Source organism: Geodermatophilus sp. SMS 5-13, from assembly GCF_059428245.1.
In genome coordinates this window covers 1,977,405-2,201,315 of sequence record NZ_CP165729.1, presented here as the reverse complement: position 1 = coordinate 2,201,315, position 223,911 = coordinate 1,977,405, and the positions used below count along the sequence as shown (strand labels likewise).

Here is a 223,911-nt window from a genome sequence, read left to right as displayed (position 1 = left end):
CGGGGTCCGCTCGCCGGTCCCGCCGAGCGCCCCGACCAGCGACCCCGCCGCGGTGCCGGGCAGGTGGTCGGTGACGACGGCGATCGCGTCGAGCACACCGCTGACCCCCCGCAGCAGCGTCTCCACGACCAGCGCCCAGAGCAGCCCGAGGCCGACACCCAGCGCCGGGCTGCGGGTGAGGACGCCGACCAGCACGCCGGCCGCCGTCCACATGCCGAGCACCAGCAGCCCGGTGCCGAGGGCCTGCATCCAGTTCCCGGCCGAGGGCAGGTCGATCGGCTGCCCCTCGATCGCCGCGATCCCGCTGGAGACGCCGAGGTCCACCACGGCGGAGACCAGCACCAGGCCGACGACGAAGACGGCGAGCGCGACGAGCGTGCCCCCGAACGCCGCCGCGCGAGAAGGTCCCTGCGTGAGGACCGTCTTCCAGGTCCCCCAGCCGTAGCCGCTGCCCACGGCGAGGGCGCCCATGATCATCACCAGCGCACCGCCGAACATCGGCATGCCCTGGGTGAGCGTCACCGGCGCGGCCGCGGGCAGCAGGCCGGCCAGCAGCGTCCCGGCCGGGGCGCCGGCGGCGGGACCGACCGTCGAGGGGTCCCCCGTGCGGTAGGCGATGTAGTCGAACACGTACCCGAAGCTCACGTTGAGGGTTATCCAGACGCCGAGCAGGACCCACAGCGCCGGCCAGCGGCGCAGCCGCAGGATCGAGCCCTGCCCCGACGTCCCGGCGGAGATCGCTTCGGTGGCTTACCGGATCGTGCAGGAGTCGCTGACCAACGTGCTGCGGCACGCGGGCGGCGCCCCGGCGGAAGCGCGCCTCACCTGCGGCGACGGCGGGCTGACCGTCGAGGTGCGCGACCGCGGCGCCGTCCGTCCCGGGACGGCGGCGCCGCCGGGGTCGGGCCTCGCCGGGATGCGCCGGCGCGCGGAGGCGGTCGGCGGCGGGTTCAGTGCCGGTCCGGCGCCGGCGGGCGGGTTCGAGGTCCGGGCCGAGCCCGCTCGCGGTTTCGTCACGGGTGGAATCGCCGTGATCCGGGTGGCGGTCGTCGACGACCAGGCGCTGGTCCGCATGGGCCTGCGGGTGCTGCTCGAGTCCGAGCCGGACGCCGAGCTGGTCGGTGAGGCCGCCGACGGCGCGGCCGGCCTGGACCTGGTCCGCGCGGCCCGGCCGGACGTCGTCCTCATGGACATCCGGATGCCGGGCACCGACGAGCTGACCGCGCTGCGCCGGATCAGCGAGGACCCGGCGCTCGCCGGCGTCCGGGTCGTCGTCCTCACGACGTTCGAGCTCGACGAGTACGTCTTCGAAGCGCTGGCGGCGGGCGCCAGCGGCTTCGTGCTCAAGGACGGCGACCCCGCGGAACTGCTGCGGGCGATCCGGGTGGTCGCCGACGGCGGGTCGCTGCTCTCCCCCACCGTCCCCGGCGGGTGATCGAGCAGTTCGCCGCTGCGCCGGCCCGCCGCTCGGCCCCGCGTCCCGGCATCGGCGAGGTCACCGAGCGCGAGCGGGAGATCGTGGCGTGGGTGGCGACCGGCCGCTCCAACGACGAGATCGCCGCCGAGCTCGTGGTCAGCCCGGCGACGGTGCGCACGCACGTCAGCCGGGCGATGCTCAAGCTGCGGGCGCGCGACCGGGCCCAGCTCGTCGTGTTCGCGATGGAGTCGCGTCTGCAGGTCGAGCGGTAGCTACCGCTCCCGGACGACGGCGGTCTGGGTGAGCCGGTCGTGCAACCCCCGGCCGTCGGCGTCGACCAGCAGGGCCGGCAGCAGCAGGATCAGCAGCGCCGTCCGGACGACGGCCCGCCAGGGGGCGAGCCGCGAGCCCTCCTGCGGGTGGGCCAGCCGCAGGCCGCACACCCGCATGCCCGGCGTCTGGCCGAAGACGACCAGCGTGCCGACGGTGATCGCCGCGAAGCTGACCAGGCTCCAGTTGCCGGGCAGCCGCGGGGCGGTGAACAGGCCGGCGATGAACGCCGAGGCGATCGCGTCGACGAGGAAGGCGACGACGCGGGTGCCGAAGCTCGCCAGGGAGCCGGGGCCCTCGGCGGGCAACCCCAGGGAGGCGCCGCGCCGGCGCTCCTGAGAGGGTTGAGCTGCGTCCCTGACCATGACCGCCAGCGTAGTTAAAGGACCCCCTGCCCCCACCACTCGCAAGCTCGCGGTGGGACCCTGCAGGGGGCCACGGCGACACGCCGGGAACCCTTGTTACCGGCCTGAAACAACCGAGACACCGGAGGGCAACTCCGCGCTCGTAGCGTCGCCGTCGGCTGTCCGCCCACTCCCGGAGGATCGATGTTCACCAGTCCCGACGAGGTCGCCGCTTACATCCGCGACAACGACGTCGAGTTCGTCGACGTGCGTTTCTGCGACCTGCCCGGCGTCATGCAGCACTTCACCATCCCGGCATCGACGTTCGGCGAGGACGTGTTCAACGACGGCCTCGGCTTCGACGGCTCGTCGATCCGCGGGTTCCAGGCCATCAACGAGTCGGACATGCTGCTGCTGCCCGACGCGAACAGCGCCTACCTCGACCCGTTCCGCCAGCACAAGACGCTGAACGTCAACTTCTTCATCCACGACCCGATCACGCGGGAGGCCTACAGCCGCGACCCGCGCAACGTGGCGAAGAAGGCCGAGGCGTACCTCGCGGCGTCCGGCATCGCCGACACCGCGTACTTCGGCCCGGAGGCCGAGTTCTACATCTTCGACTCGATCCGGCACTCGACCGGGATCAACGAGGGCTACTACCACATCGACTCGGTCGAGGGTTCGTGGAACTCCGGCGCCGCGTCCGGCGCGGACGGCGGCCCGAACCTGGGCTACAAGACCCGGCCCAAGGGCGGCTACTTCCCGGTCGAGCCGTTCGACCACTACAGCGACCTGCGCTCGACGATGATGGTCAACCTCACCAACGCCGGCCTCGAGCTCGAGCGCGGGCACCACGAGGTGGGCACCGGCGGCCAGGCGGAGATCAACTACAAGTTCGACACGCTGCTGCGCGCGGCCGACAGCCTGATGCTGTTCAAGTACATCATCAAGAACACCGCCTGGGCGCACGGCAAGACCGTCACCTTCATGCCCAAGCCGCTGTTCGGCGACAACGGCTCCGGCATGCACTGCCACCAGAGCCTCTGGAAGGACGGCGAGCCGCTCTTCCACGCCGAGACCGGCTACGCGGGCCTGTCCGACACCGCCCGCCACTACATCGGCGGCCTGCTGGCCCACGCCCCGTCGCTGCTGGCCTTCACCAACCCGACGGTGAACAGCTACCACCGCCTGGTGCCGGGCTACGAGGCGCCGATCAACCTGGTCTACTCGGCCCGCAACCGCTCGGCCTGCTGCCGCATCCCGATCTCGGGCGACAACCCCAAGGCCAAGCGCATCGAGTTCCGCGTGCCCGACCCGTCGGCCAACCCCTACCTCGCCTTCTCGGCGATGATGATGGCCGGCCTCGACGGCATCAAGAACAAGATCGAGCCGCCGGCGCCGGTCGACAAGGACCTCTACGAGCTGCCGCCCGAGGAGGCCCTGGGCATCGAGAAGGTCCCGGCCTCGCTCGACGCCGTCCTCGACAACCTCGAGACCGACCACGAGTACCTGGTGGACGGCGGGGTGTTCACGCCCGACCTGATCGAGACGTGGATCGAGTACAAGCGGGAGCACGAGATCGACCCGATCCGCCTGCGCCCGCACCCGCACGAGTTCGCGATGTACTACGACATCTGAGTTCCGCTAGCTGCTGGCCTGCGGTTCCCCCGCAGGTCGGCGGCCGCAGTCCCCGACGAGTCCGCACTGGCAGCCACGGCTGCTCGTGCGAACTCGTCGCTGTCCGGCCCCGGTTGCCCAGGGACTTGGCTTATCGGAAAACGATGTTATCGTTCATCGATAACATCGTTTGTCGATCGGTGGTGCACGATGCCGGCTACGTCGACTCCCCGAACCGCCGTCACCTTCGCCTACGGGCTCGCCACCGTCCTCCTGGTCGGCGCGGTGGCCTTCGGCGTGCTGGTTCTCGTCTCGATGGGGGTGGGCATCGCCCGCGGCGGCGACTCGCTCCTCTACGGCGACACGCTGCGGGTGCCGATGCAGATCTCCACCGAGGACCTGGGGCCGCTCCCGCCCGCGCTGGTCCTGGACAACTGGGCCGACGTCACCGTCGAGGTCAGGGACCCCACGGTCGGGCAGATGCTCCTGCAGTCGGCGCGGGACGTCGGCCCGGTCGCACTGGTCATCGGCGGGCTGTGGCTCGTGCGCGGACTGCTGCAGTCGGTGGTGCGCAACGACCCCTTCGGTCCGCGGAACGTCCGCCGGCTGCGCAGCCTCGGCACCCTGCTGGTCGCCGGCGGACTCGTCGTCGAGCTGATCGACTACTCGCTGCGGACGGCGCTGTTCGACGACCTGCCACCCCTGCCGTCGGTCGACCTCGGCGTCGCCGGCTTCACCCTGCCGGGCGGCCTGCTCCTCGGTGGCCTGCTGGCCTTCGTGCTCGCCGCGGTCTTCGCCCACGGCGCGGAACTGCGGGACGACGTCGCGGGAACGATCTGAATGGCCCCGGAGCAGACCGAGCACCAGATCAGCGTGCACCTCGACCGGTTGCTGACCGAACGGGGCATGACCCTCACCGAACTCGCCGCGCGCGCGAACATCACCATCGCGAACCTGTCGATCCTCAAGAACGACCGCGCCCGCGCGATCCGGTTCTCCACCCTCACCACGCTGTGCGAGATCCTCGGCTGCCAGCCCGGTGACCTGCTCAGCTACGACGGGCGATCCGCGGACTGACAGCCACCACGCGCGGAACCGGCAGGTCACGCCGGCACCTCGCGGACCACCTCCGCCGGGTCCTTGTCGTCGCGCAGGCCGAGGAACCGCGGCTGGCGGAGCTGGCCATCGTCGGTCCACTCGGCGAAGCCGATCTGGGCGACCAGGCGCGGTTCCACCCAGCGCACTCCGCGGGGAGCCGGCAACCGGCCCGCGGCGAAGGCCGGGGAGTGGCGCTCCGCCGGGGCCAGCCGGTTCCGCAGCTCTCTGAGCGTCTCGGTGTCGAACCCGGTGCCGACCTTCCCGGCGTAGACCAGCTCGCCGCCGGCGTAGTAGCCGAGCAGCAGCGCACCGAAGCCCACCCGCGAGCGCTGCGGGTCGGTCCAGCCGCCGATCACGAACTCCTGCTCGTTCAGGCACTTGAACTTCAGCCAGTCCCGGGTCCGCCCGCTCAGGTACGGGGAGTCGGCACGCTTGGCGATCAGCCCCTCCCAGCCGTCCCGGCAGGCCTGCGCGTAGAGGGCCTCGCCGTCCCGCGCGTGGTGCTCGGTGAACCGCAGCGGGTCGCCGAAGCCGAGGCCGCGGGCCAGGAGCTCCTTGCGCTCCAGCAGCGGCCGCGACCGGACGTCCCGGCCGTCGGCGTAGAGCACGTCGAAGACGCAGTAGACGACCGGCACCTCCCGGAGCAGCTCCTCCGACGGGCGGACGAAGCCGAGCCGGTGCTGCAGCCGCTCGAACCGGGTCTGCTCCCCGTCGAACGCGACGATCTCGCCGTCCACCAGCAGGTCCCCGCGCCGCCGGCCGGCCAGCGCGCCCGCGACCTCCGGGAACGCCGTCGTGACCTCCTTCTGGTTCCGGCTCATCAGCCGCACCCCGGACGAGTCGGCGAACGCGAGACACCGCTCGCCGTCGAGCTTCCGCTCGAAGATCCACGCCGCGTCGGAGAACCGGTCGTGGGTCAGCGTGGCCAGCTCTGGCTCGACCCACGGGGGCAGCATGTCCACAGCCATCGGTGCACCTTCCGGCGTGCTCGGCACTGCGCTCCCCCGCATTGAACGGGCCGGGGGGGGCGAGGGGAACCAGGTCGCCGGCTCGGGCCCGAAGACCCGGTGGCGGCGGGGACCTTTCGCCGTGGTCCGCGGCTCGGGCGGGCGCGACTCTCGTCGGCATGACAGCCACGTCCCGCCCTGAGACCCCCTCCCCCGACGGCGCGTCGCAGGCCGCCCAGCCGACGCCACCGGCCCCGGAGGCCGTCGTCCCGCCGCGTCCGCACCTGCGCCGGAGCACCACCAACAAGGTCCTGGGCGGCGTCTGCGGCGGCCTGGCCGAGTACAGCGGCGTCGAGGCCCTGATCTGGCGGATCGGCTTCATCGCGCTGGCCCTCATCGGCGCCGGGATCCTCGTCTACCCGCTGCTGTGGATCCTCGTGCCGGCCGGCCCCGACGCCGCCGCTCCCCCCGGCATCCGGGACACGCTGCAGAACGGACGCCCCTCCGCCCGCTGACCACGGAGTCCCCCGGTCACGCCTCGTCGAGATCGGCGGTCACGGCGTCGAGCAGCCGGCGGTGCGCCTCCGCCAGAGCCGACAGCCGGCGGCGCAACCGGCGCACCTCGGCCTCGAGCGCCTCGACCCGACCGGACGACACCGGAGCGACTGCACCACGCCCGATCGTCCGCGGGAACGGCTCCGGTTCCGACGCGGTCACCGGCGGTGCCGGGCGGACGTCCGCCGCCGGACCGGGTGGGGACGGCGCCGGCTGGGACGGCGACGGCTGGGACGGCGACGGCTCGGACGGCGACGGCTCGGACGGCGACGGCTCGGACGGCGACGGCTCGGACGGCGACGGCTCGGACGGCGCCGTGGGGACCGCACCGCCCGACCGCTCCAGGTACCCGCGGGCGACGCTCACCGGGATGCGCCAGACCGTCCGCTGGCCCTGGAGCACCTGCTCGCCGGCGAGGTTGCCGGCCCGCAGCTGCGCGCGGATCGCCGCCGGGGTGACCTGGCGCAGCTGGGCCAGCTGCTCGACCGTGAGGAAGTCACCCTCCAGGCCGTCAGCCGGCGAATCGGTCATTTTGCGCAACCTCGCGTCCGTTCTTGCGCAACGCCTCGTCGCGCCTGCGAATCCTGCGCAACGCTACCCGGAAGGTGCCGACGTCGACACCAAACGTGACGACAGGGTTCGAAGAAGTCATCCCTACCGAAGTTGCGCAACTCAGGACAACAGGAACCGAAGTAGTTGCGCAACTCCGCTCTTTCGCAACTAGGGAGCGCTACCCCCGGAGACTCCGTGCCGCACGTGTGTCACTCGGGGGGTGTGCCCCCTGATTGGGACTGGAGGGACGAGACCCCCGAACTCCCGGGACGCACCCCGCGAGTCGCGCCGGTGGACCCCCGCGGACCGTGTGAGGATTTCGCCGGTTAATCACTCGCGTGTAACTCGAGGAGGTCTGGTGGCGACGAGCACCACGGCGCCCACCCGAGCCCGCCGTACCTCTCGTGAGCCGGGGTTCTACACCCGGGCCCAGGTGGAGGACGAGCTCGGACTGACGGCGACGGAGCTGGACACCTTCGAGCGGGCCGGCGTGCTCGGTGCCGAGCAGCGACGCCGTCGCGGCGACACCCGCCCGGTCCTCTACTCGACCAGCGATCTGGCCGTCGGCCGCTTCGCGATGGCCGCGCACCGGCTCGGCGTCCGCGGTGAGCAGCTACGCCGGCTCAGCGATGCGCTGCGGCTCAAGCGCAAGCGGCTGCAGCCGGGCTGGAGCGGCCTGGTCGTCATCGACGGGGACGGCGACGTCGAGCTGCTGAACGACCCCAGCGGGCTGGCGGACTACCTGCGCAGCTATCCGCTGCCGGACGCGTCGCTGCTCGTGATCACCCTGTCGGTGCCCGCCGTGGCCGCCGACGCCGCCGCGTGATCGTCCCGGTGTCGGGGAAAAGCGCAGTGACGATGCGTCCGCACACCGCTGGCGCGCCCTGCCGGAGCGGCGTCGTGAGCTGACCGCCCCCAGAAACGCAACGTGGCACCAGCCTGCCAGCTGATGCCACGCACACGCCCGACGACCTGCTAGAGCCTCCGGAGTAGACGCCACAAAGGCTAGCAAGGGTCCGCCGGGTCGACATGTTGTCTTGTTGCCTTCGGGACGCGTGGGTCCGCTGTTGCGGTGCCGCGCGCCCTGCGCTCGGAAAGCCGCCACACGATGACCCTTTCAACTCCCCCGCCACCGGGGGCCAGTGCGACGACCGCTGCCCGGCCGTCGCTCGTCTTCGAGGTCACCAAGACCATCGCCGCCTACACCACCGACGGGATCGCCCCCGGCGGTGGCCTGAAGGTGACCGTGATGCCCGAGGCCGCCCTGCAGCTGCAGAAGGCCCTCGGCGTCAAGCTGTTCTCGGCGCTGTTCACGCTGATCTGCATGGCCGGCGACGACGGCTATCGCCTCGTCGTCGACACCAACGCCTCGAAGCTCGCCGAGCAGCTCGGCTGCAGCCGGCAGAAGGCCGGCGAGATGGTCACCCAGCTGGAGCAGGCCGGTTTCCTCGACCGCCATCAGGCCCGCGGCGTCGGCGGCCGTGCCGACCGGTTCGGCCGCGGCCGGTACGTGCTCTGCCCGGAGCTCTACCGCGCGGTCGAACGCCGGCAGACCCTCACGCACAGTGACCGGCCGTTGGGTGATGCGCCCACCGTTGTCACGGAATCTGACACCGGTTCCCGGGCAGCCGATGTCACCGAAACCGACATCACGTCGACCGGTGTCAGCGGACCTGACATCAGGACCGGATCCGCAGGTCATACCGGTGGCAGCTTCTCCGACACCGGTGCGCGCAGTCACCGTCATGAGGATGAGATGAATGAAGATCATTCATCTCTCTCGACGCCCGACGCGCGGCTGACGCCGCCGCCGGTCGGGTCCCGGGGCGACGAGTCGGGTCCGGCCGCGGTCTCGGTGCCGGTCGTCGTCGCCGGCCTTCCGGCCTCCGACGTCATCGCGATGCTCGAGCAGTGGGGCGTGTTCGACGCCGAGTCCGTCGTCCGGACCGCCGACCCGGAGGTGCTCGAGGCCGCGCTGCGGGAGATCTCCACGCGGTTCGCCGAGATCAAGAGCCCCGGTGCCTACCTGCGCCGGCTGCTTGCCGCCGGCGGCCCGGCCGCACCGCGGAGCCGGCCGGTCGTCCCCGCCTCCCCGCCGCCGGCCCCGGTCGCTGCGGTGCCTGCCGCGCCTGCCGCCCCGTCCGTACCGGCAGCGCCTGCTGCGCCCGCCGTCCCGGCCGCGGACGTGCCGGTGTCGACCGGGCCGAGCCTGCCGGAGCTGACCGGCGAGCAGTTGGTCGCGGTGTACGCGCAGCTACCGGAGGAGGCGCGCGCCGAGGTCGACCGCACCCTCGGCCGGATGGCCCAGGTTGCCGGCCACGGGTGGTGCAACGTCCCGGGGCTGATCCGGCCGCGCCGGCTGTACCTGGTCGGCGTCCTCGAACGCCTCGGTCTGCTGGACGGTGTGCGCTGACCGGCTCCGACCGGGCCGGTCAGCTCTCGCGGACGAACATGGAGCTCAGCCCGATCAGCTCCAGGGTCTGGTCGAACCGGGCGGTGCCGCCCCGGATCAACGCGGGCCGGCCTTCCTCCGCGCAGTTCTTGGCCCACTGCACGAGGAAGGCCAGTCCGGTCGAGTCGATGTAGGTCATCGCGCCGACGTCGACCGCGATGATCGCCGACCGGTCGTCGTCGGACGAGTTCCGCCACCGGTCCATCGCCAGCGCATCGATCTCCCCCTGCATGTGCAGGACGACGCCGTCCTGCTCTGCCTTCACCTCGATGCTGCCGGCCGACAGGTCCGGCCCACCCCATGGCCAGGAATCCACGGCAACCACAGTGCAGCCCGCAGCGCCCGGCGACAAGTGCTTGCGCGGTCGGCGAGGGGGTGACGCGTCGCTCAGGCGGTGTCGACCTGGTCCGCCGGCGGGGCGCTGATGCTGACCGGCTCGTTGAAGTCACCCAGAGTCACCATCGTGGCGACGTCCTGGCCCTGGACGGTCAGCTCCTGACCGGCCTGCACCGGCCGGCCCTCGACGTCGACCCACAGCTGCACCGGGAGCCGCACCACGCCGGCGCTGAGCAGGTCCCGCCGGCCGGGGATGTCGTTCGGCAGCTGGAGGACGTCGACCGTCAGCCCGTAGTGGGTCGCCACCACGCCGGCCACCCGCTCCTCCCCCATCACCTCGACCGTCGCCGCCTCGGCGAACGCGGCGTACCGGTCCAGGTTGCTGGACTGGGTGAGCGACTCCAGCGACGCGGCGAGCCGCCGCACCGCCGGATTGCTGCTGGTCGAGGAGATGAGCAGCCACGGCTTGTCGGAGGGGTTGACCGCCTGCGGCAGCTGCACGTAGGTCTTCCCGTCGACCAGCACCACCCGGATGTCCCCGGCCCCGGGGATCGTCTGCGTGAGGTCCAGGGTCTCGGTGCGCCCGCTGTCGAGCGTCTCGTCGCCGCTGCCGGTGATCGTGGCGCCGGCGGCCGTGGCCTCCTGCTCGACGTGGGCGCTGCGCAGGTCCGCCGTGCCCTCCCGGAGGAACGCGGCCAGGGCGGGGCCGTCGGTCGGCATCGCCGCCCGGGCGACCTCGTCGAGCCACGCCGTCTGGTCGCACCCGACGAGGAGGGCCGCGGCCACGGCGAGCGCCGGGACGACGACCCGCGTCCTGGTCACCCGCGTGACCGTAACCGCAGGGCGGCCCGCCGCACTACCGGCACAGGCGCGGCACGGTCCTCAGGGTGTGGTGGTCCCGCTCTCCTGGCCGGTGCCGTCGCTCCCGTCCTCCGTGCCCCCGCCACCGGACTCGTCCTCGTCCGCGCGGCACACGATCGTGAGGTGGATGACGGTCCCGACGGCCACCGGGGTCCCCGGCGGTGGATCGAGCTTCTCCACCGCGCAGGTGTAGGTGCCCTCCCGGTCGTCGTACTCGTCGCCGGGGTTCGCGATCGGGGCGAGCACGCCGTCCTCGTCCGCGTACACGTCGTAGCTGAACGTCAGGCAGTCCCGGGCGAAACCGTTGTCGTCGCAGCCGTTGCGGAGCCGCTCCTCCCACTGCTGCTGCTGGTGCAGGTCGTCGCCCTGCCCGGGGAGGTCGTACGAGGTCGTCCCCGGCGGCGGATTCGGGTTGGACCGCGACCGGGAGGCCGAGGACGCCGAGGACGCCGAGGACGCCGAGGACGCCGTCGTCCGGGCCGCCGAGGAGCCGGACGAGGTCCGGGAGGAGGTGGATCCGGGCGAGGACCCGGACGACGAGGACCCGGACGAGGGCGACCCGGCCGATTCCGATGACGACGGCGAGGTCGCGGGCGACTGCCCGGTCGGCGACGCCGCCTCCGTCGAGGCAGCCTGCGTCGCGGTCTCCGACGCCGCCTCCGACGCCGCCTCCGTCGTTGCCGCCGATGTTGCCGCCGATGACGAGGTCGCCGCCTGCGACGCACAGCCGCACAGCGCCAGTCCGGACAGGAGGGCGACCGCCCGCCCGCCCGACCGCCGGCTCCGAACGTCCACGGTGCCCTCCTCCGACGGGTGTCGACAGCAGAAGAGGCGCGGGACCCGCCGACTGATACCGGGGGATGGTGCGCGGCCAGCGTAGAGGGAACGGGGTCGTTCCGGAGCCGACCGCGGCGGGACCAACGTCACCGGTGCCGATCGAGGTGATCGACCGCGGTCCGTCGGCCGCCTACGCTCTCCTTCCGAGCGCCGGCCCGCGCCCCGACGCCCGCACGACCCCGTGTTCCGACCCGCTCTCGGACCGCTGGTGGTGGGCAGATGACGACGCTGGACGAGGTCGAGGCGCCTGCGCCGGCGCCGGCCGGCACGCGGAAGCGGCCCGAGCGACGGTTGCAGCGGTGGCACTGGCGCTGGCGGTACACGCTGCCCGGCCTCTCCGGCGCGCTGGTGTTCGCCTGCCTGTCGCTGACGCCGTCCCTGCTGCCGCGCAGCGGGCTGGTGCAGGGCATCGTCTGCGGCATCACCGCGGCGATCGGCTACGGCGTCGGGGTGCTGGGCGCGTGGATCTGGCGGGCCTTCGCCGACCGGGAGGAGCATCCGCCCCGCCGCCGCACCTGGCAGGTGTTCGCCGTCGTCGCCCTCGTCGCGTTCGTCGTCGCCTCGGCGTTCGGGCGCTCCTGGCAGACGCGGATCCGGGATCTGATGGGGGTGCCGCCGGACGGGCTGAGCTCGCTGCTCGTCGTCCCCCTGGTGGCCGCGGTCGTGTTCGCGTTCCTGATCGCGGTGTCCCGGGCGCTGCGCTGGGTCTACCGGTGGCTGGCCAGCCGGCTCAACCGGTGGATAGGCGAGCGCGCGGCGCGGGCGGTCGGCTGGGCCGTCGTCGCCGTCACCGCGCTGCTGGTCGGCAACGGGGTCGTGCTCGACGGGCTGGTGTCGGCGGCGGACAGCACGTTCTCGCTGAGCAACGGGCGGACCGACCAGGAAGCCACCCGCCCCGAGGCGCCCGAGCGCTCCGGCAGTCCCACCTCGCTGATCTCCTGGACGTCGCTGGGCCGGGAGGGCCGCAACTTCACCGGCACCGGCCCGACCGCGGCCGAGATCGGCGAGTTCACCGGCGCCGCGGCGCAGGAGCCGATCCGGGCCTACGCCGGCCTGGACTCGGCCCCGACGTCCGAGCGGCGGGCCCGGCTCGCCGTCGACGACCTGCAGCGCGCGGGCGGGTTCGACCGCGCGACGCTGGTCGTGGTCACGAGCACCGGCTCCGGCTGGGTGGACCCCGGCGGGGTCGACTCGGTGGAGTACCTGACCGGCGGCGACGTCGCGACGGTCGCGATGCAGTACTCGTACCTGCCGTCGGTGCTGTCCTACCTGGTCGACCAGGACCGGGCGCGCGAGGCGGGCCGGGACCTCTTCGACGTCGTGTACGACCGCTGGTCGCGGCTGCCGCTCGCCGGCCGGCCGCGGCTGATCGTCGTCGGCGAGAGCCTGGGCTCCTTCGGCGCCGAGACCGCGTTCAGCGGCGAGTACGACCTGCGCAACCGGACCGGCGGCGCCATCTTCACCGGCCCGCCGAACTTCAACACCCTCTTCCGGGAGTTCGTCGACGGCCGCGACTCGGGCAGTCCCGAGGTGGCACCCGAGTACCGGGACGGGCGGACGGTCCGCTTCACCGACGACCCGGCCAGCGTCATCGGTCCGGTGGACTCGGCGTGGAGCGGGTCGCGGGTGCTCTACGTGATGCACTCCTCGGACCCCATCGTCTGGTGGAGCCCGCAACTGATCTACGCACGGCCGGACTGGCTGGAGCAGGACCCCGGTGACGACGTCCTCGGCGCGATGACGTGGATCCCGTTCGTGACCTTCTGGCAGGTCACCGCCGATCTGCCGTTCGCGTCGGGCGTGCCCTCCGGGCACGGGCACGTCTACACCCGCGACTACGTCGACGCCTGGGCGCAGGTGCTGCGGCCGGCCGGCTGGACCGAGGACGACGCCGCCCGGCTGCGGGACCTGATCGACCCCTGACCGGCGTCCTCACGACCCCGTCTCGAGCACCGCCACGGTGCCGTCGTGGAAGTTGGTCACGAGCGCGGTGCGGCCGTCCGGGGTCACCGCGACGCCGGTCGGGCTGGCACCGGAGGGCAGCCGGGCGGTGACCGCTGCGGCCGCCACGTCGACCACGGCGACGGTGCCGTCACCGCCGTTGGTGGCGTACAGGTGCCGGCCGTCCGGCGCGAAGGCGAGATCCTGGGGTCCGGCGCCGACGTCGGGCACGGTCGCGACGACGGCGGCGGTCGCCGGGTCGATCAGCGTGACGTCGTTGCTGAGGTAGTCGGCCACCGCCAGCCGCGTGCCGTCCGGTGACATCTCGACGCTGTGCGGGGCGTCGCCCACGGGGATGGCGGAGACGACCCGCCCCGCCGCCAGGTCGAGGACGCTCACCTCGTCGGAGAAGTGGTTGGCGACGTAGCCGGTGCGGCCGTCGCGGCTGAGCGTGATCCAGTGCGGGCTCGGGGGCGCCGGGATCCGGCCGACCAGCGTGCCCGCCGCCGGATCGAGGACCTCCACCGCGTCGCCGCCGTACAGCGCGACGTAGACCAGGCGGCCGTCCGGGCTGGGGGCGAGCGCGTACGGGCCGGGACCGGTAGGCACCCGGCCGACCACCGCGTCGGTGGCCGTGTCGACGACGGCCACGAGGTTGGTCGTGTAGTCGTCGGTGTAGACGCCGACGTAGGCCTGCCGGCCGTCTTGGGAGAACGCCAGCATCTGCGGCGGCCCCTCGGGGATCGGGATCTTGCCGGTGACGCGGCGGGTCCCGGTGTCCAGCCGGTACAGCGCGTCCTCCTCGGGGTCGACGACGTAGGCGAACCCGCCGTCGGGCGACACCGCGACCGCGTGCGGCGCCGTCCCCACGGCGATCGGCCGCCCCAGCGTCGGCGTGGCCGAGCTGGCCACCGGCGCCGTCGCCGCCGGGGACGCCGTCGCGGCCGGGGACGCCGTCGCGGCCGGGGACGCCGTCGCGTCGGGCGAGGGCTCCGCGCGCTGGGCGCCGGCGTCCGAGGTGCTCCCCCGGGCCTGCGGGGTGTCGTCGCCGTCCCACCAGAGCACGCCGGCGATGGTCGCGGCGGCGAGCACCGCGACGGCGATCAGCGCGAGGCGCAGCCGCCTCCGCCGGCGGCGGTGCTTTCCGTGGTGGGGGTGGAGGAGGTCCATCGACGCACCCGTTCACTGGGGGAAGCCGTGCCCCGCAGCGTCCTCCCCGCAGCGCCGTCGCGGAACACCGGTCGGAACGGTTTCGGTTCTCGGATTTCCGAGACCGGTCAGGCGCTCGCCGTCGCGGCGGGGTCCATCACCGTGAACGGGCCGTCAGCCCCAGACCTCCTCGGCGGTCTCGACGATGAGCGCCAGCTTGGCGATCTGCTCGTCGCGGGTCAGGTTGTTGCCCTCGACGGTCGAGGAGAAGCCGCACTGCGGGGACAGGCAGAGCTGCTCGAGTGGGACGACCTTCGCCGCCTCGTCGATGCGCCGCTTGAGCTCGTCCTTGCTCTCCAGCTGCGGTCGCTTCGTCGTCACCAGGCCCAGGACGACGCGCTTGCCCGGCGGCACGAACCGCAGCGGCTCGAACCCGCCGGAGCGGGCGTCGTCGTACTCGAGGAAGAAGCCGTCGACCTCCAGTCCGCCGAAGAGGGCCTCGGCGACGAAGTCGTAGCCGCCCTCGGCCACCCACGAGGAGCGGAAGTTGCCGCGGCACATGTGCGTGGTGACGGTCAGCCCCTCGGGCCGGCCGGCCAGCGCGGCGTTGATCTGCCGGATGTAGCGCTCGTGCTGGTGCTCGGCGTCGCGGCCCTGCTCGGCGAGCTCGGCCCGCTGCGCCGGGTCGTTGAGGTAGGCCAGGCTGGTGTCGTCGAGCTGCAGGTAGGTGCAGCCCTGCGCGGCGATGCCGCGCACCTGGGATGCGTAGGCGGCCGACAGCGCGTCCCAGAACTGGTCCTCGTCGGCGTACACGGCCGGATCGATCGCCGCGGGGCCGCCGCGGTAGTGCACCATCGACGGCGACGGGATCGTCAGCTTCGCCGTCTGCCCCTCGCCGACCTGGCGCTGCAGGTAGGCGAAGTGGTCGCCGAAGATCGGCTGGTCGATCGAGAGCGGGCCGTCGACGTGCAGCCCGGCCGGCGTCCAGTCGATCGTGCCGTCGGCGTTGCGGAAGTGCACCGGCCGGCCCTGGCCCTCGACCTTGGTGATCCCGGTGATCGAGTAGATGAAGTCCATGTGCCAGGTCGCGCGGCGGAACTCACCGTCGGTCGCCGTCCGCAGGCCGGCGTCGCGCTGCAGGCGGACGACGTCGGCGATCGCCTCGTCCTCGATGCCGCGCAGCTCGTCCTCGTCGATCTCGCCGGCCGCGTGCCGGGCACGGGCGTCGAGCAGCTTCTCGGGCCGGAGCAGGCTGCCGACGTGGTCGGCGCGGAACGGAGGACCGGAGGCGTCAGTCATGCCCCGCAGCATGGTCGAGTCCTCCGGCCCGCGCAGCCCCCTCGGCCGTCTCAGCCGTCGAGCGTCTCGGGGAGCGCCATGGCCTCGAACAGGGCGGGGCCGAAGGTGGTGATCTCGGCGATCGCGCCGTCCTCGATGCGCAGCACGTCGAGCTTGAAGGCGCGGAAGACCGTGTCGCCGGGCCGGCGCAGGTAGCTCGCCGCGGCCGGCATCCGGTTGGTGCTCGTGGGCAGCAGCCGCCAGTCGCCGTCCCGGTCGGGCCCGAAGGCGCGCTCCAGGAGCGGCACGAACCCGTCCCGCCCGTCGAAGCGCCACGGGTAGGGCGGCATGGTCACGCGGATGTCCTCGGCGGCGATCGCCAGCGCGGCGGCGGCGTCGTAGCGCTCGTGCGCGTCGATGAACCGGTCGAGCAGGTCCCGCTCGGCCGGGCTCGCTTCCCGCGCCGACCAGTCGGCGCGGTGTGAGGGAAGGTGCTCGGCCATGGTCGCCCGCGCCCGCTGCAGCGCGCTGTTCGCCGCGGCGACGCTGGTCTCGAGCAGCGCGGCCGTCTCCGCGGCCGGCATCCCGAGCACCTCCCGCGCGAGCAGCGCCGCCCGCTGCCGCGGCGGCAGCACCTGCAGCGCGGCGAGGAAGGCCAGCTCGATGGTCTCCCGGGCCACGGCGAGCTCGTCCGGCGAGGCGTCGTCCGCCGGGATCTCGTCGAGCAGCCGGTCGGGGTAGGGCGTCAGCCAGGCGACCTCGGTGGCCTGCTCCGGCGCGCGCCGCGCCCGGGCGCGGATCAGGTCGGTGCAGACGTTGGTCGCGATCCGGTAGAGCCACGCGCGCGGGTGCTGCCCGTCGAAGCGGTCCCACGCCCGCCAGGCGCGCAGGTAGGTCTCCTGGACGGCGTCCTCGGCGTCGTCGAAGGAGGCCAGCATCCGGTAGCAGTGCACGTGCAGCTCGCGCCGGTGCGGCGACGTCGCCCCGTCGAAGTCGCGCGCCGGCGCTGCGGTCACCGCTTCCCCTGCTGCACCGACCAGGTGTTGCCGTCCGGGTCGTCGAAGAAGAGGAACGTGCCGAAGTCCTGGTCCTGCGGGTCGATGCCCGGAGTCTGCACGCCGTCGACGAAGTGCACCGGTCCGCTGTGCTGCACCCCCCGTTCGGTCAGGTGGTCGACGGCCGCTCGGATGTCCGCGACGACGAACTGGCAGCCCTTGAGGGCGGCGCCGGTGGGCAGGCCCTTGCCGAAGACGATCGAGCACGCCGAGCCCGGCGGGGTCACCTGGACGACCCGGAAGTCGTCGTTCGGGGAGAAGTCGACGTCGACCGGGAACCCCAGCGTCTCGCCGTAGAACGCCTTGGCGCGGTCCACGTCGCTGACCGGGACGGCGACGACTTCGAGCTTCCAGTCCATGGTCTGCCTCTTCTCCGCAGGGGGTGTGCCTGCTCTGTCTACTGGAACGACGACGGCCACCGGAACTCATCGCTCGCCCGGGGAGTCGGGACGACCACCCCCCCGCCCCGCCGGCGCCCGGCTACGGGTCATTTCGGTGCACTTCTGTCCTAGGACCAAGGTCCAGTTCCCGTCCCGACCCGACTCTGTGGAGAGTGCTTGCTGCGGTACCCCGAGTCGCAGCCTTTGGCCGACCGGAGCAGTGACCGGACGCTCATGTTCTGCGCATTCTGGAAGGATGTTGCAACTGATGAGAATCATGCGTGCGGCGGCCGTGCCGGCAATCTTTCTCTCCCTCTGCGCGGGCCAGGTCGTCCTCGCCGGTGGTGCCTCCGCCGTCGCGGTCGCCAAGGCGGAACTGAAAAGCGGTCAGCTGAGAGTCGAAGGAACCTCGGCCCGGGGCATCTTCACCATGGCCAGTTCCACGACGAGTTCTGCCGGCGCCCGTTCCGGCGCCGACGGCAGATTCGTCATCCAGGCATCCGATTTCACCGCTCCTGACTGCAAGGTCACCATCTCTGACGGCGGACGGACGCCGACCGCGACCGTCACCCTGCCCGGCTGCACTCCCTCCATCACGCCGGTGACGGCACCGGCCGACCCCACCGGTACCTGCGTCATCTCCCCTGCTGCCCCCGCAACGCTGGCGCTGAACCGGTCCACGAGCTACTTCTTCACCACCTCGGACTGCAACACCACGTTCGACACGGGGGCCACGCCGACGCCGGTGCAGTGGAAAGTCGTGGCGGGAACCATCCCCACTGGAATGACCGGCCCCAATTCGCAGGGCACGGACGCCGGCAACATCATCGGCACCCCCACGGTGGCCGGTACGTACACGTTCACGCTGCAGGTGACCGACTCGGCCGGTCAGAGCGACCAAGAAAACGTCACCCTGACGGTGGCCTGATCCCTCACCGGGAACGGCGGAGGTTCCCGGTGATCGCCGGTGGCATTTTCTTCCACGGGGTGACTCGGCCGCCAGTGGCGGCCGGGTCACAATGCAGGTGCGAGTCGAACCCGTTCTGTGGCCTGGGACGCATATCGCACGCCGCGCGCGAGGCCTGAATCGCCAAAAAGCGGGAAAGTATTCCTCGAGTGTTCGATGGCATTGCGCTCAACGACCGGTGACCGAATAACGGGGCTGCCGGTCAGGCGTGCAGCGGAACGCCCGCCGGGAAGGTGGTGGTCGTGTCGCCGAGGAGGAGGGCGCGGTACGTGGCGACCGCCGCCTCCTCGAGGTTGAGCGCCCGCCGGAAGGCCATGCCGACATCGGGCCCGAGCGCCGAGCAGCCGTGGTGGGACAGCACGATGCAGTCGTGCTCGCGGGCCTGCTCGGCGGCGGCGTCGGCCAGCTCGTCGGAGCCGTTCGGGAAGTACGGCACCGTGCCGATCGAGCGCACGTAGGTGGCGTGGTCGAGCGTCATCAGCCGGATCGGGTGGCCCAGGGCGTCGACCAGGACGGCGTGCTGCGGATGCAGGTGCACGACCGCGTTGACGTCCGGCCGCGTCCGGTAGGTGCGCTGGTGCAGCTTCCACTCCGTGGACGGCCGGTCCGCGCCGCCGACCACGTCACCGTCCAGGGTCAGCGTGCTGAAGTCGGCGAGCGTGAGCCGGTCGAGCCAGGTGCCGGCGCCGGTCACGACGAACTCGGCGGCGCCGGGCAGCCGCGCCGACAGGTTGCCGCCGCTGGCCAGTACCAGGCCGCGCTCGACGGACAGTCGGCCGACCTCCATCAGCTGCTCGACCGCCTCGTCACGGCTGCCGGCCGGCGTCACGAGTAGTAGGACGCGACGTCGGCCGGCGCGAACCGGCCGCGGTCGGTCACGACGACGCTCACGAACCGCGGCGGGGTGACGTCGAAGGCCGGGTAGACGCCGGTGACCCGGGTCGACGCCGTCCGCCGGCCCAGGCAGTGCAGCACCTCGTCGCCGTCCCGGTCCTCGAGCTCGACGTCGGCGGCCGTCGCCGCGTGCCGGTCCGGGGCCTGCACGAGCGCGACGAACGGCACCCCGAAGGCCTGCGCCGACACCGCGATCTGCAGCGTGCCGATCTTGTTGACCACGGACCCGTCCATCGTCACCCGGTCCGCGCCGGTGACGAACGTGGTGATCTCGCCGCGGCTCATCAGGTGCGCGGCCATGCCGTCGGTGATCAGCCGGGTGGGCACGCCCATCTCGGCCAGGCTCTCCGCGGTCAGCCGGGCGCCCTGCAGGTAGGGGCGGGTCTCGGTGCAGACCGCGGAGATCCGCCTGCCCGCGCGCAGCACCGCGGCGACCGTCTCGGTCAGGTAGGCGTCGGCCCAGCAGTGGGTGAGCACGGTGGCGCCGTCCGGGATCAGCGGCGCGGCGTGCTCGCCCAGCGCCCGGTAGCCGGCGCGGTACCGCTGTGCCAGGTCCTCGGCGGCGCTTTCGACGTCCCCGCCCGCCTCCGCGACCGCGAGCAGCTCGGCGACGACGTCCCGGATGCCGTTGTTGGTCGGCCGGGTCGCGACCAGACGCTGTGCGGCCTGGCGCACGACGTCGAGCCCACCACTGCGCGCCGCCAGCACCATGCCGCCGGCGGCGGCGAAGGGCGGGCCGAGGCTCTGCGTGACCATGTCCTCGATCGCCTTGGCGACGTCCTCGTACGAGCGGCAGACCACCCAGCTGCGCTCGAACGGGAAGACCCGGCGGTCGAGGATCCGGACGGCGTCCGGCTCGACCACCACGACCTCCCCGACCAGCGTCGGCACGGGCGCTTCGACCTCGCTCACGGCGGCACCCTACGGCCGCTGTGCAGAACAGCGGACGGTGCCGAGCACGTCGCGCCGCGTCCCGGCACGCACCGTCTGCGCGGCCGTCGCGTTACCGGAACCGGATGCACCATCCGACCGCTGTTCCAATCGGCGACCCCAGCGACGCGCAACGAGGTGGTCGGAATGCCGAGGTTCGTCATCTTCTTCGCCTACACCCCCGAGACGTGGGGCCGCATGGTCGAGCAGCCCGGAGACCGCACCGCAGCCGTGCGCGCCTCGGCGGAGGCCGTCGGCGCCCGCCTGGAGGCCCTGTACTGGATGCTCGGCGAGGCGGACGGGATGGTGATCCTCGAGGCGCCGGACGCACAGACCGCCGCCGCGGTGACGCTCACCTCGGCGAGCACGGGCACCGTCCGCAGCCTGGGCACCCACCAGCTGTTCGACCAGGACGAGCTGCAGACCGTCCTGGGCAAGGTGAAGAGCGGCCGCGCCGTCTTCCGCGCTCCGGGCGCCTGACCGCCGTCGGTCACGTGCCGGTGATGTGCTCGGGGCGGATCGGCACCCGGCGCAGCTCGGCGCCCGTCGCCGCGCGCACGGCCGCCGCCACCGCCGGGCCGGAGGAGATCGTCGGCGGCTCCCCCACCCCGCGCACCCCGTAGGGCGCGTGCGGGTCGGGGTTCTCGAGCAGCTCGACCCGCATCGGCGGCATGTCGAGGATCGTCGGGATAAGGTAGTCGGTGAACGACGGGTTGCGCACGTGCCCGTCGGTGACGACGACCTCCTCCATCAGTGCCAGCCCCATGCCCTGCGCGCTGCCGCCCTGGATCTGCCCGATCACGGCGTCCGGGTTGATCGCCCTGCCGACGTCCTGCGCGGTGTCCAGCGCGACCACCTTGACCAGCCCGAGCTCGGTGTCGACGTCGACCACGGCGCGGTGCGCGGAGAACGCGAACTGCACGTGCGCGTCACCCTGGCCGGTCTCCGGGTCGACCGCGTGGGTCGGCCGGTGCCGCCACTCGACGGTCTCCTCGACCGCGTCGGTCCCGAGGACGTCGCCCAGGCTCGCCAGCACCTCGCCGGAGAGCCCGACGATCTTCTCGCCGTCCAGGGACAGCGAACCGACCGGCCGGTCCAGTGCGATCGCCGCCCGCTGCAGCACCTGCGTGCGCACCGCCTCGCAGGCGGCCTTCACCGCGCCGCCGGTGACGTAGGTCTGCCGGGACGCCGACGTCGACCCCGCGGACCCCACCTGCGTGTCCGCCGGGACGACGACCACCCGCTCCACGCCCAGCTCGGTGCGGGCGATCTGCTGCTGGACGGTGACCAGCCCCTGCCCCACCTCCGCCGCGGCGGTGTGCACCGTGGCGACCGGCTCGCCGCCGGTCAGCTCCAGCCGCACCCGCGCGGTCGAGTAGTCGTCGAACCCCTCGGAGAACCCGATGTTCTTGTAGGTCACCGCGTAGCCGATCCCGCGCCGCACGCCCTCGCCGTGCGTGGTGTTGCCGACGGCGCCGGGCAGGGTCAGCAGGTCCCGCTCGCCGTCCGGTTCAGGCGGCAGCGGCAGGTCGCGGACGCGACGCAGCAGCTCCGCGACCGGCGCGGCGGAGTCGACGACCTGACCGGTGATGTTGCGGTCGCCCTCCCGCATGCCGTTGCGCAGGCGGATCTCGACCGGGTCGAGGCCGAGCACGGACGCCAGCTCGTCCATCAGCGCCTCGTGCGCGAACGCCGCCTGCACGCAGCCGAACCCGCGCATCGCGCCGCACGGCGGGTTGTTCGTGTAGACCCCGCGGACGTCGACGGCCACGTTCGGGATCCGGTACGGCCCGAGCCCCAGCGTGCCGGCGTTGCCGACGACGGCGGTGGTCGACGACGCGTACGCCCCGCCGTCGAGCAGGGTGTCGGCCCGGGCGTAGACCAGCGTGCCGTCCCGGTCGGCGCCGAACTCGTAGTGCAGCCAGGCGGGGTGGCGGTGCACGTGGCCGTAGAAGGACTCCTCCCGGCCGTAGACCATCTTCACCGGCCGGCGCGTGTGCAGCGCCAGCAGGCAGGCGTGGATGTGCACCGACAGGTCCTCCCGCCCGCCGAACGCCCCGCCCACGCCGGCGAGGGTCAGCCGCACCTTCTCGGGCGGCATGCCCAGCGCCAGGCACATCTGCCGCTGGTCGACGTGCAGCCACTGGGTCGCCACGTACAGGTCGACGCCGCCGTCCTCGGCCGGCACCGCGAGCCCGGACTCCGGCCCGAGGAAGGCCTGGTCCTGCATGCCGACCTCGAAGTCGAGCGAGACGACCACCGGCGCGGTGGCGGCCGGGTCGCCGCGGCGCAGCGTCAGGTGCCGCACCAGGTTGCCGGCCGGGCTGACCAGCGGCGCGTCGTCGTCCAGGGCCCGGCGGGGGTCGGTGACCGCGGGCAGCGGCTCGTAGTCGACCCGGATCCGGCGGGCCGCCCGGCGCGCGGTCTCCGGGTGGTCGGCGGCGACCAGCGCCACCGGCTCGCCCTCGTAGCGCACCACGTCGGCGGCGAGCACCGGTGCGTCGGCGTGCTCCAGCCCGTAGGCGTTCTCCCCCGGGACGTCGTCCGCGGTGAGGACGGCGGACACCCCCGGCACCGCGAGCGCCCCGGCGAGGTCGATGCCGCGGATCCGCGCGTGCGGATGCGGGCTGCGCAGCGTGACGCCCCAGACCATGTCGTCGTGCCACAGGTCGCTGGCGTAGGCGAACTCGCCGGTGACCTTGAGCGTGCCGTCCGGCCGCAGCGGGCTGTCCCCGATCCGGCCGGTCGTCGTCCGGGTGGGAACGGTCTGCGTCATGTCCGCACCGCCGTCGCGGCCAGCCGCACCGCGTCGAGGATCTTCTCGTAGCCGGTGCAGCGGCAGAGGTTGCCGGCCAGGGCCTCGCGGATCTCCAGGTCCGACGGCTGCGGCACCCGGGCCAGCAGGTCGTGCGCGGCGACGACCAGCCCGGGCGTGCAGAACCCGCACTGGACGGCGCCGGCCTCGACGAACGCCGCCTGCACCGGGTGCAGGCGCTCGCCCGAGGCCAGCCCCTCGACGGTGACGACGTCCCGGCCGATCGCCTGGCCGGCGGCGACCAGGCACGAGCACACCGGCTCGCCGTCCAGGTAGACGGTGCACGAGCCGCACTCGCCCTGCTCGCAGGCGTTCTTCGACCCGGGCAGGCCGAGCCGCTCGCGCAGCAGGAACAGCAGGCTCTCGCCGGGCCAGACGTCGTCGACCGCCTGCTCGGTGCCGTTCACGGTGGTGGTGACGCGCATGCCGCTATGCCGCCTTCCGCAGGTCGTCCCAGGCCCAGGTGACCGCGCGCCGGGCCATCACCGACAGCGCGTGCCGCCGGTAGGCCGCGCTGCCGCGGACGTCGTCGACGGGGTCGGCCGCCGCCGCGACCCGCTCGCCGAAGGCGCCGGCCAGCGACTCGGGCAGGGCGGCGCGGGAGTCCCACAGGCCCGCGGCGTCGAGCTCGCCGGCGAGGAACTCCTCGGCCGGCACCGCCCGCCGCGGCGTGGGCGCGGCCGAGCCGATGCCGGTGCCCACCGCCCGCCGGTCGGGGTGCAGCGCGACGGCGAACGCGGTCACCGCGATGACCATCGCGTTGCGGGTGCCGATCTTGCAGAACTGCTGCGGGCCGGCCGCCGGCTGCACCAGCACCGCGGCGATCAGCTCGTCGGGCTCGAGGGCGTTGCGCTTCACGCCGGTGTAGAACTCGGCGGCCGGGACCAGGCGGCTCCCCCGCTCGGCCGAGGCCACCTCCACCACCGCGTCGGCGGCCAGCAGGGGCGGGTGCGCGTCGCCGGCCGGGGAGGCCGCGCCCAGATTGCCGCCGACCGTGCCGCGGATGCGGATCTGCGGCGAGCCGACCGTCCGCGCCGCCATCGCCAGCCCGGGCAGCTGCCCGCCGAGCTCCCCGATCACCCGCGCGTACGTGACCCCGGCGCCGAGCCGGATGACGCCGTCGTCGCGAGACCACTCCCGCAGCTCCGGCACCCGCCCGAGGTCGAGCAGGGCCCCCGGCCGGCGCCGGTCGAAGTTCAGCTCGACCATGACGTCGGTGCCACCGGCGATCGGCAGCGCGTCCGGCCGCTCGGCCCGCAGGGCCAGGGCCTGTTCCCACGACGTCGGTTGCAGGAAGTCCATCGCGCTCCTCGCCGTCCGAAACGGTTCCCGAAAGGGAACCCCTCCGTCGGGGAGCTGGCAAGGCACCTCCGCCCGCCGACCGCCGATCAGGCGACGGCACGGCTCAGGCGAGCAGCCGTCCGGCCCAGAGCACGAGCACGAGCACGATCAGCGCGAGCACCCACGCGGTGACGCGCTCGTCGCCCCACTTGTCCCTCATCGCCCACCAGCGTTGCGCGCGGCCGGCGCCGTCACCACCCCCGGACGCGCCGCGGCCCCCGGCGCCATCGACGCCGGGGGCCACGGGCAAGGTGGGTCAGGTCGTCAGCCGCGGCTGCGCAGCGCCTTCCGCGCGGGTGCTGCCCCGGCGGGCCGAGAGCGGCAGGGCGATGTCCTCCAGGGACTTCCCCTCCGCGTTGACGCCGAGGAATGCGGCGATGACACCGCCGAGGATCATCACCGCGGCCCCGAGCAGGTAGCCGAGGAACAGCGGCGTGGTGCGCGTGCCGTCGCCGATCAGCGCGCCGTAGACCAGCGGGCCGATGGCCCCGAAGATCTGCGCGATGGCGAAGAAGACGGCGATCGCCTTCGCCCGGACCTCGAGCGGGAATATCTCGCTCACGGTGAGGTAGGCCGAGCTCGCGCCGGCGGAGGCGAAGAAGAAGATCACCGTCCAGCACGCCGTCTGCGTGATGGCGTTCAGCATCCCGGCCTGGAACATCACCGCGGTGATGGCGAGCAGCACCCCGGAGAGGATGTAGGTACCGGCGATCATCTTCTTCCGGCCCCAGGTGTCGAACAGGTGGCCGATGGTGAGCGGTCCGATCAGGTTGCCGGCGGCGAAGGCGATGAAGAACAGCGGGATCACGTTGTCCGCGACCCCGAAGAAGTTCTTCAGCACGAGCGCGTAGGTGAAGAAGATCGCGTTGTACAGGAACGACTGCGTGATCATGAGCGTCGCGCCCAGGACCGACCGTCCGGGCAGCTCCTTGAACAGGACCCGCAGCAGCGCGAGGTAGCCGATCTGGTCGGTCGGCCGGATCTCGATGGCCTTGCTCTCGTCGACCTTCGGCAGGGTCTTGCCGGTCTGCTCGACCTCGTGCTCGATGTAGCTGATCGACTCCTCGGCCGCGTCGGCGTGCCCGTGCATGACCTGCCACCGGGGGCTCTCCGGCAGGTGCCGGCGGACGAAGATGATCACCAGGCCCAGCACCGGGCCGAGCAGGAAGGCGATCCGCCAGCCGGTGCTCGGGCTCATCACGTTCAGGAAGATGAACGTGCCCAGGGTGCCGAGGATGGCGCCGCCCCAGTAGGTGCCGTTGACGGCGATGTCGACCCGGCCGCGGTAACGGGCCGGGATCAGCTCGTCGATGGCGGAGTTGATGGCGGCGTACTCACCGCCGATGCCCATGCCGGCGATGAAGCGGGTGAGGTAGAGGAAGACGATCCAGCCGGCGGAGTGGCCGAGGGTGAACGCGGTGAGCCCGCTGCCGACCAGGTAGATGGCGAGCGTGAGCATGAACAGCTTGCGCCGACCGAGCCGGTCGGACATGTTGCCGAACAGCAGAGCGCCGAACACCTCGCCGGCCAGGTAGACGGTGGCGATCGCACCGGCGGCCGCGGACGACAGGTGCAGCGTGTCCTCTTGCGTGAGCACCGACGTCACCGAGCTGGCGACGGTGATCTCCAGGCCGTCGAGGATCCAGGCGACGCCGAGGGCGATCACCATGCGGGTGTGGAAGGGGGACCACGGCAACCGGTCGATCCGTGCAGGGATGAGACTGCGGATCACTCCGGGTGCCGACGCCTCACGGGTCGTCGCCATTGAACGCCTCCGGGCTGGGCTGGATGGTTGTGCACCGCGCCCTTCTTTCCCGTTCATGAAGTGGATCAATCGCGTTCACCCGCTCCGGCGTGACGCACGCCACGCGCGGCCAGCATCCGGTGCGTCGTGGCCCGGATCCGCTCGGTCTGCCGGGAGAGGACGGCGTCCAGCAGCCGGTTCACCGGCGGCACCTCGCCGAGGCGGGCCAGCCCGAACCACCGGGGGACGGCGACGGTGCGCGACCCGGGCGCGGTGAGGCAGCGCGCCACCGCCTCGGCCACCCGTGCGGGGTCGATCCCCGGCGCGAGCCGGCCGCGGGCGTCGCCGTCCGAGACCGGTGGGAAGCCGCGCCCGCGGACCAGCCACTCGGTGGCGACGAACCCGGGGTTGACCGTGTGCACCCGCACGCCGCGGCGGGTGACCTCGCGGCGCAGCCCCGTCACGAACCCCTGCACGCCGGCCTTGGTGGCCGAGTAGACGGTGAGCGGCGGGACCTGCGACCACGCGGCGGCCGAGCCGATCGTGAGGACGTCGCCCCGGCCCCGGTCCCGCGCCGCGGCGAACAGGTGCGGCAGCGCAAGCCGGGTCAGCTCGAGGACGCCGGTGAGGTTGAGCGTGACCGTGCCCTCGACCGCCTCGCCCGGCATGTCCTCGAACAGGCCGGCCCAGCCGAGACCGGCGTTGAGCACGACCGCGTCGAGCCGGCCGTGCTCGGCGAGCACCCGCTCGACCAGCATCACCCGGTCGGCAGCGGCGGCCGCGTCGGCCACCACGCCGGTCGCCCCGGGGACGCCGGCCAGCGCCTCGGCCAGCCGGTCTCCGTGCCGGGCGCAGGTGACGACGCGGCCACCGTCGGCGGCCAGCCGGTGGACGGTGGCGCGGCCGATGCCAGCGCTGCCGCCGGTGACCAGGACGACGCGGTCGCGCAGCGAGCTCATGCCGCGTGCCTACCCGGCGGCGCCGAAACCTGCGCTCCGGCACCGTCCCGGGGAGTCCTTCGGCCTCGTCGTCCGGACGGTGGCGCGAGCAGGCTCGGATCATGGAGCTGACGCCCGCCGCCGCGACCCCCCGGACCGGGGACCTCGTTCCCGCGGAGCACCCGCCGCTGCCGCTCCCCGCCGCCGTCCGCGCGCTGGCCCGCTGCGCGCTCGTCAGCACCCTGCTCATGGCGCGCCGGCGCATCCACCACCCCCGCGCCGCGGTGGGGACCCGGCTGCGCTTCCCCGGCGGCACGACGTCCTGGGTCTACCGGGAGACCGTGGTCGACCGGCCGCCCGCCGCCGACCCGTGCGTGCTGGTCGTGGAGTTCCGGCTGCGCGGCGTGCGCGGGCGGGCGCACGTGCTGTTCCGGGCGGAGAGCTGGCTCAACGGTCCGCTCTTCGCCGGCTTCCCCGGCCTGCTCACGAAGTGGTGGGTGGCGGCCGACGAGCGGGGCGTCTACCGCGGCGTGTACGAGTACGACGGACGGGAGCAGGCAGACGCCTACGCGCGGGCGCTGTGGTGGGTGCTCGCTCTGGTCAGCGTGCGCGGCTCGATCCGGTACGTCGTCGTCCCGGGCGTCCAGCGGGCCGAGGTGCTGGTCCCCTCGACGGACGGGGCGGTCGAGCTGCGGCTGGGGGTGCCCGCCGCGGCATGAGCGCCACACCCGCGCGGGCGACATCGCACACAGGGGCGCATCGAACCCGCTGGTCGTGGGCATGCTGGCGGCATGCAGCTCCCCGAACCCAGGGGCCCGTTGAGCCTCGCCGTCCGCGCCGACCTGGCCGGCGGCACCGCCCTGCCCGCGACCACCCTCGCCCTCGCCGAGCGCGCCGCGGCCACGTCGGCCGACCCGCTGCTCGACGAGGACCTGCAGCTCACCCTGGCCGTCTGCTACGAGCTGCACTACCGCGGGTTCGACGGCGTCGCCGAGGAGTGGGAGTGGGACCCGGAGCTGCTGCGGCTGCGCGCGCTGCTCGAGCGCCGGCACGCCGAGGCGCTGCGCGCGCTCGCCGGCCCGGTCGAGGCCACCGGCGACCCGATCGACCGGCAGCTGACCGCCCTGATCGCGGCCGACGACTCGCCGTCCCTGTCGTCCTACCTGGCGCGCACCGGCACCCTCGAGCAGTGGCGGGAGTACCTCACCGTCCGGTCGGTGTACCACCTCAAGGAGGGCGATCCGCACACCTTCGCCGTGCCGCGGCTCTCCGGCCGGGCCAAGGCCGCGATGGTGGAGATCCAGGCCGACGAGTACGGCGGCGGCGCGCCCGAGCGCATGCACAGCGAGCTGTTCGCGGGGCTGATGCGCGACCTCGACCTCGACGCGGCCTACGGCGCGCTGTGGGACGACGCCCCCGCGGTCGCCTTCGCCTCGGTGAACACGATGTCGCTGTTCGGGCTGCACCGGCGCTGGCGCGGCGCCGCGCTGGGCCACCTCACGGCGGTGGAGATGACGTCGTCCGAGCCGAGCCGCCGCTACTCCGCGGGGCTGCGGCGGCTGGGCTTCGACGAGCGGACGACGGTCTTCTACGACGAGCACGTGGAGGCCGACGCCGTCCACGAGCAGATCGCCGCGGTCGACATGTGCGGCTCGCTGGTCGCCGAGTTCCCCGACCTGGCCGGCGACGTGCTCCTCGGCGCGGCCTGCGCGCTCGCCGTCGACGGGCTGGCCGCCCGGGAACTGCTGGCCGCCTGGGAGTCCGGGCGCTCCGCGCTGCGGAACGCCCGCCTCCGGGCCGCCTGAGGCGTCACCCGGACTGGACAGTGTGCGCAGAGGCCGGGTTCCACCGCCTGGAACCCGGCCTCTGCGCACTTCGTGGACTGACCGCGGTCAGGGCCGCTCGTCCCGGGCCGCGCGCAGGATCTGCGCCGCCGGCCGCGGGCGGGACGGCGCGCTCGGCGCGGAGAAGCCCGCGCGCTTGTGGGTGCCGTCGCAGAACGGCTTGATGCCGGACTTGCCGCACCGGCACAGCGCGATCGTGTCGCGGCCCGGATCGATCTCGACGCCGTCCTGGTCGACCAGCCGGAAGTCGCCGCGCACGATCAGCGGGCCGTCCCGGTACGGCGTGATGGTGGCGCGGGGATCCTCGGGCTCGGGCACGCCCCTCCCCTGCCCCGCGGCGGCGGCCGGCACACCCGGGGTCACCCGGGCGGGGGCATCCGCCGGGTCTCGCCCGCCTCGATGTCGAAGACGACCTCGACCGCCGTCTCGTCGTCCGCCGGTCGCCGCGCGTCGGGGATGGCCTCGGAGGGCACCTGGGCGCCGGTCTGGTCGACGGCCCCGGCCTCCTCGCGGAGCGCCTCCTCCGTCACCACCGGTGGGGTGAGCAGGCGGACCAGCCCCACGGCGACGACGGCCCCGACCAGCGGGGCGACGATGAACAGCCACACGTGGGCCAGCGACTCGCCGCCGGCGAACAGCGCCGGGCCCAGCGAGCGGGCCGGGTTGACCGACGTGCCGTCGAGCGGGATGGCGAACAGGTGCACCACGGCGAGCGTGAAGCCGATCGCCAGCCCGGCGAACCCCGGCGTCGCGGCGCGGCCGGTGACCAGCAGCACGACGGTGACCAGCACCATCGTGATCAGCACCTCGAGCAGGAAGGCCCCGCCCATGCTGATGGTCGCGCCCCAGTTGTTCGAGCCCAGCGCGCCGGTCGTGTCGGTGACGCCGCCGAAGCCGCTGGTCATCAGCTTGAGCAGGGCGGCGCCGGCGATGCCGCCGGCGAACTGGGCCACCCAGTAGTAGCCGGCCTCGCTCGCGGTCATGCCCCGGGAGAGCAGCACCCCGAGGGTGACGGCCGGGTTGATGTGGCAGCCGGAGATCGGGCCGATCGCATAGGCCAGGGCGAGCAGCACCAGGCCGAACGCGAGCGCGACGCCGACGACACCGGAGACGAGGCCGCTTCCGGTCACCCCCGCGACGGCCGCCCCGACGGCGAGGAAGACGAGCAGCAGGGTGCCGACGAACTCGGCGATGAGCGAGCGGACGAGCGTGGGAGACACGACCAGACCTCCACGGCGCCGCAGCCGCTCCCCCGAGCCGCCCGTCCACGGCAACGATGCGGGTCGGGACACAGGTTGGCCCCCTCCGGCGCGACACGCCAGAGGCATCCGGTACCGCGTTGTTCAGCGATCCGCGGGCCGCGCCTCCGCGACGGCGCCGGCCACGTCGGGGCGGCCGCCGGCGGTCAGCCCGGCGACGACGCCGTCGATGTCGGCGCCCGGGCGGTTCTGGGACAGCTTCCACTTCGCCTCGACGCGGCGGATCCGGACCTCGATCCCGACGATCGCCCGCAGCTGCCCGGCCACGAACCGCTCCGGCGCGTCGGCCACCGCCCACGGGGTGCCGCGGTCCGCCTCGTGGGTGTCGGTGAGCCGGCGGACGTGCGCGTCGAGCCACTCCGGGTCGTCCTGCACGACCAGCTCTCCGTGGACGTGCGCGACCACGTAGTTCCAGGTGGGGACGACGCGGCCGTGCTCGGCCTTGCTGGCGTACCAGGCCGGCGAGACGTAGGCGTCCGGCCCGCGGACGATCACCAGGACGTCGCCGACGGTCTCCCGCCACTGCGGATTGCTCCGGGCCAGGTGGCCGACGAGCGAACCGGCGTCCGGGCCGGCGTCCGGGTCGTGCAGCATCGGCAGGGTCGTGGCGGTGAGCCCGTCGGCGGTGCTGCTCACCAGGTCGACCGCGCCCGGCGCGGCCAGCAGCCGGTCGAGCGCGTCGGCGGGCGCGGCGAAGTGGGCCGGCACGTACACGGCGCTCAGCCTGCCGTGCCGTAGAAGACCTCGTCCACGACCCCGCGGGCCCGCCGGGTGGTCCGGCGGTAGTCGTCGACGAACTGGCCGGGGTCCTGGTCCGGCCCGTAGCCGCAGGCCCGGGCCACGCCGGCCAGCTCCAGGCCGGCCCGCGGCAGCTGGTCGCTCGGCCGGCCGCGCACCAGGAAGATCGCGTTGCGCGCCCGGCTGGCCAGCTCCCAGGCGGCCCGCAGCGCACCGGCGCGGTCCCCCGTCAGCCGCACGTGCCGCTCGAGGGCCGCGAGCGCCTCGACCGTCGACGGCACCCGCAGGGCGTCGTCCTCGGCCGCGTGCTGCAGCTGCAGGAGCTGGACGGTCCACTCGACGTCGGCCAGCCCGCCGCGGCCGAGCTTGGTGTGCGTGGCGGGGTCGGCGCCGCGCGGCAGCCGCTCCCGCTCGACCCGGGCCTTGATCCGGCGGATCTCGGCGACCTGCTCGGCGGAGAGGCCGCCGTCCGGGTACCGGATCGGGTCGATCATCGCGACGAACGCCGCGCCGAGCTCCTCGTCGCCCGCGACGGGGGCGGCCCGCAGCAGCGCCTGCACCTCCCAGACGTCGACCCACCGCTCGTAGTACTCGCGGAAGGCGTGCAGGCTGCGGACCAGCGCGCCCTGGCGGCCCTCCGGGCGCAGGTCGGCGTCCACCTCGAACGCGGGATCGGGCGCGGGCTCGCCGAGCAGCCGGCGCAGCGTGTGGGCGACGGCGTTGGCGGCCGCGGCCGCCTTGCCGTCGTCCGCCCCCTCCCGGGCCCGGTGCACGAACAGCACGTCGGCGTCGGAGCCGTAGCCCATCTCGCCGCCGCCGAGCCGGCCCATGCCGATGACGGCGAGGTCCATCGGGACGTCGGCGACGTCGATGCCGGTCTCCTGCGCGTGCGCCCGGAGCGCGACGTCCAGCCCGGCCTGGAGCGTGGCGACGGCGATGTCGGTCAGCGCCTGCCCGACCCGGACGACGTCCAGCCGCCCCAGCAGGTCGGCGCAGGCGACCCGGAGCAGCTCCTGGCGGCGCAGCCCGCGCAGCACGCGGATGCCGGCCTGCGCGTCCGGCGCCCGCCCGGCCGCGGACCGCCACGCCCCCGCGAGGGCGGCCGCGCCGCGCGGCTCGAGCTCGGCGTCGTCGGCGAGCAGCTTGAGCGCCTCCGGCGTGCGGGTCAGCAGGCTGGCCACGTACTGGCTGGAGCCGAGCAGCATGGCCAGCCGCTCGGCCACCTGGCCCTCGTCGCGCAGCAGCCGCAGGAACCACTGGTTGCCGCCGAGCGCCTCGCTGACCTTGCGGTAGGCGAGCAGGCCGGCGTCGGGGTCGGCGGAGGAGGCGAAGGTCTGCAGCAGCACCGGCAGCAGGTACTTCTGCATCGACGCCGAGCGGGAGACGCCGCCGGTGAGCGCCGCCATGTGCCGCAGCGCCCCCTCGGGGTCGGCGAAGCCGAGCGCCCGCAGCCAATCCCCCGCGGCCTGGGACCCGAGCTGCAGCTGCTCGCCGGGCACGCGGGCGACCGCGGTGAGCAGCGGGCGGTAGAAGAGCTTCTCGTGCAGCCGGCGGACCTCGCGGTTGTGCAGCCCGAGCTCGGCCCGCAGCACGTCGACGGCGCCGCCGCGGTTGTCGGGCTTGTAACCCAGCGAGCGGGCCAGCCAGCGCAGCTGCTGCTCGTCGGTGGGCAGCAGGTGGGTGCGCCGCATCCGCAGCAGCTGCAGCCGGTGCTCGACGGTGCGCAGGAACCGGTAGGAGGCGATGAGGGTGTCGGCGTCGTCCCGGCCGACGTAGCCGCCGGCGCGCAGCGCCATCAGCGCGGGCAGGGTGCCGCCCACCCGCAGGCTCTGGTCGACGCGGCCGTGCACCAACTGCAGCAGCTGGACGGCGAACTCGACGTCGCGCAGCCCACCGCGGCCGAGCTTGAGCTCGCGCTCGGCGTGGGCCGGCGGGATGTTGTCCTCGACGCGGCGGCGCATGGCCTGCACCTCGCCGACGAAGCCGGGCCGGTCGCCGGCCTTCCACACCAGCGGCCACAGCGCCTCGACGTAGGCCCGGCCGAGGTCGGGGTCGCCGGCGACCGGCCGCATCTTCAGCAGCGCCTGGAACTCCCAGGTGCTGGCCCACTGCTCGTAGTAGCTCCGATGGCCGGTGACGGTGCGCACCAGCGCCCCGGCCTTGCCCTCGGGGCGCAGCGCGGCGTCGACCTCCCACGCGGCCTCGCGGCAGATCCGCATGAGCGCGGCGGCGACGCGGGTCGCGCTCTGCACCGCCGGCGCCTCGGGGTCGGTCGGGTCGACCGGCTCGGCCACGAAGACGACGTCGACGTCGCTGACGTAGTTCAGCTCGCGGCCGCCGCACTTGCCCAGGCCGATGACGGCCAGCCGGCAGGCGGCGGCGTCGGCCGGCTGCTCGGCCACCGCGATCGCCAGCGCGGCGTTGAGGACCGCGGCGGCGATGTCGGCCAGCTCGCCGGCGACGTCCTCGGCCGACAGGTTCTCGCCCAGGTCGCGGCCGGCGAGGGAGACCAGCGCCCGCCGGTAGGCCAGCCGCAGCCCGGTGACCCGGTCGGGGGCGGCGTCCGGCGCGGCCTTGCCGATGCGCACGCCCCACGGCGGGTCGTCGGGGTCGGCGCCGACAGCGACCAGCATCTGCCGCTCGAGGGCGTGCGCGGTCGGCCGGACGGCGCCGCGGTCGTCGGCGTCCAGGACGGTCCAGTCACCGGGGTTGGCCGCGAGGTGGTCGGCCAGGCCGGCGCTGGCGCCGAGCAGCGAGAGCAGCCGGCTGCGCAGCGGCGCCGAGCCGCGCAGGCGGGCGAGCAGCGCGGCGGCCGAGCCGCCGCCGGGGTCCTCGCGGTCGAGGGACTCCACCAGCCGGTGCAGCGAGCGGATCGCCAGGTCGGGGTCGCCGGCGCGGGCCAGCGCTGAGACGACCGGACCGGCCTCCGGGTCGGCCGGCTCGTTGCGCTCGAGGTCCCACAGGCCCAGCGAGGGGTCGGAGAGGTAGCGCGCGGCGCGCTCGCCGTCCTCGAAGCCGAACCGGACCAGCCGGACGACGGCCGGGCGCGGCACCTCGGCCGCGCCGGGGCCCGCCACCGTCAGGCGGCCTGTCGCGAGGCGGTGCGGACCAGCTCGGCGAACCGGCCCGCGAAGGGCGCCCAGACCTCCGCGATGTCGGGGTGCGCGGCGGCGGAGCGGGCGCAGATCGTCTCCCGGTCCCATGGGCTGGCGGCGACGCCGACGACGTCCCGCTCGGCCCACTCCTCGACGATCTCCGGCGTCGTCTCGATGTGGAACTGGATCCCGTAGACGTGCCGGCCCACGCGGAACGCCTGGTGGGCGTACATCGGGCTGCTGGCCAGCAGGGTGGCGCCGGGCGGCAGCTGCGAGATCTCGTCGTGGTGGAACTGGATCACGTCCGGGGTCATCGGCAGCGGCCGGCAGAGCGGGTCGGTGTCGGCGACGTCGCGCTTGGCCACCAGCAGCGCCCCGACCTCGGGCCCGTCGACGCCCCTGCGGACCCGTCCCTCGCCGACCTCGGCCAGCAGCTGCGCCCCGAGGCAGACCGCCAGCGTCGGGACGTCGTCCGCGATCGCCTGCCGCAGCAGCGCGCGGACGCCGACCAGCTCGGGGCTGACCTCCGCCGGGTCCAGCGCCGACTGCGGGCCGCCGAGCACCAGCAGGCCGTCGTAGCCGTCGAGGGTGGCCGGCAGCTCGTCGCCGCCGTCCTCGGCCTGCACGTACCGCTCGTCGAGCTCGAGACCCGCCGCGCGCAGCCACTCGCCGAGGCGGGCCGGCGGATCGGTGCGGCTGGGGACGACGACGAGCAGGCGGGCGGTGCTGGCTGACACGCCGTCGAGCGTAATGGCCGCCGCGCCGGCCCCCGTGGCCGCGCTTTATCGCGATGAAGCGCGCGTGCTCTGTCGCGATAAAGCGCGGCTACAGGCCGGGGAGGTAGCGCTGCAGCTCGAAGGGCGTGACGTTCTTCCGGTAGGAGGCGAACTCCTCCTTCTTGTTGCGCAGGAAGAAGTCGAAGACGTGCTCGCCCAGGGTCTCGGCGACCAGCTCGCTGCTCTCCATCGCGGTCAGCGCCTCGCCGAGGGAGACCGGCAGGTCCTCGTAGCCGGCGGCGCGGCGCTCGGTGTCGGTGAGCGACCAGACGTCGTCCTCGGCCTCCGGCGGCAGCTCGTAGCCCTTCTCGATCCCGCGCAGCCCGGCGGCCAGCAGGACGGCGAAGGTCAGGTACGGGTTGCACGCCGAGTCGGGCGAGCGCACCTCGACCCGCGCCGAGTTGGCCTTCGACGGCTTGTACGACGGCACCCGCACCATCGCCGAGCGGTTCGCCCGGCCCCAGGTCACCGCGGTCGGGGCCTCGGTGCCGGCGAGCAGCCGCCGGTAGGAGTTGACCGTCTGGTTGGTGATCGCGGTGAACTCGCGGGCGTGGGTGAGCAGGCCGGCGATGAACTGCTTGCCCGTCGTCGACAGCCGGATCGGGTCCGACGCGTCGTGGAAGGCGTTGCGGTCGCCCTCGAACAGCGACAGGTGGGTGTGCATCGCCGAGCCGGCCAGGTCGGTGAACGGCTTGGGCATGAACGTCGCGTGCACGCCCTGGGCCAGCGCCACCTCACGGACGACGTGCCGCAGCGTCATGATGTTGTCCGCCATCGACAGCGCGTCGGCGTAGCGCAGGTCGATCTCCTGCTGCCCCGGCGAGACCTCGTGGTGGCTGAACTCCACCGAGATGCCCATCGCCTCCAGCGCGAAGACCGCCTCGCGGCGGAAGTCGTGGGCGACGTTGTGCGTGGACAGGTCGAAGTAGCCGCCGGTGTCGGCCGGCTCGGGGCAGCTGCCGTCGGTGGGCAGGTCCCTGAGCAGGAAGAACTCGACCTCGGGGTGGGTGTAGAAGGTGAAGCCCATGTCGGCGGCCTTGGCCAGCGTCCGCCGCAGCACGTGCCGCGGGTCGGCCCAGGCCGGTGACCCGTCGGGCAGGGTGATGTCGCAGAACATCCGCGCGGTGTCGCTCGGCCGGCCCTCGCGCGCGGGCATCACCTGGAACGTGCCGGGGTCGGGCTTGGCGAGCATGTCGGACTCGTAGATCCGCGCGAAGCCCTCGATCGCCGACCCGTCGAAGCCGATGCCCTCGGCGAAGGCCGCCTCGATCTCGGCGGGCGCGACGGCCACCGCCTTCAGGTAACCGGAGACGTCGGTGAACCACAGCCGCACGAAGCGGATGTCGCGTTCCTCGAGGGTGCGCAGGACGAACTCCTGCTGTCGGTCCATGCTCGCCATGATCCAGTCCGCTCGTTTCCTCTTTGTGACGACGCCGTCTGCCGGCCCTCAGCCTGCCCTGCCGCCGTCCAGTCTCCCCAGCAGGTGCTCGCGCAGCACCACCGCGTTGTTGTGCTCGGCGTCGCGGGCCGCGTACAGCAGGACGACGTCGCCGGCCTCGGCCGCGTCCAGCAGGGGGCGGACGGCGCCCGGGGCGTCGGTGAGCTCGGCGAGGTACCGCTGTCGGAACTCCGGCCACCGCGCGACGTCGTGACCGAACCAGCGCCGCAGCCCGTCGCTGGGCGCCGCGTCGCGGAGCCAGCTGTCGAGCGGCACCTCGTCGCGGCGCAGCCCCCGGGGCCAGAGGCGGTCGACGAGGAACCGCCGTCCGGGCGGCAGGGCCTCCCGGTCGTAGATCCGGGCGAGGCGGATCCGGCTCACGCCGGGGAGTATGCGACGGCCCGGTCCCCGGCGGACAGCCGCTCGGCGAGCCAGGCGGCGTCCTCGCGGACGAAACCGAGCAGCGCCGAGCCGCGGGTCCACTGCCACGGCAGGCCGAGGAAGGCCAGCCCGGGCACCGGGCTGATCCCGCGCTCGTGCACCACCTGCCCGTCGGCCAGCGCCCCGGGGACGTCGAGCCACGAGTGGTCGGGCCGGTAGCCGGTCGCCCACACCACGGCGCCGACGTCGAGCGCGGAGCCGTCGGCGAACCGCACGGTCCGGCCGTCGGCCGCCACCGCCCGAGGCCGCAGCCCGATCCCGAGGGACCGCACCCGGCGCCACGTCGTCCCGACGACGAGCTCGCGCGCGCGGAACCGCCGCCCCAGGCGCGAGTCGGCGCGGACCCCGACGAGGCCGAGCGCGGTGAGCCACCAGAACAGGTCCCGGCCCAGCGGCCGCTGCGGCACCGTCTTCGGCCGGGTGCCGACGGCGACGGTGACCGCGCGACCCGCGCCGGCCAGCTCCTCGGCGATCTGCAGCCCCGAGTTGCCCGCGCCGACGACCAGCACCGACCCGGCGGGGACGTCGTCCGGACGCCGGTAGCCCGCGCTGTGCAGCTGCGGCACCTCCGCGCCGAGGCCGAGCGCCGGCACGTGCGGCGTCTGGAACGGCCCGGTGGCGACGACGACCTGCCGCGTGGCGATCGGCCCGGTCGTCGTCTCGGCGCGGAAGCCGCCGGCGGCCCGGGACAGCCGGGTGACCCGGGTGCCCAGGCGCACCGGCAGGTCGAACGCCTCGGCGTAGGCGGCGAGGTGGTCGGCGACCTCGTCCTTGGTCGGGTAGGTGCCGGCCGGTGCCGGGAAGGCCATGCCGGGCAGTCCGTCGTACTCGGCGGCGGTGAACAGCCGCAGGGAGTCCCAGCGGGAGCGCCACACGTGCCCGATCCGGTCGCCCGCGTCGACGACGAGGGACCGGGTGCCGGCGCGCTCCAGGTGCCAGGCGAGGGCGAGACCGGCCTGGCCGGCGCCGATCACGAGGACGTCGAGCGGCTGGTCGAGGTTCGAGGTCATGCCGGGACGCTAGGAACCGCGCCTGTTCCTCGGACCGGCGAAATCACCGGGCTTGGGGTGCCTGGGTCAGTCGAGGGGCAGCGCGGCGAGCTCGGTGCGGCTGCTCACCCCGAGCTTGCTGAACACGTTGCGCAGGTGGAAGTCGACCGTGCGGGGGCTGAGGAACAGCCGCGCGGCGATGTCGCGGTTGGTCAGGCCCTGGCGGACCAGCGCGGCGACCTGCTGCTCCTGCGCGGTGAGCGCGGGCAGGGCGGCGTCGTCCCGGCGGCGGGCGGTCTCACCCGAGGCGCGCAGCTCCTGCCGGGCGCGCTCGGCCCACGGCTCGGCCCCGAGGTCCTCGAAGGTCTCCAGCGCGGCGCGCAGGTGGCTGCGGGCGTCGACGCGGCGGCGGGAGCGGCGCAGGAACTCGCCGTACGCCAGCTGGGTGCGGGCCCGCGCCGGCACCCGCATCGACCGCGCGTGCGCCTCCAGCGCCCGTACGAAGTGCGCCTCGGCCGCCGCGCCGTCGGCGCGCACCGCGCGCCCGTGCTCGGCCAGCGCCGTCGCCCACGCCGAGCCGGTGGCCTCGGCGAACCCGGCGAGGTCGGCGAGCCACTCGTCGGCAAGGTCCGGCCGGCCGGCGTGGACGGCGGCCTCGATCCGGTCGAGGCCGGCCCAGCGCCGCACGATCGGGTGCTCCAGCTGCTGCAGGTACCGCAGCGAGGCCGCCGTCCCCGCGCCGGCGCGCACGGCCCGGGCCCAGCGCGCCAGGTCGGGGACCGTGCCGGCCAGGATCCCGAGCGGATGGCGCGCGATGACCTCGTCCAGGGCGGCCAGGTGCGCGTCGGCCGCCGCGGCGTCCCCCCGCCACGCCGCCACCAGCGCGAGCACGGCCAGCGGCAACCCGGTGAGCCCGCGCTGGCCGGTGCTCTCGGCCAGCGGCAGCGCCTCGGTCGCGCCGGACACCGCCGCGGTCCACCGGCCGGTCGCCAGCTGCGGGAGCGCCCGCCGGGTCAGCGCGTACAGCACCATCACCAGCGCGCCGGTCCCGCGGGCCCGCGCCAGCAGCCGGTCGTCGAAGCGGAACGCCGCGCCGTCGTCCCCGATGTGCACGGCGGCGATGCCGAGGTTGGGCAGCAGGTCCTGGTCGTCGTCGGCGAGCTGTTCGGCCAGCACCAGCGCTCGGTGCAGGTGCGCCGCGGCCGACGGCCAGTCGCCCGCGGCCACCGCGGCCAGGCCGCGCAGCAGGTCGTCGAAGCAGCGCTCCCGCATCGGCGCGTCCGGCGGCGGCACCGGCACGAGGGACGTCGGGTCGATCCCGGTGCCCGACCGCGCCCCGAACGCGGCCAGCGCCGAGGCGAACATGGCCATCTCCCGGGCGCGCTGCTCGTCGGCCGACGCGACCTCGGCCGCGGCCTCCAGCACCAGCCGGTGTCCCAGGTCCAGCGATCCGGTGTTCCACTCGATCCGCGCCCGCAGCCGCCGGACGTCGGCCAGCAGCTCCGGCTCCTCCGCCTGCGCGGCCGCGGCGTCGGCCAGTGCCCGCGCCCGGGCCGGCTGGGCGGCCAGCCAGGCGCAGCGCGCCGCCGTGTAGAACCGCTGCGCCCGGGCCTCCCGGCCCGCCGACAGCTCGGCGGCCCGCTCGGCCGCGGCCGACGCCGACTCGTGACCGCCCCGGTGGTGGGCCCGCTCGGCCGCGCGGTCGAGCTCCGCGACCACCGCCTCGTCGGGCTCCGCGACCGAGGCCGCCAGGTGCCAGGCCCGGCGGTCCGCGTCGTCGGCGGTGGTGGTCATCGCCGTGGCGAGGGCGCGGTGCACCCGTCGCCGCTGCGTGCCGGTCGCGGCGCCGTAGACGGCGGAGCGGACCAGCGGGTGCCAGAGCTCCGCCGTCCCGCCCCGGAAGCTGACCAGCCCGGAGCGCTCGGCCGCCTCCAGCCCGTCCTCCCCCACGCCCAGCTCGGCGACGGCGCCCCGGACGGTGGCCACCCGGCCCGAGTCGTCCGCCGCGGCGGCCAGCAGCACGGTCTGCGCGTCCTCGGGCAGGCGCCGGCAGCGGTCGAGGAACGCCCGCTCGACGCCCTCGGTCAGCGGCAGCCGCTCGGGCAGCGCCGCCGTCCCGGCCAGCTGGTCGGCGCCCAGCGCGCGGGTCAGCTCGACCAGCGCCAGCGGGTTGCCGCCGGTGCTGGCCAGCAGCGTCTCGCTGACCGCCGGCGGCACCGGCACACCGGCGCGGTCGCTGAGCAGCGCGCGGGCCGCGTCCGGGTCGATGCCCCCGACGTCGACCGCCGGGAGGTCCCCCGCGTCGAAGGTCCGGACGTCGCCGGTGCGGGCGGCGAACAGCACGCCGACGTGCTCCAGCTCCAGCCGGCGGGCCACGAACAGCAGCGCCCCGGCGGAGGCCTCGTCGAGCCAGTGCGCGTCGTCGACGACGGCGAGCACCGGCTGCCGCTCCCCCGCCTCCGCCAGCAGGCTCAGCACCGCGAGGTAGACGAGGAACCGGTCGTCGGCGCCGCCCTCGACCTCCCCGAAGACGGCGCGCAGCGCCCGGGTCTGCCGCGCCGGCAGCCGGTCGGCGCAGGACATGACCGGGCGCAGCAGCCGCTGCAGCGCGGCGAACGGGAGCGGGAACTCCGACTCGATCCCCTGGGTCCGGAGGACGGTGAGCCCGTCGGCGACGGCGTCGGCCAGCAGGGCGGACTTGCCCACGCCGGGCTGCCCGCGCAGCACCAGCGCGCCGCCGCGGCCGGCCCGCGTCCGCTCGATCAGGTCGGCGACCGCGGCCCGTTCGGTCTCGCGGCCCAGCAACACGGGTCCGAAGCGTAGTTGCGGCACGGGATCGGCCGGGACGGCGGCGACCTCCCGGCGCGGCGGCGGCCACCCCGGCCACATCCCGGTGATGAACCTGGCGATTTCCCCGGCGCCAGCAGGGTGCCGCGGGACCGAGTCTCGGTCCGTCCGATCACCCCGATCCAGGAGTTCCGATCCCGATGCTCACCAACACCCCCCGCGCCTTCGTCGGCACGACCACCTTCCAGGTCACCGGCATGACCTGCGACCACTGCCGGCGCGCGGTCACCGAGGAGATCGGCCGCGTCGACGGCGTCACCGGCGTGGTCGTGGACGTGCCCACCGGCACGGTCACCGTCTCCGCCGAGCGCCCGGTCGACCGCGCCGACATCGCCGCCGCCGTCGACGAGGCCGGCTACGTCCTCCTCCCCTGACCCGCCGCCACCCCTGGAGACCCCCGATGAGCACGCTGCACGCGCACCGCCTCAGCACGAAGAAGTTCGTCCTGCACTACCTCGAGATGGTCCTGGCGATGGCCGTCGGCATGGTGGCCCTGCACCCCGCCTGGTCGTTCCTGCTCGACGCCCTCGGCGCGTCGTGGCTGATGCACAACGACTACACCGGCGCGCTGATCATGGCGACCAACATGACGGTCGCGATGTCGGCCTGGATGTGGTTCCGCGGCCACGGCCCGCGGCCGATCGCCGAGATGGGCATCGCGATGTACCTGCCGTTCGTCGTCCTGTTCCTCCCCCTGGCGCTCGGCCTGATCACCTCGGGCGCGCTGCTGCTCTGGGGCCACGTCGGGATGCTGTTCGCGATGGCGCTGGCCATGGCGCTGCGCCCGGCCGAGTACGCGCACTGCTGAGGACGCCGGCCATGACCACCACCACCGCACCCACCGTGTGCGACACGTTCACCGTCGGCGGCATGACCTGCGCGTCCTGCGTCGGCCGGGTCGAGAAGGCGCTGCGCCGGGTCGACGGCGTCCGCGAGGCCGCGGTCAACCTGGCCACCGAGACGGCGACCGTGGAGTACGACGCCGGGCTGACCGGCCCCGCCGACCTGTCCGCGGCGGTCGCCAGGGCCGGCTACAGCGCGACGCTGCGCCGTCCCGACCCCGAGCCCGCCGCGCACGACACGGAGCCGGAGGACGACGGGCTGACCGCCCTGAAGCGCCGCTGGCAGGTCGCGCTGGCGACCGGCCTCGGGCTCATGGCGGTCATGTACGTCCCGCTCTACCTGGACACGATGGACTGGCTGATGCCGGCGATCCTCGTCGTCGCCACCGTCGTGCAGTTCTGGGCCGGCCGGGACGTCTACCGCGCCGCCTGGGCCGCCGCCCGGCACCGCAGCACGACCATGAACACCCTCGTCGCCCTCGGCACCGGCGTCGCCTACGGCTACAGCGCCTTCGTGACCCTCTGGCCGGGGCAGGCCGAGAGCTGGGGCCTGCCGCTGCACGTCTACTTCGAGACGTCGCTGATCGTCATCGCGCTGGTGCTCATGGGCCGCTGGCTGGAGGCGAAGGCGAAGAAGCGGACCGCCGCGGCGATCACCGCGCTGGTCGGCCTGGCCCCGAAGACCGCCCGCGTCCTGCGCGGCGACGTCGAGGTCGACGTGCCGGTCGAGCAGGTCGTCGCCGGTGACCTGGTGCGCGTCCGGCCGGGCGAGAAGGTGCCGGTGGACGGCGTGGTCACCGCCGGCCGCACCGCGGTCGACGAGAGCATGCTGACCGGCGAGAGCCTGCCGGTCGAGAAGAGCGTCGGCGATCCCGTCATCGGCGCGACGCTCAACCGCACCGGCTCGGTGGTGCTGCGCGCCACCGCCGTCGGCGCCGACACCGCGCTGGCCCAGATCGTCCGGCTGGTCGAGGACGCACAGGGCGCCAAGGCGCCGATGCAGCGGCTGGTCGACCGGGTCGCGGCGGTGTTCGTGCCGACGGTGCTGCTGCTGGCCGCCGCCACCTTCGCGGTGTGGGCGCTGTTCGGGCCCGAGCCCGGCCGGCTCACGATGGCGATCACCACGACGGTCGCCGTCCTGATCATCGCCTGCCCGTGCGCGCTGGGGCTGGCCACGCCGACGGCGGTCATGGTCGGCACCGGCCGCGCCGCGGAGCTCGGCGTCCTCATCGGCAACGGCGAGGCGCTCGAGCAGGCCCGGCGGCTGACCGCCGTCGTCCTCGACAAGACCGGCACGATCACCCGCGGCCGGCCCGCCGTCGTCGACGTCGCCGTCCGGCCCGGCTGGACCGAGGCCGAGGTGCTGACCCTGGCCGGCGCCGCCGAGACCGGCAGCGAGCACCCGCTGGGCGAGGCGATCGTCGCGGCGGTCCGCGAGCGCGGCCTGCCGCTGCCGGTCGCGGACTCCTTCGAGGCCGTGCCCGGCCGCGGCGTGGACGCCGTCGTCGCCGGCCGGCGGGTGCGCGTCGGCAACCGGGCCCTCCTGCGGGGGAGCGACCTGGGCGGGCTGGACGACGCCGCGCGGGCGGCCGCCGCGGCCGGGCGGACGCCGATGTTCGTCGCCGTCGACGGCGAGGCCGTCGCGGTGGTGACCGTGGCCGACCCCGTCCGGCCCGAGTCGGTGGACGCCGTCGCGCAGCTGCAGGCGCTCGGCCTCGAGGTCTGGATGCTCACCGGCGACAACGAGGCGACCGCCCGGTCGGTGGCCGCCCAGGTGGGCATCGCGAACGTGATCGCCGACGTGCTGCCCGCGCAGAAGGACGCCGCGGTCGCCCGGCTGCAGGCCGACGGCCACGTCGTCGCGATGGTCGGCGACGGCATCAACGACGCCCCGGCGCTCGCCCGGGCCGACCTCGGCATCGCCATCGGCACCGGCGCCGACGTGGCGATCGCGGCGTCCGACGTGACGCTGATCGGCGGCGACCTGCGCGGCATCGTGTCGGCGATCGCGCTGTCGCGGCGCACCGTCGCCACGATCCGGCAGGGCCTGGTGTGGGCCTTCGGGTACAACGTGCTGCTCATCCCGGTCGCGGCCGGCGCCCTGTACTGGTGGGACGGGCTGCTGCTCGACCCCGTGCTGGCCTCGGCCGCGATGGCGATGAGCTCGGTCAGCGTGGTCACCAACGCGCTGCGGCTGCGCCGGTTCCGCCGGCCGGCCTCCCCCGCGGAGATCGCGTCCCCGCCGCTGCGGACGCGGCTGTCCTCCGCGGCCTATCTCGCGACGGTCGCCGTCGTCGCGCTGGCCCTCGGCGCCGGGTTCACCTGGGCCTCGCGGACCGAGGCGGCCACCCGCGGCATGAACGGCCTGCTGGCCTGGACCGAGTCGACCGGCATGCCGATGCGGCCCGCGATGAGCGAGATGATGACTGCCGAGGTCGAGGCCGGCGAGGCGGCCGAGGCGGGGCTGTCCGTCCGGCTCGGCGTCCCGGCCGACGTGCGCCCCGGGCGGCCGGCGCGGATCACCGCGACCGTCGTCGACGAGGCCGGCCGGCCCGTCGAGGACCTCACCCGCAGCCACCAGGCCTGGATGCACCTCATCGCCACCCGCGCGGACCTGGCGACGTTCGCCCACGAGCACCCCCGGCCCACCGGGAACCCCGGCGAGCTGGCCGTCGACCTGGTCTTCCCGACCGCCGGCGAGTACGTGGTCAACACCGAGTTCCGGCTGCGGGGCGAGATGGCCGACCTGCACCAGCGGCAGGTGGTGACCGTGCGCGGCACGGCGCCGGCGGCCGAGGTCGCCTCCCCCGGCCCGCGCAGCGTCGTCGTGGACGGCGTCCGCGTGCAGCTGCGCGGGGACGCCGAGGTCGGCACGCCCAGCGACCTGGAGTTCGTGCTCACCGACGCGGCGACCGGCCGGCCGATCGACGACCTGCAGCCCTACCTGGCCGCGGCCGGGCACATCGTGGTCATGCGGGCGGACGGCGAGACCTTCGCCCACGAGCACGCCGAGGTCACCGACCCCGACGGCCGGCCGGTGTTCGCCGTCCCGGGCACCCGCTTCGGCCCCGAGCTCGACGTGCACGCCGATTTCGACACCCCCGGCGTGTACCGCCTGTGGGCGCAGTTCCGGCTGGCCGACGGCCGGGTCATCACCGCCCCGTTCACCGTGAGCGCGTCGTGACCGCCGACGTCCGCCGGCTCGGCGCGTCGCTGCGCACGAAGGTGATCGCCGCCTGGCAGCCGGACGCACCAGTTCCGGCTTAGCATGTGGGCGCCATCACGGGGCGCCGCGGCACGGGCGCGACCTGCGCGTCCGCCGCGGCGCCGGTGGCGGAGGGCGAGATGGACGCCGTTCTCGCAGTGCTCGTGGTCGTGCTCCTCGGCGTGGCGGTGCTGGCCGGGCTGAGCGTCCGCGTCGTCAACCAGTTCGAGCAGGGCGTGGTCCTGCGTTTCGGCCGCCTGCGCGGTGAGCCCCGCGGCCCCGGGCTGACCTTCATCGCCCCGGCCGCCGACCGCATGCACAAGGTGAACATGCAGGTGGTGACCATGCCGGTGCCCGCCCAGGAGGGCATCACCCGCGACAACGTCACCGTCAAGGTCGACGCGGTCGTCTACTACAAGGTCTACGACCCGGTGCGGGTGGTCGTGGGCGTGCAGAACTACCAGGCCGCGATCGCGCAGGTGGCGCAGGCGTCGCTGCGGTCGATCATCGGCAAGAGCGAGCTGGACGACCTGCTGTCCAACCGCGAGCGGCTCAACCAGGGCCTGGAGCTGATGCTCGACAACCCGGCCGTCGACTGGGGCATCCACATCGACCGCGTCGACATCAAGGACGTCGCCCTGCCCGAGTCGATGAAGCGGTCGATGTCGCGGCAGGCCGAGGCCGAGCGCGAGCGCCGGTCGCGGGTGATCACCGCCGAGGGCGAGCTGCAGGCCTCGGAGAAGCTGTCCCAGGCGGCCAGGGTCATGAGCGAGCAGCCCGCGGCGCTGCAGCTGCGGCTGCTGCAGACGATGGTCGAGGTCGCCGCGGAGAAGAACTCGACCGTCGTCCTGCCCTTCCCGGTGGAGCTGCTGCGCTTCCTGGAACGGGCGACACCTCCGGAGCCGTCATCGACCCCGGAGGTGCCCGCTGCCCGTCCGGCCCCCGAGCTCGCGCCGCCGTCGCCGAACGGCCACTGAGCCCGGTCCGGCGGTTCAGACCCCGGCGGTGTCCCGCTGCGGCTCGACCGCGGCGGAGGCGACCGGCGCGCTGCGCCGGCGGGCGCCGAGCGCCAGGGCCACACCGGCGATGCCGGCCAGCAGCCCGACGACGCCGAGGACCAGGGCGGTCACGGCCAGGCCGTTGCCGTCGTCCTCGGTGCCGGTCGCAGGCGTGGTGGCCGCGGGGGCGGCGTCGTCAGCGGCCGCGGCCAGCGACAGGGTCGGCGCGGGGTGCTCCGGCTCGGCCTGGCCTTCGACGCTCGGCTCGACCCAGGCGACCTCGGTGCCGTCGTCGTAGCCCTGGATGGCGGGGAGGGTGAGGCTCTCGGCGTCGGGCAGCGGGCCGGCGCTGATCGAGAAGGACTGGTACTCGCCCGGCTCGATGCCGGCCCCCGGGTCGGCGGTCCAGGTGACCTGGCTGACCGCCTCGGTGACCTGGTTGCCGTCGTCGTCGGTGACCGGCGGGTCGACCGGCGTCTTCTCGACGGCGGCGGTCCAGCCGGGCACCGGCTTGACGCTCACGAAGGCAAGCGGCGTGTCGGTGGGCAGCTGCACGCGCAGGGACGTCGTCGAGGCGGTGTCGCTCTCGGTCGGGACGCGGAAGGTCAGCTCGCCGAACCCGCCGGCGGCAGCGTCGTTCGAGCCGACGCTGACGTGCGCCGATGCCACCCCGACCCCGAGGACCAGGACGGCGACGATGGCTGCCAGAGCAGCCACGGCGGCACGGCGAAGACGAAAGAGCACAGCAACCCCCGGGGTGCAGCCGGTCCGGCCGGTGCCGGTCCGCTCGGGAACGATGATCGTGGCGGGGAGGCCCGGGGTTCCTCCCCCAGGCCGATGTCCCGCCGATCCCCAAAGTGGGTGGCCGTGGCCGACTCCGGTGCCAGACTCGGCCGGTGGAACCGCGCCGGCTGCTGCTGATCCGCCACGCCCAGGCCGCCCAGGGCGGCGCCGACGCGGAGCGGCCGCTGACGCGGCAGGGCGCGCAGAACGCCGCGGCGATCGGGGCCTGGCTGGCCGGCGCGCGGCTGACGCCCGACCGGGTGGTGGTGTCCCCCGCCCTCCGCGCGGCGCAGACCTGGGAGCGCGCGGGCGGCGAGCTGCCCTCGGCCCCCGAGCCGATCAGCGACGAGCGCATCTACGACAACACCGTCGACGCGCTGCTCGCCGTCCTCCGCGAGACCCCCGAGGACGTGCGGACCCTCGCCCTCGTCGGCCACAACCCGTCGATCGGCGAGCTCGCGGGCGTCCTCGACGACGGCCGCGGCGACCTCGGCGACGGCTTCCCGGCCGCCGCCCTCGCGGTGTTCGCCCTCACCACTGCGTTCGCGGCCATCGCGCCGGGCACGGCGACGCTGCACGACTTCGCGGTGCCGCGCGCCTGAAACCCGCGCAGCACGTGGCCCCGCCCAGGTCGAGACCCGCGTCGGTGATCTGTCGGGGCACAGCCGCCGACCCCCGTTCAGGACGCCGCCTCGTGTGCGCTCCTGCGGCACGCTGGTCAGCCGACGCTTCCGCTGAATTCGTTCACCCCTACTGGGAGCGCGACACGGCCAGGATTCGGACCCTTCACCGCCGTTCGAATGGAACGCAGGTGACGCCGACGTGACGGCACATTGACGGCGCGGTGTGACGATGATGCTTCACGTCCTGCCCTGCCGGCACGAGCAAGGAAGCGCCGAGCCCGACGCGTCCCCTCCAGAGGAGTGAAGGCGACATGTCCTGGGAAACCAATGGCAATCAGAACATCAATGGGAACAACAACTTCCTGGGCACGCGGAACAATGCGCCACTCGTCATCAGGACGAACACGGACAACACTCCCGGCAATCTCGAAGAAGTTCTGCGAATCACGGCTTCCTCCCCGGCGGCAAGGGGTCGGGTCGGCATTGCGACGACAAACCCCACGCAGCAGGTGACGCTGGGGGCCGGTAATGTCCAACTGCCCGATGCGCAAAGCGGGAACGACGGCAATCTCTACTTCGGCGGGCGCACGGACGCCGGCGAGACCGGACTTCGGTTGTTCGGCGGAAACGTCAACGGAAACATCCCGGCCGGCTTCATCGACGTTCGATCGACGGACCCCCGAGACGGGTTGCGAATCCGCGTCGACACGACCAACGGTGGCACGGAGAGACTGCGAATCAGGGCGGATGGCAATGTCGGAATAGGAACGGACGCGCCCGGTCAGCGGCTGACGATGGGGGCCGGCAACGTCCAACTGCCCGATGCGCAAAGCGGGAACGACGGCAATCTCTACTTCGGCGGGCGCACGGACGCCGGCGAGACCGGACTTCGGTTGTTCGGCGGAAACGTCAACGGAAACATCCCGGCCGGCTTCATCGACGTGCGATCGACGGACCCTCAAGACGGGCTGCGAATCCGCGTCGACACGAACAACGGTAGCGCGGAAAGGCTTCGGGTCACCTCGGTCGAGGTGCGTTCGACGGTCCCGTTCGCCGGACCCGGTGCCCCGTCGGACGTGCGCGCGAAGACCAACATCCGGCCGCTCAGCGGCATGCTGGACAGGCTGGAGAACATTCGGGGCGTTGCCTTCGACTGGGTCGATGCGCCCGAGGTGACCGGCGGAAGGTCGGGTCGGCCGGGCATTGGAGTCATCGCGCAGGAGGTGGAGGCGGTATTTCCTGAACTCGTCCAGGAGTACGGCGACATCGGGTACAAGGCGGTCGACTACAACGGCTTGATCGCGGCCTTGCTAGGAGCTGCGAAGGAACTCCGTGCCCAGGTGGAGTTCCTGCGTTCTCGGATCGAGACATTGGAGCGGGTCAAGTAGCGGCCCCGAGTTCACGTGCCGCTTTCATCAGCCTGCTCGCCCTCGTCCGGAGGCCGCTGACGTCGTGTGGACGCCTGCCGTCGTCGGCCACACCCGTCGATCGGTGCCCAGCGCCTGAACCCCGCCCCCACGTGGCCGCCCCACCTGCGGCGGGACGAGGATGGAGGCGTGGACGAACAGCAGCCGGTGCAGCTGCGGGTGGCCCTGGCCCAGGTCGACACCCGCGTCGGTGATCTGTCGGGCAACGCGGAGCTGGTGACCCGGTGGACGGCGAAGGCACGGGACGCGGGCGCGCACCTCGTCGTGTTCCCCGAGATGACGCTCACCGGCTATCCGCCCGAGGACCTCGTGCTCCGCGAGTCCTTCGCGCGGGCCAGCGAGGACGCGCTGGTCCGGCTCGCCGGCGACCTCGACCGGCAGGGGCTGGGCGGCACCGCCGTCGTCGTCGGGTACCTGGCGCACACCGAGGGCGTGGGCCCGGCGCCGGTCGACAGCCCGCCCACCGACGAGGACGACCGCCCCGGCGACGCCAACCCCCGCCGCGGCGCCCCCCGCAACGCCGCCGCGCTGCTGTGCGGCGGGGAGGTCGTGGCCCGCTACTACAAGCGGCACCTGCCCAACTACGGCGTCTTCGACGAGGCGCGCTACTTCGTGCCCGGCAACGAGCTGCACGTGGTGCGGCTGCACGGCGTCGACGTCGCGCTGACCATCTGCGAGGACCTCTGGGTCGAGGGCGGCCCGTGCGGCGTCGCCGGCCAGGCCGGCGTCGACCTGGTCGTCTCCCCCAACGCCTCGCCGTACGAGCGGGCCAAGGACGACGCGCGGCTGCCGCTCGTGCGCCGCCGCGCCACCGAGGCGCACGCGCCGGTCGTCTACTGCAACCAGGTCGGCGGCCAGGACGAGCTGGTCTTCGACGGCGACTCGATGGTCGTGCTGGGCGACGGCGAGCTGCTGGCCCGGGCGCCGCAGTTCGTGGAGCACCTCATGTGCGTGGACCTGACGCTGGACCGGGCGGCCGTGGCCGAGCGGCGGGAGGGCCGGATCGGGCCGATGACGGTGGTCCGGCACGTGGTCTCCGAGGAGCCGGTCGAGCCGTTCGAGGCGCAGCCGTGCTCGATCGCGAACCCGCTGGAGGACTGCGAGGAGGTCTGGCGGGCCCTGGTGCTGGGGCTGAAGGACTTCATCGACAAGAACGGCATGCCCTCGGTGATCCTCGGGCTCTCCGGTGGCATCGACTCGGCGCTGGTCGCCGCGATCGCCGTCGACGGGCTCGGCGCCGACCGGGTGTACGGCGTCGGGCTGCCGTCGAAGTGGTCGAGCGAGCACTCCCTCGCCGACGCCGAGGACCTCGCCACCCGGCTCGGGCTGCACTACTCGGTCGTGCCGATCGCGCCGATCGTGGAGGGCTTCGAGAAGCAGATCGAGCTCACCGGGGTGGCGGCGGAGAACCTGCAGGCGCGCGTGCGCGGCACGCTGCTCATGGGCCTGTCCAACCAGCACGGGCACCTGCTGCTGGCCACCAGCAACAAGAGCGAGGCGGCCGTCGGCTACTCCACCCTCTACGGCGACGCGGCGGGCGGGTTCGCCCCGATCAAGGACCTGCCGAAGACCCTGGTCTGGGAGCTGGCCCGCTGGCGCAACGCCTACGCCAGGAAGCACGGGGAGACCGAGCCGATCCCGCAGAACTCGATCGACAAGCCGCCGTCGGCCGAGCTGGCGCCCGGGCAGAAGGACAGCGACTCGCTGCCCTCCTACGACGAGCTCGACGCCGTCATCGGCGACTACGTCGACCACGACCTCGGCATGGCCGAGCTGCTCGAGCGCGGGCACGACCCGGAGGTGGTGGCGCGGGTCCTCCGGTTGGTGGACATCGCCGAGTTCAAGCGCCGGCAGTCGGCACCGGGAACGAAGATCTCGATGAAGGCGTTCGGCCGGGATCGGCGCCTGCCCATCACCAACCGCTGGCGGGAGAGCCTGCCCAGCGTCCGCGAAGGAGCGGCATCGCACTCATGACCGAGAGCGTCCTCTACGGCGGGCAGTCCTCCGCCCGCGTGCGCGTGCACCACCTGCAGCAGGCCAAGGAGCGCGGCGAGAAGTGGGCGATGCTCACCGCCTACGACACCAACAGCGCCGCGGTCTTCGAGGAGGCCGGCATCCCGGTGCTGCTCGTCGGCGACTCCGCGGGCAACGTCGTCCTCGGCTACACGAGCACGGTGCCGGTGACCCTCGACGACATCCTGCTGATGACCAAGGCGGTCACCCGCTCCACCAAGCGGGTGCTGGTGGTCGGGGACATGCCGTTCGGCACCTACGAGGCCGGGCCGGCTCAGGCGCTGGCCAACGCCATGCGGCTGATGAAGGAGGGCGGCGCGCAGGCGGTCAAGCTCGAGGGCGGCGTCCGCGTGGCCGCGCAGATCCGGGCGCTCACCGAGAACGGCATCCCGGTGATGGCGCACATCGGGTTCACGCCACAGAGCGAGCACGCCCTCGGCGGCTTCCGGGTGCAGGGCCGCGGCGCCGGCGCCGACCAGTTGCTGGCCGACGCGCACGCGGTGCAGGAGGCCGGCGCGTTCGCCGTCGTCCTGGAGATGGTGCCCGCCGAGCTGGCCACCCAGGTGACCAAGGAGCTGTCGATCCCCACGATCGGGATCGGCGCCGGGGTCGACTGCGACGCCCAGGTGCTGGTGTGGCCCGACATGGCCGGGCTGACCGGCGGCCGCGTGCCGCGGTTCGTGAAGCAGTACGCCGACCTCCGCGGCGAGCTGCTGCGGGCGGCCCGCGAGTACGCCGACGACGTCCGCAACGGCACCTTCCCGGGCCCGGAGCACTCGTTCGAGTAGGACGCCGGACCGGCTTGTGCCGCACCCTGAGGACGGCCAGGGTCGGGCCTCATGCGGGTCCTCGTCGTCGCCTCGCCGCTGACCGGGCACGTGCTCCCGCTGCTCCCGATCGCGACCGCTCTGCGCGACGCCGGGCACGAGGTGGTGGTCGGCACCAGCGGTGACGGCCTGGCGGCCTGCGCCGGCGCGGTGCCGACGGACGACGTCGCCCCCGACCTGCGGATGCGGCCGCTGTTCCTGCGCCTCATGTCGCGGCATCCGCGGCTGGCGCGGGAGGAGATGGCCGGCCGGGGCGGGACCCGCGTCGTCGGGCTGCTGTTCGCGGCGGTCGGTGAGCGGATGGTGGACGGCGTCGTCGAGCTGGCCGGGCGGTTCTCCCCCGACCTCGTGCTGCACGAGCCGCTGGCGGTGGCCGCCGCCGAGGCCGCCGCCCGGCAGCGGATCCCCTCGGTGCTCGTCGACGCCTCGCTGTTCGACGCGGAGGAACTGCTGGCCGCGACCGTCGCCTGCTACGCCCCGCCCCGCGGCGCCGACGGCTTCCCGCCGCCGGCCGAGGTCCTCACCACCGCGCCGTCCAGCCTGGTCGGCGGACGCCGGGGCCGGCCGATGCGGTACGTGCCCGCCACCGGCGAGCGGCCGTTCCCCGAGGACCTCGCCCGCCCCGGCGACCGGCCGCGGGTGCTGGTCAGCCGCAGCACCGTCGCCGATCCGCGCCGGGACCGACTGATGACCACGGTCGCCGAGGCGGCGGCCGGCACCGACCTCGACGTCGTCCTGGTCCGGCCGGACCGCTGGGTCGCCGAGCGCGAGCTGCCGCCGAACGTCGCGATGACGGACTGGCTGCCCTTCCCCACCGTGCTGCCCGCCGCCGCCGGCATCGTCCACCACGGCGGCGCGGGCACCGTGCTCACCGCGCTGGCCGCCGGGGTGCCGCAGCTCGTCGTCCGCGGCGCCGGCGACCGCCGGGTCAACGCCGACCTCGTCGCCGCCCGTGGCGCGGGCCTGGCCGCGGACCTGGCCGACCTCTCCCCCGCGCTGCTGGAACGCCTGGTCACCGACCGGAATCTGACCGCGGCCGCCCGCGAGGTGGCCGCGGAGATGGCGGCCATGCCGCACCCGGCCGAGCTGGTGCCGGTCCTGGCCGAGGTGGTGGCGAGCCGGGCGGGGCACTGATCCACCGGCCGCCCCGGCGCCGCACTGGTGATGTCGCCCGGCCGGCGCGGGTCGTCCCGCCGGCCGGGTGGCTCTGACCGGCGCTGCGTCTCACCCCGCCTGCCGGGTGTGCACCGCGCGGGTCGTGAGCAGGAGGTAACCGACGGCGTTCAGGCCGAGGGCGACCGTGTACATGCCGGCCTGCACGACCGGGTCGTGCACGTCGAGGCCGAGCGGCGCGAACAGGTAGTGGCCGAGGAAGCCGCCGGAGTAGGCCGGTGCCCCCGCATCGGCGCGCAGCGCGAGTTCGAGTCTGGTCAGCGGGCACGCGGCGCCGGCCAGGTTGACCGCCAGGATCGCCAGCGCGACCGGTGCGTGCACGTACGCCAGCCGGCGCCAGCGCAGGGCGAGCAGCGCCCCGCACAGCATGAACAGGACGGCGGCGCCGTGCAGCACCGCCACCGCGTCCGCGGCCGCCAGGAGCACGGCGTCAGTCTGGCACCGCCGGACCCGCGTCGAGGTCACCTTCCCACCGGCTGATCCGCCGGTCCGTCCCGCGGCGCACTGTGCGCATCCGGCCCGACCCGCGGGCCGGCCCTGGAGGGGATCCGTCATGACCGAGGCCAGCACCCTGCACCAGCAGATGCTCGACGCCGTCACCCAGCGCGACTACGACGCGCTGCGGGGGGCGCTGCACGCCGACTACACCTACATGGCCGGCGACGGGAAGGTGCTGCCCGGGCCCGAGGCCGGGGTGGCGGTGGCGCAGGTATTCCTGACCGCGTTCCCCGACCTGACGTTCGAGGTCCGCGGCCGGTACGCCTGCGGGGACGACGTGTCGGTGATCGAGATGACGGCGCGGGGCACCCACCAGGCGGAGCTGGAGGGCATCCCGGCCACCGGCCGGTCCGTCGAGGTGTTCGTCTGCAACGTCATCGAGACCAGGGACGGCAAGGTCCTCCGGGAGCGGGAGTACTACGACGCGATGTCACTGCTGCAGCAGCTCGGCGTCGTCCCCGAGACCGCCTCGGCGTAGCGCGGTTCAGACGTCGGTGATGCGGACGCCCGCGTGCGCCTTGTAGCGGCGGTTGACCGACACCAGGTTGATCGTGAGCGCCTCGACCTGGCGGGCGTTGCGCAGCCGCCCGGCGTAGATGCCGCGCATCCCCGGCAGCCGCCCGGCCAGCGCCTGCACCAGGTCGGTGGCCGCCCGGTCGTCGCCGACCACCATCACGTCGCCGTCCAGGGTCGGCTTGGACAGGTCCTCCAGCAGCACCGCCGACAGGTGGTGGAAAGCCCCCACCACCGTGGAATCGGGCAGCAGTGCCGCGGCCTGCTGGGCGACGCTGCCCTCCGCCACGTCGATGACGTAGGCGCCCAGCTCGTCGAAGCCCATCGGCACCACGCAGTCCACGACCACCTTGCCGGCCAGCGGCGCGGCCAGGTCGCGCACCGTGTCGGCGTGCCCGCCGAAGGGGACGGCGATGATCACCAGGTCCGCCGCGCCGGCCACGTCGGCGTTGACGCCGCCCTGCACGGAGACGTCCGCGCCCGCGAAGGTGGCCGCCCGCTCGGCGACCTGCGCGGCGATCTCGGTGCACCGGCCGGCGTCCCGCGAGCCGAGCAGGATCCGCTGCCCGGCCGCGGCCAGCCGCACCGCCAGCCCGCGGCCCTGCGGACCGGTGCCGCCCAGCACCCCGATGACGAGTTCCTCGACCGCGCGTCCGCTCGTCACGTCTCCCCTTCCCGGGGCGCCGCCGCGGCGTCCCGGGCCGCATCATGCCGGGTGGGTCAGTCGCCCTCCCACCGGCGGTCCTCGGCGGTCAGGCGCTCCTCGCGCTCGGCGACCGACTGCAGCGCGTGCTCGGCCTCCTCCCGCGTCGCGTACGGGCCCAGCCGGTGGCGCTCGGCGCAGCCGTCCCGCGGCTCGACGGTGTGGTGCTTGAGGCAGAAGAACCAGGGACCCTGCTCGGCCATCAGTCGTCTCCTTCTCGCGTCGACGCTGCTCAGACAACCACGCGGACGCCGGTCCGCCATCAGAGGTCCACGTTCACCTGGTCGTGCCGGGCGTAGAACGCCGTCCGCTCCTCGGGGGTCAGGTCCGCCGGACTGCGGCCGCTGTTGCGCAGCTCCGCCACCTCGGCGAAGAAGTTCTCCCGCGCGATGCCGGGCGCGAACAGGATGAGGAACGACGTCTCCTCGTCCCCGTCGTTGCGGAAGCCGTGCACGCCGGTCTCGTGCACCAGCGCGAAGTCCCCCGGCCGGTAGGGCTGCCACGACCCGTCGGCGTACACGGTCAGCTCGCCGGTGAGCACGTAGAACGACTCGGAGAACGTCTGGTGGTAGTGCGGCGGGGCGCCGGCGGAGCGCGGCGCGACCCGGTACTCCACCAGGCCGTACCGGCCCTTCGTGACCCCGCCGGTGGCGACCATGCGCAGCGAGCTGGTGGCCCCGTTGGCGACGAGCGGGTGGTCGGCGAAGGTCCGGACGTCGATCAGCGACGGATCGGGATGGGACATGTCGGACACCCTGGCACCGCCGCCCACCGGTGGCAGCCGGTGAGGACGCCGCCCCGCACCCCGCCTCCGGGCGACCCCCACCCGGGTGATCGCGCAGCGGAATCCCCGCAGATCGCGAGAAGTACGGCATCCTCTCCGGTGATGCACGGGGGCCAGGTGGTGGACGCGGATCACGGGTCCGGGCTGGCCGCCCTGAGCCGGGGACCGGAGCACCGGGTCGCCGCGCTGACGCTGGCCGTGCTGCTGTTCCTCGGCGGCGTCATGGGCTCGGTGAACCTCTTCGTCGACGGCATGATCCACGACGGCGTCCAGGAGTGGGTCTACGGCGGCACGATGCTGTTCTGCATGGCGACGGCGATCGCGCTGGCCGCTCGTCGGCGGGCCACCCGCGCGCAGACCTTCGCGCTGGTGCTGCTCGGGGACCTGATCTACGTCGTGGTGGCGCTGTGCGTGCAGGACGCCGTCCGCTACGCCACGCCCCTGATGCTGCTGTTCCCGGCGTTCGTCGCCGCCTGGTTCCTCGGCCGCTGGCAGCTGGCGGTCAACCTCGCCGTGACCCCGCTGGCCGTCCTCGTGGCGATGTGGACCAGCTACCCCCACGCCACGGGCCTGGCCGTCCAGGTCGCCGTCAACGCCGGGATGCTCGACGCCGCCGCCGTCGGGCTGTTCGTCCTGCGCCGGCGGGTCCAGCGGCTGCTCGAGGCGACGGAGGCCCTCACGGTCCGGGACCCGCTGACCGGCCTCTACAACCGCCGCTACCTGGAGGAGCAGGCGCCGCGGGTGTGGCGGCAGGCCCGCCGCGACGGCACACGGGTGACGGCGATGGTGCTCGACCTCGACCACTTCAAGCGGCTCAACGACGCCCACGGCCACGCCGCCGGCGACGCCGTGCTGCGCGCCGTGGCCGCTGCCCTGTCGGCGAGCGTCCGGCCGGCCGACGTCCTCGCCCGCACCGGCGGGGAGGAGCTGGTCGTGCTCGGCATGGTCAGCGACGGCGCCGAGGCCCGCCACCTGGCCGAGCGGCTGCGCGCCGCGGTCTCCGCCTGCCGCACCGACGCCGGGCACGGGGTGACCGCCTCGATCGGCGTCGCGCTGACCCGGCCGGTGGACGGAGAGGACCCCCGCGACGGCCTGTGGCGGCTGATCGACCGGGCCGACGCGGCGATGTACGAGGCCAAGCGGCAGGGCCGCGACCGTGTGGCGGCCCTGCTGGTCCCGCACCCCCGCCCGGCGCGCGCCGCGGAGCCCTTCGCCGACAGCCAGGCCAGCGACGTCGCCTGAGCCCGGTGGCTCAGCTCGACCGGTGGCATTGCCGGTTCTCTGCTTCGCTGTCGGCATGACCCTCGTCGTGCCGGATCCGACGCGCACGGTGCCGCTGCCGCTGCGCGAGCAGGCCGACGTCCGCGACCGCTGGCTCACCCAGCGGTTGCTCGACCTGCTGCCCGGGCTGATGGACCGCGCGGGCATCGACCTGTGGCTGGTCATCGGGCGGGAGTACAACGAGGACCCGGTGCTGGCCACGCTGCTGCCGGCGACCTGGCTGTCGGCGCGCCGCCGCACGATCCTGGCCCTGCAGCGCAGCGACGACGGCGTCACCGCCGCGGCGGTCTCCCGCTACCCGGTCGGGCAGTTCCTCGCGGCGTGGTCGCCGGACGAGCACGCCGGGGTCCCCGCGGAGGAGTCGCAGTGGGCCGAGGTCCGGCGGATCGTGGCGCAGGCCCAGCCGCAGCGGATCGGCATCGACGTCTCGGCCGACGCCGCGCTCGCCGACGGGCTCTCGCACACCGAGCACGGGCTGCTCACCGAGGCGCTGGGCTCCTACGCCGACCGGCTGGTGTCCGCGGAGGAGCTGGCCGTCGGGTGGCTGGAGACCCGGCTGCCCGAGGAGATCGCCGTCCTGCACACGCTCAACCGCCTCGCCCACCAGGTCATCGCCGAGGCCTACTCCCCCGACGCGATCACCGTCGGTGTCACGACGGCGCTGGACCTGGCCTGGTGGATCCGGCAGCGCTTCGCCGACCTGGGCGCAGGCGCCTGGTTCCAGCCGACCGTCGGCCTGCAGCGCGCCGGCGTCCCGCTGGTCGAGGAGCGCGGGACGACGCTGCCCGCCGTCCCCTACGACGCCGTGATCGAGCCCGGTGACCTCGTGCACTGCGACGTCGGGCTGTCCAGCCTGGGCCTGACCACCGACACCCAGCGCAACGGCTACGTGCTGCGCCCCGGCGAGACCGCCGCGCCGGCCGGGCTGCAGGCGGCGATGGCCGCGGGCAACCGGATGCAGGACCTGACGACGGCGGAGCTGCGGATCGGGCGCACCGGCAACGAGGTGCTGGCCGCCGCCCGCGCCGCGGGGGCGGCCGAGGGCCTCGACGGCGACGTCTACTCGCACCCGGTCGGCTACCACGGGCACGGCGCCGGCCCGGCGATCGGCCTGTGGGACCAGCAGGACGGCGTCCCGGGCACCGGCGAGCGCCGCCTGCGCCCCGACACCGCGTACGCCCTGGAGTTGTGCGTGCGCGTGCCGGTGCCCGAGTGGGACGGCCAGACGGTCCGGATGGCGCTGGAGCAGGGCATCGCCCTCACCGACCGCGGGGTCGAGTACCTCGACGGCCGGCAGACCGAGCTGATCCTCATCCCCGGCGGCTGAGCGGCCGCGGACGGCTCACTTCTTGCGGGCGTCCGCGGTCTTCCTGCCGTTCGCCTTCTGGATGGCGTCGACGAGTTCCTTCTTCTTCATCTTCGTCCGGCCGGAGATCGACAGCCGCTTGGCGACGTCGAGCAGGTGCTCCTTCGACGCGTTGGCGTCCACGCCGCCCTTGGTCTTCCTCCCCGTGTTCCGCCCGCCGGCGGCCTGGGCGTCGGACGGGCCCTTCCTGCCGCCGGACTTCCGCTCCCAGTGGTCGCCCACCTTCTCGAAGCTGTGCTTGACCGCCGCCCACGCGACCTGGTTGGCGCGCCGCTCGTCGCCGTACTCGTCGGCGGCGGAGTCGTGCGCCTTGGCGAAGGTCCGCTGCGCCTTGGCCGGCGAGCGCCGCAGCGTGCTGGGCAGCTCGCTCTTCTTCGCCGTGCCGTTCTTGGTCGTCTTCGGCATGGACCGCTCCCTCCGGAATCACCAGCGGCCTACCCGGCGGTGGCCGAGCTCATTCGTGCAGGTCAGCCGTTCGGGGGAAGGCCGCCGCTCATCCGTCGAGGTAGCGCGACCAGAAGCCGCGTTCCTCGTCGGTCAGCGGCCGCGAGGTGTCGGTCGCGACGTCGAAGACCACGAGGACGGCGTCCAGCCGGATCGCCACCTGACCGTCCTGCACCAGCTCCTGGCGCATGGTGAAGGACTTCGTGCCGAGCCGGGTGATCCAGCTGGACACGCACAGCCGCTCGCCGGCGCGGTAGTACAGCTGCCGCAGGTAGTCGACCTCGAGCCGGGCCAGGATGACGTCCGGCTGCCGCCCGGGAGCGGCAGCCGGTGCCTCGCCGGCCAGTGTCAGGCGGGCGTCCTCGAACAGGCTCAGCGCCCGCGCGTGGTTGACGTGCCCGTAGGAGTCCGGGTCCGACCAGCGCAGCTGGACCGGGTGCTCGTGCCGCGCGCTCAGGGCAGGTCCGCCGTGTCCGAGGACTGCCGGTGCCCGCCCTGGGCGTCGTCCGGGTCGGGATGGACGGTCCGCTCCTCGGACTCGGCGAGGATCACCTCGGCGGCGACCTCCTCCATCCCGCTGCCCTGGAGTTCCTTCTCCTCCGGGAGCAGCTGGGCGCGGGTCTCGATGTTGTCCTCGGTGACGTTGGCCAGGGCCTCGGGGCTCGGCTCCTTCTGCGTGGTCATGCGGGCCTCCTCAGAAGCGCTGCCGGCGCGGTGGCCGGCTGGTGCGGATCGCTCACGCGTCCGGCCCGCCCGGGGTCGAGGCGTCGGTGAACCGGAGGACGGCGGCGACCGGGATGTTCCCGGGCAGCGCCGACCGCGGGACGACGACGACGCCGGCCTTGGTCGCCACCGCCGCGGCGAGCAGCGCCCGCCCGGCCGGCACCGCGTGGCTCTCCTGCGAGCCGAGCGCCTGCAGGTCGCCCTGGTCGACGCCGAGCTCGAGCGGGGAGCCGCCCACGAAGAGCTGCTCGTCGTCCTGCGGGGAGCCGAGGACCAGCGTCTCGACCTGGTTCTTCCGCAGCGCCTCGACCACCGGCGCCGTCCCGGTGACCGACAGGCCGTGCGCCGCGGCCGCCTCGATCTGCTCGACAGCCCGGGCCTCCTCGTGCGCGTCGTGCTCGGCGAGCAACTCGGCCGCCCGCCGGTCGATCGGCTCGCGGTCGGCGCCGGCCGCGCGGCCGCCCTCGTCGAGGGTGACGACCTGGTCCTTCCACGAGTCGCCGGCGTTCTCCAGGAGGTGCTGGCGGGCGCGGACGTCGCCGGCGACCAGCACGAACTTCACCCCGCCGAGCCGGCGGACGTAGGAGGTGATGTGCGCGGCGACCTGCGCGGCGTTGCGGTCCCACGCCTCCTCGGCGCTGTTCTGCCAGTGGTCGTGCGCCCAGCCGCCGACCTTGACCTTCTGGATGTGGAAGGTCTCGCCGTCGACCTGCTCCTCCACGGGCTCGCCGGCGAAGCCCGACACGGTGATGTCGGCGCCCACCCGGTCCATGACGACGACGATGTGCGGGACGCGGCCCGGCAGCGCGCCGAGCACCGGCAGCAGGTCCGGCTGCGGCGACCACTCGGCGACCTCCGTCCGAGGCTGGTCGACCAGCGCCTCGTCGAGCAGGACCGACCCGTCGGCGGCGACGACGACGGCCCGCCCGCGCAGGGTCCCGGCCACACCGCCCGCGTTGCCCTCCAGCAGCCGGCCGCGCACCGCCTCGACAACCGCCTCCGGCGCACCCTGCTCGGTCAGCTTCTCGCCGACCGCCCGGACGCGGAGGTCCAGCTCGGCATCGGCGGTCGCGGTCGTGTGCGTCACGTCCGCGCACACCGTGGCGTAGGGCCCGGGGCTGCTGAAGACGGTCTCCAGGAACGACACGTCCATGAGGGGGGACAACTCCTCGGATCGGTTCGGGGGGCGACTCGCGGGGCGCGCACCGGCACACCCCGTCGGAATCGCCGCCTACCCACCGATCGCTCACTCACACGCCGTGTCGGATCCCGGGGGCAGGGGTAGGCGGTCGGCATGACCGAGCGCGACACGCTGCCCCTGCCCGACTACGACCACCTGCCGATCGGCGGGTTGACGTCGCGCATCCGCACGCTGGATGCGGCGGGGGTGCAGGCGCTGCTGGACTACGAGCGGGCACACGGCAATCGGCTGCAGGTCGTGCAGGTGCTGCAGAACCGGCTCAGCGCGCTGAAGAACGGCGCGCAGCCCTCCGGCGGCGACCCCGCGGCCGATGTCGCGCCCGAGCCCGCGGCCGGCGGGTCGAAGGTGTCCGAGGCGACCAGCGGCCCCCCGATGAACCCGCCGTCCCACGGCGACCCGAGCAACCCGACCCAGCCCCGTTGAGCCGCTCCTTCCGGGCGAGATCTGCACACTCGCGCTCTTCCGGCGGCCGAAAGGGGCGAGTGTGCAGATCTCGCCGGGTCAGCCGCCGCTGAAGGCGTCGACGATGTCCATGGCCGCGGGGCCCAGCAGCACGATGAACAGCGTCGGCAGGATGCAGAGGATCAGCGGGAAGATCACCTTCACCGGGATCTGCATCGCCTTCTCCTCCGCCCGCTGCCGGCGCTTGAGCCGCATCTCCGCGGCCTGGGTGCGCAGCACGTCGGCGATGGAGATGCCGTAGGCGTCGGCCTGGACGACGGCGCGGATGAATCGGCGCAGGTCCGGGACGCCGGTGCGCTCGGCCAGCGCCAGGTAGGCCTCCCGGCGCGGCTGGCCGACGGCGATGTCCTGCAGCGTGCGGACCAGCTCCTCGGCCAGCGCACCCTTGCCGTTCTGCCCGGCCCGGGCCATCGCGGCCTCGAAGCCCAGCCCGGCCTCGACCGCGATCGTCATCTGGTCGAGGGTGTCGGCGAGCTCCAGCGCGATCGCCTGCTGCCGCTCCTGCCCCCGGCTGTAGAGGAGCAGCTCCGGGACGACGTAGGCGACGCCGGCGACGACGACCATGCCCAGCGCCAGCAGCAGGCTGGGCCGGGCCGAGACGAGCAGGAGGCCCAGCGCGCCGGCGACCGCGGCAAGCACGATCTTCGCGGCGACGACCCGGCCGAGCGGCCACGCGGCGGGCCGGCCGGCGGTGCCGAGCAGCCGGTTGATCCGGTGCACCGTGCCGGCGGGTGTCAGCGCGCGGGCCAGGCCGGCGAGCGCCCCGGGCCCGGGGCGGGCGGGCGCGCCGGCACCGCCCGCGGGGTCCAGCCCGCGGACCAGGTTGTCCCGGGCCTGGACGGCGGCCCGGCCGGGGCGGGCGAACAGCGCCCAGCCGACCAGCGGCAGGGCGAGGGCCACGGCGCCGGCCGCGGCGAGCACGGAGGGAGGCAGGCTGCTCATCAGAACCGGATGCTCACCATCTTCTTGAGCCAGAACCCGCCGACCACGAGCAGCAGCGCGGAGAGGGCGAGCATCCCGTAGCCGAACACGGTCTCGGTGAACCCGGCGAGGTAGCCGGGGTTGGTGACCCCGATGAACCCGCCGATGCCGAACGGCAGCGCCATCAGCACGACCGCCGACAGCTTCCCCTCGGCCGACAGCGCCTTGACCTGCCGGCGGATCGCGTTGCGCTCCCGGATCGTGTGGCCGACCGCGTCCAGCACCTCGGCCAGGTTGCCGCCGACCTCGCGGTGGATCGCGATCGCCTGCGCCACCCAGGTGAAGTCGTCGCTGCCCATGCGCTCGGCGACCTCGTCGAGGGCCGCGTTGAGATCCCGGCCCACCCGCGTCTCCACGACGATCCGGGTGAACTCCTCCGAGGTCGGGGCGGCGGCCTCCTGCGCGACCGAGTCGACCGCGCGCAGCAGGCTGTGCCCGGCCCGCAGGCTGCTGGCCATGAGCTGCAGCGAGTCGTCGAGCTGGTCGGCGAAGGCCGCCTGCCGCCGTCCCGCCTTCACCGACAGCAGCAGCTTGGCGCCCAGCGGCGTCAGGACGGCGAGCAGCAGGCCCAGCAGGACGCCGCCCAGCAGCGTGCCGAGGGTGCCGGCGACCAGGGTGGCCAGCCCGACGGCGAGCACGAAGTCCGGCAGCGACGTCGCGATGCCCGCCCGCTCCAGCGCGGCGGTGCCGGAGGCGAGCCGGCCGCGCCTGGTCAGCGCCTTCTGCACCGCGGCGCCGGCCGCCGCGCCGGCGCCGGCGAGCGCCGAGGGCGGCGGCGCGAGCGAGGGGTCCAGCCGAGCCAGCGGCACCTTCGCCGGCGCCGGGAGGACGACGAGGGTGAGCAGCAGCAGCGCGCCGAGCACCGCGGCCAGCCCGACCACGAGCAGCGCCGTCATCAGGCCCAGCCCCGGGCCCGCGGCGGCTCGGCCGCGCCGAACACCCGCGGCGAGAGCGTGATCCCCAGCTCGGCGAAGCGGTCGGTGAACCGCGGCCGCACGCCGGTCGGCACCGGCTTGCCGAGGAAGCGCCCCGCGGGGTCCACGCCGGCGGAGTAGTCGAAGAGGAAGGCGTCCTGCAGGGTCACCGTCTCGCCCTCCATGCCCTGCACCTCGGTCACGTGGGTGACCCGCCGCGTGCCGTCGCGCAGCCGGGTCAGCTGGACGACGACGTCGACGGCCGAGGCGATCTGCTCGCGGATGGCGCGCAGCGGCAGGTCCATGCCGGCCATCAGCACCAGCGTCTCCAGCCGCGCGATCGCGTCGCGGGGCGAGTTGGCGTGCACCGTCGACAGCGACCCGTCGTGGCCGGTGTTCATCGCCTGCAGCATGTCCAGCGACTCCCCGCCGCGGCACTCCCCGACCACGATCCGGTCCGGCCGCATCCGCAGCGAGTTGCGGACCAGGTCGCGGATGGTCACCGCGCCCCTGCCCTCGATGTTCGGCGGCCGCGACTCCAGGCGGACGACGTGCTCCTGCTGCAGTTGCAGCTCGACGGCGTCCTCGATGGTGACGATCCGCTCGCCGTCGGGGATGAACGACGAGAGCACGTTGAGCAGCGTCGTCTTACCGGTGCCGGTACCGCCGCTGACGATCACGTTGAGCCGGGCCTCGACGCAGGCGTGCAGCAGCTCGGCCATCTCCGGCGAGAGAGTGCCGAAGTTCAGCAGGTCCTCGACGGTGAACGGGTCCTTGGAGAACTTGCGGATGGTCAGCGTCGACCCGCTGAAGGCCAGCGGCGGGATGATCGCGTTGACGCGGGAGCCGTCGGTCAGCCGGGCGTCGACCAGCGGCGAGGACTCGTCGATCCGCCGTCCGACCCGGGAGACGATCCGGTCGATCACCCGGCGCAGGTGCTCCTCGCCGGTGAACCGGACGCCGGTGCGCACCAGCTTGCCGCCCTGCTCGACGTAGACCATGTCGGGGCCGTTGACCATGATCTCCGTGACCGTCGGGTCGTCGAGCAGCCGCTGCAGCGGGCCCAGGCCCAGGACGTCGTCGGCCAGCTCGGCGGTCAGCCGCTGCCGCTCCTCGCCGGACAGCGGGACCTTCTCCTCCTCGACCACGGCGTCGAGCTCGGCGAGCACGAGCGCGCGCAGCTGCTCCTCGGCCACCGTGGGGTCGGAGAGCCGGCTGCCCATCCGCTCGAACAGGGCCTTGCCGACCCGGTCCTTGAGCCGGGTGAGCGCGTCGGTCGGCGGCGGCGGGGGCGGGGCGGCGACGGCGGGACGCGGCGGGGGCACGGCCGCTCCTGCCGTCGGGTGCTCGGGGACGGGCGGGCGGCCGCGGGCGGCCTCGAGCCGGGAGGCGAGGTTCACGACGCCGCCCGGTGCCTGGCGCGGCGGCTCTGCTTGAGCGGCGTCGCGGCGAAGCGGGCCACGAGCCGGCGCAGCTCCTTGGTCATCGGGTCCTTCGTGCCGTTCTCCAGCAGCGGGACGCCGCGGTTGGTCGCGGTGGGGGCGGCCTTCGAGCGGGGCAGGACGACGTCGACGCCGGTGCCGATCGTCGTCTCGACGTCGCGGACGGACAGCCCGCCCTTGGCGTCGGCGAAGTTCATGACCACGTGCCGGCCGGCCGGGATCATGCACAGCTCGCGCAGCACGTCGAGCTCCTTGCGCAGCCCGCGGACGCCGGGGACGTCCATGCTGGTCAGCATCACCACGTCGGTGGCGCGGTCCAGCGCGGCCAGCGTCTGCTCCGACAGGCCGGGCGCGGTGTCGACGACGACGTAGCGGAACTCGCGAGCCAGGGCGGCCAGCAGCCGGGTCACGTCCTCGCCGGTCACGCCGTCGCCCGCAGCCGGCGACTCGGCGCCGCAGACCGCGTAGAGGCCGCTCGGGTGCTGGGTGAGGAAGGTCTTGAGGACCATGGTGTCCTCGCTGGCCGGCCCGCGGACGACGTCGGGCAGGCTGTACTCGGGGACCAGCCCCAGCGCCGACGCGACGTCCCCGAACTGGACGTCGAGGTCGACCAGCACCGTCGACTGCGGTGCGGCCTTGGTCAGCCCGATCGCCAGGTTGGCCGACACCGTCGTCTTGCCCACGCCGCCCTTCGGCGAGGCCACCGTGATGACCCGGCCGGTGTAGCGGGCGGTCTCGGTCGCAGGGCGCAGCACCCGGCGCCGGCCGGTGGCGGCCGCGGCCGCGCGGTCGATGGCGCCGCGCAGCGCGGCGGCGTCGACGTCCGGGGGCACCAGGTCGCGGATGCCGGAGCGCATCGCCGCCTGCCACAGCTCGGGCAGGGGCTCGGTCAGCAGGACGACGCTGATGCCCGGCGCCTGCGCGTCCAGCCGGGCGGCGAGGGACAGCGCCTCGGCCGGCTGGGCGCCGGGCCCGATCACCAGGACGTCGGGCAGCTCGCCGTCGACGAGCTGCTCGAACAGCCGCGCCGGGTCGCCCGGCAGCCGCCCGGGCGGCAGCACGGACAGGTCGCCGTCCGTCGCCTCCTTCACGCGCAGGGCGAGGTCCTCCCCCGCCGCCGCGAGCACGACCCGGCTCACTGGTAGACCTCCGTGTAGACGTTGTCGGGCGTGATGACGGTGGTGTCGCCGTTGTCGGCGTCCTCGGGCTCGAGGGACAGCCAGACGGTCCCGTGCTCCATCCCGAACACGATCGGCTCGCCCTCCTCGGCGGTGACCGCGAACGTGATCATGAGTTGCTGCGTCGGCGGGGCCGAGGCGCCCGAGTCGTCGGCCGCGGCGGTCTCGGTCGTGGCGGCGGCCGGCGCGCCCTGCACCTGGGTGACCAGCACGTGGTGCAGGACGGCGTGCGTCGCCCCCTCGATCGACACGTAGACGCCGACGGTGTCCCCGGCAGCGAGCCGTCCGCCGACGGCACGCTGCGGCTCGAGCAGCACGCTCAGCTCCTGGTCGCCCGGCGGCACGTCGACCGTGCCGGGGGCGCGCAGCTCGTCCGGCGCCGCGAACCGGGCGGCGAGCAGCGGCTCGCCGGGCTGGAGGTCGACCGTGGCGACGAGCCCGGCCAGATCCGCCAGGTCGGTGACCGAGCCGGCGGCGACGGCCTTGGCCGGCAGCAGCTCGCTGCGGACCAGGCCGCCGAGCTGGTCACTGGGCGTGCCGGCCGGCACGGTCCGGTCGACCACCAGGACGGACACGGTCTGCACGCCGGCCAGGGCGCGCGCGTCCGCCCCGCGGACGTAGGCCACCAGGACCACGGTGCCCACGAGGGCGAGCACGAGCGCCGCGAGGGCGGCGAGGATGCGTCTCAACGGCGGCCTACCTGATCAGTCGCAGGATCGCGGCCCCGAGGTCGGGGCCGTCGTCGGTGAAGGTGAAGCGCTCCGAGGCGTCGACGAAGCGGGTGAAGTAGCCGGCGATGCAGCGGTCGCTGCCGCTGCACGGCTTGTTCCAGCTGTACTGGCCGGCGAAGTAGAAGCCGGTGATCTTGAAGGCCGCGTAGCCGTAGACGTGGTACCAGGCGCCCGACCCGGTGCCGCCGGCCTCGTCGAAGATCGGCAGGAGCACGGTGCGGTTCTGCAGCGCCGCGAAGTCGTCGGGCGAGCAGCCCTGCGGCACCGAGTTGCCGGTGGACGACGGCGATCGGCCGTTCAGCGCGCTGGCCGCCTCGCAGTTGTCGTCGGCGACCAGCCAGCCGAAGCCGCCGGGGACGAACAGGTGCGAGGGGCCCGTGCAGCCGGTGTCGGACTTCTTGGGGAACTCGATGGTGCGGGGCGTGGTGCCCGAGGGCAGGCCGCCGCCGGTCTGGGCGGCGAACTCGCACCACGAGAAGACCAGCGGCAGCTGCGCGACCCCCGCACCCGGGGTGCCCCAGGCCACCGTGGCGCTGGCCGAGACCTGGGTCGACTCGATGCCGAGCACCGGCGCGAACCAGTGCTGGGTGGGCTTGTCGCCGGTCACCGTGACGCTCATCGGCGAGTTCGCGAGCACGGGCGGCGCGGTGCTCACGTCCGGGTCGTTGGCGGCGACCAGCGCGGACGCGGTCGCCAGCATGTCGCCGCAGTTGCCGCGGGCGCAGTCCCCGGCCACGGCCAGGGCGGCGGCGTCGGCGGCCACCTGCAGGCGGGCCCGCTCGGCGTACACAGCGCCGATGTCGACGGCGAGCGCGGTGAAGCCGAGCATCGGCACGAGCAGCAGCGCCAGGAGGACGGCGGAGGCGCCGCGCTCCTCGGCGAGGCGGGCGCGCACCCGGCGGGTCAGCCGTTGCATCGCATGACCCCCGTGCCGGTCAGGTCGACGCCCGCGCCGAAGAAGTCGGTGAAGAAGGGGTGCCGGTAGCTGATCGTCACCCGCACCGAGGCGCCCGGGGTGTAGACGGCGGGGCAGGACTCGGGCTCGAAGTCGATCTGCCCGTCGGTGATCGCCGGGTCGAGCGAGGAGGCGACCGAGCGGATCATGTCCCGGGCCTGCGCCTGGTCGTTCTGCAGCGCCATCGTCCGCACACCCTCGCGGGCGGCGGCCGAGAGCGTGCTCTGCACCTGGAACGCGCGGCCGAACTCGGCGATGCCGATCACGAGGACGATCAGCAGCGGCACGATGAGGGCGAACTCCACCGCGCTGGCGCCGCGCTGGTCCCGCAGTCGCTGCCACATGGCCGTCCTCCCTTCCCTGCCCGGTCGTCGTCGTCATCGCGGCCGGACCTCGGAGGGGTCCGGATGCACACCGGCGCAGCGACCCTTCGGGGTGAGGGCCGCTGCGCCGGAAAGGTGCGATCAGCCGGCGGCGGGCGCCGTGGTCGAGCCGCTGGGCAGCTTGTTGCCGATGGTGTCGAACAGGCCGTCGAGCTTGTTGCCGAGGACGATGACGGCGGCGATGATCACGACGGCGATCAGCCCGACCATCAGGCCGTACTCGACAGCGGTGGCGCCCTTCTCCTCGCGCTTCAGGCGGTCCTGGGCCATGGCGGCGAGGGTCACGAAGGTGGCGTAGGCCTTGTGCATGGGGTGCTCCTGGGGGGTGGCGGCCGGCCAGGCCGGGTCGGGTGACCCGTCGTCGCGGCTCGGGAGGGGACGTCGGTCGAGCTCGCGCCGAACTGAAACTTCTTCAGCCGTTCGCGGGACCTCCACCACGCGACCGGTCTACCGGTCGGAGGCCGCGGTGACGCTGCGTGACCGCTATCCGGCGAGCGTCGTCCAGCCCAGGGCCAGCGCGGCGCCGATCAGCATCGCCGGGCCGAACGGCAGCTCCCCGCGCAGCCCGACGCGGCGCGTGGCCAGCAGCACCAGCGCCAGCAGCGCCTGGACGGCGAAGCCGGCCGCACCGCCGAGCGCGACCGCCGCCCAGCCGAGCCAGCCCAGGTACAGCCCGAGCAGCGCGGCCAGCTTCACGTCGCCCATCGCCAGCCCGCTCGGCGCGATCAGCGCCAGTACCAGGAAGACGGCGAAGAGGACGACGGCGCCGAGCACCGCGCGCAGGAGCGACGTCCACTCCCCCTCCGCGGCCGCGGCGCCGGTGAGCAGGACCAGCCCGGCGACGCCCGCCGGCAGCAGCACCCGGTTCGGCAGCAGCCGGTGCCGCAGGTCGAGGACGGCGAGCAGCACCCCGACGACGCCGAGCACCAGGAAGGCGGGCAGCTCCCAGGTGGGGCCGAGGCACAGCGTCACCAGGCCGAGGACCAGCCCGGTGGCGAGCTCGACCCACGGCGGCCGGACGGCGGGGGCGGCGAGGCGCCGCTCCTCCCACGGGAAGGCGCCCGCGGCCCGGTTGACGACGGCGCCGACCCCGAGACCCAGCACACCGACGGCGAGCGCAAGCAGCACGGTCGCCGTCGTGAACACGAGGGCCAGCCTCGCACGGGCACCGCACGCCGCCCGGGAGGCCGATCGGTGAGCACCGACCCGCCGCTGGCCCGCCGGCTGGGCACCGCCGACGCGGTGCTCATCGGGCTGGGCTCGATGCTCGGCGCGGGCGTCTTCGCCGCCTTCGCCCCCGCCGCCCGCGCCGCCGGCACCTGGCTGCTCGCCGGGCTGGCCCTGGCCGCGGCCGTCGCCTACTGCAACGCGACGTCCTCGGCGCAGCTGGCCGCGCAGTACCCGACCTCCGGCGGGAGCTACGTGTACGGCCGCGAGCGCCTCGGCCCGTGGTGGGGGTTCCTCGCCGGCTGGGGGTTCGTCGTCGGCAAGACGGCGAGCTGCGCGGCGATGGCGCTGACCTTCGCCGCCTACGCCGTCCCGGCGGCGTGGCAGCGGCCGGTCGCGGTGGCGGCGGTGCTCGCGCTGACGGCGGTCAACTACCGCGGCGTCACGCGCACGGCGGGGCTGACCCGCGTGCTGGTCGCCGTCGTCCTGGTGTCGCTGGCCGTGGTCGTGGCGGCGGGCCTCGGGCAGGCGGACGCTGGCCGGCTCAGCGACTGGGGCGCCCCACCGGACGGCTGGTACGGCGTGCTGCAGTCGGCCGGGCTGCTGTTCTTCGCCTTCGCCGGCTACGCGCGGATCGCCACGATGGGCGAGGAGGTCCGCGACCCGGCCCGGACCATCCCCCGCGCCGTCCCGCTGGCGCTGGGCCTGGCCGTCGCGGTGTACGCGGTCGTCGCCGTCACCGCGCTCGCCGTCCTCGGGCCGGAGGGTCTGGCGAGCGCCCGCGCGCCGCTGGCCGCGGTCGTCGGGGACGCCGCCTGGGCCGCGCCGGTCGTGCGGGTCGGCGCCGCCGCGGCCGCGCTCGGGGCGCTGCTCGCGCTGATCGCCGGCATCGGCCGCACCACGCTGGCCATGGCCCGCGAGGGCGACCTGCCGCGCCCGCTGGCGGCGGTGCACCCGCGGTTCCGGGTGCCGCACCGCGCCGAGGTGGCCCTGGCCGTCGCCGTGTGCGCCCTGGTGCTCACCGTCGACGTCCGCGGGGCGATCGGCTTCTCGTCGTTCGGCGTCCTGCTCTACTACGTCGTCGCCAACGTCGCGGCGTTCACCCAGCCCGCCGACCGGCGTCGCTGGCCGCGCGCGCTGCAGGTGGCCGGGGCCGCCGGGTGCCTGCTGCTGGTCGCGACCCTGCCGTGGCCGGCCGTCGTCGCCGGGCTCGCCGTCTTCGCCGCCGGCATCGGGTACCGGCTGATCCGGCTGCGGCTCGGCCGCGCCAAAGGCCGCCGGAGCGGTTACCGTCCGCCGCACAACGGCCAGCGCGAGCCGCGGGAGGGCGGACGAGCATGAGCGTCGACGTCGAGCTGAACGGGATGCCGAACCCGGGCGGCTCCACCACCTTCTCCGATGCCGACCTCACGGCCGGCACCTACTGCTTCCACGTCGGCGCCGGCGGCGAGCTGATCATCCTGGTCGACGACCACGGCGAGAGCAGCGTCGACCGGGTCTACAGCCCGACGGCCTGGCACAGCGTGCGCGGCGACGTCTGGCGCAAGGGCCTGCTGCTGCAGGGCTGACCTCGCGCCCGACGTCAGCGCGCCGGGACCGCTCCCTGGAAGACGGCGGGGAACCGGTAGCCGTCGACGTCCACCGACAGCGTCACGTCGCCCAGCTGGTCGGCGGGGATGGCGAAGGAGTAGACCGCGGTCGCGCTCGCCCCGGGTTCGAGCGTGCCGCCGAAGTCGGCGCTCTGCGCGTCGTAGATCGGGCTGGCCTGCGCCGGCGGCGTTCCGTAGGTGGCCTGCACGACCACGGAGTTGAGGTCCACCGGCGCGCCGGAGTCGTTGGTCAGCTCCAGGCTGAAGACGGTCTGCGGCTGCCCGGTCCGCTCCCCCGGGCCGGTGCCGGTGGTGACCTGCCGGCGCGCGTCGGTCACCCGGACCGTCGCGCCGTCGGACCAGGACGCCGGTGCCGCGAAGTCGGCCGCGGTGACCTCGAGGGTCCGCGCCGACGCCGGGACGCCGTCGCGGGCGACCACCGGCGCTGCCGGCTCCTCCGTCGCCGGGGACGGCGAGGCGGTCGGGCTGTCCTCGGCCTCCTGGGCCGTGGGGGCGGCGGGTGCCGAGGTCGACGCGGCGGCGGCAGCCGGGGCGTCGTCCCCGTTCCCGCGGAGCGCGACGAACCCGACGACTGTCGCGACCAGCACGAGCGCGAGGGCCGGGAGGACCCGGCGGAGCAGCAGGCTCCGCCGGGCCGGGGACGGCGTCACGCGACCGGCCCGGCGCTGAAGGCCGAGAACCGCACGGCGGTGGCCGCAGTGGCGCTCGACGTCCGGTAGGCGGCCAGGCCGACGGCGCCCGGCGCCTGGAGGGCGGCGGTCGTGTCGGTGCGGCTCAGCTGCCAGGCCGCGGGCTCGGCCGACCCGGTCCACACCCGCGCCAGCACCTGCGTGGTGCCGGTGCCCGACACCCGGACGCGCACGTTGAGCGTGCTGCCCGCCGTGTAGCGCAGACCGGTCACGGTCACCTCGCCGTTCGGCCAGGTCTCGGTCGTGCCGACCAGCCGCGACATCGCCAGGTAGACCTGCCCGTCCGAGGCCACCCGGATCCGCACCCGGTACTCGCCCTGGCCGGCGACCCGCCGGCCGGTCACGTAGACGTAGGTGCCGCCGCCGGTCGGCATCGAGCTCAGCGAGAACGCGGTGGTGATGTCCGCGCTGGTCTGCGACACGCCGCCGAGGTACGCGCCGGTGTTGTTGCCCGCCGCCGGCAGGTTCAGCACGCCGGCGCCCGGGGTCACCGACAGGCGGGCGGCCCCGGCCGAGGCCGTCCAGGCGCCCCCGAGGTCCGCCGTCCCCCAGCTCCCGGCGGGCACGGTCCGCGCGAAGCCGTCCTGGGCGAACGGCGCCACCCCGGGAGCGGTCACCGTGACCGTCCGGGTCGCGGTCCCGCCGGCGTTCGCGCTGTCGCGCACGGTCAGCGTGATCGTGTAGGTGCCCGACACGGCGTAGGTGTGCGTCGCCGTGGCGCCGCTGCCCGCCGCGGTGCCGTCGCCCCAGTTCCACGAGTAGGAGGCGATCGGTCCCTGCGCGTCGGCGGACGCCGAGCCGTCCACCGCCACCTGCAGGCCCGTCGGGGTCGCGGTGAACGCGGCGGTCGGCGGGGTGTTCGCCGGGCCGGTGACGGTCACCGTCCGCGACGTCGTCGCGGTCGCGCCGCCGTCGTCGGTCACGGTGAGCGTGACCGGGTAGCTGCCGGGGGCGGCGTAGGTGTGGGTCGCCGTGGCACCGGTGCCCGCCGGGGTGTTGTCGCCCCAGTTCCACGCGTACGCGGCGACCGTGCCCGGCGGGGTGTCGGAGGAGCCCGAGGCGTCCACCGAGACGGTGAACTCGTTCACGGCGCTGGTGAACGACGCGGTCGGCGACGGGTTCGTCGCCGTCCCGGTGGCCGCCGAGTAGTGGCCGGCCACCTGCGCCGCGGTCAGCGCGGCCGGGTACACCGCGACCTCGTCGATCGAGCCGTTGAGGTACGCGGCGGCCGGCCGGTTGGTCAGCGCGGTCGTCGACCCGCCGCCGACCACCCACCACCCGGTGAACTGGGTGTTCATCCGCGTCATGGTCGGGATGTTGGCCACCTGCGCGCCGTCGACGTACAGGGTGGTGCCGCCGGGGTTGGCGGTGGTCGCCACCACGTGGTGCCACCGGCCGTCGTTGACCGCCGCCGGGCTCTGGATCGTCGCCGTGTAGGTCAGGACGTCGCTCTGCGTCCGGGAGTACCCGAACGACACACGGCCCTGGGCGTCGACGTAGAGCGTCCGGTCGGTCGTGCCGCCCGCGCCGGAGGCGGAGTTGCCGTACTGGGCGATGATGCCGCCGGCCGTCGACGTCGTCCGGACCCAGGCCTCCACGGAGAGCGAGGCCCGGGTCTGGACGAACTGCGGGACCTGCTGGTTCGTGACCGCGCGCCCGGTGCTCGTGCCGTTGCCGGTGATCGCGCCGTTGCCCGCGACCGCACCGGCGGTCGTGCGGCTGACGCCGGCTCCCGCGGTGAGGTTGAAGTTGCTCGCCGAGTCGGCGATCGCGGTGCCGGAGGTCTCACCCATCCGCCAGAAGGCGGCGGGGTCGTCGGCCAGGACGGCGGTGGCGTACGGCTGGTCCTGCGACGCCACGGTCACCGTCGGGCTGGTCGTGCTGGTGACGGTGTTGCCGAACGGGTCGGACACCCGCACCGAGTAGCTGGCCGTGCTGCCGGCCGGGCGCGTCTCGGTGAACGTCATGTTCTGCCGGTTCCAGAAGTCGGACTTGACCGTGGTCGTGTGGATCGGCGCCGTGGTGCCGGTCCGGTACAGCGTGTAGGTCAGGGTCTGGTTGTCCATGTCCCAGGACGACGGCCACGTGACGGTGACCTGCCCGGGCGCGTTCGAGGCGGCCGCCGGCTGCATCTGGGCGGCGGTCCGCTCGGGACCGCGGCGGTTGGGCGCGATCGCCGTCGTCGCGACGCGGACCAGACCCTGCTGACGGGCGCCGTTGACGGTGGGGAACTCGCCGCCGAGCACCATGTAGTTGCTGTTGCCGGTCAGCGCCCAGGCCGCCTGCGACTGGCCGGTGTAGGTGCCGGCCGCCAGCGTCGGGAAGAAGTTCAGTACCGTCGGGCAGGGCCGCCCGGCCCAGCTGGTGTAGCGCGGGGTCTGGGTGGTGGCCTTCAGCGTGCAGGTCGGGGTCACCGTGTTGGCGATGACCCGCTGCCACGTCGTCGGCACCGGGTTGGGGTAGCTGCCCGACGTCTCGCAGTCGTGCTGGTGCCCGGCGGTGTAGACGACGCCGCCGGTGGTGAACGTGTCGTACGGGTCGCCGTGGCAGTCGTTCATCCACACCAGGTCGAGGGTGTTGGCGTTGAGCGCGACGGTGCCCTCGATGTTGCCGACCTGGAAGCCGTACAGCGTCACGTAGACGTTGCCGCCGGCCGCGCGCAGGCTGTAGGCGCCGCCCGCGTCGCCGGCGTTGGTGATCCCGAGGTTCTGGGTCCGCAGGTCGGTGCCGGCGGTGTTCACCGAGGCCACGGCGACGGCGTCCGCCCCGTTCACCTGGGAGAACTGCCCGCCGAGGACGACGCGGGTGCCGTCCGGGCTGAGCGCAAGGCCGCGGACGGTGTGGTCGGCCGTCGGCGCCCAGGAGGTGACGGCCCCGTTGGAGGCGTTGAACGCGGCCAGTCGGGTCCGGCCCTGCCCGCCGGCGGTGAAGAACATGCCGCCGGCGTAGACGGTGCTGTTGGTCGCCGCGAGGCTGTAGACCGCGCCGCTGATGTTCGGCGCGAAGGTGGTGAGCAGGGCGCCGGTCGCCGTGTTGAAGGCGGCGACGTGCCCGCGGGCGACGCCGTCGACGGTGGTGAAGTCGCCGCCGACGTAGATGCGGGTGCCGTCCGGCGAGGCGGTGATGGTCCGGCCCTGGCCGTTGAGCGAGTGGTTGAACGAGGTCATCGCGCCGGTGGTCAGGTTGAACGCGACCAGGTTCGCCCGGGCCGTCTCGCTGACGCCCGCGGCCGCACCCGCCGGGCGGGCCCGCGTGAAGCTGCCGGTGGCGTAGACGGTGTTGCCGACCGTGGCCATGGCCCAGACGACGCCGTTGACCTGGACGGTGCCCAGGCCGTCGGCGGCGAAGGTCGCGGGGACGCCCGCGTCCGGCCGGGTGTCGGCCGAGGCGGCCCCCGGGACGACGAGGCTGAGCAGCACCAGCCCCAGCGCCATGAGGACGGCGACCGGCGCCGAAGCGGCCCGCCCCCGTCGATGGGCGCGCTGCGGCGCCGTGATGGCCTCTGCCATGGTGGAACCCCCGTGAACCGCGATCAGCAGGTCTGGCGCGCGGTCCCCCTGCCGGCGACATGACCTTGCGGTCGTCCCCCGACACCGGCGCTAACACCCGCTAGAGACCACGGCTGATTGCGGAGAGTCAACATCGCCTCGCGCGGTGTCGCCCGATCGTGCGGGTGACGCGCGAGTTCCCCCTACGCCCGGTAGAACTCGGCCAGCGCGGGCGCGAGGACCTCCGGTGGCACCTCGTGGAAGCCGCCGGGCAGGCGCAGCCACCGCCCGTCGGGCACGGCGGCGGCGACCGCCTCCACCGTCTGCCGCATCCAGGGCACCGCCGTCCCCTCGCTGGTCACGCCGAGCACCGGAACGCGGATCTGCGCCAGGAGGTCGACCGGCAGGGACTGCTCGTCGCCGCCCATGGCGTGTGCGTCGTGGACGAGGGTCGGGGCGAGGGCCTCCAGGCCCTGCCACATCGGCGTCGCCTTGAACGACGCCACCATCTCGGCGGGCAGGCCGATGACCTGGGTCTGGAAGTACTCGACCAGGCCGGAGCGGTCGCCCCGGTCGACGTAGCCCTGCAGCGTGCCGACGTAGTTCTCCGGCGCCGGGGGCGCGCCCTCGATGCGGTAGGGCGGCTCCAGGACCGAGGCGCGGGTGACCGGGATGCCGGCGGCGACGGCCCGCAGCAGGAGCGCCCCGCCGGAGGAGACGCCGTGCGCGAGGACGGGCGCGCCGGGCTGGACGGCGTCGAGCACGGCGGTGAGGTCCTCGAACTCCCGCTCGAGTGCATAGGGCGCGGTGTCGCCGCTGTCCCCGCGGCCGCGGCGGTCGTACGACACCGCGCGCAGGCCCTGACCCGCCAGCGCCCGCCCGAGCTCCGCCCAGGTGTTCCGGTCGTTGAACGCGCCGCCGACGATCACCACGGCCGGGCCATCGCCCCACACGTCGTAGGCGATCGTCGTCCCGTCCGCCGAGGTCGTCTTCTCCACGTCGTCCTCCCTGTCCTCGAAGGCTTTCTACCGGACAGGACCGGGCGGGAGGGCAGGACTCATCGGCTCCGGTGTGACTGCTCCGAACCGTGCGGCTCGGCGAACGCGGGCAGCAGGTCGGCCACGGTCAGCAGCGCGAGGAACAGGGCGAAGATCACGAATGCGACGGTCATGGCGCACCTCCTCGGTACCGGCTCGACGGTCCCGGTCCCGCCTGGGAGCGCGCTGTGCGCCTGCTGCGCGGACACCGTGAGGCCGCCGACCAGGATTCGTCGCCGCCTGCCGGACCGGATCAGCCAGGACGACGGACGAGTCGGCCTGTACGCCGGGTTCTGTCCTCGGGTGCCTTGCGGCCTCCCGATGGGCGGTCATCCATCTAGGCCTGCCGTTGCCGGCAGGCTCGAGCGGTCCACCCGCAGGCATCGGGCGGGCAGCCCTCGAACGCCTGCGCAGGACGGCGGCGGACCGCCGTCCCTCTCGACCTTGCTCCGGGTGGGGTTTACCGAGCCACACCGGTCACCCGGTGTGCGGTGGTCTCTTACACCGCCGTTTCACCCTTACCAGCGCGAGCGCTGGCGGTCTGTTCTCTGTGGCACTGTCCCGCGGGTCACCCCGGGTCGCCGTTAACGACCACCCTGCCCTGTGGAGCCCGGACGTTCCTCGGCGACGGGGTCTCCCCCGCCGACGCGACCGCCCAGCCGACTCGTCCGTCGTGATCCCAGTGTAGGCAGACCTCAGAACGGGGGCGGTTCCGTCGTGGCGACGAGACCGGTCGGGGTGGTGACGGTCAGCGTGCTCTCGGGGGTGCCGTCGTAGGACCAGCCCGGGGCCTGGTGCTTGCCGCGGTGGTTGCTGACGCAGAAGCCGGCCAGGTTGGCCGCGGCGGTCGGCCCGTCGGGATAGCGGATGCGGTGATCCAGCTCGCCGGTGGCCACGCGGCGGCGGCAGCCGGGAAACCGGCAGCGGCGGTCGCGGGCGCGTACGAACCGGTCAAGTTTTGTCGAGGGCCGGTAGCCGGCGGTCGGGCCAGGGGCGCCGAGGCCGGGCCGGCCGCCCAGGTCGTGGGTGCAGGTCTCGGGTGCGCGGCGGCAGGCGTCGGCGCCGCAGTGCGCCGTGCGGCGCAGCCCGGGCAGGTCGGTCAGCGACACCAGCGCCCCGGAGAGGACGTCGACCAGGGCGATCCGCGGCCGCTCGGCCAGGCCACCGCCGCCGCCACCACGGGACAGCAGCTCGGCCAGCGCGGTCCGATCGGTGCCTGCCGCGGCAGCGATCGCTGCGAGCGCGTCGGCGGCGGCGTCCACCCGGCCGGCGGTGCTCGCCCGCCAGACGGTCTCGTCGGCGGCGTCGGCCCGCTCGGCGGTGGTCACCAGCCGGCGGGCGTGCCCGAGCGCCAGCTCGGTCCGGTACTGCGCCCGCCCGGCCTCCTCCACCGCCCGTTCAGCCGCCGCCCACCATCCCGCAGTGGGCGGTGGATCGCCGGAGGCCGGCTGCTCCGGTGGCGGGTCGTCGGCCGGGTCGGGGTCGGTGATCCGGCCGGCCTCGAAGTCGGCCCACCACCGCTCGTCCGCGTCGATCATCGCCCGCTGCAGCTCCAGATCGATCTCCCCGTTCGCGATCGCCCGCTCGGCCGCGGCGAGGATGTCGGCCTCGGTCAACGGATCGGGGCCGTCGAACTCCCCGGCCGCCAGCCGCCGCTCCCAGTCGGCCTCCCATACCGCGTGCGCGGCGCGCATCTGCGCGGTCCAGTCCGGTTCATCCGGGCAGCGGTCGAGGTAGCCCTCGTCGTCGGTGCGCGCGGGATCGACGACGTCGGCGTCGACGTCCAAGTCCGCGGCGGCGGGGGTGGTGGCGTTGGTGAGGTAGGCGGCCAGCGCGGCGTCGCCGAGCTCGGCGCCGGTCAGCGCGCGCAGCAGCTGCCGCGCCGTCTCCGCCGACACCACCTGCCCGTTCAGCTCGGCCGGGGCGTTGCCACCGAGCAGCGTCTGCACCGCCGCGACCAGGGTCAGCGTCACCTGCACCGGCGGCTGGTCCCCCTCCCCCGGGCGCAGCACCAGATCCAGCAGGCAGTCCAGCATCTTCCGCGCCTTGGTGCGGGGCTCGGCGCCCGGCTCGTCGTCGACCGCGTCGGCGTAGGCCTCCAGCGCCGCGGACAGCGCCGCGATCTCCGGCTCACTGCCGATCACGCCGAGGCAGGCCAGGCCCTCACCGCGGGTGGTCTGTCGGAACACCCCGCGCTCGCGCAGCGCCCGCGCCGCCCGATCCGCCGCCGCCCGCGCATCCCGGCGGGCCACCACGCGCCGCACCCGCTCCCGCAGCTGCGGCGGCGTGGTGATCGTCCCCGCCGCGGCGCGGGCGGCCAGCCACTCGAGCAGCTCGGCCTGCACCGCGTCCCGCACCCGGTCGGTGGCGATCGGCCCGACCAGATCCAGCAGCGGCCCCAGGTGCCCGGCGTGCAGCCCGCCGGCCTCCAGCGCGCCCAGCACGCCGGGCAGCCGGGCCTGCAGGGTCAGCGACTGCTCCAGCAGCCGCTGCGCCGCGCCCTCGGAACAGGACAGCGCCACCATCAACTCCTGCGTGGCCCACTCCGACACCGGCTTCAGCACCTCCGGGCGGGCCCCCCACCGCTCCGCGCTCATCGCCCCCGGCTCGCCCTGCGCCCGATCCACCGACGCCGGCCGCTGCGCGGCGAACTCCGCCACCGCCCGGGCCCGCACCGCGGTCAGCCGGGCGATCTCCCGATCCGCCGCCTGCACCACCCCCAGCGGCCCCTCCGCCAGGCCCACCGCCGGCCCGAACACCGGCCACGGCGCCGGCGCCGAGCCGACGTAGTCGAGTGGCGGAGCGGACGACGTGGTCACATATTCGATCATATGTTCGAGTCGAACGACGAGCAAGAGCGCAGGGAAGAAAACCCGCAGGTCAACCGTCCGGTAGGCGCAACGAGCCATCAGCCCCAGTACAGCGTGAAGCCCACTCGCCGGGTGCCCTCCTCCGTCAGGGTCGCCATGTCGATCTGTTGACGTGCCTGCTCGTCGACCGGCACGTCGGAGAGCACCTCGAGGTAGCGCCGGTGCTCCCGCAGCGACGCCACCGCGCCCTCGACGCCGCTCTCGACGTCCATCACGTGCGGCGCCTCGCCGCCGGCCGTCTGGACGGCGATGTACTGCGTGCCCCGCCACGGCTCCTCGGGCAGGTCCGGGAAGATCCACTCGTTCCCCGCGTCGGCGACCGCGTCCAGCACGCTGCGGGTCAGCGCCCGGTGGTCGGCCGAGTTCAGCGCGGCCGGGCTGATGCCGGGCGGCGTCCAGGTGTCACCGCCGTACATCGTCACGACCAGCTCGGGCCGGTGCCGGCGGATCGCCGCCGCGAGGTCCCGGCGCAGCTCCGTCCCGTACAGGAGTACGCCGTCCCGGTGGTCGAGGAACTCGACCTCGCGCACGCCCACGGCGGCGGCCGCACGCCGCTCCTCCTCCTCGCGCAACGGCCCGGCCTCCGACGGCGGCATGCCGGCGATGCCCGCCTCCCCTCGCGTGGCGAGCAGGTAGTGGACCTCCTTGCCGGCCGCGGTCCACACCGCGACGGCGGCGGCCGTGCCGTACTCGATGTCATCGGGATGAGCGGCCACGACGAGGGCGCGCTGCCAGTCGTCGGGCATCGGAGCCGCGGGCATGGCGCGCAGTCTGCCGCCGAAAACACCCGCGGAGCAGCCGACGCAGCGCGACCGTAGGCTCCGCAATCGTGTCCGCCCTCGACCTGATCATCGCCGCGGGCGTGGCCTTCCTCGCCGGCGGCATCAACTCCATCGCCGGTGGCGGGTCGCTGATCCTGTTCCCCACGCTCGTGGCGCTGGGGCTGGGCACGGTGCAGGCCAACGTCACCAACTCCGTGTCCCAGTGGCCCGGCTACCTCGGCGGCGTCGCGGGCTTCCGCGCGGAGTACGCCGGGCAGCGCAACCGGCTGATCCGCTTCGGCATCGTCGCCGCCCTCGGGGGGACGGCGGGCAGCGTCCTCCTGCTGACCACGCCGACCGAGGCCTTCGACGTCGTCGTCCCGGTCCTGGTCCTCCTCGCCAGCCTGCTGCTCGCCGTGCAGCCACTGCTGAACACACGGCTGCGCCGGGCCGAGGACGCCGCCGCCCACCGCGACCCCGTCTGGCTCTACGTCGCGCTGTTCTTCGCCACCGTCTACGGCGGCTACTTCGGCGGCGCGCTCGGCGTGATCCTGGTCGGGGTGCTCGGCCTGGCGCTGCACCGGCTGAAGCTGGCCAACGCGCTGAAGTCGGCGCTCTCCCTGGTCACCGCCACGGTCACGGTCGTGATCTTCGGCCTGTTCGGGCCGGTGCAGTGGGTCGTGGTCGCGGTCGCCGCCCCGGCCAGCCTGCTCGGCGGATTCCTCGGCGCGCGGCTCGCCACCAAGATCCCCTCCACGCCGCTGCGCGTCCTGATCGTCGCCTTCGGCGTCATCGTCTCGATCTACCTGTTCCTGCGCGGCTGAGCGGTGGACCCGCTGGCGCTGGCGGTCTCCGCCGTCGTCCTGGTCGCCGTCCTCGTCGCCGCCGGGGTCGGCAGCCCGCGCGTCCCGCCGGCCGCGGTCGCCGTGCCCGGCGCGGTCTACCTCGCGGCCGTCGGCGCAATCGGCTGGCCGGACGCCGAGGCGACGGTCCGCGACGTCGCGCCGACCGCCGCCTTCCTGGTGGTCGTCCTGCTGCTCGCCCACCTCGCCGACACCGAGGGCCTGTTCCGCTGGGCGGCGGCGGTCACCGCCCGGCGGGCGGGCACGTCACCGGAGGGGCTGCTGGTGCGGGTCGTCGTCCTGGCGGTGGTGGTGACGGCGGTGCTGAGCCTCGACGCGACCGTCGTCCTGCTGACCCCGGTCGTGCTGGCCACCGCGCGGCGCATGCGGGTGCCGGCCCGGCCGCACGCGTGGGCGGCCGGGCACCTGGCCAACTCCGCCTCGCTGCTGCTGCCGGTGTCGAACCTGACCAACCTGCTCGCCTTCGCCGCCACCGGCCTGTCGTTCGTGCACTTCACCGGCCTGATGCTGGCGCCGCAGCTGGCCGCGGTGGCGGTGGAGTACCTGGTGCTGCGCCGGCTGTTCCGCACCGACCTGCAGGTGCCCGTCACCGCCCCGGTGACCGAGACGCCGCCCGCCCCCGTCGTCGCGCTGGTCGTCGTCGGGACGACGGTGGCCGGGTTCGCCGTCGCCTCCCTCGCGGGCATCCCGCCGGTGTGGCCTGCAGTCGGCGGGGTCGCCGTGCTCGCCGTCCGCCAGCTGCTGAAGCGGCGGACGACGGTCGGCGGCCTGGTCCGCGCCGCCGACCTGCCGTTCGCGCTGTTCGTGCTGGGGCTCTCGGTCGTGGTGACGGCGGTGCTGCACAGCGGCCTGGAGTCCGCGCTGGCCGCCGTCCTCCCCGACGGCACGGGCCTGCTCGCGCTGCTCGCGGTGACCGGGATCGCCGCCGTCGTCGCCAACGTCCTCAACAACCTGCCCGCGACGCTGGCGCTGCTGCCGGTGGCGGCCGTCGGCGGCCCGGCGCCGGTGCTCGCGGTGCTCGTCGGCGTCAACGTCGGGCCGAACCTGACCTACGTCGGGTCGCTGGCCAACCTGCTGTGGCGGCGGATGCTCGGCGAGCACGCTCCCCCGGCGGCGCGGTTCTCCGCCCTGGGCGTGGCCACCGTGCCGCTCACCCTGCTGGCCGCGACCACCGCGCTGTGGGCGGTTCTGCAGCTCGCCTAGCTCGCCCGCAGGCGGCGGGCGTACCGCGCGTAGAGCCGCGGCGCCACCCGCGGCAGCAGCACCCGGACCGGCGGCGGGGCGTGCGAGAGCATCGTCCGGATCACCTCCGGGTCGCCGTCCTTCATGATCATCCCGAACACCGTGGGCAGCTGCTTCCTCGGGATGCCGCCCATGCCCTCCTCGCCGAGCTGGTCCCACTCCGGCTGGGTCAGGCAGCGGGCGGCCAGCGGCAGCAGCTGCGACTCCTCGGCGGCCAGGTGCTCCTCCAGCAGCGCGGTGAGCCGCTCCACGCTGCCGGCCAGCTGCTCGCGCTCGTCCTCGCCCGCCGTCTCGCGCCAGCGTCCGAGCAGCTCCGTCGCCCGCTCCAGCTCGGCGTGGATTCCCTGGTGCTGGCGCTCCATCAGCTCGATCACCGGCCGCAGGTCCACCTCGACCCGGTCGAGCAGCTTGGGCCAGAGCAGCCGGTCCTCGCCGTCGTGGTGGTGGTGGAGCATGTCGAGCATCAGCCGGACGTGGTCGCCGACCCGCCGGACCTGTTCCCGGTCGCCCGCGACGACGGACCGGATCAGCGCCGGGGCCTCCGCGAACTCCCGCCGGAAGGCGGTGTGAACGACGACCATCTCGCGGGTGTCGATGATCTGGGCAGCGGTCATCGGGGCTCCTCCGGATGAAAAGCGGAGCCTCCCGAGCCTGGCTGCCCGGCGTCAAGAAGGTCGGCGGCTACTCGCCGCCGCGGCCGGGCTCGCCGATCGCGATCATCGCCTCGACCGCGGCCCGCGCCCGCGCCGCGGTGTCCGGGTCGACGTCGACGGCGCCCTCGCCGGTCCGCAGCGTGTGCAGCAGCTTGGCCGGCGTGATCATCTTCATGTAGCGGCACGCGGCGCGGTCGTTCATCGGGATGAACGCGGTGCCGGCGTTGAGCGCCCGCAGCTGGTGCAGGATGCCGACCTCGGTGGCCACGAGCACCTCGCGGGACGACGTCCGCGCCGCCTCCTCGACCATGCCGCCGGTGGACAGCACGCGGGTGCGGTCGGCCGGGAGGTCGCCGTGGCTGACCAGGTCGAGCACCGAGGTGGTGCAGCCGCACTCGGGGTGCACCAGGATCTCGGCGTCGGGGTGCGCGGCGACCTGCGCGCGGACGTCGGACGGGCTGATGCCGGCGTGCACGTGGCACTCCCCCGCCCAGACGAGGATGTTCGCCCGCCCGGTGACCCGCTTGACGTGCGTGCCGAGGAACTGGTCGGGGCAGAAGAGGATCTCCCGGTCGGCCGGGATCGACCGGACGACGTCGGCGGCGTTGGACGACGTGCAGCAGATGTCGGTCTCCGCCTTCACCGCGGCGGTGGTGTTGACGTAGCTGACCACCACCGCGCCGGGGTGCTCGGCCTTCCACTCGCGCAGCTGCTCGGCGGTGATCGAGTCGGCCAGCGAGCAGCCGGCCGCGTGGTCGGGCAGCAGCACGGTCTTCCCCGGCGAGAGGATCTTCGCCGTCTCGGCCATGAAGTGGACGCCGCAGAAGACGATCTCCCGGGCGTCGGTCTCGGCCGCCACCCGGGACAGGTAGAGGGAGTCACCGGTGAAGTGGGCGACGTCCTGGATCTCGGGCACCTGGTAGTTGTGCGCGAGGATCACCGCCCCGCGCTCGGCGGCGAGGGCGCGGACCTCGGCGGCCCACGTCTCGTACTCGGCGGGCGAGAGCGTCCGCTCGTCGCCGGCAACGGCGGGGGTCGCGGGCGCGATGGTCGCGGTCACGCGGGCTCCAGGGGTCGGTCGTCGTGGCCGTCACAGGAGGAACCCCGCGCGGAGCGCTCATCTTCCCAGGCCTGGCCGCGCCCCTAGGATCCCCGCTGTCCTGCACCGTTCAACCACCCGAGGGGCCCCGATGCGACGCCTTGTCCCGCTGACCGCCCTCGCCGCCGTCGCGCTGGCGGCGAGCGCCTGCGCCCCGCAGGAGTCCTCGGAGGAGAGCGCGGCGACGTCGGGATCGGCGGCGGCCGGCGCCTGCTCCCCCGAGGGCCTGCAGACGCTCGAGCCCGGGACCCTCACCATCGCCACCGACCAGCCGGCGTTCGAGCCGTGGATGGTCGACGACGACCCGGCCAACGGGAAGGGCTTCGAGTCCGCGGTGGCCTACGCCGTCGCCGACCAGCTGGGCTACGCGAAGGACGACGTCACCTGGGTGCGGGTGCCGTTCAACGCGGCGATCCAGCCCGGCGAGCGGCCCTTCGACTTCGACATCAACCAGTTCTCGATCACCGAGGAGCGCAAGCAGGCCGTCGACTTCTCCTCGCCGTACTACACGGTGAGCCAGGCCGTGATCACCACCGCAGGCTCCCCCGCCGACGGCGCCACGAGCCTCGCCGACCTGCGCGGCCTGCGGATCGGCGCGCAGGTGGCGACGACCAGCCTCCAGGCCCTCACCGACGTGATCGCGCCCGACAGCGACCCGGTCGTGTTCAACACCAACGACGACGCCAAGCTGGCCCTGCAGAACGGCCAGGTGGACGCCATCGTCGTCGACCTGCCCACGGCCTTCTTCATCACCGCCGCCGAGCTGGACAACGGGGTGATCGTCGGCCAGCTGGCGAACTCCGGCGAGGGCGGCGACCAGTTCGGCCTGCTGCTGGAGAAGGACAGCCCGCTCACCGACTGCGTCAGCCAGGCGGTCGACGCGCTCCGCGACGACGGCACGCTGGCCGACCTCGAGCAGCAGTGGCTGTCCGACGTCGCCGACGCGCCCGTCCTCAGCTGACCGCCGACCTCCCGGCCCCCAGCCAGCTCGAGCTCTCCCGCCGGGCCTGGCGGCGTCGCCGGGCCCGGCGGTCGACGCTGGTCGCGATCCTGTCGACGCTGGCCTTCGCGGTCGTCGCCTACCTGCTGGTGACCCGCGCGCCGGGCTGGCCGCGGGTGCAGACGACGTTCTTCTCGCTGGACGCCGCGGTCGACGCGTTCCCCGAGGTCGTGGCGGGCCTGTGGCTGAACCTGCAGGTGCTGGTGGTCGCCGCGGTGCTGGTCCTGCTGTTCGGGCTGCTGATCGCGGTGCTGCGCACGCTGCGCGGGCCCGCGTTCGCCCCGCTGCGGATCGTCGCGACCGCCTACGTCGACCTCTTCCGCGGCATGCCGCTGATCATCGTGCTGTACCTGGTCGGCTTCGGCGTCCCGGCGCTGCGCCTGCAGGGCGTGCCGAACTCGGCGTTCGTCCTGGGGACGGCGGCGATCGTGCTGGTCTACTCCGCCTACGTCGCCGAGGTGTTCCGGGCCGGCATCGAGTCGGTGCACCCCAGCCAGCGGGCCGCGGCGCGCTCGTTGGGACTGACCCACCGGCAGACGATGCGGATCGTCGTCCTCCCCCAGGCGCTGCGCACCGTGACGCCGGCGCTGCTCAACGACTTCGTCGCGCTGCAGAAGGACGTCGGGCTGATCTCGGTCCTCGGTGCGATCGACGCCGTCCGGGCGGCGCAGATCATCGTCGGCCAGACCTTCAACTTCACCCCGTACGTCGTGGCCGGCCTGCTGTTCGTGCTGCTGGCGGTGCCCTCGGCGCGGGTCGCCGACCACGTGACCGCGCGGGCGCGGCGGCGCCAGCAGTCGGGCAGCCTGCTGTGAGCGTCCTCGAGCTGGAGAACGTGGTGAAGGCGTTCGGCGACAACGTCGTCCTCCGCGGGATCGACCTCGCGGTCGACGAGCACCGCGTCGTGGCGCTGATCGGCGGCTCCGGGTCGGGCAAGTCGACCCTGCTGCGCTGCGCCAGCCTGCTCGAGACCGTGGACGACGGGCAGGTCTTCCTCGACGGCGAGGACGTCACCGACCCGCGGGTGGACGCCGACCGCGTGCGCCGGCGGATGGGCGTGGTCTTCCAGGCCTACAACCTGTTCCCGCACCTGTCCGTGCTCGACAACGTGACCCTGGCGCCGACCGTCGTCCACGGCCGGTCCCGGGCGGAGGCGCGGGACGAGGCGCACGCGCTGCTCCGCCGCATCGGCCTCGCCGAGAAGGCCGGCGAGTTCCCCGACCGGCTCTCCGGCGGCCAGCAGCAGCGGGTGGCGATCGTGCGCGCCCTCGCCGTCCGCCCGCGGGTGCTGCTGCTCGACGAGATCACCAGCGCCCTGGACCCCGAGCTGGTCGGCGAGGTGCTCGGCCTGGTCCGCGAGGTGGCGGCCCAGGGCATGACGATCGTGATGGCGACGCACGAGATGGGCTTCGCCCGCCAGGTCGCCGACACCGTCGCCTTCCTGGACGGCGGCGTGCTGCTGGAGTCCGGGCCGCCGGCGCAGGTGCTCGGCGAGCCGGAGCACCCGCGCACCCGCCAGTTCCTCAGCCGGGTGATCGACGCCGGCCGCCTCTAGGAACCCGTCTCGGTCTGCTGCTGACGTTCCGCGCGCTGCTGGACGAGTTCCTCGACGGCGCTGGGCAGGGTCGTCTCGAAGTCGATCAGCTTCGCCCAGGTCGGCGTCATCACGATGCGGACCATGCCGTCGTAGAGCGAGTGGACCTCGGCCTCCCACTCGACCCGTTGCTCGGCCGTCATCTCGTAGGAGCCGTTCATCTCGAGGTACTCCGCGGGAATGCCGTCCACCTCGTCGAGCTCGACGGTGCCGCGGATGAGCAGGATCGTGGGCGGGTGCACCTCGGTGTCGATCGTGAGGGCGACGGCCGGGTTCTGACGGAGCGACGCCAGCTTCGGGGCGTTCTTCGACGTGCACATCACGACCTCCGTGCCGTTCCAGGTGAAGGCGATCGGGATGTTCCGCGGGGTCCCGTCCGTGGCCACGTAGGCCAGGCGGCAGACATCACGAGCCAGCATCTTCTGGCTCAGCGGGCGATCGAGGACCTCGCTGATCTGGTCGTTCGTCATGCTGGACCTCCTGAGGGCGGTGCGGCCACGGTGGTCGCTCCTGCCCCTGGGACGGAGTCGTCACGCCGTTCTCGACATCCGTACCGAACATTTCCCCGCGCGGCGGGCGCTCAGCCGGGTGATCGGCGCCGGGCGGCGGCGAGCCGGCGGGCCACCGTGACGGCGGCCCCCGCCAGCACTGCTGCGGCCGCGAACGGCAGCCACAGGATCGCCAGCTCGCCCAGCGGCGGGCGCAGCGCGTCGCCGGTCGGCAGCAGCGCCAGGACGACGAAGCCGCCCACGGCGGTCAGCGCCACCCAGAACCAGACCGACCGCAGGACCGCTCGCATGAGCGGAACCGTAGCGTCCGGTCAGCGCAGATGGCTCGTGTCGTTCACCAGTCGCACGCTGGTCCGCCCGTCCGACGACCAGGCGACGGTGCACAGCGACGCCGCCTCCAAGAAGACCCGGTGCACCACCTCGTCGCCGGCGCCGAGCCCCGCGGCCACCAGCAGCTTGATCGGCGTCACGTGGCTGACCACGAGCACCGTCTCCCCCGCATGCCTCGCCAGGATCCGCGCGCGGGCCCGCGCCACCCGGGCGCTGACGTCGGCGATCGACTCCCCGCCCGGCGCGCGGACGTCGGTCCCGCCGAAGAAGCGGCGGACGGCGAGCGGGTTGCGGGCGCGCACCTCGTCGCCGGTCAGCCCCTCCCACTCGCCGAAGTCGAGCTCGCGCAGGTCCTCGTCGACCACGACGGGCAGGCCCAGCACGTCGGCCGCGGTCTGCGCGGTCTCCCGGCAGCGCTGCAGCGGCGAGCACACGATCGCGTCGATGCCGCGGTCCTTCAGCGACAGCGCCGCGGCCCGCGCCTCGGCCCGCCCCAGCTCCGAGAGTGGCAGGTCGCTGCTGCCGCTGAACCGGCGCTCCGGGGTGTGCTCGGTCTGCCCGTGCCGGAGCAGGTGGGTCAGCGTGGTCACCACCGGCTGCGGCTCGGGCGCCGGCTGGACGTCGTCCTCGATGGTGACCGGCTCGGCGGCGGCGTCCCGGTGCACCGGCTTGCCGTCCATGGCGCTGTTGGCGAGGGCGTCGGCGGCGCCGTTCTGCGCCCGCGGCACCCAGGTGTAGCGGACCGCGCCCAGCTGCCGGGCGATCTGCTGGGCCTGCAGCGCGAGCTTCTGCATGTCCGGGTGCTTGATCTTCCAGCGGCCGCTCATCTGCTCGACGACGAGCTTGGAATCCATCCGGACCTCGACCTCAGCTTCAGGGTCGAGTTCGAACGCGGCCTGCAGCCCCGCGACCAGGCCCCCGTACTCGGCCACGTTGTTGGTCGCCCGCCCCACCGAGGCGGCCCGCTCGGCGAGCACCCGCCTGGTCTCCGCGTCGCGGACCAGCGCGCCGTAGCCGGCCGGGCCGGGGTTGCCCCGCGAGCCGCCGTCCGCCTCGACGATCAGCCGCCTCACAGGCCGGACTCGCCGGTCCGGACCAGGATCCGGCCGCAGTTGTCGCACCGGACGACCTCGTGCGGGTCGGCGGCGCGGACGGCGGCGAGCTCCTTGCCGAACAGCTCGATCCGGCAGCCCTGGCACTGGCGGGCCTTGAGCAGCGCGGCGCCGGTCGTGCCGGTCTGCGCGCGGATGCGGTCGTACAGCGACAGCAACGGAGCGGGGATGCCGCCGGCCACCTCGGTGCGCGCCGCCTCGTGCCGGGCGGTGGCGTCGGTGACGTCGGCGAGCGCGTCGTCGCGCAGCTGCGTGGCCCGCTCCAGCTCGGCGCGGGCCTTCTCCTGCCCCTCGCGGGCCGCCGACAGGGCCTTGTCGGCGGCCTCCTGCCGCTCCATCAGCTCGAGCTCCTGGTCCTCCAGGTCGCCCTGCCGGCGGGCCAGGGAGTCCAGCTCGTGCTGCAGCGCGGTGACCTCGCGCGCGGGCAGGCCGCCGGCCTGCATCCGCTGCTGGTCGCGGGTGGCCCGCTGGCGGACCACGTCGACGTCCCCCTCGAGGCGGGACACCTCCCGCTCGAGGTCGCGGGCCTCGGTCTCGGCGCGCACCAGCGCCGCGGCCTGCTCGCGCTCGCCCTCGGCGGCCGCCTCGACGGCGGCCGCCTCCGGCAGCGTCCGCTTCCGGTGCGCGAGCTGGGTGAGCGCGACGTCCTCGGCGGCGAGGGCCAGCAGCTTCTGCTGGTCGAAGTGGTCGGCCTTCACCCGCCCAACCTATCTGCGCGGGGGCGGACTTTCCGCGACCGGACCCGCTACCTGCGCGAGCGGACCTCCCTTTCCGTCCCCGACGACGCCACCCCCGGCGGTGCGGAGGCCAGCGGGTCGGGCAGATCGCGAACGGTCGGGTCCTCCCGCTCGGCCGTGTAGTCGGTGTCCGCCGTCCCGTCGAGGCCGTCGTCGACCTTCATCGCCCGCAGGATCAGCGTGATGATCACGACGACGAGCAGGTTGACCAGCAGCGACACGATTCCGGGGTAGATCGTGAGCTGCGTGTCCAAGCCCAGCTTCGACAGCGCGAACGACGAGCCGCCGAAGTGCTCCTTGACGACCGCCTTCGTGGCGGGGTCGATCTTCGGGATCGCGTAGAGCATCCACAGGCCAACGACCATCCCGGCGGCCCACCCGGCGATCAGCGCGCCGCGGTGCATCCAGCGCGTGTAGAGGCCCAGGGCGACCGAGGGCAGCGTCTGCAGGATGATCACGCCGCCGATGAGCTGCAGGTCGATCGAGAACTGCGGGTTGATGAACAGGATCGCCGCGACCGCGCCCACCTTGACCACGAGCGAGGTGATCTTGGCGACCCGCGCCTCCTGCTCGGAGGTGGCGTCCTTCTTGAGGAACTCCTTGTAGACGTTGCGGGTGAACAGGTTCGCCGCGGCGATCGACATGATCGCCGCCGGGACCAGGGCGCCGATGGCGATCGCGGCGAACGCGATGCCGGCGAACCAGCTCGGGAACATGTCCTGGAACAGCTCCGGCACGATCGTGTTGCCGTCGGTGCCGATCGGCTTGGTCCCGGCCGAGATGGCCATGAACCCGAGCAGCGCGATCAGGCCCAGCGCGAGGCTGTAGACCGGCAGCGCGCTCATGTTCCGCTTGAGCACGTCGCGGTTGCTCGCGGCGAGCACGCCGGTGATCGAGTGCGGGTAGAGGAACAGCGCCAGCGCCGAGCCGAACGCCAGGGTGGCGTAGCCCAGCTGGCCGGTGGCGGGCAGGATCACGCCCGGGCCGCCGTTGGCGGAGAACTTGGCCTCCGCGGCGCCGAAGATCTCGCCCCAGCCGCCCAGCTTCGCCGGGATGACGATCACCGCGACGATGATCGTCAGGTAGATCAGCGCGTCCTTGACGAAGGCGATCAGCGCCGGCGCCCGCAGCCCGGAGCTGTACGTGTAGAGCGCCAGCACCAGGAACGCGATGATCAGCGGCAGCTCGCCGGCCAGCCCCGAACCGCTGAAGCCGATCGACTTGAGGACGGCGGAGATGCCGACCAACTGCAGGGCGATGTAGGGCATCGTCGCGACGATCCCGGTGATCGCGACCAGCAGCGCCATCGTGGGCGAGTCGAACCGCGAGCGCACGAAGTCCGCCGGCGTCACGAAGCCGCGCACGTGGCTGACCGACCACAGCCGGATGACCACCAGGAAGACCAGCGGGTAGATGACGACGGTGTACGGGACGGCGAAGAAGCCGGCCGCGCCCGCGCCGAACATCAGCGCCGGCACCGCCACGAAGGTGTACGCGGTGTAGAGGTCACCACCGAGCAGGAACCAGGTGATCCACGAGCCGAAGCTGCGGCCGCCCAGACCCCACTCGTCGAGGTGCATGAGGCTCTCTGCCCGCCGCCACCGGGCCGCGGCGAAGCCCATGACGGCGACCAGCAGGAAGAGCAGGACGACGATGGTCAGCTCGACGAGGTTGACGTTCTTCATGGCTCAGCGCTCCTGATCCCGGGCGGCGGCACGGGCGGCCGCCTCCCGCTCGGCCGCCGGCCGGCGGGTCATCCGGTACACGAGCACGGTGGTCACGACGCCGAGGGCGACGAAGGCCAGCTGCAGCCAGTAGAACAGCGGCCAGTCGAACAGGGTCGGCTCCACCTTGTTGTAGAGCGGCACGAGCAGCGGCACGACGATCGGCACCAGCAGCAGCCAGTTCCACGGGCTGCGATCGCTGCGGCGCGGCGCGACGTCGTCCACGCCCGTCGTGGTCGGTGGTGTCTCGGTGGTCAACGGGCTCCCCTTCCCCGGGAGCCTGGCCCCCGGTCCTCAGCCGGCGGCGGATCCGACGGGATCCGGTGCCACGTCCTGTCCCACGTGCGCGGTCCACGGGTCGGTTCGCCGCGCGGAGACGGACACCTCCACCCGACCGTCAAGGTCGCGGGCGAGAGTCTCCGCGGCGACCGGCAACCAGGGCCACTCTGTGGCGAAGTGTGCGGCATCGCAGAGCGCGGCGCCTGTCGAATGTTGCCGTTCTGAGACGAAGTGGTGCTTCAGGTCGCTGGTCAGCAGCACGTCGGCGCCGGCGGCCGACGCGGCCTCGTGCAGCGATCCCCCGCTGCCGCCGCAGACCGCGGCCGTGCGCACCGGGCGGTCGGGATCCCCGGCCACGCGCACGCCCCCGGCTGTCGCCGGCAGCGCGCGGGCCACCCGCTCGGCGAACCCGCGCACGGTCAGCGGCTGCGGCAGCTGCCCCACCCGGCCGAGGCCCTCCCGGCTGCCCGGCGCCACCGGCTCCAGCGGCACGCAGCCGGTGAGCCCGAGCGCCGCGGCCAGGGCGTCGTTGACGCCGACGTCGGCGGCCCGGTCGGCGTTGGTGTGCGCGACGAACAGCGCGGCGCCGGCACGGATCAGCCGGTGCACCACCCGGCCCTTCGGGTCGTCCGCCGGCACGCCGTGGACCGGCGTGAGCAGCAGCGGGTGGTGGGTGACGACCAGGTCCGCGCCGGTCTCCAGCGCCTCCTCCACGACCTCGTCCACCGGGTCGACGGCGAACAGCACGCGGGCCACGGTCTCCGACCGGTCGCCGCAGACCAGGCCCACGGCGTCCCAGCTCTCCGCCAGCGCGGGGTCGTAACGGGCCTCGAGGGCGGCGATCACCTCGCCGAGCGTCGGCGTCACACCCCGGACGCTAGTCAGCCTCTCCGGAGCTCTTCGACCGGCGCACCTCCACCAGGCTCGTGGTGACCCCGGGGACGCGCGGCGGTCCGCCCGCGGCCGGGACGTGCAGCACCACCAGCCGGGCGGTCATGGCGGGGATCTCCTCGCCCGGTCGTTCGGTGATGGCCTCGGGTGCGTCGTCCACGGTCCTGGTCACGGGGGCCTCCCTGCGGTCGGGTCGCGCCGCCGGCCGGCGGCGACCCGAGCCTCGTGGCGACGGCGGCGCCGCGGATGCGTAGAACCCCCCGTTTCGCTACCCGGTCACCCCTCCAGCAGGCCGAGCTCGACCCCGCGCCGGACGGCCGCGGTCCGGGTGCCCACACCGAGCTTGCGGTAGGCCGAGCCGAGGTGGCCGCCCACGGTGCGGGGGCTGACGAACAGCGCCCGGGCCACCTCGGCGTCGCTGCAGCCGCGGGCGACCAGCCCGAGCACCTCGAGCTCACGCCGGCTCAGCACCTCCGCCGGGCCGTCGGCGACCGGCTCCGCGCCGGCGTCCCCGCCGTCGGGAGCTCCCGCGAGATCGACGACCCGCTCGGCCAGCCGTCCGGCCGGGCGCCCCGGGCGCAGGCCGGCGACGGCCGCGCGCAGCTCGGCGGCCTCGGTCCGGCGGTCCACGTCGTCCAGCACACCGGCGCACAGCTCCGCGACCTCCACGACCCGGACGCCGTCCCCCAGGTCGCCGAAGCCGGCCGCGGCCTGCGCGCAGCACCGCAGCGCCGCGCCGGGCCGCCCCGCCCGGGACCACCGCTCGGCGGCGGACGTCGCGCAGCGCGCCGCGCCCCACGGGTCACGGACGGCGGCGCTGGTCTCCCGGGCCTCGCGCAGCGCCGCGTCGGCGTCCCGCAGCCGGCCGATCCGCACCAGCGCGACGCCCAGGACGCCGGAGGCGCGGCCGACCGCCCAGCGGTCGCCGGAGAGGACGAACAGCGCCCGCGCCTGCGTCAGCAGCTCCGCCGCCGACGCGGGGTCCCCCTCGGCGAGGGCGAGCAGGCCCTGCCAGTGGGCGACGCCGCCCTGCACCCACACGTTCCCGCTGCGCCGCGCCCGGACGGCGCCGGCCGCCAGGAACGCGCCGGCCTCGGCCGCCGCGCCGCGGGCGCCGTCGATGTCGACGGCGGCGAGCCGGTGCAGCACGGTGGCGACGGCGCCGTCGTCCCCGAGCACCTCGTAACGGTGCCGCGCCTCGGTGAGCGCCTCGCGGGCCTCGTCCGGGGAGTTCTGGTGCCGCGCCAGCCAGCCCAGGCCGTGGCAGACCTCCGCCCGCTCCCGGTCGCTGCCCGCGCCGACCGCCCGGGCCGCCCGCAGCCAGGCCAGCCCCTCCGCGAAGCGGCCCAGCCGCCACCACCCCCACCACACCGCGGTCACCGTGCGGACGAGCAGCCGCTCCTGGCCGGGCGTGCGCCACGCCCACCCGAGCGCGGACCGCAGGTCGTCGCTGGCGCGGTCCAGCAGGTCCAGCGCTCGCCGCTGCGCGTCGGCGCCGGCGCGGCCGCGGATCCCCGGGTCCAGCCGACGGGCGACGTCGTGCAGGTGCAGCGCGTGGCACCGGGCGACCGCGCCGTCCTCCCCCGCCTCCGCGAGACGCTCGGCGGCGAACTGCCGGATCGGCTCGAGCAGCCGGAAGTACCGGTGACCGTCCAGCGACGCTGCGCGCACGAGGTGGCGTTGCACGAGCCGCTCGACCAGATCGGCGACCGGCGGCCCGCCGCGCTGCCCGGCGACGGCGGCCACCGCGTCGCGGTCGAAGGGCCCCGCGAAGACGGCGAGCCGGCGCAGCACCGCCTGCTCGGGCGGGTCCAGCAGGTCGTGGCTCCAGGAGACCGTCGCCTCCAGCGTGCGCTGGCGGGCGGGGATCCCCGGCCGGTCGTCGACGAGCAGCCGCAGCGCGTCGCCGAGCTGCTCGTCCAGCTCGCGCGGGGTCAGCGTCGCGGTTTGTGCCGCGGCGAGCTCCAGGGCGAGGGGCATCCCCTCCAGCCGCTGGGCGAGCCGGCAGACCACCCCGGTGTCGGCCGGACCGAGCGACGCCCCCGCGGCCGCGGCACGGTCGAGGAAGAGCTGGACGGCCGGGGACTCGGCCGCGTCGCGGGCGTCGGCCGGCAGCCCCAGCGGAGGCACCTCCCGGACGTGCTCCCCCGGGACGCGCAGCGCCTGGCGGCTGGTGGCGAGCACCCGCAGCCGCGGGCAGGCCGGCAGCAGCGCCGCCACGAGCCCCGCCACCTCCCCGGCGAGGTGCTCGCAGTTGTCGGCGACGACGAGGACGGGACGGTCACCGAGCGCCTCGACCAGGGCGCCGGCGTCGGCCGGGCTGTGCTGCAGGCCCAGGGCCGTGGCCAGCGAGGACGGCACCAGCCGGGGCTCCCGCAGCGCGGCCAGCGGCCACCACGCCACGGTCGCCCCGCGCTGCGCCTGCCGGCTCGCCGCCTCGATCGCCAGCCGGGTCTTGCCGCAGCCCCCGGGGCCCACCAGCGTCAGCAGGCGGACCCTTCCCAGCAGCTCGGCGAGCGCGGTCAGCTCGGCCCCGCGGCCGATCAGCGAGGTGAGCGGCACGGGCAGCCGAGCGGTCCCGGTCCCCGGCCCGGACGCGGCCTTGCCGGCCGGCAGCGCCTCCCGTGCCACCCGACCAGGGTGCCCCGCCGGCGGCACGTGCGACAGGCCCGCCGGCGGGTGACAAGCTGCGACGGTGGCGGAGAGGGGGCTTCGGGCGCCGGCCTGGCTCGAGGAACTCGTCCGCACCAAGCGGCCGCCGGTGCCGTGGCGGGACGTCGTCCGCTTCGCCGTCACCATCCCCGCTCCCCTGGCCGTCGCCCTGCTCGTCGGCGGTGGGCTCGACAACGGCGCGGCGCTCGGCGCCGGCGTCTTCGCCACCACCGGCGCGCTGGCCGCGACGCTCGCGCCGCAGGCCGGGCCGCTGCGCGACAAGCTGCGCCGGATCGCGGCGGCGGCCGGCTTCGGCGTGGTCGGGCTGCTGGCCGGGCAGTACGCCGAGGGCGGCGGGTGGCAGCCGGTGGTCGTCATCGCCGTCCTGTCGGCGCTCGCGGCGCTGATCAGCGGGATCAACGCGGCGCTGTCCCTCGGCGCGCTGCAGCTGCTGGTCTACACGGCGCTGTCCTCCGGCCTGGTCACGCCGCTGCCGGTCGCCGCCGAGATCGGCTTCTTCTTCGCCGGCGCGGCCTGGGCGACCCTGACCACGCTGGTGCAGTCGCGCACCGAGCCGGTGGACGCCGACCGCGCGGCGGTGGCGGCGGTCTTCACCCGCATCGGCGCGCTGCTGTCCGCCAGCGGGACGCCGTCCGCCGACGACGCCCGCCGCGAGCTCACCACCGCCCTCAACGACGGCTACGACCGCGTGATCCGCAGCCGCAGCCGCTCCGCCGGCCGCAGCCGCGAGCTCTCGGAGCTGGCCGGCGTGCTCAACGCCGCGGCGCCGCTGGTGGAGGGCGCGGTGGCGGCCGCCCGCGCCGGGGTGCCGGCCGATCCGCAGGACGTGGCCGCGGCGCACGCGCTGGCCGCCGCGGTCGCCGGCGACCGGGAGCTGCCGGAGGAGCGGCCGCCCGCGCTCGAGGAGGGGCCGCCCGGCCGGCGCGCCACCCGGCACGGCATCCGGCTGGTGTGGAACGTCGTCGGCGACCCCGAGGAGCGCGCCGTCGCGGCCGTCGTGCCCCCGGACGCAGACTGGCGCAGCCGGGTCCGCGACCTCGCCGAGAGCACGATCGCGAGCAAGGAGAGCCGGGCGTTCGCGATCCGGCTGACGCTGTGCATGACCATCGCCGAGATCGCCCGCCAGCTGCTGCCGATCCAGCGGCCGTACTGGGTGCTGCTCACCGTGGCGATCGTGCTCAAGCCCGACTTCGGCTCGGTGTTCACGCGGGCGGTGCAGCGCGGGGTCGGAACCGTGCTCGGCGTGCTCGTCGGGTCGCTGCTGCTGACGGTGATCCCGCGCAGCCCGGGGGTGCTCGTCGCCATGGCCGTGGCCGCCGCCGTGCTGCCCTGGGCGCGGGGGGCCAACTTCGGGCTGTTCTCGGTGTTCCTCACCCCGCTGGTGATCCTGTTGCTCGACCTCGCGGTGCCCAGCGGCAGCGGGCTGGTCGTCGCCCGGCTGCTCGACACCCTGATCGGCTGCGCGATCGTGCTCGTGTTCGGCTACCTGCTCTGGCCGCAGACCTGGCGCGCGCCCCTCGACCAGGCGCTGCGCGGCGCCGCCCTCGCGCTCGACGGGTTCGTCGCGGCGGCCTTCACCGGCACTCCCACCGAGCGCCGCCGCGCCCGCCGGCGCTGCTACCGGGCGCTCACCGAGCTGCAGACCCAGCTGCAGCGGCGGCTGGCCGAGCCGCCGCCGATCAGCACCCGCGCCGCCGCCTGGTGGCCGGTGATCGTGCAGCTGGAGCGGACGTCGGACGCGGTGACCGAGGCGGTCATCGCCATCCGCTCCGGGGAGCCCGAACCGGACCTCGACCAGGTCGCCGTCCTGCGCCGGGCGATCCGGCAGCTGGAGGACGACGTCCGCGCCGACCCGGACGCGGACGACGCCGAGATCCTCGCCGACGGCGTGCTGGCCCCGGTCGCCCGCGAGATCGACACCGCCCGCCGGCTGGTGCGCGAGGCGGCGCCCGGGCGCTGAGGATGGGGGCATGGTCGTCCTGCCGCCGCTGTCCGATCCGCCGCCGCCCGGGTCACGGACCGTCCGCACCGACGACGGCGTGGACCTGCACGTGGAGGTGGAGGAGAACGCACGGGCACGGCTGACCGTCGTCCTGGCCCACGGGTTCACCGCCCGGCTGGCCGAGTGGGAGCTGCAGCGCCGGGTGCTGCGCGACCGCGCGCGGCTGGTGCTCTTCGACCAGCGCGGGCACGGCCGGTCCGGCTGGACGCGGCTGACCGCGGCCACCATCGACCGCACCGGCCGGGACCTCGGGGAGGTCCTCGACGCCACCACGCCGGAGGGGCCGGTGGTGCTGGCCGGGCACTCGATGGGCGGCATGAGCGTGATGGCGCTGGCCCGGCAGCGCCCGGAGCTGTTCGGGTCGCGGGTGGTCGGCGTCCTCCTGCTGGCCACGTCGGCCGGCGGCCTGGTGGAGACCGGCGTCGTCGCCTGGGCGGTGAAGCTGGTCCGGTGGCTCGGGCTGCTGCCGCTGTACCTGTGGCTGCTGCAGCTGTGGGCGCCGCTGCTGGAGCGATTCCGCCGCCGCGGCACCCGGCTCGGCCGCTGGTTCACCCGCCGCTACCTGTTCGGCCGGGAGGACGCCGACCCCGCGCACGTGCGCATGGTGCAGGACCTGCTGGAGGAGACGCCCTACCCGGTCACGGCGGCCTTCTACGCGACCTTCCTCGACCACGACGAGACGGCGTCGCTCGACGTGCTGGCCCGCGTGCCGGTCACCGTCGTCGCCGCCTCCGACGACCGGCTGACCCCGGCCGTGCACGCCCGCCGGATGGCCGAGCGGCTCGGTCCAGACACCGAGCTCGTCGTCGTCCCCGGTGCCGGGCACAGCGTCAACCTGACCCGCACCGCCGTCGTCGACCAGGCATTTCTCGACCTGCTGGACCGGGTGGAGACCGGGCTGGGTGAATCCCGCCGGACCGGTTGAACGGTTGTTACCGGTGAGTTCATGATCGGGTTGCACCCCCCGCCGGAGGCTCCTAGCTTCGGCGGCCAGCCGACCTCTCCAGGAGCTGATCGTGGACCGCATGAGCCCGACCGACGCCGGTTTCTTCTACGCGGAGAGCGAGAACACCCCGCTGCACGTCGGATCGGTGGCCGTGTTCGACGGGCCGGCGCCGTCCTACGGCGACCTGGTGCGGCTGCTGCTGTCCAAGCTGCCGCTGGTCCCGCGCTACCGGCAGCGGGTGCGCGAGGTGCCGCTGAACCTGGGCCGGCCGATGTGGGTCGACGACCCGCACTTCCAGATCCTCTATCACGTGCGGCACACGGCGGTGCCGAAGCCGGGCAGCGACGAGCAGCTGCGCAACCTCGCCGGCCGCGTGCTCGGCCAGCGCCTGGACATGGCCAAGCCGCTGTGGGAGGTGTGGCTGGTCGAGGGCCTGGAGAACGACCGCTGGGCGATCATCTCCAAGGTCCACCACTGCATGGTCGACGGCATCGCCGGCACCGACCTGATGCAGGTCATCTTCGACCTCGACCCGAACGTGAGACACCCCGAGCCCACGGAGTGGACGGCGCAGCGCAACCCGTCGAGCGTCGAGCTCATGGCCGGGGCCGTGCAGGACAACCTGGCCCACCCGCTGCGCCAGCTGTCCAGCCTCCCGGGCACCGGGAGCGCCACGCGGGCGGCCAAGGGGCTGCTGGGCTCCGGCCGGACGCTGGCCGGCAACCTGCCCGCCCTCGCCCGGCAGGCGACGACGCCGCTGGCCCGCACGCTCACCGGGCCGATCGGCCCGCACCGCCGGTGGGCGTGGACCGACGCGCAGTTCGAGGAGTTCAAGGCGGTCCGCACCGCGCTGGGCGGCACGGTGAACGACGTCGTCCTCACCGCGATCACCCGCGGGTTCCGCGACCTGCTGCAGGGCCGCGGCGCGCTGGCCGAGAAGGCCGTCGTCCGCTCGATGGTGCCGGTGTCCGTGCGGCGCCCCGGTGAGCGCGGCTCGCTGGACAACCGCGTCTCGGCGGTCTTCGTGGACCTGCCGGTCGGTGAGCCGGACGCGGCCGAGCGGCTGGCCCGCATCCGCAAGCAGATGGACGACTACAAGCGGTCGATGCAGGCGGTCGACGCGCGGTCGATCATCGGCATGGCCGACTTCGTCGCGCCGACCCTGCTCTCGCTGGGCGTCCGCGCCGCCGTGCAGGCCGGCCAGTTCTGGTGCCAGGCGGTGACGACCAACGTGCCCGGCCCGCGGGTGCCGCTGTACGTGCTCGGCCGGCGGATGGTCTCGGCGCACGCGTACGTGCCGATCGCCGGCGGCATGCGCCTGTCGATCGGGATCTTCTCCTACCTGAACACGATGACCTTCGGGATCAACGCCGACTTCGACGCCTTCCCGGACATCGACGTGCTGGCCACCGGGATCCGCCGCGGCGTCGACGAGCTCAAGGAGATCGCGGGCAAGCAGCCGGCCGCGGCGGCGCAGCAGTGAGCCCTGCGGCCGACCGCGACCTCACCGTCGCCGTCACCGGCCCGACCGGCACGTTCGGCTCCGGCCTGATCCCGCTGCTGCAGGACGAGCCGCGGGTCGCGCGGATCCTCGGCCTGGCCCGCCGCCCGTTCGACCCGGTCGAGCGCGGCTGGACGAAGATGGAGTACCGGCAGGGCGACGTCCGCGACCCCGACACCCTCACCGAGGCGTTCCGCGACGCCGACGTCGTCGTGCACCTCGCCTTCCTGATCACCGGCAACGCCTCCCGGCGGACGACGCGGGCGATCAACGTCGAGGGGACGCTCAACGTGTTCCGGGCCGCGGCGGCGTGCGGCGCCCGCCGGTTCGTGTACGCGTCGTCCGTCGCCGCCTACGGCTGGCACGCCGACAACCCCGAGCGGATCGCCGAGGACTGGCCCGTGCGGCCGGCCGAGCGGCTGTTCTACGCGCAGGAGAAGGCCGAGCTCGAGGAGCTGCTCGACGCCGAGACGGCCAGCGCTCCCGGCCTCGACCTCTACCTGCTGCGCCCGCCGGTGGTGCTCGGCCCGAACGCCGTGGGCGGCAAGGACGTCCTCCCCGGCCCGCTGGCCCCGCTCGGCCGGCGGCTGCTGGGCCGCCCGCGCCGGCTGCCGGTGCCCGTGCCGGTCGTCGTCCCCGAGTTCGAGCTGCAGTTCGTCCACGAGGAGGACGTCGGCCGCGCGCTGCTGCTGTGCGTGCTCGGCGCCGGACCGCCGGGGGCGTACAACATCGCCGGCGACGGCGTCGTCACCGCCGGCGACGTCGCCCGCGAGTTCGGGGCGCTGCCGCTGCGGGTGCCGCCCGGTCCGGCGCAGTTCACCGCCCGGGCGCTGGCGCGGCTGCCGTTCCTGCCGCCGTCCGGGGAGTGGGTGGAGGCGGTGAGCCGGCCGTCGATCATGGACACCACCCGCGCCAGGGAGCAGCTCGGCTGGCGGCCGCGCTACACCGGCCTGGAGGCGCTGCGCGCCACGCTGGAGCGCTGAGGCTCAGGCCGGCGACGGCGTCCCGGCCGTCTCCTCCAGCCAGGTGAGGATCTCCTTGGCCACCGTGTCGGGGACCTGCAGCTGCGGCACGTGCCCCACGCCGGCCAGCTCGACGTAGCGCCAGTGCGGGTGCTGCTCGGCGGCCGCGCGGGCCGCGGCCACCGGCACGAGGCGGTCGCGGTCGCCCTGCACGAGCAGGACCGGTGCGGCGATGCCGGCCATCGCGCCGCGGTAGGAGCGAGGGTCGACGAGCAGCTTCAGCAGTGAGCGGGCGGCGGCGAGGAACGCCTTGTCCATGCCGTCGACGTCCCGGCGCTCCTCGAGCAGCGTGACCGACCGGTTGATCACGTCGGACGGGACGGCGTCCGGGTCCACGCCGCAGAGGGTCAGCATCTCCCGCACCCGGTGCAGCGCGCCGTGCCGCTGACGGCGGAACCAGAGGTAGCGCTCCCCCACGAACGGCAGCGCGTAGAGCAAGAACTGGGCGGCGACCAGCGGGTCGAGGGTCCGGCGCCCGCCGGGCAGGGCCGGGTCGAGCAGGACCAGCCCGCTGACCGCCGTCGGTGCGGACGCGGCGGTGAAGATCGAGATCATCCCGCCCATCGAGTTGCCCACGAGGACGGCCCGGTCCCCCGCCACCTCCCGCAGGAAGCGCCGGAGGACGGCGACGTTGGCCTGCACGGTCGCCCGCCGGCTGCCGGGCTCGCTGCGGCCGAAGCCGGGCAGGTCGAGTGCCAGGACCCGGCCGTGCGGGGTGAGCAGCGGGGCGAGCAGGTCCCAGTTGAGGTGCGAGCCGCCGAGGCCGTGCACCAGGACGACGGTCGGCCCGTCGGGAGCGCCGCCGAAGTCCACGTAGTGCACCGGGCCGTCCCAGTCGACGGTGTGGCTGGTCCCCGGCTGCGTGCGCTCGTCCATCGATCCCCTTCGTCGGTGCCGACGGTGCTACCCGCGGCGGAGGCGCCGCACCTGCGGCACCCGCAGTGTCCTGCATCACGAGTTCATGTCGATGGGATGACGCGGAGGCGAAGGACGTGTGACGCACTTGTCGTCTCGGTACAGAGGTGTCCGAAAGAGCCCGCACCCGAGGAGGACACGTGGCACGACAGGACGAGGCCCCCGGGCTCCCGCTCTACCTGACCGAACCCAGCCGGGCGGCCGCGGACTTCGGCCTGTACCTCGCCGCGCGCCCCTTCCTCGACCGGCTTCCGCACGGCGACGGGCACCCCGTGCTCGTGCTCCCCGGTCTCATGGCCGACGACGCCTCGACGCGGATCCTGCGGCACGTGCTGCGCCGGCTGGACTACCGGGTCCACGGCTGGCGGCTGGGCCGCAACATCGGCCCGACCGCCGCCTGCGTGGCCGGGCTCCGTGACCGGATGGAGGACCTCTCCGACCGCTACGGCCGCCCGGTCTCGCTGATCGGCTGGAGCCTCGGCGGCATCTTCGCCCGCGACATCGCCCGCCGCTCCCCCGACTCGGTACGCCAGGTGGTCACCCTCGGCAGCCCGTTCCGGCTCGAGCGGAACAGCCAGAGCCGCGCGTCCAAGGTGTTCGCGCGCTACTCGCACCTGCACGTCGAGCACCGCACGCTGCCGCTGGAGAGCGAGACGACGCCGCTGCCGGTGCCCTCGACCTCGATCTACTCGCACTTCGACGGCATCGTGCACTGGCAGACCTGCCTGGAGCGGTCCGGCGAGCGCTGCGAGAACATCGCCGTCATGGCCAGCCACCTGGGGCTGGGCCACCACCCGGCGGCCATCTGGGCGATCGCCGACCGGCTGGCGCAGCCCGAGGGCACCTGGCGGCCGTTCAAGGCCCCGCTGTTCCTGCGGCCGGCGTTCCCGCGCCCCGACCAGCCTGGTGGCGAGTCCTTCACCGCGCAGAACCCCGCCGCGTAGTCCCCTGCATCGAGATGCGCCTGAGGGCGGTGTCCGCGCGTGCGGACACCGCCCTCAGGCGCATCTCGGCGCGGGCTCAGCAAGGCGGCGTGATCGGCGTTCCGCAGGTGACGCCCGGCACCAGGTCGGTCACCGCTCCGGTCACGGTGTCGGTCACGGTGTCGACCGGGTCCGGCAGCGTCGGCGCGGGTGCCTGCGGCGGCTCCACCGGCAGCGGCGGCAGGGGGTTGCTCGGCCCCGGGGCGGGGCCCGGCCCGGCCTCCGGTGCCGGAGCGGGGGCAGGGGCGGGTGTGCCGCCGCCGGTCCCGCCGGACGGCGTCACTCCCCCGCCGGACGAGCCGGACCCGCCGGCCGGCGCGGCTCCGGGGCTCGCGCCGCCACCGCTCGATGCGGGCGCGCTCGGCGCGGGCGCGCTCGGCGCCGGGGAGGCGGCCGGTGCCGGTGCCTCGCCGCGCGCTGTCCCCGGTGGGGACGACGTCGTGTCCTGGGCCCCGATGGCCGGGCCGGGCGCCGCGGGCGCGGCGTACCTGCCCGACGGCGCCGGCACCGGGCCGGTCGTGTTGCCGACCAGCGGCAGGTCGGCGACCGGGATCCCGCCGGCGTAGGCCGCGGCGAGGGCCAGCACCTGGGCCACGTAGCTGTCGGAGTGGTTGTAGGCCAGGACGGCGCGGCGCCGGCCGGCGTCCGAGCGCAGGTCGCCGCCGGCGACGCATAGGTAGTGGGCGGCGGCGAGCGCGGCGTCGTTGATGTTCTTCGGATCGGCCACGCCGTTGCCGTCCGCGTCGACGGCGTAGGAGCGCCAGGTCGCCGGGATGAACTGCATCGGCCCGACCGCGCGGTCGTAGGTGCGGTCGCCGTCGTAGGCGCCGCCGTCGCTGTCGCCGATGTAGGCGAACTGCCCGCCGTCCAGGGCGGGTCCGACGATCGGCGGCGTCGACGTGCCGTCCGGGTTCAGCGTGGCGCCGCCGAAGCGGCCGTGGTTGGACTCGATGCGCCCGATGCCCGCGAGCAGCGACCAGTCGATGCCGCAGGACGGCTGGGCGTGGGCCATGCGCGCGGCCGCGACGCGGTAGGCGTTGAGCGCGACGTTCGGGATGCCGTTGGCCGCCAGCCCGGTGATGACCGGCGCCGCGGCCGGTGCCGGATCGGCGGCGACGGCCGGCGCGGGGGGCAGCGTGCGGGCTCCGGACGGCGCCCCCGCGGACAGGTCGGCGGCCACGATCGCCCGCGCCACCGGCCAGGGCAGCGAGGCGTCGTCGACCTGAGCGACGGCGCGCAGCCCGTCGTCGGAGCCGGCCGCGGGGGCGAGTCCCGCGCTCGCGGCGACCAGCGCGGCGACGGCCCACGGCCACCGCCGCCGGAGGCCGCGCCGGGGCGGGGCGCCGTCCCCGCCGGGGTCCGCCGTCCGGTCCGCCTGATCCACCGCAAGGGCCATCGCTTGCCGCACCGTCTTCCTCGACGATCGCGTTACGTGTGTCTTCGAATTCCCCGTTGACGAGCGCAACGAGCGTTACCCGCGGAGGTTGCGGTCAACCGCGACGAGCGAAGTGCAAGGTGGGCGCGGCCGGGATCGAACCGGCGACCGTGGCGCCGCCAGTCGCCGGCTGATCATGGCCGACGCCGGCCCGCGCCACTGACCGGCCGTGTGGCTCAGCGATTCGTCCAGGCCAGCTAGGCGACTGGGCACGCCTGAAGCTACGGAGCCTGCCCGCCGCGAGTGCATGGCCGCGGGGCCAGCCTTCCCCACCTCATTTGCACCCACGGGCCACACCCGTTCCGTTCCGCATCCACCCGCCCCAGGGGGTGTTTGCCTCCTTGGCTTTCAGCCTGTTCCGTACCGGATCGCCACCCGCCTGATCTTCCCTGGGAACTTTGATGAAACGCACAGGTTCACTGGTCGTCGCCACGACCGCTGCGGCCCTCTTCCTCGCCGCTTGCGGCAGCGATAAGGCCGCGAACACCGAGTCCGAGATCACTCTGCCGCCAAATACGTCGAGCGCGGCGCCGACGACGACAGCTGCGTCGCCCTCAACCAATGCGCGGGGACATCTCGTGAAGAAGCTGGGCGAGGAAGCCCGCATCGTCGACCTTGAAACCGACGAGGTCGAGGTGGCTTTCACGATCGACCAGATCGTCCCCGACATCCCGTGCACAGCGGACTACGCGTCTCCGGCCGAGCATGGTCACCTCGTTGGAGTCGCGCTGCGCGTGTCCACCGGGGCGAGCGCGACAGTCGATGATTACTACCAGTTCGTCGATTCAGACTTCCGCTTCATCGGAGCGGACGGCATTACGAACGACGCTGTCTCGACCTTTGCGAGCTATAGCTGTCTCGACGAGTCCGAGCGGTTTACGAGCGACACGCTCGGTCCCAACCAGCAGTACGTGGGAACCATCGTGCTGGACCTCCCCGCCGCAACAGGCGCCATCGTGTTCGCTCCGTCGTCGCTTGGCGGTGGCGGCGGCTGGGAGTGGAGCTTCTAGCAGGGCAGTAACGGCAAGGGTCCCGCTCCTCGATCGAGTGAGCGGGACCCTTCCGTTGAACGCGCGGCAGTCGGCCAGGAATGTGGACGCCCCGGCGCGACCCAACGGGCCGAGTTGAAGGCTGGTGGGCGCGGCCGGGATCGAACCGGCGACCGCTCGCTTGTAAGGCGAGAGCTCTTCCGCTGAGCTACGCGCCCCGCGCGCCCAGGGTAAGTGGCCCGGGGCGGCGAGTGAGTGGAGTGCCAGAGGCGCGGAATCCGCGCCGTGGCACTCCACCAGGGAAACTAGGCGGCCAGCTGGCCGACCGCGCTCTTCCAGCCGGACTGCTCGCGTGCGTCGCCGGGCTGGTTGACCTCGGCGAAGGCGATCTTGCCCTCGGCGTCGATCAGGAACGTGCCGCGCAGCGCCATGCCGGCCTTCTCGTTGAAGACGTCGTAGGCCTGGGCCGTCGCCCCGTGCGGCCAGAAGTCCGACAGCAGCGCGAAGTCGAAGCCCTCCTTCTCGCGGAAGGCCTTGAGGCTGAACACCGGGTCGGTGCTGATCGCCAGCACCTTCACGCCGGCCTCGGTGTAGGTGGCCAGCTCGTCGCGCAGCTGGCAGAGCTCGCCGGTGCAGATGCCGGAGAACGCGAACGGGTAGAACACCAGCAGGACCGGCGTGCCGCGCAGCTCGCCGAGCGAGACGACCTGCCGGTCCTGGTCGGGAAGGCTGAACTCGGGCGCGGGATCTCCGACGGAAAGGGTCATGCGCCCGATCGTGCCGTATCCGGAACGCAGAGCCGAACCGAGGTTCAGCGACGGGTGCGCGCGGCCTTCGGGGTCACCAGCCGGATGCCGGACCAGTCCTTGGCCGCGGAGATGCTGCTGGTCTGCTGCAGCCCCGCGGTCGGCGCCACCTCGGTGACGTCACCCGGCTCGACGTGCCCCGGCCGCCCCGACTTCGGGACCAGCAACCAGACCACGCCGTCGTCGGCGAGCGAGGTCAGGGCGTCGGTGAGCGCGTCGAAGAGGTCGCCGTCGTCCTCCCGCCACCACAGGACGACGATGTCGGCCACCTCGTCGGTGTCCTCGTCGACCATCTCGCTGCCGGCCGCCTCGACGATGGAGTCGCGCAGGTCCTCGTCGGCGTCCTCATCCCAGCCGAGCTCCTGCACGACCATGCCCGGCTTGATGCCCAGCCGGGCCGCCATGCTGGCGCTGCCCGAGTCGACGCTCATCCCTGCTGCTCCTCCGTGGAACGGTCGCCTGCTGACCGGCTGTCTGCGAAATGGTGCACTGTCGGAACGCGGTACGCGCGCGGACATCGCTTCACGAGCGCTCGCACGCGAGAGCCGGGGAAACCGGGGGTCCGGCGGCGGACACGACCAGCGGGAGGGTTGCCCGCACCCTGGTCATGTCACCCCTCTCGCCCTGCATCGGACCCGCCGTCCGGCCCGAAACGGCCCGGATGCCCGGGAACGGGCCCGTCCGCCGGGCGACCGTTGGCGGAAGCGTAGGGCATGCCCGGCGCGGCGCAAGCCCGTCCACGAGCGACGCGGAACACCGTCGTCCGTTGGTACGAGCGCGTACCGGCTGGACACCGGGCCCTCACGTGACGCGGAACCCCTGACGGGAGACGATAAGGACATGAGCGCACCGCAGCAGCCGGACGGCGACACCGCCCGCGACGCCACCACCCCCCGCGCGGTCATCACCGCAGGTCTGCCCAGCCAGCTGGTCGACACCGATCCCGACGAGACCCAGGAGTGGGTCGAGTCCCTCGACGCGGTCGTCGACCACGCGGGGCGGACCCGGGCGCGGTACCTGATGCTCAAGATGCTCGAGCGCAGCCGGGAACAGCGGGTCGGCGTCCCCTCGCTGCGCAGCACCGACTACATCAACACGATCCCGCCGGAGCGCGAGCCCTACTTCCCCGGCGACGAGTTCGTCGAGAAGCGGATCCGGGCCTACATCCGGTGGAACGCCGCGATCATGGTCCACCGTGCGCAGCGGCCCGGGATCGCCGTCGGCGGGCACATCTCCTCCTACGCCTCGTCGGCGTCGCTGTACGAGGTCGGCTTCAACCACTTCTTCCGCGGCAAGGACCACCCCGGCGGCGGCGACCAGATCTGGTTCCAGGGGCACGCCTCCCCCGGCATCTACGCGCGCGCCTTCCTCGAGGGCCGGCTCTCCGAGCACCAGATGGACGGGTTCCGGCAGGAGGTCAGCCACCCCGGCGGCGGGCTGTCCTCCTACCCCCACCCGCGGCTGATGCCGGAGTTCTGGGAGTACCCCACCGTCTCCATGGGCCTGGGCCCGATCAACGCGATCTACCAGGCCCGGTTCAACCGCTACCTGCACAACCGCGGCATCAAGGACACCTCGGACCAGCACGTCTGGGCGTTCCTCGGCGACGGCGAGATGGACGAGCCCGAGTCGCTCGGCGCCATCGGCCTGGCCGCCCGCGAGGAGCTGGACAACCTCACCTTCGTCATCAACTGCAACCTGCAGCGCCTCGACGGCCCCGTCCGCGGCAACGGCAAGGTGATCCAGGAGCTGGAGTCGTTCTTCCGCGGCGCCGGCTGGAACGTCATCAAGGTCATCTGGGGCCGGGAGTGGGACGCGCTGCTGGCCGCCGACCGCGACGGCGCGCTGGTCAACCTGATGAACCAGACCCCGGACGGCGACTACCAGACCTACAAGGCCGAGGACGGCGCCTTCGTCCGCGAGCACTTCTTCGGCCGGGACCCGCGCACCCGCAAGATGGTCGAGGGGATGTCCGACAAGGAGATCTGGGACCTCTCCCGCGGCGGGCACGACTACCGCAAGCTCTACGCGGCCTACAAGGCGGCGGTGGAGCACAAGGGCCAGCCGACGGTCATCCTCGCCAAGACGATCAAGGGTTGGACGCTCGGCAGCCACTTCGAGGGCCGCAACTCCACGCACCAGATGAAGAAGCTGACCGCGGAGGACCTCGCCGCCTTCCGTGACCGGCTCTACCTGCCAATCCCCGACGAGGCGCTCGACAAGACCCTGCCGCCGTACTACAAGCCCGACGCCGAGTCCGACGAGATGCAGTACATGCACGAGCGGCGCCGGGCCCTCGGCGGATCGGTGCCGCGGCGCCGGACCGACGCCAAGCCGCTCAAGGCGCCGGAGGACAAGGCGCTCGACGTCCTGCGCCGGGGCTCCGGCAAGCAGGAGGTGGCGACGACGATGGCGTTCGTCCGCCTGCTCAAGGAGCTCATCAAGGACCCCGAGCTCGGCCCGCGCTTCGTGCCGGTCATCCCGGACGAGGCCCGCACCTTCGGCATGGACTCGCTGTTCCCGACGCAGAAGATCTACTCGCCGCACGGCCAGCGCTACACCTCGGTCGACCGCGAGCTGATGCTGGCCTACAAGGAGTCCGAGCAGGGCCAGATCCTGCACGAGGGCATCAACGAGGCGGGCTCCGCGGCCTCGTTCACCGCCGTCGGGACCTCCTACGCCACGCACGGCGAGCACATGATCCCGATCTACATCTTCTACTCGATGTTCGGGTTCCAGCGGACCGGCGACGCCTTCTGGGCCGCCGGCGACCAGATGGCCCGCGGCTTCCTGCTCGGCGCCACCGCCGGGCGGACGACGCTCAACGGCGAGGGCCTGCAGCACGAGGACGGGCACTCGCTGCTGCTCGCGCACACCAACCCCGCGGTGGTGAGCTACGACCCGGCGTTCTCCTACGAGGTCGCGCACATCACCAAGGACGCGCTGCTGCGGATGTACGGCAACGACCCGGGCGCGCCGCTCGGCGGGCATCGCAGCCCCGACGTCTTCTACTACCTGACCGTCTACAACGAGCCGTTCCAGCAGCCGGCCGAGCCGGAGAACGTCGACCTGCAGGGGCTGCTGGCCGGCATGTACCGCTACGCCGAGGGCCCGCAGGTCGACGGCGGCAAGAAGGCGCAGATCCTCGCCTCCGGCGTCGCGGTGCCGTGGGCGCTGCGGGCGCAGGAGCTGCTGGCGAACGACTGGGGCGTCTCGGCCGACGTCTGGTCGGTGACCTCCTGGACGGAGCTGCGCCGGGAGGCCGACGAGGCGGAGAAGCACAACCTCCTGCACCCCGAGGAGGAGCCGCGGGTGCCGTACGTGACCCGGCGGCTGCAGGAGGCGGAGGGCCCGGTCGTGGCGGTGTCGGACTGGATGCGCGCCGTCCCCGACCTGATCGCGCCCTACGCGCCCAACGGCCTGAAGTCCCTGGGCACCGACGGGTTCGGCCTGTCCGACACCCGCCCGGCGCTGCGCCGGTACTTCCACGTCGACGCCGAGTCGATCGTCGTCCGGACGCTCGCCTCGCTGGCCGACTGGAACATGCTCGACCGGGACGTCGTCCGGCAGGCGGTCGAGAAGTACCAGATCCGCAACGTCCAGGCGGCGCCGGAGGAGCAGCGGGCGGACGAGAGCCCCGCGACCTGAAAACCGTGGCCGGCGGCGGTGACCGCGAGGTCACCGTCGTCGGTGGTGGGGTCGTCGGGCTCACCTGCGCCCTGGAGCTGGCCCGCGCCGGCCACGGGGTGCGGGTCGTCACGGCCGACCCGGTCGAACGGACGACGTCGGCGGTCGCCGCCGCGGTGTGGTTCCCGTACGCCGCGGCGCCGGCCGATGCCGTCCTGCGCTGGGGGACGACGACGCTCGGCGTGCTCACCGACCTGGCCGGCGACCCCGCCACCGGCGTGACGCTGCGCCCGGGCACCGTCGTCTCCCGGACCCCCGAGCCCGACCTCTGGTGGGCGCCCGGCGTGCCCGGGCACCGGCCGGCGACGGCGGCGGAGCTGCCACCGGGCGTTCCCGCGGGAACGCGCTGCGCCCTCCCGGTGGCCGACATGAACCGCTACCTGCCGTGGCTGCTGGGCGCGTGCCGGACCGCCGGCGTCGAGGTGGTCCGGCGGCGGATGGACCGCCTGGCCGACGTGCCCGGCGACGTCGTCGTGGTGGCCGCCGGCCTGACCTCGGGCGCCCTGCTCGGCGACGACTCGCTCGTGCCGGTGCAGGGGCAGGTGGTCCGGCTGGCCGATCCGGGGCTGGACGGCTGGGTGCTCGACGAGGACAACCCCGCCGGGCTGACCTACGTGGTGCCCCGCGGCAGCGACGTCGTCTGCGGCGGCACCGCCGTCGCGGGCGCGACCGGCACCGAACCCGATCCGGCGGTCGAGGCGGCGATCCTCGCGCGGGCGTGCGCGCTGGTGCCGGCGCTGCGCGGGCAGCCGGTGCTCTCCCGCGCGGTCGGGCTGCGGCCCGGGCGGCCGACGGTGCGGCTGGACCGGACCGTCGTCGACGGCCGCCCGGTGATCGCCTGCTACGGGCACGGCGGCGCCGGCGTCACGCTCTCCTGGGGCTGCGCCGCCGACGTCCTCGCGCTGGTGAGCGGAGTGGATCCGTCGGCGTGACGCCGACGGATCCACTCCGCATCAGCCGGCGAGGGCGTCCAGGGCCATGCGGGCGTAGAGGGCGACGCCGGCCGGGAGCGGCTCCTCGTCGAAGACGACCAGGTTGGAGTGGTTGGGCGGCGCGTCCTCCGGCTCCAGCCCGGGCGGGCAGGCGCCGAGGAACGCCAGGGCGCCCGGCACCCGCTGCAGCACGTAGGAGAAGTCCTCGGCGCCCATGAGCGGGTCCGACATGAGCACGCTGGCCTGCGGGCCGAGCAGCGAGGCCGCGGTGTCGAGGACCTGCGCGGTCGCCCCCGCGTCGTTGGCGGTCACCGGATAGCCCTCGACGTGCTCGAACTCGACGGTCATCTCGTGCGCGCCGGCGATCGCGGTCGCCACCCGCTGCACCGCCGCGACCACCGCGGCCCGCGTCGACGGCGAGAGGGTGCGGATCGTGCCCTCCAGGAACGCGGAGTCCGGGATGACGTTGTTGGTCGAGCCGGCCTCGATGTGCGCCACCGTGACGACGGCGGGGTCGAACACGTCCACGCGCCGGGTCACCAGCGTCTGCAGCGCCAGCACGATCTCCGCGGCCACCGGGATGGGGTCGTTGGCGGCGTAGGGCATCGAGGCGTGCCCCCCGCGGCCGCGGACGGTGATCCGCCACTGGTCGGCGGCGGCCATCATCGGCCCCGGCCGCACGTTGATCGTGCCGCTGGCGAACGACGAGGAGATGTGCAGCGCGAAGGCGCCGGTGACCGGGGCCTCCGGCACCGCCTGCAGCAGGCCCTCCTCGAGCATGTACCGCGCCCCGTGGAAGCCCTCCTCCCCCGGCTGGGCCATGAACACGACCTGCCCGGCGAGCTCGTCGCGCCGCTCGGCCAGCAGCCGGGCCGCGCCCAGCAGCATCGCCACGTGGGTGTCGTGCCCGCAGGCGTGCATGGCGCCGGGCACCTCGGAGGCGAAGGGCAGCCCGGAGTCCTCGTGCACCGGCAGGGCGTCCATGTCGCCGCGCAGCAGGAACGTCGGGCCTGGCCGGGCCCCGCGCAGCACGCCGACCACCGAGCTGGTGGACCGCCCCGTCGTCACCTCGATCGGCAGGTCCGCGAGCGCCTCCACGACCGTCGCCTGGGTCCTCGGCAGGTGCAGCCCGATCTCCGGCTGCCGGTGCAGCCGCCGGCGCAGGTCGATGGTGCGGTCGGCGTCGGAGTAGGCGGCGGCGAGCAGGTCCGAGGCGCTGGTCGGCATGGCCCCAGTCTCGCCGCCGGATCAGAAGGCGGCCCAGTCGGGGCGTTGCCGGTCCAGCTGCCACACGAGCAGCAGCGCGGGGTCGGTCGCACGGAACGGCCCGCCGGGCTGCTCGTGCGTGGCGGTCGCCCCCCGTCCGGCCACCACGAGCAGGCCGGGTGGGACGTCGGCGACCTCCCCCGCCGTGGGCCGGTGCACCCACAGCCGCGCGTCGGCCCGCCCGAGGTCCACCCAGCCGGCCGGCTGCGGATGCACGTCGTGCGCCGGCTCGGCCGCGGGCTCGGCCGCCCGCAGGTAGGTCTGCAGCAGCCGGGCCCCGTCCTCGCCGGCCACCTCGTCGTGCTCCAGGCCGGCGCCGGCGCGCAGCACGGCCACGTCCCCGGCGCCCAGCCGCGCGCCGGGCCCCCACGCGTGCCGCACCGACCCGGAGACGACGACGGCCACGACGTCGACCGCGCGGTGCTCGTGCCGCCCGTAGCCGGCGCCGGGCGCCAGCCGGTCGTCGGCCAGCCGCAGCAGCGGCCCGAGGGAGCCGTCGTCCGCGGTGAGGACGACGTCCTGCTCGAGGCTCACGGCTCCTCCTCGACGACGAGCGCGTCCCGCCGGACCGGCAGCGCGGCCCGCCCGCCGGGCAGCGCGCCGAACGCCAGCGCCACCGTCAGCGTCCAGGCCACCCCGAACGCCCAGCCGCCCACGACGTCGGTGAGGAAGTGCACGCCCAGCCACATCCGCGTCAGCCCCACCAGGAGGACGAGCGCGACCCCCAGCGCCAGGCAGGTGCGGCGGACCGGCCGGGCGAGCAGTGGCCACACCAGCAGCAGGACGACGGTGACGAGGGTGGCCACGCCCGAGGAGTGGCCGCTCGGGAAGCTAAGCGACGCCAGCCGGTCGCCGCCCTTCTCGAAGTGCGGCCGCAACCGGCCGAAGAACTCCTTGAGCACCGTGTTCAGCGGCCCGACCAGCACGGTCGCGGTGAGCACCCAGGCCGCGACCCACCAGGCCCGCCGGAACACCAGCCAGAGGGCCACCGGCAGCAGCGCGACCACGCGGAAGAGCGTGAGCCCGGGCGCGGTCAGCACCTGCAGCAGCTCGTTCAGGCCCGCGGCGCGGTCGTCGCCGGCGTAGAGCGCCTCGCTCACCGCGCCGTCGAGGCGCAGCTGCGGGCCGAAGTGGACCAGGACGCCGAGCCCGAGCAGGGCGACGACGACGTAGCCGGCCACGGCCGCGATCAGGGCATGCCGGCGGGTGGCCCGCGGCGCACCGTCCGGGGGAACGTCCACGGGTCCACTCTCCCCGCCCCGGCCGCACGTGACACGCTGGAAGGGGAACGACCGCGACGGGGAGGCACCGTGTCCCGGGTGAGCAACCACCCACCGAGCGAGGCGACGCTGCGGCGGCTCGAGCGGGCATCGGGCGCGCTCGCCACCCAGGCCGTGGCGCGCATGGACGAGCAGCTGACCTGGTTCCGCACGATGCCGGCCGACCAGCGCTCCTGGGTCATGCTCGTCGCGCAGCACGGCATCGCCTCGCTCGTGGAGTGGTGCCGCAACCCCAGCCGCCCGCCCCGGCTCACCGGCGAGGTGTTCGGCGCGGCGCCGCGGGAGCTGGTCCGCGCCGTCCCGCTGCGCCAGACCGTCGACCTGATCAAGGTGACCGTCGAGGTGATGGACGACCACGTGGCCTCCGTCGCCGAGCCCGGGGACGCCGAGGCGCTGCGGGTCGCGGTGCTGACCTTCAGCCGCGAGGTCGCCTTCGCCACCGCGCACGTCTACGCCAGCTTCGCCGAGAACCGCGGCGCGTGGGACGCCCGGCTCGAGGCCCTGGTGGTCGATGCGCTGGTCCGCGGCGAGCGGTCCGAGGAGCTGCCCGGCCGGGCGGCCGCGCTGGGCTGGGCGACGATGAGCCCGGTCGTCGTCCTCGTCGGCAACGCCCCGAGCGGGGTCGACGCGCACTCCGTCGTCCGCCGGGTCGCCCGGTCGATGCGCAGCGAGGTGCTGGTCGGGGTGCACGCCGACCAGCTCGTCGTCGTCCTCGGGGGGCACGAGGACCTGGAGGCGGTCGCCGAGCGGCTCTCCGACGAGTTCGGGCCCGGGCCGGTGGTGACCGGACCGCGGGTGGACGGGCTCAGCCGGGCGGCGGAGTCCGCGGCGGCCGCGCTCGCCGGGCTGCACGCCGCCCCGGCGTGGCCGGGCGCGCCGCGGCCGGTCCCGGCCGACGCGCTGCTCGCCGAGCGCGCCCTGGACGGCGACCCGCTGGCCCGCACGGCCCTCAACGAGCGGATCGCCGCGCCCCTGCAGGCGGCCGGCGGCGAGGTGCTCGAGACGGTGCGGGCCGTGCTGGCCGGCGGCGGCAACCTGGAGGCCAGCGCACGGGCGCTGTTCGTGCACCCGAACACGGTCAGGTACCGGCTCAAGCGGGCCGCCGAGCTGACCGGGCTGTCGGCGACCGATCCGCGCGGCAGCTGGACGCTGCAGGTGGCGCTCGCCCTGTCACAGCTCGGGCGGGACAGTTCTCTGTGGCACTGAGACGTGTGGTCTCTACCACGAATCGGCACCGAACCGGCCTCTGACCGAGCCCGATTTGTGGGAACCCTCCAAAGATCAGCGGTGTGCTTTCGTACCGCTCCGGGGCGCGGGAGTCGTTGATCTTTGGCACGGTGAAGCACGTGCTGGCCGTTCTCGCCCCCGGACAGGGTGCCCAGAAACCCGGGATGCTCACCGACTGGCTCGACCTGCCCGGCGCGGAGTCCTTCTTCCGCTGGGCCGGTGCGATCGCCGACGCCGACCTGCTGACCCTCGGCACCACGGGCGACGCCGAGGCGATCAAGGACACCGCGGTCACCCAGCCGCTCGTGGTGGCGATGAGCCTGTTCATCGCCCGCGAGCTGGGCGGGCTGCCCGAGCCGGGTGCGCAGCCGAGCCAGGACGTCGTCGTCGCCGGCCACAGCGTCGGTGAGCTGACCGCCGCCGCCCTGGCGGGCGTGCTGAGCGTCGAGGCCGCGATCGCGCTGACCGCCGTCCGCGGCCGGGCGATGGCCGCCGCCTGCGCGCGGACGCCGACCGGCATGGCCGCCGTCCTGGGCGGCGACCCCGACGAGCTGCCGGTCGCGCTGGACAAGCACGGCCTCGTGGCCGCGAACTACAACGGCGGCGGCCAGGTCGTCGTCGCGGGGCCGCTCGAGGGGCTGGCCGCGCTCAAGGCCGACCCGCCGGCCAAGGCCCGGGTGATGCCGCTGTCGGTGGCCGGCGCCTTCCACACCGAGTACATGGCGCCGGCCCGCGAGCAGCTCGAGGGGCTCGTCGGCGGGCTGCGCCCGGCCGACCCGAGCCGGCGGCTGCTCTCCAACGCCGACGGCGCGGCGGTCGGCAGCGGCGCCGAGGCGCTCGCCCGCCTGGTCAGCCAGGTCACCAGCCCCGTCCGCTTCGACGCGTGCCTGGCCACGATGCGCGAGCTGGGCGTCACCGCGGCCATCGAGCTGCCGCCGGCCGGCGCGCTGGCCGGCCTGGCCAAGCGCGAGTGGAAGGGCGCCGACATCGAGATCCTCGCCGTCACCGGCCCGGCCGACCTCGACCGCGCCCGCGAGCTGCTGGCGGCCGGCCGTGGCTGACGCCGGCAGCGTCTTCGGCTGGCGGATCGTCGTCGCCCCCGCCCGGGGCACGGTGAGCCCCGCCGACCTCGCCGAGGGCACCCGCCTCCCCGCCGGCACGCTGCTGGGCTCGGTGCGCAGCCGCCGCGAGGAGGTCAACGTCTCGGCCGGCTACGACGGGGTACTGGCGGAGTGGCTCGTGCACGACGGAGACCTGGTCGACGCCGGGGACCCGTTGGCCCGTCTCTACCCGGAGGTGTCGCAGTGACCATCCAGCAGCGGCAGGGGGCGCCCGGTGCCCGCATCCTCGGGATCGGCGGCTACCGGCCCCGCCGGCGGGTCACCAACGACGAACTCTCCCAGGTGATGGACACCAACGACGAGTGGATCCAGAGCCGGGTCGGCATCGCCGAGCGCCGCTGGGCGGGAGAGGACGAGTCACTCGTCGAGATGGCGGTCGCCGCCGGCGGCAAGGCCATCGCGGCCAGCGGCCTCGCGCCCGACGAGATCGACCTGGTGGTGGCGGCCAGCGCCAGCCTGCGGGCACCGATCCCCGGCATCGGCCCGCAGATCGCCTACCGGCTGGGTGTCCCGCGGCCGGGCTCGTTCGACCTCAACGCCGGCTGCGCCGGCTTCTGCTACTCCCTCGGCCTGGTCAACGACGCGATCCGCACCGGCTCGGCCCGCAACGCGCTCGTCGTCGGGGTCGAGCGGCTGACCGACGTCACCGACCTGACCGACCGGTCCACCGCGGTGATCTTCGCCGACGGCGCCGGCGCGGCGGTGGTCGGCGCCTCCGACGAGCCCGGGATCGGCCCGGTCGCCTGGGGCAGCGACGGCGACCAGCACAACGCGATCGAGATCGCAGCCGGCAGCGCGACCATGACCATGGCCGGGCAGGCGGTGTACCGGTGGGCGACGACGAAATTGACCGTGGCCCTGGCGCAAGCCATGGAAGCCGCCGGCGTCGGCCCCGAGGACATCGACGTCTTCGCCCCGCACCAGGCCAACCTGCGCATCATCGAGTCGATGACCAAGAAGCTCGGCCTGCCTGAGCGCACGGTCATCGCCCGCGACATCGTCCAGGCCGGCAACACCTCCGCGGCGTCCATCCCGCTCGCCCTGTCGGCGCTGCTGGAGTCCGGGGAGGCCAAGTCGGGCGACCTCGCGTTGGTGCTCGGCTACGGCGCCGGGCTGACCTTCGCGGGCCAGGTCCTGCGACTTCCCTAGCCACGTACCACCCTTGCAGTGAGCCGGGACACCCGTCCCGGACGACGGCGACGGACCACCGAGGACGTCGCCACCTTCCGAGAGAGAGGACCCCACGTTGGCCAGCACCCAGGAGATCCAGGCCGGGCTCGCCGAGATCCTGGAGGAGGTGGCCGGCGTGACGCCTGCCGACGCCACCCCTGAGAAGTCCTTCACCGACGACCTCGACGTCGACTCGCTGTCGATGGTCGAGATCGCCACCGCCGTCGAGGACAAGTTCGGCGTCGCGATCCCCGACGACGAGCTGGGCAACATCAAGACCGTCGGCGACGCGATGAGCTACATCGAGAAGAACCAGTAGCAGAAGGACCCCGCCCTCCCCACCCTTCGCACGCTCAGGGCGGGACCCGGGACGGGGCCTCACGGCCTCTGCAGCGGGGCCGTTCCCGTACGTCACCGACCGGCCGCCCGGCCATCTGAGAGGAATTTGCGATGAGCACGTCAACCAGTGACGTCGTCGTCACCGGCCTCGGCGCCACCACGCCGCTCGGCGGGGACGTGGCCAGCACGTGGGAGGCGCTGCTGGCCGGGCGGTCGGGGGTCAGCCGGATCACCGACGACTGGATCAAGGAGTACCCGGCCCAGCTGGTCGCCCGCATGGTCACCGACCCGGTCGAGCAGATCGACCGGGTCCGGGCACGGCGGCTCGACCGCAGCCAGCAGGCCGCGGTGGTCGCCGCCCAGGAGGCCTGGGCCGCGTCCGGCGCGGCCGACGCCGGCGTCGCACCGGAGCGGATCGCGGTGGTCTTCGGCACCGGCATCGGCGGGGCGCTCACCCTGCTCGGTCAGGACGACGTCCTCGAGCAGAAGGGGCCCAAGCGGGTCTCCCCCTTCACCATCCCGATGCTCATGCCCAACGGCCCGGCGGCCGCGGTCGGCCTGGCGATCGGCGCCAAGGGCGGCGTGCACGCGCCGGTCAGCGCGTGCGCGTCGGGCGCCGAGGCGATCCGCTGGGGGCTGGACCTGCTGCGCTTCGACCGGGCGGACGTCGTCCTGGTGGGCGGCGCCGAGGCGTGCGTCCACCCGCTGCCGATGGCCGGCTTCGCGGCGATGCGGGCGATGAGCACCCGCAACGACGAGCCCGAGCGCGCCTCGCGGCCGTTCGACAAGTCGCGCGACGGCTTCGTGCTCGGCGAGGGCGCCGCGGCGCTGGTGCTCGAGCGGGCCGATGCGGCGTCCTCCCGCGGCGCCACCGTGCACGCCCGGCTGGCCGGGGCCGGCGCCACCGCCGACGGCTACGACCTGGTCGCCCCGCACCCGGAGGGCGAGGGCGCCGGCCGCGCCATCGGCGCCGCGCTGCGCGACGCCGGCCTGTCGCCGTCCGACGTCGGGCACGTCAACGCGCACGCCACCTCCACGCCGGTGGGCGACACCGCCGAGGCGGCCGCGATCCGCAACGCGATCGGCGAGCACGTCCTGGTCACCGCGACCAAGAGCCAGACCGGCCACCTGCTCGGCGCCGCCGGCGCGCTGGAGTCGGTGTTCACCATCCTGGCGCTGCGCGACCAGATCGTGCCGGCGACGGCGAACCTCGACGACCCGGACGACGACGCCGCCGTCCAGGCGCTCGACATCGTGCGGCACGAGCCCCGCAAGGCGCAGCTGTCCGCCGCCGTCAACGACTCGTTCGGCTTCGGCGGGCACAACATCGCGCTGGTCTTCACCACCGCCTGACCCGTCCCCGGTCCCGGAGGTTCCGTGACAACCCTGCACGCCGCTCCCCCGACGTCGACTGCCACGGACCCCCGAGACCCCGAGGACCGCCTGCTGCGGTTCTTCGACGAGGGGTCCCTGCGGCTGCTGGCCGGCCGGGACGGCTCCGGGGTGGTGGCCGCCCGCGGCACCGTGTGCGGGGCGCCGGCCGTCGCGTTCTGCACCGACGCGACCGTCATGGGCGGCGCCATGGGCGTCGACGGCTGCCGGCACATCGTCGACGCGATCGACACCGCCGTGCGCGAGCGCGTCCCGGTCGTGGGGATCTGGCACTCGGGCGGCGCCCGGCTGGCCGAGGGCGTGACCGCGCTGCACGCCGTCGGCGAGGTCTTCGCGGCGATGGTGCGGGCCTCGGGCCGGGTGCCGCAGGTCTCCGTCGTCCTCGGCCCGGCCGCCGGCGGCGCCGCCTACGGCCCGGCCCTCACCGACCTGGTGATCATGGGCCCGGCCGGGCGGGTGTTCGTCACCGGGCCGGACGTCGTCCGCTCGGTCACCGGCGAGGACGTCGACATGGAGCGGCTCGGCGGCCCGGACACCCACGGCCGCCGCTCCGGCGTCGTCCACGTGGTGACCGATTCCGAGGCCGAGGCGCTGGAGACCGCGCGGCGGACCGTGGACCTGCTCGCCGGCCAGGGCGCGTTCGCCCCGGCCGAGGACGAGCCGGACGTCGACCTGCGGGCGCTGCTGCCGGAGCAGCCGCAGCGCGCCTACGACGTCAAGCCGCTGGTGGCCGCCGTCCTCGACGCCCCCGGCCTGGAACTGCACCCGCGGTTCGCGCCGAACATCGTCACCACGCTGGGCCGGCTGGCCGGGCGGACCGTCGGCGTGATCGCCAACAACCCGCTCCGGCTGGGCGGCTGCCTGGACTCCGCGTCAGCCGAGAAGGCGGCGCGGTTCGTGCGCATGTGCGACGCGTTCGGCGTGCCGCTCGTGGTGCTGGTCGACGTCCCCGGCTACCTGCCCGGGGTCGGCCAGGAGTGGGACGGCGTCGTGCGCCGCGGGGCGAAGCTGCTGCACGCCTTCGCCGAGGCCGTGGTGCCACGGGTGACCCTGGTGACCCGCAAGTCCTACGGCGGCGCCTACATCGCGATGAACTCGCGCTCACTGGGCGCCACGGCGGTGTTCGCCTGGCCGGGCGCCGAGGTCGCCGTCATGGGCGCCAAGGCGGCCGTGGGCATCCTGCACCGCAAGAAGCTGGCCGCCGCGCCGCCCGGGGAGCGCGAGGCGCTGCACGCGCAGCTGGCCGCCGAGCACGAGCGGATCGCCGGCGGGGTCAACCGCGCCCGCGAGATCGGCGTCGTCGACGAGGTGGTCGAGCCGAGCCAGACCCGGCGCCGGCTCGTGCAGGCCCTCGCCGCGGCGCCGTCCGGACGCGGCGCGCACGGCAACATCCCGCTGTAACACACCGGCGGGGGCCGGCTGGGATCAGCTGGGCTGGCTCGCGGTGGGGCGTGGGCCAGGACGGCGGACGGCGGTCACCCGCGCCGCGTCGCCGCGACCCGCGCGGTGTGCCGCGAGGGCGGCGACCACACGGCGAGTGTCGCGTGAGCCAGACGCGCAGGACGGCGCCCCCGCACAAGAAGACGGTCATCCGGACGCCGCTTCCCCGACGACGTCCGGATGACCGGTCTGTAGCCTACGACGCCTCGGCGCCTCCGCTGGGAGTGTCGTAGTCGGATCGTGACCTGCTGGTTCGCTCCTCAGACGACCTGGTGCAGCCAGGTGATGGGGCTGCCGTCGCCGGCGTGGCGGTAGACCTCGAGGTCGGCGTCCCAGGCGGCACCGAGCAGTTCGTCCACCCCGTGCCGGAACGCCTCGATGGACGTCGCGGTCGCGGCCAGGTGCCGCAGCTGCTGCTCGGTCACCACGAGGTCACCGTTGGCGCTGGTGGGCGCCCGGTAGACGCCGTGGCCCGGCACGTAGGACATGCGCTCGCCGTCGTTGCCGTGGCTGGCTTCCTCGGTCACCTCGAAGCGCAGCATCGGCCACGCGCGCAGCGCAGCAACCAGCCGGGCGCCGGTTCCCGGGGAACCGGTCCAGGCCACCTCGGCACGGTAGGAACCGTGCGCCGCGGGCTGCTCGGCCCACGACAGGGAGACCGGCGCGCCGACGACGCGTTCCAGCGCCCACTCGACGTGCTGGCAGAGCGCCTTCGGGCACGCGTGCACGAAGACGACACCCTGGGTAGACCGTCGCTGCACGAGGCACCTCCATCGACTCGATCGGTCTCGTCTTCCCCTACGGACCCATCGATTCGGTGACGCGCTGTGTTCGGCAGTGACGGAGCAGGGCTCCCGCAGACAGTTTGCCCGATGGGGACCCCATCGCGCCAGTGGGGGTGAGGCAGATGCGCCGAATGTGACGCAAGGTGACGTGTGTTACCTCTTACCGCTGGTCAGGGGCCATACCACGACCAACGGCCCGGCGTCCACCGAGCCTTTCCCGTTCCGAGAAGCGCCCACGGGCCGGTGTCAAGGGGCGGCCGGAGTGCCGGATCGGCGTCCCGCCGGCCGTCCGCCCGGCGATGACGCACGGTAACGGACACGCGCCCCCGGTCCCGGCGCGCCACGCCACGTGGGCGTGTCCCCCGCCACCCCAGGACGAGAACGCGCGGGCTATATTTCGCGGCGGAAGGCGCGTCCAACAGGCGGCGTGCGAGGCGAGGCCTGTCCTCGCCAGGTGGGGTCCTCAACCCGTGGGGGCCTCTCCGTCGCCGCCGGCTCGCCCGGTGACCTGACCTCGCCGGAGAAGGAACCGTGACCCGCCACGACCCGAACAACATGCCCGTGGGCCCCGCGCAGGGCGCCTTCGAGGAGCTCGGGCGCATCTCGTTCGCCGAGCACTCGCTGGAGTCGCTGATCCAGACGGTGACCGACCTGGCCGCCCGGGTCATCCCGGTCGACCCGGTCACCTCGGTGACCATCGTGTCCCAGGGGACGCCGCGCACCGTCGCCTCCAGCGACGCGCTGGCGGCCGAGCTCGACCTCGTGCAGTACGCCCTGGGCGGCGGCCCCTGCCTGACCGCGGCGACCGAGGGGCACCCCGCAGAGGTGCTCGACACGCGGACCGAGCGACGGTGGCCGGAGTTCGCCCGGCGTGCCGCGGAGTCCGGCTTCCAGAGCGTGCTCTCGGTGCCGCTGCCGGTGCAGGAGCGCGTGTCCGGGGGGCTGAACGTCTACGCCCGCCGGTCCCACGGCGCCGACGAGCGCAACCGGGAGCTGGCCACCCGCTTCGCCTCGTACGCCGTCGTCCCGGTGTCGAACATGTACCTCTACACGAGCGCGGTCGAACGGGTCGGGCACCTGGAGGCGGCCCTGGACTCGCGGGCGGTCATCGACCAGGCCAAGGGGATCCTCATGGAGCGGCACCGGCTCACCGCCGATCAGGCGTTCCAGGCCCTGGCGCGGGTGTCGATGGAGAGCAACACCAAGGTCCGGGACGTGGCCGAGCGCATGGTGGAGACCGGCGACCTGCGGACGCGGTGACTCACCCACCGAGGCTGGCCTGCAGGTCCTCCCTCGGTGTCACCCGGACGGCGCGCAGGCCGCCCTCGGCCGGCTCCTCCCACTCGATTTCGACCACCTGACCCGCGCGGAGCGTCTCGGCCCCGGTGCTGCGGCGGACGACGTCCGCTTCCACCCAGCACTCCCCCGGCAGGTCCGACGACTCGATGAACCCGCGCCCCTGCGCCTCGTCCCACCGGATGACGGTGCCGAGGCTCGTGCCGCTGCGCGCCATGCGCCCAGGCTGGCCCGGTCTCTGCGCCCGGACAAGCGGTCGGTGGTCGCTCAGGCGTGCAGCGCGGTGACCCGGTCGCCGCCCGCCGTCTTGGCCCGGTACATCGCGGCGTCCGCGCGGTGCAGCAGGTCGTGGACGTCGTCGCCGCGGCGCACCTCGGCGATGCCGACGCTGGCGGTCACGCCGCAGTCCCGGCCGACCGACGCCACGGCGGCCCGCAGCCGCTCGGCGAGGTCGTCCGCCGGCAGCGTCGCGGTGATCTCGGCCAGGACGGCGAACTCGTCGCCGCCGAGCCGGGCGACGGTGTCGGTCTCCCGGACGGCCGCGGACAGCGCGGCGGTCACCCGCTGCAGGACGGCGTCACCCGCGGCGTGCCCACCGCGGTCGTTGACGCCCTTGAAGCCGTCGAGGTCCACCAGGCAGACGACGGCCGACGTCGTCCCGGCCCGGAGGGCGGCCTCCAGCCGCTGCAGGAACGCCCGCCGGTTCGGGCAGCCGGTGAGCGGATCGGTGGTGGCCAGCGTCTCCTGGGTCCGGATGAGCAGGACCTGGCGGTCGTAGGCGGCCCAGGAGTTCGCCGACGCGAGGCGCAGACCATGGTGAAGGCGCCCATGATCACGGTGATGAACAGCACCGACAGCGTGACGTGCGGCGGCGCCACCACGACGACGTGGGTGCCGGCCATGAGGGCGCCGATCGCGACCACGCCGCCCGGCGGGTAGATGAACGCCATGTAGGCCAGGGTCAGGAACAGCAGCGAGAACAGGGGGCTGACGCCCCCGCCGTCCAGGCGCGAGCCGATGGCGACCACGGCGGTGACGGCGACGCTCCAGGCGTAGAAGAGCACCGGTCCGCGGACGTCCCGCATCATGTCGGCCAGCGGCAGGAGCAGCAGCCCGGGCGTGCCGACGATGACGGCCGCGGCCAGCCCGAAGACCAGCGGCGAGCCGTGGGCCGGCGTGTCGGTGAGCAGGGCGTAGCCGACGACCGCCCACGCGGCCACCTCGCTGAGCAGGACGCCGATGCGCACGTGCCGCACCCAGTGGGCGGCGCGGTCGTCGTCCTCGGCCAGCTGCCGGTAGAGGCCGGCGCGCAGCGCAGCACCCAGCCGGCGCACGGGGCGCGGTCGCGCTCCCGGCGCCCGGCGGTCCCCCGCTGGTCGGTCCACGGAGAGGGCATCGGTGCGCGCGCTCGCGGCCTTGACCGATCTCACCCGTGCGGGTGTGGCGGGTCGCACCCGGTTCGTGGCACGCGTACGTGGGCGAACGCGGTTGCCCGGGTAGGCAACGGCCATGGCTAGCGACGCCACTCGAACCCACGGAATGGCCGACGCGGGACGCAAGAAGGTCGCCGGGATGGTGCTCGGCGCCTGGGACGCGTTCCTCGCCCAGGCGGAGTCCGTCGATCTGGGCCGGAAGACCCGGCTGCCCGGCTGGCGGGCGCAGGAGATCTGCGTGCACCTGGGCCTGTGGCCGGAGAACACCGCCATGGCCGACCTGATCTCCTCGGCGAAGGCCGGCGGCACCGGGACGCCGCCGGACGTCGACGCGGTGAACGCCCGCGTGACCGCCGCGCACCGGGACGCCGCCCGCGAGGAGGTGCTGGCCGGGCTGCGGCGCAACCGCGAGGCCACGGAGCGGTACCTGACCGAGGAGCCCGAGGAGCTGGACACGGCGCCCACGGTCGCCGTCGTCGGTCGGCTGCCGCTGCTCAGCGTCGTCCTGGGGCAGGCCTACGAGCTGGCCGTGCACGGGCTCGACCTCGCCGACGCCGGGGCCCCGCCGGTGCCGCGCGAGGTGCTGCAGTCGGGGCTGGCCGCGCTCGCCGACGTGACCGGCGCGCTGGCGGCGTCGTCCGGGATCACCGGCGGCGCGGCCCTGGTGACGCCGGACGGCGGCTGGCGGTTCGCCGCCGACGGCCGAGGCTGGACGGTGACCCCGGTGTCGCCCGGCGACACGTCCGGGACGTCGGTCGAGGCGCGCGCCGATCTGCTGCTCGAGGCGGCGTCCGGGCGGGTCAACCCGGTGCCCGCCGTGGCCCGCCGACGGCTCAAGGTGCACGACATCGGCGGCCTGCTGCGGCTCGCGCCCATCGTGCAGGCGGCGCCCGGCATCCCCGGCGGCCCGATCCTGCAGCTGGCGGCGCGCACCCTCGGCGGCGCGGGCGGGATGCTCGGCCGGCTGTTCGGGCGCGGCTAGCCGGGGATGGGCTCCCGCTCCGCCGCGCGCCGCTTCCGGCGCCGCCAGGCCACGGCGCCGAGCGCCGCCAGCAGTCCGGCGACGAGCAGCACGGGCACGACGGTGAAGGTGGTCGCCTGCTCGACGACGAACGGCGCCGAGGCACCGAGGCCGACCTGGACGACGGTGCTCGGCACCAGGCCGACCGCGGTGGCCGCCAGGTACGGCACGAGCCGGACGCCGGTGAGCCCGGCGGCGTAGCTGAGCAGGGTAAACGGCACGACGGGGATCAGCCGCGCCGTCAGCACCGAGACGAAGCCCCGCTCGCCGACGAGCTGATCGACGCGGGCCAGCCGCGGGCCGGCCAGCCGGGTGGCGGCGCCGCGGCCGAGCCAGCGGCTGAGCGCGAACCCGGCGAGCCCGCCGAGCAGCGCGCCGCCGAGGGCGACCGCGAGCCCGACCCAGAACCCGGCGACCAGGCCGACGAGCACGGAAAGGGCCGTGCGGGGCACGGGCGCGAGCAGCGCCAGCCCGAGGGCGCCGGCCAGGACGACGAACCCGGCGGTCCCGGCAGAGGCCAGCCAGGCGCGGACCGAGTCGACGCTCGGGAGGTCCACGGTCAGCGCGAGGACGACGCCGGCGAGGAGGAGGACGAGCAGGATCCCCGCGCGGACCCAGGTCCGCTCCAGCGCCGTCCGCACGTCTCCATGGTGCGCGACGCGTGAGCTCCCGGTCGGCAGGCGCCGGTGCGATCCGTGTCGCGGGCCATGGGAGGCTGGAGGCCTCGGGGCGGTAGCTCAGCTGGTCAGAGCATGGGACTCATAATCCCTGGGTCGTGGGTTCGAGCCCCACCCGCCCCACTGGCTCTGAGCGAGTCGATCGCATGGCTGGGAGTAGCTGGTCTGGGACTGGACGCGGTGCAGCTCGCCGGGCCAGCACTCGTGGTCGCTATCGACACACGGGCCCCCAGCGGGGCAGGTGAGAGCGGCGGATGTGGTCATCGACGCGTCGCGAGAAACCGGTGGTCGATGCCGGGTGTGTGCGGAGCCTGACCGCGCCGTCCTCCGCAGGGGTGCGCGAGCCGCGAACAAAGTGACCTCGAAGATGTAGCCGGTCACCACGGGGAGGTGCGCGTTCGCTCAGTCATGGCCCCCTACGGACGAGGCCGCCCGTAGGGGAGCGGCTGTGCGTCAAGACGCCGTTTGGTGCCATCGCCCAGCCGTGCCTCTGCACACGAGACGCTGTCTACTCGGTCTCATCCCTGTCAGCTTGGTCGCGGTGATGGCCCAGGCCGAGCTTGTTGCCGAGTTTGCTGCCAAGGCCGCCGCCCTGGGCGGCATCACCTGGGTCACGCTGGTCGTCTCTGGCTTCCTCACCCTGGCGGCGGGCGCCTTCATCCGTCCGGTCACGCTGGTCGTCTCTGGCTTCCTCACCCTGGCGGCGGGCGCCTTCATCCGTCCGGTCACGCTGGTCGTCTCTGGCTTCCTCACCCTGATCGCGGGCGCCTTCCTCCTTCGCGGATGTCGACGTCCGGACGTCAGACGAGGTTTGGAACTCCGTCGTTTCGGTCCGTGTCTCCGTCGTCTTCGAGGTGGGAGCTGGCCCAGCGTCCGTCGTACGAGGCTCTTCACTCATACACACCTCGCTACCCATACCACGCCACCGAACCACCCACGCTGCGGGGTGAGTTTGCGGCTTGAGGCTCGGTGGCCCGGCAGCTGGCCGGCCGAGTCGCACATCAGCGTGGTGTAGCCCGGCCGCTGGGCGGGTTGCATGACGTCCGCCGACGCGGGTGACCGAACGGCCTCGCCGGGCGGACGGCGGCGAGGCCGGGGTGAGTGCGCAGCAGCCCGTCGCACCTTCGGGGAACGCCCTGGTTCTCGTGCAGCGCCAGGTACTCCGCGACGAGGGTGTCAGCAGCGGTCCGCCGCCCGGCCGGTGCGCATCCCTCGGCGGCCTGGCGGGCGCAGGGGGCGGCGCACTTGCGGCCGGCCTCGGCGATCACGTCCTCGCGAGACGGTGTCATGGGAGGCGCAGGTCAGGGACCTGCGACGCCGTCGCTCGAGAATCTTCGCCGACGCGCGCACCCCTTCGCCGGTGCCCGGCGATGACGAGGGTGAGGTGACCGCGTCGCGACGACATCCCCGCCTTCCTCCGTGGGTCGGGGGTGGTCGGCGAGGCGCGGCCACCTGTCAGTTCTCCATCTCCTGCCCCGGCCGCACGAGCCGACCCCGGAGGAACGATGCGCAGACCGACCCCGAACTCTCTCCAGCGCCCGCGTGACCTGGCCGACCCGCACGACCCGGCGGCTCTCTACGTCCGCTCGTACCTGCTCATCAGGACGGCGGTGGGGGTCCTCGGTCTGCTGCTGCCGGCGGCCTTGATCGGAGGGGGCAGCTGGCTCGGTGTGCCCATCGGCGGGTCCCTGAGCTCCTACTACCACTCCCCCGTGCACGACCTGTTCGTCGGCATCCTGTGCGTGATGGCCGTCCTCCTGGCGACCTACCTCGCGGGGCAACCACGCACGTGGGAGTTCCGGCTGAGCCTCGGCGCGGGGGTGGCGCTGCTCGGGGTGGTCGTCTTCCCGGTCGAACGTCCCGGCCGCCTCGGAGCAGCTCCGTGCGGGAGCTCCCCGACGCCGTCCGGCTGCTCGCCGGTCCAGCAACTGCTCGGCGAGACACCGACCCAGCAGGTCCACCTGATCGCCGCCGGCGTGTGCTTCCTGCTCCTCGCGGCGCTGTCCTGCATCTTCGCCCGGCGGGAGCGGGCGTACGGCCGCAACCTCGGGGCTGCGTCGTTCCACCGGGTGTGCGCGGGGCTGATCCTGCTGGCCGTCATCGCGGCTGCCTTCGCCGGCTACCGGCCGATCCGTCTCGGGCCGATTCCCCTGCTCTACGCGGCCGAGACCGTCGCCGTCTGGGCATTCGCGGCGTCCTGGCTGGTCGCCGGGCGCGATCTGTGGCTGCGCCTGCTGCGGCCACGGCGACCGGCCGCAGGCACGCTTCCCGCCTGTCCGGACCCGAGGGACGCCCCACCGGCGCCGCGCTCACCCCTCGCCCAGGCGGATCCCGCCCTGGAGGCCGCCGGGTGGTACCGGGACCCGTACCCGGACGATCCCTTCCGCTGGAGCGAGCGGTGGTTCGACGGCCGGGCCTGGACCCCGGCCACCCGCCCGGTCCCGGGCCTCAGCCCTGGCTTCGGGCTCTCCGGCCCCGCCCTTCCGAGTTCAGCCCTGTCCGCCCCCTCGGCCGCCGTCCTCTCCGGGTCGCCCCGCGGCGGATCGTCGTCGCCCTGGCACGTCCGGCCGGAACTCGAGCCGTCCGGCGACGGCCCACCCGTGGAGGCGGACCGATGAGGACCCGCGTGCAGGGCTCGGCAGCGCCGCAGCGCCTCCGGTCCGCTGTCCCGGTGAGCTGAGGACCGTGGCGATCATGCCCGGCGCCGTGTTTCGCCCCATCCCCGTGGCCGTGTCCCGGCAGCGGCGGGTCAAGGGTCGCGGTGTCTGCCTCCACGTGGCCGTCTCCGAGGCCCCCAGCCTGTTCGGCTTCTTCTCCACGGCCACCGTCGACTCGCACTTCTACGTGACGCGCAGCGGCGTCATCGAGCAGTACGTGGACACCGACCTCGTGGCCTTCGCCCAGCTCGAGGGCAACGCCACGCTGATCTCGGTGGAGACGCAAGGCGGGGTGATCAACCCGGACGGCGAACCGTGGACGACGGAGCAGCTGACCGGTCTCGCCTCGATCGCCCGCTGGGCGCACGACACCGAGGGGATCCCGCTCGCCGTGATGCCCGACTCGCGGCCCACGTCCCGAGGAGTGGGCTACCACCGCCTGGGGATCAACCCGTGGCGGGTCGCCGGCGGCGAGCTGTGGTCGTCGGCCACCGGGAAGGTCTGCCCCGGCGCCACCAAGATCGCGCAGCTGCCCACCATCATCACCGCCGCGCAGAACGGCGTCACCACCGGAGGACTCACGTTGGCTGACATCAACACGATCCAGGCTGCCCTCAACGAGATCATCACCGAGCTCCGAGGGCCCAACCGGCTCGGCTGGCCGATGGCACGCCACAACGTGACCGCCGACCAGCAGCCGCGGCTGACGATGGTGCAGATCCTCGCCGCGCTCGACCGCGAGCTGAGCTCGCGACTGGACCTCGTGGGCCGGCCGGGCCCGAACGCCGACACCCCGTTCGGGCAGCAGCTCTCCATCCGCGCCGAGGTGCGTCAGCTCGCCGGCAGGGTGGCCCAGCTCGAGCAGCCGGCCGTCGACGCCTCCGCGGTCGCCACCGCGCTGGCGAGCAACCCCGAGTTCCTCGCGGCGATCGCCAAGGCCGTCAACGACGACGTGGCGACACGCCTCCGGTCGTGACCCCGTCACCCGGTGCCGTTCAAGCAGGAGCGCACCCGCGCCCAGAGCGCCTCGTAGGCGGCCGTCGCGGAGCTGGCCGGCGCGAACGCCGGAACCGGTGCGCGCTCGTCGGCCATCTGCTCGATCACCACCCGGCTCGGGATCGCCTCGGGCACGACGGACGCGTGATCGTCGGGCAGCCGCTGGGTGAACTCGCGATGGGCCTTCTTGCGGCGGTCGACCATCGACGGGAAGCCCATCACCTGCGGCTTCCGCCCCGGCATCGCGTCGACGAAGTCGATGAGCTGGTCGTAGGTGCGCACCGACAGCGTGGCGGGAATCAGGGGGACGAGCAGCACGTCGCAGGCGTGGACCACGTTCTCCGACACCAGGGACACGCTCGGCGGGCAGTCGAGGACAACGAGGTCGTACTCCTTCTTCAGGGGCGCGAGCAGGCGGCGGATCCGATCCGTGGGGCGCTTCGTGGAGTCCAGGTCCAGGTCCAGATTGCGGTAGCTGAAGTCGGCCGGCATCAGATCGAGCTGGTCGAAATCGGTCCCCTTGATCCCGTCGTCCAACGTGCGCTTTCCCCTGACCAGGGCGGTGCCGCCACCTTTGACCTTGGGCTTGACCCGGAACAGGTACGTGGCCGAACCCTGCGGATCGAGGTCCCAGAGGAGGGTGCGCAGACCGTCGCGGGCCGCGAACCAGGCGATGTTGACCGCGGCCGACGTCTTCCCGACGCCGCCCTTGATGTTGTACGTCGCCACGACCTTCACCGCGCCGCTCCTGCCATGGCCGTGGCCGGCTCCGGCGTCGCCGTAGGTCGCGGTCCTGGCTGGGCCGGACGGCGCCGCGGCGACCGCCGCGAGAACCGCTCGAACAGGGCGGCGAACTGCGCACGCGACGTGTCCTGGTCCTCCTGCAGCCGGGCCGCGATCTCCCCCATCGCGAAGATCGTCCGGGCCGGGGCGTGATCGCCGGCCATCATGTCGCTGGCGAGTGAGTAGAGCGCCTCGCGCTGGGCCTCGCTGTCCTGGAACGTCCCGAGTACGTCCTGCACGGCCTTCAACTCCTTGAGGGCGACGGGGGCGGCCCGGCCCGTCGTCGGGGAAAAGATCTCCAGGAGGTAGCGCAGTTCCTTGGCCCGCTTGCGCAGGTCGTGCAGGTCCTGCGCAGGCGACGCGTCCGTGATCCGCGAGCCGCGGCGGAGCACACGACGATGCGCGCGGTCGAGCCGTTCCACGACCACCTCGGCCGCGGTCGGTCCCGCACCGGGCTGCCCGTCCCAGGTCGCCAGCGCCAGCAGCGAGGCGCGCCATCGTGCGCGGAACCGCTCGAACCGCGGCGACTGCAAGCCGGCCACGAGCCCGCGCCGCTCGTCCGCGCGGAGCCCTCTGAGGCGCAGTACCAGAGGCGCCAGGTCCTCACGCCGGCCGCTCGTCAGCTCAGCCGTCAGGCGCGGGAGCGTCTGCAGCAGGACGTCGAGATCGCGGGACGGCGTGGTGAGGTCGCCGAGCAGCTTCAGCTGCGGTGTCACCCACGCGACCAGAGCGGGCGGCAGGACGTCGCCGAGCAGCTTGACCGCCGAGCGACTGCGCCGCACCGCGACCCGGAGGTCGTGCAGGAACTCGATGTCGACATCGCCGACCGTGCCGTCCACGGCGGCCTCCATCTCGCCGAGGAAGGACAGGAGCACCCTGGCCACCGCCACACGGGCGGGGAGACCCGTCTCCATCACCGGCTTCGAGGGCGCGTCCGCATCGATTCCCGCGGCGCGCAACGCCGCCGGGTAGCGCGACGGCGTGTCAGGGACCAGCCCCGACCGGTGCGCGATGCGGACGGCGCACTCGCCGACCGCGTCGTACCCCCGCAAGGGGGACAGCCACAGGCCCCCCGGCAGCCGGTCACGGCTGCCGACGACGGCCGCCGGACGTTCGTGGACCAGCCGCAACACGGTCTTGCCCTCGGCGTCCAGCAACCTGCCGCTGACGGACGTGCCCGATGCCTCGACCACCGGCAGCAGAGCGCGCACCCCGAGGACCGGCTCGAGGTGCACGCGCAGGTCCTCGGGAAGACCCGCCAGCAGGCGTGGCCAGCCGAGGGTGTCGGGACCGGCCGTGACCGGCGCACGGCCGGCGCGGCTGAGCTCCAGCATGCATCCGCGGCCGTCCGGGCCCTCGACGGCGGTCAGCGCCATCCCGCTGCGGTAGAGCCGCAGGTCGGCGCTGTCCAGCCACGTCCGGCGGGTGGCGACCGGTCGGTCCATGGCCATCGTGTGGCCGGCCGCCAACGCCGCCAGGGCAGCCGCTACCGCCGATGGTTCGGGGCCGGCCCAGAACTGGCCACCGCCAGGACCACTCACCGGCGTTCCTCTCAGATCACCGACCTCGGTCAGGTGTCGCGCATTGTGTCGGTCGCACCCGGCCACCGAAGTGAGGCGCGCCCAACCCCTGTGATGTCAGCCCGGGGTGGGTCCCGGCATCACCCGCCGGAGGTGAGGCGACCTCCTGGGCCGCTTCCTACCGTCGGCGTCCGACGAGTCCGTTCGACTCCGGAGGCCCGGCATGAACCCGACTCCCGGATCCTCGCCACCCGTACGGCCGACGGTCGACGCAGGCCGGCTGTGGGCCGGCGGAGCGGCCACCGCGGTGGTCGCCGCGCTCGTCGCCGTGGTGGGTGTCCTCATCGGAAACGCAGTGCTCGACGTCGAGATGGTCGCGCCACCGCTGCTGCCGATCGGCGACTCGTTCATGCTGCGGTACGCGCTCACCGCCGCCGCTCTGGCCCTGGTCGCCACCGGGCTGGCTCACCTCCTGGTGCTCACCACACCGCGCCCGCGCGCGTTCTTCTCCTGGATCGTCGGACTGGCCACGGTGGTCGGCGTCGTCCTGCCGTTCGCCGCCGACGGGTCCTTCGGCGGCAAGCTCGCGACGGCTCTGGTCGATCTGGTCCTCGGGCTGTGCGTCCTGAGCCTGCTGTCGTCGGTGCTGGCCAGGACGACGAGCGTCGTCCGATCGACGCCGCCGGCCTGGGGGCGGAGCGAGGGCCGCGCCGCTGACCGCGAGGGCCGCCTCGGGGCAGGTCCCCGGGAGATGGGGAAACGTCTTGTACCGCTGATGCGCCAGGGCCACACTGCTCGGTCACCGACGGCGCCCTGGGTCGGCGCCGCGGCTCGGTCAGGGGGATGGCCATGCGGATCGAGATCTCCATCGCCAACACGGACGCGGCGGGCCGGAACTACCTCACCTGGGCCCCGGTGCGGGCCAGCATCCGCCTCTTCGACGCTCCCCCGAACGGCGGCGGACCGCTCACGGTGACCGTCCGGAACCAGAACGCCCAGGCGGGCGGTCAGTTGGCCTTCGCCGCCTCCCGCGGCGACCCGCGAACGGCGACGCTCGACGTGAAGGTGCCCACCGACAGCTCGCCGGTCGAGTTCTTCGTCGCCGGCGTCGTCGGCCGGGCCAGCCGTGCGGACGGCGACGCCGTGCTCACGGTGACCCCGGCCGGGGCGGCGCAGCCGCTGGCGACCAAGGCCGTGATGGTCCGCATCCGCAAGAACGCGAACGCCCTCACCCCCGCCGAGCGGGACCGGTTCACGATCGCCCTGGCCACGCTCAACAACCAGGGCGCCGGGCAGTTCCAGAGCTTCCGCGAGATGCACCGCCAGCGGGTCGCGCTGCGCCAGGCCCACGGCGCGCCGGGCTTCCTCGCCTGGCACCGCGCCTACCTGCTCGACCTCGAGCGCGAGCTGCAGAAGATCGACCCGAGCGTGGCGCTGCCCTACTGGCGCTTCGACCGGCCGGCGCCGAACCTCTTCACGCCCGACTTCATCGGCCGCAGCAGCAGCCTCGGCACCGCCGTCTTCAGCCCGACCAACCTGCTCGCGCAATGGCGCACCGACGGCGCGCCCGGGATCACCCGGACGCCCCAGTTCGACGCGCAGACGCAGGCCGCCTTCGTGGCCGGCCAGGGCGACACGCTGATCATGGGCGGCCCGCCGCCCACCTCGATCTTCGACACGGGCACCAACACGGGCGGCTTCGACGAGATGGAGGGCGACCCGCACGGCAGCGCCCACACCAGCTTCGACGGCTGGATCCAGGACCCGGCCACCGCGCCCCGCGACCCGCTGTTCTTCCTGCTGCACTGCAACGTCGACCGGCTGTGGGCGGGGTGGCAGTTCCTCAACGGCCGGTTCGACGGCACCCGTCCGGACACCTACTTCTTCCGCGGGACGGCGGGCCAGCCGGGATCGGCCCTCATCGGTCACAACCTGCTCGACTCGTTGTGGCCGTGGAACGGCGACACGGCTCCCCCGCGGCCCCCGACCGCCCCGCGCGGCCCGTTCCCGGTCGTGCCGACGTCGTCCGCTCCGGGCCCCACGCCGCGGATCCGGGACATGATCGACTACGCCGGCTTCCTGACCCCCGCGGCGGATCTGAACTTCGCCTACGACGGCATCCCGTTCGGCGTCGCGCCGTAGATCGCGCCGTCACCCGCAGCGGTCCCAGCAGAGGGAGGACACCGTGTCCGAACCGACAGTCGAGAGCCTCGCGGACGAGCTGCGGCGCGAGGTCAGCGAGGCGCAGGAGAGCCGCACGCAGTACCTGTCCGGCCTCCGTTCCGCCGCGCCGCAGACCCTCGGCGGTGAGGAGAGCGTGGACGGCGATCCGGTGCTGCGGATCCTCACCGACCGCGGGCAGCCGGAGGAGGACCGGCTCGAGCTGCTGCGCCGCCTGGCCGGCACGCTCGGCCGCCGGGACGACTACATCGACGGCCTGCTCGCCGTCGTCCGGGACGCCGACGACGCCCCCGCGGTCCGCCAGGCCGCGCTGCGCGTCCTGGCCGCCGCCGCGTTCCAGGTCGAGCGGTTCGCCCCGCACCAGCAGCCCTACGAGGACACCCTGCACGACCTGGTCGGCGATCCGGACCCGGAGATGCGGGACCGGGCGGTGAGCATCCTCGCGCAGCGGCACGACCCCGTCGTCCAGGAGAGCCTGCTCGCCGGACTGCGCGGCGACCGTCCGCTGCCGGTCGACCGCGAGCGCGCCGTCCGGCTGCTGGCCGAGGACGACCACGTCGACGTCCTGCCCCTGCTGCAGGACATGTACCGGGACGGCTCGCCGGACGCCAAGCAGGAGGCCGTGCGGTTCATGGGGTCCTACCCCGACGCCCGCGACACCCTCGAGGGCATCCTCCGCGACAAGAGCGAGTCCCCCGAGGTGCGCCGGCAGAGCGCGGCGTCGCTTCGCTACCTGGCGCCGGAGACCTACGAGGCCACCGCCAAGGAGATCGCCACCGACACCGACGACGACCCCGACGTCCGCACCGCCTCGCTCACCGCGCTGCAGCACCTCGGCGATCCGGAGCGGGTCTACGGCGACGCCGACTTCGTCGGCCGCGTCGAGGCGATCAGCCGGGAGGAGTCCACGTCGCAGGTCACGCAGGTCGCGCAGCAGTTGCTCGACCGGCGGCCCCCGGCGTGACGTCGACCGCCACCGACCTCGGCGCGCTGGTCGACGCGCTGCGGGACGGGCCGGACGCCGCGAACGAGCTCGCCGCGCTGCTGCCGGAGAACCTGCCGCTGCATGCCGGGCGCAGCGCGGCCGAGATGACCCGCTTCCGGGCCTACGTGCTCGCTGCGTTCGCCGGGGCGGGGCTCCCCGACGCCGCGCTGCCCTACGTCGTCGAGTCGCTGGAGGCCGGGCAGGACCCCGACGAGGTGGCCGGCGCGGCCATCGCGCTGCGCGGCCTGCGGACGACGGCGGTCGACGTCGGGACGCCGCTGCTGCGGGCCCTCGACAACCTCGCCGGCGCCGACGCCACGGTCAGCTTCGAGGCCTACCGGCCGGTGTGGCCGTACGCGGCGCCGACGACGGCGCTCACCGAGGTGGTCCGCACGATCGTCCTGCTCGGTGAGCGGGCGGGACCGGCGGCGGACCGGCTCGCCGAGCTGGCCCGGGACGACCGTTTCCCCGCCGCCCTGCGCGAGGAAGTGCCGGCGGCCGACGGCGGGTGCTGCGGATCCGGGACGTGCGCGTGCTGCGCCGCACCGGAATTGTCGGCGGCCCCGCTGCCGGACGACGTCCCGACGGCGATCCTGCTCGAGGACCAGGACGGCCGGACGACGGCGTGCGACGACTTCCTCGGGGGCCGGCCGGCCGTGGTCGCGTTCTTCTACACGCGCTGCGACAACCCCCGGAAGTGCTCGCTGACCGTCACGAAGCTGGCGGCGCTGCAGCGGGCGCTCGAGGAACGCGGCCCGGACGGCGCGGTGCGGATCGCGGCGATCACCTACGACCCCGCCTTCGACCTGCCCGACCGGCTGCGGCGCTACGGCACCGACCGCGGCATCCGGTTCGGCGAGCACGTGCGGTTCTTCCGCGTCCCCGCGGGGTTCGACGACGTCCGGCGGCGCTTCGACCTCGGCGTGAACTACGGCGCCGCCACGGTCAACCGGCACCGGACCGAGCTGTTCGTCCTCGACGGGCGGGGCCGGGTCACGGCCGCGTTCGCCCGCGTGCAGTGGGACGTCGGCGCCGTCCTCTCCGCCCTGGATCCCCGATGACGCCGCGCGGTTCGCCGCCGGGCCGGCCGGACGAGAGGGAGCCTGGATGGGCAACGTCGTGCACGCGCACGTCAACCACGCGCGCGTCAACGAGGTGCTCCGCCCCATGGGGGCGGACCTCGGACCAGGACCCCGACGGCCCGCCGCCCTGGTCGAGTTCGCCGCATCTGGCGCGACATGCCCAAGAACGGCGTCGTCCTGCTGCACCACCGCCGATCGGCTCCGTAGTCGCGTCGCCGACCGAGTGTCACCGGCGTGGGGCCGGCGCCGGACGACCACCGCCGAACCGTCCCCCAGACCTGGGGTGAACGCGCCTTTTTCGTAGACCGTCGGCGTCCGCGCCGGTCAGGATGCTGTTGCAGCCGTCCGAACCTTCGGGGGATCCAGAGACCATGGGCAAGCACTCGCCAGGCCGGCACCGGCTGACGACCACGTCGGCGATCGGCGTCGGCGCCGGCACACTCGCCGTCGCCGCACTCCTGGCGGCGCTGGAGGCGACCGTGCCGACCAACGTCGGCGCCGCCGCGGTCGGCCCGCTCGCCGGCGCCCTCGGTGCGGCCTCCGACGAGTCCGCCTTCGAGGCCGGGCCGCTGCTGATCCCGAGCATCGGCGTCGTCGCCCCGGGCTTCGACGACCCCTACCTCTCGCTCGCCGCGCAGGGCGTGCCGGCTGCGCTGGTCCCCTCCGAGTACATCGCCCCGGACATCACCCGCGGCCTCGTCCTCGGCCCCATCGCCTCGGCGTCCATGCTGCCCGGCCTGACCGTCACGGCGACGGCGCCGGTCACCGGCGCGCTGCCCGCCCCGGCGTCGGTCCCGGTGGTCGCGGCGGGCACGACGACGGCCGCCGGTACGACGACGGCCTCGGGCACGACGACGGCCTCGGGCACGACGGCCACGGGGACGACGACGGCCCCGGACCCGACGACGGCCCCCGGTACGACGCCGGACACGATCACGCCGGTCACCACGGCGCCGGACACCACCACCCCGGGCACGACGACCCCGGACACGACGACCCCGGGCACGACGACGCCGGACACCACCACCCCGGGCACGACGACCCCGGACACCACCACCCCGGGCACGACGACCCCGGACACCACCACCCCGGGCACGACGACCCCGGACACCACCACCCCGGGCACGACGACCCCGGACGCGACCACCCCGGCCGCGCCGACCCCGGACGCGACCACCCCGGCCGCGCCGACCACCGAGACCACCCCGGCCGCGCCCACGACCGAGACCACCACCCCAGCCGCGACGACGACCGCGGCGGCGCCGACCACCGAGACCACCACCCCGGCCCCGACGACCGCGGCGGAGACCACCACCGCCGCCCCGGCGACGACGACGCCGACAGAGCCCCCCTGCCCGGTCGGCGAGGTCCCGAACCTGCCCGAGATCATCGCGGCCGACCCGCTCGCCCCGCTCTGCGTGCTGCCCGCCCCGGCGACCACGCCGGCCGCCTGACCCCTCGGCAGCGTCAGGCGCTGAGCACCACCCGCCACGGGCGGACCTCGACCTGCAGGAGGCCGAGCGCGACGGCCTTGTCGTCCTCGGTGGCCAGCGCCGCGACGTCGACGTCCCCGTGTTCGGGACGCACGCGGACGACCGTCATGCCGGAGCCGTCCTCGCCGCCGAGCACCGGGCCGGCGGCGACGAGCAGGCCGCGCTCGCGCAGCCGGCCGAGGAAGGCCAGGTGCTCGGCGAACTCCGGCTGGGCGAACAGCGACGCGCCCTCGGGCAGGGCCGGCCCGGGCCGGTGCAGCAGCGCGAACCAGCGGTCCCCGGCAGCCTCGGCGAACCGGGCGAGCACGAACGCCCACCCCTCGTCGTAGGAGCCGCGCGCGGCCTCGGGATCGGCCAGCCGCTCCCAGCCGTCGTGCTCCAGGGTCACCAGGGTCCGGTCGTCGTCCGCCTCGAAGGTCACGCGGACGCGGGTGGCCGTCTCCGCCGTCCGGCCGGGGTGCCAGTCCAGTGCCAGCGCGTTCGGCGGCTCCCAGACGGTCACCTCCGCCCACACCGACACCCGGTCGCCGTGCCGCTCGACCAGCCCGGTGCTCTCGAACGCGACGGTGCCGCCTTCGCCGAAGACGCTGTGCCCGGCGCCCAACGGCCACCACTCCGCGATGCGCTCGGTGAACAGCGCGAACGCGCGCTCGGGCGGCGCGGCGACGGAGACCTGACGGACGACCGGCCGGACGCTGCTCACGGGTGCTTCCTCTCCTCGTCCTCGACGAACGCCGCGAACGACTGCAACGCGGTGTCCCAGACTCCGGTGAGCCACTGCTGAACCCCGGCCAGCCCGCCGGGTGCGAGCGCGTACAGGTTGCGGGTGCCGCGCGAGCGGTGCTCGACCAGGCCGGCGCCCTCCAGCACGCGCAGGTGCTTGCTCACGGCGGGGCGGCCCACCGGCAGCCGGTCGGCCAGTTCCCCCACCGGCAGCGCGCCGTCGCGCAGGCACTCGAGGATCCGGCGCCGCATGGGATCACCCAGCGCGTCCAACGCGTCGTCTGCTGCAGCTTGGTTGCTCATCGGTAACGGTTACCGTAGAGGCACCGAGCGGGGCGGTCAACGGCGTCCTGGCTCAGCGCAGCGGTTCGTGGCTCACGTCCTGCACTGAGCCAGGAACCGCTGGGATCAGCCGACCTGATCGTGGCCACCCGCGGCGCGGAGGGCCTCGATGACCACGGCGCGGGTGTCGGCGGGGTCGATGACGTCGTCGATCTCGAACACCGAGGCCACGTTGAGCGCCTTGCCGCGCTCGTAGGCCTCCGCGACCAGCTCGTCGAACCGCGCCTGCCGGGCGGCGGCGTCGGGCAGCGCGTCGAACTCGCGGCGGTAGCCCAGGCGGACGGCGCCCTCGAGGCTCATCGGCCCGAACTCACCGGTCGGCCAGGCCACGGTGAGGAACGGCGCCCGCAGGTCCCCGCTGGTCATCGCCATCGCCCCGAGGCCGTAGGCCTTGCGCAGCACCACCGCGACCAGCGGAACGGTCAGCCCGGCGCCGGCGACGTAGAGGCCGCCGAACCGGCGCACCGTCCCGGTCTTCTCCGACTCCGGGCCCACCATGAACCCCGGGGTGTCGACCAGCGAGACCACCGGCAGCCGGTGCGCCTCGCACAGCCGCAGGAACGCCGCGGCCTTGTCGGCCGACTCCGCGTCGATCGCGCCGCCGAGGTGCCGGGGGTCGTTGGCCAGGATGCCCACCGGCCGCCCGCCGAGCCGCGCGAGCGCGGTCACGATCCCCGGGCCGAACCGCGGCCGCAGCTCCAGCACGCTGCCGGTGTCGGCGAGGGTCTCCAGCACCGGCCGGACGTCGTAGCTGCGCACCCGGTTGGCCGGCAGCAGGTGCCGCAGCAGCCGCTGGTCGGCGCACTCCCCCGGCGCGACCCGCCCGGTGAGGCAGCCCAGCGCGGCGCGGGCGGCGGCGACCGCGGCGTCGTCGTCCTCCACCAGGACGTCGACGACGCCGTTGGCCGCCTGCACGGCCGTCGGCCCGACGTCGCCGGGGGCCACGACGCCCAGCCCGCCGGCCTCGATCATCGCCGGCCCGCCCATCCCGATGCTGCTGCCCTCGGTGGCGACGACGACGTCGCAGACCCCGACCAGCGCCGCGTTGCCGGCGAAGCAGTAGCCGGAGGCGACGGCGATCGTCGGCACCTTGCCCGCCAGCCGGGCCATCGTGGTGAACGTCGGGACGTCGAGCAGCGACACCCCCGCCGTGTCGGTGTCGCCGGGCCGCCCGCCGCCGCCTTCGGCGAAGAGCACCACCGGCAGCCGCCGCTGCTCGGCCAGCGCCAGCAACCGGTCGGTCTTCTTGTGGTTGACCATGCCCTGCGTGCCGGCCAGCACCGTGTAGTCGTAGGCGAGGACGGCGCACGGGACGCCGTCGACCTCGCCGATCCCGGTGACCATGCCGTCGGCCGGCGTGCGGGCGACCAGCTCCTCCAGCGTGCGGCGCCGCCGCTGGGCGGCGATGCCGAGGGCGCCGTACTCGACGAAGCTGCCGTCGTCGACCAGGGCCGCGACCATCTCCCGCGCGGTTCGCCGTCCGGCGCCGTGCCGGCCCGCGACCGCCTCCGGCCGCGCGGCGTCCAGGCCGATCCGGTGCCGCTCGGCGCTCTCGGCCAGCTCGGGGCGGATCTCGTCGAGGTCCAGCTCGGCCGCCCCGGCGTCGGCCGCGGCGTCGTCGTCCGACGGGGTCAGGACGGCGACCGGCGCACCGGCCGGGACGACGTCGCCCACCGCCACCCGCAGGCCGGCCACCTCGCCGGTGACCGGGGCGCGCACGACGTGCTCCATCTTCATCGCCTCGAGCACGACCAGCGTCGCGCCGGCGCCGACCCGGTCCCCCTCGGCCGCGGTGACCTCGACGACGACGCCCTGCAGCGGCGCCTCGACCGCGAGCCCGCCGTCGAGCCGGACCGGGGCCGCCGCCGCCGGCTCCTCCGGGGGCAGCAGCTCGGCCAGGTGCGCGTCGAGGAAGTCGGTGGTCGCGCGGCCCTCGGCGAGCTCGGGGCGCGCGACCAGCGCGGCCAGCAGGGGCAGGTTGGTCAGCGGGCCCGCGACGTCGAACTCGGCGAGCGCCCGGGCCGCGCCGGCCAGCGCCCGCGGCAGGTCGCGCTCGGCGGTGACCACCTTGGCCAGCAGCGAGTCGTAGCGCGGGTTGACCGCGTCGCCGGGGACGCCGGCGGTGTCGACGCGCACGCCGCGCCCGGTCGGCGGGACGAAGCGCTCCAGGGTCCCGGCGGCCGGCTGCACGGTGCCGTCGGCCCGCAGCGTCTCGGCGTTGACCCGCGCCTGGACGGCGGCCCCCCGCGGCTCGATCGGGCCGTCCAGCCCCAGCTCGGCGAGGGTCGCGCCGTCCGCCAGCCGCAGCGCGACCTCGACCAGGTCCAGGCCGGTGACCTGCTCGGTGACCGTGTGCTCCACCTGGAGCCGCGGGTTGACCTCGAGGAACGCGAACTCGGACCCGCGGACGAGGAACTCCACCGTCGCCAGGCCGCGCAGCCCCGCCGAGCCGCCCAGCGCGACCGCCGCGTCGGCCAGCTCTCGGCGCAGCGCCGGGTCCAGCGCGGGGGCCGGAGCGATCTCCACGAGCTTCTGCCGGCGCCGCTGCACGCTGCAGTCGCGGTCGCCGAGAGCGGCCACCGCCGCGCCGTCCCCCGCGAGCTGCACCTCGACGTGCCGGGCGCCGGTCAGCAGCCGCTCGACGTAGACCTCGCCCGAGCCGAAGGCGGCGCGCGCCTCCGAGCGGCAGCGCTCCAGCGCCTCCGCCAGCTCGTCCTCCGACCGCACCGGCTGCTGCCCGCGCCCGCCGCCGCCGGCCAGCGCCTTGACCATGACCGCGCCGCCGACACTCCGCAGGAAGGCGCGGGCGCCGTCGAGGTCGGCCGGGCCGTCGGTGGCCGCCAGCACCGGGATGCCCAGCTCGCGGGCGCGGGCCCGGGCCCGGGTCTTGTCACCGAAGAGCTCCAGCACGGCGGCGTCCGGGCCGACGAAACTGAGGCCGGCGTCGGCGCAGCGGCGGGCCAGCTCGGCGCTCTCGGCGAGGAAGCCGTAGCCGGGGTGGACGGCGTCGGCGCCGGTGGCCAGCGCCGCGTCGACGACCGCCGCCGCGTCGAGGTAGGCGGCCGGGCCGGCGCCCTCGAGCCGCACGGCGTCGTCCGCCCGGCGGACGTGCAGCGCGCCGGCGTCGTCGGCCGGCGCCACCGCGACGGTGCGCAGGTCCATCGCCGCCGCCGTCCGCAGGATCCGGACGGCGACCTCGCCGCGGTTGGCGACCAGGAGCCGGGTGATCGCCATCCGCGGCAGTGTAGGTCGGGGCTCAGGCGGTCACGCCGACCAGCCCGTCGTGGGTGTCCCGTGGCTCGGTCGCCGGCGACCGCCGGGCCAGCGCGATGCCGGTCGCGGCGATCCAGAGCATCCCGAGCAGCCAGACCATGACCAAGCCCTCCACCCACCAGATCGCCAGGGACGCGGCCGCGAGCAGCGCCGCCACGACCATCCCGCCCGAGCCGAGCACCCGGCCCAGCACCCGAGCGCGCATCCCGGCCCGCGCCGCGATCCACACCGGGACGGCGACCACCAGCCAGCCGAGCACGAACACCGCGCCGTTCATCAGCTGCAGCGCCTTGGCCAACTCCGGCGTCAGGTCGCCGTCGCCGGCCATGACGGCCGCGGCCAGCAGCGGCAGCGCGCCGGAGATGCCGACGGCGGCGGCGAGGACACCGCCGGCCGTCACCGCCCGGGCGGCGCGGTCCCCGTCGACCGTGCCGCGCAGCCGCTCGGCGACCACCCGGAAGAAGCCGCCCACGGCCAGCCAGGCGACCACGGCCAGGTAGATGCCCACGACCACCAGGGGCGACGAGCCGACCGTGTCGGCGTACCCCTCGGGGGACGCGTGCACGTCCGGCGAGCCTCCGCCGACCTTTGAGAGCTCGTTCCCGACGTTCAGCAGCACCACCGCGCCGACGCCCAGCACCGGGGCGGCGAGCCTCACCCGCGTCGTCATGGCAGACCTCCCGATCCGTCCGCGGCGTCCGGGGCCGCGGAGACGGCAGAACGCTAGGGACGCGGACCCCGTGCGCGCCTCCGCCCCGGCGGTCCGGGCACTCCTTCTGGAGGAGGGGATTTCCGGGCCGGTCCTCGTACCCCAGGGGGAGGTCAGGCGGGGGTCCGGCGGCCTACCGTTCGCCATGGCCGACTGGCGGCGGGCGCAGCGCTGGGTCGATCCCCTGCTGGCCGCGGCGCTGCTCGGCGGCAGCCTCTACGCGCTGGTGGCGCTGCCGGCGAGCGAGTCGGACCTCGTCGCGCCACCGTTGGTGGACGCCGCCTTCCTCGTCCTCGTGTGCGTGCCGCTCGCCTGGCGCAGCCGGCACCCGCTGCCGGTCTTCGCCGTCGTCCTCGGCGCGGCCTGGCTGTGGCTGCTGCTGTTCTACGGCGACCAGCCGCAGCCGCCGTTCTCGCCGGCCGTGGCGCTGCTGCTGGTCACCTTCAGCGCGGCCGCCGTCCCGCGGGCGCGGTCCGCGTGGGCCGTGGCGGTGGCGATGGTCGCCTTCCTGGTCTCCACGGACGTGCCGGCCGTGCTCGCCGGGCGGTCGTGGAGCGACGTCATCCCGTCCTGGGTGCTGTTCACCCTGGCCTTCGGCGTCGGCCGGGTGGTGGGGCTGCGCCAGCAGCAGGCCGTCGCGGCGGCCGAGCGGGCGGCGGCCTCGGAGGCCGGCCGGGCGGAGGAGGCGGCGCGCGCCGCGGCGGCCGAGCGGGCCCGGATCGCCCGGGAACTGCACGACGTCGTCACCCACGCGGTCACGGTCATGGTCGTGCAGGCCGCCGCGGAGGCCCGCGCGGTGCCCCAGGGGACGACGACGCGCCGGACGCTGACCGACATCGAGACCGCCGGCCGAGAGGCGCTGACCGAGCTGCGGCGCATGCTCGGCGTCCTGCGCGCCGGCGACCCGGCCGCCGACCGCCGCCCGCCGCCGTCCCTGCGCGAGCTCGACGGCCTGCTGGCCGCGGCCCGGGGCGGCGGGCTGGACGTGCGGCTGGAGGTGCGCGGCGAACCGGCGGAGCTGCCGGCCGCCCTCGACCTCGCCGCCTACCGGATCGTGCAGGAGGCGCTGACCAACGTGCGCAAGCACGGCTGCGGCGGCGCCGCGGACCTGCGCCTCGACCACTGCCCCGACGCGCTCGTCGTCGAGGTCGTCAACCCGTGTCCCGCCGGTCCGCCGGCTCCCGGCGGCCACGGGCTGGTCGGCCTGCGGGAACGGGTCTCACTGCACGGCGGGACGCTGGAGGCCGGGCCGGAGCCGGACGGGCGGTTCCGGCTGCGCGCGCGGCTGCCGGTGGGCACGGCGTGAGCGTCTCCGTGCTCGTCGTCGACGACCAGACGCTCGTGCGCGCCGGGTTCGTGCGGCTGCTGGAGGGCGAGCCCGGCATCGCGGTGGCCGGCGAGGCGGCCGACGGGCTCGAGGCGCTGGAGGTGGCGCGGCGGACCCGGCCGGACGTCGTCCTCATGGACATCCGGATGCCGCGGCTGGACGGCCTGCAGGCGACCGCGCGGCTGCTGGCGGGGCAGCCCGGGACGCGGGTCGTCGTCCTCACCACCTTCGACCTCGACGAGTACGTCTTCGAGGCGCTGCGGGCCGGGGCCAGCGGGTTCCTGCTCAAGGACGCCCCGCCGGACGAGCTGGTCCACGCGATCCGGGTGGTGGCCGCCGGGGAGGCGCTGCTGGCGCCATCGGTCACCCGGCGGCTGATCGCCGAGTTCGCCCGGACGCCGGTCCCCCGCGCCGACGACCGCCTCGCCCGGCTCACCCCGCGGGAGCGCGACGTCCTGGCGCTGGTCGCGACCGGGCTGTCGAACGCCGAGATCGCCGCCCGGCTGTTCCTCGGCGAGTCGACCGTGAAGACCCACCTGACCGCAGTGCTGACCAAGCTGGACCTGCGCGACCGGGTGCAGGCCGTCGTGCTGGCCTACGAGTCGGGGCTGGTCCGACCCGGCGGATGAGCCGCGACTGCGGCAGGCTTCGCAGCATGACCACACCCGAGCCGAACGAGCCGGTCGAGCGCAGCCTGCCGGAGCCCCGCGACATCGCCCTCGAGCAGGAGACACCCGAGCAGGCCGCGGAGATGGAGGCGCAGAGCGACTCCGCGACCGGCACCGAGGACCAGCAGCCGTAACGGGTTTCGGCCGTCCGATTCCGGCGTACCGTCCGCCCATGAGCGCCGAGGCAGCGCCCGCCGACCGGGTCCTCGCCGGCCGGTACGCGCTGACCGACGTCCTGGGCCGCGGCGGCATGGGCATCGTCTGGCGGGCCACCGACCGGACGCTGGGCCGCGAGGTCGCGATCAAGGAGCTGACCTTCGCGATCGGTGCCACCGACGAGGAGCGCCAGGTGCTGCGCGAGCGGACCCTGCGCGAGGCACGCGCCGCCGCCCGGCTCGACCACCCGTGCGTGACCACGGTCTACGACGTCGTCGAGGAGGGCGGCAAGCCGTGGCTGGTCATGGAGCACGTCGACGCCGACAGCCTCCAGCGGATGCTCGAGCACGGCGGCCCGCTCTCGCCCAAGGCGGTGGCGCAGATCGGGCTGGACGTGCTCTCCGCGCTGGAGGCGGCGCACGCCGCCGGGATCGTGCACCGCGACGTCAAGCCGGCCAACGTGCTCGTCGAGCGCAGCGGGCACGCCTGCCTCACCGACTTCGGCATCGCCACGGCGACCGGGGACGACAGCCTGACCACGCAGGGGGCGCTGATCGGCTCGCCGTCCTACATGGCGCCGGAGCGGATCCACGGCGACGAGCCGCGGCCGGCGGTGGACCTGTGGTCGCTCGGCGCCACGCTGTACGCGGCAGTGGAGGGGCGCCCGCCGTTCGGCCGCGGCGAGCCGATGGCCACCGCGATGTCGGTCGTGTCGGAGCACCCGGCGCCGATGGTGCGAGCCGGTCCGCTGGAGCCCGTGCTGCGGGGGCTGCTCGCCAAGGACCCCGCCCGGCGCAGCACCGCCGAGCAGGCACGCAGCGGCCTGGAGGCGGTGCTGGCCGGTGACGCGCAGCCGGCCGCCGCGCCGGAGACCCCGCCGCCCCCTCCCCCGCCGCCGATCCCGAGCGAGGGCTCGGTGCACCGCTTCGACCAGGCCGACCTGAAGATCCTTGCCGCCGCGTCGAAGGCGGTGCTGGGCTCGGTCGCCCGCGACGCGCGCGACTCGCTGGCGGGGCGCCGCCGCGAACCGCGCGGCCAGGCCGGCCCGGGCCCCGTCGCGGACCGCCCGCCGGCCGCGCCTCCCCGCCGGCGGCGGTTCAAGCGCCGGTGGGTCGTCGTCCCGGTGGTGACGGTCCTGGTGGTCTCGATCGCGGTGATCGTGGGGCTGATCTGGCTGATAGTCCGCACGTTCGGCCTGGGCTGAGGAGGCGTGATGCGAAGCCGGGACGTGCTGATCGACGGCTACGAACGGATCCAGCAGACACTGCGGCGGGCGCTCGACGGGCTGACCGCCGAGCAGCTCACCGCCCGCGTCGAGCCCGAGGCCAACACCATCGCCTGGCTGGCGTGGCACCTCGTCCGCGTGCAGGACGACCACGTCGCCGAGGTGGCCGGCCGGGACCAGGTGTGGACCGCCGACGGGTTCGCCGGGCGCTTCGGCCTGCCCTTCGACGACGACGCCACCGGCTACGGGTTCGGCCCGGACGACGTCGCCGCCGTCCGGGTCGACTCCCCCGACCTGCTGCTCGAGTACGCCGCCGCGGTGCACGCCCGGACGGCGGAGTACCTGGCCGGGCTGAGCGACGAGGACCTCGACCGGGTCGTCGACGAGCGGTGGGACCCGCCCGTGACCCTCGGCGTCCGGCTGGTCAGCGTGCTCTCCGACGACCTCCAGCACGCCGGCCAGGCCGCCTACGTGCGGGGGCTGCTCACCTCCGCGTGACTACGGCGCCATCATCTGGTCGCCAGCCGGGACCGTGAGCGCCGGGATCGCTCCGGGAGCGGCGAGGATCAGGACACCGAGCGTGAGCAGCAGGACAGTCGTCCCGTAGGTGGCCACCCGCCGCCAGGGCAGCGTCTTCTCCACCGCGATGATCCCGGCGACGACCGCCATCCAGACGACGCTCATCACCCCGAGTGCGAACAGCGACGCCATCAGCGCCCAGCAGCACCCGACGCACCAGGCGCCGTTCTGCGCGCCCATCCGCAGCGCGCCCGTGGGCCCGTCCCGCCACGAGCCGAGCAGCAGTCCCAGCGGGCTGCGGCACTTGCCGAGGCAGACGTCCTTGAGCGGGGTGAGCTCGTAGACCGCGGCGACGATCAGCGTGGTGCCGGCGACCCACCGGCCGGCGCGGTCCCAGGCGAGCACGTCCCCCGCGGCGCGGTTCACCAGCGCCACGGCCGCGAAGGCGACCAGGCCGGCGACGACCCACGTGAGCAGGTAGCCGGCCGCGAAGACCAGCGGCTGGAACGGCGCGCGCGAGCGGGTCATGCGGGAGTAGAGCGCCACCGTCGGGGCGATCGACGGGAACATCATCGCGGCCATCATCACGACCCAGACCCCGAGGAACCAGCCGAGCGCACCGAGGCGGGTCCACGGGCCCTCGTCCATGCCGCGCATCTCGCGGACCGTCCACCACCAGCCGACGGCGGCGAGGGCGAACAGCAGCGCGACCAGCCCCAGCCGCACCCGCACGGCGGCGGAGGCGGGAGCGAGGCCCGCGGGGGCCCCTGCCGGCGCCGACGCGGTCATCGGGTCAGGCGGCCCAGGAAAAGTCCGAGTAGGACAACCCCGTCTTGCCCTCGTACCGGATGCCGAAGGCGTCGATCCGGGACCGCTGCGCCTCGGCCATCGTGAGGTCGGAGACCCCCAGCGGGTGGAACATGCCGTCGAACCGGACCGGCCGGCCGTCCTCCTTGCCGAACGGCACGATGTCCTGGATCTCGAAGTTAATCGCGTCCCCGACGCGCACGGCGTGCCGCAGCCCGTCGTCGGTCACCTCGATCGGTGCCCGTTCCACCCCGAGCATCTCGCCCACGAGCGGTGTCATGGCGGCCATCGGGCCGCCGAGTTGCCCACCGAAGACCTGGACCAGTTTGTCGAACTGCTCGTTGCTCGCCTGGTCATCGATGAAGACCCCGACGCGCCAGTTGCCCTCGGTCATCACCTTCGGGGTGTCGGCGATGACGGCCACCTTCCGCCCCGCGATGTCGGTCCCCTCGATCTGCCCCTCGCGGATGTTGAACACGAGCGTCACCCGGCAGAAGTCGTAGGTGGCGCCGTGGTCGAGCGAGAGATTGCACGGGCACATCAGCTCGCACGAGCAGGTCTCCGTGTAGCTGCCCCTCAGGTTCCACGACATGGCGGGCTCCTTCCGCGCGCCGGTCAGTGTCGACCCGGTGCGTGAGCGGGTCAACGCCGTCCCCGCCCTGCTCAGCGGGTCGACGGCGCGCGGTGATCACGGCGGCGCACTAGCGTCGCGGCGTGACCTCGCCGACCACCGACCTCTACGCGATCGAGGACCTGCTCGAGCCCGCGGAGATCGAGATCCGCGACCGGGTCCGCGCCTTCTGCGAGCGGGAGGTGACGCCGCGGATCAACGAGTACTGGGAGCGCGCCGAGTTCCCGTTCGAGCTGGTGCCGAAGATCGCCGAGCTCGGCATCTCCGGCGGCACCGTGCAGGGCTACGGCTCCCCCGGCATGAGCGCGGTCGCCGCCGGGCTGGTCGCCGCGGAGTGGGCCCGCGCCGACGGCAGCATCGGCACCTTCTACGGGGTGCACAGCTTCCTGGCCATGCAGTCGATCGCGCTGCTCGGCGACGAGGAGCAGCGCGAGCGCTGGCTGCCGGAGATGGCCCGCCTGGAGAAGATCGGCGCGTTCGGCCTCACCGAGCCCCGGCACGGCTCGGACGCCGTCGCGCTGGAGACCTCCGCCCGCCGGGACGGCGACAGCTACGTGCTCGACGGGCAGAAGAAGTGGATCGGCAACGGCTCGATCGCCGACTACGTGCTCATCTGGGCCCGCGGCGAGGACGGCGCGGTCGGCGGCTACGTCGTCGAGAAGGGCACCCCCGGCTACACGGCAACGGTCATGACCGGCAAGACGGCGCTGCGCGCGGTGTGGCAGGCCGAGATCACCCTCGACGGCGTCCGGGTGCCGGTGGAGAACAAGCTGGCCCACTGCGCGTCGTTCAAGGACGTCTCGAAGGTCCTCGACCGCACCCGCTACACCGTCGCCTGGCGGGCGCTGGGCCTGGCGACGTCGTCCTACGAGCTGGCGCTGGCGCACGCGCTGCGCCGCGAGCAGTTCGGCTCCCCGATCGCCGGCTACCAGCTGGTGCAGGACAAGCTGGCGCGGATGCTGGCGGAGATCACCGGCATGCAGCTGATGTGCTGGCGGCTGTCGAAGCTGGCCGACGAGGGCCGGATGACCGCGGCGATGGCGTCGATGGCGAAGATGAACCACGCGGCCAAGGCGCGCGCGATCGTGGCCGACGCGCGCGACATCCTCGGCGGCGACGGGATCCTGCTCGACCACCACGTCGCCCGGCACCACGCCGACATGGAGGCGATCTTCACCTTCGAGGGCACCGACTCGGTGCAGGCGCTGATCGTCGGCCGGGAGATCACCGGCCTGTCGGCGATCAGCGGCCGCCGTCCCGACCGCCGCTGACGCCGCTCGGACGCGGACCGGTCAGCCGGTGGCGCTCAGGACGGGGAGCACGGCGGTGAGGCGGGCGCACTCGGGGCAGGCGGTCCGGCCGGTGCCGACGCGGTCCCACTTCTGGGCGCCCCACACCTGCACGATGGCCCCGCACACCGCGAGCTCCACCTCCCCGTCCAGCTCGGCCGGCGGGCGGTGCGCCTCGACGGCATGCCAGGGGCAGTTCTGCTCCGCCGGCCTCCCCCGGGACCAGCGGTCGGGTCGGGCGAACCCGACGGCGTAGCTCTCCACGGCCTCCTTGTGCCCCGGATCACAAGCGATCAATCGCCACGATCGAACGACACCGGACGCCGTCGCGCCGCGGGGTTCGAGCCGGTCGTGGCGGGGAAAGGGGGCGGCGGGGAAGCCGTCCCCGCCGTCCTTCCGGGCAGTCCCGAGGAGGCGTCATGACCGACACCCAGCAGCGCGACGTCGTCGACCTGCTCACCGCCGACCACCGCGAGTTCGACCGCATCTTCCGGGAGCTTGAGGGGCTGGTCGGCCGGACCGGGCCCGACGACCTGCGCCGCAAGCGCGACCTGGTCGACGAGGTCACGATCGGCCTGGTCAAGCACTCGGTCGCCGAGGAGACGCAGGTCTATCCGCGGGTCGAGAAGCAGGTCGACAAGGACGAGGCGGAGCACGCCAAGCACGAGCACGCCGAGGCCGAGGAGACCATGAAGCGGCTCGAGCGGATGGACCCGGACGACGCGACGTTCGACACCGAGGTGCAGACGCTCATCCGCGAGATCCGCCACCACGTCGAGGACGAGGAGGGCCGGATGTTCGCCGACCTGCGCCCCACGTTCAGCCAGGCGGAGCTGGTCGAGATGGCCGAGAAGGTCGAGGGCGTCAAGAAGCTCGCGCCGACCCGCGCGCACCCCATGACGCCCAACGACGCCACCGTGCGGACGGTGCTCGGCCCGGTCGCGAGCCTGCTCGACCACCTGCGCGACGCGGTGAGCGGCCGCGGGAAGACGACCGGCTGACCCCTTCCCTCCCGCCCGTCCGGCGCTACCGTCAGAGGAGACGGAACGGGAGGAGCACCGGTGGAACCGATCAGCCTGCTGGTGGGCGGGGCCTTGCTGGCCATCGGCTTCGTCGCCGGGCGGCTGCAGCGGCGCGCCCCCGCCCCACCCAAGCCGGTGACGCCGGTGTGCGGCTGCGGTCACCCGCTCAGCCAGCACGACACCGAGACCTCCACCTGCTACGCCGAGCTGCGCCGCGACGCCTACGACAAGCGCGGCCGCTGGACCGGGCACACGTGGGTGCCGTGCACCTGCCGGCAGTACGTCGGCCCGCGGCCGATCGACGAGGTGTTCCTCCCCCGCGTCCTGCCGCCGACCGACTGATCGTCGTCGAGAAGCCGCCGGGGCCGCCCGGGCGTAGCGTCCAGGAGGTGGGGACGGCGGAGTCCACCGACGCCCAGGACCGGGCCGGGCCACCCCTCGACGTCGCCGCGCTGATCCCCATGGTGCGGCGGATCGTCGCCGCCCGCGTGCCGGACGAGGCCACCGTCGACGACCTGGTCCAGGAGACCCTCGCACGGGTGCTCGCGGCGACCGGCCGGGTCGAGCCCGGCATGCTCGAGCCGTACGCGATCGTGACCGCGCGCAACGTCGTCGCGTCCCTGTGGCGCGAGCAGGACCGCCACCGCCGCAACCAGCACCGCGTCGTCGACCTGCGCCCGCCGGAGGTGCCGGACGAGGACCTCCTCGCGCAGGAGGAGCACTCCGCCGTCGCCGCCGCGCTGACCCGGCTCTCCGAGCGCGAGCGGCAGACCCTGCTGGCCCACGAGGTGTCGGGGCAGGACACCCGCACCCTGGCCGCCGAGCTCGGCAGCACCGCCGGCGCCGTGGCCGCCCAGCTCAACCGCACCCGGGCCCGGCTGCGCGTCGAGTACCTCCTGGCGCTCGAGCGCACCGAGCCCCCGACCGACCGGTGCCGGCCGGTGCTGCTGGCCCTGTCCGGCGGCGACCGCCGGCGGCAGCGGGAGGTGGACGCCGCCCGCCACCTGCTCGAGTGCGACGTCTGCGCGCGGCTGAGCCGACCGCTGCTGGAGCGGGGCCACCCCCGCGACGACGAGGTGCGGATCCCGATCCGGGTCGACGCCGACATCGTGGCCGCGCGGCAGGCGGCGCGGGAGGTCGCGGCGCGGCTGTCCTTCCCGGCCACCGAGCTGACCATGATCGCGACCGCGGTGTCCGAGATCGCGCGCAACATCGTGCGGTTCGCGCACAACGGCGAGGTCGTCGTCGAGCTGCTCGAGCAGCCGCGGCGGGGCATCCGCGTCGTGGCGCGGGACACCGGGCCCGGCATCGCCGACGTGCAGCAGGCGCTGACCGACGGCTACAGCACCTACGCCGGGCTGGGGCTCGGCCTGCCGGGGGCGCGGCGGCTCATGGACGAGTTCGCCGTCGTCTCGGAGGTGGGTCGCGGGACGACCGTGACGATGACGAAGTGGCGTGGAGAGGAATGAGCATGGACCAGGACCGCAGTGGGGTCGCCAGCGTCCCCGGCCCGGGCACGGCCCTCGACGACACGGACGGCGCCCAGCTGCTCCCCCAGCTCGTGGCCCACCTGCGCGAACACCGCACGAAGCTGCGCCAGGAGTGGGCCAACCGCATCCAGGGCGCGCACCTGCTGCACGCGATGACGCCGCAGGAGATGGCCGCCGAGACGACCTCGGTCTACGACAACTACGTCGAGGTGCTCGAGACCGGCAGCGTCGAGGCGCTGCAGCGCTACGCCCGCGACCTGTCGGAGCGGATCATCCCCCGCGGCGTGGAGACCAACGAGGTCGTCGGGATCGTGCTGCTGCTGCGCGACGTCCTCGCCCGGTCGCTGTTCGAGAAGTACCAGCGCGACTTCGCCCTGCTCAACCGGGTGCTCGACGCCTACGAGCCGGCGGCGAACCGGATCGCGAACACCGTCGCGGTCAGCTTCGTGGAGGAGCGCGAGCGGGTCATCCGCCAGCAGCAGGACTCGATCCGCGAGCTGTCCACCCCGGTCCTGCCGGTGCGCGAGCGGCTGCTGATCCTGCCGATCATCGGCATCCTCGACAGCGAGCGGGCGCGGCAGCTGACCGAGCAGCTGCTCACCGGCATCCGCACGCACCGGGCGAAGGTCGTCGTCGTCGACATCACCGGCGTCCCGGACGTCGACGAGGCCGTGGCCAACCACCTGGTCCGGACGGTCGACGCGTCACGCCTCATGGGTGCGAGCGTCATCATCACGGGGCTCTCGCCGGAGATCGCCCAGACGCTGGTCACGATCGGCGTCGACCTGAGCAAGATGGACACGATCGGGGACCTGCAAGGGGGGCTGGAGGAGGCCGAGCGGTTGCTCGGATACAGCGTGAGCACGGGCAATGGCGTGGGGGGTCCGTGACCGCCGGACCCAAACTCGTCTCGATCCTGCGGCAGGGGCCGTACCTGATCGCATCGATCCACACCGCGCTGGACGACACCGAGATGGTGCGCTTCCAGCAGGACCTGATCGACCAGATCGGCCGGCACCGCTCCCGCGGCGTCATCATCGACGTCGCGGCCCTCGACGTGCTGGACTCCTTCGGCACGCGCACGCTGAGCACCGTCGCGGAGATGGCCCGCCTGCGCGGCGCCACCACGGTCATCGTCGGCATCCAGCCCGACGTCGCCTTCGCCATGGTCTCCCTCGGCATGGGCGCCGGCACCCTCGCGACAGCTCTCGACCTGGAGGAGGGGCTGGCCTACCTGGACGGCCGGGGCGCACGCGCCAGCCCATGACCCCGGTCGAGAACCTGCTCCGGGACTACCGGGCGGCGTTCCTGGGCTTCCTCCCGCGCCGGGAGGAAGCCGCCCTGCTGCGCGGCTACGAGCTGGGCCGCGCCGCCATGGCCGGCGGGCTCAGCCTGCTCGACGTCGCCCGGGTGCACCACGAGGTCGTCTTCGGGCTGCTGCGCGAGGGCGGCGGCGAGGACCTCTCCGAGGTGGCGTCCGCGGCCTCGGAGTTCTTCCTCGAGGTGCTCGCGCCCTTCGACATGACGCGGCGGAACTACCCGGGCGGGCAGTGACCGGGAGTGGCGGGCCGGTGCGGGCCCCGGCCGGGGCAGGGTCACGGTGCACCCGGCCGGGGTGGGGTGCCCGCACCGGCCTCGCAGATGAAGACGCCCGGGCCCGGCCGGCATGACGGCGGTGCACTCCCCCCGCCGCCGCGGCGCGCCGTCGTCCCACCCGCGTCATGCCGGGGGTGCGGAGGCGTCCGCCCCGGGGTAGCAGCCAGCCGTCGTCCGACGCCGTACGGAGGTGCCGATGTCCGCCCAGGGAGTCCCCTACGACCGGCGCCGGGGGCTGCTCGCCGCGACCGAGCCGATGCGCGCGATGGCCAGCGCCGGCGCGTTCGCCGCGACCTGGCCGCTGCTCACCCTGGCCCCGCGCGGCGACCGGCACCCGGTGCTGGTCCTGCCCGGCCTGGGCGCGACGGACCTCTCGACCGGAACCCTGCGCCGGTGGCTGCGCGGGCTCGGCTACCCCGTGGTCGGCTGGGAGCTCGGGCGCAACCGCGGCCCGACGCAGGAGGTCCTGACCGCGCTGCCGCAGCTGCTGGAGCGGCTGCACCGCCGGCACGGCTCGCCGGTCAGCGTCGTCGGGCAGAGCCTCGGCGGGATCTACGCCCGGCGGCTGGCCCAGCACACGTCCGCGCAGGTCCGCCAGGTGATCACCCTGGGCTCGCCGTTCGCGCAGGTCGCCGGGTCGCGCCGGCCGCCGCCCGTCCCGAGCACGTCGGTCTACTCCCGCTGGGACGGCGTCGTCGACTGGCGGGCGTGCCTGCAGCGGCCCGGCCCCACCAGCGAGAACGTCGCCGTCCGCGCCAGCCACCTCGGCATGGGGTTCGATCCCGCGGTGCTGTGGGTGGTCGCCGACCGGCTGGCCCAGCCGGCCGACCGCTGGCGGCCGTTCGCCCGGCCCACCCGCTTCGGCCTCGGTGTGCTGTTCCCGGACGACGACGCCGCCGGAATCGGTTGATCCGGACTCGCAGAACCGCGCATTCCGTGCCCTGGAACGCGGTTGATCGGGCCTACTCTCCCCTCGCCCGGCCGTCGCCGGGGATCTCGAAGGAGGGGTCGCCGTGCCCGAACCACCCACCACCCCTGCACTGGCGGAGTCCGCCGAGGGCGCCGGCGTCGAGGCCTTCGGCTACAAGCAGGAGCTCAAGCGCTCCCTGACCTTCACCGACCTGCTCGTCTACGGCCTGATCTTCATGGTGCCGATCGCGCCGTTCGGCATCTTCGGCAGCGTCTTCCAGGCCTCGGGCGGCATGATCGCGCTCGCCTACGCGATCGGCGGCGTGGCGATGATGTTCACCGCCGTCTCGTACTCGCAGATGGCGCGCGCCTTCCCGATGGCCGGCTCGGTCTACACCTACGCCGGGCGCGGCATCGCCCAGTGGGTCGGCTTCCTCGGCGGCTGGATGATCCTGCTCGACTACGTCCTCGTGCCGGCGCTGCTCTACCTGATCGCCGCGGTCGCGATGAACTCGATCTGGACGACGATCCCGGTGTGGGTCTGGCTGGTCGTCTTCGTCGTCCTCAACACCGTCGTGAACTACCTCGGCATCGAGTTCACGGCCCGCGTCAACAAGATCATGCTGGTCGGCGAGCTGCTCGTGCTCGCGATCTTCATCGTCATCGCGATCGTGGCCCTGGCCCGTGGTGAGGGCCGCGGCTTCGACTTCTCGCCGATCTACAACAGCGACACGTTCTCCCTCCAGCTGGTGCTCGGCGCGGTCTCCATCGCGGTGCTGAGCTTCCTGGGCTTCGACGGGATCTCGACCTTGGCCGAGGAGAACCGCGACTCGGCCCGCTCGATCGGCAAGTCGATGATCGCCGCGCTGGCCCTGGCCGGCGCGCTGTTCATCGTGCAGACCTGGCTGGCCGCGCTGCTCGTGCCCGACCCGGCGGGGCTGATCGCCAACGGCGATCCGGGCGGCACCGCGTTCTACGACGCCGCCGGCGTGGCCGGCGGGGCGTGGCTGGCCAAGCTCACCGCCATCGCCACGGCGATCGCCTGGGGCTTCGCCAACTCCCTGGTCGCCCAGGCGGCCACCTCGCGCCTGCTGTTCGCGATGGCCCGCGACCGGCAGCTGCCCGGCTTCCTCGCGAAGGTGCACGCGACGCGGCGGGTGCCGGTGAACGCCACGTTCGTGGTCGCCGCGATCTCCCTGCTGCTCGGCCTGTACATGTGGGAGATCCGGGACGACGGCATCGTGCTGCTCTCGACGCTGGTCAACTTCGGCGCGATGACCGCGTTCCTCGTGCTGCACTTCTCGGTGGTCTGGTACTTCGTGGTCAAGAACAAGAGCCACGACTGGTGGAAGCACCTCGCCGTGCCGGTGATCGGGTTCGCCATCCTGCTGTTCGTCGTCATCAACGCCAACGTGGCCGCGCAGCGGCTCGGCTTCGTCTGGCTCGCGATCGGCGTCGGCCTGCTCGTCTTCCTGCTGGCCACCGGCCGCAAGCCGGAGATCCGGGCCGAGGAGCACGTGTGACCGGCTACCTGCCCACGCGCTGAGCGGGCGGCCGCGGCAGCGCGACGGCGGCCGCGGCCGCGATGCTGTGCACGCCGAGGCGCTCCCGCACGTGCTCCATGTGCTTGCGGACGGTGCCGATCGAGACGAACAGCCGCGCGGCGATCTCGGCGAACGACATCCCGGCCGCGGCGAGCTCCAGCACCTCCCACTCCCGCGGCGTGAGGTGCGGGACGCCGCGTCGCTTCTGCTCGGCCTCCAGCCAGATCTCCTGCAGGTGCGGGCGCAGGAGGACGGCCACCTGCCGGTCCCGCTCGGTGAACGCGGGGCCGGCGCCGCGCTGGAAGATCACCCGGCGGGCCTCACCCGGCGGCGCCGGCAGGGAGACGAGCATCGAGTACCGGACGTCGCCCATGAACTCGCGCATCGGGGCGGCCGACCAGTCGCGGTCGGTCGGGTAGAAGTCGCCGGTGTGGATGACCGAGCGCACGTCGCCCATGCGCTGGGGCCAGGAGCACATCGACGTCGGCCAGAAATGCCAGAACGGGTGGTCGGGCAGATCGGGCCAGGGCTGGGTGAGCCCGCCGCTCCCGTCGAGCTGGGTCCACTGGATGACGGCGGTCTGCCGCACGGCGGGGCGGTGATGCTGGTAGCTGACGCCGCAGTCGCACGGCACGAGGCCCTGCAGCCCGGTCATCAGCGCGTCCGGCATCGCGCGTCCCGCGGCATCGCGGAGACCGTCCTCGATCACGCGGACGATCTGCTCGGCGTCCTTCTCCCGCAGGTGGCCGCTGCCCATGGCGCCTCTCCTCTGCCGGGGACGACGCCACCGTAGGACCGCCGGGCGGACGCGGAAATACGCCCGAAGGCGAATGGTCCGCGCGGGGGCGGACGGGCCAGCGTGGGCCTCCGTCCCACCCCCGTCCCGCCGAGGAGAACCCGATGTCCGCCGTCCTGCACAGCTCCCCGAGCGCGTGGGCCGCCGCCCATCGCCTGCTCCTCACCGTGGCCGCGATCGCCATGGCGCTCGTCGTCGCCGCGACCGTCGCCGTCGCGGTGCTCGCGCCGACGTCCACCGGCACGACCGGCGGCGCAACCGGCGGCCTGACGACGGTTGACGACCGGTGCGCCGAGGTGGGGGCGGCCACGGCCTGCTGAGCTCGTCGGACGACGGCGGGCCCCCGGACCTCGGACCCTTGACCCGGCGCCGCCGTCGCTGGAAGGTCGGGCATCTCCCCCGACGGGGACGGAGGTGCCCCCATGCACCGACGGACCACCCGGCACCGCCTCGCGGCCCTCCTCGCGCTGGCCGCCGCGGTCTGGACCCTCATCGTGCTGGTCACCGCCGCGTTCGACGACTTCCCCCGCGGGCTGGTGTTCCTCGGTCTCGGGCTGCTCGCCCTCGGGGGGATCTGGGAGGGCGTGCTGCGCCGCGGCTGGGCCCGGCTGGGCGCGCTGTCCCTCGCCGCCGCCTCGCTGGCGGCCGCGGTGTACGTGCTCATCGACGACGGGTTCGCGCGGTTCCTGCTCTACCTCGCGCTCGGTGCGCTCGTCTGGCACGTCGCCGCCCGGATCGCCTTCGACCCGCACGTCGAGCTGCCGCCGGCCGAGCGCCCCCGGCGGCCGGTCCTGTTCGTCAACCCGCGCTCCGGCGACGGCAAGGCGGCCCGGTTCCGGCTCGACCACGAGGCGCGGGCGCGCGGCATCGCGCCGGTCGAGCTGCGGCCCGGCGACGACCTGGAACGGCTGGTCCGCGGCGCCGTCGCCGACGGCGCCGACGGCCTGGCGATGGCCGGCGGCGACGGCTCCCAGGCGATCGTCGCCGCGGTCGCCGCCGAGACCGGCCTGCCCTACGCCTGCATCCCGTCGGGCACGCGCAACCACTTCGCGCTCGACCTCGGGGTCGACCGGGAGGACGTCGTCGGCGCCCTCGACGCCTTCGTCGACGGCGGCGAACGCGTGGTGGACCTGGCGGAGGTCAACGGCCGGGTGTTCGTGAACAACGTGTCGCTGGGCGTCTACGCCGAGGCGGTGCAGAACACCGGCTACCGCGCCGCGAAGATCCGCACGCTGCTCGCCACGGTGCCCACGGTGGTCCGCACCGGGGAGGGCGGCCCCGAGCTGCGCTGGACCACGCCGGGCGGCCGGGTCAAGCGGGGCCCCGCGGTCGTGCTGGTGAGCAACGGCCAGTACCGCCTCGGCGGCGCGGCCGGCGCCGGTACCCGCCCGGCCGTCGACGAGGGGCTGCTCGGCATCACCGTGGTCGACCCGCGCAGCTCGGTCTCCAAGGGCCCGGGCGGTCAGCTGCCGTGGCGGCAGTTCTCCGCCGTCGAGTTCCGGGTCGAGTCCGACGGGCCGGTGCCGGCCGGGATCGACGGCGAGGCCGCGCTGCTCGAGGCGCCCGCCGTCTTCCGCTGCCGGCCGGGGGTGCTGCGCGTGCGCATCGCCGTCCGCCACCCCGGCGCCTCGCCGTCGTCCATCGAGCCGGTGGGCGCGTTCCGGGCCATGGGCGCGCTCGCCGCCATCGCCCGCGGGCGGGACCCGCGGTCCCACCGTGCCCCCGACCGGCCGCCCGTCCCCGCGGGGTGACTCAGGCGAGGCGGACCCGCACCGGGATGCTCTCCCAGGCGCGCAGCGTGTTGTTGTGGTGCCGCACCGTCGGGCCGGCGAGCTCGATCGCCGCCACCCGCCGGGCCAGCGCGGTGAGCAGCGCCTCGGCCTCGAGCCGAGCCACGTGCTGGCCGACGCACTGGTGGATGCCCATGCCGAACCCGACGTGCCCGGACGGATCGCGGGAGAGGTCGAAGCGGTCCGGGTCGGCCCACCGCCGCGGGTCGCGGTTGGCCGCCGCGAGGAACATCAGGATCTTGCGTCCGTCCGGGACGACGACGTCGCCGAGCCGCACGTCGCGCGTCGCCGTCCGGAAGAACGTCTGCACCGGCGACTCCCAGCGCACCGCCTCGTCGAACGCCACCCGCGCCAGGCCCGGGTCCTCCCGCAGCCGCCGCCACTGGTCGGGGTTGGTCGCGAAGGCGTAGAGGACGGCGGACAGCCCGTGCACCGTCGTGTCGACGCCGGCGGTGAGCAGCGAGCGCACCACGAGCGGCGCCTGCTCCGGCGTGATGTCGCCCCGGTCGGCGGCCGCCCAGATGTCGGCGCCGAAGCCCTGGGCGGCCAGGACGTCGCGGGCGCACTGCGCGTTCACCCACGCCGAGAGCTCCCCCACCCGGGGCGCCCCCTGGGCCACCAGGTCGTTGGAGGGGCCGAACGCGTTGAACGCGTGGTCTCCGTAGGGCAGCAGGTTCTCCCGGCCCTCGTCCGGGATCCCGACCGCGTCCGGGAAGACGCGCAGCGGGAACGCCTGCGCCAGGTCGCGCACGGCGTCGAACTCCGCTGCGGCGAGGACGTCGTCGACCAGCGCCTCGGCGTCGGCGAACCAGTCCTCCCGCAGCGTGCGCAGCGCCCGCGGCCCGAGCACCTTCTTGAGCACCCGGCGCGGGGCGTCGTGCCGGGGCGGGTCGGCCTCGAGCAGCAGGCTCGGCGGCCGCCACGGCTTCTCGTAGCGGAAGTTGGACAGCCCCACGCCGGCCGCGGACTGGAAGTCCTGCCAGTCCACGAGGGCGGCGCGCACCTGCTCGTAGCGGGCGTAGGCATAGACGTCGTACCTGGTCAGGTAGACGACCGGCCCCGCGTCGCGGAGCGCGGCGTGCATCGGCAGCGGGTCCTCGAGCACCTCGTGGCCGAACGGGTCGACGTCGCTGACCGGCACGTCGACCGGCCGTTCCTGGATGGCGGTCACGGCAGTTCCTTCCTGGGGACTTTCGGCGCCGAAAGTCCCGTCAGAGGTCGAGGACGAGGCGCTCGGAGCGGGCGCGGGAGACGCAGATGTACATGCAGTCGTTGGCCGCGCGCTCGTCGTCGTCGAGCAGGGTGTCCCGGTGGTCGGGCAGCCCGGCCAGGACGTCGGTCTCGCAGGTGCCGCAGATCCCCTGGCGGCAGGAGGACAGCACCTCCACCCCGGCGCGGGCGACCGCCTCGAGCACCGTCTCGTCCGGGGTCACGGTCACCGCGGTGCCGGTGCGGGCCAGCTCGACCTCGAACGGCGCCGTCCGCGCGGGCGCCGCGGCCTCCTCCGCGACGAACCGCTCGGTGCGCAGGGTGTGCGGCGGCCAGCCGGCGCAGGCGGCCTCCATCGCGGCCAGCAGCGGGGCGGGGCCGCAGCAGTAGAGCCGCACGCCGTCCCGCGGCTCGCCGAGGAAGCCGGCCAGGTCGAGCAGGCCGTACTCGTCCTGCGGGCGGACCAGCACCCGGTCGCCGTACTGCGCCAGCTCGTCGAGGAAGGCCATCGAGCCGCGCCGGCGCCCGCCGTAGAGCAGCCGCCAGTCGGCGCCGAGCAGGTCGGCCTGCCGCACCATCGGCAGCAGCGGCGTGATGCCGATGCCGCCGGCCACGAACAGGTAGCGCTCGGCCGGCACCAGGTGGAAGTTGTTCCGCGGCCCGCCGACGCCGACCAGGTCGCCGGGCCGCAGCACGTCGTGCACGTACGTGGAGCCGCCCCGGCTCTCGGGTTCCAGCAGCACGCCCACCCGGTACGAGCAGGCGTCCCACCGGTCGCCGCACAGCGAGTACTGCCGGGTCAGCCCGTTGGGCAGGACGACGTCGATGTGCGAGCCCGGCGTCCAGTCGGGCAGCCGCGTGCCGTCCGGGTGGGCCAGGGTCAGCGTGAGGACGCCGTCGGCGACCACCTGCTTGCCGGTGACGGCGAGCGTCACGGTCGTGGCGGTCGGGCCCGGCGCCGGTGCGGTGGTCGCGGCGGTCATGGCTGAAGACGATGGGACGCGGGTCACCCCCGCCGGAACGGCTCTCTCATCCAATGAGAGACCACGGCGGCGGCGGCGAGCTCAGCGCCCGCTGGATGCCGCGCGCACCGGCCAGCAGCACCGGGATGCGGGTGTGGCCCTGCCCGTCGTTGGGGACGATCGCCGACAGCGCGGCGACGACGTCGCCCCGCCGGTCGCGGACCGGCACGGCGATGCCGGTCGCCTCCTCGTGCACGTGCCCGTTGAGCTGCACGAACCCCTGCCGGCGGACGTCGGCCAGCAGCGAGCGCAGCCGGTCCGGCGCCGTGATCGTCGCACCGGTGTACCGCGGCAGCGGCCCGGCCAGGACGCGCTCCTGCAGCGCGCGGTCGGCGTGCGCGAGCAGCACCACGCCGGACGACGAGACGTGCAGCGGCAGCCGGCCGGCGATCCGGGTGTAGTTGATGACGGCGTTGGGCGCGGACAGCCGCTCGAGGAAGAGCACCTGCTCGCCGTCGAGGACGCCGAGCTGCACGTGGTGCCCGACGATCGCGTGCAGGTCCTCCAGATACGGCATGGCGGCCTCGTGCAGGCTCAGCGCCGGCGAGGCCCGGAAGGCCAGCTCCCACAGCCGGACGCCGATCCGCACCCGGCCGTCGGGCTCCCGGGCGAGCAGGCCGTGCCCGGTGAGCTCGGCGACCAGCCGGGACGCCGTCGCCACGTGCAGGGCGGCCCGGCGGGCGATCTCGGTGACCGGCAGCGCCGGCTCCTCCGGCGTGAAGACCTCGAGGATGCGCACGGCGCGGGTGAGCACCGACTCCCCGCCGCTGCCCCGGGCCACGCCGCGGAGTGTGGCACGGCGAGACTGAACCGTTCGCGGACGTGCGGCCGTGACCCGGATGGGTGAATGCACGCCTGAAAGGCGCCGGTCAGGGCAATCCCCCCGAGGTCGGTACGCACCACCGGAGCTCCGAAGAGAGGCGAACATGATCATCCTGGGGCTGATATTGCTCCTGCTCGGTCTGCTGCTGAAGATCTCGATCCTGTGGACGATCGGCATCATCGTGATCGTCATCGGCCTGGTCCTCCTGCTGCTGGGCACCACCGGGCGCGCTGTCGGCGGCAGACGCCACTGGTTCTGACGCACCGCGTGACCAGGCCCCCGGCTCCACGAGCCGGGGGCCTCGTCACGTGCGGACCCGTGCGCCAGGCTGGCGGCGACCGAACGGAGCGGCGCATGGCGGAGCGGCACGTCCCGGGCCGGCGGACGGCGGTGCTGGTCCTCCAGGCGATCGCGCTGGTCGGCGTCTACTACCTGATCCCCCTGGGCGAGGCGTCCGCCGGCCGGACGTGGGCGCGGGCGGCCGGCGCCGCCCTGCTCCTCGCCGGGGTGCTCTGGTACGTCGTCCGGACCGTCGCGCACGAGGTGCGCGCCGAGAGCGCGGCGGTGCACGTCGACCGGCTCGCGCTGGCCGTGATCGCCGGTGTCGTCTGCTTCGCACTGGTCGACTACGTCGTCGCCCGGTTCGACCCCGACCAGTTCGCGGGGCTGGCGACGAAGACCGACGCGCTGTACTTCGCGCTCACGACGCTGACCACCGTCGGGTACGGCGACGTGCACGCGGTCGGCCAGCTGGCCCGCCAGATCGTGATCGCCCAGCTGCTGTTCAACCTCGTCGTCGTAGCCGCCGCCGCGCGGACGCTGACCCGGGAGCTCGCCGCCCGGCGACGTGCCCGCCCGGGGGACGACGCCGCCGGGGACCGGCCGTGAGACTCAGTCCCGCTGGTGGCTGCCGACGCGCAGCGGGCGCAGGGCGGAGGCCAGCACCAGCGCCAGCGCGAGCAGCGCGGCGACGACGGCGAGCGCGCGCAGGACGCCGACCTGCTCGCCGAGGAAGCCGATCAGCGGCGGGCCGGCGAGGAAGGCGCAGTAGCCCAGCGAGGCGATGACGCTCACCCGGGCCGCGGCCCGCGCCGGGTCGTCCGCGCCCGCGCTCATCCCGACCGGGAAGCCGAGCGAGGTGCCCAGGCCCCACACCACGGCGCCGGCCAGGGCCAGCGGGAGGCCGGGCGCGAACACGAACAGCAGCAGCCCGGCGGCGCTGAGCGCGGCGCACAGGCGGACGACCGGCACCCGCCCGTAGCGGTCGAGCAGCGGCGGGCCGAACCAGCGGGCGGTGGTCATCGCCGCGAGGAACACCGCGAAGCCCAGCGCGCCGACGGCGGCGGAGGCGTCGTACCCGTCGATGAGCGCGACGCTGGCCCAGTCGTTCGCCGTCCCCTCGGCGAAGGCGAAGGCCAGGACGAAGACGCCGACGGCCAGGGTGCGGGGTTCCCGCCAGGCCCGCAGCGCCGATCGGGCGCCGCCCGGCCCGGGCTCGCCGGCGTCCTCCGCCGCCTGCCCGTCGGGGAGGAACCGCTGCACGGCCACGGGGACGACGACGCCGACCACCACCGCGACGACCGTCAGGTGCACCGCGACCGGCACATCGGCGGCGACCACGGCCGCGCCGACGAGCGCGCCCGCGACGGTGCCCAGGCTCCAGCCGGCGTGGAAGCGGGACATGATCGAGCGGCCCAGCCCCTGCTCGACCAGCGCGCCCTGCACGTTCATCGCGACGTCCCACGCGCCGTTGGCGAAGCCCAGCACGAACAGCCCCACGACCAGCGGGGCGATCCCGGCCAGGTGCCCGAGCGCCGCGACCGCCAGGGACGCGGCGAACAGCACCGCCATGGCGGCGACGGTCCGCCGGGACCCGAAGCGGGTCACGACAGGCCCGGCCAGCGGCAGCGCCACCACCGAGCCCGCGGCGATGGCCAGCAGCACCAGCCCGAGCTCCGACGGGCCGAGGTCCAGGCGGTCGCGCACCTGGGGGATCCGTGCGGCCCAGTTCGCGAACGCGAACCCCGAGCCGATGAATGCGGCGTAGGTGGCGCGGGCCGCCGCCCGCACCCGGACGGCGTCCGACAGCACCTCGCTCAGGGGTCCGTCCTCTCCTCGTCGCCAGCTGCCGGCGACCCTACGCGGCGGGCGCCCAGCCCCCGCCGCGCGGCTCCTGGGCCCGCCGCCGGTTGACGCGCCGGGCTCCCGGCAGGAGCGTGTCGGGTCAGGGGACCTGCGCAGTTCCCCCGACCCGTGCGCCCGAAGAGGAGACCCCGTGGACGTCCCTGCCGGCATCGAGATCACCGCGCCCGTCCTCGACCGCTTCGAGGAGGTGCTCACCCCGACGGCGCTGGAGCTGATCGGGCTGCTGAACCGCGAGCTGGGCGAGCGACGGCACGAGCTGCTGCGCGCGCGGGCCGACCGCATGGCGGAGCTGGCGGCCGGCGGCACGCTCGGCTTCCGCGACGACACGGCACACGTCCGCGACGACGACTCCTGGCGGGTGGCCGACCCCGCCCCGGGGCTGGTGGACCGGCGGGCGGAGATGACCGGCCCGACCGACCGGAAGATGACCATCAACGCGCTCAACAGCGGCGCCAAGGTGTGGCTGGCCGACCACGAGGACGCCAACACCCCGCTGTGGGAAAACGTCGTCGGCGGGCAGCTCAACCTGCTCGACGCGATCAACCGGACGATCGACTTCACCAGCCCCGAGGGCAAGGCGTACGAGCTCCGGCCGGACGAGGAGCTGGCGACGATCGTCGTCCGCCCCCGCGGCTGGCACCTGCCGGAGAAGCACATCCTGGTCGACGGCAAGGAGACCTCCGGCAGCCTCGTCGACTTCGCGCTCTACCTGGCCACGGCGGGACGGCGGCAGCTGGAGAAGGGGCTGGGCCCGTACTTCTACCTGCCGAAGATGGAGTCGCACCTCGAGGCGCGGCTGTGGAACGACGCGTTCGTCCTCGCCCAGGACTTCCTCGGCATCCCGCGCGGCACGATCCGGGCCACCGTGCTCATCGAGACCTACCCGGCCGCGTTCGAGATGGAGGAGATCCTCTACGAGCTGCGCGAGCACTCCGCCGGGCTCAACGCCGGCCGCTGGGACTACATGTTCAGCGTCATCAAGTGCTTCCGGACCCGCGGCAAGGAGTTCCTCCTCCCCGACCGCAACTCGGTGACCATGACGGTGCCCTTCATGCGCGCCTACACCGAGCTGCTCGTGCGCACCTGCCACAAGCGCGGCGCGCACGCCATCGGCGGCATGGCGGCGTTCATCCCGAGCAAGGATCCCGAGGTCAACGAGCAGGCCTTCGCGAAGGTCCGGGCCGACAAGGAGCGGGAGGCCGGCGACGGCTTCGACGGCAGCTGGGTCGCCCACCCCGGCATGGTCGAGCTGTGCACGGAGGTGTTCACCGCCGTCCTCGGCGACCGGCCCAACCAGATCGACAAGTTGCGCGAGGACGTGCACGTGACCGCCGAGCAGCTGCTCGACGTCGCCGCCACCCCCGGGCAGGTCACCGAGGCGGGGCTGCGCAACAACGTCAGCGTCGGCATCCAGTACCTGCACGCCTGGCTGAAGGGCTCCGGCGCCGTCGGGATCAACAACATGATGGAGGACGCCGCCACCGCGGAGATCTCCCGCTCGCAGGTCTGGCAGTGGCTGCACAACGACGTCACCCTCGACAGCGGCGAGCGGGTCACCCGCGAGCTGGTCGACCGGATCGTCGCCGAGGAACTGGCGAAGCTGCCCGGCGACCCGGAGGACTACGCCGCGGCCCGGGACACCTTCCTCGAGGTCGCGGTCGCGGACCACTACGAGGACTTCCTCACCCTGCCCGCCTACGAGCGGATGCCCTGAGAGGCGAAACGGCCATGGTGTCGCTCAAGCTGAAGAAGCCGGCGAGGACGACCGACGCGGACGGGCCAGGGCCCGGCACCCCGCTGGGCCGGGTCGCGGAGCGGCTGCGCGCGGCGCTGCCGGACCCCGCGGAGCAGCTGATCACCGACCGGCAGCGGCTGCGCACGTACGAGTGCGACGGGCTGGCCCACTACAAGGTCGTCCCCGGCGTCGTGGTGCTCGCCCGCTCGGTCGAGGACGTCGTCGCCGCCACCCGGGCCTGCGCCGCCGAGGGCGTGCCGTTCGTCGCCCGCGGCTCGGGCACCGGCCTGTCCGGCGGGGCGCTGCCGCACGCGGACGGCGTCCTCGTCGTGCTGGCGCAGATGCGCGAGGTGCTGGAGATCGACGCCGAGGCGCAGCGCGCCGTCGTCCAGCCCGGGGTGGTCAACCTCCAGCTCACCCGGCTGACCACCCCCGACGGGTACTACTTCGCGCCGGACCCGAGCAGCCAGCAGGTCTGCTCGATCGGCGGCAACGTCGCGGAGAACTCCGGCGGGGCGCACTGCCTGAAGTACGGGTTCACCACCAACCACGTCACCGGGCTGGAGCTGGTCACCGCCGACGGCGACGTCGTCGAGCTCGGCGGCAAGGCCCCCGACCCGCCCGGCTACGACCTGCTCGGCGCGCTGGTCGGCTCGGAGGGCACGCTCGCGGTGGCCACCCGGGTCACCGTGCGGCTGACCCGGCTGCCGCAGGAGGTGAAGACGCTGCTGGCGGCGTTCCGGTCCACCGACGAGGCGGGCGGAGCGGTCAGCGCGATCATCGGCGCCGGCATCGTGCCCGCGGCGATCGAGATGATGGACGCCCTCGCCATCGAGGCGGCCGAGGAGGCCGTGCACTGCGGCTACCCCCGCGACGCCGGCGCCGTCCTCGTCGTCGAGCTCGACGGCCCGTCCGCCGACGTGGAGCACGAGTTCGACGAGGTGCTGCGGCTGTGCCGCGACAACGGCGCTACCGACGTCCGGATCGCGGCCGACGACGCCGAGCGGGCGCTGATCTGGAAGGGCCGCAAGTCCGCGTTCGCGGCCGTAGGGCGGATCAGCCCCGACTACATCGTCCAGGACGGCGTGATCCCGAGGACGGCGCTGCCGCGGGTGCTGCGCGCGATCGGCGAGGTCGCCGCCGACAAGGGCGTCCGGGTGGCCAACGTCTTCCACGCCGGCGACGGCAACCTGCACCCGCTGGTGCTCTTCGACGACGCCGTCGAGGGTGAGGCCGAGCGGGCCGAGGAGGTCAGCGGCGCGATCATCGACCTCTGCATCACCTCGGGCGGGTCGATCACCGGCGAGCACGGCGTCGGCTCGGACAAGGCGAAGTACATGCCGAAGATGTTCAGCGCGGCCGACCTGGACACGATGCAGCTGCTGCGCTGCGCCTTCGACCCGGCCGGCCTGGCCAACCCGGGCAAGGTCTTCCCCACCCCGCGGCTGTGCGGCGAGCGGCCGGGGCGGCGCACCGGTGCGCACCCGCTGCAGGAGGCCGGCCTGGCGGAGGTGTTCTGATGACCGCCGCGACGGTCGACCTCTCGGTCCTGCAGCGGGCGCTGGGCGGGGACGGCGAGCTGCGCGAGGCCGGCCCGGAGGACCTGGTCGGCGGCGTCCCGCCGGTCGCCGTCGCCCGGCCGACGTCGGTCGAGGCGGTGAGCGCCCTGCTGCGCGAGGCGTCCCGGGCCGGGCTGGTGACCGTGGCCCGCGGCGGCGGCACCGCGCTGGACTGGGGCGCGCCGCCGGAGCGGGTCGACGTCGTCCTCGACACCACGGGCCTGGACCGCGTCGTCGAGCACGGGGCCGGTGACCTGGTCGTGGTGGCCCAGGCGGGGCTGCCGCTGGTCCGGCTCGGCGAGGAGGTCGCCGGCGCCGGGCAGGAGCTGGTGGCCGACGTGCCGCGGGAGCGGCTCGGGGGCGGGTCGACGGTCGGCGGCGCGCTGGCCACCGCGCCGTCCGGGCCGCGGCGGCTCTCCCGCGGCGCGCTGCGCGACCTCGTGCTCGGCACCACCGTCGTCCGGGCCGACGGCGTGGTCGCGAGCTCCGGCGGCAAGGTCGTGAAGAACGTGGCCGGCTACGACCTGGCCAAGCTGATGACCGGGTCCTACGGCACCCTGGCCGTGGTCGTGCAGGCCGCCTTCCGGCTGCACCCGCTGCCGGCGGCGCGCGCGTTCGTGGTCGGGCAGGCCGGGCTGCGCGAGGCGGCGGAGGCGGCGCGCGCCGTCGTCCGCTCCCAGCTGGCCCCGGCGGCGGTGGAGCTCGACCGGCCCGCCGGGTCCGACGCGGCGACCGTCGCCGTGCTGCTGGAGGGGGTGCCGGCCGCGGTGCCGGCCCGCCAGGAGGCGGCGGCCGCCCTGCTCGGCGGCGGCGCGGCGGGCGAGCCGGGCTGGTGGGGGCGGCTGCCGGCCGGTCCGGACGACGTCCTGCTCAAGGTGACCGCGGCCCTGCCCGGCGTCGCCGCGGTCCTCGAGGCCGCCCGGGCCGCCGAGCAGGCGCACGGCGTGCCGGTGGCCGTCCGCGGCTCGGCCGGCGGGGTGCTGTGGGCCGCCGTCTCGGGGCCCCCCGAGGCCGTGGCCGCGGTCGTCGCGGACCTGCGCCGCGCCGCGCCCTCGCCCGCCGACGGCACGGTCACCGTGCTGCGCGCCCCGCCCGACGTGCGGGCGGCCGTCGACGCGTGGGGCCCGGTGCCGGGCCTGGAGCTCATGCGCCGGCTCAAGGACCAGTTCGACCCGGGGCGGCTGCTCGCCCCCGGCCGCTTCGTGGGAGGGATCTGATGACGGTCGAGGCCACCCGCGGCGCGTCCGGCGAGACGGGACCGACCCCCGGGCGCAGCGCGCTGCCCGACCTGCTCACCGAGAGCGCGTTCGACGCCGACCACCCGCCGTCGCGGGAGCTGGTCAACGACTGCGTGCACTGCGGGTTCTGCCTGCCGGCCTGCCCGACGTACACGCTGTGGGGCGACGAGATGGACTCCCCGCGCGGCCGGATCTACCTGATGAAGGAGGGCCTGGACGGCGAGCCGATGACGCCGTCGATCGTGCAGCACATCGACCAGTGCCTCGGCTGCATGGCCTGCGTCAGCGCCTGCCCCTCGGGCGTGCAGTACGACAAGCTCGTCGAGGCCACCCGCGCCCAGGTCGAGCGGCGCGGGCGGCAGTTCCGCAGCGTGTGGCAGCGGCTGCTGCGCACGCTGATCTTCGCGCTGTTCCCGCACCCCGGCCGGCTGCGGCTGCTGCGCCTGCCGCTCGCCCTCTACCAGCGCTCGGGGCTCTCCCGGCTGGTCCGGCGCAGCGGCGTCCTGGACCGCCTCTCCCCCACGCTGGCCACCATGGAGGCCGTCGCGCCGCCGATCGGCCGCCGCGAGCCGATCCCCGAGCGGACGCCGGCCGTCGGCCCCACGCGGATGGTCGTCGGGATGCTCACCGGCTGCGTGCAGCGCGAGTTCTTCCCGGGGGTGAACGCGGCGACCGTCCGGGTGCTCGCCGCCGAGGGCTGCGAGGTCGTCGTCCCCGCGGCGCAGGGCTGCTGCGGCGCGCTGTCGGTGCACAACGGGCGCGCCGAGGAGGGCCGGCGGTTCGCCCGCGCCCTGGTCGACGCGTTCACCGACGCCGGCGTGGAGCGGATCGTCGTCAACGCCGCCGGCTGCGGCTCGACGATGAAGGAGTACGCCGAGCTGCTCGAGGACGACCCGCGCTACGCCGAGCGGGCGCGGGCGTTCGCCGGCGCGGTCCGCGACGTCACCGAGCTGCTGGTCGAGCTCGGCCCGGTCGCCGAGCGGCACCCACTGCCGGTGACCATCGCCTACCACGACGCCTGCCACCTCGCGCACGCCCAGCGGGTGCGCTCGCAGCCGCGGGAGCTGCTGCGCGCGGTCCCGGGGCTGCGGCTTCGGGAGATCGCCGAGGGCGACCTGTGCTGCGGCTCGGCCGGGGTCTGGAACCTGCTGCACCCCGAGCCGGCCCGCGCGCTCGGCGACCGCAAGGCCGCCAACGTGGCGGCCACCGGGGCGCCGCTGCTGGTCACCGCCAACCCCGGCTGCCTGATGCAGGTCACCGACGCCCTGCGCCGCGCCGGCACGGGCATCGCGACCGCGCACACCGTCGAGGTGCTCGACGCCTCGATCCGGGGCGCCGCCCCCGACACGCTGCTGTCCTGAACCCCGCGCCGTCTCCCCCTTTTCACGACGCGCCGTCCGTGGTCGACTTCGCGTCGTCGCCAACGACGGCGACGCCGGGAGCGGCCTGGGGGCAGCGATGTCACTGGAGCAGGAGCAAGACGACGGCAACCGCGACGGGGTCGCGACGACCCGCACGCCGTCGTGACCACCACAGCGCCCCGGGGCACGAAGCCCGACCGCTCCCCCAGCCGCAGATGGCCGATCGTCGCCGCCGCGTCGGTCGTCGCCTTCGTCGGGCTGCTCGGACGACGTCGGCGCACCGGCGAAGCCCTGCCGCAGGCGCCGCTGCGCGTCCCCCGGCGGGGCACCACCCGGCGGCACATCTGGTCGGCCGCCACCACCCGGGCGAGCATCGCGGCCCGCACGCTGCGCACCGACCGCTGGTGGGTGCAGCCGGTGATCACCGTCGCCGTCCTGCTGGCCTTCGTCGTCTACGCGACGTTCCGGGCGTTCCAGAACGCCTACTACTTCGCCGAGCCCTACATCTCGCCGTTCTACTCGCCGTGCCTGTCCACCCGGTGCGAGGGCGACACCTTCCCGGAGCTGTTCACCGGGCCGAGCTGGATCTCGCCGGCGATCTACATCCTGATCTTCCCGCTGGGCATCCGGCTGACCTGCTACTACTACCGCAAGGCGTACTACCGGTCGTTCTGGCTCTCCCCGCCGGCGTGCGCCGTGGCCGAGCCGCACAAGACGTACTCCGGTGAGACGCGCTTCCCGCTGATCTTCCAGAACGTGCACCGGTACTTCCTGTACGCGGCGCTGGTCATCAACGTGATCCTGTTCTACGACGCCGTCCTCGCCTTCCGCGACGAGACCGGCGAGTGGGGGCACATGGGTCTGGGCACGCTGATCCTGCTGGCCAACGCGGTGCTGTTGGCCATCTACTCGCTGTCCTGCCACTCGTGCCGGCACATCGTCGGCGGCCGGCTGAACTCCTTCTCGAAGCACCCGCTGCGCTACCGGTACTGGACGTTCGTGTCGAAGCTCAACGCCCGGCACATGCAGTACGCCTGGATCTCGATGTTCGGTGTCGCGCTCACCGACCTGTACGTCTTCCTGCTGGCCGCTGACGTGATCTCGGACGTGAGGTTCTTCTGATGGAGCTCGAGGAGCACGCCTACGACGTGGTCGTCGTCGGTGCCGGCGGCGCGGGCCTGCGGGCGGCGATCGCCGCGCACGAGGCCGGCGCCCGCACCGCCGTCGTCTGCAAGTCCCTGCTCGGCAAGGCGCACACGGTCATGGCCGAGGGCGGCATCGCCGCGGCGATGGGCAACCTCTACCCCGAGGACAACTGGCGGGTCCATTTCCGCGACACCATGCGCGGCGGGAAGATGCTCAACCACTGGCGCATGGCGCAACTGCACGCGCAGGAGGCGCCCGACCGGGTCCGCGAGCTCGAGGACTGGGGCGCGCTGTTCGACCGCACCGGCGACGGCCTGATCAGCCAGCGCGACTTCGGCGGGCACCGCTACGCCCGCCTCGCGCACGTCGGCGACCGCACCGGCCTGGAGCTGATCCGGACGCTGCAGCAGCGCACGGTCGGCCTCGGCATCGACGTCTTCATGGAGTGCACTGTCACCCGGCTGCTCACCGACGGGGACGGCATCGCCGGGGCGTTCGGCTACTGGCGGGAGTCCGGGCGGTTCGTCTCCTGGCAGGCGCCGTCGGTCGTGCTGGCCACCGGCGGGATCGGCAAGGCGTACAAGGTCACCTCGAACTCGTGGGAGTACACCGGCGACGGGCACTCCCTCGCCCTGCAGGCCGGCGCGTCGCTGGTGAACATGGAGTTCGTCCAGTTCCACCCGACCGGCATGGTCTGGCCGCCGTCGGTGCGCGGCATCCTCGTGACCGAGAGCGTCCGCGGGGACGGCGGGGTGCTCAAGAACTCGGCCGGCAACCGGTTCATGTTCGACTACATCCCCGACTTCTTCCGCAAGGAGACCGCGGAGACCGAGGAGGAGGCCGACCGCTGGTACACCGACAAGAAGAACAACCGGCGGCCGCCCGAGCTGCTGCCGCGTGACGAGGTCGCCCGGGCGATCAACAGCGAGGTCAAGGCCGGCCGCGGCTCGCCGCACGGCGGCGTCTTCCTGGACATCGCCTCGCGCCGGGACGCCGAGTACATCCGCAAGCGGCTGCCGTCGATGTACCACCAGTTCAAGGAGCTGGCCGACGTCGACATCACCCGCGAGGCGATGGAGGTCGGGCCGACCTGCCACTACGTGATGGGCGGGGTCGAGGTGGACCCCGACACCGAGGCGGCGCGGGTGCCCGGGCTCTATGCCGCGGGCGAGGTGGCCGGCGGCATGCACGGCTCCAACCGGCTCGGCGGCAACTCGCTGTCGGACCTGCTGGTGTTCGGCAAGCGGGCCGGCGTCGCGGCGGCCGGGCACGCCCGGGCGCGGGCCGGCCGGACCGCGGTCTCCGACGAGGCGCTGGCCGACGCCGCCCGCGCCGCGCTGGCGCCGTTCGAGCGGGAGGGCGGCGAGAACCCCTACGCCGTCCAGCACGACCTGCAGCAGACGATGCACGACCTGGTCGGCATCATCCGCACCGAGACGGAGATGAAGAGCGCGCTGGACCGCATCGCCGAGCTCAAGGAGCGGGTGGCCAACCTCTCCGTCGAGGGCCACCGGCAGTACAACCCGGGCTGGCACCTGGCGCTGGACCTGCCGCACATGCTCGTCGTCAGCGAGTGCATCGCCCGCGCGGCGCTGGAGCGGCAGGAGAGCCGCGGCGGGCACACCCGCGACGACTTCCCCGCCGCCGACGCGGAGTGGGCGAGGACCAACCTGATCTGCACCCGCGGTCCCCACGGCGCGGTCGAGGTGCGGCGACAACCGCTGCCGCAGATGCCGCCCGACCTCGCCGGGATCTTCGAGGAGCAGACGTGAGCGAGCTTGCGAGCTCACCAAGAAGCAGAGCAGCTTCGCGAACGCGGCCGACGAGCGCCAGCGAGGAGGGCAAGTGAGCTACGACGCGAGGTTCCGCGTGTGGCGGGGGGACGCCGCCGGCGGCGACCTGCAGGACTTCACCGTGCAGGTCAACGAGGGCGAGGTGGTCCTCGACATCATCCACCGGCTGCAGGCCACCCAGGCCGGCGACCTCGCCGTCCGCTGGAACTGCAAGGCCGGCAAGTGCGGCTCGTGCAGCGCCGAGATCAACGGCCGCCCGCGGCTGATGTGCCTGACCCGGATGAGCACCTTCGCCGAGGACGAGGTCGTGACGGTGACGCCGCTGCGGACGTTCCCGATCATCCGCGACCTGGTCACCGACGTCTCCTACAACTACGCCAAGGCCGCGCAGATCCCGGCGTTCAGCCCCCAGCCGCGCGACGCCGACGGTAACCACCGGATGGCGCAGGTCGACGTCGAGCGCTCGCAGGAGTTCCGCAAGTGCATCGAGTGCTTCCTCTGCCAGGACACCTGCCACGTCATCCGCGACCACGAGGACAACAAGACGGCCTTCGCCGGGCCGCGGTTCCTCATCCGGCTGGCCGAGCTCGACATGCACCCGCTGGACACGACCGACCGGCGGCGGGCCGCGCAGGAGGACTTCGGCCTCGGCTACTGCAACATCACCAAGTGCTGCAGCGAGGTCTGCCCCGAGGGCATCCACCTCACCGACAACGGGATCATCCCGCTCAAGGAGCGCGTGGTGGACCGCAAGTTCGACCCGCTGACCTGGCTGGGCTCCAAGATCGGCCGCCGTCGTCCTGACTGAGGGCGCGGCCATGATCAGGTGACCTGATCCCCAGAGGCTCCTGGCTCACGGTGGGAGGTGAGCCAGGACGCGCTGCGGTGAGCCAGGACGGCGGACGGCGCTCACCCTCACCGCATCGCCGCGACCCGCGGGGTGTGCCGCGAGGCCGGCGACGGCACCGCGCGGGGGGCGGCGATCAGCCCGCCTCGGAGCGGCCGTCGGTCGCCAGGCGGAGCAGGTCGGCGGCGTCGGCCGCGGCCGCCCGGGCGCCCGCCGCGAAGAAGGACTGCTGGAGCACCTCGTCGAGGCGGTGCCGCGACAGCATGTCGTTGCCGATGACCTCCTGCTCCGCCGCGCCGGGGGTGAAGACCAGCGTCCGCACCCCCGCCTCCTCGAGGGCGCGCACCTCCCGCCTGAGCAGCCGCGCGGCGTGCCGCCGGGTGGCCGCGTACAGGTCAGGGCGCAGTCCCGCCGGGCCACTCATCGGCGAGACGACGATCGCGAGGTCCAGGCCGCAACCCCGCAGCACCGCCGCGTTCGTCGGGGAGTGGATCCCGCCGTCGACGTAGCTGTGCCCGGCGATCGAGACCGGCGCGAAGTACCCGGGCACCGCGCACGACGCCGCGACGGCGAGGTGCAGCGGCGCCGGCGGCGCGCCCGGGCGGCCGAAGACGACCCGGCGGGAGTCGCGCCGCCGCACCGCGGTGATCCACAGGTGCTCGGGCCAGGTGGCGCCCTCGAGCTCCCGCAGCGCGGCGAGCTGCTCGACGATGTCGTGGCGCCCCGGAGCCAGCAGCGCCAGCCCGGCGGCCAGCGGACGGAACCGCCACGGCCGGGTCACCGCGCGGTGGATCATGTGCCATCCCGGCAGCCGGGCGGGCCGGCGCAGCAGGTCCAGTGGCCGGAACGGGGCCAGCTCGGGCAGGTCCGCGGCGGCCACCTGGGACAGGACGGCGTCCTCGCTGGACAACGGCGCCTTCACCGTCCAGGCGGCGAGGTCCTCGGGTGAGACGCCGAGCCGCAGCAGGGTGCCGGTGATCGAGCCGGCCGAGGTGCCGACGATCAGGTCGGCGCTGCGGGCGTCGAAGCCGAAGTCGTGCTGCAGGACCGCCAGGACCCCCGAGTGGTACGCCTGACCGACCACACCGCCGCCCCCGAGGACGAGGCCGACCCGAGTCATGCCGCGGCTGTACCCGGGTCCGCAACCGTTCGCACGCCGCTACGGTGGCGCGATGCCGCCCACCGAACTCAGCGTGCCCTCCACCGACGGGATCTCGATCACGGCCTACCGGTGGGATCCGCCCGGGGCGCCGCGCGGGATCGTGCAGCTCACCCACGGCATGGGCGAGCACCTGCTGCGGTACGAGCCGCTCGCCGAGGCGCTGACCGGAGCCGGGTTCGTGGTCGTCGGCCAGGACCACCGCGGCCACGGCGCCACCGCCCGGGACGGCGCGTGGGGCGTGCTGGGCGCCGGCGGCTGGGACGAGCTGGTGCGCGACATCGGCCGGGTCAGCGACCAGGTGCGCGGTGAGCTGCCGGTGGTCCTGCTGGGCCACAGCATGGGGTCCTTCGCCGCTCAGCAGCACGTCCTCGACCACAGCGACGAGTACGCCGGCCTGGTGCTCACCGGGACGGCGCTGCTCGACCTGCTCGAGCCCGCGCTCGACCTCGACCAGCCGCTGGACCTGTCCGCGTTCAACGCGCCGTTCGAGCACCGCACGGGCTACGAATGGCTCTCCCGCGACGAGGCGCAGGTCGACGCGTACGTCGCCGACCCGCGGTGCGGCTTCGGCCTCGCGGACGTCGACGGCAAGCAGATGTTCGCCTCCGCCCGGCAACTGGCCGACCCCGCGCGGCTGGCCGGGGTGCGCGCGGACCTGCCGGTCTGCATCGCGGTGGGCGACCAGGACCCGGTCAACGGCCAGCTGGCCCTGGTCCACCCGCTGGTGCAGCGGCTGCAGGAGGCCGGCCTCACCGACGTGTCGCTCGTCGTCTACCCCGGCGCCCGGCACGAGGTGTTCAACGAGACCAACCGGGACGAGGTCGTCGCCGACCTGCTGCGCTGGCTCGACCGGGTCGTGCCGCAGGGCTAGCTCGCGGCGCTCTCCTCGGTCGTGGACAGCACCCGCGCGAGCAGATCGCGCAGCGTCTCCTGCTCGCCGACGGCGAGCCCGCGCAGCTGGCGCTGCACGCCGGCCGCGGCGCGCTCGTCCGCCCGCCGCCGCAGCCGGACGCCCCGTGCCGTGGCCGCGACCAGCTTCGCCCGGCGGTCGGTGGGCGACGGGTGCCGCTCCACGAGCCCCGCCGCGGCCAGTTCGTCGACCAGCGCGACGACCTGGCTGGGGTCGAGGCCGAGCACCTCCGCGAGGTCGCGCTGGGAGATCCCCTCGACGGTGTCGTCGGCCAGCACCAGCACCGAGTACTGCCGGACCCGCAGGCCGAGATCGGCCAGGGCGGCGTTGGTGGCACGGACGACGAGCCCGCTCGCCCGCGTCAGCAGGAAGCCGACGTCGTCGCTCAGCGCCGTCATATAGGTGAACTCCTCAATCGTTGACAATGTCCACGATATCGGCCTAGCGTCCCGGTTGGCAACGATGCCCGGAGCGGGCATCCCCCTGTGTTCCCCGAGGAGTGCCCATGGATCTGACCGGGAAGGTCGCCATCGTCACCGGCAGCGGGCGGGGCCTCGGCCTCGCCTACGCCGCCGAGCTCGCCCGCGCGGGCGCCGCCGTCGTCCTCAACGACGTCGACCCGCAGGTCGCCGAGTCCGCCGTCAAGACGATCACCGACGCGGGCGGCACCGCGGTCGCCGAGGTGGTGGCCGTCGGCACCAGCGAGGCCGCGCAGGCGCTCGTCGACCGCGCCGTGACCGAGTTCGGCCGGCTCGACATCCTGGTCAACAACGCCGGCATCCTGCGCGACACGACGCTGTGGAAGATGACCGACGAGCAGTTCGACGCCGTCCTCACCACCCACCTGCGCGGCACGTTCACCTGCACCCGCGCCGCCGCGATCCGCATGCGCGAGCAGGGCGAGGGCGGCCGGATCATCTGCGTCGGCTCCCCCACCGGCCAGGTCGGCAACTTCGGCCAGACCAACTACGCCGCGGCCAAGGCCGGCATCGTCGGCATGGTCCGCACCTGGGCGATGGAGCTGGCCCGCGCCGGCATCACGGTCAACGCGATCGTGCCGGTCGCGGCCACCGCGATGACCGAGACGGTGCCCTTCCTCAAGCCCTACATCGACGCGCTCAAGGCCGGCGAGCCGCTCCCCGCCTTCGCCCGCCAGCAGCTCGGCTTCGGCTCCCCCGAGGACGCCGCCGGCCTGGTCGCCTTCCTCGCCTCGGACGCCGCCGCGGAGATCACCGGCCAGGCGGTCGGCATCGGCGGCGACCGGCTGGCGCTGTGGAGCCACCCCAGCGAGGTCGTCGTCGAGTTCGCCGACGGCACCGGCTGGTCGGCCGACGCCATCGCCGGCGTCTGGGCCGACACGTTCGCCGGCTCCCAGCAGACCGTCGGCCAGCAGCTGCCGGAGCCCCCCAAGTGAGCATCGACCTGGACGCGGTCGTCGCGATCGACGTGCACGTGCACGTCGAGCAGGACCTGCACGGGCACCTGTCGATGGACGACGAGCTGCTCGACGCGGCGTCGAAGTACTTCAAGGGCGACCCGTACCACCCCACGGTGCCGCAGATCGCCGCCGACTACCGCGAGAAGAACATGGCCGCGGTGATCTTCACCGTCGACAGCGAGCTGGCCACCGGCCACCCCACGCTGTCCAACGAGGAGATCGCGCAGGCCGCCGCCGAGCACCCCGACGTGCTCATCCCGTTCGGCTCGATCGACCCCGCCCGCGGGGCCTCCGGGATCCGCGCGGCCCGCCGGCTGGTCACCGAGCACGGCGTCCGCGGGTTCAAGTTCCACCCGTCGATCCAGGCCTTCGAGCCCAACGACCGCCGCGTCTACCCGCTCTACGAGGAGCTGCAGTCGCTGGGGGTCCCGGCGCTGTTCCACACCGGGCAGACCGGCATCGGCTCCGGCCTGCCGGGCGGGCGCGGGATCAAGCTGCGCTACTCCGACCCGATGCTGCTCGACGACGTCGCCGCCGACTTCCCCGGCCTGACGATCATCATGGCCCACCCCTCGGTGCCCTGGCAGGACGCGGCGATCGCGGTCGCCCAGCACAAGGCGAACGTCTACATCGACCTCTCCGGCTGGTCGCCGAAGTACTTCCCGCCGCAGCTGGTCCGTGCCGCGAACACGCTGCTCAAGAACAAGGTGCTGTTCGGCTCGGACTACCCGTTGCTGCGCCCCGAGCGGTGGATCAGGGACTTCGAGGCGCTCGAGATCCGCGACGAGGTCAAGCCGCTGATCATGAAGGAGAACGCGATCCGCGCCCTGGGGCTCCGATGAGGAACGCCGGACTGGGTTCCTGGCCGGAGCGCCGGCTGCGCATCTCGCCCGAGCGGGACGCGATCTGGTTCGAGGGGCGGACGACGTCGCACGCGCAGTTCGCCGAGCGGGTGCGCCGCACCGCCGGCGCCCTGGCCGGCCTGGGCGTCGGCCGGGGTGACCGCGTGGCCTGGGTCAGCGGCAACCACCCCTCGGGGCTGGAGACCCTCTACGCCTGCGGGCAGCTCGGCGCGATCTGGGTGCCGGTCAACGCCCGGCTGACCGCGCCCGAGGCCCGCTTCGTGCTCGAGCACTCGGGCGCCTCGGTGGTCGTGCACGGCCGCGAGCACGGCGGGCTGGCCGGCGGGCTGCGCGACGTCGTCCCCACGTGGATCGCCGCGGAACCGCCGGTCGAGGGCGGGACGGCGTCCCTGCCCTATGAGGACCTGCTGGCCGCGGCCGCCCACGAACTCCGCGACGAGCCGGTCGCGCTCGACGACCCGTGCCTGGTCATGTACACCTCCGGCACCACCGGGAAGCCCAAGGGTGCGGTGCTCACCCACGGCAACATGACGTGGAACGCGGTCAACCAGTTCATGGGCATGGACTTCAGCCAGGACGAGCGCACCCTCGCCCTGGCGCCGCTGTTCCACATCGGCGGGCTCAACGGCACGGTCAACCCGGCGCTGCTGCGCGGCGGCTGCGCGGTGCTCGTCCGCCGGTTCGACCCGGCCGAGACGCTCGCCGTCATCGAGGAGCAGCGGGTCAACTCGTTCTTCGCCGTCCCGACGATGCTCGACGCGATGTCCCGGCTGCCGGAGTTCCGCACCCGCGACCTCTCCCAGCTGCGCACGATCGGCGCCGCCGGCGCCCCGCTCCCCCTGCCGACGCTGCGCACCTGGCTGGACCGCGGCGTGACCATGCAGCAGTGCTACGGCATGACCGAGGCCGCGCCGGGCTGCACCGTCCTCGACTCCGCCGACGCCGAGCGCAAGGTGGGCTCGGCCGGCAAGCCGGTGTTCTTCACCGACCTGCGCGTGGTGCGCCCGGACGGCACGGACGTCGACGTCGACGAGGTCGGCGAGGTGATCGTCTCCGGCCCGAACATCATGGCCGGCTACTGGCAGGAGCCCGAGAAGACCGCCGAGGTGCTCGTCGACGGCTGGTACCACACCGGGGACGCGGGCTCCTTCGACGACGAGGGCTTCCTCTACATCCGCGACCGGTACAAGGACATGATCATCTCCGGCGGGGAGAACATCTACCCGGCCGAGATCGAGTCCGCGCTGCTGGAGGTGCCCGGCGTCGTCGAGGCCGCGGTCATCGGCGTCCCCGACGAGAAGTGGGGTGAGGTCGGGCTGGCCGTCGTCGTCGTGACTCCGGGGACCGAGCGCGACGCCGAGGCGATCCGCACCGCGCTGCGCGAGCGGCTCGCCGGCTTCAAGGTGCCCCGGCTGGTCGAGTTCGCCGACGAGCTGCCCAAGACCGCCACCGGCAAGATCCGCAAGCCCAGCCTGCGGGAGCGCTACGCGGTGGCGGGCCGGAGTGCCTGAGGCGCCCGGGCTGGTGCACGTGCTCCACCTCGAGGTCGAGGTGGGTGCGCCGCTCGAGGTGGGGACGACGCCCGCCGGGCTGCGCCGGGTCGTGCCGATCACCGGCGGCACCGTCTCGGGCCTGTTCACGGGCCGGGTGCTGCCCGGCGGCGCGGACTTCCAGCTGATCCGCACCGAGACGGAGACCGAGGTGGAGGCGCGCTACCTGCTCGAGAGCGACGACGGCGAGCTGGTCACCGTGCACAACAGCGGCCTGCGGACCGGGTCGGCCGAGGACATCGCCCGGCTGCGCCGCGACGAGCCGGTCGCCCCGGCGCGGATCTACTTCCGCAGCACGCCCCGGTTCGAGACGGCGTCCCCGCGGCTGGCCCGCCTCACCACGCACGTGTTCGTCGGCACCGGCACCCGGCAGCCGCGCTCGGTGACCTTCGACTTCTTCGAGGTCCAGTAGCCGGCGGATCGGCCTCTCGAGCCGGCGACAGCGGCGGGAATGATGCCACCGCGGCCGTGTTGGCGGCGTACATGGCGACCATCGGACTCATCGGCAGTGGACACATCGGCAGCACGGTGGCCCGGCTGGCGGTCGACGCCGGACACGACGTCGTGCTGAGCAACAGTCGTGGACCCGAAACCCTCACCGAACTGGTGGATCAGCTCGGCCCGCGCGCCCGGGCGGCCACCGCGCCCGAGGCCGGCGCGGCCGGCGACATCGTCGTGGTGACCATCCCGCTGAAGGCCTACCGCCAGGTGCCGGTCGAGCCGCTGCGCGGCAAGGTGGTCATCGACACCAACAACTACTACCCGCAGCGCGACGGGCACATCGCCGAGCTGGACGACGAGTCGGCGACGAGCAGCGAGCTCCTCCAGGCGCACCTGCCGGACTCCCGCGTGGTGAAGGCGTTCAACAACATCTACTTCGGCCACCTCGGCAGCCTGCAGCGTCCGGCGGGTTCCCCCGAACGGTCGGTGCTCGCCATCGCCGGCGACGACGAGGCGGCCAAGCAGACAGTGGCGCAGTTCCTCGACTCGATCGGGTACGACGCCTACGACGTCGGCCCGCTCTCGGAGAGCTGGCGCTACCAGCCCGACACCCCGGCCTACGGCCAGCCCTACGTCGCTCCGGGTTCGGACTTCCCGGGTCCCGCACACCAGGTCACCGCGGAGCTGCTGAAGGAGAAGCTGGACGCAGCCGCGCGTCACTGAGACCGCCCCGCCGGATGCGCGGATGGGTCGGTACGAGTCAGACCTCGCGCACGTCGTCCGTGCGCTCAGCGTGCTCCTTGAGAGCTGCCTCCATGGCTCCACGATCCTGACGAGCCTGGCGGTTCATCCAGGGAGTGATGACGGGGACGAACACTCCCCGGAAGAACGATTGCTGCCAGAGCCGCACGCCGCCGTCGCGGGGCGTGATCGTGAAGGTGCGCTCGATGTCGAGGAGGCCCGGCAGCGCCCACCTGGCGGCCTTGCCCCGGAACCGCAGGCGCCGAGGGGGGACCACCTCCAGGACCGTGACCTGCAGCGTTCGGCGCATCAGGCCGTTCCCCAACCTGACGGTGACCGACAGCCGACCGCCGACGGCCACCGTTCCCTGCGCGGCGGCGACGAACGGCATCCATTCCGGATAGGCGGGCAGATCGGTCAGCACCTGCCATACCCGCTCGGGCGTCGCGTCGATGTCGACGAAGGTTGTCATATCCGCGGCCATCAAGATCATCCCCTGCTGGATGAGCGAGCCCGACGTGCCGACCATAGGACGGCTCTTGAGACAGGTGCCGGCAGTTGCGTGTGCACCGGCCGGCTCGTTCACGGCGACGACGGCGGCCCTGACCGACCGGACACAGGCCGATAGCGGTCAGGCCGGGGCGGCGACGTCCTCCCAAGCGCGCCGGCGCGCGGCGGCGGGGTCGAACTGCACCCGGGTCACCGCGTCGAACAGGGCGGTCGCCCGCTCGTCGGCGTCGTAGGGGCGCCAGTCGGCCAGCACCCCGGTCGCCGGGCTGCCGCCGGTGACCATCGCGAGCACCGACGCCTGCAGCGCCTCGGTCACCGCGAGATCGGCCGCGGTCATCGGGCCGCCGGGCCGCAGCAGCAGCGGCCGCTCGACGAACCGCGGCGGGTGCGCCCACAGGCAGGCGTTGTCCGCGCCGTGCGACGGGCCGAGGACGTCGAACGGCGCCAGCGACGGCGTGTGATCGAAGCGGCTGAGCCACGCCCGGCCACCCACGCCGGCCTGCGCCTCGGCCAGATCCACGACCGGCCGCACCCACATCTCGTCGGTGAGCAGCGCCTGCAGCGGGTCCTCCCCCGGTCGGGCGGACGCTGTGTAGGCCTCGAGCAGCCGGTCGAACCGGTCGTCCCCGACCCTGCCCCGGGCCACGGCCGTGGCCGCCGCCGCGCCGCCGCGCACGAACCCGGCCATCTCGTCGCGGCACGAGCCGAACCACAGCGCGGTGTCGCGCAGCTCGCCGGAGGCGACGACGTCGGCCGGCTGCGCCGGGATCACCGCACCATCGCGCACCGGGGCGAAGATCGCGCCGCCGACCTTGCCTGAGGCGCGGGAGACGCGCCGGGCGGCGTCCACCACCGCGGACGCCGGGACGTCGCGCAGCGCCGTGCGGGGAACGCCCAGCTCGGCGAGCACGCGGCCGGCGACGTCGGCCGCCTCCGCCGGCTCCAGCGGTGCGCCGCCGACCGACAGCGCGATCGCCGCACGCGCCCGGCGGCCGGGGGACGTGGCCAGCAGGGCGCACACCAGGCTCGCGCCGGCCGACTGCCCGGCCAGCGTCAGCCGGCCGGGATCCCCGCCGAACGCGCCGATCTCGCGGGCCACCCAGCCCAGCGCGGCCACCAGGTCGGTCATCGCCGGCGACGGCTCCGGGTCGGCCGTGCCCAGCTGCAGGAAGCCGAACGGGCCCAGCCGGTAGGAGACGGCGACGACGACCGCCGGACCGCGGGCGGCAAGGTGCGAGCCGTCGTAGTCAGCTGCGGCGCCGGTGAGGAAGGCCCCGCCGTGCACCCAGAACAGCACCGGCAGCGGGCCGTCGGCGTCGGCCGGGGCGTACACGTCCAGGGTCAGGCAGCGCTCGGTCCCGGTGAGGGTGCCGTCGGGCAGGTCCTGGACGCCGACCGGCCCGGGCCGCGTGGCGTCGAGGTCCGCCGTCCACGGGGTGACGGGGCGGGCGGGGCCGAACCGCTCGGCCGTGGCGTACGGGATGCCCTGCCAGCTGCGGACGCCGTCCGCGACCCGGCCGGCGACGGGACCCGCGGACGTGAGGACCCGGGACACGCGACCTCCTCGGGAACAGGCACGGGCCCCGGCCGGACGGCCGGGGCCCGCGACGGGACGGATCAGGCGGTGGCGAGCTGGCTGTCGCTCCGGACCCCGAGGTCCTTGCGGCCCAGCTGCTCCAGCGGCACGTGCGCGGTCTCCCGCGCCGTCAGGGCGCACAGCCCGGCGATCGCGGCGGCTCCGCCGGTGAGCAGCGCGACCGGCACCCAGCCACCCGAGCCCTCGCCGACGATGGCCGTGGCGATCGCCGGGGAGAAGCCGCCGAGGGCGAAGCCGACCTGCGTGCCGATCGCCATGCCCGAGTAGCGGACGCGGGTGTCGAACATCTCGCCGTACAGCGAGGGCCAGATGCCGTTGGCCGCCGAGTAGACGACGCCGGAGAGCAGGATGCCGAACAGGAAGACCAGCGCGACGTCGCCCTGCTGCAGCGCCCACAGGAACGGGAAGGCCAGCGCGGCCGAGCCGAGGGCGCCGAAGGCGAAAACCGGACGGCGGCCGATCTTGTCCGAGAGCTTCGCCCACAGCGGGAGGGCGACCAGCGCGACGGCGTTGGAGGCGATGACCATCCACAGCAGCGTCGTCCGCTCCATGCCGATCGCGTCGCTCGTGCCCTGCGCCAGCGACCAGGTGCCGACGATCGTGCTGACCACCGAGACCAGGGCGCACAGGACGACCCGCACGACCGAGGCCCAGTGGTCGCGGAACAGGACGGCGACCGGCAGCTTCGCGACCTTGTGCTCCTGCTGCTCCCGCTCGAACTCCGGCGTCTCGGGCAGCGACCGCCGCACCCAGTACCCGACGGCGACGACGAGGGCGGAGAGGAAGAACGGGATCCGCCAGCCCCAGCTGAGCAGCTGGTCCTCCGGCAGCAGCGCGACGAGGAGGAAGACCACGTTGGCCAGGATCAGGCCGGCCTGCGTGCCCTCGAGGGTGAAGCTGGTGAAGAAGCCGCGCCGGCCCTCCGGGGCGTGTTCCAGCGTCATCGAGTTGGCGCCGCTCTGCTCACCGGCGGCCGAGAGCCCCTGCAGGATGCGCAGGGTCACGAGCAGCACCGGGGCGAGCACGCCGACGGCGGCGTACGAGGGCAGCGCGCCGATGAGGAACGTCGAGACGCCCATCATCAGCAGGGTCAGCACCAGCATCTTCTTGCGGCCGACCTTGTCGCCGAAGTGGCCGATGATGACCGCGCCGACCGGGCGGGCCACGTAGGCGACCCCGAACGTGGCCAGCGACAGCAGGGTGGCCGTGCTGGGGTCGGACTCGGGGAAGAACACGTCGGGGAACACCAGCCCGGCGGCGGCCCCGTAGATGAAGAAGTCGTAGTACTCGAGGGCGCTGCCGACGAAGCTGGCCAGCGCGGCCTTGCGCGGCACTCGCTCGACGGCGGGCCCACCGGGGGTGGTGGTCGTGCTCATGTCGGTCTCCTGGGAGGCGCGGCGGCAGCGATCTCGTCCTGCCGGAGGGCGGTCCGGGACGGACCCGGGTGCGGTCAGCGGTGCGTCGATGCAGTCCTGCGGAAAGCGGCCGGGATCCCCGGCCCCGTGCGTCCCCAGCGGCTTATGTACCAACTGGTTACGTACCAGATGGTGAGGTGACCGCGGTCACCTTGTCAAGCCCGACGCAGAAGGCCAGGTCAGCCCGGCGGACAACCCCGGGCGGGCGGAACCGGGGCTACGGTGCGCCATGCGGTTCGGCCCGCCGGTCTCCTTCGTCCACACCTCGAGGGGCGCTGCGCTGGCCTACCAGGTGCTCGGCGACGGCGACCTGGACCTGGTCTTCCTCCTCGGGTGGCCGAGTCACCTCGCGCTCCAGTGGGAGTACCCGCCCGTCGCCGAGTTCCTGGAGCGCCTGGCGTCGTTCTCCCGGCTGATCCTGTTCGACCGGGTCGGGACCGGGATGTCGGACCGCGGGCCGACGGGATACGCCTTCGAGGACTGGCAGGACGACATCTCGACCGTCCTCGCCGCGGTGGACTCCCGGCGGACCGCCTTGTTCGGCTGCCATCTCGGCGGCCGGCTGGCGCTGCTGTTCGCCGCCGCACACCCCGAGCAGACGGCCGCGGTCGTGACCTTCGCCGCGTCCCCCGCGACGCTGCACGCCGACGACTACCCGTGGGGCAGCACCCCGGCGCAGCGCGCGGACGTCCTCCGGCGATTCCGGGAGGCCGCCCTGGACCCGGACGCCCTCTTCCGGGAGATCGCGCCGGAGGACGCGGCCGACCCGGCGGCGCGCCGCTGGTTCGCCACGTTCCTGGCCTCGGCGACGAGCCCGGTGGAGGCGGTGGACGAGATCACCGCCCTGGGGCCGGTGGACATCCGCGGCCTGCTGGGCGCCGTCCACACCCCGACGCTCGTGCTGCACCGGACCGGTGACCGGATGGCCGACATCGGGGCGAGCCGGCATCTGGCCGAGCACCTGCCCCGGGCGACGTTCCGCGAACTCCCCGGCGCCGAGCATCTGCCCTTCCTCGGCGACCAGGACACCGTCCTGGCCCTCACCGAGGAGTTCCTCACCGGCCGGCTGCCCGCCACGGATGCCGACCGGGTGGTGCTGACGGTCATGTTCACCGACATCGTCGACTCGACCGCGCGGGCCGCCGAACTGGGCGACCGGCGGTGGCGCCGCCTGCTCGAGCAGCACGACGAGGTGGTCCGCACGAACCTCGTCCGGTTCCGGGGGCGCGAGGTCGAGACGACCGGCGACGGCTTCCTGGCCACGTTCGACGGCCCCGCGCGGGCGATCCGCGCCGCGGTCGCCGCCCGCCGCCAGCTCGCCGAGCTGGGGGTCCGGTACCGGGTCGGGCTGCACACCGGCGAGTGCGAACTGGTCGACGGGCATGTCCGTGGCATCGCGGTCCACATCGCCGCCCGGGTGATGGCCCTCGCCGGTCCGGACGACGTGCTCTGCACGCGCACGGTCAAGGACCTGGTGTCCGGCGCGGGCTTCGCGTTCGCCGACCGCGGCACGCACCGGCTCAAGGGCGTCCCGGACGAGTGGCCGGTCTACACCGCGGAGCTGACCGGCTGACTACCGGGCGGTCAGGTAGTCGACGACGAGGTCGCCGAGCAGTCGCCGCGAGTGCTCCCGCCGCGCCGGGTCGAGCATGTCGCGGCCGAAGATCGCGCCGAAGGTGTGCCGGTTCGCCGTCCGGAAGACGCAGTACGCGCTGATCACCTGGTGCACGTCGAGCGCGTCGACGTCCTCGCGGAACAGGCCCGCGGCCCAGCCCCGCTCGAGGATCGCGCGGAGGACGTCGAGGGCGGGATTGGCCAGCCCGGAGAGCACCGCCGAGTGCGCGAGGTGCTCGGCGTGGTGGATGTTCTCGATGCTGACCAGCCGGATGAACTCCGGGTGCGCCTCGTGGTGGTCGAAGGTCAGCCCGCACAGCTCGCGGACGGCGTCGACCGGGTCGAGGTGCTCGACGTCGAGCTGCTGCTCGAGCCCGCGGATGCGGCTGTACGCCTGCTCCAGGACGGCGATGTAGAGCTGCTCCTTGCCGCCGAAGTAGTAGTAGATCATCCGCTTGGTGGTGCTCGTCTTGGCGGCGATCTCGTTGATGCGGGCCCCGGCGTAGCCGCGGTCGGCGAACTCCGCCGTCGCCACGGCCAGGATGTCGGCCCGGGTCCGCTCCGCGTCGCGGATCCGCTCCGGGGGGACGCCGAGCTCGGCGGCGTCGGCGCCGGACGGCAGTGCGCTCACGGTTCCTCCACGGATCGACGGTCCCGGATCGGAGCCTACGGCGGGCCGACGGCGATCCGAATCACACCAGGGGCTGGCGGTCGGCGCTCGGATGTGGTCCCCTCTCTACTAACTCACCAGTTGGTACACAACGCCGGAGGCGCTCGTGACCCCCAGCTCCCGCGGTTTCCTGGTCGGCCTCGTCGGCACCGGTATCGGGCCGTCGCTGACCCCGCCCCTGCACGAGCGCGAGGCCGACGAGCTCGGCATCCGGTACCTCTACCGGCGCTTCGACCTCGACCGGCTGCGGCTCCCGGCCGAGGCGATCGGCGACCTGCTGGCCGCGGCCCGGCTGGCCGGCTTCGACGGCCTCAACGTCACGCACCCGTGCAAGCAGCTGGTCCTCCCCCACCTCGACGAGCTCTCCCCCGACGCCGCGGCGCTGGGCGCGGTGAACACCGTGGTGTTCAGCGACGGCCGGGCGGTCGGGCACAACACCGACTGGTCCGGCTTCGCCCGCTCCTTCGACCGCGGCCTGCCCGACGCCGCGCTCGACCGCGTCGTCCTCCTCGGCGCCGGGGGCGCCGGCGCGGCCGTGGCGCACGCGCTGCTGACCCTCGGCGTCCGCCGGCTGACCGTGCTCGACGTCGACGCGAAGCGGGCGCGCGGCCTGGCCGCGGCGCTGCGGCAGCGCTTCGGCGCGGCCCGGGTGGACGGCGACGACCTCGCCGCCCTCGCCGGCGTGGTGCGGGCGGCCGACGGCCTGGTGCACGCGACGCCCACCGGGATGGCCGCGCACCCCGGCCTGCCGCTCCCCGCGGAGCTGTTGCGGCCCGCGCTGTGGGTGGCCGACATCGTCTACCGGCCGCTGGAGACCGAACTCGTGCGCACCGCCCGCGCCCGCGGCTGCCGGGTCCTCGACGGCGGCGGCATGGCGGTCTTCCAGGCGGTCGACGCCTTCCGCCTGTTCACCGGCGTGGAGCCCGACGCGGAGCGGATGCTCCGGCACTTCACCGAGCTCGTCGGGGACGGCGCCCGTGTCGGCTGAGCCGCACCGGTCGATCGCGACCGTCTGCCTGTCCGGCACGCTCGAGGACAAGCTGACCGCGGCCGCGGGCGCCGGCTTCGGCGGCATCGAGGTCTTCGAGCCCGACCTGATCTCCTCGCCGTGGACGCCGAAGGAGCTCGCCGGCCGCTGCGCCGACCTCGGCCTGTCCATCGACCTGTACCAGCCGTTCCGCGACCTGGACTCCACCGACGACGCGCGGTTCGCCCGCAACCTGCGCCGGCTCGCGCGCAAGTTCGACGTCATGGAGCAGCTCGGCGTGGACACCGTGCTGGTCTGCTCGTCGGTGGCGCCGGACGCGGTGGCCGACCCCGACCGGCTCGCCGAGCAGTTGGCCACCGCCGCCGCCCGCGCCGGCGAGCGCGGCCTGCGGATCGCCTACGAGGCGCTCGCTTGGGGCCGGCACGTCTCCACCTGGGACGCCTCGTGGGACGCCGTCCGCCGCGCCGACCACTCCGCCCTCGGGCTGTGCCTGGACAGCTTCCACGTCCTCTCCCGCGGCGGTGACCCGGCCGGGTTCGCCGCCGTCCCCGGGGAGAAGCTGTTCTTCCTGCAGCTGGCCGACGCGCCGCAGCTGTCGATGGACGTGCTCTCGTGGAGCCGGCACCACCGGCTCTTCCCCGGGCAGGGCGCGTTCGACCTCGCGGGGTTCGTCGACGCCGTCCTCGCGGCCGGGTACACCGGCCCGCTCTCGCTCGAGGTGTTCAACGACGTCTTCCGGCAGTCCGACCCGGCGCGGACGGCGGTGGACGCGATGCGCTCGCTGGTCTGGCTGGAGGAGTCGCTCGGGCGCACCGCTCCCCCGGCCGCGCCGGCGCTGTCCGGCTGGTCGTTCGTCGAGGTCGGCGTCGACGGGATCTCCGGCCCGCGGCTGGCCGACGTCCTCGGCCGGCTGGGCTTCACCCACACCGGCCAGCACCGCTCCAAGCCGGTGCAGCTGTGGGAGCAGGGCGGCGCGCGGGTGCTGCTCAACGGCGCCGTCGTCCGTCCCGGGGCCGCGGGCGAGGCGGCGGTGACCGCGCTCGGGCTGGAGAGCGCGGACCCGGGCCGCTCGGCGGCCCGCGCCGAGTTCGTCAAGGCGCCGGTGCTCCCCCGCAGCCGCGGCCGCGCCGAGGCCGAGCTGTCGGCGGTCGCCGCGCCCGACGGCACGCAACTGTTCTTCACGCGCACCGTCCCCGACGGCTGGCCGCACGACTTCCTCGACACCGGCGAGGAGGCCGGCCCGGGCGTGGGCGTCACCGGGGTCGACCACATCGGCCTGACGCAGCCGTTCGACTCCTTCGACGAGGCGGGGCTGTTCTACCGGGCGGTGCTGGGGCTGGAGCCGCAGGCGCTGACCGAGGTGGCCGCGCCGTTCGGGTTGGTCCGCATCCGTGCCGTCACCGACCCGGGGCGTGCGGTGCGCCTGGCGCTGTCGGCGGCCGCGCTGCGCCGCGGCGGGTGGGCGCCCGGCGTCCCGGAGCCGCAGTACGTCGCGTTCGCGACCGACGACCTCGTGGGGACGGCGACGGCGCTGCGCGCGGCCGGCGCCCCGCTGCTGCCGCTGCCGGCCAACTACGCCGACGACCTCGACGCCCGCTTCGACCTCGACGAGACCCTGCTGGCCGCGGTCCGCGAGCACGGGCTGATGTACGAGGAGGACGAGCGCGGCGGCTACCTGCACCTGGCGACCGAGGTGCTCGGCGACCGGCTGTTCGTCGAGTTCGTGCAGCGGCTCGACGGTTACGACGGCTACGGGACGGCCGACGCCCCGGTGCGCATGGCCGCCCACCGCCGCGCCCGCACCCGTCTCCCGGTCCCGCAGGAGTAGCCGGCGGGCCCTGGTGCCCGCTGTACCAGGGGACCAGGCTCCGTGGTCATGGCGAGCCCCCCGAGGAGGCCGGTGCCGGCGGTGGCGCCCGAGGCCATCGTCGGACGCCGGCGCGAGCTCGCGGCACTGGGCGCCTGGCTCCGCGCCGCCCGCGGGGGCGCCGGGCGGCTCGTGCTCTGCGCCGGGGAGTCGGGCATCGGCAAGTCGCGGCTGGCTCAGGAGTTCGCCGGCACGGCCCTCGCCGCCGGCTGCTCGGTCGCCTGGGGGCGCTGTCCGCAGGCCGAGGGAGCACCCCCGTTCTGGCCGTGGCGGGAGGTGCTGCGCGCCCTGGGCATCGACGCCGACCGCGTTCTCTCGGTGGAGGTGGCCTCCCCCGCGGACCGGTTCCGCGTCTTCGACGACGTGAGCCAGGCGGTGCTCGCGGCGGCGGGCAGCGGTGCTCTCGTCGTCGTCCTGGAGGACGTCCACTGGGCCGACGAGCCCTCCCTGCTGACCCTCCGCCACCTCGCGTCCGGACTCCGCGACCGGCCGCTGCTCGTCGTCGCCACCTTCCGCGACGTCGAGCCCGCGGGCGTCCTGTCGGGCGTCCTCCCCGACCTCCACCGGTCCCCGGCGGTCGAACGCATCGAGCTGGCCGGTTTCGACCTCGCCGAGGTCGGCGAGCAACTGTCCCGAGCGGGGCTCGGCGGGGACGACGCCCGGACCGTGCTGGCCCTCACGGGCGGCAACCCGCTGTTCGTCCGGGAGGTGGCCCGGGCGATGGCCGACGGGACGTGGCAGCAGGACCGGCCGCCCCGCGGAGTGGTGGACGTCGTCCGGGCACGTCTCGACCGCGTCTCGACCGAGTGCCGCCGGTTCGTCCAGGCGGCCGCGATCGTGGGGCGGGAGTTCTCGCCGGCCCTGGTGACCCGAGTGCTCGGCGAGGACGTCGCGGCGTGCCTGCCGCTCGTCGACGAGGCGATCGCGTCCGGGCTGATCGAACTCATCGGCTCCGGACACCGTTTCGTCCACGCGCTCACCCGCGACGCGGTCGAGGGATCCCTCACGACCGCCGCTCGCATCGCCCTGCACCGCGCCGTCGCCGAGGCGATCGAGACCGAGTTCTCGGCGAACCTGCGCGACCACCTCGGGGCGATCGCCGCGCACTGGACGGCGCTGGTTCCGTACGGCGAGGCCGGCACCGCGCGCGACTGGACCCTCCGGGCCGCGGGCGAGGCGGCTCGGCGCCTGGCGTTCGCGGATGCGATCCGCCTCTATCGAGCAGCCCTCGGCATGCCGGCGACCCCGCTCCCCGACGTCGACCGCTGCCGCGTGCTGATCGCACTGGCCCGGGCCGCCCACCTGGCCGGAGATCTCGCCGGGTGCGCGCATGCGGCGGCCGACGCCGCCGAGGCCGCAGCCGCGGCGCACAGCCCCGAGCTGCTCGCCGAGGCCGCGCTGGTCGTCGAGGCCGCAGCCGACCCCGGCCTCAACACCGTCGCCGGGCAGTTGTGCGAGCTGGCGCTGACCACCCTCGGGGACACCGGTTCCCCCGCTCTGCGGGCACGGCTGCTCGCCCAGCGCAGCCACCTCGCGCTCTACGACGGCGACCAGGCCCGGGTCAGGGTGTCGAGCGCGGACGCCCTCGCACTCGCTCGGGCCTCGGGCGACGACGGGGCGCTCATGGACGCGCTGCACGCCCGCAAGGAAGCCCTCCCGGGGCCTTCGGGCCGGGCGGAGCGCGAGCGGGTCGCCACCGAGATGCTCCTGCTGGCCCACCGCCGGAACGACCTGCGCGCCGCCATGTGGGGCCGGCTGTGGCGGATCGACGCCCTCGTGGAAGCCGGGCGGCTCGCCGCCGCCCTCGACGAGATCCCCGCCCTGCGGATGACCGTCGAGCGAGCCGGGGGGCCGATCGACCACTGGCATCTGGAACGGACGACGGCCTTTCTCGCCCAGGCGACAGGTCGGCATGCCGAGGCGACCACCGCCGGCCGGCGAGCGTACGACCGGATGACGGTCATCGAGCGCCGTCCGGCCCGCGGGGCGTACGTCGTGCTCCTGTACATCCTCGCCGAGCAGTTCGGGATGACCGACGAGGCGGCCGAATTCGCGCGGCGCGGGTTCGAACCGCTGCCGCTGTTCCGGACGCTCGGCCCCGTCCACCGGTCCCTCCTGCTGCTGGCGACCGGCCTGGCGGAGGAGGCGGCGGCCTCGTACCAGGAGGCCGGTCCCGTCGCGGGATGGCGTCCCCCGCCCTTCCACGTCCTGTACACCTACGCCTCGGGCGTGCTCGCCGCCGCCGGCCTGGACCGGCCCGACGACGTCGCCGCCCTGCTCGAGCGGCTCGAGCCGTTCCGCGGCGAGCACGTGGTCGCCGAGAACGTCGCCTACCGGGGGCCCGTCGAGCTGACGCTGGGCCGCGGGGCCCTGGCGCTCGGCCGGCTCGACCGGGCGATCGACGATCTGGCGACCGCGGCCGAGTCGGCGCAACGGGCAGGCGCCCCGAGCTTCGCCGCGGAGGCCGGCTACTGGCTGGCCACCGCCCTGGTCGCGCGGGACCAGCCGGGCGACGCGGCGCGCGCGTCGTCCGCCGCCGGCCACGCCGATCGGCTCGTCCGGGCGCTGGGCATGGCGGCGTACCGGGAACGGGCCGCGGCGCTGGTCGCCCACCTCGGCGCGGGCTCGAGCACGCGGTTGAGCGCCCGCGAGCGCGAGGTGGCCGGGCTGGTCGCCGAGGGCCTCACCAATCGCCAGATCGGGGCGCGGCTGGTGATCTCCGAACGCACCGCCCAGAACCACGTGCAGCACATCCTGACCAAGCTCGGCTTCACGACGCGCAGCCAGATCGCGGCCTGGATCGCCGGCGTGCGCGGATGAGCAGGGGAATGAGTCATCCGGCGGATCTCGCGCCCCGGCCCGATTCCTAGCGTTCCTCCCGTGGCCGATCCGGCCACCGTCGATGAGGAGGAAGCCATGCAGTGGATCACCATCGGCACCCCGCCGCAGCGGCTCGAGCAGGTGGACGCCGTCCTCGCCGCGCTGGGCAGCCCGCCGGAGGGCATGGAGGCACGGTTCGTCGGCAGCTCGGACGACGGCGAGCTCCGGATCGTGACCCTGTGGGAGTCGAAGGAGCACGCCGAGAGATTCTTCGCCGATCAGCTCGCGCCGGTGCTCGCGCGCACCCTCGGCCCGGAGCCGGCAGGGACCTCGGGGGTCGTCGGGCTCGACGTCGTCCGCCGCTACGAACGCCAGCCGGTCGGCTGAACAGCGCCGAGATTCGCCTGAGGGTCGTCACGGACGGGCGATGACGACCCTCAGGCGAAAGTCGGCGTCGCCTCGTCAGGCATACCGGGCGACGAAGTTCTTCAGCAGCCGGCCGGGCTCGGTGACCACGCCGAGGGAGAGCCGGGCGATGAGGTCCTCGAGCTCGTCGGGCGGGAAGTAGCCGTAGTGCTGGTAGACCCGGGCCCGCGCGCAGATGCCCGGCGCGTCCAGCTCGGGGTGGAACTGCGTGGCGTAGACGTTCTGCTTCACCCGGAACATCTGCACCGGGCAGGCCGCCGACGTCGCGAGCAGCACCGCCGAGGGCGGCAGCACCCGGCAGGCCTCCTTGTGCCCGACGAAGGCCTCGAACGTCTCGGGCACGCCGGCCAGCAGCGGGTCCGCCGTCCCCTCGGGGGTCAGCTCGATCGGCACGCAGGCCAGCGCCTCGCCGTAGGTCCGGTCGACGACCCCGCCCTGGTGCGTGCCGAGCGTCCCGACGCCGTAGCAGGCGCCGAAGAACGGGAAGTCGCGCGCGACGACCTCGTCGAGCAGGCCCGCCAGCTCCTGCTCGACCCGGCGCTGCACCGGCGACTTGGCCTCGTGCGGATCGCTGGAGTTGAACGGGCTGCCGCCCAGCATGATCCCCGCGTAGTCGTCGAGGTCCAGCTCGGGCAGCGGCCCCGCCTCCAGGCGGACGCGGTGCAGCTGCTCGGGCGGCAGGCCCGAGAACCGCTGGAAGGCGGCGTACTCGCCGTCGGCGGCGGCGTCCTCGGCGCGCGACGCCAGCAACAGGAACGGCCGCACGCGCCGGATCCTATGTCGGCACCGCCCCGACCAGGCATCACCCGATCGTGACGACCAGCTTTCCGGTGGTCCGGCCGTCGAGCATCCGGCGGATCGCCGCGGCGGTCTCGTCGAGCGGGTAGCTGCCGTCGACCAGCGGCGTGACCGCGCCGGCCTCGATCAGCTCGCGCAGCGCGGTCAGGTCCGCGGCGTTCTCCTTGTTGATGAAGAAGCCGAGCCCCTGGCCGACGAACGGGGACAGCAGCACCGCCCGCAGCTGACGGTCGAGGCCGTCGAGCCACCGGCCGCCGGTCTCCCCGCCCACGATGACCAGCCGTCCCTTCGGGGTGAGGGCGCGCCGCAGTTTCCACAACGGGCGGTTGCCGCCGATGTCGAGGACGACGTCGTACCGGCGCCGGCCGTCGACGACGTCCCCCGCGGTGTAGTCGAGGACGTCGTCGGCCCCGAGGGCCCGCACCTGCTCGAGCTTCGCGGTGCTCGCGACGCCGGTCACGTGCGCCCCCATCGCCTTCGCGATCTGGACGGCGAAGCTGCCGACCCCGCCCGAGGCGCCGATGACCAGCACCTTCTCCCCCGCCTGCACGCGGCCGTGGTCGCGCACCGCCTGCAGCGCCGTGCTGCCGGAGACCGGGACGGCCGCGGCCTGCTCGAAGGAGAGGTTCGCCGGCTTCTTCGCCAGCCGATCGACGCCGGCGACCGCGTACTCGGCGAAGGTGCCGTTGCCGGCGGCCACGCCGTACACCTCGTCGCCGGGCCGGAAACCGGTCACGCCGGGACCGACCGCCTCGACGGTGCCGGCGAGGTTCCGGCCGGGGTTGGCGAACCGCGGCCGGCGCAGGCCGAACACCAGCCGGATCGGATAGGCCAGGCCGGCCATCAGGTGCCAGGTGCCGCGGTCGACGCTGGCCGCGCGCACCCGCACGAGCACCTCGCCGTCCCCGGCCGCGGGCCGCGGCGCCGTCCCGAGCCGCAGGACCTCCTCCGGCTCGGAGCCGTACCGGTCCTGGAGGACCGCCGTCATCGTCGCGCTGCGCTGCTCGAACCCGGTGTGGGCCATCACGGTTCTCCTGCCTCGGGGTGACTTACGGCGTAAGTTTGCCCCTTACGTCGTAAGGTTGTCAACGTGCCGAGGAACCAGAAGGGCATCACCCGGGACCAGGTGCTGCGGGCCGCCGTCGCGCTGGCCGACGAGAGCGGCCTCGACGCGCTGAGCATGCGCAGGCTGGGCCAGGCGCTCGGGGTCGAGGCGATGTCGCTGTACCACCACGTGGCCGGCAAGGAGGACCTGCTCGACGGCATGATCGACGTCGTCTTCGCCGAGATCGAGCTACCGGCCGACGCGGCCTGGAAGACGGCGATGCGACAGCGGGCGATCTCGGCCCGCGCGGCGCTGTCCCGCCACCGCTGGGCGATCGGCCTGATGGAGTCCCGCACGCATCCCGGCGCGGCGACGCTGCGCGCGCACGACGCCGTCCTCGGCTGCCTCCGGAAGGCCGGCTTCTCGCTGGAGCTGGCCGCGCACGCGTTCTCGGCGATCGACAGCTACGTCTACGGGTTCGCCCTCCAGGAGCGGGGGCTGCCGTTCGACACCCCGGAGGAGACGGCGGAGCTGGCCCAGGTGATGCTCGCCCAGTTCCCGGTGGCGGAGTTCCCGCACCTGTACGAGTTCACGACCTTCCACGTGATGCAGCCCGGCTACGACTACGCGAAGGAGTTCGAGTTCGGCCTCGACCTGATCCTCGACGGCCTGGAGCGGCACGCCGGCTGAGGGCGGCCGCTCAGCCCGCGAGCTCCTCGTCGTGCTCGTCGTCGTGCCCGTGCAGGTGCTCGCTCTCCTCGTGCTCCCACGGCTTGTAGAACGAGTCGCCGCCGTCGGGCGGCGCCTGCGACGACAGCCACACCGCGTCGACGGCGGCCAGCGCGCCCAGCTCGTTGGCCACCGTCCAGATCTCCCGGACCCGGCCCCCGGCGAGGGTGAACACCTCGATGGTGCGCAGCTCCACCACCCGGCCGGTGGCGGGCACCGGCCCGATCGCGGTCGTCAGCGGGCCGATCTGGCGGCCCTGGATCCGGTAGACGACGGTGACCTTCGAGCCCCCGTCGACCACCGACAGCACCCGGATGGCCGGCCACTCGATCGCCGCCCGGAGGGCCCGCGCCCGGGCCACGAGCTCCGTCGTCCCCACGGGGTCGCCGTTGACCGACACGGGGTCGTTGTAGAGCTCGCGGAAAGCCGCCTCGGCGGCGTCGTCCGGAAGGGGTTCGAACCGCAGGCGCAGCAGCCGGTCGACGTCGAAGGGCATGGCCCATCGTGGCCCGGGGCCCCGGCCGGCACCAGGCCATGCCGTGCCGTTCCCCCTCCGAGCACCTAGGGTCGGAACGGACAGTGATGCAGCTCACAGCCCGGGAGGGGCGGCATGACCACCACCGAGCGGCCATCGCGGAAGACCGGTCCGGCGGACCGGCCGGGCGCGCCGGAGCAGCCCGTCCCGAGCTCCGAGACCGAGGCGCTGGCGTCGGTCGAGGGCGGGGAAGCGGTCGGCGTCCCCTCGCCCCGCGGGATCGCTCGCACCCTGCTCTCGGTCCTGGCCCAGCCGCGGCCGCTCGCCCGCGAGGCCGCCCGGCTCGGCCGCGAGACGGTGGGCATCCTGCGCGGCACCGACGAGATCGCGCCGGCGCCGAAGGACCGCCGGTTCGCCGACCCCGCGTGGACGATCAACCCCGTCTACCGGCGGCTCGCCCAGGAGTACCTGGCGGTCACCGGTTCGCTGACCCGGCTGGTCGACGCGCACGAGGCCGGGGGCGCCGACTGGCGCGAGGTGGAGACGGCGCGGTTCGTCGTCAACGCGCTGACCAGCGCGATCGCCCCCACCAACACGCTGCCCGGCAACCCGGCCGCGCTCAAGCGGGCCTTCGACACCGCCGGCCGCAGCGTGCTGCGCGGGGCGCGCCACGCGCTCTCCGACCTGCGGCACAACGGCGGACTGCCCGCGCAGACCGACCGCACCGCGTTCACTGTCGGCGAGGACCTCGGCGTCACCCCGGGCGCCGTCGTCCACCGCAGCGACGTGCTGGAGCTGATCCAGTACACGCCGTCGACGCCGACCGTCCGGACCCGCCCGCTGGTGATCGTGCCGCCGCCGATCGGCCGCTACTACTTCCTGGACCTGCGGCCGGGGCGCAGCTTCGTCGAGTACGCGGTGAGCCAGGGCCTGCAGGTCTTCATGATCAGCTGGCGCAACCCGTCCAAGGAGCAGGCCGACTGGGACCTGGACACGTACGCCGGTGGCGTCGTCGAGGCCGTCGACGTCGCGCGCGAGATCACCGGCTCCCCCGACGTCAACACCCTGGGCTTCTGCGCCGGCGGCATCGTCATGACGACGGTGCTCAACCACCTCGCGGCGACCGGCGACGACCGGGTGAGCAACGCCGGCTACGCGGTGACGCTGCTCGACTTCCACAGCCGCGCCCCGATCGGGGCGTTCTCCGGGCCGCGGATGCTCGACATCGCGCGGCGCAACTCCCGCCGGAAGGGGATCATCTCCGCCCGCGAGATGGGCGCCGTCTTCACCTGGATGCGCCCGGACGACCTGGTCTTCAACTACCTGGTGAACCAGTGGCTGATGGGCGAGGACCCGCCGGTGTTCGACATCCTCGCCTGGAACGCCGACGGGACGAACCTGCCCGCGCGGCTGCACGAGCAGTTCCTGGACATCTTCGGCGGCAACTCCCTGGTGAAGGCGGGCGCCCTGAACGTGCTCGGCACCCCCGTGCACCTGAGCCGGATCACCGTGCCCACGTTCGTCACCGGCGCGGTCACCGACCACCTCACTCCGTGGGACGGCTGCTACCGGACGACGCAGCTGCTGTCGGGGCCGAGCACCTTCGTGCTGAGCAACGCCGGGCACATCCAGAGCCTGGTCAACCCGCCCGGCAACCCGAAGGCCAGCTACTGGACCGGCGGCCAGCCCGGAGCCGACCCGCACGCCTGGCAGGCCACCGCCGAGCGCCGGTCCGGCAGCTGGTGGGAGGCCTGGTCGGAGTGGATGCTCGAGCGCTCGGGCGACGAGGTGCCGGCGCCGGCCGCGGCCGGGTCCGCCGAGCACCCCGCCCGCGAGCCGGCGCCCGGCACCTACGTGCGCGACGGCGCGCCGGCCTGATCAGACGATGTTGACCTCGTCGAGGACCCGCTCGGCGTAGTGCTCGTCGCCGTCGATGCGCACGGAGTCCCGCCACGGTGTCCGCGTCGTCCCCCAGAGGACGAAGTCGGTCGCGCTGGAGGTGGCCGTGGCGACCGCGCCCTGGAGGCCCTGGACGGTCGTGAGGTACGGCTCGCCCGGCACGAGGGTCCACTCGCCGCCGCCGGGGCCGGTCAGCCGCAGGCCGAACGGCCGGTCGAGCACCTTCGACACCGACGGGCACATCTGCGGCAGCCCGGCGAGCATCCAGCCGATCGCCGGGCCGAGGACGTCGTCGGTCGCCTCCGGGCGGGGCCGCTCGACCGGGCCGGACGGCGCGAGCAGGTCGACGGTCAGGTGACACCACAGGTCGAAGGCGAAGGCGTCGGCCAGGGCGTGCATCGGATAGGTGCCCAGGTCGGTGAGGGTGAGCGGGGCGGAGGCGATCGGCTCCTCCTGCACCGCGGCCAGTGCCGCCATGGCCGGGTCGAGGAAGTCCCGGAACTCGGCCGCGACCTGCTCGCTGGACCACCCGCGCCGCTGCTCGACCAGCAGGTCCTGGAGCTGCTCGGCGGTGTCGACCTGCGGCGCCGGGGCGGAGGGGTCGGGCGGCTCGGCCAGCACGCGGAAGTTCGAGCCGGTGTGGGCCACCAGGTCCTGCACCGACCAGCCGGCGCACCGGCTGGGCCGCGTCCAGTCGTCGGGGGCCAGGCTCGCGACCACGTCCGCGTAGCGCTCCCCCAGGCCGCGCGCGGCCTGCAGTCCTTCCGCCGTCATGGCACCCTCCGTCGTCGTCCCGACTTACTTGGTTGCGCGACCATAAAGACCCCGCCGGAACAGGGCAAGGGCGAGGTCGAGGGTTTCTTGACGACGTATCCGCTTACTGTGACTATGGCGGCTGTCACATCCGTCGGCCGCCGACCGTTGACCCCGTGGCCCGCCTCTCGACGACAGGAAGTCCAGGCATGACCGACGCCTCCGCAGGTTCCCTCGACGAATCGACACGAGAGGCGCTCGTCGCGCTGGTGGTCCAGGGGATGCACCGCGGCGCCCTCTCGCCGGACCAGCAGCGACTGGTCGACGCCGGGCTGGCGATGGCCAAGGGCCCGCTGATCATGCCGACGCCCCAGGGCACCGCCGCGGCCAACGAGCTGCTCCGCCTGCCCGCGGGCGGGGACGAGGAGAAGGCGCTGCGGCCGCTGTTCGAGAAGTTCCTGCCGGTCAACCACGAGCTGCGCGAGGTGTGCTCGGCCTGGCAGCTCAAGCCCGACGGCTCCCCGAACGACCACGCCGACGCCACCTACGACGCCAGCGTGCGCGACCGGCTGGACGACGTCGACGACGCGATCGGCCGGATCCTGCGGCGCATGTCGGAGGCCCAGCCGCGGCTCGGGCACTACCGCACCGACCTCACCACGGCGCTGGAGAAGCTCGACGACGGCGACCCGTCGGCGCTCACCTCGCCGCTGTCGCACTCGTACCACACCGTCTGGATGCACCTGCACCAGGAGCTCCTGCTGCTGCTCGGCATCAGCCGCGCCGAGGACGAGCGGCTGGAGGCGGAGCTGGTCCGCGGCCAGACGGTCTGATGGCCTTCCCGCCCGGTTCGCCGGCCCCCACCGCACGTCTCGTCCCGTTCGGGCAGGGCCGGGTGCGCGGCCTGGGCCCGGAGGAGCTCGGCGTCCACGGCGACCAGATGGACCGCCTGGTCGCTCTCGGCCTGCCCACGGTCTCGGGCCTCACCGCGCCGGTCAGCCGGGCGCGGGAGCTCACCGACGTCGCCGCCGCCCGCGAGGCCGTCGACCTCGTGGAGGAGATGACCGGCCGGCGGGTCGGCTCGGCGGACCGTCCGCTGCTGCTGCGCCTGGTCCCGAGCGCCCCCGTGCCGGCCGCCGGGCTGCCGCCGGACCTGCCGGCGCTCGGCGTGACCCCGGCCAACGCCACCGGGATCGTCGACGTCATCGGCCGCGACGCGCACCTGCACGAGGTCTGGACGACGACGCTGCGGCTGATCGCCGTCGAGGCGCTCGACGTCGACCCGGACGACCTCGACGACGCGCTGACCGGCGTCACGACCCCCGACCAGCTCCCCCGGGTGATGGAGCTGATCGCGCAGAAGGGCAGCGCACCGTTCCCCGACGACCCCGCCGAGCAGCTGGCCCTGGCCGCGCGGGCCCTGCTGCGGCGCTGGGACTCCCCCCGCGGCCGCCGCGCCCGCCGGGCGCAGAAGCTGCCCGACGACCTCGGCCTGGCGCTGCACGTACAGGCGCTGTACATCGGCCCGTGGGAACGGTCGGGTCACGGCACCGCGAGCAGCCGCGACCCCGAGACCGGCGCGCTGGAGCCGCACGGCACGTTCCACCGCGGCGTGGGCCGCAGCTCGCCGCAGCCGGCGGGCACCGGAGAGCCGCTGTCGGCGCTGCCCGAGGGCACCGACCTGCTCCGGCACACGTTGGCCACGCTCGAGCACCACTTCCGCTCCGTCGCCCAGGTCACCTTCGAGCTGCGCGACGGCAAGCTGGCCCTGCTGTCCGCGTCGCGCGTGGAGCACCCGAGCCCGCGGGCCGGCCTGCGGCTGGTCGTCGACCTCGCCAACGCGGGGACGATCGAGCGCTCGGCGGCGGTGCGGGCGGTGCGCGCGCAGACCGTGCAGGAGCTGCTGCACCCCCAGCTGCGGCTCACCGGCGCGGAGACGCAGCTCGCCGAGGGGCTCGCGGCGTCCCCGGGGGCGGCGTCCGGCCTGGTCGCGCTGACCGCGCAGCGGGCGCTGGAGCTCACGGCGGGCGGCGTCCCCACCGTGCTGGTCTCCACCGAGACGACGCCCGGCGACGTCCCGGCGCTGGTGGCGTCCCAGGCGGTCGTGACGACGGCCGGCGGGCTGGCCTCGCACGCCGCCGTGGTGGCGCGGGGCGCGGGCAAGCCGGCGGTCTGCGGCGTCACCTCGCTGAAGATCGACCGGGACGAGGGCACGGTCACCGCCGGCGGGCACACCATCCGCGAGGGTGACGAGGTCACCGTCGACGGCCGCTCCGGGCGGATCTACCTCGGCCGCGTCGACATCCGCGCGGCCGAGCCGCCGGCCGAGCTGGACTGCCTGCTGGCCTGGGCCGACGCCGAGCGGCAGCTGGGCGTGCGGACCAACGCCGACACCGCCCGGGAGACCGAGATCGCGATGCGGCTCGGGGCCGAGGGCATCGGGCTGTGCCGCACCGAGCACCAGTTCCTCGGCGAGCGGCTGCCGGTGGTGCGCCGCTTCCTGCTCGCCGAGGACGACCAGGCCCACCGGGCGGCGCTGCAGGCGCTGACCGACGCGCAGCGCGAGGACTTCGAGGCCCTGCTGCGGGCGGTCGGCGACCGTCCGGTGACGGTGCGCCTGCTCGACGCGCCGCTGCACGAGTTCCTGCCGCACGACGCCACGTACGAGGACCCGGAGCACGCCCGGCGGGCGACCGAGCTGCGCGAGGTCAACCCGATGCTGGGGCTGCGCGGGGTGCGGCTGGCGCTGCTCAACGAGGAGCTCTACACCGCGCAGGCCGAGGCGCTGTTCTCGGCGTGGGTGACCGTCACCGGGGAGGGCATCACCCCGCAGCTCGAGGTCATGATCCCGCTGGTCTCGATCCCCCAGGAGCTGGAGATCGCGATCGGCCAGGTGCACCGGGCCGCCGACCGGGTCGAGCGGGTCACCGGCGTGCGGGTCCCCTACCTGGTCGGCAGCATGGTCGAGACGCCGCGGGCCGCGCTGATGGCCGACAAGCTGGCCGAGCACGCGGACTTCCTGTCCTTCGGCACCAACGACCTCACCCAGATGACCTTCGGGTTCTCCCGGGACGACGTGGAGAGCCGGCTGCTCACCCACTACATCGGCGAGGGCCTGCTGACGGCCAGCCCGTTCGCGGAGTTCGACCCGGACGGCGTCGGCGCGCTGGTCGGCATCGCCGCCGAGAAGGCGCGGTCGGTGAAACCCGGCATCAAGCTCGGCATCTGCGGCGAGCACGGCGGGGACGCGGTGTCGATCCCGCGGATCGCGCCGCTGGGGCTCGACTACGTCTCGTGCTCGCCGCAGCGGGTGCCGATCGCCCGGCTGGCCGCGGCGCACGCCGCCGACAAGGACGCCGAGGCATGACACTCCTCGACGCCGAACGCGCCGCGGAGCTGGAGGACCTGCGCGCCGCCGTCCGCGAGGTGTGCCAGGACGCCGGCGGACCCGAGGCCGTGCGCCGGCTGGACCCCGCGGGCCCCGGCTTCGACCCGCAGCTGTGGGACGTCCTCGCGAGCCAGATCGGCCTCGGCGGGCTGGGGCTGCCCGAGCGGGCCGACGGCCTGGGCGGGCTGGCCGAGGTGGCCGCGGTCTGCGAGGAGCTCGGCCGGGCGCTGCTGCCCGTGCCGTTCCTGACCTCGACCGTGCTCGCCGGCCAGCTGCTCGCCGCGGCGGGCCCGTCCGCGGACGCCGCGCTGGCCCGGGTCGCGGCCGGCGAGGTCGCCGCGGCCGGCGTGACCGGGCCCGACGGCGTGTGGGACCCGGCGGTGGTGGAGCTGCGGGCCGGCGGGGACACGGTGGACGGCGTCCTCTCGGTGGTGCCGGGCGGCGCGGGCGCGGCGCTGTTCGTCGTCGCCGCGCAGACCGATGCGGGCCCCGACCTGTTCGCCGTCGACGCCGGGCCCGCCGTGAGCGCGGTCGGCCTCGACAGCCTGGACCTGTCCCGGCCTGCGGCCACCGTGACGTTCACCGATGCCCCGGCCACCCGGCTGACCACGGGCGGGGCGGCGGGCGACGTCGTCCCCGCGGCGCTGGACATCGCGGCCATCGCGCTGGCCGCGGAGCAGCTCGGCGGCGCCGAGGCCTGCCTCGAGCTGACCGTCGGCTACGTCAAGGAGCGGCGGCAGTTCGGCCGGGCGATCGGCAGCTTCCAGGCGGTGAAGCACGCCTGCGCCGACCTGCTGGTGCAGGTGGAGACGTGCCGCTCGGCTGTCGTCCGTGCGGTCGAGGCCGAGGGCTTCCCCGAGGCGCTGGCGGAGGCGGCGTCGGTGGCCCAGGCGTGGTGCTCGGAGGCCTTCCGCACGGTGACCGCGGAGACGGTGCAGCTGCACGGCGGGATCGGCTTCACCTGGGAGCACGACGCGCACCTGTACTTCCGCCGCGCCCGCGCCGACGCCCTGCTCCTCGGCGGCGCCGCCCACCACCGCGAGCGCCTCGCCCGCCTCCTCGGCTGGTGACGGGCGCTCCTGCCCCCCACCACTCGCAGGAAGGCCGGCTCCGGGCGGGTTCTGCGGTGTTCTGCGTGCTCGTGCGGTCGTGCACACAGCGCCGCCAGAGCGTGCACAACACCGCAAGAGCCCGAACCCGGGCCCCGGACCGGCGAGCTCAGCGGCGGCCGAGCTGGGACCAGGGCACGTCCTTGTCCACCCGCGGCTCCGCGGGCAACCCGAGCACGCGCTCGGCGATGATGTTGCGCTGGATCTGGTCGGTGCCGCCCGCGAGCCGGTAGCCCGGGGCGCCGAGGATGTGCTCGGTCCACCCGAACGTCCCCGGCTGGCCGGTGTCCGCGGTGATCCGCGCACCGAGCAGGTCGGCGGCCACCTCTCCCGTGCGCACGAGCACGTCCGAGGCCAGCAGCTTGCCGATCGAGGCGCCCGGTCCCGGGGAGACGCCGGCCGCCGCGGCCCGGGCCACCCGCTCGGCGGTCGCCGCCCGCAGCACGGTGCGCACGTACAGGTCGGCCAGCGCCTGGCGGACCACGGAATCGCCCGCGCGGCCCACCGACCGCGCCACCCCGAGCACGTCGGCGAACGTGCCGCCCTTGCGCCGCGTGCCCGAGCCGGACGCCGTCCGCTCGAACGACAGGGTCGCCGTCGCGACCCGCCAGCCCTCCCCCACCCCGCCGATCCGCAGGTCGTCGGGCACGTGCACGTCGGAGAGGAACACCTCGTTGAACGAGGCGCCGCCGCTCATCTGGCGGATCGGCCGGATCTCCACGCCCGGGGTGTCCATCGGCAGCAGGAAGGCGGTGATGCCCTTGTGCTTGGGCACGTCGGGGTCGGTGCGCGCGAGCAGCAGCCCGTAGTCGGCCTGCCGCGCCCCCGACGTCCACACCTTCTGCCCGTCGACCACCCAGCCGTCGCCGTCCCGCACCGCCCGGCAGCCCAGCGCAGCCAGGTCGGACCCGGCGCCGGGCTCGCTGAACAGCTGGCAGGCGAGCAGGTCGGTGCGCAGGAACGGCTGGGCGTAGGTCGCGCGCTGCTCCGGGGTGCCGAACATCGCCACCGCGGGGCCGACCAGCCCGGTGGTCACGCTGATCAGCTCCGTGGACGGCGGCACCGCGAACCCCGCCTCCTCCTGCGCCATCACCATGGCGAAGGACGCCGGCAGCCCGGCCCCGCCCTGCTCGACGGGCAGCGTGAGCGCGCCGTAGCCGGCGTCGTAGCGGGCCTGGCGGTAGCCGCGCACCGCGTCGAGCAGCCGCTCCTCGTCCTCGTCGGAGAGGTTGCGGAAGACCGCGAGGTCCGGGGGGCCGTCGTCCTCGGCCTCGGCGCTCTTCGGCGGCACGGTCGCGGTCAGCCAGGTGCGCACCCCGGCGCGCCAGGTCTCCAGGTCCGGCGTGCTCATGCGGCCCCCTCGTCGACGGTGAGGACGGCGCAGGCCGAGATGCCCGGCGCGCCGTAGACGTGGGTGAACCCGACCCGCGGGCCCCCGGGCACCTGGTTGCCCGCCGCTCGGCCCTGCAGCTGGCGCACCACCTCGTGCACCTGCCGCAGCCCCGAGGCGCCGACCGGCTCGCCGTTGGCCAGGCAGCCGCCGTCGGTGTTGACCGGCAACCGCCCGTCGACGTCCGTGGCGCCCTCGGCGAGCAGGTGCTCCTGCTCGCCGTGCGCGCACAGCCCGGTCTCGGCGAGGTGGATCATCTCCGAGCCGCTGTCGGTGTCCTGCAGCTGCGCCACCTGGACGTCGGACGGCGAGACGCCGGCCTCGGCGAACGCGGCCGCCGCGGCGTCGATGCTCGGGCTGTGCCAGGGCTCCGGTGCCAGCCACGGCGAGAAGACCTCGAACGAGCCGAACCGGCGGGTGCGCTGGGTGACCGCGGCAAGCCGCACCGGCCGGTCGCAGAGGTCGGCGGCCCGGTCGCCGCGGGCCAGGATGAGCGCCGCCGCCCCCTCGTTCGGCTGGCAGAACATGTACTGCGTGAGCGGCTCGTTCACCGGTGCGGCGGCGAGCACCTCGTCCTCGGTGAGCGGCTTGCGCCGCCAGGCCATCGGGTGCGCGGCGCCGTTGCGGAACGCCCGCGCCGAGATCCGGGCCAGCGTTTGGTCGGACAGGCCGTGCTCGTGCTGATAGCGCCGGGTCTTCATCGCGAAGTACTGCGTGGTGACCATCATCCCGGTCTGCGCGTACCAGACGCCCAGGCCGTAGGCCGCCGGATCGGCGCCGAACGCGCCCCGCCCGTGCTTGTCGAACCCGACGACGGCGACCAGGTCGGCCCGCCGGGACTGCAGCGCGCTCACCGCGGTGGCCATCGCCACCCCGCCGGTCGCGCAGCCGTTGCGCACCGTCGTGAACGGCAGGCCGGTGAGGCCGAGCCGGGCGACCAGCGAGTCCGGCTTCCCGGAGACGTTGCTGCCGCCGACGGCGAAGTCGACGTCGGTCCAGGCCACGCCGGCGTCGGCGAGCGCCGCGCGGAGGGCGTGCTCGGCCATGTCCAGGCCGGTGACCCCCTCGTGCCGGCCGAACGGGTGCATGCCGCCGCCGACCACGTAGACGTCGTCCGCTCTCATGCGTCCTCCTCAGCGGGCGCGAAGGCGTAGGTGACGACCGGCGCGCCGTCGGTCTCCCATACGGGCTCGAGCACCAGCCGCACCGGCAGGCCGATCCGCAGCACCTCGGGGTCGGCCAGCAGGTGCGACTCGACGAGCACCTCGCCCAGGTCGACGTAGCCCACCGGGAACGGCTGGAAGCCGCCGGCCGGCGGCACGTACGGCGCCTTGGGCGCGAAGCCCTGCACCGTCCACGTCCACACCGTGCCGCGGTCGGGCAGGGCGTACGGCGTCATCGCCGGGTTCATGCACTTCGGGCAGGACCCGGACGACGGGAACGTGACGGTGCCGCAGGCGTCGCACCGGCTGCCCGCGAGCCGCGGCGGGTCCAGCGAGGCGAACAGGCCCGCGTCGACCGGGACGGCGTCGACCGGAGCGGGATCGGGCACGGCAGGTCCTCCAGTTCCCGCCGGCGGTCAGCCGGCGAGCAGCAGGTGCGGACGGGCCAGCAGGCCGCTGACCGTGCGCAGGAACTCGGCGGCGGGGGCGCCGTCGACCGCGCGGTGGTCGAAGGACAGGCTGAGGGTGAGCACCGAGGTGCGGTGCGGCACGTCGCCCTCCCACCGGACGCCGTCCCGGACCCGGCCGACGCCGAGGATGCCGGTGTTGCCCGGGTTGACCACCGGCGTGAAGAAGTCGACGCCGTAGGAGCCCAGCGAGGTGACGACAAAGGTCGCGCCCTCCAGCTGGGTCAGCGTGAGCCGGCCCGCGCGGGCGGTCTCGGCGAGCTCCCGGGTCTGCTCGGCGATGTCGACCAGCCCGCGCCTGTCGGCGTCCCGGACGACGGGGACGAGCAGCCCGTCGGGCACGGCCACCGCGACGCCGACGTGGATCTCCTCGAGCAGGTGGATCCCGTCGTCCTTCACCGTCGCGTTGAGGATCGGGTGCTCGATCAGCGCGTGCGCCGCCGCCCGGACGACGAAGTCGTTGATGGACGGCACCCGCAGGCCGGTGCCCGCCCACTCCCGCTTGAGGTTCTCCCGCAACGCCAGCAGCGCACCGACCTCGGCCTCGAAGCCGTGGGTCAGCTGGGCCATCTCCTGCAGGCTGGCGTGCATGTTGCGGGCGATCGCGCCGCGCATGCCGGTCAGCGGGATGACCTGGCCGGCCCGCGGTCCGGCCGGGACGGCCGCCACGGGCTCGGGGACGGCGGCCGCAGCAGCGGTCACGTCGGCGCGGCGGATCCGGCCGCCCAGGCCCGTGCCCCGGACCTGGCTGAGGTCGACTCCGGAGGCCGCGGCGTGCCGGCGCACCAGCGGGGAGACGACGGTGCCCGCGGGCTGCGCCTCGGCGGCAGGGGCGGGCGCGGGCGCCGGCGCCGGTTGGGCGGCGCCGCGGGCCAGGGCATCCTCGACGTCCTCCGACACGATCCGCCCACCGGGACCGGTGCCGCGCAGGGTCTCGAGGTCCACGCCGAGCTCGGCCGCGACCCGCCGGGCGTTGGGCGAGGCCAGCAGCCGGCCCTCCCGGTGCACGGGCCCCGAGCGCTCCGGCGCGGTCAGCTGCAGCTCGCCGACGTCGTCGGCGGCCGGCGACTGCAGGGCCGCGACCGCCGCGTCGGGGGCGGAGTCCGGGGCCTGCTCGTCACCCTCCAGCAGCCAGGCGATGAGCGCGCCGGGGGGCAGGGTGGCCCCCTCGTCGGCCACCGGCTGGAACCGCCCGCTGCCCTCGGCCTCGATCTCGGCGTCGACCTTGTCGGTCGAGATCCGCAGCAGCACGTCGCCGTGGCTGACGACGTCCCCGGCCTTGGCGACCCACTCGACGATGGTGCCTTCCTCCATCGTCAGCCCCAGCTTGGGCAGCAGGACCTCCTGGGCCACGGCTCAGCCCCGTGCCAGCAGCCGGCGGCAGCCGTCGGCGATCTTCGTGCGATCGGGGACGTAGGTGCCCTCCAGCACCGGGCTGAACGGCACCGGGGAGAACGGGGCGCCGACGCGCAGCACCGGGGCGTCGAGGTAGTCGAACGCCGCCTCCTGGATCTGCGCGGAGATCTCCGCGCCGAGCCCGCCGAAGGTGACCGCCTCGTGCACGACGAGGATCCGGTTGGTCTTGCGCGCCGAGGCGACGATGGTGGCGGTGTCCAGCGGCTGCACCGTGCGCGGGTCGATGACCTCGGCGGAGATGCCCTCGGCGGCCAGCTGGTCGGCGGCGGCGGCCGCCTCGACCGCCATCCGGCCCAGCGCGACGATCGTGACGTCGGTGCCCTCGCGCAGCGTGGCGGCCTCGCCGAACGGGATCCCGTAGATCTCCTCGGGCACCTCGCCCTTGGCGCCGAGCAGCTTCTTGTTCAGCATCATGATCACCGGGTTGTCGTCCCGGACGGCGGTGACCATCAGCCCCTTTGCGTCGTAGGCCGACGACGGCATGGCGACCTTCAGACCCGGGGTGTGCGCCAGCCACGCCTCCAGGCTCTGGCTGTGCTGGGCCCCCGCGGACAGCCCCGCGCCGGCGGCCACGGTGACCACCATCGGCACGCGGACCTCGCCGCCGAACATGAACTTCATCTTCGCCGCCTGGTTGACCACCTGGTCCAGGCACACGGCGAGGAAGTCCATGAACATGATGTCGACGACCGGGCGCAGGCCCCGCGAGGCCGCGCCCACGCCCAGCCCGACGATCGCCATCTCCGAGATCGGGGTGTCGATCATCCGCCGGTCGCCGAACTCCTGGAGCAGCCCGTCGTACATGCGGAACACGCCGCCGTACCCGGCGACGTCCTCGCCGACGACGAAGACGTTCTCGTCCTCGCGCATGACCTGGTGCAGGGCCTCGTTGTAGGCCTTGACGTAGGTCAGCTCGCGCACGGGCATGCGGGTCTCCTCCTGCGGGGCGGCGGGCCGGGTCCCGGGTTCAGTCGCTGTAGACATTGCGCGTCACGGTCGAGGGGTCGGGCTCGGGGCTGTTCTGGGCGAAGGCGATGGCGTCCGCGGCGTCGGCCCGGGTCTCGTCCCAGATCTTCTGGAAGGCTGCGGCGTCGACGACGCCGTCGGCCGCGGCGCGCGCCTCGAGCAGCTCGATGGCGTCGCGCTTCTTCCAGGCCTCGACCTCCTCCTCGGTGCGGTACGGATGGCGCAGCCCCTTGACGCCCTGGTGGTCGTAGTAGCGGTAGGTCTTGGCCTCGACCAGGCTCGGGCCCTCGCCGGCGCGGGCGCGGTCGACCGCCCGCTGGACGGCCTGCCGGACGGAGACGACGTCCATCCCGTCGCAGATCTCCTTGGGCATCCCGTAGGCGTCGGCGCGGTCGGCGACGTCGGTGAGGAGCATGTGTCGGTCCTGCGCGGTGAACTCGGCGTAGCCGTTGTTCTCGCACATGAAGACGACGGGCAGCTTGAGCACCGCGGCCATGTTCGCCGACTCGTGGAAGGCGCCGATGTTGCTGGCGCCGTCCCCGAAGAAGGTCATGGCCACGCCGCCGTCGTTCTTGTACCAGCTGGCGAACGCGGCGCCGACGGCGATCGGCAGCCCCGCGCCGACGATCCCGTTGGCGCCGAGCATGCCGATGGACAGGTCGTTGATGTGCATGCTGCCGCCGCGGCCGTGGCAGTAGCCGTCGATCCGGCCGAACAGCTCGGCGAACATCGGCCGGAACTGCGCGCCCTTGGCGACCGCGTGGCCGTGGCCGCGGTGGGTGGAGGTGATCTGGTCGAGGTCGGTGAGGGTCGACATGGCCCCGGCCGCGACCGCCTCCTGGCCGACGTAGAGGTGCAGGAAGCCCGGCAGCAGGCCGCCCTCCATCAGCCGGCCGGCCTCGGTCTCGAAGACGCGGATCCGCACCATGCGCCGGTGCATGTCCAGCACGTCGTCCGCGCCGAAGCCCTCGATCGTCGGGGAGCCCCCCGCCAAGGTCGCCGTTCCCCCGGCCTCCGTCATGTGCCCGCCTCGGTCATCCGGTCCGGCGCGCGCCGCGCGCGGAGCTGCTCCAGGGCGCCCCGGTGTGCCTCAGGTCACGCCCGTTACTGGTGAGAAGCTACAGTAAGCAGGGAGGCGGGAACAGCCCACCGCAGAGGAGCACCGATGGCCGGGCGCACGACCCGCGTTCTGGTGGTGACCGGGGGCCACCGCGTCGACCTCGACGCGCTGCTGGGCATGCTCGCCGCGCTGGCCGAGGAGCGGAGCTGGCTCTGGGCGCACGCCGTCCAGCCCTCCGCGCAGGAGTGGCTCGCTCCCGAGCACGCCGGTGCGTGGGACGCCCTGCTGCTGCACGACCTGCCGGGGCTGCACCTGCGCCGCGGTGAGCCGCCGCGGCCCGTGGGGCCTTCTGACGAGGTGGCCGCCGCGCTCACCGGCCTGCTCGAGCGCGGCGTCGGAGTCGTCGCCACCCACCACGCCCTGGCCGGGTGGCCGGCGTGGGACGGCTGGGCCGACGCCCTCGGCGGGCGGTTCTTCTACGCCCCGGGCCCGCTGCACGGGCAGCCGTGGCCGTCGTCCGGCACCCGGATCACGGACTACACCGCGCGCGTGGTGGCCCCCGACCACCCGGTGTGCGCCGGCCTCGGCGACTTCTCCCTCACCGACGAGCTCTACTGCTGCCCGGTGTTCGAGGACCGGGTGGTGCCGCTGCTGCGGCACGACGCCGACGTCTCCCCCACCCGGTTCATCCGCACGTACGAGCACGTCCTCGTCGGCGAGGAGGCCGCGCCGGACTGCGCCGGGCACCCGCCGGCCAGCGACCTCGTCGCCTGGGCCACCTCCGCGGCGGCCAGCCCGGTGGTCTACGTCCAGGCCGGCGACAGCGGGACGACGTTCGGCCTGCCCGGGTACCGGCAGCTGATCGGCAACGCCGTCGACTGGGTCGCCTCGGACGAGGCCGCCGCCTGGGCCCGCGCCGAACGCTGAGCGGAGTGCCAGGGCGCGGAAGACGCGCGGAAGACGCGCCCCTGGCACTCCGTTTCAGGTGCGGGCGCCCTTGGGCGGGTCGCCCAGGTTCGGCAGGGCGGTGAGGTCGAAGTCGGGTCGGACGTCGAGCACCGGCGACGGCGGCGGCAGCACCGTGGGGTGGCCGAGCCAGAGCCCCACGTTGTCGCCGGAGCGCCCCTCGGGCCCCTCGGCCAGCAGCTCGAGCATCACCTCGGCGACCCGGTCGGGGTCCATCCACCAGGCGAGCAGCTCCGCCGGCGGCTCGGTGCCGGGCTCGTCGCCGTAGCCGAAGAACCCCCGGTTCATCGCCGAGTCGGTCGCCCCGATGCAGAGGTTGTTCACCCGGATGCCGTGTGGTCGCAGCATCTTCGCCCAGGACTGGGTCAACCCGTTGAGCGCCCACTTCGAGGCGTCGTAGAGGTCGAGGTAGACCCAGCCGGTCGTGCGCCGCTCGTGCCGCCAGGGGCAGGTCGGGGCGTCGTCGTGGCCGACGGGGTCGGGCCACCCGCAGGTGTGCACGTGGTCGGTGGAGACGTTCACGATCTCGCCGTAGCCCCGCTCCACCATGAGCGGGGCGACCGCCCGGCCGAACAGGAACGCCCCCTTGAGGTTGGTCCCGACGACGGTGTCGAAGTCGGCCAGCGACTTCTCCCAGTCGTCGGTCGGGGTGGTGACGGCGACGACGCCGGCGTTGTTGACCAGGACGTCGACGCCGCCGGTGCGCGCCGCGGCCTGCCGCACCACCCGCAGCACGTCGTCCGGCCGGGACACGTCGGCGACGACGCCGGTGACCTGCCCGCCGTCGGCACTCAGCTGCTGCGCCGTCTGCTCCACGTCGGGCCGGACGTCGCAGATGGTGACGACGGCGCCGGCCCGGGCGAGCGCGGCCGCGAGGGACCGCCCCACGCCGACCGCGCCGCCGGTGACGATCGCCGTCCTGTCGTCGAGCGTGAACACGTGCCCTCCCGATGGCTCGACCCGGTCAGCGGCCGGTCAGCCGCTCCACCACGGGGGCGAAGGCGTCGATCGCGCGGTCGCCGACCGTGACGTAGGAGAAGCCGTAGACCTCCCGGCGACGCTCCAGCTCCTCGCAGATCTCGTCCACCGAGCCGACCAGCGCGTGCGGGAACTCCCGCAGCTCCTGCCCGGCCATGCCGGTCTGAGCGGACAGCTGCTCCTCGGTCGTCGCGCCACCCTCGACGGCCAGGAAGTAGGCCGCGAACTCCAGCTCCAGCTCCCCGAAGCGCTCCCCCGCGCCCTCCCGGACCCAGCCGAGCTTCTGCAGCGTCTCCTCGTGCCCGGAGCTGGCCACGCTGTCGGCGCCGATGACCCCCGAGCGGTTGTTGAAGTTGATGCTGACGACGTCGGCCTCGGCGCCGGCCAGCCGCAGGATCCGGGGCGCGCCGCCGCCGACGGTGATCGGCGGCGGGCTGTCGAGCAGCGGCAGCGGCGACATGCCGGAGACCCGCACGTGCTCGCCCGAGATGTTCGCCGGGCGGCCGGCGAGGAACTCCTTGAGCAGCGCGATGAACTCGGACAGGTGCCGGATCCGCTCCCCTGCCGACGGGAACGGCAGCCCCATCGCGTCGTACTCGGCCTGCAGCCAGCCGGCCCCGAGCCCGACCTCGGTGCGGCCGTCGGAGAGCTCGGCGAGGGTGGCGATCTCCTTGGCCAGGACGTAGGCCGCGTGGTAGCCGACGCAGAACATCCGGCAGCCGATGCGCAGCGTGCTGGTGACCTCCGCGGCGACCGCCATCGCGGGGACCGGCGCCAGCGTCACCGGCCGGTGCCCGGTGGACTCCGACACCGGCCCCGGACCCAGGTAGTGGTCGGAGGTGTGCAGCGCCGAGTAGCCCTGCGCCTCGACCCGGCGGGCCAGCTCCCGCCAGGCCTTGCCGGACTCGGGACGGTAGGCCTGGACGGCGAACCGGAAGGGGTGCTGCTGCGGTGTGGTCATGGCGGCGCTCCGCTCGCCGGCACCGGGGCGCCGGAAGGGTTTCTTGACGCTGACTCCAGTTGGCGGGAACCATAACGCACCGGTGGAGGGAGCGGCCGTGCAGCGACTGGCAGGCATCGGGGCACGGGCCCTCGAGGATCCGGACGGCGTCGCGCTCGTCGACGACACGAGCACGCGGACGTGGCGCGAGGTGGCCCGCGAGGTCGACGCGGTCGGCGGCGAGCTGCTCGCGGTGGCGCCCCGGCCCGAGGACCGCGTGGCCGTGGTGGGCGAGAACGTCGCGCCCACGCTCATGGCCCACGCGGCCGGCATCCTGGCCGGCGTCGGGACGGTCGCGGTGTCCCGCCAGCTCACCGCGGCGGAGATGGCCGACCAGTTCCGCGACGCCGGCGTCGTCGCCGTCGTGACCGGGCCGGCCGGCCTGGCCGCCGCGGTCGACGCGGCCCGCGAGGCCGGCGTCGGCACGGTGGTCGTGCACGGCACGGACGACGTCCCGGACGGCGCCACCGCCTGGAGCGCCTGGACCGACGGCCGCCGCACGCTGCCCGAGTCCACCGACCGCCCGGCCAGCCCGCCGCTGGTCTACACCTCCGGCACGACCGGCAAGGCCCGCGGCACCCCCGTGCGCTGGGCGCCGACGACGGTGGCCTCGGCCGCCGAGTACGCCGAGGTGCTCTCGGGCCGCTCCGGCTTCCCCGAGGGCCCGCACCTCGTCGTCGGCCCGCTGCAGCACAACGGCCCGCTCACCTCGGTGCGCCACCTGCTCTCCGGCCGGCCGGTGGTGGTCCTCGGCCGGTTCGACGCCGAGCGGGTGCTGCAGCTGATCGAGCGGCACGGGGTGGCCTCGTCGGTCATGGTGCCCACCCACTTCTCCCGGCTGCTCGCCCTCGACCCCGAGGTGCGCGGGCGCTACGACGTCTCGAGCCTGAGCTCGGTGGCGCACACCGGATCGGCCTGCCCGCCGGACGTGAAGCGGGCGATGATCGACTGGTTCGGCCCCGTGCTGGTCGAGAGCTACGGCGGCAGCGAGATCGGCACCGTCTGCCGGATCACCAGCGAGGAGTGGCTGGCCCACCCCGGCTCGGTCGGGCGGGTCGTCGAGCCGTTCCAGGTGGTCGTGCTGAACGAGGACGGCGAGGAGCAGGGCCCGGGCGAGGTCGGCGTCCTCGGCTTCCGCACCCCGCCGGGCCGCGAGGTCAGCTACCACGCCGACCCGGAGAAGACGAGGTCCGCCTACCTCGCGCCGGGCGTCGCGACGCTCGGCGACGTCGGCTACGTGACCGACGACGGCTTCGTGTACATCACCGACCGGGTGGCCGACATGGTCGTCTCCGGCGGGGTGAACCTGTACCCGGCCGAGAGCGAGAAGGTGCTGCTGCAGCACCCGCAGGTGGTCGACGTCGCGGTGATCGGGGTGCCCGACCGCGACCTCGGCGAGGCGCTGCGCGCGCTCGTCGTCCCCGGGGACCCGGCGCCCGACGCGGACGCGCTGGCGGCCTGGTGCCGGGAGCGGCTGGCCTCCTACAAGTGCCCGAAGAGCTACGAACTGGTCGACGCCCTGCCGCGCAACGTCATGGGCAAGCTCGACAAGCGCGCGCTGCGCAAGCCGTACTGGGCCGGCGATCGCACGATCGCAGGCTGACCGCGCGCACCACCCCCCGCACCGAGAGGCACCATGACCGACCTGCTGCTGATCCGCCACGGCCTGCCCGTCTCCGGGGTCGTCCAGCCCCCGCTCTCGCCCGAGGGGATCGAGCAGGCCCGCCGGCTCGGCACCTGGCTGAAGAGCGAGGGCGTCGACGTGCTCGTCACCAGCCCGATGCGCCGCGCCCGGGAGACCGCCGACGCGATCGCCGGCGAGATGGGCCGCGACATCGACGCCGTCGTCGACGACCTGCGGGAGTGGGACACCGATCTGCCGTCCCGGGCGTACATGGCCGTCGAGGAGATGGGCCCGACCGACCCGCGCGCCGTCGCCATCGCCGAGGGCCGCTACGACGACTTCGTCCCCGAACTGGACCGGGAGGCGTTCCGGCGGAGGGTCGCCGACTGCCTCACCGACGTGCTCGACCGGTGGGCGGACAACCGGATCGCGGCGGTGTGCCACGGCGGCACGATCAACGCGATGATCGGCAACCTGCTGCAGATCCCGGCGCTGTTCTGGCACAACCCCGGCTACACGTCCGTGGCCCGGCTGCGCCGGATGCCGGGCGAGCGGGTGGTCGTGGTGTCGGTCAACGAGACGGCGCACCTCGTCGCGACCCGGGATTGACCCGGCCGCTCCCGACTGCCAGGGTGAAGTCATCTATATGACTTCACCGCGGGAGCTGCCATGACCTCCGTCGTCCCCGACTACGTCCCCGGTCTCGAACTCGACCTCGCCGACCGCGAGGACGCCCTCTCCCTCGTCGACCGGGTGCGCGCGCTGGTCGCCGGGAAGACCACCGACCAGGCCGACGGCACCTGGGTGGAGCCGGTCGCGAACTACCTCGACCCGGCCCTGTTCGAGGCCGAGAAGGCCCTGCTGTTCCGCCGCGTGCCGCTCCCGCTCGCGCTGTCCTGCGAGCTGGTGGGCCCGAACAGCTGGAAGGCGATCGAGGTCGCCGGGACGCCGGTGGTCATCACCCGGGACGCCCAGGGCGCGGTGCACGCGATGCTCAACGTGTGCCGGCACCGCGGCGCGGAGGTCTGCCCCGCCGGGATCGGCCGCAGCCGCACGCTGACCTGCCCGTACCACGCGTGGTCCTACCGGATGGACGGCGAGCTGGCCGGCGTCTACGGCGCCGCGACCTTCGGCGACTTCGACAAGGACGCCCGCGGGCTGGTGCGGCTGCCGGTCGAGGAGCGGCTCGGCCTGATCTTCGTGTGCCTCACCCCGGGCGCGGAGATGGATCTGGACGCCTGGCTCGGCGACGTCGCGCCCGTGCTCGCCTCGCTGCGCCTGGAGGAGACCCACCACTTCTCCACCCGGATGATGCCCGGGCCCAACTGGAAGGTGGCCGTCGAGGGCTACCTGGAGGGCTACCACTTCGCCTCGCTGCACACGAACACCGTGTTCAAGACCAACCTGGGCAACACCGCGGCCTGGGACTCCTTCGGCTGGCACCAGCGCAACGCCTTCGCGCTGCGGCCGATCGCCGAGCTCGGGGACGCCCCGCGCGAGGAGTGGGACCCGGCCACCCTCATCGGCCCGATCGTCTGGCTGTTCCCGGGCTTCGCGATCGCCGGCGGCCTGCGCGACCGGATCGCCGTCGCCTTCCCGCTGCCCGGGGCGACGCCGACCGAGTCGATGACCGAGCAGCGCATCCTCACCCGCACGCCGCCGTCGGACGACCGCGAGCGCGAGGAGGCCGAGTTCGCCCGCGACTGGTTCTACGACGTCACCTACGGCGAGGACTACCTCACCGGCTACGGCGTGCAGCGCGGGATCCCGGCCATGGCGGAGCAGACCATGATCTTCGGCCGGAACGAGCCGGGCGTGCAGCACCTGCACCGCGCGATCAACGCGGTGATGGCGCAGCACCACCGGCCGCCGCACCCCCTCCCCCGCACCGCCTGATCCCGCGCTTTGTCGCGATGAAGCACGCGTGCTTCATCGCGACAAAGCGCCCTCGGGGGCGGGGACGTCGCCGTAGAGGCCCCAGATCAGGCACCGCTCCAGCACGGTCTCGAACTCGGGGATCACCCAGCTGCCGCGGTCGGTGCGGCCGAGGTCGTCGACGCCGAGGTCCTGGACGTCGAACCGGCCGCGGGCGTGCCCGAGGGTGAAGTAGCAGACCGTCCCGGCGCCGGACCGCTTCAGGTAGAGCACCGGCCGCGGCTCGTCGTCGGTGGTCTCCCCCTCCTCGAAGCCGCGGCTCGGCCCCGTCCACCGGGTGTGCAGCAGCACCTCCAGCGGCGGGTGCAGCTCGCTGATGTAGAGCTCGTCGGTGACCTCGAACGGCTGGATGCCGCGGACCAGCGGATGCTCGGCGCTGGTGAGCTCCACGCGATAGGGCGCGATCGGCGGGTGGCCGAGGAACTGGCTGCCGAGCACCTCCGCCACCGGGCCGAGCGCGCGCGGGGTGCGGAAGAGGCGCGGCCCGTCCAGCGGCGGGGCGTCGATGGCCGAGTTCGTGCCGTGCAGCGCCAGCCAGCGGCCGCCGGCCTCGACCCAGTCCACGAGCCGGCGCTGCTGGTCCGGGTCGGGCCGCCGGTCGCAGGTGTAGGTGATCAGCAGGTCGGCGCCGGCCAGCGCGTCCCCGGCCGACGCGCTGCCCATCGCGTAGTCCTCGAACACGCGGGTGCGCGCCCGCTCGTGCCGCCCGAGCAGCTCGAGCAGGCGCACCCGCGCGTAGTCGAAGTCGTGCCATCGGCCCCCGCACACGAGGACCACGTCCAGCCGCCCCGCGGGCCCGGCCATGGCCGGCTCAGAACTGCACGCGGGTGACGATGCCGCCGTCCACCACGAGGTTGACCCCGTTGGTGAAGCCCGAGCGCGGGCTGGCCAGGAACGCGACCGCGGCCGCGACGTCCTCGGCCCGGCCGTAGCGGCCGACCGGGATCTTGGCCAGCACCTCGTCGTAGACCTCCCGGCGGCCCTCGCGGATCTTCTCCCAGTCACCGCCGGGGAACTCGATCGGACCGGGCGAGACGGTGTTGACGCGGATGCCCTTCGGCGCCAGCGCCCGGGCCTGCGCGGCCGCGTGGTGGATGACCGCCGCCTTGATCGCCGAGTAGGCGTTGGGCGAGGCCGGCCGGACGGTGTCGAAGGCGTTGGTGGTGCCGATCGAGATGATCGCCCCGCCGCCCGCGCGCTCCAGGTGCGGGACGGCGGCCTCGATCAGCCGCACGAGCGGGACCAGGTCGCCGTCCAGGCTCTTCTGCCACTGGTCGGGCGCCTTCGACGCCCCGGCCGAGACGTTGGAGACGACGATGTCGAGCCCGCCGAGCTCCTGCGCGGAGCGGTCGACGAAGGCGGTCAGCGCGTCGGGGTCGGTGACGTCGACCGGCTCGGCGTGCACCGTCGCCCCGCGCTCGCGCAGGCCGGCGGCGACCTTGTCCAGCGTCTCGGGCCCCCGGGCGCACAGCGAGACGGCGCAGCCCTCCTCGGCGAGGGTCTCCGCGATCGCCCGGCCGATGCCGCGGCTGCCGCCGGTCACCAGCGCCCGCTTGCCGGTCAGCTGAAGGTCCATGTCGTCCTCTCTTGGATGGGTTCAGGCGTCCACGGACGGGTCGAGGCGGACGAGCATCTTCCCGACGTTCTGGCCGCGGAGCATGCCGAGGAACGCCTCGACGGCGTGCGCGAGGTCGTCGACGACGGTCTGCTTGGCAACCAGCTCGCCGCTGCGCAGCCAGCCGGCCACCCGGTCCTGGAACTCCGGGCGCAGGTCCTCGTGGTCGCGGATGATGAAGCCGCGCAACGTGATGCGCTTGAGCACCGCCTGGATCAGGTGGTCGATGCTCGGCCGCGGCTCGTCGGTGTCGAACTGCGAGATCATCCCGCAGAGCGCGATCCGGCCGTTCAGCCGCATCGAGTCCAGCGCCGCGACGAGGTGGTCACCGCCGACGTTGTCGAAGTAGAGGTCGATCCCGTCGGGGGCCACGCGGGCGAGCCCGTCGCGCACCCGCTCGGCGCGGTAGTCGATCGCGCCGTCGAGGCCGAGCTCGTCGACCAGGAGCGCGGCCTTGCTCGCTCCCCCCGCGCTGCCGACGACGGCGGACGCGCCGAGCAGCCGGGCGAACTGGGTGGCCGCCGAGCCGACGGCGCCGGCCGCGGCGGAGACGAAGACGGCGTCGCCCTGGCGGAACTCGCCGGCGCGGACCAGGCCGGCGTAGGCGGTGAACCCGGTCTGCCCGAGGACGCCGAGCCAGTGCGGCAGCGGCGCCAGCTCCGGGTCGACGACGGTGGCGGCGGCCGCGTCGACGACCGCGACGTCGCGCCAGCCGAGCCGGTGCCGCACCCACGCGCCGACCGGCACGGCGTCGGCCCGGCTCTCGACCACCTGCCCGAGCGCCGACCCGTCGAGCGGCTCCCCCACCCGGAAGTTCGTCGTGTAGTGCTTCTCGGTCTCCTCGAGCCGGCCGCGCATCGAGGGGTCGACGCTCATGTAGGCGTTGCGCACCAGCAGCTGACCGCTCGACAGGTCGGGAACCGGCCGCTCCTCGAGGCCGAAGTCCTCAGCCGCGGGCGCTCCCGTCGGGCGCCTGGCCAGGGTGACGACCCGGGTCGGAGAGACGTGCGCCGTCGTCACCAGCCGGACTCCGCGCTGTTCGACATGGACCCTCCCGTGGCACGCCGACGCGCCCGGTGACCGGCGCTCGCGGCGCCTGAGGTTTGTTGACTCAGCGCAGAGTAACTGCTCCGGGTGTCCGCGCAAACCCCTGATCCGGAACTGGCCCGTGTGCTGCACAAAGGGGCTGTTTCGTGCGATTGTGGCGTGCTTCACTGTAGTCCACCCCAAGAAACTAGAACCGCGCCGCGGGCGCTGGAGGAGGAACCATGGCTCTGCTGCAGGACAAGGTCGCCGTCATCACCGGTGGGACGGCGGGGCTGGGCCTCGGCATCGGCGAGGCGTTCCTGCGCGAGGGTGGCAAGGTCGTGCTCAACGGCCGGCGGGCGGACAAGGGCGAGAAGATCGTCGCCGACCTCGGCGCCGGCGACCGAGCGGTCTTCCGTCAGGGCGACGTCCTGAAGAAGGAGGACATCGAGTCGCTCGTCGACTTCGCCGTCGAGCACTTCGGCCGGATCGACATCATGGTCAACAACGCCGGCGGCACCGGCGCCACCTCTCCCGTCGTGGACGTGACCGACGAGGACTGGGACCTGAACATGAAGTGGAACCTGTACTCCACCTTCTACGGGATGCGCCGGGCCCTGAAGTACATGATCCCGCAGCAGTCGGGCCGGATCATCAACATGTCGTCGGTCGAGGGCAAGCACGGCAAGCCGGTGCTCTCCGGCTACGTGACCGCCAAGCACGCCATCAACGGGCTCACCAAGGTCGCCGCCAAGGAGGTCGGCACCATGGGCATCACGGTGAACTCGCTGTGTCCCGGCCTGGTGATCACCGAGATCGTCCGCGAGAACGGGCCCCGGACGGCGGAAAGCATGGGTTTGACGTTCGAGGGCATGGTCGACCTGTTCTCGCAGGAGTCGGCGATCAAGCGGCCGAACACCGTCGAGGAGGTCGCCGCGATGGCCGTCCTGCTCGCCTCCGACGCGGGCGCCGGCATCACCGGCGCGATGCTCTCCGTCGACGGCGGAACGGCCGCCTACTGATGACGGTCGAGGAGCTGCTCGCCGTCGAGTCCATCAAGAACCTGCGCGTCCTGGGCTCGCGGTACCTCGACTCGGGCCGGCTCGACGACCTCGTCGCCCTCTACACCGAGGACGCCGTCTGCGAGTTCGGCCCCTACGGCACCTGGCGTGGCCGCGACACGTTCCGCGACAACTTCGCCGCGGCCGAGGCGCCGTTCTACGCCAGCGGGTACTTCTCCAACCTGCACGTGGTCACCAACCACGCCGTCGAGCTCACCGGTCCGGACACCGCGACGGGTCTGGTGTACCTGCTCGACTTCGTCACCGGCGACCAGATGCGCGAGGGCGGCAACCCGCTCTACTGGCTCGGCGTGTACGAGGAGGAGTACCGGCGCTCCGGGGACGACTGGCGCATCTCACGGCAGAGCCTGCAGTTCGTCTGGCCGCAGCGCATGGTGGACGACGGCTTCCTGGGGCGGCAGACCACGTCCGCCCCGGTCGCCGGCTAGAACCTGCCGCAGGGGCGGGTCCTTTCGCTAGTCCAGCGCCATGATCCGCAGCGAGACCTCCTCGAGGGCGGCCCGCAGAGCCCGCGGTGAACGCCGGCTCAGCGGGCCGCCGTCGAGGCGCATCGGGTGGATCGCGATGAGCAGGCTGATCAGGGTGCGCACCGAGAGCCGGGTGGCGGCGTGCGCGGCGTCGGCACTGCGCAGCCGTCGTCGTCCCGTCTCCTGCCGCGCGTAGACGAACGCCCGCTCGATGTGCTGCTCCTCGAACTGCACGCGCAGCAGCTGCGCCTGCCGGGTGGCCCCGGGCAGGTGGCTGTAGAGGATGCGGGCGTGGTCGGGGCGAATCTCGATCCAGTCCCACACGGCCGTGATGATCAGCGGCAGGGCGTTGCCCTGGTCGCCGTCGGGCCGGGCCTTCTCGACGACCTCGTCCAGTTCGCCGATGACCGACTGGAGCGCGACGTCGAACAGCTCGTCCTTGCCGGCGAAGTGGTAGTAGACAGCGGTCGGGACGACGCCGGCCTCCTCGGCGACGTCCTGGACGCTGGTCTCGGCGAACCCGGTGCGGGCGAAGACCTTGATGGCGGCGTCGATGATCTCCTGCCGCCGGGAGGGCCGGTGGGCGGGGAGCTTGGCCGGGAGTTCCCCGGTCATCTCGAACACCTCTGCACGATTGAGCAACAGATCCCCCTCGGGGTCGCGCGTAACCCCGTGACCTTTCGGGGACCCTCTAGTCTCGCACCATGATCGCGCGTGACAAGCGTCCGGCGCACAGACCATCCCGCCGGGCGACCGTGGTGCACTCCGCCATGGAGTTGTTCGCCTCGCAGCGGTCCGACGCCATCACGGTAGCCGAGATCGCCGACGCGGCCGGGATGACATCCGCAGCGGTCTACTACCACTTCGCCTCGAAGGACGACATCCTGCTCGAGGGTCTGCGGTCGCTGGGCGAGTCGCTGGTGACCGAGGCGCGCCGGGCGCAGCAGGACATCGCCGCGCGCGGCGCCTCGATCGGCGACCTCCCGGTGCGCCTGATCCAGTGGATGGACGAGCGGCGGGCCGAGGCCACCGTCTGGTTCGTCAAGTCCTCCGGGGTCAGCCTGGCGGTCGAGCAGTTGCGCCGGGAGGTCCGCGGTGACCTCATCACCGTGTTCACCCGTGCCGCCAAGGCCACCCGGGACAGGATCTCGACAGCGGAGGCCGCGGTGGTGGCCACCGCGCTGCTCTCGCTGCTGGAGACCTCCGCCACGTCGTGGCTCACCGAGGACGAGTCGCTGGCTGGGCTCGGTCATAAGAAGTTCCTCGAGGAGACCTCACGGCTCGCCGAGCGGATCGCCGGCGTGTGACCGCAGTTACTAGCCTGCCACTACAGTAAGCGGATGAGCAGTAGTTTCGTCGCGGCGCGTCGGCGGCTGGCCGTCGTCTCCGGCGGTGGCACCGGCATCGGCCGGGCGTGCGCGGCCGCCCTCGCCGACGACGGGTTCGACGTGGTCCTGCTCGGCCGCCGGCCGGACGTGCTCGACGACACCGCGGCCGAGCTCGACGGCCAGGGCGGCGCCACGGTGCGTGCCCTCCCCTGCGACGTGAGCTCGCCAGCCGGGGTGCAGTCGGCGGTCGACGAGCTGCGCGGCCTCACCGACGTGGTCGACGTCGTGGTGAACAACGCCGGCGCCGCCGCGACCCGCCTGCCGGCCGACGCACCGCTCGAGGACGTCGCCGACGCCTGGTCACAGGCCTGGCACAGCAACGTCCTCTCCGCCGTGCTGCTCACGACCGCCCTGGAACCGCTCCTCGCCCGGCCGGGCGGGCGGGTCGTGCTGGTGGGCTCCCGCGTCGCCGTCACCGGTGGCGCGACCCCGGCGTACGTGGCGGCGAAGTCGGCGCTCAACGGCTGGGTGCTCAGCCTCGCCGGCCGCCTCGGGCCGGACGGGATCACCGCGAACGTCGTCGCGCCGGGCTACACGTGGACCGATCTCGTGGCCGGCCGCATCACCCCCGAGCGGCACGCCGCCCTGCTGACCGAGATCGCCGCGGGGCGTCCGGCGCAGCCGGAGGAGATCGCGTCGGTCGTCCGGTTCCTCGCCGGGCCGGCCGCCTCCTACGTCAACGGGCAGGTGCTCGGCGTCGACGGCGGACCGCGCCCGCCCACCTGAGCCGCCGCCCCGAGCCGGTCACCGGGCGGCCACCGCGTCCGCGGCCCGGGCGAGGATGCCCTTGTCCCCCTCCTCCCAGGTGACGGTCAGCGTCACCGCGCTGATCAGCCACCCGCCGTCCGCGGGGACGAGCCGGTGCACGTAGTGCCCGCCGAGGGTGTAGCGCGCCCCGTCGAGGAAGTGGTCGGCGCGCATCGACGTCCGCACGCGGACGGCGTCGCCGTCCGGCTGAAGCCACGCGTTGACCAGCACGTGCTGGGTGGCGTCCAGGCCGGGGAACAGCCGGCGGGCCCGGTCGACCCAGTCGTCGGCGGCCATCCGGCTGAGCGAGCCGGGCCGGTAGGAGGTGTAGTCGACGTCGATCTCGTCGGTGAACACCGAGCGGTAGAGCGGCCAGTCGCGGCCGTCGATGCCGTGGGCGAACCGGGCCAGGACGTCGAGGACGGCGGCGCGGTCCTCGGCCGACGGCCCGGTGGTCACCGCGCCGCCGCCAGCAGCGGCTCCAGGCGCTTCGGCAGCGCCGCCCACGCCTCGGGCGAGTCGACCGCGCCGTCGAAGTTGGCGTCCACGATCACCTGCGCGATCCCGGCCTCCCGGGCCCGGCCGACGTCGGCGGCGAGCTCGTCGACCGACAGCGGGCGGAGCCCCCGGACCGGCACGGGCGGCACGGTGTACACCCGCGAGTAGATCTCCAGCGGCGGGCGGTCGGCGGGCCGGCGCTCCCGCAGCTGGGCCGCCGTGGCCAGGATGTCCTCCAGAGCGCCGGACGCGGGGTTCCAGATGTCGAACCGCTCGGCGGTGCGCCGCAGGCCGGCCTCCGAGCGCATGCCCGAGAGCAGCCGCGGGCGCGGTCGCTGCAGCGGCTTCGGGCGGACGTCCGAGGTCGGGATGTCGAAGAACTCGCCTGTGAAGCGCACGGGGTCCGGGCCCCAGCACGCCTCCAGGGCGTCGAGCATCTCGTCGAGCCGCCGGCCGCGGGTCCGGGGGTCGACCTCGGCCTGCCGGTGCTCGTCGTCGGACCAGCCGACGCTGAAGCCGACGACCAGCCGGCCGCCCGAGAGCAGGTCCAGCGTGGCCAGCCGCTGGGCCAGCTGCACCGGCCGGTGGTAGCCGGCGACCAGCACGCTGGTGCCGATCTCCGCCCGGGTGGACCACGCCGCCGCCATGGCCAGCGTCTCCAGCGCGGACAGCGTCGTCCGGTAGGCCTCGGGGACGGCGAGGCCCGGCCGGGCGGCGTACCCGGAGACCGGTTCGTGCGGGTAGAACATGTGCTCCTGCACCCACAGGCCGCCGTACCCCAGCTCCTCGGCGTTCTCCACGAACGAGCGCAGCGCGTCCCGGGTCACGTGCCCGCCGAGCTGCGGCAGGCACAGGCCGACGGTGGTCACGGGACCTCGGCCGGGACGGCGTCGATCCGCACCGTGCCCGCGGTGCCGTCGACGGTGAGCAGCATGCCGTCGGCGAGCAGCGACGTCGCCCCGGTGACCGACAGGACGCAGGGCAGGCCGACCTCGCGGGAGACGACGACGGCGTGGCTGTTGAGCGCGCCCATGTCGACGACGACCGCGCCGGCCACGAGGAACAGCGGCGTCCACGCGGCGTCGGTCAGCGGCGCCACCATCACCTCACCGGGCTCGAGCGCCGCCGCCGCGGCCAGGTCGCGCACCACCCGGGCGTGGCCGGTGTAGGTGCCGGCGCTGCCGCCCACGCCGGTGAGCACGGTGCCCTCCGCGGCCGTGGCCTCGGGTGGCCGCGAGCGCCGCTTCCACTCCGACAGCGGCGGCAGCTCGTCGGCGATGATGAACGGCGGCTCGAGGTCGAACAGGGACTGGTAGCCCGCCAGCCGCTCGCGGATCACCTCCGTGAACGAGCCGGGGTCGGCCACGTAGGCGTCGAGCTCGTCGGCGAGCAGCATCGTGACGTCCTCGGGCTCGGACAGCCGCCCGGCGGCGACCCCGCGCCGGCCGAGCTCGCGCACGGCCAGCCGCACCTCGTTGATGACGACGGCGCTGTTGGCCTTGGTCTGCTCCCGCAGCGGGATGGTGTCCTTCGCCGACCGCAGCGCGACCTCGAGCGTGCCGAGCGCCTCCTCGTCACCGGCGAGCAGGGTGCGCAGCTCGTCGGAGACGGCCTGCCGGCGCGCGGACAGCCGGGCGGCGCGCGCCTGCGGCGAGCCGTCGTCGGGCGAGGCGCGCAGCGAGTCGACGTGGGCCAGCGCCTGCAGCGGGTCGGCGTCCCACGAGCGCGCCCGGATGTCCCACTCGTTGGGCCCGCGCATGCCGTACTCGGCGAGGAACTCCGCGAACGCCGTCTGGAAGCCCGCCAGGTCGCCCTCCGCACCCGCCACCAGGGCGCGCGCGACCGCGGCAGGCCCCTCGTCGAACAGCGCGGTCAGCTGCGCCGAGCCGCGGACCAGCCGGGACAGCTCCCACAGGCCCACGCTCGGCGAGGCCGACTCGACGTCCCCGAGCCCGGAGATGAGCTCGAGCAGCAGGTCGGGGCGGCCGACCTTCGCGCACAGCTGCGCGAGCATCGCCTGCCCGACCGTGGACGCCAGCGACGAGTAGTCGTGCCGCGCGAAGGCGTTGTCGAGCTCGCCGAGGAACGAGCGGGCGTAGCCCACCAGCTCGGCCTCGGACATCGCGGCGAGGTCGGGCCGGTCGGCGCGCAGCTCGCGCACCCGCCGGCTGTCCTCGTCGATCTCCGGGAACTCGGTGCGCCCGAGGATCTCGCCGATCGTCCGCGCGGACTTGGCGCTGCACGCCTCGTTCAGGTCGTCCGGGTGCGGCCGGTACGGCGGGGCGTCCGGGTGCGAGCCGAGCAGGGCGGCGTCGAACTGCTCCACCGTCTGCCCCATGCGCAGGCCCATGAGCCGCATGTGCGACAGGTTCAGGTAGAAGTAGCCGCCGAACAGGCCGGCGACCGGCGGCGGGTCCTCGGGCAGCTCCCCCTCGGCGTAGACGCCGAAGTCGACGAAGCCCTTCAGCCACCCGATGAGCAGGCCCTGCTCGAACACCAGCGTCCAGCCCAGCGGGCTGCACGGGTCGGGCAGCACCTCACCGGCGTTGGCCCGGGTGTAGTACGGCAGGCGCTCCCAGCGGTGCGAGTCGGTGATCCAGCGGTCCATGCCCTCGTCCACCAGCCCCGGGCTCACCAGGGGGAGGTTCCGCCGTCGACGTTGATCATCGTGCCGGTGACGCCGCCGCCGGGCTCGCTGCACAGCCAGACGGCGCAGGCGGCGACCTCCTCGACGGTGTTCAGCCGCTTGATCATCGACTCGTTCGCGTAGCTCTGCAGGAAGTCCTCGTAGGTGATCCCGGACTGCTGCGCCACCAGCGGCCCGACCTCCATCATCAGGTCGGTCTCGATCGCGCCCGGGCAGATCGCGTTGCAGGTGATCCCCTGCTGCGCGTACTCGTAGGCGGTCGCCTTGGTCAGGCCGTTCATCGCGTGCTTGTTGGTGATGTAGTGGCTGACCATCGGCTTGTTGGCCATCTTGCTCTCGACCGAGGACATGTTGATGATCCGGCCCCAGTTGTTCTCGAGCATGTAGCGCAGCGCCCGGCGGGTGCCCCAGAAGGTCGCGTTGAGGTTCCAGTTCAGCGCCTGCTGCCAGGCCTCGTCGGACAGGTCGCCGACCAGCGCCCAGCCGGACGTGCCGCCGGCGTTGTTCACGATGATGTCGAGCCGGCCGTAGCGGTCGTAGGCGAAGTCCACCAGCGCCTCCACCTGGTCCTGCCGGGTCGCGTCGCAGGGGAAGAAGTCGGCACGGTCACCGGCGCCCATCTCGGCGAGGGCCTTGCGACCCTTCTCCTCGGTCCGGCCGCTCACGACGACGCCCAGGGCGCCCTCGGCGAGGAACGCCTCGGCGATGCCGCGGCCGATGCTGCGCGTGCTCTGGGTGAGGACCGCCACCCGGCCCTCCAGCCTGCCCCGCCGGTCGCCGGCCGGGTGCGGGGCGACGTCCTCGATCTCCTCGATGTCCGTGGTTCCGCCAGCGCTCATGACAGCTGCTCCTTGATGGCACGGTGGAAGTGCTGCACCCCGGGCTCGTTGCGCCCGAAGACGAACTCCTGGTCGGCCATGGCCGCCAGCCCCCGCTGCACGCCGAACCCGGCGCCGTAGTCCTCGTCGAGGACGACGTCGTGGAACCAGTCCCGGGTGTGGTCGGCGTTCTTGCGCTCCTCGTCGTCCAGCGGCTCGCGACGGAGCAGGATGTGCTGCTCGGTCTTCGAGCTGTCCCAGGTCCGCCCCGGGAAGACGAACGACACCGCGACCTGCTCGCGCCAGCCGCCGGCGATGGCCAGCCCCGGGAAGAGCCAGTAGATGGCGCCGACGCAGCGGCGCGGGTCCCAGCTGTCCGGCGGGGTGTCGACCGCCTCGGCGATCGGCCGCAGCGCGAACGCGTTGCGCTGGTGCGGCCCCCAGGAGTCGAAGGCGGCCATGTTCGACAGGTTGGTGCGGAACACGGTGGTGCGGTGCAGCGAGGCGAAGTGGTAGCCCTCGAGGTAGCCGTCGACGACCACCTTCCAGTTCGGGCCCTCGAGCATCCGCGTCGAGTGGTGGTAGCAGCCGGCGAGGTCCAGCGCCTCGAGCAGCTCGACCAGCGCCGGCTCGAGCCATGCGTCCAGGTCCAGCTCCCCGCCGGGGGTCAGGCAGACGAACACGATGCCGGCCCGCTCGGCGACCGGCAGCCGGCGCAGCCCCATGTCGCCCTTCTCGACCGGGCCGAAGGTCTCCTCGCCGTAGACGCCCAGCAGGCAGCCGGCCAGGTCGTAGGACCAGGCGTGGTACGGGCAGGTGAAGCGGCGGGCGTGCCCGGCCCCCTCGGGCACGAGCTCGGCGCCGCGGTGGCGGCAGGAGTTGACCAGCGCGGTGAGCTCACCGTCGCGGCCGCGGGTCACGATGATCGGGGTGCCGACGACGTCGAGCGCCTTGTACGAGCCGGGGGTGGGCAGCTCGCAGGACAGCGCCACCGGCAGCGGCTTGGTGCGGTGAATCGCCTGCACCTCGCGCTCCCACAGCTCGGGGTCGCGGTAGTTGCGCACCGGCTCGCGCCACTGCGACTCGACCATGTCCGTCGTGGTCGCGCGGTAGTGCTCGACCAGGCGCGCCATGACGTCGAAGGCGTCCTTGCGGACCGCCGGGGAGGTGAAGTCGATGCCGGACACGTAGCGCGGGACGGCGGTCATGGGCCGGTCTCTTTCCTCTCAGGTCGCCGCAGCGGGAGCGGACGCGGACCCCATCGGGCGGGAGGCCGCGACGGTGTGGTGGGTCATCTCGCGGCCGGTCCTGGTCAGGCCCGAGATGGCGGAGCGCAGGTCCTGCACGTGCGGCAGCGTGAGGTGCTCGGTGAGCGCCGCGTCGCTGGTCCAGTGCTCGAAGACCCGGATCC

The 223,911-nt window shown here is 74.2% G+C and carries 221 protein-coding genes, 2 tRNA genes, 1 other RNA gene and 1 pseudogene (2 of these 225 running past the window's edge); 109 read left to right on the top strand and 116 right to left on the bottom strand.

Going from position 1 to position 223,911, the window contains the following annotated elements:
- Positions 1-645 carry the 5' portion of an ABC transporter permease gene (locus tag AB3388_RS10760; RefSeq protein ID WP_495410762.1) on the bottom strand. It extends 111 nt beyond the left edge of the window, so 645 of the gene's 756 nt are visible here — the first part of the coding sequence; the start codon lies at positions 643-645; the stop codon falls past the left edge of the window.
- Between the two features lie 100 nt (positions 646-745).
- Here AB3388_RS10760 and AB3388_RS10755 point away from each other — a divergent pair, with 100 nt between their 5' ends.
- On the top strand, positions 746-1,435 hold the full coding sequence (locus AB3388_RS10755) for a response regulator (RefSeq protein ID WP_495410761.1): 690 nt from the start codon (positions 746-748) through the stop codon (positions 1,433-1,435).
- A complete protein-coding gene (locus tag AB3388_RS10750; protein ID WP_495410760.1) occupies positions 1,432-1,689 on the top strand; it encodes a response regulator transcription factor in 258 nt (85 codons plus the stop codon). Before AB3388_RS10755 ends, AB3388_RS10750 begins: the two co-directional genes overlap by 4 nt.
- On the opposite strand, the gene AB3388_RS10745 is transcribed toward AB3388_RS10750, so the two are convergent.
- A complete protein-coding gene (locus tag AB3388_RS10745; protein WP_495410759.1) occupies positions 1,690-2,112 on the bottom strand; it encodes an RDD family protein in 423 nt (140 codons plus the stop codon).
- A 183-nt stretch (positions 2,113-2,295) separates the two neighbouring features.
- Between AB3388_RS10745 and glnA the strand changes: the two genes are divergently transcribed.
- From glnA to AB3388_RS10730, 3 genes are all read left to right on the top strand, one after another.
- Complete coding sequence (glnA, locus tag AB3388_RS10740; protein ID WP_495410758.1) at positions 2,296-3,729, top strand: type I glutamate--ammonia ligase; 1,434 nt, start codon at positions 2,296-2,298, stop codon at positions 3,727-3,729.
- Positions 3,730-3,918: 189 nt separating this feature from the next.
- Complete coding sequence (locus AB3388_RS10735) at positions 3,919-4,548, top strand: DUF2975 domain-containing protein (RefSeq protein WP_495410757.1); 630 nt, start codon at positions 3,919-3,921, stop codon at positions 4,546-4,548.
- Entirely contained in the window at positions 4,549-4,785 is a 237-nt protein-coding gene (locus AB3388_RS10730) for a helix-turn-helix domain-containing protein (RefSeq protein WP_495410756.1), read from the top strand.
- A gap of 26 nt (positions 4,786-4,811) precedes the next feature.
- Here the strand turns inward: AB3388_RS10730 and ligD are convergent, their stop codons facing one another.
- Positions 4,812-5,774: a non-homologous end-joining DNA ligase gene (ligD, locus tag AB3388_RS10725; RefSeq protein WP_495410755.1), complete on the bottom strand. Its 963-nt coding sequence runs from the start codon at positions 5,772-5,774 to the stop codon at positions 4,812-4,814.
- Between the two features lie 158 nt (positions 5,775-5,932).
- Between ligD and AB3388_RS10720 the strand changes: the two genes are divergently transcribed.
- The gene (locus tag AB3388_RS10720; protein ID WP_495410754.1) at positions 5,933-6,268 is read left to right on the top strand and encodes a PspC domain-containing protein; all 336 of its coding nucleotides are present in this window, start codon (positions 5,933-5,935) and stop codon (positions 6,266-6,268) included.
- A gap of 16 nt (positions 6,269-6,284) precedes the next feature.
- On the opposite strand, the gene AB3388_RS10715 is transcribed toward AB3388_RS10720, so the two are convergent.
- Positions 6,285-6,839 carry a hypothetical protein gene (locus AB3388_RS10715; RefSeq protein WP_495410753.1) on the bottom strand — a complete coding sequence of 185 codons (555 nt, stop codon included), beginning with the start codon at positions 6,837-6,839 and terminating at the stop codon, positions 6,285-6,287.
- Between the two features lie 379 nt (positions 6,840-7,218).
- Here AB3388_RS10715 and AB3388_RS10710 point away from each other — a divergent pair, with 379 nt between their 5' ends.
- Both AB3388_RS10710 and AB3388_RS10705 read left to right on the top strand, forming a co-directional pair.
- A complete protein-coding gene (locus AB3388_RS10710) occupies positions 7,219-7,686 on the top strand; it encodes a hypothetical protein (protein WP_495410752.1) in 468 nt (155 codons plus the stop codon).
- Positions 7,687-7,932: 246 nt separating this feature from the next.
- Complete coding sequence (locus tag AB3388_RS10705; RefSeq protein WP_495410751.1) at positions 7,933-9,273, top strand: hypothetical protein; 1,341 nt, start codon at positions 7,933-7,935, stop codon at positions 9,271-9,273.
- Between the two features lie 19 nt (positions 9,274-9,292).
- Here the strand turns inward: AB3388_RS10705 and AB3388_RS10700 are convergent, their stop codons facing one another.
- From AB3388_RS10700 to AB3388_RS10690, 3 genes are all read right to left on the bottom strand, one after another.
- Positions 9,293-9,628, bottom strand: coding sequence for an STAS domain-containing protein (locus AB3388_RS10700; RefSeq protein ID WP_495410750.1), 336 nt, complete (start codon positions 9,626-9,628; stop codon positions 9,293-9,295).
- A 71-nt stretch (positions 9,629-9,699) separates the two neighbouring features.
- Positions 9,700-10,470, bottom strand: a complete 771-nt coding sequence (locus AB3388_RS10695; protein WP_495410749.1) for an SCO4651 family lipoprotein — start codon at positions 10,468-10,470, stop codon at positions 9,700-9,702.
- A gap of 60 nt (positions 10,471-10,530) precedes the next feature.
- Positions 10,531-10,776, bottom strand: a complete 246-nt coding sequence (locus AB3388_RS10690) for a hypothetical protein (RefSeq protein WP_495410748.1) — start codon at positions 10,774-10,776, stop codon at positions 10,531-10,533.
- 145 nt (positions 10,777-10,921) lie between these two features.
- Here AB3388_RS10690 and AB3388_RS10685 point away from each other — a divergent pair, with 145 nt between their 5' ends.
- Together AB3388_RS10685 and AB3388_RS10680 are read left to right on the top strand one after the other, a co-directional pair.
- Complete coding sequence (locus tag AB3388_RS10685; RefSeq protein ID WP_495410747.1) at positions 10,922-11,389, top strand: hypothetical protein; 468 nt, start codon at positions 10,922-10,924, stop codon at positions 11,387-11,389.
- Between the two features lie 176 nt (positions 11,390-11,565).
- The gene (locus AB3388_RS10680) at positions 11,566-13,269 is read left to right on the top strand and encodes an alpha/beta hydrolase (RefSeq protein WP_495410746.1); all 1,704 of its coding nucleotides are present in this window, start codon (positions 11,566-11,568) and stop codon (positions 13,267-13,269) included.
- 9 nt (positions 13,270-13,278) lie between these two features.
- Here the strand turns inward: AB3388_RS10680 and AB3388_RS10675 are convergent, their stop codons facing one another.
- The 4 genes from AB3388_RS10675 to AB3388_RS10660 form a co-directional block, all read right to left on the bottom strand.
- Positions 13,279-14,457, bottom strand: coding sequence for a beta-propeller fold lactonase family protein (locus tag AB3388_RS10675; RefSeq protein WP_495410745.1), 1,179 nt, complete (start codon positions 14,455-14,457; stop codon positions 13,279-13,281).
- Between the two features lie 153 nt (positions 14,458-14,610).
- Positions 14,611-15,735, bottom strand: coding sequence for a 5-methyltetrahydropteroyltriglutamate--homocysteine S-methyltransferase (locus AB3388_RS10670; protein WP_495410744.1), 1,125 nt, complete (start codon positions 15,733-15,735; stop codon positions 14,611-14,613).
- Positions 15,736-15,785: 50 nt separating this feature from the next.
- Complete coding sequence (locus tag AB3388_RS10665) at positions 15,786-16,730, bottom strand: RNA polymerase subunit sigma-70 (protein ID WP_495410743.1); 945 nt, start codon at positions 16,728-16,730, stop codon at positions 15,786-15,788.
- Complete coding sequence (locus AB3388_RS10660; protein WP_495410742.1) at positions 16,727-17,128, bottom strand: VOC family protein; 402 nt, start codon at positions 17,126-17,128, stop codon at positions 16,727-16,729. Before AB3388_RS10660 ends, AB3388_RS10665 begins: the two co-directional genes overlap by 4 nt.
- Positions 17,129-17,405: 277 nt before the next feature.
- Between AB3388_RS10660 and AB3388_RS10655 the strand changes: the two genes are divergently transcribed.
- Complete coding sequence (locus tag AB3388_RS10655) at positions 17,406-18,077, top strand: PKD domain-containing protein (protein WP_495410741.1); 672 nt, start codon at positions 17,406-17,408, stop codon at positions 18,075-18,077.
- Positions 18,078-18,318: 241 nt separating this feature from the next.
- Here the strand turns inward: AB3388_RS10655 and AB3388_RS10650 are convergent, their stop codons facing one another.
- Together AB3388_RS10650 and AB3388_RS10645 are read right to left on the bottom strand one after the other, a co-directional pair.
- Positions 18,319-18,945: a class II aldolase/adducin family protein gene (locus AB3388_RS10650; RefSeq protein WP_495410740.1), complete on the bottom strand. Its 627-nt coding sequence runs from the start codon at positions 18,943-18,945 to the stop codon at positions 18,319-18,321.
- On the bottom strand, positions 18,942-19,922 hold the full coding sequence (locus AB3388_RS10645; RefSeq protein WP_495410739.1) for an S-methyl-5-thioribose-1-phosphate isomerase: 981 nt from the start codon (positions 19,920-19,922) through the stop codon (positions 18,942-18,944). The genes AB3388_RS10650 and AB3388_RS10645 overlap by 4 nt, the downstream gene beginning before the upstream one ends.
- A gap of 165 nt (positions 19,923-20,087) precedes the next feature.
- Here AB3388_RS10645 and AB3388_RS10640 point away from each other — a divergent pair, with 165 nt between their 5' ends.
- Entirely contained in the window at positions 20,088-20,420 is a 333-nt protein-coding gene (locus AB3388_RS10640; RefSeq protein ID WP_495410738.1) for a GYD domain-containing protein, read from the top strand.
- 10 nt (positions 20,421-20,430) lie between these two features.
- Here AB3388_RS10640 and pucD read toward each other — a convergent pair whose 3' ends face one another.
- The 5 genes from pucD to AB3388_RS10615 form a co-directional block, all read right to left on the bottom strand.
- Positions 20,431-22,716 (bottom strand): xanthine dehydrogenase subunit D, encoded by a 2,286-nt coding sequence (pucD, locus tag AB3388_RS10635; RefSeq protein ID WP_495410737.1) that lies wholly within the window; start codon positions 22,714-22,716, stop codon positions 20,431-20,433.
- Entirely contained in the window at positions 22,713-23,180 is a 468-nt protein-coding gene (locus AB3388_RS10630) for a (2Fe-2S)-binding protein (RefSeq protein ID WP_495410736.1), read from the bottom strand. Before AB3388_RS10630 ends, pucD begins: the two co-directional genes overlap by 4 nt.
- A gap of 4 nt (positions 23,181-23,184) precedes the next feature.
- On the bottom strand, positions 23,185-24,057 hold the full coding sequence (locus tag AB3388_RS10625) for an FAD binding domain-containing protein (protein WP_495410735.1): 873 nt from the start codon (positions 24,055-24,057) through the stop codon (positions 23,185-23,187).
- Positions 24,058-24,352: 295 nt separating this feature from the next.
- Positions 24,353-25,792, bottom strand: coding sequence for an MFS transporter (locus tag AB3388_RS10620; protein ID WP_495410734.1), 1,440 nt, complete (start codon positions 25,790-25,792; stop codon positions 24,353-24,355).
- Positions 25,793-25,926: 134 nt separating this feature from the next.
- Complete coding sequence (locus AB3388_RS10615; protein ID WP_495410733.1) at positions 25,927-26,799, bottom strand: SDR family oxidoreductase; 873 nt, start codon at positions 26,797-26,799, stop codon at positions 25,927-25,929.
- 101 nt (positions 26,800-26,900) lie between these two features.
- Here AB3388_RS10615 and AB3388_RS10610 point away from each other — a divergent pair, with 101 nt between their 5' ends.
- A complete protein-coding gene (locus tag AB3388_RS10610; RefSeq protein ID WP_495410732.1) occupies positions 26,901-27,497 on the top strand; it encodes a hypothetical protein in 597 nt (198 codons plus the stop codon).
- Positions 27,498-27,569: 72 nt separating this feature from the next.
- On the top strand, positions 27,570-28,583 hold the full coding sequence (locus AB3388_RS10605; RefSeq protein ID WP_495410731.1) for an iron-containing redox enzyme family protein: 1,014 nt from the start codon (positions 27,570-27,572) through the stop codon (positions 28,581-28,583).
- Between the two features lie 87 nt (positions 28,584-28,670).
- Here the strand turns inward: AB3388_RS10605 and AB3388_RS10600 are convergent, their stop codons facing one another.
- From AB3388_RS10600 to AB3388_RS10560, 9 genes are all read right to left on the bottom strand, one after another.
- Entirely contained in the window at positions 28,671-28,940 is a 270-nt protein-coding gene (locus tag AB3388_RS10600; RefSeq protein WP_495410730.1) for a CDGSH iron-sulfur domain-containing protein, read from the bottom strand.
- Positions 28,941-28,981: 41 nt separating this feature from the next.
- A complete protein-coding gene (locus AB3388_RS10595) occupies positions 28,982-29,842 on the bottom strand; it encodes an MIP/aquaporin family protein (RefSeq protein WP_495410729.1) in 861 nt (286 codons plus the stop codon).
- A 123-nt stretch (positions 29,843-29,965) separates the two neighbouring features.
- A complete protein-coding gene (locus AB3388_RS10590; RefSeq protein WP_495410728.1) occupies positions 29,966-30,595 on the bottom strand; it encodes an FMN-binding negative transcriptional regulator in 630 nt (209 codons plus the stop codon).
- Positions 30,596-30,600: 5 nt separating this feature from the next.
- Entirely contained in the window at positions 30,601-33,696 is a 3,096-nt protein-coding gene (locus AB3388_RS10585) for a bifunctional [glutamine synthetase] adenylyltransferase/[glutamine synthetase]-adenylyl-L-tyrosine phosphorylase (protein WP_495410727.1), read from the bottom strand.
- A 2-nt stretch (positions 33,697-33,698) separates the two neighbouring features.
- Complete coding sequence (locus tag AB3388_RS10580) at positions 33,699-34,451, bottom strand: type 1 glutamine amidotransferase (protein WP_495410726.1); 753 nt, start codon at positions 34,449-34,451, stop codon at positions 33,699-33,701.
- A gap of 88 nt (positions 34,452-34,539) precedes the next feature.
- Complete coding sequence (locus tag AB3388_RS10575; RefSeq protein ID WP_495410725.1) at positions 34,540-35,880, bottom strand: glutamine synthetase family protein; 1,341 nt, start codon at positions 35,878-35,880, stop codon at positions 34,540-34,542.
- A 57-nt stretch (positions 35,881-35,937) separates the two neighbouring features.
- The gene (locus AB3388_RS10570) at positions 35,938-36,309 is read right to left on the bottom strand and encodes a DUF488 domain-containing protein (protein ID WP_495410724.1); all 372 of its coding nucleotides are present in this window, start codon (positions 36,307-36,309) and stop codon (positions 35,938-35,940) included.
- The gene (locus AB3388_RS10565) at positions 36,306-37,379 is read right to left on the bottom strand and encodes a flavin-containing monooxygenase (protein WP_495410723.1); all 1,074 of its coding nucleotides are present in this window, start codon (positions 37,377-37,379) and stop codon (positions 36,306-36,308) included. Before AB3388_RS10565 ends, AB3388_RS10570 begins: the two co-directional genes overlap by 4 nt.
- Positions 37,380-37,445: 66 nt before the next feature.
- Positions 37,446-40,166, bottom strand: coding sequence for a helix-turn-helix transcriptional regulator (locus AB3388_RS10560; RefSeq protein ID WP_495410722.1), 2,721 nt, complete (start codon positions 40,164-40,166; stop codon positions 37,446-37,448).
- Positions 40,167-40,345: 179 nt separating this feature from the next.
- Between AB3388_RS10560 and AB3388_RS10555 the strand changes: the two genes are divergently transcribed.
- From AB3388_RS10555 to AB3388_RS10540, 4 genes are all read left to right on the top strand, one after another.
- Positions 40,346-40,579, top strand: coding sequence for a heavy-metal-associated domain-containing protein (locus tag AB3388_RS10555; RefSeq protein WP_495410721.1), 234 nt, complete (start codon positions 40,346-40,348; stop codon positions 40,577-40,579).
- Positions 40,580-40,605: 26 nt separating this feature from the next.
- The gene (locus AB3388_RS10550) at positions 40,606-41,013 is read left to right on the top strand and encodes a hypothetical protein (protein WP_495410720.1); all 408 of its coding nucleotides are present in this window, start codon (positions 40,606-40,608) and stop codon (positions 41,011-41,013) included.
- 11 nt (positions 41,014-41,024) lie between these two features.
- Positions 41,025-44,231 (top strand): heavy metal translocating P-type ATPase, encoded by a 3,207-nt coding sequence (locus tag AB3388_RS10545; RefSeq protein ID WP_495410719.1) that lies wholly within the window; start codon positions 41,025-41,027, stop codon positions 44,229-44,231.
- 161 nt (positions 44,232-44,392) lie between these two features.
- Positions 44,393-45,229 carry a slipin family protein gene (locus AB3388_RS10540; RefSeq protein WP_495410718.1) on the top strand — a complete coding sequence of 279 codons (837 nt, stop codon included), beginning with the start codon at positions 44,393-44,395 and terminating at the stop codon, positions 45,227-45,229.
- 15 nt (positions 45,230-45,244) lie between these two features.
- On the opposite strand, the gene AB3388_RS10535 is transcribed toward AB3388_RS10540, so the two are convergent.
- Positions 45,245-45,967: a YcnI family protein gene (locus tag AB3388_RS10535; RefSeq protein ID WP_495410717.1), complete on the bottom strand. Its 723-nt coding sequence runs from the start codon at positions 45,965-45,967 to the stop codon at positions 45,245-45,247.
- A gap of 179 nt (positions 45,968-46,146) precedes the next feature.
- Between AB3388_RS10535 and AB3388_RS10530 the strand changes: the two genes are divergently transcribed.
- The 5 genes from AB3388_RS10530 to AB3388_RS10510 all read left to right on the top strand — a co-directional run bounded on the left by AB3388_RS10530 (position 46,147) and on the right by AB3388_RS10510 (position 52,057).
- Positions 46,147-46,635 carry a SixA phosphatase family protein gene (locus AB3388_RS10530; protein WP_495410716.1) on the top strand — a complete coding sequence of 163 codons (489 nt, stop codon included), beginning with the start codon at positions 46,147-46,149 and terminating at the stop codon, positions 46,633-46,635.
- 332 nt (positions 46,636-46,967) lie between these two features.
- On the top strand, positions 46,968-48,044 hold the full coding sequence (locus AB3388_RS10525) for a tail fiber domain-containing protein (RefSeq protein ID WP_495410715.1): 1,077 nt from the start codon (positions 46,968-46,970) through the stop codon (positions 48,042-48,044).
- Between the two features lie 168 nt (positions 48,045-48,212).
- Positions 48,213-50,057: an NAD+ synthase gene (locus tag AB3388_RS10520; RefSeq protein WP_495410714.1), complete on the top strand. Its 1,845-nt coding sequence runs from the start codon at positions 48,213-48,215 to the stop codon at positions 50,055-50,057.
- Positions 50,054-50,884: a 3-methyl-2-oxobutanoate hydroxymethyltransferase gene (gene panB, locus AB3388_RS10515; RefSeq protein WP_495410713.1), complete on the top strand. Its 831-nt coding sequence runs from the start codon at positions 50,054-50,056 to the stop codon at positions 50,882-50,884. The genes AB3388_RS10520 and panB overlap by 4 nt, the downstream gene beginning before the upstream one ends.
- A gap of 51 nt (positions 50,885-50,935) precedes the next feature.
- Entirely contained in the window at positions 50,936-52,057 is a 1,122-nt protein-coding gene (locus tag AB3388_RS10510) for a nucleotide disphospho-sugar-binding domain-containing protein (protein WP_495410712.1), read from the top strand.
- A gap of 90 nt (positions 52,058-52,147) precedes the next feature.
- Here the strand turns inward: AB3388_RS10510 and AB3388_RS10505 are convergent, their stop codons facing one another.
- Positions 52,148-52,522: a DUF2784 domain-containing protein gene (locus AB3388_RS10505; protein WP_495410711.1), complete on the bottom strand. Its 375-nt coding sequence runs from the start codon at positions 52,520-52,522 to the stop codon at positions 52,148-52,150.
- Positions 52,523-52,649: 127 nt separating this feature from the next.
- Between AB3388_RS10505 and AB3388_RS10500 the strand changes: the two genes are divergently transcribed.
- Complete coding sequence (locus tag AB3388_RS10500; RefSeq protein ID WP_495410710.1) at positions 52,650-53,072, top strand: ester cyclase; 423 nt, start codon at positions 52,650-52,652, stop codon at positions 53,070-53,072.
- Positions 53,073-53,078: 6 nt separating this feature from the next.
- Here the strand turns inward: AB3388_RS10500 and npdG are convergent, their stop codons facing one another.
- Genes npdG through AB3388_RS10485 form a run of 3 tightly spaced genes read right to left on the bottom strand, consistent with a single transcriptional unit; the run spans position 53,079 to position 54,555 of the window.
- Positions 53,079-53,771, bottom strand: a complete 693-nt coding sequence (gene npdG, locus AB3388_RS10495) for an NADPH-dependent F420 reductase (RefSeq protein ID WP_495410709.1) — start codon at positions 53,769-53,771, stop codon at positions 53,079-53,081.
- Between the two features lie 56 nt (positions 53,772-53,827).
- Positions 53,828-54,013 (bottom strand): hypothetical protein, encoded by a 186-nt coding sequence (locus tag AB3388_RS10490; protein ID WP_495410708.1) that lies wholly within the window; start codon positions 54,011-54,013, stop codon positions 53,828-53,830.
- Between the two features lie 59 nt (positions 54,014-54,072).
- The gene (locus AB3388_RS10485) at positions 54,073-54,555 is read right to left on the bottom strand and encodes a cupin domain-containing protein (RefSeq protein WP_495410707.1); all 483 of its coding nucleotides are present in this window, start codon (positions 54,553-54,555) and stop codon (positions 54,073-54,075) included.
- 141 nt (positions 54,556-54,696) lie between these two features.
- On the opposite strand from AB3388_RS10485, the gene AB3388_RS10480 reads away from it, so the two are divergent.
- Together AB3388_RS10480 and AB3388_RS10475 are read left to right on the top strand one after the other, a co-directional pair.
- Positions 54,697-55,836, top strand: a complete 1,140-nt coding sequence (locus tag AB3388_RS10480) for a GGDEF domain-containing protein (protein WP_495410706.1) — start codon at positions 54,697-54,699, stop codon at positions 55,834-55,836.
- A gap of 55 nt (positions 55,837-55,891) precedes the next feature.
- Positions 55,892-57,202 (top strand): M24 family metallopeptidase, encoded by a 1,311-nt coding sequence (locus AB3388_RS10475; protein ID WP_495410705.1) that lies wholly within the window; start codon positions 55,892-55,894, stop codon positions 57,200-57,202.
- A 15-nt stretch (positions 57,203-57,217) separates the two neighbouring features.
- On the opposite strand, the gene AB3388_RS10470 is transcribed toward AB3388_RS10475, so the two are convergent.
- The 4 genes from AB3388_RS10470 to AB3388_RS10455 form a co-directional block, all read right to left on the bottom strand.
- Positions 57,218-57,646, bottom strand: a complete 429-nt coding sequence (locus AB3388_RS10470) for a ChaB family protein (protein WP_495410704.1) — start codon at positions 57,644-57,646, stop codon at positions 57,218-57,220.
- Between the two features lie 88 nt (positions 57,647-57,734).
- Positions 57,735-58,112, bottom strand: coding sequence for an acyl-CoA thioesterase (locus tag AB3388_RS10465; protein WP_495411449.1), 378 nt, complete (start codon positions 58,110-58,112; stop codon positions 57,735-57,737).
- A gap of 26 nt (positions 58,113-58,138) precedes the next feature.
- Positions 58,139-58,369 (bottom strand): hypothetical protein, encoded by a 231-nt coding sequence (locus AB3388_RS10460; protein ID WP_495410703.1) that lies wholly within the window; start codon positions 58,367-58,369, stop codon positions 58,139-58,141.
- A 52-nt stretch (positions 58,370-58,421) separates the two neighbouring features.
- On the bottom strand, positions 58,422-59,561 hold the full coding sequence (locus AB3388_RS10455; RefSeq protein ID WP_495410702.1) for a baeRF2 domain-containing protein: 1,140 nt from the start codon (positions 59,559-59,561) through the stop codon (positions 58,422-58,424).
- Between the two features lie 141 nt (positions 59,562-59,702).
- Between AB3388_RS10455 and AB3388_RS10450 the strand changes: the two genes are divergently transcribed.
- Positions 59,703-60,032, top strand: a complete 330-nt coding sequence (locus AB3388_RS10450; RefSeq protein ID WP_495410701.1) for a DUF8129 domain-containing protein — start codon at positions 59,703-59,705, stop codon at positions 60,030-60,032.
- Between the two features lie 78 nt (positions 60,033-60,110).
- Here the strand turns inward: AB3388_RS10450 and AB3388_RS10445 are convergent, their stop codons facing one another.
- The 9 genes from AB3388_RS10445 to AB3388_RS10405 all read right to left on the bottom strand — a co-directional run bounded on the left by AB3388_RS10445 (position 60,111) and on the right by AB3388_RS10405 (position 67,801).
- Positions 60,111-61,013 carry a type II secretion system F family protein gene (locus AB3388_RS10445; protein ID WP_495410700.1) on the bottom strand — a complete coding sequence of 301 codons (903 nt, stop codon included), beginning with the start codon at positions 61,011-61,013 and terminating at the stop codon, positions 60,111-60,113.
- Positions 61,013-61,948 carry a type II secretion system F family protein gene (locus AB3388_RS10440; RefSeq protein ID WP_495410699.1) on the bottom strand — a complete coding sequence of 312 codons (936 nt, stop codon included), beginning with the start codon at positions 61,946-61,948 and terminating at the stop codon, positions 61,013-61,015. The genes AB3388_RS10445 and AB3388_RS10440 overlap by 1 nt, the downstream gene beginning before the upstream one ends.
- Positions 61,948-63,291, bottom strand: a complete 1,344-nt coding sequence (locus AB3388_RS10435; RefSeq protein WP_495410698.1) for a TadA family conjugal transfer-associated ATPase — start codon at positions 63,289-63,291, stop codon at positions 61,948-61,950. The genes AB3388_RS10440 and AB3388_RS10435 overlap by 1 nt, the downstream gene beginning before the upstream one ends.
- Before the next feature lie 71 nt (positions 63,292-63,362).
- Entirely contained in the window at positions 63,363-64,547 is a 1,185-nt protein-coding gene (locus AB3388_RS10430) for a CpaE/TadZ family protein (RefSeq protein ID WP_495410697.1), read from the bottom strand.
- On the bottom strand, positions 64,544-65,275 hold the full coding sequence (gene cpaB, locus AB3388_RS10425; protein WP_495410696.1) for a Flp pilus assembly protein CpaB: 732 nt from the start codon (positions 65,273-65,275) through the stop codon (positions 64,544-64,546). Before cpaB ends, AB3388_RS10430 begins: the two co-directional genes overlap by 4 nt.
- 7 nt (positions 65,276-65,282) lie before the next feature.
- Positions 65,283-66,233 carry a pilus assembly protein TadG-related protein gene (locus AB3388_RS10420; protein ID WP_495410695.1) on the bottom strand — a complete coding sequence of 317 codons (951 nt, stop codon included), beginning with the start codon at positions 66,231-66,233 and terminating at the stop codon, positions 65,283-65,285.
- The gene (locus AB3388_RS10415) at positions 66,221-66,616 is read right to left on the bottom strand and encodes a TadE/TadG family type IV pilus assembly protein (protein WP_495410694.1); all 396 of its coding nucleotides are present in this window, start codon (positions 66,614-66,616) and stop codon (positions 66,221-66,223) included. The genes AB3388_RS10420 and AB3388_RS10415 overlap by 13 nt, the downstream gene beginning before the upstream one ends.
- Before the next feature lie 120 nt (positions 66,617-66,736).
- Positions 66,737-66,964: a Flp family type IVb pilin gene (locus AB3388_RS10410; RefSeq protein ID WP_495410693.1), complete on the bottom strand. Its 228-nt coding sequence runs from the start codon at positions 66,962-66,964 to the stop codon at positions 66,737-66,739.
- Between the two features lie 174 nt (positions 66,965-67,138).
- Positions 67,139-67,801, bottom strand: a complete 663-nt coding sequence (locus AB3388_RS10405; protein WP_495410692.1) for a prepilin peptidase — start codon at positions 67,799-67,801, stop codon at positions 67,139-67,141.
- A gap of 48 nt (positions 67,802-67,849) precedes the next feature.
- Between AB3388_RS10405 and AB3388_RS10400 the strand changes: the two genes are divergently transcribed.
- Complete coding sequence (locus AB3388_RS10400) at positions 67,850-69,163, top strand: APC family permease (protein WP_495410691.1); 1,314 nt, start codon at positions 67,850-67,852, stop codon at positions 69,161-69,163.
- Entirely contained in the window at positions 69,160-69,390 is a 231-nt protein-coding gene (locus tag AB3388_RS10395) for a hypothetical protein (RefSeq protein ID WP_495410690.1), read from the top strand. The genes AB3388_RS10400 and AB3388_RS10395 overlap by 4 nt, the downstream gene beginning before the upstream one ends.
- Positions 69,391-69,404: 14 nt before the next feature.
- Here AB3388_RS10395 and AB3388_RS10390 read toward each other — a convergent pair whose 3' ends face one another.
- From AB3388_RS10390 to AB3388_RS10365, 6 genes are all read right to left on the bottom strand, one after another.
- Positions 69,405-70,082: a hypothetical protein gene (locus tag AB3388_RS10390; RefSeq protein ID WP_495410689.1), complete on the bottom strand. Its 678-nt coding sequence runs from the start codon at positions 70,080-70,082 to the stop codon at positions 69,405-69,407.
- A complete protein-coding gene (locus AB3388_RS10385) occupies positions 70,079-73,630 on the bottom strand; it encodes a PKD domain-containing protein (protein WP_495410688.1) in 3,552 nt (1,183 codons plus the stop codon). The genes AB3388_RS10390 and AB3388_RS10385 overlap by 4 nt, the downstream gene beginning before the upstream one ends.
- Before the next feature lie 182 nt (positions 73,631-73,812).
- On the bottom strand, positions 73,813-74,607 hold the full coding sequence (locus AB3388_RS10380; protein WP_495410687.1) for an alpha/beta fold hydrolase: 795 nt from the start codon (positions 74,605-74,607) through the stop codon (positions 73,813-73,815).
- Positions 74,608-74,912: 305 nt separating this feature from the next.
- Positions 74,913-75,313, bottom strand: an RNA gene (gene rnpB, locus AB3388_RS10375) — RNase P RNA component class A.
- A 28-nt stretch (positions 75,314-75,341) separates the two neighbouring features.
- The gene (locus tag AB3388_RS10370; protein ID WP_495410686.1) at positions 75,342-77,465 is read right to left on the bottom strand and encodes an HNH endonuclease signature motif containing protein; all 2,124 of its coding nucleotides are present in this window, start codon (positions 77,463-77,465) and stop codon (positions 75,342-75,344) included.
- Between the two features lie 89 nt (positions 77,466-77,554).
- Entirely contained in the window at positions 77,555-78,277 is a 723-nt protein-coding gene (locus tag AB3388_RS10365) for a PIG-L deacetylase family protein (protein WP_495410685.1), read from the bottom strand.
- Positions 78,278-78,345: 68 nt separating this feature from the next.
- On the opposite strand from AB3388_RS10365, the gene AB3388_RS10360 reads away from it, so the two are divergent.
- Positions 78,346-79,101, top strand: a complete 756-nt coding sequence (locus AB3388_RS10360) for a sulfite exporter TauE/SafE family protein (protein WP_495410684.1) — start codon at positions 78,346-78,348, stop codon at positions 79,099-79,101.
- 3 nt (positions 79,102-79,104) lie between these two features.
- Positions 79,105-80,343 carry an SLC13 family permease gene (locus AB3388_RS10355; RefSeq protein WP_495410683.1) on the top strand — a complete coding sequence of 413 codons (1,239 nt, stop codon included), beginning with the start codon at positions 79,105-79,107 and terminating at the stop codon, positions 80,341-80,343.
- Here the strand turns inward: AB3388_RS10355 and AB3388_RS10350 are convergent.
- Entirely contained in the window at positions 80,340-80,996 is a 657-nt protein-coding gene (locus tag AB3388_RS10350) for a hemerythrin domain-containing protein (RefSeq protein ID WP_495410682.1), read from the bottom strand. The genes AB3388_RS10355 and AB3388_RS10350 overlap by 4 nt on opposite strands.
- A 67-nt stretch (positions 80,997-81,063) precedes the next feature.
- Positions 81,064-82,095 carry a quinolinate synthase NadA gene (gene nadA / locus AB3388_RS10345; protein ID WP_495410681.1) on the bottom strand — a complete coding sequence of 344 codons (1,032 nt, stop codon included), beginning with the start codon at positions 82,093-82,095 and terminating at the stop codon, positions 81,064-81,066.
- A 130-nt stretch (positions 82,096-82,225) separates the two neighbouring features.
- Between nadA and AB3388_RS10340 the strand changes: the two genes are divergently transcribed.
- Genes AB3388_RS10340 through AB3388_RS10330 form a run of 3 tightly spaced genes read left to right on the top strand, consistent with a single transcriptional unit; the run spans position 82,226 to position 84,689 of the window.
- On the top strand, positions 82,226-83,095 hold the full coding sequence (locus AB3388_RS10340; protein ID WP_495410680.1) for an ABC transporter substrate-binding protein: 870 nt from the start codon (positions 82,226-82,228) through the stop codon (positions 83,093-83,095).
- Entirely contained in the window at positions 83,056-83,949 is an 894-nt protein-coding gene (locus AB3388_RS10335; RefSeq protein WP_495410679.1) for an amino acid ABC transporter permease, read from the top strand. The genes AB3388_RS10340 and AB3388_RS10335 overlap by 40 nt, the downstream gene beginning before the upstream one ends.
- On the top strand, positions 83,946-84,689 hold the full coding sequence (locus AB3388_RS10330) for an amino acid ABC transporter ATP-binding protein (RefSeq protein ID WP_495410678.1): 744 nt from the start codon (positions 83,946-83,948) through the stop codon (positions 84,687-84,689). Before AB3388_RS10335 ends, AB3388_RS10330 begins: the two co-directional genes overlap by 4 nt.
- On the opposite strand, the gene AB3388_RS10325 is transcribed toward AB3388_RS10330, so the two are convergent.
- The 9 genes from AB3388_RS10325 to AB3388_RS10285 form a co-directional block, all read right to left on the bottom strand.
- Complete coding sequence (locus tag AB3388_RS10325; RefSeq protein ID WP_495410677.1) at positions 84,686-85,198, bottom strand: pyridoxamine 5'-phosphate oxidase family protein; 513 nt, start codon at positions 85,196-85,198, stop codon at positions 84,686-84,688. The genes AB3388_RS10330 and AB3388_RS10325 overlap by 4 nt on opposite strands.
- Before the next feature lie 110 nt (positions 85,199-85,308).
- Positions 85,309-85,527: a hypothetical protein gene (locus AB3388_RS10320; RefSeq protein ID WP_495410676.1), complete on the bottom strand. Its 219-nt coding sequence runs from the start codon at positions 85,525-85,527 to the stop codon at positions 85,309-85,311.
- A 21-nt stretch (positions 85,528-85,548) separates the two neighbouring features.
- Positions 85,549-86,640, bottom strand: coding sequence for a bifunctional RNase H/acid phosphatase (locus AB3388_RS10315; RefSeq protein ID WP_495410675.1), 1,092 nt, complete (start codon positions 86,638-86,640; stop codon positions 85,549-85,551).
- On the bottom strand, positions 86,637-87,377 hold the full coding sequence (locus AB3388_RS10310) for a zinc ribbon domain-containing protein (RefSeq protein WP_495410674.1): 741 nt from the start codon (positions 87,375-87,377) through the stop codon (positions 86,637-86,639). The genes AB3388_RS10315 and AB3388_RS10310 overlap by 4 nt, the downstream gene beginning before the upstream one ends.
- Positions 87,378-87,424: 47 nt before the next feature.
- Positions 87,425-89,101 carry a monocarboxylate uptake permease MctP gene (gene mctP, locus AB3388_RS10305; RefSeq protein WP_495410673.1) on the bottom strand — a complete coding sequence of 559 codons (1,677 nt, stop codon included), beginning with the start codon at positions 89,099-89,101 and terminating at the stop codon, positions 87,425-87,427.
- A gap of 3 nt (positions 89,102-89,104) precedes the next feature.
- Positions 89,105-89,398, bottom strand: a complete 294-nt coding sequence (locus AB3388_RS10300; protein WP_495410672.1) for a DUF3311 domain-containing protein — start codon at positions 89,396-89,398, stop codon at positions 89,105-89,107.
- Positions 89,399-89,434: 36 nt separating this feature from the next.
- Positions 89,435-90,286 carry a Nif3-like dinuclear metal center hexameric protein gene (locus AB3388_RS10295; protein ID WP_495410671.1) on the bottom strand — a complete coding sequence of 284 codons (852 nt, stop codon included), beginning with the start codon at positions 90,284-90,286 and terminating at the stop codon, positions 89,435-89,437.
- Positions 90,287-90,296: 10 nt separating this feature from the next.
- Positions 90,297-90,482, bottom strand: a complete 186-nt coding sequence (locus AB3388_RS10290; protein ID WP_495410670.1) for a hypothetical protein — start codon at positions 90,480-90,482, stop codon at positions 90,297-90,299.
- A 104-nt stretch (positions 90,483-90,586) separates the two neighbouring features.
- Complete coding sequence (locus tag AB3388_RS10285; protein WP_495410669.1) at positions 90,587-92,941, bottom strand: ATP-binding protein; 2,355 nt, start codon at positions 92,939-92,941, stop codon at positions 90,587-90,589.
- A 64-nt stretch (positions 92,942-93,005) separates the two neighbouring features.
- Here AB3388_RS10285 and AB3388_RS10280 point away from each other — a divergent pair, with 64 nt between their 5' ends.
- From AB3388_RS10280 to AB3388_RS10265, 4 genes are all read left to right on the top strand, one after another.
- Positions 93,006-94,943, top strand: a complete 1,938-nt coding sequence (locus AB3388_RS10280) for an FUSC family protein (protein ID WP_495410668.1) — start codon at positions 93,006-93,008, stop codon at positions 94,941-94,943.
- A 10-nt stretch (positions 94,944-94,953) separates the two neighbouring features.
- The gene (locus tag AB3388_RS10275; protein ID WP_495410667.1) at positions 94,954-95,910 is read left to right on the top strand and encodes an alpha/beta fold hydrolase; all 957 of its coding nucleotides are present in this window, start codon (positions 94,954-94,956) and stop codon (positions 95,908-95,910) included.
- Between the two features lie 100 nt (positions 95,911-96,010).
- Positions 96,011-97,414, top strand: a complete 1,404-nt coding sequence (locus AB3388_RS10270; protein WP_495410666.1) for a WS/DGAT/MGAT family O-acyltransferase — start codon at positions 96,011-96,013, stop codon at positions 97,412-97,414.
- The gene (locus AB3388_RS10265) at positions 97,411-98,415 is read left to right on the top strand and encodes an NAD-dependent epimerase/dehydratase family protein (RefSeq protein WP_495410665.1); all 1,005 of its coding nucleotides are present in this window, start codon (positions 97,411-97,413) and stop codon (positions 98,413-98,415) included. Before AB3388_RS10270 ends, AB3388_RS10265 begins: the two co-directional genes overlap by 4 nt.
- A 3-nt stretch (positions 98,416-98,418) precedes the next feature.
- On the opposite strand, the gene AB3388_RS10260 is transcribed toward AB3388_RS10265, so the two are convergent.
- Positions 98,419-99,330, bottom strand: a complete 912-nt coding sequence (locus AB3388_RS10260) for an alpha/beta fold hydrolase (protein ID WP_495410664.1) — start codon at positions 99,328-99,330, stop codon at positions 98,419-98,421.
- Positions 99,331-99,509: 179 nt separating this feature from the next.
- On the opposite strand from AB3388_RS10260, the gene AB3388_RS10255 reads away from it, so the two are divergent.
- Positions 99,510-100,313 carry an esterase/lipase family protein gene (locus tag AB3388_RS10255; protein WP_495410663.1) on the top strand — a complete coding sequence of 268 codons (804 nt, stop codon included), beginning with the start codon at positions 99,510-99,512 and terminating at the stop codon, positions 100,311-100,313.
- A 76-nt stretch (positions 100,314-100,389) separates the two neighbouring features.
- On the opposite strand, the gene AB3388_RS10250 is transcribed toward AB3388_RS10255, so the two are convergent.
- The gene (locus AB3388_RS10250) at positions 100,390-101,748 is read right to left on the bottom strand and encodes a lytic transglycosylase domain-containing protein (RefSeq protein ID WP_495410662.1); all 1,359 of its coding nucleotides are present in this window, start codon (positions 101,746-101,748) and stop codon (positions 100,390-100,392) included.
- 440 nt (positions 101,749-102,188) lie between these two features.
- Between AB3388_RS10250 and AB3388_RS10245 the strand changes: the two genes are divergently transcribed.
- Positions 102,189-102,797 (top strand): hypothetical protein, encoded by a 609-nt coding sequence (locus AB3388_RS10245; RefSeq protein ID WP_495410661.1) that lies wholly within the window; start codon positions 102,189-102,191, stop codon positions 102,795-102,797.
- A gap of 122 nt (positions 102,798-102,919) precedes the next feature.
- On the opposite strand, the gene AB3388_RS10240 is transcribed toward AB3388_RS10245, so the two are convergent.
- The 3 genes from AB3388_RS10240 to AB3388_RS10230 all read right to left on the bottom strand — a co-directional run bounded on the left by AB3388_RS10240 (position 102,920) and on the right by AB3388_RS10230 (position 104,013).
- Positions 102,920-102,994: transfer RNA gene (locus tag AB3388_RS10240), tRNA-Val, on the bottom strand.
- A gap of 87 nt (positions 102,995-103,081) precedes the next feature.
- A complete protein-coding gene (locus tag AB3388_RS10235) occupies positions 103,082-103,543 on the bottom strand; it encodes a peroxiredoxin (RefSeq protein WP_495410660.1) in 462 nt (153 codons plus the stop codon).
- Between the two features lie 44 nt (positions 103,544-103,587).
- A complete protein-coding gene (locus AB3388_RS10230) occupies positions 103,588-104,013 on the bottom strand; it encodes a DUF3052 domain-containing protein (RefSeq protein ID WP_495410659.1) in 426 nt (141 codons plus the stop codon).
- Between the two features lie 409 nt (positions 104,014-104,422).
- On the opposite strand from AB3388_RS10230, the gene aceE reads away from it, so the two are divergent.
- Together aceE and AB3388_RS10220 are read left to right on the top strand one after the other, a co-directional pair.
- Positions 104,423-107,230: a pyruvate dehydrogenase (acetyl-transferring), homodimeric type gene (gene aceE, locus AB3388_RS10225; RefSeq protein WP_495410658.1), complete on the top strand. Its 2,808-nt coding sequence runs from the start codon at positions 104,423-104,425 to the stop codon at positions 107,228-107,230.
- Positions 107,231-107,235: 5 nt separating this feature from the next.
- Entirely contained in the window at positions 107,236-108,201 is a 966-nt protein-coding gene (locus AB3388_RS10220; RefSeq protein ID WP_495410657.1) for an FAD-dependent oxidoreductase, read from the top strand.
- Between the two features lie 21 nt (positions 108,202-108,222).
- On the opposite strand, the gene AB3388_RS10215 is transcribed toward AB3388_RS10220, so the two are convergent.
- From AB3388_RS10215 to AB3388_RS10205, 3 genes are read right to left on the bottom strand one after another with little or no spacing between them, the layout of a single operon-like run.
- Complete coding sequence (locus AB3388_RS10215) at positions 108,223-109,428, bottom strand: M20 metallopeptidase family protein (RefSeq protein WP_495410656.1); 1,206 nt, start codon at positions 109,426-109,428, stop codon at positions 108,223-108,225.
- A 21-nt stretch (positions 109,429-109,449) separates the two neighbouring features.
- Positions 109,450-110,001: a pirin family protein gene (locus tag AB3388_RS10210; protein ID WP_495410655.1), complete on the bottom strand. Its 552-nt coding sequence runs from the start codon at positions 109,999-110,001 to the stop codon at positions 109,450-109,452.
- Entirely contained in the window at positions 109,998-110,708 is a 711-nt protein-coding gene (locus tag AB3388_RS10205; RefSeq protein WP_495410654.1) for a phosphatase PAP2 family protein, read from the bottom strand. The genes AB3388_RS10210 and AB3388_RS10205 overlap by 4 nt, the downstream gene beginning before the upstream one ends.
- A gap of 78 nt (positions 110,709-110,786) precedes the next feature.
- Between AB3388_RS10205 and AB3388_RS10200 the strand changes: the two genes are divergently transcribed.
- The 7 genes from AB3388_RS10200 (at position 110,787) to AB3388_RS10170 (ending at position 117,397) form a co-directional block, all read left to right on the top strand.
- Positions 110,787-111,953: a PucR family transcriptional regulator gene (locus AB3388_RS10200; RefSeq protein WP_495410653.1), complete on the top strand. Its 1,167-nt coding sequence runs from the start codon at positions 110,787-110,789 to the stop codon at positions 111,951-111,953.
- Between the two features lie 131 nt (positions 111,954-112,084).
- A complete protein-coding gene (locus AB3388_RS10195; RefSeq protein WP_495410652.1) occupies positions 112,085-113,035 on the top strand; it encodes an ACP S-malonyltransferase in 951 nt (316 codons plus the stop codon).
- Positions 113,028-113,282 (top strand): hypothetical protein, encoded by a 255-nt coding sequence (locus AB3388_RS10190; protein WP_495410651.1) that lies wholly within the window; start codon positions 113,028-113,030, stop codon positions 113,280-113,282. Before AB3388_RS10195 ends, AB3388_RS10190 begins: the two co-directional genes overlap by 8 nt.
- Positions 113,279-114,244: a beta-ketoacyl-ACP synthase III gene (locus tag AB3388_RS10185; protein ID WP_495410650.1), complete on the top strand. Its 966-nt coding sequence runs from the start codon at positions 113,279-113,281 to the stop codon at positions 114,242-114,244. The genes AB3388_RS10190 and AB3388_RS10185 overlap by 4 nt, the downstream gene beginning before the upstream one ends.
- Positions 114,245-114,341: 97 nt before the next feature.
- Positions 114,342-114,584: an acyl carrier protein gene (locus tag AB3388_RS10180; protein ID WP_495410649.1), complete on the top strand. Its 243-nt coding sequence runs from the start codon at positions 114,342-114,344 to the stop codon at positions 114,582-114,584.
- A gap of 131 nt (positions 114,585-114,715) precedes the next feature.
- Entirely contained in the window at positions 114,716-115,957 is a 1,242-nt protein-coding gene (locus AB3388_RS10175) for a beta-ketoacyl-[acyl-carrier-protein] synthase family protein (RefSeq protein ID WP_495410648.1), read from the top strand.
- Between the two features lie 24 nt (positions 115,958-115,981).
- A complete protein-coding gene (locus AB3388_RS10170; protein ID WP_495410647.1) occupies positions 115,982-117,397 on the top strand; it encodes an acyl-CoA carboxylase subunit beta in 1,416 nt (471 codons plus the stop codon).
- Positions 117,398-117,696: 299 nt separating this feature from the next.
- On the opposite strand, the gene AB3388_RS10165 is transcribed toward AB3388_RS10170, so the two are convergent.
- Positions 117,697-118,197, bottom strand: a complete 501-nt coding sequence (locus AB3388_RS10165) for a DUF3145 domain-containing protein (RefSeq protein ID WP_448624126.1) — start codon at positions 118,195-118,197, stop codon at positions 117,697-117,699.
- A gap of 555 nt (positions 118,198-118,752) precedes the next feature.
- Here AB3388_RS10165 and AB3388_RS10160 point away from each other — a divergent pair.
- Positions 118,753-119,481 (top strand): ANTAR domain-containing protein, encoded by a 729-nt coding sequence (locus AB3388_RS10160; RefSeq protein ID WP_495410646.1) that lies wholly within the window; start codon positions 118,753-118,755, stop codon positions 119,479-119,481.
- Position 119,482: 1 nt separating this feature from the next.
- Here the strand turns inward: AB3388_RS10160 and AB3388_RS10155 are convergent, their stop codons facing one another.
- Positions 119,483-119,734 (bottom strand): cold-shock protein, encoded by a 252-nt coding sequence (locus AB3388_RS10155; RefSeq protein WP_495410645.1) that lies wholly within the window; start codon positions 119,732-119,734, stop codon positions 119,483-119,485.
- A 50-nt stretch (positions 119,735-119,784) separates the two neighbouring features.
- A complete protein-coding gene (locus tag AB3388_RS10150) occupies positions 119,785-120,729 on the bottom strand; it encodes a GGDEF domain-containing protein (RefSeq protein WP_495410644.1) in 945 nt (314 codons plus the stop codon).
- Positions 120,730-121,056: 327 nt separating this feature from the next.
- Between AB3388_RS10150 and AB3388_RS10145 the strand changes: the two genes are divergently transcribed.
- Positions 121,057-121,932 (top strand): maleylpyruvate isomerase N-terminal domain-containing protein, encoded by an 876-nt coding sequence (locus tag AB3388_RS10145; protein ID WP_495410643.1) that lies wholly within the window; start codon positions 121,057-121,059, stop codon positions 121,930-121,932.
- On the opposite strand, the gene AB3388_RS10140 is transcribed toward AB3388_RS10145, so the two are convergent.
- Positions 121,929-122,612, bottom strand: coding sequence for a TVP38/TMEM64 family protein (locus AB3388_RS10140; RefSeq protein WP_495410642.1), 684 nt, complete (start codon positions 122,610-122,612; stop codon positions 121,929-121,931). The genes AB3388_RS10145 and AB3388_RS10140 overlap by 4 nt on opposite strands.
- 85 nt (positions 122,613-122,697) lie before the next feature.
- On the opposite strand from AB3388_RS10140, the gene AB3388_RS10135 reads away from it, so the two are divergent.
- The 4 genes from AB3388_RS10135 (at position 122,698) to AB3388_RS10120 (ending at position 126,281) form a co-directional block, all read left to right on the top strand.
- Positions 122,698-122,771, top strand: a tRNA-Ile gene (locus AB3388_RS10135).
- A gap of 421 nt (positions 122,772-123,192) precedes the next feature.
- A complete protein-coding gene (locus AB3388_RS10130) occupies positions 123,193-123,663 on the top strand; it encodes a hypothetical protein (RefSeq protein ID WP_495410641.1) in 471 nt (156 codons plus the stop codon).
- A gap of 490 nt (positions 123,664-124,153) precedes the next feature.
- Positions 124,154-125,266 carry a DUF2510 domain-containing protein gene (locus AB3388_RS10125; protein ID WP_495410640.1) on the top strand — a complete coding sequence of 371 codons (1,113 nt, stop codon included), beginning with the start codon at positions 124,154-124,156 and terminating at the stop codon, positions 125,264-125,266.
- A gap of 157 nt (positions 125,267-125,423) precedes the next feature.
- Entirely contained in the window at positions 125,424-126,281 is an 858-nt protein-coding gene (locus AB3388_RS10120) for a peptidoglycan recognition protein family protein (protein ID WP_495410639.1), read from the top strand.
- Between the two features lie 5 nt (positions 126,282-126,286).
- Here AB3388_RS10120 and AB3388_RS10115 read toward each other — a convergent pair whose 3' ends face one another.
- On the bottom strand, positions 126,287-127,039 hold the full coding sequence (locus AB3388_RS10115) for a ParA family protein (RefSeq protein WP_495410638.1): 753 nt from the start codon (positions 127,037-127,039) through the stop codon (positions 126,287-126,289).
- Positions 127,036-128,529 carry a CHAD domain-containing protein gene (locus AB3388_RS10110; protein WP_495410637.1) on the bottom strand — a complete coding sequence of 498 codons (1,494 nt, stop codon included), beginning with the start codon at positions 128,527-128,529 and terminating at the stop codon, positions 127,036-127,038. Before AB3388_RS10110 ends, AB3388_RS10115 begins: the two co-directional genes overlap by 4 nt.
- A 298-nt stretch (positions 128,530-128,827) precedes the next feature.
- On the opposite strand from AB3388_RS10110, the pseudogene AB3388_RS10105 reads away from it, so the two are divergent.
- From AB3388_RS10105 to AB3388_RS10085, 5 genes and pseudogenes are all read left to right on the top strand, one after another.
- A pseudogene (locus AB3388_RS10105) lies at positions 128,828-129,244 on the top strand (DUF6069 family protein); the annotation flags it as partial.
- A gap of 209 nt (positions 129,245-129,453) precedes the next feature.
- On the top strand, positions 129,454-130,746 hold the full coding sequence (locus tag AB3388_RS10100) for a tyrosinase family protein (protein WP_495410636.1): 1,293 nt from the start codon (positions 129,454-129,456) through the stop codon (positions 130,744-130,746).
- A gap of 43 nt (positions 130,747-130,789) precedes the next feature.
- Positions 130,790-131,749, top strand: a complete 960-nt coding sequence (locus AB3388_RS10095) for a HEAT repeat domain-containing protein (RefSeq protein ID WP_495410635.1) — start codon at positions 130,790-130,792, stop codon at positions 131,747-131,749.
- Positions 131,746-132,831: an SCO family protein gene (locus tag AB3388_RS10090; protein ID WP_495410634.1), complete on the top strand. Its 1,086-nt coding sequence runs from the start codon at positions 131,746-131,748 to the stop codon at positions 132,829-132,831. Before AB3388_RS10095 ends, AB3388_RS10090 begins: the two co-directional genes overlap by 4 nt.
- Positions 132,832-133,223: 392 nt before the next feature.
- Complete coding sequence (locus AB3388_RS10085; RefSeq protein ID WP_495410633.1) at positions 133,224-134,306, top strand: hypothetical protein; 1,083 nt, start codon at positions 133,224-133,226, stop codon at positions 134,304-134,306.
- Between the two features lie 13 nt (positions 134,307-134,319).
- Here the strand turns inward: AB3388_RS10085 and AB3388_RS10080 are convergent, their stop codons facing one another.
- From AB3388_RS10080 to AB3388_RS10065, 4 genes are all read right to left on the bottom strand, one after another.
- Positions 134,320-135,048, bottom strand: coding sequence for an SRPBCC domain-containing protein (locus AB3388_RS10080; RefSeq protein ID WP_495410632.1), 729 nt, complete (start codon positions 135,046-135,048; stop codon positions 134,320-134,322).
- Positions 135,045-135,371 (bottom strand): ArsR/SmtB family transcription factor, encoded by a 327-nt coding sequence (locus AB3388_RS10075; RefSeq protein ID WP_495410631.1) that lies wholly within the window; start codon positions 135,369-135,371, stop codon positions 135,045-135,047. The genes AB3388_RS10080 and AB3388_RS10075 overlap by 4 nt, the downstream gene beginning before the upstream one ends.
- 105 nt (positions 135,372-135,476) lie before the next feature.
- Positions 135,477-138,644 carry an acetyl-CoA carboxylase family protein gene (locus tag AB3388_RS10070; protein ID WP_495410630.1) on the bottom strand — a complete coding sequence of 1,056 codons (3,168 nt, stop codon included), beginning with the start codon at positions 138,642-138,644 and terminating at the stop codon, positions 135,477-135,479.
- A gap of 22 nt (positions 138,645-138,666) precedes the next feature.
- A complete protein-coding gene (locus tag AB3388_RS10065; protein WP_495410629.1) occupies positions 138,667-139,353 on the bottom strand; it encodes a hypothetical protein in 687 nt (228 codons plus the stop codon).
- Positions 139,354-139,537: 184 nt separating this feature from the next.
- On the opposite strand from AB3388_RS10065, the gene AB3388_RS10060 reads away from it, so the two are divergent.
- From AB3388_RS10060 to AB3388_RS10040, 5 genes are read left to right on the top strand one after another with little or no spacing between them, the layout of a single operon-like run.
- The gene (locus AB3388_RS10060) at positions 139,538-140,698 is read left to right on the top strand and encodes a sensor histidine kinase (RefSeq protein WP_495410628.1); all 1,161 of its coding nucleotides are present in this window, start codon (positions 139,538-139,540) and stop codon (positions 140,696-140,698) included.
- Complete coding sequence (locus tag AB3388_RS10055) at positions 140,695-141,348, top strand: response regulator (protein ID WP_495410627.1); 654 nt, start codon at positions 140,695-140,697, stop codon at positions 141,346-141,348. Before AB3388_RS10060 ends, AB3388_RS10055 begins: the two co-directional genes overlap by 4 nt.
- A 26-nt stretch (positions 141,349-141,374) precedes the next feature.
- On the top strand, positions 141,375-141,521 hold the full coding sequence (locus AB3388_RS10050; RefSeq protein WP_495410626.1) for a hypothetical protein: 147 nt from the start codon (positions 141,375-141,377) through the stop codon (positions 141,519-141,521).
- A 38-nt stretch (positions 141,522-141,559) separates the two neighbouring features.
- Positions 141,560-142,747 (top strand): serine/threonine-protein kinase, encoded by a 1,188-nt coding sequence (locus tag AB3388_RS10045; RefSeq protein ID WP_495410625.1) that lies wholly within the window; start codon positions 141,560-141,562, stop codon positions 142,745-142,747.
- A 9-nt stretch (positions 142,748-142,756) separates the two neighbouring features.
- Positions 142,757-143,266 (top strand): mycothiol transferase, encoded by a 510-nt coding sequence (locus tag AB3388_RS10040; RefSeq protein ID WP_495410624.1) that lies wholly within the window; start codon positions 142,757-142,759, stop codon positions 143,264-143,266.
- On the opposite strand, the gene AB3388_RS10035 is transcribed toward AB3388_RS10040, so the two are convergent.
- Both AB3388_RS10035 and AB3388_RS10030 read right to left on the bottom strand, forming a co-directional pair.
- Positions 143,267-144,076: a DUF2182 domain-containing protein gene (locus AB3388_RS10035; RefSeq protein WP_495410623.1), complete on the bottom strand. Its 810-nt coding sequence runs from the start codon at positions 144,074-144,076 to the stop codon at positions 143,267-143,269.
- Positions 144,077-144,080: 4 nt separating this feature from the next.
- Entirely contained in the window at positions 144,081-144,686 is a 606-nt protein-coding gene (locus tag AB3388_RS10030) for a DUF1326 domain-containing protein (protein WP_495410622.1), read from the bottom strand.
- Positions 144,687-144,808: 122 nt separating this feature from the next.
- Between AB3388_RS10030 and AB3388_RS10025 the strand changes: the two genes are divergently transcribed.
- Entirely contained in the window at positions 144,809-145,996 is a 1,188-nt protein-coding gene (locus tag AB3388_RS10025) for an acyl-CoA dehydrogenase family protein (RefSeq protein ID WP_495410621.1), read from the top strand.
- 21 nt (positions 145,997-146,017) lie between these two features.
- On the opposite strand, the gene AB3388_RS10020 is transcribed toward AB3388_RS10025, so the two are convergent.
- Positions 146,018-146,278, bottom strand: coding sequence for a hypothetical protein (locus AB3388_RS10020; protein WP_495410620.1), 261 nt, complete (start codon positions 146,276-146,278; stop codon positions 146,018-146,020).
- Positions 146,279-146,433: 155 nt separating this feature from the next.
- On the opposite strand from AB3388_RS10020, the gene AB3388_RS10015 reads away from it, so the two are divergent.
- From AB3388_RS10015 to AB3388_RS09980, 8 genes are all read left to right on the top strand, one after another.
- Positions 146,434-147,015, top strand: coding sequence for a hemerythrin domain-containing protein (locus tag AB3388_RS10015; RefSeq protein WP_495410619.1), 582 nt, complete (start codon positions 146,434-146,436; stop codon positions 147,013-147,015).
- Positions 147,016-147,075: 60 nt separating this feature from the next.
- The gene (locus AB3388_RS10010) at positions 147,076-147,378 is read left to right on the top strand and encodes a hypothetical protein (protein ID WP_495410618.1); all 303 of its coding nucleotides are present in this window, start codon (positions 147,076-147,078) and stop codon (positions 147,376-147,378) included.
- A 47-nt stretch (positions 147,379-147,425) separates the two neighbouring features.
- Positions 147,426-148,505, top strand: a complete 1,080-nt coding sequence (locus AB3388_RS10005) for a sigma-70 family RNA polymerase sigma factor (RefSeq protein WP_495410617.1) — start codon at positions 147,426-147,428, stop codon at positions 148,503-148,505.
- Positions 148,506-148,507: 2 nt separating this feature from the next.
- A complete protein-coding gene (locus AB3388_RS10000; protein ID WP_495410616.1) occupies positions 148,508-149,416 on the top strand; it encodes an STAS domain-containing protein in 909 nt (302 codons plus the stop codon).
- Positions 149,413-149,793, top strand: a complete 381-nt coding sequence (locus tag AB3388_RS09995; protein WP_495410615.1) for an STAS domain-containing protein — start codon at positions 149,413-149,415, stop codon at positions 149,791-149,793. The genes AB3388_RS10000 and AB3388_RS09995 overlap by 4 nt, the downstream gene beginning before the upstream one ends.
- Positions 149,790-150,080, top strand: a complete 291-nt coding sequence (locus tag AB3388_RS09990) for a phosphatase RsbU N-terminal domain-containing protein (protein WP_495410614.1) — start codon at positions 149,790-149,792, stop codon at positions 150,078-150,080. Before AB3388_RS09995 ends, AB3388_RS09990 begins: the two co-directional genes overlap by 4 nt.
- A 238-nt stretch (positions 150,081-150,318) precedes the next feature.
- A complete protein-coding gene (locus tag AB3388_RS09985) occupies positions 150,319-151,032 on the top strand; it encodes an esterase/lipase family protein (RefSeq protein ID WP_495410613.1) in 714 nt (237 codons plus the stop codon).
- 103 nt (positions 151,033-151,135) lie between these two features.
- Positions 151,136-152,554: an APC family permease gene (locus AB3388_RS09980; RefSeq protein ID WP_495410612.1), complete on the top strand. Its 1,419-nt coding sequence runs from the start codon at positions 151,136-151,138 to the stop codon at positions 152,552-152,554.
- A gap of 4 nt (positions 152,555-152,558) precedes the next feature.
- On the opposite strand, the gene AB3388_RS09975 is transcribed toward AB3388_RS09980, so the two are convergent.
- Positions 152,559-153,332: a helix-turn-helix transcriptional regulator gene (locus tag AB3388_RS09975; RefSeq protein WP_495410611.1), complete on the bottom strand. Its 774-nt coding sequence runs from the start codon at positions 153,330-153,332 to the stop codon at positions 152,559-152,561.
- Between the two features lie 143 nt (positions 153,333-153,475).
- On the opposite strand from AB3388_RS09975, the gene AB3388_RS09970 reads away from it, so the two are divergent.
- Positions 153,476-153,691 (top strand): hypothetical protein, encoded by a 216-nt coding sequence (locus AB3388_RS09970; protein ID WP_495410610.1) that lies wholly within the window; start codon positions 153,476-153,478, stop codon positions 153,689-153,691.
- A 102-nt stretch (positions 153,692-153,793) separates the two neighbouring features.
- Positions 153,794-155,122: a diacylglycerol/lipid kinase family protein gene (locus tag AB3388_RS09965; RefSeq protein WP_495410609.1), complete on the top strand. Its 1,329-nt coding sequence runs from the start codon at positions 153,794-153,796 to the stop codon at positions 155,120-155,122.
- 1 nt (position 155,123) lies between these two features.
- Here AB3388_RS09965 and AB3388_RS09960 read toward each other — a convergent pair whose 3' ends face one another.
- The 3 genes from AB3388_RS09960 to AB3388_RS09950 are packed head-to-tail and all read right to left on the bottom strand — an operon-like array spanning position 155,124 to position 158,173.
- On the bottom strand, positions 155,124-156,332 hold the full coding sequence (locus tag AB3388_RS09960; protein ID WP_495410608.1) for a cytochrome P450: 1,209 nt from the start codon (positions 156,330-156,332) through the stop codon (positions 155,124-155,126).
- Between the two features lie 40 nt (positions 156,333-156,372).
- Positions 156,373-157,353: a PDR/VanB family oxidoreductase gene (locus AB3388_RS09955; RefSeq protein ID WP_495410607.1), complete on the bottom strand. Its 981-nt coding sequence runs from the start codon at positions 157,351-157,353 to the stop codon at positions 156,373-156,375.
- 46 nt (positions 157,354-157,399) lie between these two features.
- Entirely contained in the window at positions 157,400-158,173 is a 774-nt protein-coding gene (locus tag AB3388_RS09950; RefSeq protein ID WP_495410606.1) for an IclR family transcriptional regulator, read from the bottom strand.
- A gap of 145 nt (positions 158,174-158,318) precedes the next feature.
- On the opposite strand from AB3388_RS09950, the gene AB3388_RS09945 reads away from it, so the two are divergent.
- Together AB3388_RS09945 and AB3388_RS09940 are read left to right on the top strand one after the other, a co-directional pair.
- On the top strand, positions 158,319-158,474 hold the full coding sequence (locus tag AB3388_RS09945) for a DUF6131 family protein (protein ID WP_495410605.1): 156 nt from the start codon (positions 158,319-158,321) through the stop codon (positions 158,472-158,474).
- 95 nt (positions 158,475-158,569) lie between these two features.
- Complete coding sequence (locus AB3388_RS09940) at positions 158,570-159,103, top strand: potassium channel family protein (RefSeq protein ID WP_495410604.1); 534 nt, start codon at positions 158,570-158,572, stop codon at positions 159,101-159,103.
- A gap of 3 nt (positions 159,104-159,106) precedes the next feature.
- On the opposite strand, the gene AB3388_RS09935 is transcribed toward AB3388_RS09940, so the two are convergent.
- Complete coding sequence (locus AB3388_RS09935) at positions 159,107-160,306, bottom strand: MFS transporter (RefSeq protein WP_495410603.1); 1,200 nt, start codon at positions 160,304-160,306, stop codon at positions 159,107-159,109.
- 184 nt (positions 160,307-160,490) lie between these two features.
- Here AB3388_RS09935 and aceB point away from each other — a divergent pair, with 184 nt between their 5' ends.
- The 7 genes from aceB to AB3388_RS09900 all read left to right on the top strand — a co-directional run bounded on the left by aceB (position 160,491) and on the right by AB3388_RS09900 (position 170,000).
- Positions 160,491-162,074 carry a malate synthase A gene (gene aceB, locus AB3388_RS09930; protein WP_495410602.1) on the top strand — a complete coding sequence of 528 codons (1,584 nt, stop codon included), beginning with the start codon at positions 160,491-160,493 and terminating at the stop codon, positions 162,072-162,074.
- Positions 162,075-162,088: 14 nt separating this feature from the next.
- A complete protein-coding gene (locus AB3388_RS09925) occupies positions 162,089-163,615 on the top strand; it encodes an FAD-linked oxidase C-terminal domain-containing protein (protein WP_495410601.1) in 1,527 nt (508 codons plus the stop codon).
- Entirely contained in the window at positions 163,615-164,871 is a 1,257-nt protein-coding gene (locus tag AB3388_RS09920; RefSeq protein ID WP_495410600.1) for an FAD-binding oxidoreductase, read from the top strand. Before AB3388_RS09925 ends, AB3388_RS09920 begins: the two co-directional genes overlap by 1 nt.
- The gene (locus tag AB3388_RS09915; protein ID WP_495410599.1) at positions 164,871-166,253 is read left to right on the top strand and encodes a (Fe-S)-binding protein; all 1,383 of its coding nucleotides are present in this window, start codon (positions 164,871-164,873) and stop codon (positions 166,251-166,253) included. The genes AB3388_RS09920 and AB3388_RS09915 overlap by 1 nt, the downstream gene beginning before the upstream one ends.
- 162 nt (positions 166,254-166,415) lie before the next feature.
- The gene (gene sdhC, locus AB3388_RS09910) at positions 166,416-167,375 is read left to right on the top strand and encodes a succinate dehydrogenase subunit SdhC (protein WP_495410598.1); all 960 of its coding nucleotides are present in this window, start codon (positions 166,416-166,418) and stop codon (positions 167,373-167,375) included.
- A complete protein-coding gene (locus AB3388_RS09905; protein WP_495410597.1) occupies positions 167,375-169,171 on the top strand; it encodes a fumarate reductase/succinate dehydrogenase flavoprotein subunit in 1,797 nt (598 codons plus the stop codon). The genes sdhC and AB3388_RS09905 overlap by 1 nt, the downstream gene beginning before the upstream one ends.
- 73 nt (positions 169,172-169,244) lie before the next feature.
- Positions 169,245-170,000, top strand: coding sequence for a succinate dehydrogenase/fumarate reductase iron-sulfur subunit (locus AB3388_RS09900; protein WP_495410596.1), 756 nt, complete (start codon positions 169,245-169,247; stop codon positions 169,998-170,000).
- 175 nt (positions 170,001-170,175) lie between these two features.
- Here AB3388_RS09900 and AB3388_RS09895 read toward each other — a convergent pair whose 3' ends face one another.
- On the bottom strand, positions 170,176-171,159 hold the full coding sequence (locus AB3388_RS09895) for a patatin-like phospholipase family protein (RefSeq protein ID WP_495410595.1): 984 nt from the start codon (positions 171,157-171,159) through the stop codon (positions 170,176-170,178).
- A gap of 52 nt (positions 171,160-171,211) precedes the next feature.
- On the opposite strand from AB3388_RS09895, the gene AB3388_RS09890 reads away from it, so the two are divergent.
- The gene (locus AB3388_RS09890; protein WP_495410594.1) at positions 171,212-172,072 is read left to right on the top strand and encodes an alpha/beta hydrolase; all 861 of its coding nucleotides are present in this window, start codon (positions 171,212-171,214) and stop codon (positions 172,070-172,072) included.
- Here AB3388_RS09890 and AB3388_RS09885 read toward each other — a convergent pair.
- Positions 172,069-172,509, bottom strand: coding sequence for a MarR family winged helix-turn-helix transcriptional regulator (locus tag AB3388_RS09885; protein WP_495410593.1), 441 nt, complete (start codon positions 172,507-172,509; stop codon positions 172,069-172,071). The genes AB3388_RS09890 and AB3388_RS09885 overlap by 4 nt on opposite strands.
- Before the next feature lie 107 nt (positions 172,510-172,616).
- Between AB3388_RS09885 and AB3388_RS09880 the strand changes: the two genes are divergently transcribed.
- From AB3388_RS09880 to AB3388_RS09860, 5 genes are all read left to right on the top strand, one after another.
- On the top strand, positions 172,617-173,525 hold the full coding sequence (locus AB3388_RS09880; protein ID WP_495410592.1) for an SDR family NAD(P)-dependent oxidoreductase: 909 nt from the start codon (positions 172,617-172,619) through the stop codon (positions 173,523-173,525).
- Positions 173,526-173,527: 2 nt separating this feature from the next.
- Positions 173,528-174,391 carry an amidohydrolase family protein gene (locus tag AB3388_RS09875; protein WP_495411448.1) on the top strand — a complete coding sequence of 288 codons (864 nt, stop codon included), beginning with the start codon at positions 173,528-173,530 and terminating at the stop codon, positions 174,389-174,391.
- Complete coding sequence (locus AB3388_RS09870; protein WP_495410591.1) at positions 174,388-175,923, top strand: acyl-CoA synthetase; 1,536 nt, start codon at positions 174,388-174,390, stop codon at positions 175,921-175,923. The genes AB3388_RS09875 and AB3388_RS09870 overlap by 4 nt, the downstream gene beginning before the upstream one ends.
- On the top strand, positions 175,916-176,374 hold the full coding sequence (locus AB3388_RS09865) for a DUF3237 domain-containing protein (RefSeq protein WP_495410590.1): 459 nt from the start codon (positions 175,916-175,918) through the stop codon (positions 176,372-176,374). The genes AB3388_RS09870 and AB3388_RS09865 overlap by 8 nt, the downstream gene beginning before the upstream one ends.
- A gap of 71 nt (positions 176,375-176,445) precedes the next feature.
- Positions 176,446-177,126 (top strand): NADPH-dependent F420 reductase, encoded by a 681-nt coding sequence (locus tag AB3388_RS09860; protein WP_495410589.1) that lies wholly within the window; start codon positions 176,446-176,448, stop codon positions 177,124-177,126.
- A 37-nt stretch (positions 177,127-177,163) separates the two neighbouring features.
- On the opposite strand, the gene AB3388_RS09855 is transcribed toward AB3388_RS09860, so the two are convergent.
- From AB3388_RS09855 to AB3388_RS09845, 3 genes are all read right to left on the bottom strand, one after another.
- Positions 177,164-177,730 (bottom strand): SRPBCC family protein, encoded by a 567-nt coding sequence (locus AB3388_RS09855; RefSeq protein WP_495410588.1) that lies wholly within the window; start codon positions 177,728-177,730, stop codon positions 177,164-177,166.
- Between the two features lie 45 nt (positions 177,731-177,775).
- A complete protein-coding gene (locus AB3388_RS09850; protein ID WP_495410587.1) occupies positions 177,776-179,209 on the bottom strand; it encodes a carboxylesterase family protein in 1,434 nt (477 codons plus the stop codon).
- A 62-nt stretch (positions 179,210-179,271) separates the two neighbouring features.
- Complete coding sequence (locus AB3388_RS09845) at positions 179,272-180,627, bottom strand: MFS transporter (protein ID WP_495410586.1); 1,356 nt, start codon at positions 180,625-180,627, stop codon at positions 179,272-179,274.
- A 268-nt stretch (positions 180,628-180,895) separates the two neighbouring features.
- On the opposite strand from AB3388_RS09845, the gene AB3388_RS09840 reads away from it, so the two are divergent.
- Positions 180,896-182,239 carry an adenylate/guanylate cyclase domain-containing protein gene (locus AB3388_RS09840; protein WP_495410585.1) on the top strand — a complete coding sequence of 448 codons (1,344 nt, stop codon included), beginning with the start codon at positions 180,896-180,898 and terminating at the stop codon, positions 182,237-182,239.
- Here AB3388_RS09840 and AB3388_RS09835 read toward each other — a convergent pair whose 3' ends face one another.
- Positions 182,240-182,911, bottom strand: coding sequence for a TetR/AcrR family transcriptional regulator (locus tag AB3388_RS09835; protein ID WP_495410584.1), 672 nt, complete (start codon positions 182,909-182,911; stop codon positions 182,240-182,242).
- A gap of 145 nt (positions 182,912-183,056) precedes the next feature.
- On the opposite strand from AB3388_RS09835, the gene AB3388_RS09830 reads away from it, so the two are divergent.
- Genes AB3388_RS09830 through AB3388_RS09815 form a run of 4 tightly spaced genes read left to right on the top strand, consistent with a single transcriptional unit; the run spans position 183,057 to position 189,012 of the window.
- Entirely contained in the window at positions 183,057-183,938 is an 882-nt protein-coding gene (locus tag AB3388_RS09830; protein ID WP_495410583.1) for a shikimate dehydrogenase, read from the top strand.
- A complete protein-coding gene (locus AB3388_RS09825; protein ID WP_495410582.1) occupies positions 183,928-185,766 on the top strand; it encodes a bifunctional sugar phosphate isomerase/epimerase/4-hydroxyphenylpyruvate dioxygenase family protein in 1,839 nt (612 codons plus the stop codon). The genes AB3388_RS09830 and AB3388_RS09825 overlap by 11 nt, the downstream gene beginning before the upstream one ends.
- 48 nt (positions 185,767-185,814) lie before the next feature.
- Positions 185,815-188,625 (top strand): ATP-binding protein, encoded by a 2,811-nt coding sequence (locus AB3388_RS09820; RefSeq protein ID WP_495410581.1) that lies wholly within the window; start codon positions 185,815-185,817, stop codon positions 188,623-188,625.
- Between the two features lie 60 nt (positions 188,626-188,685).
- Entirely contained in the window at positions 188,686-189,012 is a 327-nt protein-coding gene (locus tag AB3388_RS09815; RefSeq protein ID WP_495410580.1) for a hypothetical protein, read from the top strand.
- Between the two features lie 75 nt (positions 189,013-189,087).
- On the opposite strand, the gene AB3388_RS09810 is transcribed toward AB3388_RS09815, so the two are convergent.
- Complete coding sequence (locus AB3388_RS09810) at positions 189,088-189,816, bottom strand: glutamine amidotransferase (protein WP_495410579.1); 729 nt, start codon at positions 189,814-189,816, stop codon at positions 189,088-189,090.
- 37 nt (positions 189,817-189,853) lie between these two features.
- Positions 189,854-190,873 (bottom strand): NAD(P)-dependent alcohol dehydrogenase, encoded by a 1,020-nt coding sequence (locus AB3388_RS09805; protein WP_495410578.1) that lies wholly within the window; start codon positions 190,871-190,873, stop codon positions 189,854-189,856.
- 66 nt (positions 190,874-190,939) lie between these two features.
- On the opposite strand from AB3388_RS09805, the gene AB3388_RS09800 reads away from it, so the two are divergent.
- Positions 190,940-191,584: a TetR/AcrR family transcriptional regulator gene (locus tag AB3388_RS09800; protein WP_495410577.1), complete on the top strand. Its 645-nt coding sequence runs from the start codon at positions 190,940-190,942 to the stop codon at positions 191,582-191,584.
- A 10-nt stretch (positions 191,585-191,594) separates the two neighbouring features.
- Here AB3388_RS09800 and AB3388_RS09795 read toward each other — a convergent pair whose 3' ends face one another.
- Entirely contained in the window at positions 191,595-192,119 is a 525-nt protein-coding gene (locus tag AB3388_RS09795) for an ester cyclase (RefSeq protein WP_495410576.1), read from the bottom strand.
- A 114-nt stretch (positions 192,120-192,233) separates the two neighbouring features.
- On the opposite strand from AB3388_RS09795, the gene AB3388_RS09790 reads away from it, so the two are divergent.
- Positions 192,234-193,976 carry a PHA/PHB synthase family protein gene (locus AB3388_RS09790; protein ID WP_495410575.1) on the top strand — a complete coding sequence of 581 codons (1,743 nt, stop codon included), beginning with the start codon at positions 192,234-192,236 and terminating at the stop codon, positions 193,974-193,976.
- On the opposite strand, the gene AB3388_RS09785 is transcribed toward AB3388_RS09790, so the two are convergent.
- The gene (locus AB3388_RS09785) at positions 193,977-194,771 is read right to left on the bottom strand and encodes a maleylpyruvate isomerase family mycothiol-dependent enzyme (RefSeq protein WP_495410574.1); all 795 of its coding nucleotides are present in this window, start codon (positions 194,769-194,771) and stop codon (positions 193,977-193,979) included.
- A 188-nt stretch (positions 194,772-194,959) separates the two neighbouring features.
- Between AB3388_RS09785 and AB3388_RS09780 the strand changes: the two genes are divergently transcribed.
- From AB3388_RS09780 to AB3388_RS09770, 3 genes are read left to right on the top strand one after another with little or no spacing between them, the layout of a single operon-like run.
- Positions 194,960-195,583 (top strand): hypothetical protein, encoded by a 624-nt coding sequence (locus tag AB3388_RS09780; protein WP_495410573.1) that lies wholly within the window; start codon positions 194,960-194,962, stop codon positions 195,581-195,583.
- Positions 195,583-198,117: a putative PEP-binding protein gene (locus tag AB3388_RS09775; RefSeq protein ID WP_495410572.1), complete on the top strand. Its 2,535-nt coding sequence runs from the start codon at positions 195,583-195,585 to the stop codon at positions 198,115-198,117. Before AB3388_RS09780 ends, AB3388_RS09775 begins: the two co-directional genes overlap by 1 nt.
- Positions 198,114-199,208 carry an acyl-CoA dehydrogenase family protein gene (locus tag AB3388_RS09770; protein ID WP_495410571.1) on the top strand — a complete coding sequence of 365 codons (1,095 nt, stop codon included), beginning with the start codon at positions 198,114-198,116 and terminating at the stop codon, positions 199,206-199,208. Before AB3388_RS09775 ends, AB3388_RS09770 begins: the two co-directional genes overlap by 4 nt.
- A 148-nt stretch (positions 199,209-199,356) precedes the next feature.
- Here AB3388_RS09770 and AB3388_RS09765 read toward each other — a convergent pair whose 3' ends face one another.
- Genes AB3388_RS09765 through AB3388_RS09740 form a run of 6 tightly spaced genes read right to left on the bottom strand, consistent with a single transcriptional unit; the run spans position 199,357 to position 205,670 of the window.
- Entirely contained in the window at positions 199,357-200,598 is a 1,242-nt protein-coding gene (locus tag AB3388_RS09765; protein ID WP_495410570.1) for an acyl-CoA dehydrogenase family protein, read from the bottom strand.
- Positions 200,595-201,761 (bottom strand): thiolase family protein, encoded by a 1,167-nt coding sequence (locus AB3388_RS09760; protein WP_495410569.1) that lies wholly within the window; start codon positions 201,759-201,761, stop codon positions 200,595-200,597. The genes AB3388_RS09765 and AB3388_RS09760 overlap by 4 nt, the downstream gene beginning before the upstream one ends.
- A complete protein-coding gene (locus AB3388_RS09755) occupies positions 201,758-202,189 on the bottom strand; it encodes a Zn-ribbon domain-containing OB-fold protein (RefSeq protein ID WP_495410568.1) in 432 nt (143 codons plus the stop codon). The genes AB3388_RS09760 and AB3388_RS09755 overlap by 4 nt, the downstream gene beginning before the upstream one ends.
- Before the next feature lie 27 nt (positions 202,190-202,216).
- Complete coding sequence (locus tag AB3388_RS09750; RefSeq protein WP_495410567.1) at positions 202,217-203,620, bottom strand: dihydrolipoamide acetyltransferase family protein; 1,404 nt, start codon at positions 203,618-203,620, stop codon at positions 202,217-202,219.
- Positions 203,621-203,623: 3 nt separating this feature from the next.
- Positions 203,624-204,610 (bottom strand): alpha-ketoacid dehydrogenase subunit beta, encoded by a 987-nt coding sequence (locus AB3388_RS09745; RefSeq protein ID WP_495410566.1) that lies wholly within the window; start codon positions 204,608-204,610, stop codon positions 203,624-203,626.
- Between the two features lie 40 nt (positions 204,611-204,650).
- On the bottom strand, positions 204,651-205,670 hold the full coding sequence (locus tag AB3388_RS09740) for a thiamine pyrophosphate-dependent dehydrogenase E1 component subunit alpha (RefSeq protein ID WP_495410565.1): 1,020 nt from the start codon (positions 205,668-205,670) through the stop codon (positions 204,651-204,653).
- Positions 205,671-205,814: 144 nt separating this feature from the next.
- On the opposite strand from AB3388_RS09740, the gene AB3388_RS09735 reads away from it, so the two are divergent.
- Complete coding sequence (locus AB3388_RS09735; RefSeq protein WP_495410564.1) at positions 205,815-206,636, top strand: ThuA domain-containing protein; 822 nt, start codon at positions 205,815-205,817, stop codon at positions 206,634-206,636.
- 54 nt (positions 206,637-206,690) lie between these two features.
- Here AB3388_RS09735 and AB3388_RS09730 read toward each other — a convergent pair whose 3' ends face one another.
- Together AB3388_RS09730 and AB3388_RS09725 are read right to left on the bottom strand one after the other, a co-directional pair.
- Positions 206,691-207,614: an SDR family NAD(P)-dependent oxidoreductase gene (locus AB3388_RS09730; RefSeq protein ID WP_495410563.1), complete on the bottom strand. Its 924-nt coding sequence runs from the start codon at positions 207,612-207,614 to the stop codon at positions 206,691-206,693.
- 25 nt (positions 207,615-207,639) lie between these two features.
- Positions 207,640-208,614 (bottom strand): TIGR03621 family F420-dependent LLM class oxidoreductase, encoded by a 975-nt coding sequence (locus AB3388_RS09725; RefSeq protein ID WP_495410562.1) that lies wholly within the window; start codon positions 208,612-208,614, stop codon positions 207,640-207,642.
- A gap of 97 nt (positions 208,615-208,711) precedes the next feature.
- On the opposite strand from AB3388_RS09725, the gene AB3388_RS09720 reads away from it, so the two are divergent.
- The 3 genes from AB3388_RS09720 to AB3388_RS09710 are packed head-to-tail and all read left to right on the top strand — an operon-like array spanning position 208,712 to position 212,173.
- On the top strand, positions 208,712-210,256 hold the full coding sequence (locus tag AB3388_RS09720) for an AMP-binding protein (RefSeq protein ID WP_495410561.1): 1,545 nt from the start codon (positions 208,712-208,714) through the stop codon (positions 210,254-210,256).
- A gap of 33 nt (positions 210,257-210,289) precedes the next feature.
- Positions 210,290-210,886: a histidine phosphatase family protein gene (locus AB3388_RS09715; RefSeq protein ID WP_495410560.1), complete on the top strand. Its 597-nt coding sequence runs from the start codon at positions 210,290-210,292 to the stop codon at positions 210,884-210,886.
- Between the two features lie 60 nt (positions 210,887-210,946).
- Positions 210,947-212,173 (top strand): aromatic ring-hydroxylating oxygenase subunit alpha, encoded by a 1,227-nt coding sequence (locus AB3388_RS09710; protein ID WP_495410559.1) that lies wholly within the window; start codon positions 210,947-210,949, stop codon positions 212,171-212,173.
- Between the two features lie 33 nt (positions 212,174-212,206).
- On the opposite strand, the gene AB3388_RS09705 is transcribed toward AB3388_RS09710, so the two are convergent.
- Genes AB3388_RS09705 through AB3388_RS09695 form a run of 3 tightly spaced genes read right to left on the bottom strand, consistent with a single transcriptional unit; the run spans position 212,207 to position 214,847 of the window.
- Complete coding sequence (locus AB3388_RS09705) at positions 212,207-213,016, bottom strand: ThuA domain-containing protein (RefSeq protein WP_495410558.1); 810 nt, start codon at positions 213,014-213,016, stop codon at positions 212,207-212,209.
- Positions 213,017-213,023: 7 nt separating this feature from the next.
- A complete protein-coding gene (locus AB3388_RS09700) occupies positions 213,024-213,788 on the bottom strand; it encodes an SDR family NAD(P)-dependent oxidoreductase (RefSeq protein WP_495410557.1) in 765 nt (254 codons plus the stop codon).
- 21 nt (positions 213,789-213,809) lie between these two features.
- Positions 213,810-214,847, bottom strand: coding sequence for an NADP-dependent oxidoreductase (locus AB3388_RS09695; RefSeq protein WP_495410556.1), 1,038 nt, complete (start codon positions 214,845-214,847; stop codon positions 213,810-213,812).
- Positions 214,848-215,095: 248 nt separating this feature from the next.
- Here AB3388_RS09695 and AB3388_RS09690 point away from each other — a divergent pair, with 248 nt between their 5' ends.
- Together AB3388_RS09690 and AB3388_RS09685 are read left to right on the top strand one after the other, a co-directional pair.
- A complete protein-coding gene (locus tag AB3388_RS09690) occupies positions 215,096-215,875 on the top strand; it encodes an SDR family NAD(P)-dependent oxidoreductase (protein WP_495410555.1) in 780 nt (259 codons plus the stop codon).
- Complete coding sequence (locus tag AB3388_RS09685; protein WP_448624218.1) at positions 215,875-216,363, top strand: nuclear transport factor 2 family protein; 489 nt, start codon at positions 215,875-215,877, stop codon at positions 216,361-216,363. Before AB3388_RS09690 ends, AB3388_RS09685 begins: the two co-directional genes overlap by 1 nt.
- Positions 216,364-216,390: 27 nt before the next feature.
- Here AB3388_RS09685 and AB3388_RS09680 read toward each other — a convergent pair whose 3' ends face one another.
- On the bottom strand, positions 216,391-217,017 hold the full coding sequence (locus AB3388_RS09680; protein ID WP_495410554.1) for a TetR/AcrR family transcriptional regulator: 627 nt from the start codon (positions 217,015-217,017) through the stop codon (positions 216,391-216,393).
- A gap of 155 nt (positions 217,018-217,172) precedes the next feature.
- Between AB3388_RS09680 and AB3388_RS09675 the strand changes: the two genes are divergently transcribed.
- Positions 217,173-217,709, top strand: a complete 537-nt coding sequence (locus AB3388_RS09675; protein WP_495410553.1) for a TetR/AcrR family transcriptional regulator — start codon at positions 217,173-217,175, stop codon at positions 217,707-217,709.
- Between the two features lie 33 nt (positions 217,710-217,742).
- Positions 217,743-218,516, top strand: coding sequence for an SDR family NAD(P)-dependent oxidoreductase (locus tag AB3388_RS09670; RefSeq protein ID WP_495410552.1), 774 nt, complete (start codon positions 217,743-217,745; stop codon positions 218,514-218,516).
- 18 nt (positions 218,517-218,534) lie between these two features.
- Here AB3388_RS09670 and AB3388_RS09665 read toward each other — a convergent pair whose 3' ends face one another.
- The 6 genes in view from AB3388_RS09665 to AB3388_RS09640 are tightly spaced (at most 18 nt apart) and all read right to left on the bottom strand, a layout consistent with a single transcriptional unit that may run on beyond the window.
- A complete protein-coding gene (locus AB3388_RS09665) occupies positions 218,535-218,996 on the bottom strand; it encodes a nuclear transport factor 2 family protein (protein WP_495410551.1) in 462 nt (153 codons plus the stop codon).
- A complete protein-coding gene (locus AB3388_RS09660; protein ID WP_495410550.1) occupies positions 218,993-219,904 on the bottom strand; it encodes a TIGR03619 family F420-dependent LLM class oxidoreductase in 912 nt (303 codons plus the stop codon). Before AB3388_RS09660 ends, AB3388_RS09665 begins: the two co-directional genes overlap by 4 nt.
- The gene (locus AB3388_RS09655) at positions 219,901-221,670 is read right to left on the bottom strand and encodes a PEP-utilizing enzyme (RefSeq protein WP_495410549.1); all 1,770 of its coding nucleotides are present in this window, start codon (positions 221,668-221,670) and stop codon (positions 219,901-219,903) included. Before AB3388_RS09655 ends, AB3388_RS09660 begins: the two co-directional genes overlap by 4 nt.
- On the bottom strand, positions 221,667-222,521 hold the full coding sequence (locus AB3388_RS09650) for an SDR family NAD(P)-dependent oxidoreductase (protein ID WP_495410548.1): 855 nt from the start codon (positions 222,519-222,521) through the stop codon (positions 221,667-221,669). The genes AB3388_RS09655 and AB3388_RS09650 overlap by 4 nt, the downstream gene beginning before the upstream one ends.
- Positions 222,518-223,708 carry an aromatic ring-hydroxylating oxygenase subunit alpha gene (locus tag AB3388_RS09645; RefSeq protein WP_495410547.1) on the bottom strand — a complete coding sequence of 397 codons (1,191 nt, stop codon included), beginning with the start codon at positions 223,706-223,708 and terminating at the stop codon, positions 222,518-222,520. The genes AB3388_RS09650 and AB3388_RS09645 overlap by 4 nt, the downstream gene beginning before the upstream one ends.
- A gap of 18 nt (positions 223,709-223,726) precedes the next feature.
- Positions 223,727-223,911 carry the 3' portion of a putative quinol monooxygenase gene (locus AB3388_RS09640; RefSeq protein WP_495410546.1) on the bottom strand. The gene runs 166 nt beyond the window's last position, so the window shows 185 of its 351 coding nt (coding positions 167-351); the start codon falls outside the window, past its right edge; it ends in the stop codon at positions 223,727-223,729.

Excerpts from the sequence above, each read along its gene's own strand:
- AB3388_RS10745 (WP_495410759.1), bottom strand. The coding sequence starts at position 2,112 with ATGGTCAGGGACGCAGCTCAACCCTCTCAGGAGCGCCGGCGCGGCGCC.
- glnA (WP_495410758.1), top strand. The coding sequence starts at position 2,296 with ATGTTCACCAGTCCCGACGAGGTCGCCGCTTACATCCGCGACAACGAC.
- AB3388_RS10735 (WP_495410757.1), top strand. The coding sequence starts at position 3,919 with ATGCCGGCTACGTCGACTCCCCGAACCGCCGTCACCTTCGCCTACGGG.
- AB3388_RS10730 (WP_495410756.1), top strand. The coding sequence starts at position 4,549 with ATGGCCCCGGAGCAGACCGAGCACCAGATCAGCGTGCACCTCGACCGG.
- ligD (WP_495410755.1), bottom strand. The coding sequence starts at position 5,774 with ATGGCTGTGGACATGCTGCCCCCGTGGGTCGAGCCAGAGCTGGCCACG.
- AB3388_RS10720 (WP_495410754.1), top strand. The coding sequence starts at position 5,933 with ATGACAGCCACGTCCCGCCCTGAGACCCCCTCCCCCGACGGCGCGTCG.
- AB3388_RS10715 (WP_495410753.1), bottom strand. The coding sequence starts at position 6,839 with ATGACCGATTCGCCGGCTGACGGCCTGGAGGGTGACTTCCTCACGGTC.
- AB3388_RS10680 (WP_495410746.1), top strand. The coding sequence starts at position 11,566 with ATGACGACGCTGGACGAGGTCGAGGCGCCTGCGCCGGCGCCGGCCGGC.
- AB3388_RS10675 (WP_495410745.1), bottom strand. The coding sequence starts at position 14,457 with ATGGACCTCCTCCACCCCCACCACGGAAAGCACCGCCGCCGGCGGAGG.
- AB3388_RS10670 (WP_495410744.1), bottom strand. The coding sequence starts at position 15,735 with ATGACTGACGCCTCCGGTCCTCCGTTCCGCGCCGACCACGTCGGCAGC.
- AB3388_RS10660 (WP_495410742.1), bottom strand. The coding sequence starts at position 17,128 with ATGGACTGGAAGCTCGAAGTCGTCGCCGTCCCGGTCAGCGACGTGGAC.
- AB3388_RS10655 (WP_495410741.1), top strand. The coding sequence starts at position 17,406 with ATGTTGCAACTGATGAGAATCATGCGTGCGGCGGCCGTGCCGGCAATC.
- AB3388_RS10640 (WP_495410738.1), top strand. The coding sequence starts at position 20,088 with ATGCCGAGGTTCGTCATCTTCTTCGCCTACACCCCCGAGACGTGGGGC.
- pucD (WP_495410737.1), bottom strand. The coding sequence starts at position 22,716 with ATGACGCAGACCGTTCCCACCCGGACGACGACCGGCCGGATCGGGGAC.
- AB3388_RS10630 (WP_495410736.1), bottom strand. The coding sequence starts at position 23,180 with ATGCGCGTCACCACCACCGTGAACGGCACCGAGCAGGCGGTCGACGAC.
- AB3388_RS10625 (WP_495410735.1), bottom strand. The coding sequence starts at position 24,057 with ATGGACTTCCTGCAACCGACGTCGTGGGAACAGGCCCTGGCCCTGCGG.
- AB3388_RS10615 (WP_495410733.1), bottom strand. The coding sequence starts at position 26,799 with ATGAGCTCGCTGCGCGACCGCGTCGTCCTGGTCACCGGCGGCAGCGCT.
- AB3388_RS10610 (WP_495410732.1), top strand. The coding sequence starts at position 26,901 with ATGGAGCTGACGCCCGCCGCCGCGACCCCCCGGACCGGGGACCTCGTT.
- AB3388_RS10605 (WP_495410731.1), top strand. The coding sequence starts at position 27,570 with ATGCAGCTCCCCGAACCCAGGGGCCCGTTGAGCCTCGCCGTCCGCGCC.
- AB3388_RS10575 (WP_495410725.1), bottom strand. The coding sequence starts at position 35,880 with ATGGACCGACAGCAGGAGTTCGTCCTGCGCACCCTCGAGGAACGCGAC.
- AB3388_RS10565 (WP_495410723.1), bottom strand. The coding sequence starts at position 37,379 with ATGACCTCGAACCTCGACCAGCCGCTCGACGTCCTCGTGATCGGCGCC.
- AB3388_RS10555 (WP_495410721.1), top strand. The coding sequence starts at position 40,346 with ATGCTCACCAACACCCCCCGCGCCTTCGTCGGCACGACCACCTTCCAG.
- AB3388_RS10550 (WP_495410720.1), top strand. The coding sequence starts at position 40,606 with ATGAGCACGCTGCACGCGCACCGCCTCAGCACGAAGAAGTTCGTCCTG.
- AB3388_RS10545 (WP_495410719.1), top strand. The coding sequence starts at position 41,025 with ATGACCACCACCACCGCACCCACCGTGTGCGACACGTTCACCGTCGGC.
- AB3388_RS10540 (WP_495410718.1), top strand. The coding sequence starts at position 44,393 with ATGGACGCCGTTCTCGCAGTGCTCGTGGTCGTGCTCCTCGGCGTGGCG.
- AB3388_RS10525 (WP_495410715.1), top strand. The coding sequence starts at position 46,968 with ATGTCCTGGGAAACCAATGGCAATCAGAACATCAATGGGAACAACAAC.
- panB (WP_495410713.1), top strand. The coding sequence starts at position 50,054 with ATGACCGAGAGCGTCCTCTACGGCGGGCAGTCCTCCGCCCGCGTGCGC.
- AB3388_RS10510 (WP_495410712.1), top strand. The coding sequence starts at position 50,936 with ATGCGGGTCCTCGTCGTCGCCTCGCCGCTGACCGGGCACGTGCTCCCG.
- AB3388_RS10500 (WP_495410710.1), top strand. The coding sequence starts at position 52,650 with ATGACCGAGGCCAGCACCCTGCACCAGCAGATGCTCGACGCCGTCACC.
- AB3388_RS10490 (WP_495410708.1), bottom strand. The coding sequence starts at position 54,013 with ATGGCCGAGCAGGGTCCCTGGTTCTTCTGCCTCAAGCACCACACCGTC.
- AB3388_RS10485 (WP_495410707.1), bottom strand. The coding sequence starts at position 54,555 with ATGTCCCATCCCGATCCGTCGCTGATCGACGTCCGGACCTTCGCCGAC.
- AB3388_RS10480 (WP_495410706.1), top strand. The coding sequence starts at position 54,697 with ATGCACGGGGGCCAGGTGGTGGACGCGGATCACGGGTCCGGGCTGGCC.
- AB3388_RS10475 (WP_495410705.1), top strand. The coding sequence starts at position 55,892 with ATGACCCTCGTCGTGCCGGATCCGACGCGCACGGTGCCGCTGCCGCTG.
- AB3388_RS10470 (WP_495410704.1), bottom strand. The coding sequence starts at position 57,646 with ATGCCGAAGACGACCAAGAACGGCACGGCGAAGAAGAGCGAGCTGCCC.
- AB3388_RS10460 (WP_495410703.1), bottom strand. The coding sequence starts at position 58,369 with ATGACCACGCAGAAGGAGCCGAGCCCCGAGGCCCTGGCCAACGTCACC.
- AB3388_RS10455 (WP_495410702.1), bottom strand. The coding sequence starts at position 59,561 with ATGGACGTGTCGTTCCTGGAGACCGTCTTCAGCAGCCCCGGGCCCTAC.
- AB3388_RS10450 (WP_495410701.1), top strand. The coding sequence starts at position 59,703 with ATGACCGAGCGCGACACGCTGCCCCTGCCCGACTACGACCACCTGCCG.
- AB3388_RS10445 (WP_495410700.1), bottom strand. The coding sequence starts at position 61,013 with ATGAGCAGCCTGCCTCCCTCCGTGCTCGCCGCGGCCGGCGCCGTGGCC.
- AB3388_RS10440 (WP_495410699.1), bottom strand. The coding sequence starts at position 61,948 with ATGACGGCGCTGCTCGTGGTCGGGCTGGCCGCGGTGCTCGGCGCGCTG.
- AB3388_RS10420 (WP_495410695.1), bottom strand. The coding sequence starts at position 66,233 with ATGCAACGGCTGACCCGCCGGGTGCGCGCCCGCCTCGCCGAGGAGCGC.
- AB3388_RS10415 (WP_495410694.1), bottom strand. The coding sequence starts at position 66,616 with ATGTGGCAGCGACTGCGGGACCAGCGCGGCGCCAGCGCGGTGGAGTTC.
- AB3388_RS10410 (WP_495410693.1), bottom strand. The coding sequence starts at position 66,964 with ATGCACAAGGCCTACGCCACCTTCGTGACCCTCGCCGCCATGGCCCAG.
- AB3388_RS10395 (WP_495410690.1), top strand. The coding sequence starts at position 69,160 with ATGAGCGTCGACGTCGAGCTGAACGGGATGCCGAACCCGGGCGGCTCC.
- AB3388_RS10385 (WP_495410688.1), bottom strand. The coding sequence starts at position 73,630 with ATGGCAGAGGCCATCACGGCGCCGCAGCGCGCCCATCGACGGGGGCGG.
- AB3388_RS10365 (WP_495410685.1), bottom strand. The coding sequence starts at position 78,277 with ATGCCCGCGGCTCCGATGCCCGACGACTGGCAGCGCGCCCTCGTCGTG.
- AB3388_RS10350 (WP_495410682.1), bottom strand. The coding sequence starts at position 80,996 with ATGACCGCTGCCCAGATCATCGACACCCGCGAGATGGTCGTCGTTCAC.
- AB3388_RS10340 (WP_495410680.1), top strand. The coding sequence starts at position 82,226 with ATGCGACGCCTTGTCCCGCTGACCGCCCTCGCCGCCGTCGCGCTGGCG.
- AB3388_RS10325 (WP_495410677.1), bottom strand. The coding sequence starts at position 85,198 with ATGACGAACGACCAGATCAGCGAGGTCCTCGATCGCCCGCTGAGCCAG.
- AB3388_RS10320 (WP_495410676.1), bottom strand. The coding sequence starts at position 85,527 with ATGCGAGCGGTCCTGCGGTCGGTCTGGTTCTGGGTGGCGCTGACCGCC.
- mctP (WP_495410673.1), bottom strand. The coding sequence starts at position 89,101 with ATGAAGAACGTCAACCTCGTCGAGCTGACCATCGTCGTCCTGCTCTTC.
- AB3388_RS10275 (WP_495410667.1), top strand. The coding sequence starts at position 94,954 with ATGGTCGTCCTGCCGCCGCTGTCCGATCCGCCGCCGCCCGGGTCACGG.
- AB3388_RS10270 (WP_495410666.1), top strand. The coding sequence starts at position 96,011 with ATGAGCCCGACCGACGCCGGTTTCTTCTACGCGGAGAGCGAGAACACC.
- AB3388_RS10260 (WP_495410664.1), bottom strand. The coding sequence starts at position 99,330 with ATGGACGAGCGCACGCAGCCGGGGACCAGCCACACCGTCGACTGGGAC.
- AB3388_RS10250 (WP_495410662.1), bottom strand. The coding sequence starts at position 101,748 with ATGGCCCTTGCGGTGGATCAGGCGGACCGGACGGCGGACCCCGGCGGG.
- AB3388_RS10245 (WP_495410661.1), top strand. The coding sequence starts at position 102,189 with ATGAAACGCACAGGTTCACTGGTCGTCGCCACGACCGCTGCGGCCCTC.
- AB3388_RS10235 (WP_495410660.1), bottom strand. The coding sequence starts at position 103,543 with ATGACCCTTTCCGTCGGAGATCCCGCGCCCGAGTTCAGCCTTCCCGAC.
- AB3388_RS10230 (WP_495410659.1), bottom strand. The coding sequence starts at position 104,013 with ATGAGCGTCGACTCGGGCAGCGCCAGCATGGCGGCCCGGCTGGGCATC.
- aceE (WP_495410658.1), top strand. The coding sequence starts at position 104,423 with ATGAGCGCACCGCAGCAGCCGGACGGCGACACCGCCCGCGACGCCACC.
- AB3388_RS10215 (WP_495410656.1), bottom strand. The coding sequence starts at position 109,428 with ATGCCGACCAGCGCCTCGGACCTGCTCGCCGCCGCCTACTCCGACGCC.
- AB3388_RS10175 (WP_495410648.1), top strand. The coding sequence starts at position 114,716 with ATGAGCACGTCAACCAGTGACGTCGTCGTCACCGGCCTCGGCGCCACC.
- AB3388_RS10155 (WP_495410645.1), bottom strand. The coding sequence starts at position 119,734 with ATGGCGCGCAGCGGCACGAGCCTCGGCACCGTCATCCGGTGGGACGAG.
- AB3388_RS10145 (WP_495410643.1), top strand. The coding sequence starts at position 121,057 with ATGGCCGACGCGGGACGCAAGAAGGTCGCCGGGATGGTGCTCGGCGCC.
- AB3388_RS10130 (WP_495410641.1), top strand. The coding sequence starts at position 123,193 with ATGGCCCAGGCCGAGCTTGTTGCCGAGTTTGCTGCCAAGGCCGCCGCC.
- AB3388_RS10125 (WP_495410640.1), top strand. The coding sequence starts at position 124,154 with ATGCGCAGACCGACCCCGAACTCTCTCCAGCGCCCGCGTGACCTGGCC.
- AB3388_RS10110 (WP_495410637.1), bottom strand. The coding sequence starts at position 128,529 with ATGGACCGACCGGTCGCCACCCGCCGGACGTGGCTGGACAGCGCCGAC.
- AB3388_RS10100 (WP_495410636.1), top strand. The coding sequence starts at position 129,454 with ATGCGGATCGAGATCTCCATCGCCAACACGGACGCGGCGGGCCGGAAC.
- AB3388_RS10085 (WP_495410633.1), top strand. The coding sequence starts at position 133,224 with ATGGGCAAGCACTCGCCAGGCCGGCACCGGCTGACGACCACGTCGGCG.
- AB3388_RS10075 (WP_495410631.1), bottom strand. The coding sequence starts at position 135,371 with ATGAGCAACCAAGCTGCAGCAGACGACGCGTTGGACGCGCTGGGTGAT.
- AB3388_RS10070 (WP_495410630.1), bottom strand. The coding sequence starts at position 138,644 with ATGGCGATCACCCGGCTCCTGGTCGCCAACCGCGGCGAGGTCGCCGTC.
- AB3388_RS10065 (WP_495410629.1), bottom strand. The coding sequence starts at position 139,353 with ATGACGACGCGGGTGAGGCTCGCCGCCCCGGTGCTGGGCGTCGGCGCG.
- AB3388_RS10060 (WP_495410628.1), top strand. The coding sequence starts at position 139,538 with ATGGCCGACTGGCGGCGGGCGCAGCGCTGGGTCGATCCCCTGCTGGCC.
- AB3388_RS10050 (WP_495410626.1), top strand. The coding sequence starts at position 141,375 with ATGACCACACCCGAGCCGAACGAGCCGGTCGAGCGCAGCCTGCCGGAG.
- AB3388_RS10045 (WP_495410625.1), top strand. The coding sequence starts at position 141,560 with ATGAGCGCCGAGGCAGCGCCCGCCGACCGGGTCCTCGCCGGCCGGTAC.
- AB3388_RS10040 (WP_495410624.1), top strand. The coding sequence starts at position 142,757 with ATGCGAAGCCGGGACGTGCTGATCGACGGCTACGAACGGATCCAGCAG.
- AB3388_RS10035 (WP_495410623.1), bottom strand. The coding sequence starts at position 144,076 with ATGACCGCGTCGGCGCCGGCAGGGGCCCCCGCGGGCCTCGCTCCCGCC.
- AB3388_RS10030 (WP_495410622.1), bottom strand. The coding sequence starts at position 144,686 with ATGTCGTGGAACCTGAGGGGCAGCTACACGGAGACCTGCTCGTGCGAG.
- AB3388_RS10015 (WP_495410619.1), top strand. The coding sequence starts at position 146,434 with ATGACCGACACCCAGCAGCGCGACGTCGTCGACCTGCTCACCGCCGAC.
- AB3388_RS10000 (WP_495410616.1), top strand. The coding sequence starts at position 148,508 with ATGGACCAGGACCGCAGTGGGGTCGCCAGCGTCCCCGGCCCGGGCACG.
- AB3388_RS09990 (WP_495410614.1), top strand. The coding sequence starts at position 149,790 with ATGACCCCGGTCGAGAACCTGCTCCGGGACTACCGGGCGGCGTTCCTG.
- AB3388_RS09985 (WP_495410613.1), top strand. The coding sequence starts at position 150,319 with ATGTCCGCCCAGGGAGTCCCCTACGACCGGCGCCGGGGGCTGCTCGCC.
- AB3388_RS09975 (WP_495410611.1), bottom strand. The coding sequence starts at position 153,332 with ATGGGCAGCGGCCACCTGCGGGAGAAGGACGCCGAGCAGATCGTCCGC.
- AB3388_RS09970 (WP_495410610.1), top strand. The coding sequence starts at position 153,476 with ATGTCCGCCGTCCTGCACAGCTCCCCGAGCGCGTGGGCCGCCGCCCAT.
- AB3388_RS09965 (WP_495410609.1), top strand. The coding sequence starts at position 153,794 with ATGCACCGACGGACCACCCGGCACCGCCTCGCGGCCCTCCTCGCGCTG.
- AB3388_RS09955 (WP_495410607.1), bottom strand. The coding sequence starts at position 157,353 with ATGACCGCCGCGACCACCGCACCGGCGCCGGGCCCGACCGCCACGACC.
- AB3388_RS09945 (WP_495410605.1), top strand. The coding sequence starts at position 158,319 with ATGATCATCCTGGGGCTGATATTGCTCCTGCTCGGTCTGCTGCTGAAG.
- AB3388_RS09940 (WP_495410604.1), top strand. The coding sequence starts at position 158,570 with ATGGCGGAGCGGCACGTCCCGGGCCGGCGGACGGCGGTGCTGGTCCTC.
- AB3388_RS09925 (WP_495410601.1), top strand. The coding sequence starts at position 162,089 with ATGGTGTCGCTCAAGCTGAAGAAGCCGGCGAGGACGACCGACGCGGAC.
- AB3388_RS09920 (WP_495410600.1), top strand. The coding sequence starts at position 163,615 with ATGACCGCCGCGACGGTCGACCTCTCGGTCCTGCAGCGGGCGCTGGGC.
- AB3388_RS09915 (WP_495410599.1), top strand. The coding sequence starts at position 164,871 with ATGACGGTCGAGGCCACCCGCGGCGCGTCCGGCGAGACGGGACCGACC.
- AB3388_RS09905 (WP_495410597.1), top strand. The coding sequence starts at position 167,375 with ATGGAGCTCGAGGAGCACGCCTACGACGTGGTCGTCGTCGGTGCCGGC.
- AB3388_RS09895 (WP_495410595.1), bottom strand. The coding sequence starts at position 171,159 with ATGACTCGGGTCGGCCTCGTCCTCGGGGGCGGCGGTGTGGTCGGTCAG.
- AB3388_RS09890 (WP_495410594.1), top strand. The coding sequence starts at position 171,212 with ATGCCGCCCACCGAACTCAGCGTGCCCTCCACCGACGGGATCTCGATC.
- AB3388_RS09885 (WP_495410593.1), bottom strand. The coding sequence starts at position 172,509 with ATGACGGCGCTGAGCGACGACGTCGGCTTCCTGCTGACGCGGGCGAGC.
- AB3388_RS09880 (WP_495410592.1), top strand. The coding sequence starts at position 172,617 with ATGGATCTGACCGGGAAGGTCGCCATCGTCACCGGCAGCGGGCGGGGC.
- AB3388_RS09870 (WP_495410591.1), top strand. The coding sequence starts at position 174,388 with ATGAGGAACGCCGGACTGGGTTCCTGGCCGGAGCGCCGGCTGCGCATC.
- AB3388_RS09860 (WP_495410589.1), top strand. The coding sequence starts at position 176,446 with ATGGCGACCATCGGACTCATCGGCAGTGGACACATCGGCAGCACGGTG.
- AB3388_RS09845 (WP_495410586.1), bottom strand. The coding sequence starts at position 180,627 with ATGAGCACGACCACCACCCCCGGTGGGCCCGCCGTCGAGCGAGTGCCG.
- AB3388_RS09840 (WP_495410585.1), top strand. The coding sequence starts at position 180,896 with ATGCGGTTCGGCCCGCCGGTCTCCTTCGTCCACACCTCGAGGGGCGCT.
- AB3388_RS09820 (WP_495410581.1), top strand. The coding sequence starts at position 185,815 with ATGGCGAGCCCCCCGAGGAGGCCGGTGCCGGCGGTGGCGCCCGAGGCC.
- AB3388_RS09805 (WP_495410578.1), bottom strand. The coding sequence starts at position 190,873 with ATGGCCCACACCGGGTTCGAGCAGCGCAGCGCGACGATGACGGCGGTC.
- AB3388_RS09795 (WP_495410576.1), bottom strand. The coding sequence starts at position 192,119 with ATGCCCTTCGACGTCGACCGGCTGCTGCGCCTGCGGTTCGAACCCCTT.
- AB3388_RS09790 (WP_495410575.1), top strand. The coding sequence starts at position 192,234 with ATGACCACCACCGAGCGGCCATCGCGGAAGACCGGTCCGGCGGACCGG.
- AB3388_RS09785 (WP_495410574.1), bottom strand. The coding sequence starts at position 194,771 with ATGACGGCGGAAGGACTGCAGGCCGCGCGCGGCCTGGGGGAGCGCTAC.
- AB3388_RS09780 (WP_495410573.1), top strand. The coding sequence starts at position 194,960 with ATGACCGACGCCTCCGCAGGTTCCCTCGACGAATCGACACGAGAGGCG.
- AB3388_RS09775 (WP_495410572.1), top strand. The coding sequence starts at position 195,583 with ATGGCCTTCCCGCCCGGTTCGCCGGCCCCCACCGCACGTCTCGTCCCG.
- AB3388_RS09770 (WP_495410571.1), top strand. The coding sequence starts at position 198,114 with ATGACACTCCTCGACGCCGAACGCGCCGCGGAGCTGGAGGACCTGCGC.
- AB3388_RS09765 (WP_495410570.1), bottom strand. The coding sequence starts at position 200,598 with ATGAGCACGCCGGACCTGGAGACCTGGCGCGCCGGGGTGCGCACCTGG.
- AB3388_RS09760 (WP_495410569.1), bottom strand. The coding sequence starts at position 201,761 with ATGAGAGCGGACGACGTCTACGTGGTCGGCGGCGGCATGCACCCGTTC.
- AB3388_RS09745 (WP_495410566.1), bottom strand. The coding sequence starts at position 204,610 with ATGCCCGTGCGCGAGCTGACCTACGTCAAGGCCTACAACGAGGCCCTG.
- AB3388_RS09740 (WP_495410565.1), bottom strand. The coding sequence starts at position 205,670 with ATGACGGAGGCCGGGGGAACGGCGACCTTGGCGGGGGGCTCCCCGACG.
- AB3388_RS09735 (WP_495410564.1), top strand. The coding sequence starts at position 205,815 with ATGGCCGGGCGCACGACCCGCGTTCTGGTGGTGACCGGGGGCCACCGC.
- AB3388_RS09725 (WP_495410562.1), bottom strand. The coding sequence starts at position 208,614 with ATGACCACACCGCAGCAGCACCCCTTCCGGTTCGCCGTCCAGGCCTAC.
- AB3388_RS09715 (WP_495410560.1), top strand. The coding sequence starts at position 210,290 with ATGACCGACCTGCTGCTGATCCGCCACGGCCTGCCCGTCTCCGGGGTC.
- AB3388_RS09710 (WP_495410559.1), top strand. The coding sequence starts at position 210,947 with ATGACCTCCGTCGTCCCCGACTACGTCCCCGGTCTCGAACTCGACCTC.
- AB3388_RS09705 (WP_495410558.1), bottom strand. The coding sequence starts at position 213,016 with ATGGCCGGGCCCGCGGGGCGGCTGGACGTGGTCCTCGTGTGCGGGGGC.
- AB3388_RS09700 (WP_495410557.1), bottom strand. The coding sequence starts at position 213,788 with ATGGACCTTCAGCTGACCGGCAAGCGGGCGCTGGTGACCGGCGGCAGC.
- AB3388_RS09690 (WP_495410555.1), top strand. The coding sequence starts at position 215,096 with ATGGCTCTGCTGCAGGACAAGGTCGCCGTCATCACCGGTGGGACGGCG.
- AB3388_RS09685 (WP_448624218.1), top strand. The coding sequence starts at position 215,875 with ATGACGGTCGAGGAGCTGCTCGCCGTCGAGTCCATCAAGAACCTGCGC.
- AB3388_RS09680 (WP_495410554.1), bottom strand. The coding sequence starts at position 217,017 with ATGACCGGGGAACTCCCGGCCAAGCTCCCCGCCCACCGGCCCTCCCGG.
- AB3388_RS09675 (WP_495410553.1), top strand. The coding sequence starts at position 217,173 with ATGGAGTTGTTCGCCTCGCAGCGGTCCGACGCCATCACGGTAGCCGAG.
- AB3388_RS09670 (WP_495410552.1), top strand. The coding sequence starts at position 217,743 with ATGAGCAGTAGTTTCGTCGCGGCGCGTCGGCGGCTGGCCGTCGTCTCC.
- AB3388_RS09650 (WP_495410548.1), bottom strand. The coding sequence starts at position 222,521 with ATGAGCGCTGGCGGAACCACGGACATCGAGGAGATCGAGGACGTCGCC.
- AB3388_RS09645 (WP_495410547.1), bottom strand. The coding sequence starts at position 223,708 with ATGACCGCCGTCCCGCGCTACGTGTCCGGCATCGACTTCACCTCCCCG.